The sequence below is a fragment of the Vibrio paracholerae genome, assembly GCF_037672085.1.
Lineage (GTDB): Bacteria > Pseudomonadota > Gammaproteobacteria > Enterobacterales > Vibrionaceae > Vibrio > Vibrio cholerae.
Genome location: NZ_JBBHLM010000001.1, coordinates 797,379 through 1,028,064 on the forward strand (window position 1 = coordinate 797,379; position 230,686 = coordinate 1,028,064).

Here is a 230,686-nt window from a genome sequence, read left to right on the forward strand (position 1 = left end):
CACAGCAGCGACTCCCCGACTTGTCCGATAGACGGAATCCGATGACGTTCTAATCGCGCCTTGATTGATGCAACGGGATTATCAAAACAGAGTGGCGTCGGCAACTGAAGAAGATCTGGCGCTTTCAGTTTATTACGATTGTCGGCATCAAAATTCCACTGCTCGCCCTCAGGTTTACCATCAGCCGTCATCAAATAACCAAAACGCTTACGCATTCGTCGATAAAAGTGTTCCATCAGCACAGCTTTGCTTGCGGGAAATTGCTCTGGGATCTCCGCAAACGGTAGCAAGAAGTGCTCAGTATCAACGCACCCTATTGTGATGCCGGATAGACGCAAATTGGCCATTTGCTCAAGCAGTCGATACTCGTCAGGTCTTTGGTATTGGAAAGCATCGGCCTGAACTTGCTGGCAAATTTGCGCGATCAGATCGGGTAAATCGTTATATTGCGCGCTGGCATCCAGATCCAGATGCCATACGTGATGACCTTCTGCACTTAAATAATCAGCAAAAGCTTGCATGGCCGCAAAAAATGCACACTGCTTTTGAATGTGATGGCGAACGTACTCCTGCTCCTGATGCAGCTCTGCAATCAGGTATAAAACATCATCCCTATGCTCAGAAAACCAAGAATGAGCATGGTTGAGTTGGTCACCCAATATCAATCGCACAACGGAATAGCGCATGGTGCTCCTTAATCAATACCGCGACAGAAGAATGCATTATCTTCCATTCATGCTTTGGGTATACGTTTAAAACCGCACTCCGATCAGTGGTTAACCTGTATTGACACGGTAGAAACCGAGTAAAGCATCAACCTTTCATATTGAATAAACATCATATATTTCATGAAGATATTAGTTATTTAACTCTAAAAAATAAGCGTGAGAGCTTGATTCCACATATTGAGTAATGACTTCGCTTTCTCTCTTGGTCTTAAGTAAATTTGCTCTCGGTCACACTTTGGCAAACCCTTTGAAAAAATGGGACGCAAAGCTTCCGGTCTGTCGGTCAAGAAAGCTCATAAAGCCCTCTTACACCTAGGATAGCGGGGTTACCAATTCGATTTATGCCGTTTTGTCTTATGCGTTGCTGAAGGTGCTGAAGTTCAGATTCACTCTGAACTGCGTCTGGCGCTTTGCCAGACAAACTATGTCAGCTAACAAAGAAGAGTCTGTGATGAAAAAACAACCTAAAATGACCGCTATTGCCCTGATCCTCTCTGGTATCAGTGGATTAGCGTATGGACACGGCTACGTTTCCGCAGTGGAAAACGGTGTCGCCGAAGGACGTGTCACCTTGTGTAAATTTGCCGCTAACGGCACTGGAGAGAAAAACACTCACTGTGGCGCGATTCAATACGAACCACAAAGTGTCGAAGGCCCAGATGGCTTCCCGGTCACTGGCCCTCGCGATGGCAAAATTGCCAGTGCGGAATCGGCACTGGCGGCAGCGCTGGATGAGCAAACCGCCGACCGTTGGGTAAAGCGCCCAATTCAAGCCGGGCCGCAAACCTTCGAGTGGACGTTTACCGCCAACCACGTCACAAAGGATTGGAAATACTACATTACCAAACCAAACTGGAACCCAAACCAGCCATTGTCGCGTGATGCATTTGACCTCAATCCGTTTTGTGTCGTTGAAGGAAATATGGTGCAGCCACCAAAACGTGTCAGCCACGAATGTATCGTGCCTGAGCGCGAAGGGTATCAGGTCATCCTCGCCGTATGGGATGTGGGCGATACCGCAGCTTCCTTCTACAACGTGATCGACGTGAAATTTGACGGTAACGGCCCAGTGTTACCCGATTGGAACCCAGCAGGTCAAATCATTCCAAGTATGGATCTCAGTATTGGCGATACCGTGTACACTCGCGTGTTTGATAACGAGGGGGAAAACCCTGCTTATCGCACTGAGCTGAAAATTGACTCTGAGACGCTAACCAAAGCCAATCAATGGTCTTACGCTCTGGCGACTAAAATTAACCAAACGCAAAAACAGCAACGTGCTGGTCAGCTTAATGGCGATCAATTTGTTCCCGTTTACGGCACCAACCCGATTTATCTGAAAGAAGGCAGTGGCTTGAAGAGTGTTGAAATTGGCTACCAAATTGAAGCGCCACAGCCTGAGTATTCACTGACAGTTTCTGGTCTAGCGAAAGAGTATGAGATTGGCGAACAACCGATTCAGCTTGACCTGACTTTAGAAGCGCAAGGTGAAATGAGCGCAGAGCTGACGGTTTATAACCACCACCAAAAGCCGCTGGCAAGTTGGTCACAAGCGATGACGGATGGCGAGCTGAAATCAGTAACCTTAGAACTGAGTGAAGCCAAAGCTGGACACCACATGCTGGTTTCTCGCATCAAAGATCGCGATGGCAATCTGCAAGATCAACAAACTCTCGATTTCATGCTGGTTGAACCGCAAACACCACCAACACCGGGTGACTACGACTTTGTGTTCCCGAATGGCCTGAAAGAGTACGTGGCTGGCACCAAAGTGCTCGCTAGTGATGGCGCAATCTACCAATGTAAGCCATGGCCATACTCTGGCTACTGCCAGCAATGGACAAGTAACGCTACTCAATACCAACCGGGTACTGGCAGTCATTGGGAAATGGCGTGGGATAAACGTTAAGTTATCCTCCCTCTTACACCCATCATCCCTCAGCTCACGCTGGGGGATTTTTTATTCTCCAGTGGTTACCTCTCCATTCTTTCTTCGTGCTTTACCCTTCCTATTTGAAGCAGCTGCGCTATGGGCTAGATCCATACTAATTTGCCTCTTATTTACCACCTACATACAACTCCAGCGTCGTTGAGAAACCTCTGAGAGAATCGAGTCTGCGGCACTTTATTTATAGTTTTATGTTCAAATTTATTTACTTATCGAATCAATCCAACTTGTTGCATACCGATTAATTGCATTTACTTTTTATTAACAACCGTTCTTTCAGAAGGAATCATGATGAAAAGTAAAATAGTGACCGCCACACTGGCTTTATGTTGTCTATCCCCATCGATGAGTTCAGGGAGCGGTGACGCAGACCTCTACGTAAAAACGGGCCAGCCACCAACCCAAAGCCTCTACGATTGCCGACCTTATCAATCGACAAATAACGAAACCTGTGTTGCGCCCTTAGTGAATGAAGATCTCTACATCATGCTGCGTGCGTATCGCAGTTTTGCTGGGGTCACACTCACTGCGACTGAAAAACAATAACGATTCTTCACACCCACGGAGAGGGGAAAATCTTATGAACAAACTATTCGTCATGGCTTTGATGTCGGCAGCGTTGAGCGCCAATGCTGAAGACAAAGTCTGGATCTCGATGGGCGCAGATGCCGTCGGAAGTTTAAATCCTGCGCTGAGCGAATCCTTATTACCTCATTCATTCGCCAGTGGCTCTCAGGTATGGATAGGCGAAGTCGCTATCGACGAGCTTGCCGAGCTTTCACATACGATGCATGAGCAACATAATCGTTGCGGTGGCTACATGGTACACACCTCAGCACAAGGTGCGATGGCGGCGCTGATGATGCCGGAAAGCATCGCCAATTTCACGATCCCCGCACCTTCACAGCAAGATCTGGTCAATGCTTGGCTGCCACAAGTGAGTGCAGACCAAATCACCAATACGATCCGTGCGTTATCCAGTTTTAATAACCGCTTTTATACCACCACCTCGGGGGCACAAGCCTCTGATTGGCTGGCCAATGAGTGGCGATCCCTCATCTCGTCATTACCGGGGAGCCGGATTGAGCAGATCAAGCACTCTGGTTATAACCAAAAATCGGTCGTTTTGACGATTCAAGGCAGCGAAAAACCCGATGAATGGGTCATTGTCGGTGGTCACTTAGATTCAACTTTAGGCTCACACACCAATGAACAATCGATTGCCCCCGGTGCGGATGATGATGCCTCCGGCATTGCCAGTTTGAGTGAGATCATTCGTGTCTTACGTGATAACAATTTCAGGCCAAAACGCTCCGTTGCATTGATGGCCTATGCGGCGGAAGAGGTCGGTTTGCGAGGCTCACAGGACCTTGCGAATCAATACAAAGCACAAGGCAAAAAAGTCGTATCGGTCCTGCAACTTGATATGACCAACTATCGAGGTTCAGCGGAGGATATAGTCTTTATTACCGATTATACCGACAGCAATTTAACCCAGTTCCTCACAACGCTGATTGATGAATACCTCCCTGAGCTAACTTATGGCTACGATCGCTGCGGCTATGCATGCTCAGACCATGCCTCTTGGCATAAAGCCGGCTTCTCAGCGGCCATGCCTTTTGAATCTAAATTCAAAGACTACAACCCCAAGATCCACACTTCGCAAGATACTCTAGCGAATTCTGATCCCACGGGTAACCATGCGGTTAAATTCACCAAACTTGGGCTCGCTTATGTCATTGAGATGGCCAATGCAGGCTCATCTCAAGTTCCCGATGATTCTGTCTTGCAAGATGGTACGGCGAAAATCAATCTCAGCGGTGCACGAGGCACTCAGAAGCGCTTTACTTTTGAGCTCTCCCAAAGCAAACCGCTCACCATTCAAACTTATGGTGGTTCAGGCGATGTTGATCTGTACGTAAAATATGGCTCCGCTCCCTCAAAATCGAACTGGGACTGTCGCCCTTACCAAAATGGTAACCGAGAAACGTGCTCATTCAACAACGCACAACCCGGTATTTACCATGTGATGCTGGACGGTTACACCAACTACAGTGATGTGGCGTTAAAGGCCTCAACTCAGTAGCTTGGGAAAAGCGATATACCCAAACAACTTGGAGTTGCTGGTCGAAGGCAAGTGAGTGAATCCCCATGAGCATAGATAGACTATGTGATTGGGGTGAACGAACGTAGCCAACACCGCCGCAACTTCAAGTCGGACGGGTATAGAAAAAAGGCCTGATCTCTCAGGCCTTTACATTGCTTAACTCAGATTACTCTTCATCTTTCTTGTTGGATGCCCAAACGTAGAGCAGTTCCAGAGCGATCGTCGCACCCGCCAGTGAAGTCAGGTCGCTTTGATCGTAAGGAGGTGACACTTCTACCACATCCATACCGATCAGGTTAATGCCTTTCAGCGCGCGGATGATTTTCAGGATCTTGTCTGAGCTCAAACCGCCACAAACTGGGGTACCCGTACCCGGTGCGAAAGCAGGATCCAGACAGTCAATGTCGAAAGTCAGGTAAACCGGCTTGTCACCCACGATTTGGCGAATTTGCGCCACAATCTCTTCGACAGACATGTCGTTGGCTTGCATCGCGTTAATCACGTTGAAGCCGTGGCCTTCTTGTTTGTATTCCGTACGAATACCCACTTGCACCGAGTGCTTAGCCGAGATCAGACCTTCTTTTGGCGCATGGTAGAACATGGTGCCATGGTCATACGCACTGCCATTCGCGTAAGTGTCCGTGTGTGCATCAAAGTGGATCAGCGCCATTTCACCGTAGTGCTTAGCGTAAGCACGCAGGATTGGCAGAGTGATGAAGTGGTCACCACCCAGTGCCAGCATGGTTTTGCCACTTTTCAGAATTTCGCTGGTCGCGGCTTCTAGGCGGTAAGTGAAATCTTCAGCATCACCACAATCAAAAACCAAATCGCCCGCATCAATCACGTTGATCTTTTTGAACAGGTTGAAATCCCAAGGGAATTTCTTACCTTCCCAAGCGAGGTTAACCGAAGCACGACGAATCGCGTCAGGCCCCATACGAGCCCCCGGACGACCGGACGTCGCCATATCCAAAGGCACGCCAAGTACCACGACATCAGCATTAGTATCTACTGGGTTACGCACATAGGGACGACGGACAAACGTCATCGCGTTTGAGTAGAGTGAATAATCAGTTTTAGTAAACAAATCATTCATTTAGAAATCCTCTAAGTAAGTATAGCCGCTCAGGCCTAATTCAAGTTCCGCCAAAACGGTCTCTTGTTCTTCTTTGGCAACACGTTGAGAAACCAGTTGACGATAGTTGGTGCGAATTTTATCTACATCGATGTGAACGTAGCGCATCATATCTTCAACCGTGTCACCTTCATTGATAAAGGCAATTTCAGACTCGCCATTATCATTAATATTCACAACCGCGCTGTGTGTGTCACCAAACAGGTTGTGCATATCGCCCAAGATTTCTTGGTATGCACCAACCAGGAAAAAGCCCATTAGGTATGGCTTGTCACTCGTCCATGCTGGCACAGGCAGTGTACTTTCAATACCTTGGCCTTCAACGTACTGTTCAACCGCACCGTCTGAGTCACAGGTGATGTCGAGCATTACTGCGCGGCGATCGTTCATCTCTTCCAAACCAGAAAGCGGCAGCACTGGGAACACTTGATCGATACCCCAAGCATCCGGCAGCGACTGGAACAGTGAGAAGTTCACGAAGAACTTGTCTGCTAAACGCTCTTGCAGCTCATCCAGAATCGGGCGATGGAAGCGGTTTTTGTTGCTCATCTTCTGACGCAGTTCATGGTAGATACGCAGTGACAACTGCTCTGCCCATGCTCGGTGCTCAAGGTTTAATACACCCGTTGCAAACTGGCTATGCGCTTCAGAAAGATCGCTCTGTGTGTCGTTGTAAATTTCAATCAGTGCGCGGTCATCGGTACCGTGTTGCACTTCTTCAAACCCACGCCACATGTTTTTCAGTAGCATTGGCGCATCCGCACCCGGTGCTGGGATCTCTTCCGGCGAGTAGGCTTCCGTACCGATAACGTTGGTGATCAATACCGCATGGTGCGCCGTGATCGAACGACCCGATTCAGAAATGATCACCGGACGAGGCTGACCGTACAGGTTACACACATCGCTCACTGTGCTCACGATGTTACGCGCATATTCGTGCAGACCGTAGTTCATCGAGTTGGATGACTGGCTACGAGTACCATCGTAGTCGACAGCCAAGCCGCCACCCACGTCGAAGAAATCGATGTGCGCACCCAGCTCACGCAGTTCACAGTAGAAACGCACTGCTTCGTTCACACCATTACGCACGTCACGAATGTTCGCCATTTGTGAGCCAAGGTGGAAATGCACCAACTGCAGCGCTTCCAGTTGATCTTCCGCTTTCAAGCGGTTAATCACGGTGAGCACTTGTGATGCAGCTAGGCCGAACTTCGATTTTTCACCGCCGCTCGATTGCCATTTGCCTGCACCCTGAGAGGCAAGACGAATACGCAGACCCAGACGTGGTTTCACGCCAAGGCTTTTCGCTTCTTTCAGGACCAGATCCAGCTCTGACAGTTTTTCCAGAACGATGAAAACTTTGTGACCCAGTTTTTCACCGATCAGTGCCAGACGAATGTACTCTCTGTCTTTGTAACCATTACATACAATCACTGAACTGGCTTGCTGAGCCATAGCCAACACCGCCAGAAGTTCAGGCTTACTGCCCGCTTCTAAGCCGAGTTGTTTGTGTTCTAATTCGGCCTGACTGGCCAGAATTTCATCTACTACCTCTTTTTGTTGGTTCACTTTGATGGGATAAACCAGCAGGTATTTATTTGGGTAGTCGTACTCTTCAATCGCCTGATTGAAAGCGTCACAAATGTTGTGCACGCGTTGATGCAGGATCTGCGGGAAGCGTACAAGCACAGGCAAATTTAAATCGCGCGCTTCGAGCTGTTTAACAATTGAGCTTAATTGCGTTTGATGAGCTTTGTCTTTTCTCGGCGACACATACACTTCGCCTTGATCGTCAATGCCAAAAAAGCCTTGGCTCCAGTAATGCACATTGTAGTCAGCGCGAACGCGGTCTAATTTGGATGGTTGTTCCACATCGTATCTCACAAAAACAGAGAGGATTACAATGATTTCATCGGTTGAAATCACACCTGACACCCTAGATGTCACGCGCTTTATCGGTGAAAAGCTAGGGTGTGTCTAATGATAATAATTTATCGTTAGGACAACTGTTAGTTATCACACATAAACTTGCATAAATGTCTTCATTTCATTCATATTTTTCTGTACGCCCTTGATGCCACAAGGCATAGCGGCACAAAGCGGTCATCGATTCTTTGCAATAAAATGTCATTGAATAGGGAGATTTATAGACTGCAACAAACAAATAGAACGCATCAATTCATTCTCTGTATAGTGCTGTTTATGACAATGGGTACAATTCAACCAACTCGTCTAATTAACTCGGGTTTTCACTTGGTTGTTCTTTGTAATTACATACAATTCCGTTAAGGTGATTTGAGCATAACGGTGAGATACACGATGGAATACCTAGCTTTATTACAAACCCACTATAAATGGTTGATGACAATACTCATCATCGTCTTATATCCGCATATTTCACGGATAACCTTACGCCTGTTCGAAAGTATGCTTACCGGACGGGTGGACATCCACCGTTTGAAACGCGCGCGTTGGCTGATCCGCACCTTGCTCTTTCTCGTGATGCTGTTTACGACCTTGATTTTGTGGGGCATTGAGTTACGGGGTCTACTGGTGGTCGGCTCATCCCTATTTGCCTTGCTCGGTGTGGGTTTGTTTGCCGGTTGGTCACTGCTGAGTAATGTCACCGCATTCTTAATTCTGTTTGTGCAAAACCAGTGTCGGATCGGCTGCTGGGTTCGCATCGTCGATGGCTCAAACTTTATTGAAGGCAAGATCATTGACATGGCGCTGCTGAATGTTGAGTTGGAAACCCTTGAAGGCAACCGCGTGCTCTACCCTAACAACTTATTTATTGTTCGCCCTGTGATTGTCTTACAAAAGGCACCCGAGAAAGCGGTCAAAAAACCAGAAAGAAAACGGCTACCCAAGGGATTGTAATTTTGAGCGAATACCAAGACTTATCTCAACAAATTGAATTGATTGCCACCGCCGAAGAATCCGAGCAAACCCATCTACTCGGTGAGATGGTGGAAAATGGCTTAGATGAAGGCTCGATCGCTCTGATTTTAGAAGCGTTTCCAGTGGAACAACGGGTACGTTTATGGCGCAGTTTGCCACTGGAGATGCACATAGATGTGCTGACCGAGATGCGCGCCGAGGTGCGGATTTCGGTCATTAACGCGCTGTCGGAAATTGAACTCAAACTGACGCTGGCTAAGCTCGATAACCTGTCACTGATCGAGTGGGAAGACTCGCTACCCGATGACATCATCAGTGAAGCATTAAGCCTTATTAACCGTGATGAACTTGAGCTATACGACCAAGCCAACGAGTTTGCAGATGATGAAATTGGCCACTGGGCGGATAGAAAAGTTTATACCTTACCTTTTAGCATCAGTGTTCGCCGCGCCAAAGTCTTGTTGGATAAATATCACTACGACTCCCCTCAATACATTTACCTCATCAACAAAGCCAAAAAGTTCCGTGGCTTAGTAAGCTTTAGTGATGTATTGCAAGCCGAAGAAACAACTCAGCTCAAGAACTTGCGTATGGAAGAACTGGTGACGCTCAATGCGCAGCAAACCTTATCAGACGCGGTGGATGCCCTCGAACACACCACATTACCAATTGTGCCAGTGCTGAGTGACGATGAAACCTTGATTGGTGAAATTGACTGGCATTTTGCGCTCAGCGTGCAACGTGAAATGTATGAAGCACGCCTGATGGCCGGTACCGGTATGGATGAAGGTGATGATCTGTTCGCGCCCGTCATCAAAAGCTCGAAAAAACGTGGGTTGTGGCTCGGCATTAACCTTCTGACCGCCATTCTCGCCTCCATCACCATTGGCTTATTTGAGAATGTGATTTCGCAAGTTGTCGCTTTAGCGGTGCTGATGCCAATTGTCGCTTCGATGGGTGGCATTGCGGGAAGCCAAACCTTGACTTTGATGGTACGCGCGATGGCGCTTAATCAGATCACCGTGGGTAACCGTTTTGCTTTGCTGAAAAATGAACTCGGCATTGGCTCAATCAACGGCCTAGTCTGGGCGCTGATCATCGGGGGTATGGCCGCACTTTGGTTCCAAGAGCCGGTGATAGGCGCAACCATTGCGCTGGCAATTGTGGTCAACATTATTACCGCAGCATTATTTGGGGTGTTGATCCCGATAATTTTGGACAAATTCAAGCTCGACCCCGCGCTGGCAGGTTCGGTTATTCTCACCACCGTGACCGATGTGGTCGGCTTTTTTGCCTTCCTCGGCACCGCCAGTTTGGTGATGTTGTAGCATTCCATAGGCATAGCGTGATGGCTATGCCTAACTTTTCAAACGGTTCTATCCTCTCTTCACCTCATCTTTTATTGCTCCTTACTTGAAGCATCTCGCCTCTTTTACCTTCCATTTGCAATATTTGCATTTTGCAATTGCACAATGCAACAAAGTGAACAACAACTCCGCAAGAAATGCACAAAAACCACATAAATACGTGCCTATTAAACTTGGCACAGATAGTGCAACTATAGGAATGACCCTTAATTAAGCCGAGGGTTACCTAGCCAACTGACGTTGTTAGTGAATGAAATTGTTCACATTTGTTTTATCAGCCTATCACCCTTTTGTGATTGGCTTTTTTCTTTTTAATCCCTGAACAACTAAAAACCATTTAGCCTGCAACATTCAAGGTGTGGAGGCGTTTTCCAACGATTATGTTAAGGCGTCACACTTCGCAGCACAGATAAAATCATTTTTGTGTAGACCTTTGATGGAATGACTCCACCAAGTCACGGTCACGTTGCCCCATTCTAATAAAATGGCCGGATGATGAAATTCTTGTTCTGCCAATTCAGCAATTTGATTAGAGAATGCCCACGCTTGTTTAAAGTTTTTGAAGCGATACCGCTTTTCAAGTTGGGCAATACCATCTCGGTGAATTAATGCCCAACCATCCAGTTCACTGAGCAGTTGTTGCTGCTCTTCTGATGTCAAACCGACAGCGTCTGCACTGCACGCTTCACAACGTAACTCATCCAGCATGTTGTTGTTCCTTTGGTTGAAAAAGAGGCGGGAGTAACCCGTCTTGCATAGCTTGCCACACCAACGCCATCACATCGCGTTGACTGAGTTGATACAGTTGACTGAGATCTGGCAACACGTAATAAATGGGCTGCATGATATCAATGCGGTAAGGAGTGCGTAGCACTTGCATAATATCGAACGGCTCACGTTTTGGGATTGTGCTTTCTGAAGCGTAAAGCGTTTCACCCGGTGACGACAAAATGCCCCCGCCATAAATTTTGGTTTGTCCCTGTTCTTGAACTAAGCCGAATTCAACCGTAAACCAGTACAGACGCGCTAAGTAGCTACGCTCTTTGGGGGTCGCTTTAGCACCTAGCTGGCCATAAACATGAGTAAAAGCGGCGAAATCAGGGTGCGTGAGCATAGCGCAGTGACCATACACTTCATGGAAGAAATCCGGCTCTTGGAGATAATCAAACTCCTCTCGACGCCGCAAAAACGTGGCCACTGGAAACTTCTTATCGGCGAGTAAGGCAAAGAAGCGATCAAAACTGATCAATGCCGGAACAGGCTCAACTTGCCAACCGGTTTCTCTTTGCAATACTCGGTTTATTTCCGGCAATTGTGGCAGGCGATCTGTCGGCAAATTAAGCATATTCAAACCATCTAAATAAGCTTGGCAGGCTCTGGTTTTCACCACCTCTTGCTGGCGAGTGATCAGCTCATGCCAAACAGCATGCTCATCCTGATCCCAATCAATATGACCATGCTCACTAACGGGTTTAGAGTGATACTGAGTCATCGCCCTACTCCTTAACAAATTCATTACATTAAGCCTACCTAGCCTAATCTGAACTGCCAATGGGATCTTGCTCAATCAAACCAACATTGATGTAACAATAATTTTACAATCGTGTACTTTTTAGTTATTTTTCATAGGCCTGATCCTGACCAGTCAAGTTGACTTTCGAACTTGCGAGGACAAAACTTGTTCACAGTGATCACGTCAGAATTGATTTTTAGACAGGGAATATTATGTCATCGACTACACCATTGTGGACGCCAAGCCACGAGCGCATTTCCGCTTCTAACCTGCAACAGTTCATCGCACATGTGAACATGCAAGGTGAAGCGATCGACAGTTATTCTTCGTTGCATCAGTGGTCTGTTGCTGAAACACGACAATTCTGGCTTGAGGTGTGGCAATTTTGCGATGTGATCGGCTATCGCGGAAACTGCATTATTGGTGAAGGACTACCTCGTTTTGGTAAAACCATGGTTCCCGCTCGTGATTCGATCTGGTTTCCACAAGCTCAGCTCAACTACGCAGAAAACCTACTCTCATACGCATTCCAAAATCCCGATGGGATCGCCCTCTGGTTTAAAAATGAAAATGGCCATACCAAGAAATTCTGTTGGCAGCAGTTGTGTGATCATGTTTCCGTCGTTCAACAGTGGTTGGCACAAAATGGCGTTGGAGAGGGTGATGTCGTGGCTGGCTATCTTCCCCACTTACCCGAAACCGTGATTGCCATGTTAGCCGCCACCAGTTTGGGGGCAATCTGGACTTCGACGTCACCGGATTTTGGCGTGGAAAGTGTGATTGAACGCTTTGGTCAAGTTCAACCGAAAATTCTGTTTTGTTGTAATGGCTACACGTTTAACGGTAAATCGTTTCCCATGCAAGAGCGTAATGCTCAGATAGCGAGCGCCCTACCGAGCCTGGTCAACACCTGTCAAATTGAATATCTGCAAGATCGCAACTTCACACCGAATTTCAATGATAGCTTTTCTGACTGGCAATCGATTTTCGCCAGTTATCAACCGCGAGGAGTCGAATACCGCCGGATTGGTTTTAACGACCCACTATTTGTTTTGTATTCCTCTGGAACAACGGGCAAACCGAAATGCATCACGCACTCCGTTGGCGGTACGCTACTCAACCATTTGAAAGAGCATCAGTTACACTGTGATATCCAGCCACAAGATCGCGTGTTCTATTACACCACAACAGGTTGGATGATGTGGAACTGGCATGTGTCTGCACTCGCCAGTGGCGCAACCTTAGTGATTTATGATGGGCATCCACTCTACCCACAAGCGGGAGCGTTATGGGCTCTGGTTGACGAAGCCAAAGTCAGCTTGTTTGGTACCTCTGCCAAGTACCTAGAAACACTGAAAAAAAATCAGTTTTCTCCATGCGATTTTTACTCATTAAGCCACTTAAAGACCCTGTGTTCGACCGGTTCGGTGCTCTATCCTGAGCAATTTGACTATGTGTATGAGCATGTCAAATCCGATCTGCATCTGGCTTCTATTTCTGGTGGCACGGATATTTGCGGCTGCTTTGTGCTTGGTAACCCTATTTCTCCGGTTTATCAGGGCGAATGCCAAAGTGCGGGCTTAGGTTTGGATGTCGTGGCTTACAATCAGCATGGAGAGGCCATCGTCGCTGAGCGTGGAGAGCTGGTATGCCGAAACAGTTTCCCCAATCAACCGATTGGATTTTGGCATGATGATGGCAGCCGTTATCACCAAGCTTATTGGGATAAATACCCGGGAGTTTGGCATCATGGCGATGAAATCGAAATCACCGACCAAGGAGGTGTATTATTCTTCGGTCGCAGCGATACCGTTCTGAACCCGGGTGGTGTTCGGATTGGCACGGCTGAAATTTATCAGCAAGTCAATGCATTACCTGAGATCCACGATTCGATTGCCATTGGCCGCCAGATTGACCGCGATGAACAGGTGATTCTATTCGTTCAACTCGCGCAAAACGTCCCCTTTAATGACGAGCTGCAGCAGAAAATCCGCAGCTTACTGCGCGAACGCTGCTCTCCACGCCATGTTCCTGCTCACATTTATGCCATCAGCGAAATCCCGCGCACGAAATCGGGCAAGCTGGTCGAACTGGCCGTCAAACAAGTGTGTCATGGTGACGAAGTGAAAAACCTTGGGGCTATCGCCAATCCGCAAGTGTTAACGGAAATAGAAAGATTACTTACGGCATAAGTCATGACTTGGAAAATACGATAACAAACTGACTACACGGCATAATCCGAGTTATTTTGGCACATTTATCGGTTTGATTTTCGTGCCACAGTGGTATTCTTGGCTCAGCTGTTCTCTGCATAGACTTTTTATGGATTATATTCACCTCTCCCGATTTAGCTTAAAACACCTGACAGCCCTGCATGTCATGCTCAACACGCGCAGTGTTACCCAAACCGCCGCTCGACTGTGTGTAAGTCCATCCAGTATCAGTAAAATACTCGCTCAATTGCGTGAACTGCTTAATGACGACCTTTTTTACCGGGATGGAAATCAGTTGATCCCGACCCCTTATGTACAGCAAATGGGGCCAACAGTGCATCATGTTCTGTCCAGTATGAATGGCTTATTGCACTGCACCGAATTCGATCCTCAGGCATACCAAGGCCACTATCGTTTAGCGATGCGTGAAAGTACATTTGAGCTATTTGCGTCCAAAGTCACTGCGATTCTCGCCGCTTGCTCATCCGAGCTCTCCATGACGATTCACTCCAAAGAACATTATGGGTTTGAGGCTTTGCAGAGTGGCTTGATTGATTGCATTCTTCTGCCACATGACATCAGCCAGCCACCAACCTTTGCCCAAGACTTAGTTTGGCAGGTAATCGAATCGGATGAGCTGGTCTGTTTGATGAGCGCTGATCATCCTCTCGCTCACACTGAACTCAGTGTCGAAGCCTACCTTGCTTATAAGCACATCGGCATTCTCGATAATGAGCTCAATGAGCCGTATTTTGAGAAGTACCTGACTCAGCAACACGAAACTCGACGTATTGCTGTTGCCACTCCTGACTTTGGTGCAGCAGCCATCTTGTGTCGGCAGACACACTTGCTGCTCACCTGTTCAAAGATGTGGGCGGATCACGCAATGCAAGTTCAAGGCTTGGTGCAAAAAACCCTACCCTTTGAATATGGCAAGGTGGCTTATAGCTTAGTCTGGAACAAACCCAGCATGAATGACCGAGCTATTCGGTGGCTATGCCAGCAACTGAACAGCCAGTTAACTTGAGATGAAAATGGGTGAAAAAGGAAAGGGTCAGCAAACGCTGACCCTTTCCTTTGTTGCTCTGTTTTTGATTTTTGTTAATAACCCTAGCCATGAGTTGTCAGTCAATAAACAGAAACTGAGACGTGTACTCGGGGAACTGAGCCTCGTCTTTGATTATTCAATCATTAGTTTAGGTGCAAGGTTGAATTTTTGTTAGTGAAAAGAAGTAAATGGTCAATTTACGATTTGGAAAAGATATGCAAATCACATTGTTAACGAAATTGATATGCAATAACCCAATGAATGAAACAGTGTCGGTAAGATTTATCCCCAAACAACTTGGAGTTACAGGTAGGCGGCAAGTGAGAGAGTCCCCATGAGCATAGATAGACGATGTGATTGGGGTGAACGAACGTAGCCAACACCGCTGCAGCTTCAAGTAGGAAGGGGGATAGCAAAAAGCGAAAAAATAAAGCCGCTATACAAGTAGCGGCTATGACGAACTCTATGAATCGATGAATTACTTACGAGCAATTCCAACCACAACAGGTTGCGTGCCTTGTGCGGTAGTGACATCAAACGCGACCCGAGTCTCCACGGCAGAGAACCCCGCATTACGCAGCACAGATTCAATCTCAGTCGTGCTCAAGCCTATTTCCGATTTGCCATCGGCTAACCAATCAAAATGCACAAAATACCCGCCTTCATCCACTAGCGTGAAAATAATATCGGTCACATCTTGAAGATTCGGTAAGAAAGCGCATACCGATGAGGCAACGACCAAATCAAACTGCTTACGAAAGGCTGGATGTTGAGCAACCAAACCGCGGGTTAAGCAATCCACCACAGGCTCAACGTTGCGTAGTTCCTTGCGATCCAGCTCCTCAATCATGGCTTCTGATGAGTCCAGCGCAACAATATCACGAGCAAGCGGCGACATCCGCTGACTTAGCAAGCCTGTACCACAGCCAAAATCCAAAATATGCTTTCCCTGCAAAGAAAGGATTTTTGTCAGATGTTCAAATACGCTTTGCGCAAAAGCATGGGTCGCTGGGTCTTTTTCCCAATTTGCTGCGTACTCATCCCAGTCGTGTGCCATCATGGCCTCCGTATTACTTCTTGTATTCGGGCAATGCTGCCAAGAGTAAACCAAAATGAAGTCAAGTTCATAGAGTTACAACGCATTCTTTGTTAAGAAAATCCATTTCGACCTCATTTGTCGAGAATTTATGCCGATAGGCAGCACAGTGAATTTTGTTTATTATCCCAAAAGTTTGAACCACTTGGGTCTGCTATGAACCTGTCACAAATCGAAGCTTTTTGCACTATCGCCAATACAGGCTCCGTCTCTGAAGCCGCGCGTCAACTCGATTGCAATCGTACTAAATTAAGCATGGCGATCAAAGCGCTGGAAAAAGAACTCAATGTGGCGCTGTTTGTGAGAGCGGGTAACTACTTAACCCTTTCCGAAGCGGGCAAAGCCGTTTACAAAGATTGCGAGAGTTTACTCATCACGGCATCACGTATTCGCCAGACTTGCGCTCAAGCGTGCAGTGAATTTGCCGCCGAGATGTGGATCGCGCGTGATGATTCGCTCCCAGACCATTTTTGGCAAGATATCGCCAGTCAATTGCACAAACTCTTTCCCAACACCTCTTTTAATATGGTTTTGGCCTCCAGTGGCGATTTAGCCAACTTGGTCGCGACACAACAAGTCAACTGCGCTTTCGGCGTCGATTATGAGCGCTTAGACGATCCGCGCATCACTTACCAACCGTTGGGTAAAATCCGCCTCATGTCGGTGTGTAATAGCCAGCATCCTTTAGTCAAACAAAAGCGAGTTAGCGATGAGGAACTGCGTAAATTCATGCAAGCCGTCATGGTCTATCTTAATGAAAAAGATAACCCGAACTTGCAGCCTTTCTCCCGTCGCTATATCGGCTTCTCAAGCTTTGAATACATGCTCAATACAATTTTGAGTGAGAATGCTTGGGGCGTATTGCCTGAGCCATTGATTCGTCACTATTTACGTGAGCAGCAACTGACCGTGATTAAACATACATATGGTCTCACGCAAGAAGACTTCTGCTTGTTCCAACCTATCGGAATGCATGATAACCCTGCCATTCTCTGGCTCAGTGATAAGGTGAGTGATTATCTGTTTGATTTCTAGACATCCTCCTCCTTTCTAGGCATGCTCGCACTCAGCGTCAAAAATACTGACACAGAAAAAGTTAATTAAGTATATGTTTTAATTATATTTATTTTAATGTTGAAATTTATCTTCCTCTTCTCGACGTAAATCGACATTGCGATTCCCCCATGAATCGCCAGAATGTGCGGCGAAACCTACGAGGAAATTAACGATGTGTTCTCAATCCAATTTTAATGAAAAGCGTGTTTTAACGCTTTCTGCCCTTATCGCATCAGGCTTTGCTGGCAGTGGTTTGCTAGTCGGTCTACTCGTCGGCTCTATGGTCATTGTCTTTGATGGTGTCTATTCGCTGGTGAGTTTACTGTTAACATTATTGTCGCTGGCGGTATCACGTTTTATTCAAAAACCGTCTGACGCTCGCTTCCCTTTTGGGCGCGCAGTGTTAGAACCCCTGGTTATCGCGATAAAAGGCTTAGTGATCTTGCTGATTGTCAGCTATTCACTCTACTCCTCGCTCACCGCTCTCCTCAGTGGCGGACGCGAAGTGGATCCTTCTATCGCCACCTTATTTGGTGTGTTTAGCGTCACCGGTTGTGCTTTAGCTTGGTGGAAAATGGCAGGCTTAAGCCGACGTCACCCTTCCGGGCTGATTGCGGCAGAAGTCAAACAGTGGCAGATGGATACCTTGCTGAGTTTAGTGGTCATGGTTGGCTTTATTGCCGCTTGGTTAATCAACCTAACCCCTTGGGCGCATTATTCGGTCTACGCCGATCCGATGATGATGCTGTTGATGTCGTTTTACTTTATAAAACTTCCACTTGGGATGCTGAAATCCGCTCTGCGTGAAATATTGTTGATGGCTCCAAGCCACGATATACAGCAAGCCGTATCACACAGTGTTCAAGCCACGCAAGAGCACGCCGAACAACCACTTGAGCTTTACGGTGTGGCTAAAGTCGGACGTGAACTGTGGGTCGAAGTGGCGTTAAAAACGGCCGAGGATGATTCGGTTGAGGTAGAAGATATTCAGCGTATCGAAAACCACTTGCAGCAAAGCTTGGCGGCATTACCTTACCAATTACAGCTCACGGTGAGCGTTGCCCGCTAACTCATCTCAGCCCGCTGTCGCGGGCTGAATGTTAACTTTGTTCTTTAAGCGGCGGAGGCGTTTCAGGCTCTTCCCCTGTTGATGAACTCGACTCGCGAGTCACCCACCAGCAGATCAGCGAACCGAATGTCACCATGATCACTCCCTGCCAGAAACTTAACCCGAGGACCACCCCTAAAATCAGCGATGAAAATAAGGTTGAGATAACCGGCGTAAAGTAAGAAAGCGTTGCCAGCAGCAACATGTTCCCCCGCAAAATGGCCACATTCCACAGTGCATAACCACTTCCCATCACAATGCCCGTTAATAACAGCGTCACCATGCTCGACCCAGTAAAAGAGAGTGCCGGCTCATTACTCAAAGCGTATTGGAGCCAGAGTGTGGCAGCGGTCGCGGCAAAAAACAGTACGATGGCATTCTGCCCTCGTGCTAAACGTTGGGTTACATTGCAGTAAATCGCCCAGATAAAAGCGCCCGTTAATGCCATAGCATAAACCGCTGGATTGGTAGCGATGCGAGCGGAAAAATCGGCGAGCGAAATGCCTTGTTCGGCGACAATAGTCCACGCGACACCAGCGAAAGCCAAACCCACGCTCGGGTAAACCCAAAAGCTAACCGCACGCTGACTGAGCAACACCGCGATCAATACGGTTAAGGCTGGCCAAAGGTAGTTAATCACCGACATTTCTATCGCTTGTAAGCGATCGCTCGCCATACCGAGTGCTAAGGCAAGGCAAATTTCGTAACTCACGAACAGCGCACCGCCAATCAGAATATAGCGACTCGATCCCGCTTTGAGTCGAGGCATCCCCATCGCAAACAGCAAAAACAGCGTACTCACTGTGTAGATGAGCGCCGCGCCGCCAATCGGTGAAAACTCCTCAGCAACACGACGCGTTAATGCCATCAGGCTTCCCCAAAGCAAAATGGCCGCGACACCATACAAGGTGTGTTTATGAGTGATGAATTGCTGTTTCACAGTAAACCTCAAAGTGGTAACCCCTTCCCTACCTATCACGTCAAGCAGTTGAGGGATAAAACGCCAAGCCGTGCGATCATTCTGCCATTGATTCGGCAGGATCTTTCAGTGAGCGCAAAATACGCGCAGGAGTGCCACCGACTAACGTATCCGGTGGAACATCCTGATTGACCACGGAATTCGCCGCTACGACAGAACGAGCACCAATCGTGACCCCTTGATTAATGACGACATTTCCGCCAATCCAGACATCATCTTCAATCACAATCGGTTTGCAGATGGTTTCCCACGCTTGGCGACGACGATAATCTAAAGAGTGCGATGCGGTGTAAAATTGAGTACTAGGGCCGATTAATACGTGATCGCCAATCGTGATGGGGGCACCATCCAACATCACCACGTTCATGTTGATGAAGGTGTGATCGCCAATACGAATGGTTTTGCCAAACTCACAGTGAAAAGGAGGCTGTACACAACTTTTATGACCGAGATGACCAAACAGCTCACGTTGCAGTGCATAGCGCTCCGCTTCATCAAGACTTTGGTTGATCTCGAGCTTGAGCCTTCCCGCTTGGCTGCGCAGTGCCTCAATTTCCGCGGATGCGCCGTCAAAGTGTTCACCTTTGAGCATTTTTTCTAATTCGCTCATCTTCATTCCCCCGTGATTTATGAACGTCCATTACTCAGCTATCCCCCAACCAGTTGGCGATACAGCCTCCAGTCGTAAGGGGATAACATGGTTAATCACTCATCAGTAAATGAAAAGTGCAAATAAGAGCAAATCGGTTTCCTCTATTCTTCTTTGACGATAGGTTCGAGAGGTTCAACGCGACTCACCAGAAGCTGATCGACTTTGTAATTATCGATGTCCACCACTTCAAATTTATAGCCGGCATAGACCACTGAATCCGTACGACGCGGGATCTTACGCAGCATATACATCATAAATCCTGCGATCGTTTCGTAGTTTTGTTGCTGAGGAAACTCTTCAATCGCAAAGGAGCGCATCACGTCGGTGATCGGTGTCACCCCATCCACTAGCCATGAGTTGCCATCACGCGCGACGATTTGCTCTTCCCCTTCGGCAAGCACCCAAGTGCCCATGACTGCGCTTTGTAAGTCGTTGAACGTCACAACGCCTACGACAAGCGCGTATTCGTTCATCACCACCGCAAAATCAACGCGGTTAATTTTGAAGTACTCCAACGCTTCCGAAAGGCTTAACGTATCGGGAATAATCGGGCATCCAATGACCACATTGCTCTCTTTGAGATTCATTCCTTGGCCATTAATTACTCGAATTAACAAGGCCTTCGAGTCAACGTAACCTTTAATCTGATCCAACTGCCCATCACAGACCAAGAATTTGTTGTGCGGATGCTGAGAAATTTTCTGCTTGATCACTTCCTCACTGTCGCTGAGGTTAAGAAACACCAAACTTTCGCGCGCCGTCATGGCCGATGTCACTGGAATGCTCTGCATTTCAAACACGCTTTCCATCATCTGTTGCTCACCTTTATCCAGCACGCCCGCTTCTGCGCCAGCATCCATCACGGCATAAATGTCGTCAGAGGTGATCTCATCATTACGCTCGGTCGGTACACTGAGGGCGCGAAACAGCAAGTTCGCCAATCCATTGAAGAACCAAACAAACGGTTTTAACAAAGTAATGCAAATCAGCATGCCTCCCACCAAACTGGTGGCAATTCGCTCTGGCATCGCCATCGCAATCCGCTTTGGCATCAAATCCGCAATCAAAATAAACATACTGGTTACGAGCATAAAGGAGAGCACAAAACTCGCTTGTGATAGGAGATTGGCTGGAATCAATCCTTCTAGCAGCGCTCTGATGTAAGGAGTAAACGCCGATTCCCCCACAATACCGCCCATAATGGCAACCGCATTGAGGCCAATTTGCACCACAGTGAAAAAATTGCCTGGCCGAGCTTGCAGCTCTAACACCCGCTCGGCACGCTCATCGCCTTCATCGGCCATCTGCCGCAAACGAATTTTGCGCGCCGCAGCCAAAGAAATTTCTGACATAGAAAAGAAACAACTGGCAGCAATCAGCGCCATGATGATCGAGATGTTTTCGAAAAAACTCATAGGTGTACACCCAAAATCAATAAAACCAAACGGCTTAAAACACGAGTAACAGAGAAGATAAGCGAGAGATAAACACCTCTTTATCCGCCTCGTTCAGCATAGACGAACACGAGACGGATAGAGAGGCATACTGCAACGTCAAGCAGGAAAAGGATTACTCGGTGCGGATTTCCCACGAATGAGTCATATCAACACCTTTCCCGAGCATTAAACATACTGAGCAGTATTTCTCTAGAGAATCAGCGGTGACGCGCGCTACGATCTCTTGATCCAGATCTTCACCACTGACGACAAAATGGATATTGACTTGAGTGAACAGTTTCGGCGCGGTATCACGACGCTCAGCAGACAATTGCGCGGTACAACCATGGATTTTTTGTCCCGCTTTTTTCATGCCATCCACAACATCGACAGAGCTGCATCCACCTGCGGCCATCAACACCATTTCCATTGGACTTGGAGCACTCGCTCCACCGTTCCCATCCATTACAATCGAATGACCGGAGTTAGATAACCCAATAAAACGAAAATCTTCAACCCATTTGACTTGCGCTTGCATAACGGAACCCCACTAAAGTAAATGACCGCCAGTATGTTAGCACAGTGGCATACGGAAAGATGCCAAGAGACAAAAGCGAAGCTAAAAAAGAAAACCCCACTAAGCCTAAGCTTAGTGGGGTTCAGTTCTCACTCGCAGCAATCCCGCTACTAATAGGTGCTCCCTGCATCTATTCCTTGATAGTCTGCTGTGTCCTTCAGCGCAATCCGTTTCATCGCCTTCCTAGCGGTGTCCCTTCCTCTGTCATCCTGACAGAACTCGCTTAGTCCTTTAAGTTGTCCATTAACTCTCCGTTTATAACCATCCTAGTTATTAAGCGTCCAGCTAACGTCCTTTGCTCTCCTTGCCGACCATTCATCCTGAACAATCGAAATCTTCGTCCTGAAGATGACCAATCCTTGGGTCTTTCCTGTTCCGTGTCCGCTTCCTGCCGACGAATTGACTTTACGATATGAGCGTATTTCAGCAAGCGCTGTTGAGCATTTTTATTACTGGTCGATAGGCAAATTCAAACATAAAACAAAATAAATCAATAACATAAAAACAAAACAAATTTAAAGTCTGCAATCAAAAGCTAAAATCTCTTACACCAGACGTAAGAGATCTCGCACAAGATAAATCCTAAAACAAGAAGGTTCTGCTTTTTCGCCCTTCGCACACTCTGTGATGCCGCTCGCAAGAGTTTTCCCACTCATTCAAATCAAGAAAAGCACCGTGTTCACAACAGAGAGATCTCCAAACGACTTTGCCTAGCCAACCCCGCAAATGCTTCAAGTAGAGAAAGGCTATAGACTCTTATCACAAAAATCAGGATAGTATCAGCGAGAGTAATGTATTGGGCTTACGTACTCGATGGCTTGACCAATGTCGCGAATGAATGAGGAACAACGACATGATTTCAAAATGGGCGCAACGTTTTTTCCAAATGGCTGAATTAGTTGGCTCGTGGAGTAAAGATCCTTCCACGCAGGTAGGCGCTGTGATCACCAAACAAAACCGGATTGTCTCCGTTGGCTTCAATGGCTACCCACACGGTATCTCTGACAGTGCCAGCACCGATGACCGTGATATGAAGTATTTGAAAACGCTACACGCGGAAGAGAATGCGATTTTGTTTGCCAAGCGTGATTTGGATGGCTGTGAGATTTACGTCACCCACTTCCCTTGCCCTAACTGCGCGGCCAAGATTATCCAAACTGGGATCTCTGCCGTACATTGTCCTGAGCAATCCGAAGATTTTCTGTCACGCTGGGGCGATAAGATCAAAGTCAGCCAAGACATGTTCTTACAAGCTGGGGTTAAAGTGCATTGGCTACCTTTGGTTGAACTGAAGCACATCAATACTATTGAGCTGCCTTCAGTATCGAGCAATCCATAAACGGAAGCGATATACCCAAACAACTTGGAGTTACATCCAACACCGCTGCAGCTTCAAGTAGTAAGGGGATAACCAGCAACCATCGTACTTATAAATGGGACACCGCTGTCCCATTTTTGATTTTTGTAGCAGCGTACCGCTTCCACTTTATCCGCTGTTTTTTCTCTCTTATACGCTGATAGCAACGATCGCCTTCTAGCACTTTATTCTGCCAATTTTCGCGAAGCACTGCGCATTGAATTGCAAAACGCAAATCTACTCAATGAAAAAACTTTGAACTTAATCATTATCGGAACGAAATAAGTCGCCAACTCTGCCAATGTCAACCCTGACTAAACCTTGCTAAATCGACCAAACACTCATCAAAATCACCACTATTACGTGATATATCAATGCATTATTTTTCCTAGCAGAAAAACGATCACAACTTTACAATCGTGCCACATAAAAATAACAACCATCCGCTTGGGTATGCCGAAATCGGATATCCCAAACCACTTGGCGTTGCAGATAAGCAACAGGTGAGTTCATCACTATGGGGATAGATAAACGGGTATAGATAAACGCTATGCTCAGGGTCAATGAATCTAGCCCATGCTGCTGCGGCTTCGAGTAAAAAGCATTATAGGATGGTGCACACTCCCCCTACTTAAGTGTGTATAAAAATAATCTGTATCAACACTCTCCCAAAGCTGTGGCGATGCCCAGCGAGGGAATTAACTCTAACGTGAAAGGTCCCAAGTCAACCATGAGTCCAGAGAACTACTTTCTAGACTGGCAAAAAAGCCAAACCCTTGCTGAAACCCTGTCTCCCTTAATTGGTCAACTCTATCGCCAGAAAGGGGTTGAAGCCGTGTTGTGCGGTAAAACCCTGATTAATGCGACCACGATCGACATCATTAAGACTCACCGTGTTGCTCGGCGCTATTTAAGTGAGCCTTTGGCACTCGATAAGACCTTACCCTTAGTGCAGCAGTTATCGACGCTTGAGTTAGCCCCCTGCCGAATTGATATTGGCCAACTTGCCAGCCAGTATTGGCAGCAACATGACGATGAGCATGGTTTGAATGATTTTCTGCACACCGCATTAGACGCCGCACTACAACCCGCTCAGGCTATTGAGCCCAAAGATGTGGTGCTGTATGGATTTGGCCGAATTGGCCGTCTACTCGCTCGCTTACTGATTGAAAAGAGCGGCGCAGGTTATCCGTTGCGTCTACGGGCGATTGTTGTGCGTGGTGGAAAAGAGGGCGATCTTGAAAAACGTGCGAGTCTGCTGCGTCGAGACTCGGTTCATGGTCAATTCAACGGCAGTATTACTATAGATAAAGAGCGTAAAGCGCTGATCGCAAACGGTAACTTCATCCACGTCATTTATGCAAATTCCCCACAAGATGTCGATTATACCGCTTACGGCATTCATAACGCTTTGGTGGTGGATAACACGGGCGTATGGCGCGACAGCGAAGGCTTAAGCCAGCACCTTGCCTCTCCGGGAACGAGTAAGGTTCTGCTTACTGCGCCGGGTAAAGGCGATATTAAAAACGTGGTGTTTGGGGTCAATGAATCGGTGATTCAGCCGGAAGACACCATTATTTCAGCGGCAAGTTGCACCACAAACGCGATTACTCCGGTGTTAAAAGCGGTGAATGACCGTTTCGGCATTACTTCTGGACACATCGAAACCGTCCACTCTTTTACCAATGATCAAAACCTGATCGATAACTTCCACAAAGGTGAGCGTCGTGGTCGAGCCGCATCACTCAATATGGTGCTTACTGAGACAGGCGCGGCTAAAGCCGTTGCTAAAGCGCTTCCTGAGTTAACTGGCAAACTGACGGGTAATTCTATTCGCGTCCCGACTCCGAATGTGTCGATGGCGATAGCCAATCTCAATTTAGCTTATGCCACGACGAAGCAAGAGCTGAATGCTTACTTGCGAGAAATGGCTACCCATTCTCCACTCTCAGGACAAATTGATTACACCGAGTCGACGGAAATAGTTTCCAGCGATCTGGTGGGTTCACGTTATGCGGGCGTGGTCGATGCCACAGCAACGATTGCACAAGATAGCCGTTGTGTTCTGTATGTTTGGTATGACAATGAATTTGGCTATAGCTGCCAAGTGGTACATTGCATGGAACAGATGATGGGTGTGCGTTACCCGACCTATCCCGCTCAATAAATCACCGTCTCCACAACAGACCCAAACTGCGTGCAGCGAAGCTCGATAGTATCGTGGCAGGTGGAATGGGTCAAACAATAACAACCATAAGTCGTGCTGCGCTGATCGCTTCGCGATGAGCAACACCGACCTCTCCCTCAAGCTTGCCGCCTCACTGATGTGGGCGGCTTTTTTGTACCGACTCACCCGCTTTAGGTCAGAAATACGTCAAGTTTGTCCTGTTATGGTGAAAATGAACATTGTTCATTTTCGATTAATCTGGTTCAGGGTAAGGTGGCTCTGTTACTTGGAGGAACCATTATGAACCGATTCCTGATCACCTTACTGTCACTGATTACTGGTGTGTTCGCTTTGATCTTTAGTCTGCTGCTCGCGATTCCATTGACTATCGCAGCGTTAATTACGGGCAAACGTTTAGAAAAACAGCTCAAAGCACGCGCGTTTCAATTCAAATCTTCCGCGACTTATCAGCCTCATGCCAATGTGATTGAAGGGGAATGTGAAGAGATCTCGCCACGCCGTTAACAAGATGACGAGAGGGTTTGAGGTCAGCTCAAACCCTAATGAAATGAGTTACACCGTCCACAACACTCGGATCGCTAACGCAATCAGCACCAGGCCAGACAGCCTGTCGATGAGCACGGCGCGGGCGCGCAATTTATCGAGTAAACGAGGCGAAGATAAAATCAGAGTAATGAAGCTATACCAAAGACCATCAACCACTAAGGGAGTGATGACAATCGCAGCCTTACTGGTCAAATCCGAGCCTACCGCGACGTATTGACTAAATAACGCGATAAAAAACAGCGCAATCTTAGGACTGAGCAGAGAAATCAGTAGCCCTTCTCTAGCTGATTGCCATACGCTGACCGACTCGCCCGACTCTAACTTAGCCGCGACCCCACCTTTTGAACGCAAAGCGTTCCAGCCCAAGTAGGCAAGATAAGCGGCACCCGCATAGCTAATGGTTTTAAACAGCACAGGAGATTGATGCAGTACGACGGCCAATCCGATCAGGGTAATAAAAGCATACACCCCAATCCCGAATGCATGAGCCCAAGCAGCGGCAAAGCCGTTCTTACGTCCCCCTGCCAAACTGTGTTTAGCCACCATAGCCAAACTCGGCCCCGGCGACATCGCCCCTAAAATACAAATCGTAAATAGCGATAACCACACTGTCAGTGTCATGCAAGCTCCTAAAACCAAAGACTGAGCGAGCAACAATATAAGCAAATGAAGGGGAAATACAGCCGAAATCGCAACAATTCTCAAAACTACCGGGAGAATAAGAAAGGTTGGAGAGAAGATGAATGACGTGGTCTTATCGAGCCAATCTAGCAGGTTGGCGGCAAGTGAGTGACCCCAATGAGCATAGACACACTATGTCATTGGGGTGAACGACGCCGACATCGCTGCTACTTCAAGTAGGACAATGATAAGAAGAATCAGGTTAGATAGCGATTCAAAGTCAATGACTTAACCACTTGCGCACAACCAGCCAAGTATAAAGTGTGGCACCAACACCAATGCCCACTAGAGTCACGATATCAAAGGTGGTTGCCACATACCCCAACGATGAACCCGTTATGGTCGGTGCAAGCAACATGACCGCAACACCGATAATGATTGCTAAGATCAACGCTTTACCATCGGCTGCGGGTCTCTCTTTACCTACCCATAAACTCACCACAAAAATCGCTAAAAGTAGGAGCACCAACCAAAGATAAGGCTGAACTGTGTACCAAAGCACCGTTGCAATACTGAGAATATCCATAGGCCCCCCTCTACGCGTGCTTTCAGCGGCCAATATAAATGTGTCTCGCGAAGATGAAAGCCGCTCATAAAGTCGGTATGCTAAAGCTCAAATTCTGTGCAGGTGGCGTAAAGTGAATCAACTGAAAAAGGATATTTCTCTGGGAGCAGGAATTGCTCAACTTTCCACGACGTTAATGGGGACTGGGCTGTTTATGGTTCCAGCGATTGCCGCAGGGATCGCCGGTGTATTCTCACTCTGGGCATGGCTGCTGCTGTTTGTTGCGATTTGTCCGATCGCCTTGACCTTTGCGCAATTAGGTAAACGTTACCCCAATGCGGGGGGCACCGCTTACTTTGTACGCCAAGCATTTAATCCACGCCTTGAACGTGCAGTGGCATGGTTGTTTCTCAGCGTTATTCCTGTGGGCGTTCCGGCGGCAGTCACGCTCGCCGCCAGTTTTCTGCAAGCCTTACTCCCAGCGCCTTTGGCTAACCCACTGCTAACCCAAACTCTAACTATATTGCTCTTAGTTGGGGTTAATTTGGCGGGTACTAAGTCATCAGGCCGTTTACAAACCCTCATCGCGTTGGCCATTTTCAGTTTGGTGATTGCTTTTTGGTGGCGTGGTCAAGTAACCACGCAAGATTTGGTCATGCCTGCATTAACACAGGAAGGATGGAGCTCGATTGGAGCCGCGCTGGCAGTCATGTTCTGGTGTTTTGTCGGCATTGAAGCTTTTGCCCATATGGGAGAAGAGTTTCGTAATCCGCAACGCGATTTTCCATTGGCGATTTTGATCGGCAGTTTTGTCGCGGGATTGACCTACTGGGCGTGTTCCGTCGTCGTACTGAAATTTGGTGCGTTTGGCACTCCTCAATTTGATAGTGGCGCGATTCCTTGGCTCAGTGACCAACTGTTTGGCACTCGCTGGGCAATCATGATCAGTGTGATTGGCTTCTTAGCCTGTTTTGCCAGTCTGAACCTTTACACCCAAAGCTTAGCGCGCATGGTGTGGGCACAAGCACGAGAATATCGTCCTGAAAGTGCGATCGCTCGCGTCTCGATTCGTGGGGTTCCTGCCCACGCAACGTTACTCGTCGGAGTGGTGCTGTTTGCTTCTTGCTTTATTGGCCATTTGACTGGGCTTGATCTCGAATTCTTCCTCAAGCTGGCGAATGGTATCTTTGTCTTGGTTTACTTATTGGCGATGTTAGCCGCATTCAAACTCCTAACGGGGTGGAGTAAACACCTTGCTGGCTTAGCTTTGGTTCTGTGTGCTGGGGTGTTTATCTGTTTAGGCTGGTCAATGCTATACGCTCTAGGCGTCTTTGTGCTACTGATTCGGCCATGGCAAGCTCGGGTGCAAACAATCTAATGGTGTGGACTGGCAGGTAAGAGTAGGAAGGGTATAGCGGCATAAAAATCAGCCCCTAGAAGAAGGGGCTGATGATTCAGTCGTAGAATGGAGCGTTAGTCGTGACGCAACAAATTCTGATCCAGCAAGGTGCCGATAATGTCCAATGAACTCATTCCCGTGAAATCAATTTGAGTCGCGAGGTTTTCGATCACAATGGTTTGTTGAACCTGATTATCGGTCGTGACTTGCAAGGTGACATCATTATCCACTACCTGCGCGGTCAATTGATTGGACACGCTCAAGTTGTTCAACAGTTGTTCCATGGTTAAGTGGTTACCGAGGTCCTGCACCACATCAATCAGATCAATGCTATCGCCTTCGCTGACATTGAAATCACGGATATGGTCAACTTTATCGTCGACTCCGTCGAGCGTCCATTTGAACATATCTGCGCCCGTGCCACCGACCAAAATGTCAGCACCTAAACCACCGACCAAGACATCGTCACCCGCACCGCCTTGAACAAAGTCATCACCGCTACCGGAGAGCAGCGTCATGCCACTATTGTCCGCCACCAGCAAACTATCATCGGTTGCACTGCGATGATCCAGCAGTGAGCCATCTGCCGCAATCTCAATCCGATAATCGATGCTGTTTGTGGAAGGCGCGCTGCTACCATCACTCTCGGTAGACAGTGCTGTAAGCGACAAGGTGTGTACTCCCTCCTCCAAACCGACTACTTTGAGACTTTCTAACGCATCAGGAGAGACTTCCCAGCGACCATTACCTAAATCGGTCACTGAGCCTGACGTGCTGCTTAAGCTTGCTCCCGCGGGAAGATGAACGACACGCAAACTCAAGGTTTCATGTAAATCCGTTAAGGCGGCAATCGCGCCTAAAAGAGCAATTCCTTGTGCACTCACGCTCTGATTAGCATAAATCTGCTGGGCATAACCGAAGGCAGGATTCATGCTCAAGCTTGGCGCGTTAGCCACCGGATTGACCTGAATCGGGTAGGTTTTGCTCTCCTCCAATGCCATACCTGAGGCATTTTCGAAGTAGACGCCCATATCCTGCGCAGTCACGGTGAGATTGATTTGCGTCCCTGCGATAGCCGCTGCATCCACAAATAAGCCGTAAGCGGTGTCACTATGGTTCAGTAGCGCGTTAATCGCCTCTGGGCTGCCTTCGAGGATAACACTGCCATCTAAGGCATAACTGACGGCCACTGAGCTGCCTGCAGGCGCTTGTACACTCAAAATGCCTTCGCTGATACTCAGTGTCACTTTCATCACATCATTCGCGTGTGATCCGGCATAATCCACATCTGACACCGTAATGCCAGTCAGTTTTTGCCCTGACGCTTCATCAATCTGAGCGGTCAAGTGGATGCCATCCACTTCGGGTTTGTCGTTGACAGCCGTAACATCAATCACAAACTGCGCGCTGTTATCGTGCGCGGTTGATGCATCGCCCGCGATTTCGATCCCCGCATTGCCGTTATCATTCACGTTAAGCGTGACGGCGACCTGACCATAAAAATCCGGTGATGGGACGAATTTCACTAAGCCAGCGCCAATCGCAGCATTGATCTCAGCCACGTTACCTGTGATGGAAAGCGCCCCCGTACCATCGCCCTGAATGGTCAAACCGCTGCTGAGCGATGAGTCGATGATCAGCACACCGCTATTCACACCGATTTGCAGCGTATAGTCAGCGTTCGGGTCATCTAACTGGGCATCAATATCGGCCAACGTAAAGCTATTGAGCAGTAGAGGTGTATCCTCTTCCGTCACTTGATCCTGCACGTTAATGAATTCTGGACGATCGTTCACCGCCGTCACATCGACATGCACATCAAACTCTTGCGCACTACCAAGGTGCTGATCGCCAGCCAATCCGGTATCCACGGACTGCACTTTAAAATGCAGATTGCCATTCCAATTCAGTTGGTTGTTATCGCCGGAATTGAACACCACTTTATCAAGCTGCTGCGCATTAATTTCAAATACCCAAACGCCGCTACCAAGAGGTGTTCCCAAAGTGCCATCCGCCAAGCTGACAGAAGCGCCATCCGGTACACCAGAAACTTCCACACGCAAAGTCTCTGGGCTGTTTTCGGTGTAAGTCGCCCCACCAGGTAAGCTTGGTGCTTTATCGAGAATTTGCGCACCAAGGCTGATGTCAATCGCTTGACCTTCATTGCCAACAACATTCGTTATCGGAGCAATATCCACATCGTCGCCGACCGGCGTTACATGCAAGGTAAATTGGCCAGAATGTTCCACGGGTTGGTTAAGCAGTGACTCTTGGGTATAGACCTTGATCCCCAGTTGCACTTCACCACTGAAATCTTTAGCCGGTTTAATCGCCAGTGCTGATAGATCCAAGCTGGTTAAGTTTGGATTGCGGATTTGCACGCTCCACTCGCCGCCGCCGTTATTTTTCACCACATAGTCACTCGACAGTGACTTGACGAGGAAATCGGTCGGCAGTCCAGTAAGAACCAAGGAAACAAATTGCTCCGAGCCATCATTGTCATTCAAGCTAACGTTAAACGCACTGCCTTGATCGGCAAGGGCAATCCAACTGTCTTCATCCCCCGTCACCGAAATCGGGCTACCAGAGCCAATCGTGATATCGTCCACCACAGGTTTCACTTCAAAGCTGACTTGAGAGGTGAAGGTTTTATCGGCATCGCTGCTGCTCACACCTTGTGAACTGGCGTTGGTTTCATCAAATACGGTGCTGTCAGTGATTTTTCCGGCCACAGTAATTCCCACGGTATTGATGTCGTTACCGCTTGGATAGTTCGGCGCTGGTTTGAAGTAAATTTCGCCGAGTGCAGCTGGTAGCTCAGCTTGAGTGAGCGTAATACTGGTTCCCAAACTTTGGCCGTTGGCATCCACGAAGACACCAGAGTTGGTGTCATTCAACGTCAGTGTCACTTCGGTTAACACTTCTTGCCCTTGCGTACTGCCATTGAGGCTATCCGCCAAGCCAATCGCGAGATTGAGATGCACAATGCCATCTTCATAGGCGATACCGTCTTGCGTTGGCGTATCGTTCGCCAAATCGGTCGGTTGGTGGTTCGCATCCAGACCCAACGTTTCTTGCACATTGAGTGTAATGCTTGGGGTCACATGGTTATCGAGTGGTTGATCGCCACTGCTGCTGGGTACATCAGCAACCGGAGAGATTGCGACAGGCACTTGCGCCTTCAATGTTTTCTCATCACCCGACTGAGTATCTGTCGTCACAAACGTGATCGGCAGCTTAAAGTCACCCGCAAAATCGCGCTGTGGGATCAGCACCAGTCCTTCCAATCCAGAAATTGAACCATCAGGATTCAGCGTGCCTTTAAATACATATTGACCATCAACAAAGTTGAAATCTTGCCCACCAATCGAGGCTCCAGCAGGCAGATCGCTCGCGTTAATCACAATACTCAGTTCGTCGACTACCGCATCAAAACCGGTGGCATTGACCATGAGTTTGTCTTGGATCTGTTGCCCCAAGTTTACCGTGTTATCTTCTTTGCCAATCACCAAATCATCGGCATCGCCAACCCAGTTGAGCTGCGCGGCAACGCTGTTATTACCCGTGACCACGGTGGGGAAACTCAAGGTTAACTCTGTGCTCACTTGCTTGGTAATTTTCACTTCGCTGCTGTCTTCACCTCGGTCATACACTTTGGCGGTGATGGTGATCTTGATGTCGTTGAAACCGTTGTTATCCGGGTCGTTATTACTGTTGTACACCAAACCATTGGGCGCTTTGATGCTGAAATCGGCTTCGTTAGTGATTGTCCATGTGCCATCACCATTGTTAATTGCGCCGGTTATCAGCAGTTGGTTCAATACCGCCTGCGGTACGTTGCCAAAGCTGACCACCAGTTGATCCACCAACTCTGCGGACTGATAACTGCCTGCGGTATTGCTATCAAGGTTATCAAAGCGAATCACATTCGCCCCCGCTTGACCGCCACTCGCATCATTGATGGTGAAATCAATCTTGCCATTGGCATCGGCTTGCACGGTTTGGGTTACGCTGCCCGCGTTTTCGACCAAAAGCTGTCCATCCGGCTCAGCGATCGGATTCACTTTCACGCCAATTGAACCGTGGATCACTTCCTCGGCAATACCTTGACCCGAATTAGCCGCATCCACGTACTCGTGGTCTTGCTCTTTTACGGTAATCGCCGTACTCAAAGTGAAGTCGGTACTGGAGTTGTGCGGAGGAATGACTTGAATGTAACCTGTCGCTGAAACCTGATTTGAGAAATCGAGATCCGATTGTCCTGCTGCAGGTTCAAGCACAAGCACGCCATTGACCAAGGTCACTTCCACATTGTTGACAAAAACTCGGCTACCATCTGGGAAGCCAGAGATTTCAACTCGGCTGAAGTACTCTTGCGCATCGGGGTTTTGAATATTTCCTGGTGTGTTTTGTGGTACCCAAATGACATGAATACGCTCATCCTCGTTGCCAGACACAGCATTGTGATAGTTTTCGGTCACATCAATTTTCGGCTCAACTAAGATGCGGATCGTCTCTTCCACTTGGCGAACATGACCATCATTTTCAGTCACAATCACCGTTGCCTTGATATCAATATTGGCTGTCGATGATGCCACTGGCTGAACCTGAATACCTGTGACTACCTGAGCGACCGTCAAGTTGGCTTGATAAATCGGTTTATGGTTGCTGTCGTAGCCGGCAAACACCAAATCGACGCTCGTACCGTCACTGTCAAACAGCTTTACACCGTCCGGAATGTTCGAGAGCAGTACCGAAATGGTTTCTGAGCTGTCCGTCGGGCTGTCTGCTACTTCACCAGAAATGATGCTGAAGTTGAGATCGACTCGGCTATCTTCACTCACCGTAGTGATCACGCCACTTTGCACGCCATCATTGAAGGTTTGCCACTGCGTATTGCCATTGAGAAACTCAATCGTAGGGAGATCGGCGACGCCTTTCACAGTGACATTGACGGTTTTACTGCCTAACGATTCAATGTCCTGCGCTTGACCCGTTGACAGGTTAACCGTGTCTTTCACAATGCCTTCGACCACAAACGAGAAATTCTCATTGCTGTGTTTCGTTGGTAGAACCTCAACCTGAGATAGCGCACTCTGCGGGATCTCATAGTAAGTTTCCCCGTTAGGGTAGGTTCCAACCGTGATCGGACTTTGGCCAGAGCCTAACCACACCAAAGTGGCGCCCGTATCCGTAAAATCGGACAGACGAACAAACAGCGCCTCTGAGCCATCTGCATCGCTTGAGCCAGTCATGGAAATTACTTCACTGAGCAGGAGAGGATCGTGCTCAACACTCGGATCAACCGCATTTTGATTGGAAGCGTTATCTTCAAAAATCGAAATACGATTAACGGTAAAGCTGCCACGATCCGCCTCTGGCGCAACATCAATCACAATCTCTTTGGTTTCTGATTGCGCCGTCTGCTTGCCAGCAACGTAATTGGTGGACTCTTTAGTGATGGCCGTTACATCCAGTTTGATTTGCCCTGCGAAGTTATCCGCCGGATCGACCTGAACTTGGGCTATCTTGTTAGCCGGCACTTCATAGTAAGTACCATTAGCATCGGTTTTGGTTGGGATCGGCGAGCCATCGCTGTACACCAAGTTGGCGTTTGCGCCATTTTCAGTAAAACGAATCTGGTAGGTGATCGCTTCAGGATTACTGTTGTCTTGAGTCTCCGCTGTGATATTGAGGCTAACATTACTGCCGTCTTCCACCGCATTATAGTGAAACTCACTGCTGCTCTTCCACGTTGCAATATCCGCTACGCTTTCAATCTCGATGCGCATGTTGCCGTTGGTGAAATGATCACGCACACCATTGTGCAGAATTTCCACACTCACTGAGGCATTCATGCCTCCATTGCCTGTCGAGTAGTGACGATCCGGCACAAAGTAGAGGTTTTCGACCGTGGCAATAGTGCCATTGATCGATTGTTGCAACAGTGCGGCAGGCAGCACAACATGTCCGCTTGCCGGATCGACATCCAGTTTCACTAGCTGGTTGGCGCTATCCAAATAATAGAAATCGCCACGGATCTGGTTTGGATTCCAAATCGAGACTTGACCTAAGCTTTCCTCTTGGTCTACGTCATACAGGTTGACCTGCAAGTCGAGTTTCAGAGCTTCAACTGGCAATCCACCCAAGTTATCTTGCACATTGCTTTGCTCACCCGCAGGTACCAAATTCAACGCCGCATCGCGACCTTGGTCTTCATAACCCGTAAATTTCTGCTGGGTAATAGTTGCTTTGTGATCGGAAATCGTAATGTTGAGCTGTTCCGTCGAGGTATCGTGATCGTAATCGGTCGCCGTCACATCCACCGTAAACTTGATGTCGTTTCCATCAGTGTGATCCAACTGTGTAACTGGAGTGAAAGTGGCCGTACCGTTAGGTTGAAGAGTTAACGTACCAAGATCGCGGCTCACACCATTAACAATTTCCACCACTGTGACGGTTTTCGCGGCGCCATTGAGCTCAATATCATTACTCAGCACACTGCCTTCACGGAACTGGATATCACGCCCCGCTTCGTCTACTGCACTAAAGTGAGTAATCACTCCGCGATCTGCACCTTGTGTATCTGGGCTTAAGTTATTGTCACGCGAGAATAGATTCACCGACGATGCCACTGAGCCCTCTTGCAGTGCGATATTTTTATCATGCAGGATCGGTACATCATCGACGATAGTGACAGGCAAGATGATCGGTGAGGTATCGCCGTCCGCATCTTGCGCCAGCACTGGAATATTCAGCGTTAGCTCATTGGCATTGAGCGGATGATCCACCGCGCCATTTAAAGTAAAGCTGTAGCTGCCATCGGCTCTTAGCACTAGGGTGAAGATCACCACGCCATTAGCGATACCTTGATAGGTATAGACTTGACCACTACTGGTTGTAGTTATGCTAGGCGCGCCCCATACCACAGGCTGACCTTGTGAAGTGAGGCCGGTATCGCTACTTGTGCTGCTATCTATCTGATAATGCGCAATGCCATCTGCACCTTGGGTGGTCGTAAATTGGCCATTAGCGGTGGTTGATTCTTTGCTCTGATCTGTACCAGTGGCTAAATCATCTTCGTTGACCGACAAGGCTTGCGCGCTGATCACAGAAGGTTGGTCATCGACCACGGTCACGGGCAATACAATGCTTGAGGTATCGCCATCGTAATCCGTCGCCACTACATTGAAATTCAGCAGCAATTCATCACGGCTTGCAGCGTGATCCAGTGGCCCTGATAAGGTGAACTGATAGCTACCATTCGCATTGAGCTGCAGAGTAAAAATCAGCGTGCCATCGGGTTTAGTCGCGGTATAAGTATGGTTACCATGGGCATCAACACTGTCAGACAGAGTTAGCACTTGACCGCCAGAAGTCACCCCAGCCAATGGGTTGGTAGTGAGATTCAGCGTGTAGGAAACCACATGATCCGCGCCTTGCGTTGTCGTGAAATGACCTGTAGCGGTTAAGGATTCTTTCGTGGTATCCGAGCCTTGAGTCAGATCGTCCTCATCGACCGACAGCGCTTGTACAGCGGTAATAGTCGGTTTGTCATCGATAATCGTAACGGGCAGATTCACGCTGGCTTTGTCGCCATCAAAATCCACGGCCAACACTTTAAAGTTGAGCTGTTTGCTGTCGCTGCCTGAGGCGTGATCAATTGGTCCAGACAGGGTGAAGGTGTAACTGCCATCGGTATTCAGCACTAAGGTAAAAATTGGGTTACCGCCCGCCGTTGCCGTGTAAGTGAGATTGCCGTTGCCATCATCCACAGGCGCAGAGAGCACCACGGCAACACCATTTGAAGTTAGCCCTTGCACCGGATTGACACTGCCATCGAGCTGATAGCTAACCACCTGATCCGCGCCTTGCACTACGGTAAATTGACCACTGTCACTCAGCGACTCTTTGCTGCTGTCCGAGCCTTGTGGCAGATCATCTTCATTGACGCTCAAGGGTTGGCGATGAATAAACGAGGGTTTGTCATCATTGATTTTCACCGGCAGCACTATGCTATCGCTGTCACCATCAAAGTCGGTGGCAATTACTTTGAAATTGAGCGTTAAATCGTTGCTATTGAGCGCATGATCGACCGGGGCTGCCAGCGTAAAGCTGTAGGTGCCATCGGTATTCAGGGTCAAGGTAAAGACGGTGACTGCGCCCGCCATCGCGGTGTAGGTCAGGTTGCCATTACCATCATCGACAGGCGCTGACAGCGTCACCTCCACGCCATTGGATGTCAGTCCTTGCACAGGATTGACGCTGCTATCGAGCGCGAAACTCGCGACCGTATCTGCCCCTTGTACCAGTTGGAATTGACCATTGACGGTCACCGGCTCTTTATCCGCATCCGAGCCTTGTGGCAGATCGTTTTCGTGTACATGCAAGCCCTGCACATTGGTGAAATAGGGCTTGTCGTCATTGATTTTGACTGGCAACACTATGCTCGCCGTATCGCCATCAAAGTCGGTGGCAATCACTTTGAAATTCAGTGTCAAGCTATCGCTATTCAGCGCATGATCCACCGGTGCCGCCAGCGTAAAGCTGTAGGTGCCATCGCTATTTAGGGTCAAGGTAAAGACCGTCACTGAGCCTGCAATCGCAGTGTAAGTGAGATTTCCGTGACCATCATCGACAGGCGCTGACAGCGTCACCGCCACGCCATTGGATGTCAGTCCTTGCACAGGATTGACGCTGCCATCGAGCGCGAAACTCGCGACCGTATCTGCCCCTTGTACCAGTTGGAATTGACCATTGACGGTCACCGGCTCTTTATCCGCATCCGAGCCTTGTGGCAGATCGTTTTCGTGTACATGCAAGCCCTGCACATTGGTGAAATAGGGCTTGTCGTCATTGATTTTGACTGGCAACACAATACTCGCCGTATCGCCATCAAAGTCGGTGGCAATCACTTTGAAATTCAGTGTCAAGCTATCGCTATTCAGCGCATGATCCACCGGTGCCGCCAGCGTAAAGCTGTAAGTACCATCGCTATTTAGGGTCAAGGTAAAGACCGTCACTGAACCTGCCATCGCAGTGTAAGTCAGGTTGCCATTACCATCATTGACAGGCGCTGACAGCGTCACCGCCACGCCATTGGATGTCAGCCCTTGCACAGGATTGACGCTGCTATCGAGCACAAAACTCGCGACCGTATCTGCACCTTGCACCAACTGGAATTGACCATTGACGGTCACCGGCTCTTTATTCGCATCCGAGCCTTGTGGCAGATCGTTTTCGTGTACATGCAAGCCCTGCACATTGGTGAAATAGGGCTTGTCGTCATTGATTTTGACTGGCAACACAATACTCGCCGTATCGCCATCAAAGTCGGTGGCAATCACTTTGAAATTCAGTGTCAAGCTATCGCTATTCAGCGCGTGATCCACCGGTGCCGCCAGCGTAAAACTGTAAGTTCCATCGCTATTTAGGGTCAAGGTAAAGACCGTCACTGAACCTGCCATCGCAGTGTAAGTGAGATTTCCGTGACCATCATTGACAGGCGCTGACAGCGTCACCGCCACGCCATTGGATGTCAGTCCTTGTACAGGATTGACGCTGCTATCGAGCGCAAAACTCGCGACCGTATCTGCCCCTTGTACCAGTTGGAATTGACCATTGACGGTCACCGGCTCTTTATCCGCATCCGAGCCTTGTGGCAGATCGTTTTCGTGTACATGCAAGCCCTGCACATTGGTGAAATAGGGCTTGTCGTCATTGATTTTGACTGGCAACACTATGCTCGCCGTATCGCCATCAAAGTCGGTGGCAATCACTTTGAAATTCAGTGTCAAGCTATCGCTATTCAGCGCATGATCCACCGGTGCCGCCAGCGTAAAGCTGTAAGTACCATCGCTATTTAGGGTCAAGGTAAAGACGGTGACTGAGCCTGCCATCGCAGTGTAAGTCAGGTTGCCATTACCATCATTGACAGGCGCTGACAGCGTCACCGCCACGCCATTGGATGTCAATCCTTGCACAGGATTGACGCTGCTATCGAGCGCGAAACTCGCGACCGTATCTGCCCCTTGCACCAACTGGAATTGACCATTAACGGTCACCGGCTCTTTATCCGCATCCGAGCCTTGTGGCAGATCGTTTTCGTGTACATGCAAGCCCTGCACATTGGTGAAGTAAGGCTTGTCGTCATTGATTTTGACTGGCAACACAATACTCGCCGTATCGCCATCAAAGTCGGTGGCAATCACTTTGAAATTCAGTGTCAAGCTATCGCTATTCAGCGCATGATCAACCGGTGCCGCCAGCGTAAAGCTGTAGGTGCCGTCAGAATTCAGGGTCAAGGTAAAGACGGTGACTGCGCCCGCCATCGCGGTGTAAGTGAGATTTCCGTGACCATCATTGACAGGCGCTGACAGCGTCACCGCCACGCCATTGGATGTCAGCCCTTGCACAGGATTGACGCTGCTATCGAGCATGAAACTCGCTACGCGATCCGAACCCTGCACTAATTCAAACTGACCACTCGCGGTGAGTGGTTCTTTCGTCACATCAGAACCTTGCGGCAGATCGTTTTCATGAACGTTCAAACTGGTGACATTGGTGAAATAGGGTTTATCGTCTTTTACCGTTACTGGCAAGGTTATGCTTGCTGTATCACCATCAAAATCAGTCGCGACCACGGTGAAATTGACCAACAATTCATCACTATTGAGCGCGTGATCAAGTGAGCCTTGTAAGGTAAAGCGGTAGCTGCCTTCTTGGTTGAGCAGCAGAGTGAATACTGGCTCACCGCCAGCCGTTGCGGTATACGTGTAATTGCCGTTGGCATCGACCGATTCAGTTAACGTTACCGCTACCCCACCTGACGTGATACCTGCTACGGCATTCGTTAGGCTGTCTAAACGATAAGACACCACACCATCTGCACCTTGAGTGGTAGTAAAATTGCCATCGGCCACCAAACTCGCGCCACCACCGATCGAGCCAGTGTCTAAGGTTTGTTCTGCGACGGTAAGCGGCTCGGCTCCGATAATGGCCGGTTTATCATCTTGAATTTCGATATTCAAATTGCCTGGTGCTGAGCTGTCGTTATCGTAATCTATCGCAACAATTGGCAAGCTAATGGTCAATGTATCACTGCCGGCAGCATGGTCCAGTGTGCCTTGTAACACGAACTGGTAACTGCCGTCGGCATTGAGCGTCAGTTGGAAAATATCACGGCCGCCCGCGGTAGCTTGATAAACGCGGTTGCCATCAATCAGAGTTGGCTCGCCTAATATTACCGCGTCGCCTTGCGAAGTCAGCCCAGCGATAGGATTAGCAGTGCTGGGATCAATTTGATAAAACGCAACCTGATCGGAGCCTAACTGAGTATCAAACTGCCCAGAAACGGAGAGTGGATCCGCACCATTGGAGCCGGTTGGCAGATCATTTTCATTCAGACTTAGGGTAGGTTCATCCACCATCACTGGTGCACTACCATCATTGATGGCAACCACCACAGTAATCGGTGCTTGGATCGGGTTGCCGTTACTGTCGGTGCCCGTCAGTTGTAATGCAATCGAAATTTGATCGCCATTGATCGACACTAAACCGCCACCCACCGAAGGCAAGTGGTCAATCGGCTGGCTCAGCGTTGTCGTGACCGTCAGGTTCAGATCTCGCCCGACAGATTCCGCGCTAATCGCAATATTCAGTACTTCGCTGCCATTTTGTTCGCCAATAATGCTATTGGTCGCGGCATCATAACGGAAAACTACAGGCTGGCCGGAAGAGGTAATGTCTTGGTTCAGTTCGGCAAGCAGCGAGGTTAAAAAGGCGGCTTCAGGCACAAATGAAGCAGGCAATAGCGCAAGGCTACCCGCAGTAATTAGCGTAGTCACCGTCGACGTTTGTGGATAAGTGCCAAGTGACAGCGATCCTTCGGTAACTTGCGCGCTTAGGCTTTCACCACCCGCGGCAAAACGCAGTGGGTTAACCAAAGTTTGAGTTGTCGAAAACGTTTGGTTGTAGCCTTGAGTATCAAAGGCAGTACTGGCAAGCACTTCTAAAAAGTTATAGTCAATGGTAATTGCACCGCCATTAGCCGAGCCTGCCGTACCGGCACCTGCCGCAGCGGCTTCTAATGCGGTGGTTGGGTCGACACCGTCTAAAATCGCCTGCTGAATCGCCGCGATGGCTTGCTCATCAAAATTCGCCGTATCCAATTGCGCTAAATCAAGGTTGATTTGACCTTGAACGGGTGCAGCTTGCACTTCCGGCTGTCCATCTGCTGAGAACTCTGGCAAACACGCCACGCAGTTCTCATCAATCTGCACACCACCTTGTGTTGTTTGCAGTTCGATTGCAGATTGATTGACCGTAATGATAATTTCATCTGGTTGCAGAACATCCCCTGCATTCACAATCCGCGCTTGACCCTGCGCATTAACAACAACCACATTGCCAGACAAACTTGTGACTGTTACAGGTTGAGTGACGACTTGAGACTGCATACTGCCCCCATTTCTCGCGGTAAATAATTGGTAATACATTGACCCCCTTTCAATTTGAAACTGCAGTCGTGTTGCTCACAGCAATACCAATAAGAAGGGGATATTTTTATTTGGAATAGTAACGGTAATTTTGTAGCTAAACTTCCTGCTTAAGTTATAAGCGATGCATAACTAAATAACTACTAACAAGAAAGCTAAATAGCACCAGTCTCAATTGTGAAATTGCTCGCAAGCACTCTTGCGAATTAATTGTTAGACAGTAGGAGAGTGGAGAGAAAAAATAGGAAGGCGTGCTATACCCAAGCAACTTGAAGTTGCAGGTAAGCGGCAAGGTTATAAACAGTTTTAACGAGTATGCGAATAAGCATAGAAAGAACGCTGTAACCTCTGCAAATGATGCAAACGGATGCGAATCGTGGCCGTAACGCCGCCAGAGCAATTTTGCGCCACTGTCAGTAAACCTTCATGTCCAAAGAGTCCTGATAGACGATCGCGAACACTTTGCAAAGCAATGCCGTTGCCCTTGGGGGTATCGTTTAAGCTCATGCCATTATCTTCTACCGATAACTCAAACCAGTTATCCGTCACTTCGATACTCATTCGAATGGTACCGCCTTCGGCTTTTGGTTCAATACCATGTGATACCGCGTTTTCCACCAAAGGTTGGATCAACATAGGCGGCATGCCGAGTGTACCCCATTCTGACAACTCAGGCAGAGTGTATTCCAGCCTGTCTCCTAAGCGTATTTTTTGGATACCGAGATACGCATCAATCAGTTGTATTTCTTCTCGCAAGTCTCCTATATTACTTCGTCGCAAGCGCATAGTACCGCGTAATAAATCGGTGAGCTTCTCCAACATAAGCTGAGCTTTGTAGGGTTCAACGGGGATCAAGGCGTTAATATTAGCTAACGTATTAAATAGAAAATGAGGATCCATTTGGCTCTGTAGCTGCTTAAGCTGGCTCAGTAGCAAAGCTTTCTCTTGCTTCGACTCACGATAGCGCGACGCTTCCAGAGCACCTTGCGTCAACGCTTTTTGCTCATAAGTGTATAAATATAAAAAACTGACTGAAGTAAAAACAAGGCCCAATACAATGACAGGTACAAATGAAAGGTAATCATTAAATTCCGGTTTTTGATGCAACCAAACATAAGCGTTCAATGTACCGAATAACATCGTCCCAAAAAATGCTAGCAATTTTACTACGGGTTTTGGTAATTCTGGCCAATGGAAACTGATCGCTGGTGACAAAAAAAATGCGCAATAACCGTAACCAAAGCTGATGGCAATGTGATCGCTCACTGTACCACCCCAAATAGCCAAGGTTGTTAACGCAATAACTAAACAAAACAATGTGGTTAAAAAAAATTTTTTTAACCTTTGATTTCTGATGTCAAAACGTTTGAGCATCTAGAATTCCCTTTTTAGATTGCATAGAATTTTAACGTTAGTGGTCAAACTATACCCAAACTACTTGGAGTTGCAGATAGGCAGCAAGTGAGTAAGCCCAAATGAACATAGCCAAACTATGTAAGTGGGGTGAACGAACCTAGTCAACACCCATGCACCTTCAAGTAGGAAGGGGATATATACTGTGATTTAGTACGACTCACGAAACCAAGCCAAAATTAATCAAAATCCCTTGCAAAGACCTATAAAATTTACTCCCCATCAAGTTCGGCCAATGTAAAGCAAACCATAACATCTATGAATGTTTGCTCTCAATCAATTCGATCCATCCCTCAGTTTAAAGCGTTATGGCACACCATGACCTTTGGATGCGACCCACACCCGATACCACTGCTCACGAGAAAGCTCTAACGACAAGGCTGCTATTGCACTTTGAACTCGCTCGATTTTTCCGGATCCGATAATCGGTAGTGGTTGGCTCGGTAAACGACGCACCCACGCATAAATCACCTGCTCAATCGACTCTGCGCCGAGCTCAACACGGATCTCTTCCAGCACAGCTCGTACGCGCTGCGTTTGCTCGGTTTGACCTGAGAAAATCGCGCCGCCACCGAGGCATGACCATGCCATTGGGCGAATGCGTAGACGCTGCAGTTGATCCAAAGTGCCATCGTGTGCCACATCAAAATTGAGTGGGTTGATTTCGACTTGGTTAGTCACCAATAGCTTACCTAAGCGTGACTGCAGCAAATCAAACTGCGCAGGGCTGAAGTTTGAAACACCAAAGTGTTTCACTTTACCGACCTTGTGCAGTTCAGAAAACGCTTCCGCGACTTCATCAGCATTCATCAGTACATCTGGGCGGTGGATCAGCAAGACATCGATCTCATTGACTCCCAAACGCTCAAGCGAGTGATTGACCGATTGATAGATATGCGCCGCGCTGGTGTCGTAGTGATTAATTTTGCGCTCAGGAAAGCGATCGCTACACAGTTTAATGTCGCATTTGGTCACAATCTCGATCTGCTCGCGCAGTGAAGGTTCCAACGCTAGGGCTTCACCAAACAGTGTTTCACATTGATAGTTGCCGTAAATGTCCGCGTGATCAACGGTACTGATCCCCAGCTCAATATGCTGCTTCAAAAAGGTTAAGCGCTGCTGAGGCGTCATGTTCCATTCCGCCAGTCGCCAGTAACCTTGAACCAGTTCAGACAGCTCTGGCCCTTGTTGCGCCATGGTCACTTTCTGTACGGCTGCTTGTTGTTGCATGGTTATTCTCCTGTTTTTCACTCAGCACATCCTATGCAGCTGGCCGTCTCTGTGCAAAAACTATCAATATCGATCCATAAAGTTGTGACTTGAATTAGATTTTTAGACGATAACGCATGGCGGCAATCTGGCTTTCTACGCCCTATCCTGTTGGGTTGTGACGCAGTGCAAATTAACAAGGCGTAGCGCTAAGAATGATGTTGAGTGACGCGGTGCAATTTATCCTTTATCGATACAAAAATCGGCGCCATTTGGGTAGGAAAGCCGAATCAATAATAAGAAGGATAGAGAATGAAACTGAACGCCTTGACCCTATCGCTGCTCTCAGCTCTAGCTTTGCCAGCACTGGCCTCGGCTTCCACTGCGAATTTAACGGTAGCAACCACCACCAACAGCCGTGATTTTCCACTGCAAGCCGATGAACCACTGGTGATCCCGCTCACTAAAGGCGACTACACCTTGACCATTAGCGGGATTGGCGGTGATTGCCCACCGGTCCCCGAACAAGAGATCAAATTCAATACGCCCATCGCTCTCAATTGCCATGTCCCGACTCAGTTACCTTTGAGTATCCGTTTTACCGGGGATTACGCATTTCAGTGGCAAGCGCAAAACAATACGCTCACCTTCGTGCGTCAAACCACTAAGACAGCCAAAACTGAGTTTCGTCGCCCGCTCCCAAACGTCAGTTGCGAAGTGTATCAAGGCGGTGAAGTGACTTTAGATCTGGCGAGCAGCTTTGCCGATGGAACCGAGTTGCAAGATGCAATGACTGGGCAAGTAGTGACCGTCGAGCAAGGCAAAGTGCGCTTAACCCCTTCCGCTAACAGCGGCGGCTTGGTGTTGTTGGAACCCAAACAGACAGCAAAAGCCGAGCCTAAACAGCCCTTTACCTATCGAAATGCCAATATTTATTTTGTGATGGTTGATCGCTTCTACAACGCTGACCCAAGCAATGATGGCAGTTATGGTCGCCACAAAGATGGCCAAGAGGAGATCGGAACGTTTCATGGCGGCGATCTCAAGGGTGTGATTGCAAAACTTGACCATATCCAAAGCTTAGGCACGGATGCTATCTGGCTCTCTCCGATTGTCGAACAGGTACATGGGTTTGTCGGCGGTGGTGAGAAAGGATCATTCCCGTTTTATGCCTATCACGGCTATTGGACCCGCGATTTCACCAAGATCGATGCCAACTTTGGGAAAGATGAGGATTTACAAACCTTAGTACGTGAAGCGCATCGTCGCGGCATTAAAATTTTGATGGATGCGGTGATCAATCATGCAGGTTACGCGACACTCGCCGATTTACAGCAAGATGCGGTACAAGTGGTCAACGCACCTATGCTGCCTGAACGTTGGAATGACTGGAAACCCAACGCCGACGAAAACTGGCACAGTTTCAATCAAGCCATTGATTACCAGAGCAAAAATTGGCAACAGTGGTGGGGACCAGACTGGGTACGCGCAGGCTTACCGGGCTATCCTGCCCCGGGCAGCAGTGACATCACCATGAATCTCGCCGGTTTACCGGATTTTCGCACTGAATCCCCCCAAGCCGTTACCCCGCCGCAGTGGCTACTCAACAATCCCGGCACACGAGTGTTGAGCAAACCCAATTACACTGTCGCTGACTATTTAATTGAGTGGCAAAGCGATTGGGTACGCCGCTTTGGGATCGACGGTTTTCGCATCGACACCGTCAAACATGTGGAAGGGGAAGTGTGGCAACGCTTAAAACAGCGCGCGACGGAAAGCCTTGCAGCGTGGCGTAAAGACAATAATCAAAGCGGTGAGCCGTTTTGGATGATTGGCGAAGTGTGGGGGCACGGTGCCTATCGCAGCCCTTACTTTGATGATGGCTTTGATGCACTGATTAACTTTGACATTCAAAAACGTATGGATAACGGCGCAGCCTGTTTGAGCCAGATGGCGATGGTGTATCGCGATTACGCGCAAACCCTCGCTAAATATCCCGACTTTAACCCCGTCAGTTATATGTCCTCGCACGATACTGAGCTGTTTTTCGGACGCTTTAAATCATTGGATATGCAGCGTAACGCCGCCAATGCCCTGCTACTGACACCGGGCGCCATCCAAGTGTATTACGGCGATGAAGTCGCCCGCGAAGCGGGACCGTACGCAGACGATTTCCATCAAGGCACTCGCTCTGATATGCCTTGGGAATGGAATGCCGAACGCCAAGCACTGCTCAAGCATTGGCAAACCTTAGGTCAATTCCGTCAACGTCACCCTGCGATAGGAGCGGGAGATCATCGCGAAATCGCCCAATCCAACGCTTATGTTTTCACTCGCACATTGGGTGAAGATAAGGTGGTCGTGGCGTTCGTTGGCCGCTAAGCCACTCCATCAGGGGCATACACAGTATGCTCCTGAATTTGTCGAAATTCGTGGCGATTGCCCCACTTCAAAAGATCTCAAAAATCATCCTTTGGTTGTAACTGACTGTAAAGCCTGCAAACTTAAACTGGTACAACCAGAAAATGGCTTTAATTCATTGATCTTGATGAATTAAATCTCTATCTTGCGCCTCTTTTAGAAAATGATTCGGTTATTTTCTTTGACATGACATTAACACAAATTTAACATCACGCTTCGTGTGCTCTTTTCAGTGGTTGGGCTCCTTTACTTGCACCTTCTCGCCCCCACCCGTTACGCATCCAACCACTTGCTCGCCATAACAAAACGACTTGGCGTTATAGATCGGTAGCAAGGGATATCCGTGATGGGTCAACTGAAAAAATCGCATCAAGCCAATAACAATAACCACATACCCAAGCGATTTGAGAATACCGATTAGCAGCCAAGCGCTCCTGCCTGCTGCCAGTGTCGCTTTTGTTCTTCAATCGTGCGGAAAGACCTAGGAGGTCGAGAATGTTGTATAAATCTTCCCTTGCTGTCGTCATCTCAGCCCTGATTGCGGGGCAAGTTAGCGCCGCTGGCTTTCAAGTTGCCGAACACTCAGCATCAGGTTTAGGCCGTGCATTTTCTGGTGAAGCGGCGGTAGCCGATAATGCCAGCGTGTTAGCACGAAACCCTGCCGCCATGATGCTTTTTGAGACAGCGCAATTCTCTGGTGCACTGTCGATCGTCGATCCTGAAGTCAATGTGGACGATCTTTCCAACAATCAGTCGATGAAAGATGTGGCTCCTTTGCAAATTGTGCCAGCCGCTTATTATATCCGCCCAATCAACGATCAATGGGCGTGGGGGCTAGCCATGTTTACGACCTATGGCGTTGCGACTGACTACCCCAATGAGATTTATGCAGGCGACTTAGCCGGTGATACCTCGCTCATGTCAGTCAACCTCAACCCGAATATCGCTTATCGTGTTAACCAAGAACTGAGCTTAGGTTTTGGCCTTGATTTGGTCGCCGCCAAGGCCAAATTAACTCGCCACAAAGGTGGATTGGCCCCCTTCATGGGCGGCGGAAATCCTAGTGATAACCTGATTGGCATGACGGGTGAAACCCTTGCTTTAGGCTGGAATATCGGCGCGCTTTATGAATTGGATGAGCAAAACCGGATCGGCTTTGGCTACCGTTCGCGCGTTAAGCTGAATTTCGATGATGGCGAGTTCTCCAGTTATGATTCAGGTATCGCGACCGGTGCGGTTGTTCCGGGACAACTCAAAATCGAACTGCCAGCCATTTGGGAGCTCTCTGGCTTCCACCAACTGAATGAACAATGGGCCGTGCATTACAGCTACCAACAAACCGATTGGAGCAGCTTTGAAGAACTCACTGCCACTTCCAGCCAATGTAAAAACGGCACCTGTTTCCAAAAAATCGAACAATACCAAGACAACGGACGCTGGTCTGTCGGCGCAACCTATACGCTGAATACCACTTGGACATTACGCGCAGGTTTGGCTTTCGATGAGCAAGCCGGTAAGGCAACACTCAGTATTCCCGACAGTGACCGTTTCTGGTACTCAGCGGGTTTGACGTACACCTTGACGCCACAACTGACCATGGATGCCGGTTTTGCGTTAGTACAGAGCCGTAAGGGGTCTTTTACTGAAAAAAACCAAATCGGCCAGAACCTTCAGTTTGAGTCTGAGGCGGTCGCCTATATCAGTGCATTGCAATTTAACTACCGTTTTCACTAATTTCTGGAGTCGAACATGAAACAGGTTATTAAGCTCTCCCTACTCTGCTCAGCACTCTGGTTAGCCGGTTGCGGTGATGAGACCAATAGTTCAGGTGCAAGCACTGAGGTGGTATACGAATCCTATATTCAACAAGCCTTGCAACGTGATACCACGATCAAATTTGCCTTAAGTGGCAAAGATGCCAATGTGCCTCTCCCCTCATTTGCTTTAATGAATAGCAAGGATGGCACGTTAGAAATTCCGTCCGGCAGCAATACTTCTGGCTCAAACCCGTTAGTGGCGATGGGACAAGTGGATGGCTGGTCCATCACTATGCCGCTGTTCCTCGATTTTAAAGGTGCAGGTTTGGCCGATAACATCATCACATCGGGTATTTATCTGTACGAGTTAACCGACTCGATGACCGGTTCTCCGAGTATCAAAACTAAATTAACCAATGGTCCTGATTACACCGCAATATCAAGCGCCACTTCAGGTAAAATACTGATAGTACCGAAAAAAGCACTCAATGCCTCTTCGGAATACATTTTGGCGGTCACCTCAGAAGTCTCGGATGCCAACGGTAATCCGGTGGGGACTTCTGCAAGCTATGCCGCACTGAAATCCAAAAACAAGATTTACAGCGAAGGAGATATTGCGACGCTACAAAAAGTCACTCAAGGGGTGGAGAAAATCTTCCAACTCAGCGGCGTCGATGAAACGCAAATCGTCTACTCGACGTGGTTTTCTACCCAATCGGTGAGCAATACTCTGTTTGCCACGCGCGGTGCGACCGCATCCGCTTTTGCCAGTGGCAGCAACCAATTAGAGGCCGTGTGGAAACAAACGGGCATTGGGCTCGATACGGCTTACACCATACAATTAGATACACCCGTTGACTTCGCTGCCGCTCTGACAGCGGATGACAATTTCAGTACCTATATTGGTGCAGACAAAAAAACCGCTATTTTAGGTACTTACACGGCCAATACCGTTGATGTAACCAAAGGCACAGTCCGTCTACCTTACTACCTTGAAACTGGCAATAACTGGAATACTCAGCCGTTTGAATCGGCGATGCCAAGCCTCGCCAAGATCAAAGCCGCACTGGCAGACAGTAAAGAGCAATTAACGATCGGCAGCCAACTGCTTGCCGCAGGGGTTGATACTAGCAAGCTCGCCACTGATGTGAGTGAACAGCTTAAGCTGATGGGTTTGACCTTGACCAAATCAGATGGAAGCCCGCTAGATCCTGAACGCTACATCACTCGCTATTCACCCGTACCCAAAGTGAAATCGGTGCAAGATGTGCCATTTTTACTGTTTACTCCGGCAGGTGCTGCGCCAACTGATATTGTGATTTATCAACACGGTGTGACATCGGCGAAAGAAAATGCTTATGCATTTGCGAAAAACTTGGTCGATAAAGGCCTTGCGGTGATCGCGATTGATCTTCCATTACACGGTGAACGTAGCTTAGATAGCTCACGTTCGGCCAATAGTGATCCCCTTGCTTACATCAACCTCACCTACTTGGCCGTGGCTCGGGATAATTTACGCCAAAGCATTCTCGATGTATTGGGACTACGAGCAGCGTTAACCCTGTCTCAGCCACTTTTCACTGGCACCCCACTCTCTAATATCAATGTTCGTAATGGGTCTACTAAAGTACGTATGCTTGGTCACTCCTTGGGTGGCATCGTTGGCACTTCTGCCGTAGCAGAAAGTAATAAAACATTGGGCTCCACACTGGCTAATGCTCTGTACAGCTTCTCTGGCGCGGCGATTCAAAACTCAGGCGGGCAAATTTCTAACCTGCTATTGGGATCAGCGTTTTTTGGTCCCAAAATCAAACATAATGTGGCGCTCAATGCTAGCACTGAATACAAAGGGTTTGCTGATGCACAATGTGCCAGCTTAGATGATTCTGCTTGCTATAACTTGTTCACCGCCTTGGCAACCCAAGAGCAGCTTGCCCAAGTCACTTCAGGCTTCCAGATGTTCTCGTATGCGGCGCAGACCCTACTCGACACTATTGATCCTTACTCTGTAGTGAGCACAAAGCTCAATAATGGTGGACTGACCACGTCACTTTACTTCTCAGAAGTGGATGGTGACAGCGTGGTACCTAACAAGGTGAGTAATCCTACTGGCTCGCTGGTTTATCTCAGCCCGCAATTTGCAGGTACAGAGCCACTGGCTACCTTGCTTGGTTTAACCACAGTCAATGCAGGACAAACAGCGCCAAACGCAACCAAAAGCTTTGTTCAGTTTAACAGCACGGCAAAACACTCGACCTTTGTTGCCCCGCAAGATGCAGGATATGCGGATCTTGCACATCATACTGAGATGCAAGCTCAAACCACCGATTTTCTTGTCAATGACAGCTTAGATGCGATTACAAATACTGTTGTATTGAAATAGCCAAGCAAGCTACATAGAAATACCTCAAACGACCATGAATGAGGGCCGGATACGGCTCTCATTCATCTTGAACCTCACACTTTACTCCAACTAATCTCATGTTTTATAAAAACAAAAACCTATAACCTTGACATACCAAGCATGCTCACCAATGCTTATTGTAAACAAATATAACCAACCAGTTTCCACGTTGATGATACTCCTTACGTGAAATGAAACTGCAGTGGTAACAATCACTTCACCGATTTGCTCAAACTGAAATGACGATAAGTCTCCAGTAACGGGTTAGTAAAACGGATGGAAATCGCAATGTCAGAGGTTAGGCTAATCCCAGCAACCTATGGAAGAACTAAGTTCGCGCTTATTCGCATCCAATGTGCAGGAGCTACAATTTTTCTTTTGCCACTCTATTTGGCAAAGTTTGAATGGATTGACCTTATGTGACGGGTGATGTTTCACGTTAAATGAAAAAGAGAGCCAGATGCTCTTGTTCATACGAGACACCCAACATAAGGCGTTAATAGGAGATGCATATGTTTGGTTTTGGTCAAAAAACGGTACAGTGCCCCCCAACACTGGAGCAAAACACGCTACAAGCTATACAAGAAAGTATGGCGACTATTGAGTTTGATTCCACGGGAACCATTCTTACCGCTAATGCCCATTTTTTAGCCGCCACTGGTTATCAGCTCAGTGAGATTCAAGGCAAACACCATCGTATATTTTGTTCACAGAATACGATTCAATCACCTGAGTACACCAAATTTTGGCAAGCACTTGCTCAAGGTCAAGCGCAAGCAGGCACTTTTAAGCGCTACAAAAAAGACGGTGAGCTCCTCGTCATTCAAGCCACTTATTTTCCTATCAAGGAAGAGGGTAAAGTGACACGAGTAATGAAAATCGCCTCAGATACCACTGCAGCGTTTCTTAAGTCACGAAATGATGCAGACGTTTTATCGAGTGCTAATGACAATTTTGCTATCATTGAATTTCAGCCTGATGGCACCATATTAAACGCTAACAAACTCTTTTTAAGTGCCCTCGCTTATTCGCTCGAAGAGATAAAAGGTAAGCACCATCGTATTTTCTGTTATGACGAGTTTTACCGTGAAAATCCAGATTTTTGGAAAGAATTAGCCACAGGTCATGCATTCACTGGGCGCTTTTTACGCAAAAACAAACACGGCGAACAAATTTGGATCCAAGCAATTTATAGCCCTGTCAAAGATAATAAAGGCAATGTATATAAGGTGGTGAAATTCGCTTCAGACATCACCCAAGACGTACTTCGAGAGCAAGAAGTGAAAGATGTTGCGAATGTAGCTTACAGCACATCGGTTGAAACCTCTCAGGTAGCGATGCAAGGCAATAAAGTGTTGCATGAATCGGTATCACTGGCTGATGTTATGGTGGGCAATATTTCACAATCCTTGGCGCAAATTGAACAACTGGTCACCCTATCGAAAGATGTCTCTGAAATTGTCAAAACCATCAGTGGCATTGCCGATCAAACCAACTTGCTCGCATTAAATGCAGCGATAGAAGCGGCGCGAGCGGGTGAGCAAGGACGCGGTTTTGCTGTGGTTGCCGATGAAGTGCGTCAACTGGCTTCTCGCACCTCAAAAGCCACAGAAGAGATCAATCAAGTGGTGAATAAAAACCTCGCGTTAACGGAAACGGTAACCAGTTCCATTTCTCAAGTCTCCAAGATTGCCAATGAAACCAATGGCCGCATTGTGGAAGTGTCAACCATCATGGAACAGATTTACCAAGGTGCAGAAAATGTTTCTTCGGCGGTCAGCCAACTCAAATAGTTAATACCTTCTAAAAACTGATCTTCAAAAACAATGCCCTCAGACTTTGCTGAGGGCATTGTTTTATACCCAAACGACTTGGAGTTGCAGGTTGGCGGCAAGTAAGTTAGTCCAAGCGTAAAGTCACACCAGAATAGTTACTGTAACCGCGTAACATCACATGGTATGTCGTACCTACAACGGCAGAAATTGTACATTGTTCGACATTACCCGCGCGGTACGGACGACAATCCCAAACTGAGGTGGTCGGTTTGCTGCCAGCCTTCACATACAAATCGGCATCACCATTTCCACCACTAATAGACACAACCACATTGCCTGAACTTTCCACGGTGAAAGTATAAAAATCTTCACCGCCACGTGAGCCGCTCAATCCTGTGATCGGTTTACCTTTCTCAAGGACTTTGACGACAGGTGGTGGCGTGGTGCCACAAGAAGCATTGACACCCACGGTATTAAAGGCCGCCACGACATCTGCGGTGTTGTAGTTGAGATCCTGTGCAGCTTTCACTACCCCACAGCCCCCTTGATCAAACGTGCTGTTCGGTGTCCAGTACAACTGGTTAGCCACGGCAAACACTTCAAAGCCTTTGCGTACGTTCCAACCCGTTTTATTAGCGAGTAGGTAAAACGCGCGATTAAACACGCCACTCGAATGGTGAACGTCCATACCGTTATAATACTGTGAAGCATGATCTATCGAACGGCCATCACGTGACGGTTGATCGAAATAACGCAAACCACCGGATGATTTAAAAATATCCGCGCCGACAATCCAGTCCACGCTGCCGCGCATAAAGTATTCCGCCGCTTCACCAGCAATATCCGAGAATGCTTCGTTGATACCACCGGACATATCTCGGTACACGAGGCCTGAATTCTGCTCGGTAAAACCGTGACTGACCTCATGAGCACTGACGTTGATATCCACCAAAGGATAGAAACGGGTATAACCATCACCAAAAGTCATCGCGCGGCCATCCCAGAAGGCATTTTCATAGTTATTGCCGTAGTGCACACGCATGGTTAATTGGAAAGTCAGCGGCGAAGTATTCAACCACTGCTGATACATATCAAACACCACCTTTCCAAAAAAGTGCGCGTCGTTAAGCGGTGAGTAAGCACCATTCACTGTTTTCACGCTGTTGTAGTTAGTGCCGTTGTTACAAGCATAACTGAAAGCCGTGCTACCCGAGGTGCCACCATTGAGGTTAACGGTTTTTACCGCACTGTTATTCATCGTACAGGTAGTTCCGGTCTTATCAATCGTGAAACCGGGTAAACCATTACTGCCGTATTCATAACGTCCCGTTTTTTGGTTACCGCCGGGGCCGGTTCCTGTTGCATGTGCATGGTTAATTCCATCCCATTGGTCTAGCACTTCTCCCGTTGCTGCACTGATAAAGTAGAACGGACGCGAAGGTGTTTCTGATGCGACAAAAAAGTCGACCAAGTAAACTAACTGGGCCTGTTGGTTATCATCCAAGCGTACCATCAGTTGCACGTTTTCATTTTCAACTGGGAGCGACTCTCCAGCGTGTTGTTCACCAAAATGGCCAACCGCTAAAGCGATGGCCTGCTGGCTTTCAATGTCGGGTGTGACGGTTGGGAGATCGTCTTCCAACTGCTGAGCCATCTGACCATACACTTGCGAAATCCCTTTACTGGATTCGGTTGCCGCCACAACGGTGCCATAGACAGGAACCCCGTTGTACATCTGCTGGTAACGCACTTTTACCTTACCATTCGGCAACTGTACCGTATTGACGGCTTTAAAACCGCTGGCGGCAGGCATCATGCTGTACTGTTGCTGCACCAACGCTTGTTCAACCATTGATGCATCATCAATCGTGACCATTTGTGCCGCATAGAGAGGGAAGCCAGTTGCCGCTCCGGCCAGAACTAACCAATTCAGAGGACGTTGTATCTTTTTCATTTCTCAATCCTAGAGATATTGAATGTGTTAAGCGTTGAACCGCTCCCATCAACGCCGATTGCACGCGAAATACCGCGTTCAATCAAAGTGGTCCAAGTCAATGAAAAACACCAAACTCAAGTTAAAAAAATGTCAACAGACACTGTGCACTTTACGTGTCACAAACTACTCAGTAAGTAGGAATACTCGATAAGAAAGCCAGAAATAAAGAAAATAAAATCATAAAGATAGAATCTTACTGATAGGTTTGCGCCTTTAAAATTTGACACCTATTTATCAGTATCAACAGGGGGTTGACGTACGCCTGATACTCTGAATGGATATTACGTTAGAAAACAATCACTACCGCTAAAAATGATGAAATCGAGGCCACAAAAAAATAAAGCCGCGATTTTGCGGCTTTATTTTCGAAATAGGGCGTTAGAATTTATAACCACCCGCGATCATAAATACCCAAGGATTGATTTCAACATCCGTGGATTTGGCATCTGCACCCGCTTTGTAGGTTGCCGTTGTTTCAATATTGGCATACCACACAGAAGCGTTGAGGAACCAGCTATCATTGAGCATATAATCAAAGCCAACGTTAGCAGCAAGTCCCCATGAGTCGTCCAGTTTTAAATCACTCAATGCATTATTAGTACCCGTACCATTAAAGCCTTCATCAAAGAAAGTGGTGTAGTTCAAACCCGCACCAACATATGGACGGAAAGTCGAATTGGCTTCACCAAAGTAGTATTGGACCATAAAGGTAGGTGGCAAATGTTTAGTTTCAGCAATGTCACCAAGGCTACCTAACTCACCACCAGAAGTAGAAATCTTATGTGAAAATGGCGTAGCAGCAAGGACTTCAAAACTGATGTTGTCAGTAAACATATAGCCAAGCGTTAACCCTAACTGGGTATTGCTATTCACTGCCAACTCACTTTGAGTGTTTAACACTTTATCGCTACTGTCATTAGGTACTACTGAGGCAATACCCGCGCGCACAATAAAGTCACCTTCTTGGTGCGCAAATACAGGAGCGGAGCTTAGGGCTGCAAGCACGGCTAAGCCGCAAATGGTTTGTTTCATGACGTTTTCCTTTTTTGTAGGGCTATGTTGTTATCTTTGTGTTGCGCGCACAGTAGCACACAAAAACCACACAAACTTGATGGAAATCAAGTTGCATCATTTAGACACATTAATAATGTGTTTTTGCAACTTGCATCACTTTTTGCAAACATCCTTAACATTCTTCTAGTGCAAGCCTAACGTGCCATGTTGGCATCAAATATGCAAAAGACTCGTTGTTCCCCAATCGAGGATGACGATATGGACACAATCTACAAAATCGAGTCATACAGTGATGAGGCCGTTAATACCATTGCCGCGTTCATTCGCTCCAAAGGCGGTAGATGTTGCGTCGCCGGTTACGCCGTCATCACCAATCACCCGTTTAGAGAAAGTGAAGCGTGGCGTTTACTGCCGCTGGTCGGAAAAGTCACTGACAGTTTAAGCGATTGGGATATCACCCAATTTGAAGAGTTGGTGAGCGAAATCACCCATTAACTGGGCCCGTGTTTAAACAGGGTGAAAAACCTCACACGCCTTCGTGAGTAGAAAAGACTAGGGAAGTTGCATATGTTGTGGAGCTTATGGGCATGACCTAACGTGGTCATCTAAATGAGTGAGCGCAAAAAACTGTGCTTTCGTACTCAAACTTTATCATTAGTTGCGACTCTCTTTAGATAATCACCTTTTCTAAATATTGAAATTCACATAAGCTCAGCACGCCAGACCGTATACAAAAATCTAGAATTTTCCAGTGGTTGAGTTCCATAAAAAGATAAATATATTTTCAATGGCGCTCCTATGTGCTCCGGAACTAAGCCTCTTATACTTACTTTGTCTGTGATACTCAAACCACTTGAGGTTTAGGTAAGCACTCCAAAGTAAGCCACCAACAACATAGACAAACCGTGCCAAGGTCATTCGTAAGCGCGGCGTGATTCTGTTGTATTGAGCTGGTTGGGTATACATGACAAACCTTTGACTTAATTAACCGTTCAGTGAATTCAAAATGAAGATCTTCTCTCGCCTTAGTCATGTTCTTCTGATATGCAGCAGTTTAATTATTGCCATACCAGCGCATTCCGCCGATTCCTCGACTACGCCCAAAGCCGCCGTCAAACAAACCGTTAAGAAACAAGAACTCTCTGCCAATAGCGCATTAGTAATTGATCTTAAAACCAATGAGATTATTTATTCCAATAATCCTGATGCGGTAAAACCCATCGCTTCAGTCACTAAGTTGATGACGGCTATCGTAACTTTAGATGCCAAACTACCAATGGATGCCAAACTGCCCATCACCATCAAAGATGCGAAAGAGATGAAAGGCGTGCACTCTAGAGTAAAGATCGGTAGTGAAATTAGTCGAAAAGATATGCTATTGCTGACATTGATGTCATCTGAGAACCGTGCTGCTGCGAGTCTTGCTCACCATTACCCAGGTGGTTATAAAGCGTTCATTAAAGCAATGAATGCCAAAGCTAAAGCATTAGGTATGAAAAATACTCACTTTGTCGAGCCAACCGGGCTCTCAGCGAAAAATGTCTCAACGGCTCGCGACTTGGTGGTATTACTGAAAGCCAGTAAAAAATACCCTTTATTGGGTAAATTGAGCGCCACCGACAAGAAAACCGTCACCTTTTCTAAACCTCGATACACGCTCGATTTTCGTAACACGAACCGATTGGTGCACAACGACAATTGGAAAATTGACCTCACAAAAACCGGATTCACCAACGCTGCAGGACATTGTCTTGTCATGCGCACACAGATGGGTAGACGCCAAGTTGCCTTCGTCGTACTGGATACCAAAGGCAAACTCTCACCCGTCGGTGATGCCAATCGCCTGCGTACTTGGATAGAAACCGGCAAAGTCACGCCTCTTTCATCGGAAGCCAAGCAATATAAAAAGCAACGCAGCCAAGAGCAAATCGCTAAAATCAGTGATTACAAAAACTAGCAGGCCAATCCCACTCTAAGCTAAATGCCATAAAAAAATCCGAGTGTATCTAATACACTCGGACGATTCCGATAGTGAATGAGCACAATAGCTCACTCTACTCAGCAAAACTAAACAGGATTCTCCTTTGTTTAGCGTCCACTTCTTTCACCGTAATTTCAACTTGAGTACCCAACGCAAAAGTGGCAGTTTGACTAACGATTTTTTGTCTTACCCCATCAAACTCAAACTCTCCATTTTGGAAGCTAGATAGGGGAACCAAACCTTCGATTCGGTTTGATTCTAGCTCAACAAACAGGCCAAAATGGGTTACGCCAGAAACTCGACCAGTAAAGCTTTGCCCGATAAAGGGCTTCATATAGTGACACTTCAACGCATTCTCAACCTCACGGCTCACTTCATCCGCCTGACGAGACTGATGAGAACAATGCACACTTAATTGCTCAATCACCTTGCTATCATAAGGATAATTGGTTGCCCCGCCAGTGCACTGACCGAGCGATTTGAGTTTGATCAGTAGACGCTGAAACGTCCCTTTCGCTTGTTCACGCAGCTTAGAACGGATCGCTCGGTGTACCAGCAAATCAGGATAACGGCGAATGGGCGAAGTAAAGTGCGCATAAGCCCCATAAGCTAAGCCAAAGTGTCCCTGATTTTTCGGTGAATATTCGGCTTGGCTTTGCGAACGTAGCAGCAAAGTACGAATCACATCCCCTTCTTCTAAATCATGAACCTGTTCTAACAGCGCGTTGTAATCATGCGACGTCGGTTTATCACCACCACCGAGAACTAAGCCTTTGTCGGCTAGCATCATGCGCAGTGATGCTAGCTTTTTCATTTGAGGGCCAGCATGAACACGATACAAACTGGGTATTTTATGCTCTTCTAAAAACTCTGCAGTAGCCACATTCGCACACAACATGAATTCCTCAATCATTCGGTGCGCATCGTTACGGATAACTGGATCGATCGAGGCAATTTTCTTTTTATTATCTAAAGTAAATGCGAGTTCTTGAGTATCAAAATCAATCGCTCCTCTCACCTGACGTTGCCCCAGCAAATTCAGATATAAACGATGCAAATTGAGCAAGTGTTTATCTATCTTGTTCAAATGAGAATGACTCTGTTGATTCGATTGAAGAATCGTCTCGTTGACTTGGTTATAGGTCAAGCGAGCATGGGAGTGAATAAGGCCTTCAGAAAACTCGGCATCCAACATAACACCCGCATCATCAAAGGTCATTTCACACACTAAGACCAACCGGTCAACATTCGGATTGAGAGAACACAAACCATTCGATAAGGCTTCAGGCAACATAGGGACGACATAACCTGGAAAATAAACTGACGTTGCGCGAGTTTGGGCTTCAAGATCTAAAGGGTCATGCGGCTGAACATAGTGAGATACATCTGCGATAGCTACGAACAGTTTCCATTGGCCATTATCCATAGGGTAGCCATAGACAGCATCATCAAAGTCTTTGGCATCATCACCATCTATAGTGACAAAAGGCAGATCTCGATAATCAACACGCTGCAGTTTATCTTTTTCATTTACATCCGTTCCCAAAGCTAGGGCAGCGCTCAATACCTCACTCTCCCACTTTTCATTGATACCGTGACGACGTAATGCCAGCTTGACCTCAATCCCAGAGTCACCCGGACGCCCCAAAACTTCTGTGATCTCAACCATAGTAGAGTGTTTGTGATCAGGGTATTGAGTCACTTGGGCGTAAACCAGTTTCCCCACACTTTTGGCTGTAAATTGATTTGTATTGACATGAATGATCTGTGAAAACGTTGAATTTTCTGGAGATAGATAGAAATTAACGCCTTTTTTCTTAAGCAAACCGACAATGTGAGTCGTCTTTCTCTCAACAATCTTTATCAAACGATGATTTGAACGGCCCTGTTGCTGAGCATGCCCTTTTAAAACCTGTACGATATCGCCGTCAAACACATGGTCGAGCTGATGTTTGGGTAAAAATAGATCTTTTTGATTATCGTCATACGAGACAAAACCAAAACCATCAGCATGTAGGCTAATTCGGCCCGAGACTAACGCGGTTTGATCAACTTTTTGATAGCCTCTTCTGTGTGTAAAGGTGAGCTGACCGTCACGCTCCATTGCTCTCAGCCGTTTTTTCAGCGCTTCTTTTTGATTTCTTTCACTTAATCCCGTCGAATGAGAGATTTGTTCGTGACTTAAATAGTGTTTTACTTTGTCGAATAGACTAAGAATATAATCTCGACTAGGGATAATGTGATCATAATGGGCAATATTGATTGCAGATGCGGATAAGTTTAATTTCATGTATTTCTCATTTATTCGCCAACCGCTCTCGAGATATAAACCAATTTATATGTATAAAGCACTAGGCGAAATTGACTCTATTATGAGCCTATTAATATAAATTCCAGAAGATGGAATAGAAGATTTAGGTAAACATTACCTAATTGTAAATATATACCAAAGGTATTAATACGAAAGGTGATAATTTGATATTAACAGTAATTGATGTAGTTAAAACAGTGAAGTTTTTAAAATAGCTGAGGTATATAAATGAAGAATATTCGAAGGGGTATTGTGACACCACGTTAAAGTGGTGTCACATTCAGTCTTACAGCACTGTTACTTCAGCAGCTTGTAAACCTTTTTTACCTTTCTCAACGAGATAAGATACTTTTTGACCTTCAGCTAATGTCTTGAATCCAGTTGAAACAATAGAGTTGAAATGAACGAAAACGTCATCACCACCATTGTCTTGAGAAAGAAAGCCAAAGCCTTTAGTCTCGTTGAACCATTTTACTGAACCAGTTGATTTATTAGACATAGATACCTCTATATTGATATTGAATTTTTAGGATTAATTTTTAGCTAATAAGTGCTATTTCATGATTTAGAGATAAATATTTTGTCGCAGGAACGTAAACGAGGGTATCGAAGAATAACTGAGAGAAATGTCGATCTTAAAACTAAATAGCTCTCTTCTTAAGAGCTGATGTGCAGTATACCGATAGAATCAAGAATAGCCAGCCTTTTCTTTTTTATTTTTCATTTTGTTGGGATCATTTGGCTAGACAAGGCTGAAAACCATTCGCTTCTCTTGCATCACAAGCGCTATACAAGAGTCTCCATGCAGGGTAAGGTGGTCAAATTGTCTAGTTTTTCTATGCAGCTCTCAAAGCAACATTTAGCCTTGAACATTGAAGAGATAAGAAAACTTCTATCTATTTCATTTTATCCGTGTATAGTGTGCCTCGCTTTTTGTCTTGAAATATTCATTCCTTAGTTAGTCTGAATCTCTTTTGGGTATCATTCTGATGTGCGTTGTAAAGTTACGCACTTAGCAGCGTATTTTTATCTTGATAAGATTGTCTCAGAGCATTTCATGCACAGTCATCTATAGAAGATAAAGAAAATCGCACATTGAAATTTAAAAAAACAATGTGTTGCTCATATAATTAATGAAGAGTAACACTATGGGTTTACGATTTTTGTTAAGTACGTGAACATTTATCAAGATAAAACTCAAGCATTAAATATGAACATTCACAGCTTGAATTTTAATATTGATGAATATTTATTATTAAACTAAGACGAATGTAAAGTAATAATAAATATTCATCGTAAAACTTTAAAAAGGTAAAAATATGAAGAACAAAAGAGTTAAATTGCCTAAAAAGAATAAAAAAGGTGCATATGAAGCAAAATTTGAAGAAATGGTAAAAGAGTACCATAGCGCTCAAGCGGTTTTGGGTGAAATGTCCGCAGGCTCGGAAGAATACACTGAACAAAAAGTCCTCTGTGACAAGTTATTTGCTTATGCTGAACGATTTTTCAAACAGAACCAATAACCAAACCTATTTATAAATATAGTGATTGTGGTGTGTAAGTGTCATTCTTCTTCACATCATTCTCATTTATCGATAACATTGCACATTAATAAATATTACTGTCATTTATAAGATATAAACAAATTCTAGTTTATACAAATAAACAATAGCTTAATTATATTTTCATAACGATTTCCCCAACACCTTAAAGTATAGGTGTTGGTTTTTATGGGATGACTTAACTCTATCGTTTCATATAAAAAAGTTCAGAAAAATAAAATACATCATATATAATTTAGTTCTGTGCAACACACCAGTAAAACCCAAGGCTGAGAAGTTGTTTTTTAAATTCACCACTAATCAATCCAATAAAAAATTAGTAGCATCTAGCCACTTATTATGCATCGCGCTGTAAAATATAAACCCTAATAAATTCATCTATCGGCATTGGCTTTTCAAATATATAACCTTGAAAATTATCAACATTTTTCGACAAAAGATAATCAAGCTCTTTTTTGCTTTCAACCCCTTCTGCAATAGTCGAAATAGCCAGATTCTTTGATAAATCAATGATATTATCTAATAATTCCATTTTGTACCCACTATCTATTGATGCAACATAACTCTTATCTATTTTAATATAGTCAACATCCATCTGAAGCAAGTATTTCAATGAGCAGTGCCCAGTTCCAAAATCATCAAGAGCTATTTTAAAGCCTAAAGATTTGAAAGCATTAACTGCATCGATATATTTTTTCTCATTAGGAATCTCTTCTCTTTCTGTCAACTCAATTATAAATGTGCAATCGCTCTTTGATAAAGAATCAAAATATTTCACACAATAATTAAAGAAATCTTCATTTATAATTTGGCTAGGCGATATGTTAATAGATATGTGCAATGGAGCCTTTCTACTTATAGATATTAAATTTAAACTTAAGGCTAATTTTTCCATCAACATTTCTGTTATTCCATTTATTTGTCCATTTTTCTCAGCTATAGAAATAAACTCATCAGGAAATATAAATTTATTCTTTTTATCGATCCACCTCACTAGAACCTCTGCACCCATTAAGTTTAGATTACGATCAAAAATAGGTTGCAAGTAAGGATGAAAGCCTTTATTTTTCAAAGCATTATCAATTTTAAACCACATGACACCATAAATAGAGAACTTAGAAAAAATGAAGTTAGCCCCAAAATTACAAAATGCGATCCATAACAAAAAAAACAAACCATAATTTTCTATCACAAATGAAAAATAATCTATCGATTTGTAATTAGCATAAATTTTATAAAAATCGTTTGAGTAAACTTGATAAAACCCATATAAGTTAGTATCTAGTTCTAAAATAGAGTCGTATTTAAAATAATGCCCACCGATTAAAACAGTAAAATCTGCAAATCCATCTTAAAATTTAAGTAGCCCTTTAATATTACCTGGATGCACACCAAAAATCACAGAAATTTTCTCTTCTACCTTGTATGACACAAGTAGAACACCTTTATCCGCATTATTTGATTTATTGCTATATGGTGATTCTGATAGATATAGAAATTTGTTTATATGGTACTTATCAATATAGTCTGATATAACTAATTTTTCTTTGGATAGTGAAGTACACTCAACCAAGTTTTCGTTGAGCCAACTAACACTTCGAATGATTGAACTATCAAAAACAGCTAAATTCGCCCGCTCTCTAAATACTTCACAATTGTCTGGCATTTCAATACTTTTGAAATGATCATTATAAATAGCGTCAACTTCATCAATCGCACCATTTATCTTAGAAACAATAGAATTGGCACCAGAACTTATATCAGCTTTAAATATTTTTATTGTCAAAGCCACAACAATCATAACACCAATTATATTAGCAATTAAAATAAATAAAAAACGATTCATAGAACCTTGGTGTATATGTATTAAACCTTATAAAATACATTGCTGCAGCTAATATTTAAGTTTAATCCATACGAAGGATTTGTCATTGAGTTTTTTCTTAATTACCAAAACCCCACTTTACTGTTTATAAAAACAGTATTTGCCAAAAAACAAAGCGCCCCTTGCGGAGCGCTCTGTGGAGAGATTTTCGGTTACTGCCAATCGAGGATAACTTTGCCGGAAGCCCCGCTGCGCATGATGTCGAAGCCTTTTTGGAAGTCATCCACTTTGAAGTGGTGAGTGATAATTGGGCTGATATCGAGACCCGATTGAATGAGGCTCGCCATCTTATACCAAGTTTCAAACATATTGCGCACCATTCATTTTTACTTTTTAAAATCAATGCAGTAGCGGCGAACCCACCATAATTGGGGCTAAAATGGGGCGATTAAAAATATGACTTTTTGAACACAAATTCTGCCATATCAAGCAATACCAGATCTTGAAACTGACGAATAGCCCCCAGCCCTCACCTTCTCGTATTGTCCACTCTATCAACCCATACCACCATGTCAGTCTTCGAATAGCGACTCAGCACCAATTAGTGGAATAAGTCGGAGTAACACATCTTCCATCACGCCATGCTCAGCAGTAGTAATTTTTTTCGCGGCTCGATCTTTCCAAGATAAGGTTTGAATCAAACTCGCAGCCACTACACTCGGCTTATCAAGATTGTTCACTGGAACTTCGAGAGCTTGGCCGCGAATACTGGTGCTAATCGGACAGCAAATAAGTAACCCTGTTTGCTGATTGTATTTTTTGCTAGAAAGCACAAGAGCAGGACGATATTTGCCGATCTCTTTCCCTTTCACGGGGTCGAAATCTAACCAGATAATGTCATTACGATGAGGTATGTATGTTGCCATTACTCACCTAGCTCTTTACCGGAAACTACAGCGATTTCATCAGCATGACCTGTGTGAGCGTTCAAACCTTTCAATAGATCTTTCTCACTGAACGGAAAGCGCGTTTTCTGACGCTCTACTGGCTCAATAATGATCCTCTTACCTTCAGTTTTCACTTCAATATCAGCACCTTCAACCAATCCAAGCTGACGAATAAACGTAGCTGGAATGATATTGCCAAGACTGTTACCAATTTTTCGTATTTGAGTACGCATACCACACCTCTGGCGTAAGCACATTGTTATAACACTTTAGATTGTATAGGCTCCATTCGGAGTGTCAACATTGTTATAACCTGAGTTCTTAATCTACTAAGCATGGCTCATTAGCATAAGCGACTCGCAGCGGCATTTGCAGTGAGGTTTTTACTTAGAAGAAATCGTACTCCGCTACTAGCCTTTCAAGTTTCGGGTTCACTTGAATACCGTTTTGCATTTTCGACACGTTACGTTGTCTCGTTTTAATGGACTGCTGTAAACCCTCTGTGGTAATCGGGTTACGCTTACCATATTGCGATTGATTGAACTTGCGGATCTTCACCATCATCGCTTTCATTGCTTCACCATCTTTCAGGCGATAGGCCGTGTAGTAGGCGTTCATCAAGCTTTGGCGGCGCTTAACGATAAAGGTTTCATAGTTCTTAATCGCATTGTTCTCATCATACTGAAGGTTCGCACGGCCAATCGCAAAACCAGACGCTTGGCCAAGCAGCTCAAAGGCCGTTAGATCAATTACAATTTCGTCGCCGTTCTTCGTCGTCACGCCACCTTCATTGATGTATCGAGCGGTTTTAAGCACGTCTTTAATCGCTTTCGGCGGGATACGCTCGATGCCGCGAGCAAATTGGTCGTTAGAAATATCGGACAAGCCTTGCGCCCATGAAACACCAATACCCCCTAATACCGGTCCTAGCGCTTGCTTCATGTATTCCACATACGCGGTAGAAGCATCCACATCACGGTTAATGCTGCGCACCCACAAATCATTGAGTGAGATACGGCCAGAAATACTTGGTAAAGCGCCATGCCAGATTAAAGCTGCGTTCTCTTTACCAAACGCTTCGGCCAGCATACGTTTTAATTCAGTTTCCGCATCAAACAGCTCGTCGTCATCCCCCACAATCTCTTGCGCCGCTTCAATCGCCGTGGTGATCGCCCACAATGGCAACGCACCCGCACCACCAATAAAGAAGGTCGAGGCCAACGTTCCTAAAAGCTGTTTACGTGCCATCGATTTGACTTCGGGCGTCTCCCCTTTTAACGCTTTGGCTAGGTTCGCCCACAAGTAATAAGTCATGTTCTGGCTGTACTGCTTAAACTGCAGAGCGACCGCCGCCATATCGCTTTGCATAAAGCGCGCACGGTTAATCGATGAGTAGTCAAAATGGCTATCCCACGTATCTTTAATCGCATCTGCGATCGCCTTTTCATGGTCGCCGTGTTTCTTCATAGCAAGACGATAGGCCGCAATATAGGTCACTTCGCGGTTAAACACTTCGGCATGGTGGAAAGCCCAACCAATGATGTTCATCGCTTTGTTCCAAGTCCCTGAATACTTCGCGTTGGGGTTCTCTGCCAAACCAGCTAAGTCTGCCGCTTGCGTAACATCAATCACGCCCTGCGCAACCGCACGGCGCATCGCCTCTTTTTCGCCACCGGTGAGCACGCTTCCCAATATCCCCTGACCTTTTGGGCGATTTCGGGTAAATGCCGCTTTCAGGTATTGCGCCGTCGCTTGGCTCATCATTTTGGAAGACTCCGCCATACCATAGCGGGAACCCAAAATAGGCAGGGCGACTTGAAGGTTTTGGGTTAAGTTCACCAGTGCTGCGGCAGGCGTTAAACCCAGCATCCACACAAAGCCCAAACTGGTCAGTTTTTGCGCCCAACCAGCGCGGGAAGGATTGCGCACCCATTCATGGCGCTTGTTCAACTCTTCCACTACACGGTCGGCTTCCACATTGTTCGGCAGCTCATGCACGTACTTCTGAATGCTATCGAGGTGGTTATCCAGGATATCCATATGGTCGAGGCGAGCCTGCTGGCGCGATTGTCTAAAGCCTTGGTCAGCCAGTGCTCGCACCGCATCTTGGCTAAAACCGGCAACGCCTTTGCGGTGAATGAAGTTACGTCGCATCGAGCGAGCGGGCAAGGTGCGCAAATACATCTGGTAAATCTCATCACTCAGCGACTCTTTCGCCGGTGTGTGCATGTTCGCTTTCTCCACCAATTGCAACACATCGGCCACAAACGGCAGCGACGCCTTCTGCACCGCATTAAATTGCGCTTTCATACCAGAATTGAGAGAAAAGCCCGCCTTACGCAGTTTCTCGGCGGCCAGTTCCATTTCGCCTTTGGTTTCAAACATCATAAATTGGCGTTCGCCGTTCTCATCGGCAAAGTCAATCCAATAATCACCGTGGCGTGACAGTGGGAAGTACAACCCTTTGGCGGCGCGCTCGTGACGCTGGCGCAACTCGGCCAGCATCGCTTTGCGGATCTTGGCATCAAACACCGCTCGTACAATGTTCTCTTCCAGCGCTTTATTCATCCGCTCAGATTGAGCACGATAGTGATCGCGCATTTGTCGATAGCGGCGCTTCTGCTCAGCGTTAAGGCGGGCAAATTTGGGGCGTAACTCCACATGGCGCTTGCGGCGATTTGGCTCTTGTTTCAAAAGCTCTCGCTCTTCTTGAAGGGTTTTCCAAGCCTTAGAGCCACGTTCACTGTTTAAGCCGCCCTCTTCTTTCAAAATCCGCTCTTGCTTAGCAATACTCTCTTTCAGCTCTTCCTCGCGGGATTGGAACGCCTCAGACGGATCCACATCCGCCAAGGTCGCCTCATGCGCAAAAGCAAAGAGTTCATCCGCCTCTTTCGGGTTCGCCTTAGCCCAATCGCTAAGGTCTTCGGCCATCTTGGCCGCCTCTTCGGCCAACATGTTCTGTGTCACCACCATAGAGTTAATTTCATCTTGGTAGGCGTCAATCATTTTGCCCAAAGGCTTATCAATAACGGTGGAGACTTCCCCCATCTGGCGCAGCGTCAACATCGCGTATTTGTTGCGGCCAAGCGCATCGAGCGATTGCCCAATCACTGGCGCACCATACAGCGCCTGTTTGATTTTACTCACCAAAGCGTTTTGCTTTTGAGCCAGCGCCTCATCGGCGCTCATCTGGTTTGATGTAGAGGCCGTATACGCTGGCACGCCCTGCGATCTTGAGCGAGAGAAAAACAGCGCATTATTCTCAGGTCTTGTCACCTTATCTTTTGGCGACGGCGCTTTTAGCTGCTCCTTTGCTTTGAACACCAAGGTGAGTAATTCATTATTGTTAAACTCAGGGGAGTAAATAAAACCAAATAACGAACGCAGCATAGCGCGTACTTTCGCCAATAAACGTTGAATTGGGGTCGCAAACTTTTGCTGCTCAGCAAGATGCGCCACCAGCTCCTGTACCAGAATTTCCTCGGCATCCGCCTTAGTGAGCGTCTGCGCGGAATTTAAGTAAGGTGCTAAATCCACACCATTTTGCTCTGCAAGCCGTTGAATCCCTTTGATGCCGCCTAACCTTAAGGCTAGGGTATTAATATCCGGTTGCGCCTTACCTTCTTTGAGCAATCGCGCCAAACCAACGTGACCGGCCACTTCGTGGAAAATCGTTTCTTCTACCTCTGAGGCATAATTATGTTTTTCAGCGACCAACCAGACTTTGTGCTCTTTGGTGTCATAAAGCCCGTACACTTCGCCTTGGGCATCATTCTTGGCTATGGCAGTTTTTACATAATCAGGAAGATCCGCCTCCGTATCCACCGTCTCAAAGCGGAGCGTGAAGTCTTTGAGGCCGAGCTTGCCGAGCGCCGTGCGAGTCACCGCATCAATGGTGCTCCGTTTCACAGTGATACCACCGGCTATCTTTCCGGTTTTCACCCCGGTACGCCCTGCATTCGTACTGGTACGACTAAACAAGACGACGCCATCACTCGCCGCTGAATCCCTCGACGGCTCATCCACTGGCGAGCCTATCTCGCGTTTGGCCTCTTCAATTAGGCGCGCTTCATGGCGCGCTTTAGCCTCAGCTAAAAACGCATACTCCGCTTTGGGCGTTTGAGTCGGTTGCGGTATCACCTCAGACAGTACCGGCGCTTCCCCCACTTTCGAGTTGTGTGAAAGGAGAAGATGCACATAATCCCCGTTAGCATCGAGCGCCGGCATCACTGAATCGTATTGCCAGCCGGGATAAGGAATGCGCACACCCACTGTCTGGTAACGCTGGCCGTTATGCTCAACCGTTTCAGGGCGGATAGAGTTCGGATCAAAGGTGGAGCGCTTCACTTTGCGCAGCGTTTCACGGTCAACAAACTTGTTCGGCGTTTCACTGCGGCGTAGCTCTTCTTTGATATCGGCCATCGAGGCTTCTACCGACAACCACAGGTTACGGCTTTTCGCCTCATCCAGCTCTTGTTTGAGCGCGGTGATATCCATCTTGGCAATCTGGCGCGAATCCTTGAGCGCACTTTGCAAGCTTTGCAGCTTTCTCTCGAAGCGCTCTTGCTCGCCATTTAACGCCGTGGCAATCGCATTAAGGTGCAGCGCGCTCATCAGCTTAGGCGATTGCACAATTGAACTGCTTTGCATCCCTCGCGCCATGTAGTCAATGGTCTTACCCTTGCCATCCACCAAGCGCACATCAACCAGAGGCGTTTTCGTTCCCTCATGGGTGAAATAATCCACGTCCATCACCAAGCCGAGTTGCTTACCCAGCTTGATTTCCCCTTGCCAACGGCGAGATTGCTCGACCGCCGCAATCGCTGGCTGAATGATGGACTTATTCAGCTCGATGGAATACTCATCATCCAGTTCATGGATCATTGGTCGCTTAGGCTTTTGCGGTTTCTTCAAGCCACGCTCTTTGCGGGTTTTCGCATCCAGCTCAGAGTAAATCGCCATCGCCGCATCGTATTCATTATCCGCCGCTAAATAATCGGCTTGTGCATCACGGTACAGCTCTGTGAACGCTTGTGCATCAAACTCCGTGATATCAGCCTTACGCAGCGTTTCAAGGCGCAATTCAATCGCGGCTTTCTCATCGTCAAAACGCTCTACAAAACGCTTGGCCGCGCCAATCGAGCTGGCTTGCGCCGTGTAAGAGCTGTCTAAATCCAAAAGCTTAGCGTCCGATTCCAGTTTCAAACGGTAAATAGGGTTGCCGGTTGACGCGGCTTTAAACTCCGCGTAGCTATCCGCATCCGAATTGCTGTTTTCAACAAACTGATCTAACTCGCCGTTACGGAACTGCTCAATCGCGCCCGCTTTACGCTCTAGGATTTGCCACATCACAGGGTCACTCGAACCTTGAGTGGTATAAGCAATCAACTCAACCTCAAAGTCTTCCGGTTTACCCGCGTTCGCAGCACGTTGGTAAAACTCATTGCCCTGACGCACAATTCGCCCTTCGCGCTGCTCCATATCGGACGGACGCCAAGGCGCATCCATATGATGCAAGGCCACCAAACGATTTTGCACGTTGGTTCCCGCGCCCATCTTCATCGATGAGCCAATCAATACCCGTACCTCACCACGGCGAACGCGATCAAACAGCGCCTCTTTTTTCAACGTGGTGTTGTAGTCGTGGATAAACGCAATCTCATCTTCGGGAATGCCCTTTTCCATCAGCGAGGCTTTCAGGTCATCGTACACACTAAAGCCGGTATCCGCCGTCATGGTAGAGGCGGTCAGTTCGCGGATCTGCTCTTCCAGCTTCTCGTACTGGTCCGCATCAATCTCGCCGGTTTCCGCTTGAGCGTTCACCTTATCAACCAACTCTTTTAGCGTTTGCGAGTAAGGCATTTCCCCCTCGTAGATTTCCAAACGACTGGAAATAAACGCTGCCGCTTTGCCCTTACCTAAGACCGTTTCCGCCAAGCTTTTCAGGTCTGATTTCACCGTAGCAATCGCGTACTTCGCGGGCGTCCCCATATCGGAGAACACCAGTTGTGTACCTTTATCGTCCTGCCACTGGTCGTAAATCGATTTTATCCGCTCGGCGGCGCGAGCCACTTTCCCTGTTGGGTCACGCTGTGCGGTCGGGTCCACCAAGCGCACATCGAGCGAGGCTTTTTTCGCATCGGTCAGTACCCACAGTGGGTTATCAATCTTAGCGTAAGCGATTCGCTCCTCTTTGTTTTTGAGCTGGTTAAACGCCTCCATACGGGCAATCAGATAGTCGTTGTACTCGCGCTGAGCTTCGGTCGCTGGTGCGATGTTAAGCTGACGTTTACCGCCTTTGATATTAGGGATAGGGAATCGGGTCGCTTTATTCTCGCCCGTCGCCTTGTTCTTGGCCTCCACATCCTGACGGAAGATGTTCACCATATCTTTTTGGGTGATCACATCGGCAAACTGACGATACAGGGTCGAAAGTTGCTGCATGTTATTGAGTCCCTTCAACACACTGCGCTCTTTCACCGTGCCGGTTGGCGTGTATTCCAAGGTGATTTCGGTATTGAAGAACGAGCCTGCAAACGCATCATAGAAAGACATTTTCAGCTCTTTCAGCGTGTCGTGGCCAAGGTAATACATCATGGTGTACACCTCGACCAAGCTGTTAGAAATCGGCGTACCGGTCATAAAGGTCACGCCACCGTTCTCTAAGCCCTGAATGCTGCGGGTTTTGATGAGCAAATCGAGCGCCTTTTCAGAGCCTTTCGGATCGTTCATCCCCACCACACGGTCAGTGCGTGTCGCGTAAGTCAGGTTTTTAAACTCGTGCGCCTCATCAACCACCAAGTAATCCACGCCCAAATCCCCAAAACTAAACCCGATTTGGTCAGCGTTCTTACTCAGCGCTTCCTCTTTCTCTTTGATTTTGTCTTGCAGACGGGAAATCGAGTCCTCAATCTGTTTGACTGTCGCCCCACGCTGCCCAGACTGCTTAGCTTCGGCTTTCGCCTCTTCCAGTGCGCTGCGCAGTTCGTCAATTTTCTCGTTAATCACCGTGCGAAAATGCTCAATATCATTGGGCATGGCGCGCAAATGGCTATGCCCCATCAGCACCACATCGTAATCGCCGGTCGCAATGCGTGAGAAAAACTGCTTACGCTTCTTGGCCGTAAAGGCTTTATCGTCCGCGACCAGCACCTTAGCCGACGGATAGAGCTTCAAAATATCTTTATGGAAGGAGCCTAGAATATGGTTCGGAACCACCGCCATCGGCTTTTTGCTTAGGCCAAGACGCTTACGCTCCATCATGCCGGTAATGGCCGTAAAGGTTTTACCCGCCCCCACGGTATGATCGAGTAACGTATTTTTACTCTGGATCATGCGAAGCGCGCCATCAAGCTGGGTTTTACGCATATCGACCGCAGGGTTCATCCCGACGGTTTGCAGGTACAAACGCCCGTTGTATTTACGGTTAACGTGAGTATTAATCCGCTCGTTAAAGTTATCGGCGATTTGCTTAGCAATCTGCGCATCACTTTTCGCCCACGTCACAAACGTCGAAGCGAGCTTGTTGGCCAGCGCGTTAACTTCCTTGGTCGCTTTCTCGTTTTTGGTGCGCTCTTTGCCATTGGTGTCGTAAATCACCAGTGATTTACCATTAGCGGCAGAGTTCAATAAATCCGCCAGTGTGGCGCGGTCATGCTTAAACTGTGAGCCTAATGCACTCAGTGTGCCGCCCGCCTCGCCCAACACTGAAATAGCCCCGATATGACGGTTAACCGTCACCTTGGCCTTATAACCTAGCGCTTCGGCAAAGCGTTCAAACACATCAGAGTCAATCCATGTTGCTCGGATAGAGGGCTTCACTTGCTCTGGCGTTTTGTCTTCGGGAAGCACGGCTTCCAAAAGCTTAACGTTAGTGTCTAGCCCTGCACTCTTCGCCGCTTGGTACTTCGCCTTCACATTGCCCGATAAGTAATCGTCGATGAACTCATACTTTTGCGTTTCAGGGTTCATCAACAAATACGGCTTTTCACCTTCGGTCAGCTTCGCCAGCACCTCATCATGGCCAAGACCGAGCAAACCGCTCACGTACTCGATATCGACCTTACCGCGTTCACGCATCGAGTAGTTGACCGCATCCGCCACATTGCTGGCTGATTCAGGGCGCTTGTAAGGGAAGAGCAAACGTTTAGAGAAGAGATCACTCTTTGTGACTTCACCGCTCTCACTGACGTTATCTAAGCCCGCTTCAATCCCTGAATCGCCATCAAGAAGATTTAAGCTCTCAGTCAGCGTCGCGGGCTTACTGTTTTTGCCTTTGGTCGCAAACGCCTTGGCAAATTCATCGTATTGCACGTTCAGGCGCTGACGCAGACGCTCGATATCCCCCGTACCGGTTTTCTCGGCGCGCAGCAGTGCCAGTGCGCTATTGCGAATGGTCAGCATCGCCTTAACCTTGCGGTAATTGTTCTCACCTAGGCGGGTTTTAGCAATCGAATCCCCAAGGGTTTTTAACGCTTGCTCGCTTGTCTGCTTGCCGGCTAAGTAATCCAGCGCCGCCTGAACCGCCGCCGCTTTGTACTTAACGCCAGAAAAATCACTTTTGATTTTGCCTTTGTTTAGAAACTCATCATCCACAAACCGTTGTAGGCGTGCTTTATCACCTTGCTCCACATAATGGCGAGCTAAATCCATCAACCAGCCGTCATCACTCCAAATCGAATCGGGCGTCACTTCATAAACCTGAGCACCATTCGTCGGGTGATCGTCGCCACGGCGCATCACCTTACCGTCGGTGTTCACCATCATGCCGCCAATCGCAAGGTCGGATTCCGCCAACATCACCTCACCAGCAATCGCATCTTTGGTTTCAGGGGTTAACGCTAAATCTTGCCCTTGTGCGAGTGAGGCAAGCGCTTTGCTGATTGACGGCTCAAGGTTCGCATGTTGCGAAACAGGGTTAACCGTCGATTCGCTTTCATCCCCACGGTACATCTTGCCTTGCGCGACTTCGCCCAGAATGTATTGCGGGTTTTGCGCAAACCACTGGTTAACACGAAAACCGTTCACCTCGCCGTCTACGTCCGTCCAAACCGTATTCTTGGCCGTTTCCCCCTGCTTAAGCTTGCGAAACACCACGATATCCGTGGTCACTTCCGTACCAGCATTGCTCTTAAACGCCGTATTCGGCAGGCGCACCGCGCCGACAAAATCCAGCTCTTGGCTCAGTTGTTTGTGGTTTTTGTTCAGCGTATCGAGGAAGCGGTTTGTCACTACCATCATCAGCAAACCATTTTCATGCAAAAGCTTGCTTGATTTAGCGATGAAATAGTTATGGATCGCCATACCTGAAATATCAGGGTTCTTGTTGTCACGGATAGACTGACTGCCAAAAGGCGGGTTGCCAATCGCCAAAGAAAAAACGCCGTGTTTAAACGGCGTTTCTTGGAATCCTTTAACCTGAACATCGGCTTCGGGGTAGATAAGTTTGGCAATATTGCCGGTCACAGGATCGAGTTCAGAGGCAAACCAGCGCGATTGATCGCGCATGTCGGACGGTTGCCAACCAATAAAGTTACCTGAACCCAGCGATGGCTCGACCACATTCATCGGGCTGTTGCCAAGTCCCAACGCTTTCACGCCACTCCACATGCCTTTCACTACGGCCTCTGAGGTGTAGAAGGCGTTACGGGTACTCATCCGAACGTTGTTGTATTCCTCTTCGGTCAGCAGCGTTTTTAGCTCTTGGTGCGCGGCTTGCTGTGCTTTGGAAGTGTTCGTGTTATCAAACACAGAAGCGAGGCCGCCCCATCCCACATACTGTGCCAGTACCTTTTTCTGCTCAAGCGTCGCGGGCATTCCTGACTGAGTGAGATCCTTCATTAAGCGAATCGCCGCGATATTCGCGGCGATCCTTTGTGTAGCAGTTCCATTGGCGAGGTTATCCACCTCATCGAGCGCTAGGCGTTCAATAGCGTCTCTCGATACGCTTCGCTCTGTGCTGTCAGGTAATGTACGCCTAGACTCATTAGCTCGTCTTCCCGCGCTCGCGTCTTCTTCGCTAACGCTTGGGCGATTGGCGTCAGTTCCTCGTTGCTCATTTTCTTGTACTTCGGATTGCGGCGAAGATCTTTCATCAAATCTTGCTGTATTTGAGGTTTCGTTGCCATGGTCGATATCTCCTTTTGATTGTAGTGGTACTTCTTGGCCAGAATGAATTGAAGGTTCAGATAAGGCAGATAACCTTTCGGTATAGCTCTCTTTTTGCTCACGCTCGAAATCCGCAAGGGACTTCTCGCCTAGCGCTTCTTGCAGCGCCTTTGCGGTAAAACCTTTATCTCGATAAGCTTCGCGTACGCCTTTAAGCTTGGGTTTGGCTCCACCATTGTTATCAATGACCTCGCGGATCACCGCTTTTGCTTGTCGAATGATATTAGGCTCGTCCAAGCTTCCTACGGACTGTGTACTAGCCTCCTTTTTAAGCGCGGCGGCATTCATCATCGCGGCGGTTTTACCCACAAACTGATTCGCCAAATTACGCACACTGTGTGCCATCTGCTTTTTAATAACCGGTAATGAGCTGGTTTGCCCGTCCAGCTCTAATACCGAACCTTGTGACGAGGCATCAACTAACGCATTAATTCGTTTGATTGTCTGAGTGATTTCGTTCTCAGCAAAGGCACGCGCCTCAGTGTCGCTAACAAACTCTTTAAACAGCGCTTCGGCATTCTTACGACGCTCGATATTCTCAGGCAGATTCGCCTCATAGTCAGCACGGCGACGGGCGGCTTCTTCATAGGCGGCGAGGCGCTTCTCATGGTTTTGAAATTCCGCTAAAACCGCATCGGTATCAAAGCCTTTAGCACGACTTAAGCGCTTGCGTAAACGCTTCGACATTCTTGACGTTTTTCCCGCAATCCCCGCAAAATCACGGATAGGCTTCTTGCCTTGTTCGCGCATTTTCATCGAGTTCGGGCGTTCCACAAAGCTCGATAACGGCTGACCTAAACGCTCACGGCGCGCATCGAGATCGGCTTGGCGCTCAGAAGCTTGTGCCTGTCCTTTCTGGTTGGCCAAGTCACGCATAAAAGCGCGTGTCGTGCGCTCACCCGATTCAGGATGCACACCAAACCATGCAGGGTTCTCATCCGGTGAAGCAGGGCGGCTGTCTCTTTCGCGCTGTGCGGCAGCCAATTGCGCGGCGTTCTTACTCTCCTGCGCCTTAGCTTCAATCGCCGCTTGCGCCGTATCACGGTCAAAACGGGCAGACTTAAACCGCGCTAAGCCATCATCCTGATCGCCGGTTGCTTTCGCTTTCTCAGGCTGTGGGTAGCGGCGGGCGTATTCCAGCTCCACCATACGCTCTAGAAACTCAGGCTTATTGCGGTCTTCCTTGAGTAACTGAGGCTCCATTTCTGCGCGAATCGCTGCTTTGCGTGAGCTTACCGTATCATCGAGCTGGTACTCATTCTGCTTGCGCTCAATACGCTGGTGCGGCTTTTCACGCTTGGCCATATCCAAACGGTTTTGGTTTTGGCGGTGTTCAATTTGGGTTAACGTCGGGTCGATATCGAGATCACGCCCTTTTTGCGCAAGAGACTCGTACTCTCGTTCTAGCTGTGCGGTCAACTCTGGATTTTGGTCTGCCTCTTCGCTTTTCAGGAATTGCTCAATCTCCGCAGCCCGCGTGGGGTCTACGGCGCGAGCCATCTCAATCGTTTCTTGGTAAGCGTTGCGCTCTGGCAACACACCACGCTCAGTCAGCGCTTGGCGACTTTGCGCAAAGCGAGAGCGGATGGCCGCATCCCTGCCATTATCCGCTTGTCTTTGCTGCGCACCTTGCAGCAACTCATCGTATTGCCCTTGTGGGTTCAACGTAGGATCAACCGCATTCATCGCGGCAGTTTGCGCAGGCGCATCATCATTGTTAGGCATCGCTTGCGCATCATCTGCGGCTTGCTCTGCGATCTCTTGCTCTTGAGTATCACTGACATTCTGTGGATTCGTTTGCGCGCGCTTATTCTCCTTAGGTTGCTCTTTAGCACGATATCCGCCAACCGCACCAATAGGACCACCGAGCGCACCACCGATCACCGCACCTTCCAAGCCATCCACCAAAGCACTGGTCGTAGGGTCAATCTCTTGTCCCGTCACCTCATTGGTTACTTGGTTTCGGGCATAAGTCTGACCATAGCCTTCAATAAACTCCGTGCCACCTTCGGTGATCGCACCTTTCGCCGCACCGGCAACCACACCCTTTTTACCCATCTTGCCGAGTAACGCGCCAAACAAATACTTATCACCCATCGCACCAGCGACAGAGGCCGCCACGGCGGTCGGGTCGGTAGACATTTGCAAGCTGGCATAACTGGCCGTCTCTTCTTGAGCAAGGTCGAATAACTCCGTTGCGCTCATCCCCTGATATTGCGGATCATCCGCAAGGCGGAGCAAGGATTGCTGAAAATACTCCGAGTTATCCGCAAGCCATGAGCTATCCATCTGCATTACCGCGTCACGCGCATCCATGCTTGCGCCACCGAGCGACGTTCCTACCCCCGTTGCACCCGCGCCGGTAGCCGCCATTCGAGAGATGGCTTTATCAGCCACGGCTTGCGCCGCCTTTTCTGTCATGCCCTTTTTCAGCATCGATTTAGTAATCGTTGAGCGCAGTGCCACTTTTGCACCCGCACCTGCAAAACCACCACCGGCAAAGTTGGCCGCCAGCGAACCTAGCCCGTCAGCGATTTTCATCGCCCACACATCGATATCCGCCGCACCTTCGGCAAACGTCGGATTGCCATTTTCGTTTTCTTCAAAGATACGAGAGTTCAGGGCGTCACGGCCATCTTGAGTCATACTCTCTTGCAGATAATCCGAGCCAGACGACATCAAATCTCGAAAGTCCTCACCGACACCAAGGAAGTTCTCCGAGAGTTCACCAAGGCCAGCCAGTGAACGCAGAGCGCCACTACCGACGGCTTTAGCGGTATCCCCTAACGTCACATCGTAGTTACGTTGCGGTGCTTTAGGGGCTTCAAACTGAAAGCCTTTCGGTAGAAAAGCAGACTGACTCATATCCGTAGTGGCATTAATGGTCGATTTTGGTGAGAGTTCATCGCCCAATAACTTCTTGTCTTGCATGTGCGGCTCCAAATTTCAGGCATAAAAAAACCGCCACCCCGAAGGGCAGCGGCTTAATTAATAGACTGGTGTTAGTGTGGGAAACGCTACCACAATTTTGGATATACAGCCAGTAAGCGGGAAATCTCAACGCAAACTGTCATTTATATAACCCCAACTATAGGATATATAAAGATTTTTCAGACTGCCTGTGCGGCAGTGAACAAGATCAGAACGGTCAGGACCGATACACAACATTTCTAAGCTGCCTGTGCGGCAGTGAACTAAGCATCTCGTGGTTCGTCAATCCGGTTTTTTTTCTAAGCTGCCTGTGCGGCAGTGAACAACTAAGCGAAGATGAAACCGCTTGGGACAATTTTCTAAGCTGCCTGTGCGGCAGTGAACGGAAGGCGCGGATCCGCTCTATGGAAAAATCCTTTCTAAGCTGCCTGTGCGGCAGTGAACTGATAAAAACGTGCCAAACTCCTGCGGCATGGTTTTCTAAGCTGCCTGTGCGGCAGTGAACATGGTGATTTTTACGTTAACAAACCCAACAACTTTCTAAGCTGCCTGTGCGGCAGTGAACATATCTATCCTAATCCTTCGGTGTTGCCTGTCTTTCTAAGCTGCCTGTGCGGCAGTGAACTGCATTGGTTAGAGACCGGATCCCAGACAGCATTTCTAAGCTGCCTGTCCGGCAGTGAACTATCGACCAAGCACGAAGCATACTCTTACAAATTTCTAAGCTGCCTGTCCGGCAGTGAACGCCAGCCCCAAAAAATCGGACTGGCTGCACTATTTCTAAGCTGCCAGTCCGGCAGTGAACGCGGCAGCAATTCAAAATCAATTCCGCACCACTTTCTAAGCTGCCTGTCCGGCAGTGAACATGAGCGCTGTGTAAAAACACCCGCTTTTGATTTTCTAAGCTGCCTGTCCGGCAGTGAACAGTCAGACCAGTTAAACGCAGTTGACATTATGTTTCTAAGCTGCCTGTCCGGCAGTGAACCGACAAACTTAACACTAGTACCCTACGACACATTTCTAAGCTGCCTGTCCGGCAGTGAACACCAACCGCATCACAATATACTGTATCAATGCTTTCTAAGCTGCCTGTCCGGCAGTGAACTTTCCACTATCCCTACAAAGCAACCGACGAATTTTCTAAGCTGCCTGTCCGGCAGTGAACTGAGGACTCAACATGCAAAAAGTCACCGTTAATTTCTAAGCTGCCTGTCCGGCAGTGAACAGTACGCCGACATGGAAATCGAGCTTGATGATTTTCTAAGCTGCCTGTCCGGCAGTGAACACGGTATCGGTGTGTCAGTCAGCGAACGTGAATTTCTAAGCTGCCTGTCCGGCAGTGAACAATGTTTGGGAGTGGGTTGACGGCTTCAAAATTTTCTAAGCTGCCTGTCCGGCAGTGAACATACGTATAACCCAGAAACCCGAACTTACAGTTTTCTAAGCTGCCTGTCCGGCAGTGAACATGGCGTGTTCATCAATGCACTAGGGCTATTTTTTCTAAGCTGCCTGTCCGGCAGTGAACTCGGTCGGTGATGCAGTATTCAGAATCGATAATTTCTAAGCTGCCTGTCCGGCAGTGAACCCAAGAATGATCTGCCAAGAGTGCCAGTTAAATTTCTAAGCTGCCTGTCCGGCAGTGAACATGGGTGCGAACCACATCACGGCTGATTTTGTTTTCTAAGCTGCCTGTCCGGCAGTGAACGCGATGGACGCGATTGCAGACTCCATCAAAGTTTTCTAAGCTGCCTGTCCGGCAGTGAACTGCCGCAGCAGATTACCGAGTTTTTGCGATTATTTCTAAGCTGCCTGTCCGGCAGTGAACGCGTTGGCGCTGACATAAAGAAATGCCTAAAATTTCTAAGCTGCCTGTCCGGCAGTGAACGCGCAGACGCAGTAGCACCAATTTATCTTACTTTTCTAAGCTGCCTGTCCGGCAGTGAACTGACCGAGCAAGATTGGGCGTTGGCGTATTTCTTTCTAAGCTGCCTGTCCGGCAGTGAACTCTTGGGTATACTGGGCTCGGTGCATTAGACATTTCTAAGCTGCCTGTCCGGCAGTGAACCATTGATTTCAGCGCATCAATGATAATTTGAGGTTTCTAAGCTGCCTGTCCGGCAGTGAACAAGCGTTGCAATGATTACGTCACGGCGCTTTGTTTCTAAGCTGCCTGTCCGGCAGTGAACTCACACCTAAACCACAGGGGGTTCGGTTCAATTTTCTAAGCTGCCTGTCCGGCAGTGAACATTAATTCCAGTTATCTACTCGATATTCCAACTTTCTAAGCTGCCTGTCCGGCAGTGAACCCTGAACCGAGTTAAACGCGGTAACCTTGAACTTTCTAAGCTGCCTGTCCGGCAGTGAACTGTGTTGTTATCGGCTATTGATGTGCCGCAAATTTCTAAGCTGCCTGTCCGGCAGTGAACTCCGGCTTTCTATCTGTACTGAGTGAGAACGGTTTCTAAGCTGCCTGTCCGGCAGTGAACGAGCTGGTCAAGGCAGCATCATCTCGTCGTCATTTCTAAGCTGCCTGTCCGGCAGTGAACTATAGAATAAATCTATAAAAGTAAGTTACAACAGTCAGTTAGGGTAAAAATTGTATTTTTACCTTGTTAAAAAACACCTATTGTAACTCATTGTATTTTAGGTATATTTTTAAAGAGCGAAAAAATAGGGTTAAAACCAAGGTACTGTTGCCTTAAGACTTAGTCCATAGGTATCAAAATTTCCAAGTACAGGCACGTCCTGAATTTCACCAAATTCAAAGAATTTACGATATTTTTGTCCTGTCGAGCTACTGAGTAAATCAAGATATGGACCTTTAATACTCTGATTCAGCATCTTCTTTTTATAACGCTGCTCACCTTCTTTATTTATACTCCCTCGTGCAATTAAACGGCGCAGCTTCGCAGCACTTAAATTACGGCGCTTAGCTGAGATCACCCGGTATTGAACTTGCTCAGGAACGCTTAACACTTCACTGATTTGGCAATAACCGCTGAGAGGCCCTAACCAGCATAAACCTTGTAGATCATTCAATAAGCTTACCGGACCATGCACACGAAACAACTGTCCAAGCTTTAGGTTTGCACCTGGAAAGCTAATCGCAATTTGATTGGTATTTAACTTAACCAATGCTTTGTGAAACTTCGTATACACTTTACTGCCCAATTCAGCTTCATTCATCTCCGCATCTGGTCGTAAATGTATGTCAATGTATGAATCCATAGCTACTCCGAGATTCTGGGCGTTAGCCATTTACCATAAGCATGAATATCGATCATGGGTACAGTACCGCACTTTTGTAACTGCGATAACAACTCAAACAAAAATGCCGTAGTCGCTTTTTTATGCTGCATGACTTGCATCCGCTGATGATCATTATCGTAATAAAAAAAGCAGTCATCGGCGGCACAGCCAATATTGAGCATCCCTTTATCCGCTTTGTCATGATCGAGATGACCCATTAGCGTATCTGGTATTTTAAGCTCATTTTCAAGTGTTAATAATCCACCAATAATCCCGATAAGTTCTCTAGGTGAATGAACACCCCCCGCATGGGGAATTGGCAAGCTAGTTCGATGTAAAGCTCTCACGCTTGCTACTTTTTTACGCGCAGCATCAATATGTTGTTTATTTAATGTCTGCTTTACTTCAAAAACTGCGTAAACACTTTCTGCTGGGATGATCAACTGCTCAGCGTAGTGAAAAATAAACGGAGAATACTGACGATCATAAATCACCACATCAATTTGTTCGCTAAATTGGTTTTCACTATCAACCACAAAAGCTCTACTTGCACGATAGCGTTCCGGTAAATATTGGTTAAACAAATCCACCCATACATTTTCGGCACCATCACCCTTTACCACTGAATGCTTAAAGGATTTTCTGACTGTGGTTAGTTTGTGTTGTACGTCTGCATGTAAATTTTCAAGTAATTCTGACAGTTGCCAGTCTTGAGCCATGTTATTTACCCTTTAATTGCTGTAACCGTGTTTTCCGGATCAAATGATTAGGATTTTTCTTATTACTTGGTTCATAGCCGACTTGCTTAAGACATTCCGCTAATAACGTTCTGTCTTGTGTTGTCCACGTTTTTATCGCTGTATCAACCCAATTTTCAACTTTAAGTTGATATGCTGCATTATCTCTATGCTTAAGATAACCCGCCCTTAATTCCGCAATAATTTGAACTGGAGGCTTTGCTTGCTCGGCCTTAGCTGCCGCTTCCAATTGTTGCTCGTTTCGGCGTTGAGCTTCAGCTTCCCTGTGTTCACGTTCTTCTGGCGATAACCGTTTTTCATATTCATCCAAAAGCCTTTGCATTAACGCTGGGTCAACCTTCATATACCCATAACCAGCGGCAGTTTTTGCACCTATACCGTTATTTGCTAAGGCTTTTTCTAATAGGGTTTGGCAAAGCTCAATCGCTGCGGGCTCTCCTTCGAGCACAAATAAAAAACTGCCTTGTACGGCTAAGAGATGATTCGGGATCGGGCTGTCTTTATCAGATGGTTCCGCCTGAGTACCGTTGTAATAGGCTTGATGGTGCGTGGTAACGACATCGAGTACAAAGGGGTTATGCTCTTTTTTCGCAGGATCGGGGATCCACCACGCATCATGAAAAGTGACTAAGCCCGATACTCGATAAGGCTGCTCACTATCGTCGGTGCCAAACAGTTGTTCAAGTTCATCGCTATGCCCAGCCAAATGTTGATTTGCCCATGCTCTAAGAACACCTTTCACACTCGACCCCGGAATATACGGCATACCATAATTACGGCTAAGGCTACAGCCAGTTTCTAATGCGCCTTGGCCCGTTAAACCAATCAGCAAACGGTTTTCTAGCGTCATGGCCGATTGCTTAAAACGGTTAGCATCACTCGTTAGCTCAAACCAACGGTTAAAGGTGTTGTTGTACTCAGGTGAAGCGGGCAGTTTTACGATTTTTTCTAAATGCGTTGTCTTCTTCTTATTATCTGATTTATCGTCATGTTTTTTTTCTTGATTAGCTTCAAGCAGGCCTTTTTGCAGTAAAAGACTTGGATTGACGCTATCCGTCTGGCCATAAGCGGATTTTATTTGGTTACGCACTAAGGCTGTCATAAGTTGGTCTCCGCAGGATGATGGTCATCATTCACCTCGCCTGTGGCATCAATCTTTAATACGCCTTGCACATAACGACGCAACCAGCCTGCAATTTCCAGTGCTTCACGGGTCATGCGCATGATTTGAGGCAAATCCGATTGGATGATTGCGTCATGTAACGCCCCTCCATTGGCGATATTGGCAAGCTTGGCATCCACTTGTTTAAACACTGCCGTAAGATCCTCAAGCAATGCTTTGTGATGATCTTCACTCTTGGCCAGTAAAAAACCTGTTGCCTGCGCTAAGCCATTTTGCAAAATCATGGTGGGTAATTTATGCACCAAAGTGGCGTATTTCTTATTCTCTTCAATACTCTTGTCTTTACGGGAATTGATCTGCTTAAAAGCAGCAGTGGCCACAATTTGACTACGTGGTTGCATGTGTTACTCCCCTCTGGCCGACTGAGCAATAAACTGCACTAAGCCATTGCCAGTACCCATATTGCCGCCCATTTGCAGCACAGGTTTGTTATTGATAATGTCGTTAAACATAAGCCGTTTATCACCATTTTTATCGTTCAAACGGGGTGCATCTAACGAGTACACGCCCCATAAAACGCTTTCTGCGGGTAAGCTTTCTTCAGTCCATAATGCCCCATTATCAACGACGCCAGTCTCTTGATTAATTCGAATACGGGTGCGAATTTCAGTGGCGGTTTCGGCCAGAAAGGAGAAAACCGTATCAGGCAAGACGATGATGCGCTTGCTCATGTCGCTAAAGTCGGGGCTGTCTTTTGCATAAAGCGTTTTAGCAATGTATTCAGCCCATTGTGGGGTGTGTTCACACTCTTGAGCTTTGAGATCTAAATCTTCTAGCACCATCAAGTTATCTTGATGATTAGGATTGCCTTTAGGGTATAACGCTTGATCATTGGCAGGTGTTGGAACCGTTAAGTCTAATTTTCGATCTTTTTTATAGCGCTGCAAAATAAATGGACAAGTTGCATAGGCCAAAATACCGTAAGCCGTTCGCACTGGTAGTAGCAACAGATGAGCATCGGTTATCGACAATGCCCCCGCAAAACTGGGCTCACCATCTTGTTTGTCATAACCAAATAGTGACTGACTAAGCGTTGGTTTAACTTCTTTTTGTTCCGTTTGACTAATGAAGGCTTTTAACACGCCACGAACCGTTGAGCCGGGGACAATCGGCAAATTAGAAGCTCGCTCGCGGGCAATCGGTTGATCGACAATGCCAACCGATTGGCCTGAGCCACAATGCAAAATGGTTTGACTGAATAAGTGATAAATATGAAACGACATAACCTAGTCCTTTAAAAATAGCGTTAAAGAGTAAATTGATAGGCAGCAGGCAGCGCCAAACCAAAGCCGTTAAGGTTGCTTTGTGGGTCATCACAAAAGTGCGCTAACCAGAGTGAACGAATGTCTTCATCCGTTGCTTCGCCTTCAATTTCAAACCAATAAGTGGCCCCAGCGGGGATCATTTTTTGCGCAGCACGTGGCGTGTTATTTACTAAATCCCAACCTGATTGGGGGATCCAACGCTCTAATGCGGCAGCGCGTAACTTGACGGTTAGGCTTTGACAGCATGGTGGAGTGCCAATGAGCTCATCATTCAACCAGCTTGGCAACCAACCAGAGTTAAATAACACTGGCGTTAAAAAGGTCAGCGTGAACCCTTTAGCTTTTGTTATTGATTGCGCCAAATCACTGGGTAAAGAGGGCCATAAAGTACAAGCCTCAACCTCTGCTAAACGCCGCTCGCCGCCCAGATTAAGCAATGGCAAGGTTATGTCGCCGTCAATACCAGCCAAAATGCTTACGCAAGCGTCCGGGAATGGTTGATGATCAGCACGTTGCTGCCACATGCTTAGGCCTGTGGTTTGAAAAAGCTTGCCCGATTCAACATTTCGGCTGTGATTATTAATAGCAATATGTGTGCGAATATCCGGCTCGGCAGGCATCCAACCGTTTTGGCAAATTCGCTCAAAACTGACCGACTGCCCTTTTCGCCATGCGGCTAAGTCGTTAAACGACCACCAGTTAGGGCCGGAAACTGGCTTGCCATCAGGTGCATTTTCAGCAAACAAGGGCAGCAAGCCATTGGGTAGATCGCAACCTTCACCTTCAGCAAACGCCATAGGTTTAGAACGTACTAAATGGGTGAGTTGAGTCTGTTGGTCATAAAAATACTGCACATCGGCAGGCTTAGGCACCAAGATATGTTCTTCGCTTGGGGCGTCGCCATTGATAGGCCGTTTAACAGCAAGCGGACCTGTGACGGCAAGTTTTAACAGCTCGTTATCTAGTTTCAGCAGCTTGTTGTCCAAAGTTTTTCCTGTGCTGCGAGCATGGATATTTCGCAGCGCCCCTGCAACCGTGGATGGTGGTGGAAAACGGGCAGCTTGTGCATCAGAGATTTCTTCAAATGGCCTGCCTGAGCGAATAATTAGAGGATCTTTAGGTTCAATAAGGTAATACAGCATGATTATTCTTCGCCTCCAATATCTGCGGTGGTTTTAGCACTCAGCCAGCGCGCTAAGATAAGTAGATTGGCGAGTTCGTCCAGTGAACCTGATGCTTGGGCGCGAAGCTGCGATTTAAGCTTATCCAGAGCTGCCTTCTTTGACTCTTTAATTTGTTCAGGTGTCTTTCCTGATTGTTCAACACTTACATTAAATTCTGCTCGCGCTAACATTCGCTCGAGTTCACTTTCTCGAATGCCTGCTAACTCTTTTTGCCCAGTTGTCCACTTCAAATGAACTGCCATTTCTCGGACCTCTTGCATGATGCGAGTTGGCATCCAACCCTGTGCAAAAGCGTGAGTGAAATCGGTCAGCGCATTTAATGTCTCATCATCATCCCAGCGACAACGCCAGGTGATCTCATGACCTGAACGAATACCTAGATGTATGGCAAGTGCATTACGGGGCTTATGTTCTTTATTACCTTTGGCGTGTTTTTCTGCCGCGATAACCCGAGCACGCAGTTGGCGCATAGGTTGTACAAAATGACCAATGGCTAAGCCCACGGATAAGGTTGGATAAAGCGCTTCACTCAGTTTCAACTCGGCTGCAATAACCTTCATCTTTTCTTTAAAATCATCGGCTAACTGTTTAGCACACGTCATTGCTTGAGCTAACGGCACAAAGGCTAATACATCATCACCACCCGCATAAATGGCATGCCCGCCGTGATCTTGTAGCGTTTTGCGCACACTGGTCGCAAATTCATGTAGGGCTTTAGAAATCGCTTTTGATTGCTGTTTGCCTTCAGCCTTAGAAAGTAGCTCACCCATACGGTCGCCATCAGCTTTAAGCAAAACGCCGTAGGTCATTGGCGAGCCTGACTCTTTGCCAATAGTCGATAAACAGTCAAGCAGCGCCTTTTTTGTACCTTTTTCTAAGTCTTTTTCTTGCTCAATACGACTAGTAAACAAGTATTCGCCATCATACGGGAAAGCCTGATACCTATCCTCATTACCCTTAACGGTTGTGGCTAGGCCTGCTTTTACAAATGGCTGATAATTTGACTGAAGGGTATTGAGTTGTTCTGAGCTCAAAGAGGATAACCAAGGTTCCACGACCACACGCGAAAACGGTGTGAATTGTTCAAAATGCCCCGCGCTGCGTTTTACTAAGCCTAATATGTCTAGCTCTTCTCCTTGACTAAGTCGCAACTGATGCTGGTATTCTTTGTTATTGACTTGCTCTGTCAGAGTATTATTCGCCCCGTCTAACGTGGATTTAAACAAACCCGACTTTGTGTCTTGAATTGGTTTAAAGTCTTTGGTCTGCTTACGTGCGGCAAGCAACTTTCCCAAACGCTCCGAGGCTTTGCCATACTGGCCTGCCTCAAACTTCACCCACGCGGCATAAGTGTCGAGAATGCCGTTTTTTTGTTGCTCAAAACGCGCCCAGTCAATCGTAAAGCTCTCTAATTTTTTATGTCGTATAGTATCGAGAATCTGCATTAAACGCGCTTCGGCGGCCTGTTTCGCATTCTCTACAATGTCACGAACCTGACTAATATCATCGACCTGAATCACTGCCCGAACCACATTGGCAATATTTGCCTCTACTTCTATCTGGCTATCTGAATCGGGATCTTGTGGCTGTAGATCGATATCTGGATTCTTTGGGTTTGGAAAAATCAAACAATCGCTTTGTTCTTCGTGCAGCGACAATGCTACCGCGCGGGAGACTTCCGACAACAACCACGAGCCACACCATAAATCTTGGCTGCGCCGCCCTGCTTCAATCAAACTTTGCACGGGGCCAATACTGATGGCCACTAAATAATCAGTCATTATTGTCCCTTCTCAAAAAAGTCTAAAAATGCCGAGAGTGGGTCATTGGCTCTTAACTGGCCATCTTTACCTACCATCGGCTTGATCATTTCTGCCAGCCTAGCTCGTTCGTTTTCGCTGGTTGGCCAATGGTTTGGAGCGCCATTCTTCGGGACAGGGCTTAATTCTAATGGTTCATTCAGAGCAGTTTTCCAATTGGGTAGCAATAAAGCAGCAGCTTGCCATTGAGCACCATTTTTGTAAGGACGAATAATCAACGGACTTCCCATACGTTGCGCGTCCTTTGGCAAGAGGGTCATAGTGCTAGGCTCGGTTCTACTTCGATCATTAAAATCAAAAATGATTGGCATGCCAAAAGCAGCTCTCGGAAATACATTTCCAGCTTTATGCTCAGGTTCGTGATTAGTTTTATGCTTATTGGACATTCGACGTAGTTGATCAGGCTCAGGCCAGCGACTGCGTCCTGGGCGATTTCCTTGTCCTTCATTCCGACCAAGTTCCCTGCCTTGCCGAAATTTATAAAGTAACTCTGTCGCCTTTTTCCACATGTCCTGAGCAGAGTCTGAAGATTGTTCTGTCAAGGCTATTTTCCCGCCAATCGTCTCAACCTCAGTTGCCTCAATGGTTTTAATCGAGTCAACAATCACAGCACCAAATCCACGCCGAGTTTTTGCACCCACACCACCAAACGATGACCACCAACGTAAGGACTCTTTGACTTGCTTTATCTGATCAGAGGTAATGTCGTCTTTGTAGCGAATCTCAAGAACAAAGTTATAACCACTAGGTAAACAATAAGCTTCATCCGCCGCACCAAGCGCATATTTAACACCCGAACCAGCCAGTTTTTTCGAGCTAACCAAATTGCTCATAATGACATTTTTAGATATCACTCGAATTTGAACTTGGCTCGCTATGGCTGCCTTATCGCCAATCCCACCCCAAATGGCTTCTTCATTTTCTCGCATGACCTCAGGGGCTTTCGACCCACAAGCAATGCGCCACCAAAAACGCAGTTGCCCACGAATAGCACTGGCGCGAATCGGCATGTCTTTATCGACTTCGCCCGCTTTAACACCACCACCGTACATGGGCGTAACTAAGGTGCATGAATAGCTTTCCCATTTATCGTTAACCTTATTTGAATTTAAAAGTTCTTTTTTCAATCCTTGCAGATCAATTGTGTTGTTCTGTCTTCGCATTCCACAGTTCCATTCTGCTGAATAAAAACTAAAGGTGAGGATCTATGCCCTTTAGCCAACTTTATACCGAACGTAACATTGATTAATACAATAAAGAACCGATACTTATCAATAACCTATTGCACATCAAAAAATGAACACTGATTCATATAAGTTGTTTGAAGCGAGACGGTTCTCTTGTTCTCACTAAAACTTCAACTCTCCATTCGGCGTAGTATTCCACTCATGGCGGTTCAGTAGACTGTGGCTGCCATACTTCATCGCATCTCTATTGTCGGTTGGCTGAGCAGCACCGTATACCCCTGAATCCCCATAAATTTTTTGAGATTGCTGGCTTTGGCGTAATCGTTCTAACTGTTGCTGCTTCTTCAATTCGGCTTCGTGATTCGCCTTTATTGTCAGAACTCGCTGATAGTTATGCTCCAACGCTTCGGGTGTCAGTTCTGCGAGATTCATGGATTGACTGAGCTCAGTGATGAATTGGCGCTTTTGTGGGTCTTCGCCTGCCCATCTTTGCGCGCTATTTGATCCGACCTCACGATTGGATTGATTGTCACCTAATCGTCCATACACTTGATTAATCATCGATTTTCTTTCATCAAATCGAGCATTAACCACGGAAATTTGCTCTGGTGTCGGCTCCAACAAATCATTCAGCGCTGCAGTACGGTCTTTTTCAAGCTCGGTCACCGCCTCTCGCCACTGCTTATCCATTTCAGTGCGTGATTTTGTCTCTGCCACATTGAAAAGGTTGGCATAGTGCTCGTTGGTAAAAAACTGCTTAGCCATATGGATTTGGCCTGTTACGTCTTTCATTAACGCATCGAGCGGGATCACTTTTACGGCCTCTTGGCTACCTGCCAAACGGCTTTCGGTTACTGGCGCGGTTTTGGTCGTGCCATCCTCATAAGTGACTTTCAAACCGACCACCACGCCCGGCTGATCGCCTTCGCGATTTGGGTCAATATCGGCAACAAAATCATGACGCAGATACTCTTTATCCTTAATCACCTTACCCGATTCAGGATCTTTATCGCCAATCCCTTGCTTAACATTACGCTCAAGCAACACGCCCATCGATTTGGTGAATTGTGAGTCTTGGTAAGAAATAGAGCCATCAAGCACTTTAGGCATAGTCGATTCGATATCAAAGGCCGCCTGTACCACACGAGGTGTATAACGGCGCGGGTCGTAAGCACTGTCCTTAATGTGTTCCTGCTCAAACAAGGGATCAAGTTCTCCGGTTTCCATGTAACGTTTGAGGCCAGATTGAATTAGCGGCAAATTCTCCTGCATGTAAGCCATTTTCTTTTGCTGATTGAGCTGGTATTGGCTCAATGCTTTTGCACTTTTCTGCGCATCAACCTGTACATCAAGTAGTCGATCACGCCGGATGCGATCCTCATTTTCTCGTTTAAGGCTATCTTGATAACGTTTATCGGCTTTTTCCGTTTCAGCCTGACGAAATGCCTTCTCGTCTTGATAACGTTGCTCGTTTTTGGCTTCAATCTGAGAGAGTCTAGACCGCTCATCTTGATAGCGAGCCTCGTTACGCTCATCCAATTTCGCTTGGCGTTCATTATCCGCTTTGCGCTGGTAGTAACCTTCTGCGACCTGAAATCCGCGGATTGCACCATCAATAGCGCTGCGTGTATCTAACTGCATTAAAAAAGCTCCCCTAGAATCAAACCTGCTGCCGCACCCATCGCCGCGCCCATGGGTCCACCCACACTACCCGCTTGCATGCCCGCCATCATGCCCATGCCAGCCCCCGTGGTGACACTGGATAAACGCTTGGTACGCTGCGCGTCTTTGAGGCTTTGATTGGTTTGATTACGCTGCTCTTCACGTTGCGCCGATTCTTGCATCCCTGCCAATGCACGTTTGCGGGTATCTGCGCCTAAATTCAATAAACTGTATGCCATGATTACCCCAATTTAAGCTGTGATAACTTCCCCTTTGCGCCACCACTAAGCACGCTCATCGCACGCTCTTGCTCGTTCTCACGCAAACTGTTCTTGGCCGTCACCTGCGCCAGAGAGAGCTTGGCGTCATCGTTAAGGTTAGTATCTGCCCCAACCCCAAAACGTGCCATTTGGTTAACATTCGCAAGCCGCGCACTCTGTTGCGCGCTCGAAAAATTGGCTCCAACTCGACCAAGTTGCTGTATCAGTAACTCGCCATTTTGTGTTTGTCCTAAAAGCTGTTTTTGCTGCGGATAAAATCGCTCTAACCAGTCTTGATACATGGCATGAGTGATATTCGCGTAGTTATTGGCCGCCGAACCTGAAACATTAACGCTCATCACTTACCCTCTGTTGAGTACATAGTTCTGATCCATGCCCGCTTGACCTTTCAGCGTCTTAGTATCGACATTGACAAAGCTCGTATCTGGCTTGGCACGGTTCATGTACATACTGGTTCCAATCCCCGCTAACGTTCCTACAGCCTGAGCATTCGCGCTGGGTCGGTTAAACGCTGTGGCGGCATCGCTTGTGGCTTTTTTCAAAGAGAGCCGCGCGGTCTCTTCCATGCCAGCCAAGCCTTCGGCTTTCTGACCAGCACCGAGAGCGACGATATCTTGCTTACCCACCACATACTTGTCCTGCTCATTGACTTGAGCGCGGTTTACGGTATCGCCCTGAGCGACAGTTTGGTCTGTCGACAAACGGCTTAACGTTGCTTTAAATGTTCCGGAGCTCGGATCAACACCGGAGGCCACAAGATTCTCAGTGGCCGCCTCTCGCGCTTTGCCGTACTCGCTTTGATAATTTAAATCTGCCGCCTGTTTCACGTCGGCCATATTGGCCTCTGAGTTAAGGTTGTTCACTCGTCGTATGAAGATATCTTCAAACGCTTTGAGTTCTGTGTTGTATAAGTTCCACTCTTTCGCCGCAACTTGGGAAGCGGCGATTTCCGCCGCGGTTTCCTGAACGCGGCCATCTTTTTTCCCACCCATTAGATCTCCTTGCACCAAGTCTCAACATCACCGGTTTCGATACGACAAAACCCACCGTCAATAAGGCTTACTTGCAAAGCTTTCACGGCAGTATTCAGCAGTAACCTCTTGGCCTTTACCCGCTTAGCTAACTGCTCAACCGTCGGTAAATGGCGCTTAAGCGCACCTTTACGATTGCTCCAAGCAAACAGTACCCATACCTGCATTTCACCATTGTCCAAACTGGGCTCAAGGACGAACACTCCCTCCTCCACCAAAAACAGCGAAGCCCTACCATCGAGTAGGGCTTCGTCCACTTGTTTGGCGAACCAGTGCTGGTTGCGTTTCTCGGTCTGTTCCATCAACGGCAATACTCGAGATCGCCACGATTCGTAAGACAGTTTATAAAGACTCATCGACAAACCATGTGGGTCTCAATGGGCGAGACTCTTCACGTAAATCGTAACGTCGCACCGCTTCGCGATAAGCCAACATTTCAGCAAGTTTTGGCGATGTCACTAACCGCTCTCCTTGATAGGTCGCCGTTGGCAACTCCATAAAATCGGTAGCCGCAAGTTCAGCGCGAGCCCAAGCCCTTTCATTGACCTCATGACCGTCAAGCCACGTTTGCCGCAGTGCCAATCGCTCGTAATAAAGTTCATCGGAGATGTTTCCGGCATCATAAGCCGCCTTGAACGTGTGCCAGTCGGTCACTTCGCCTTGGAAGTAAAAGCGATATGGCTCTTTTTCAGTTGTCACCATCATGCCATCACCTTGGGTCAATACTGTTATTGATAGAGGCCGACATGTTGACGATCACCGCACCATCGTGCAGCGATGTTAAACGCAGCCGAAAGCGTAAAGATTGAGAAGCAGAGTAAGTCCAGCCCGAACCCAACAGCGAACGACGACTCGCAATGTGCGCCTCTTCGACAGCATAACCGTTGCTTCCTCCTCGGTAATAAGTCAGCGCAAAATTCACCCCAGCCACATTTACGGTTGTACCTACCGCATTGGCGGTATCGGTTCCGACAATCCTTGCCTCGGCAACGACTCCACCACTGAGATTGATGGCCTGTACAAAGATTTGTAAAAAACCAGAGCCCCCCACTCTTGGCCGCCTCACCGTAAAGTTAAATACTCCATCCGGAATAGTGCGGTAACGTGCTCGGTTCATAGTGTTAATGGACACATCCCCTGCCGGGAAAAAATCCACCGGAGCGGTCGCGCCATCACTGTAGTAGCTTGTTTCCGGCAAGGTCACACGAACCGATTCAGAGGTGACCACTAACCCGCCCCCTAACGCAGAAGGGTAAGAGAGGCTGGTCGTCGCGTTATCCCCAAATGTGGTATAGAGCACTACCGATTGATAGAAGGTGCTGGCGATAATTGTCGCCCCTTTGATCACACCACCATTAATGGTAGTTCCTTCGATGTTGCCACGAAAATAACCATTATTGGCCTGTAAATTGTTGGTTTGTAAGAGGCCGTTTGAGTGAATAAAGGTGTGATAGCCGTTATAAGAACCACCCGCACCGAATCCTGCGTCACCACCTCGCAATTGACCGGTATGAATAACAGGCGAAGCGATTTCGATCCCCGCTTTCACTTCATCGGCCACAATGGTTTGTGCTTGTAGGATCTGAATAGTCGCTTTTTCAATGATCGCTTTGGGGATCACGACCGCGCCATTATCAATCGCGAACGTCGGCACTAAGGTTCCGGGCTGATTGGGATCGTAGACAAAGAATTGACTGGCACTGACTGCCACTTGGCTGGTGCCATCGCTCTTAGCAATCAAACCAATCCCAGCGCTAATCTCGCCCGCTTGCGCTTTCGCCCCCCACATTGCCTTAAATGCTACGCTCCCATCTTGATTGATGGTCGCTATCGCTTGGGCATTGGTTTGCGCGGCGGCCTTGGCGTTACCTGCGGCGGCTTCAACGGTATTCACTCGCTCGGCTAATGCTTGATCTGCATTTGCAAACACCGTCGAGACATCAAGAAGTTTCGCTTCATTCAACGCGGCTTGCGCCTCATCTCTTGCCAGTGAAGATGCATGAAGCTGAGTCACTTGAGCCGCGAAGGTTTCTGTCGCACTTTTCAATTGGCGCTGGATTTGCGCGATCAGCTCTCCAGAAGCCGCCAGCTCACTATCCAGTTGTTCCAGCAAAGTCTGTGGCGCTTTAGCGCTTATCTCTTGTTGCAAGAGTTGAATAAGCTCGGATTGTTTTAGCTGCTCGGCCAGCTCATCAATCACTTGACCAATGTTTTGCGAGGTTTCACCCAGTATCCCGTTTACGCCATGGTAAGGTCCCGCAAAATTCTTCGTATTGATGAAGCGAACCCAGTAATAGAATCGGCTCCCTGCGTTGACCACATCAGAAAACACATTAGCCGGCGTTGTCGCCACGACTACCGCTTGAGAAAAGTCATTGTGATTTGCCCGCCATACTTCAGCGTATGCAAATCCTCTAAATTGTGGCGTATCCCATTGTACTAAGATGGCAGTAAACCCACCAAAGGCTTGCACGTGGTGGGGTGCATGCGGGACTTGAACCAAACTCGATGAAGATTCGCTGCTTTGATTCACATTCGATTGCGCGTTTTTCGCATTGAGCGTAACTACCTCTTTTTCGGTCACCGCTCGGTAACGACCATCGCCACGTTGCCCAGTTAAAATTTCGACGTTTTCGTACAACGCCTCCAGTGAACGTCCTGCCCGAAAAGGCGATCGCTTTGCCATCAGTACAACTCCGAGAGGCTATCTGCCATGACAATCCGCTCGACCTGACTGGTCCCTTCTACCTTGATTTGCCATCGGCTGCCGCGTACTGCTGGCAACCGAAATGGCGCGTGAGTGAGCTCGCCCTGTTCCAGCCTGAAAATCGCCTCACCATCGACGATAACCGTTACCCTTAAACGTTCAGGCGCTTTCGCTTCAAGGCGAGCGCAAGTTAAAAAGGCGTGCTGAGGAATAAGGAAAGCTTTGGTTTGCCATGTCATGGCGACCGGTTGATGACCTCGTTGCCAAGCGTTAAGCGTATTGCCCTTGGCAATGAATAACGTATCGTCATGCAAGTAGTGAAATGCACTATCCCATGTATTCGATAAACGCGTCAGGCTGTGCGTACTTGGGTCAAAAATAAACGCTCCGCCTTGGTATTGAGCGATATATTGACCTTCAGCAACCCACGCTTTGATCGTCGTTGGCATGAAATTCTGCCAACTCTCTCTATCCATAATGCCTTCGGTGATGACAGTCGCACTCGTTCCCGAAATCGCGACTAGGCCATCCGGCGAGGCATACATCGCCATCCCGTTTATAACGACCAAGGAGGGGGCACTCACACACGCTTGCTCAACATTAAGGCGCATGCTGGTAACCATACTCGGTGTGACACCTGAAAAGAGGTACGGTTTGCCTTTAGTGACCACAACCAGTGACGTTTCAATCGGAGCGATGGCCACAATATCGTCATCCGTGACACCACGATGACTCTTACTCCACGCATAGGGCAAATAGGCTTCAGAGAACATCACCTCGTTACCTGCAAAGCCGGCGCAAATGCCATTCGCCATTGTGCACAGTCCCTGCATATTGGCATCGGGCATATCGTAGTCCCATGTTTCAAGCGGTGGTCCATTGACATTGCGTGCCGAATCTAAGTACTCGGTTTGGCTGATGGGAAGCTCAGCGACCAGTAAATAATCCCCAACTCCGCTTGCAGATACCGAACGATACAAGCGAGTGTGAGTGATATTGTGTGTGTTGACAGACATTGGCGCGAGTTGCACCGTCACCGTCGAGCCGGGTTTCTCAATCAGTACAGGGACACTCGGCAAACCCGGTGCCCCTTCTTCCCCAAAGCGTGTCACGTAGGTTTGAATATAGAGCCTGTCTTCATCATCGTAGGCGGGTAACTCGCCCTCAGGGGGATTGTCGCCGGTCGTCGCATCGACCTTAATCACAACGGGCTTACCCATAGGTCTTGGCACACCTAAGTCATACCACGCGGCTGGCATTTGACCTTGTGTAACCGCAATATCTTGTGCGGTCACCTTGGGTTTACCTTGCCCTGTCCAATAGACTCGTTGATAAGCATCTTGCGCCATCGGATTAGCAATCACACTCACGCGTTGAGTGAAGGTAAACCAATGTGAGTGTGCATAATAAAACAGCGTGACTGGTGACAGAGTCGCCAAGGTACCATGCTCTTGATCTGAGCGCACCGGCGCAACCACGCCACGCTCATAAGTGCAATCAAACGCCAGAGAAGCCGCTTCGTTTGGCAATAGATGAGACTCAAGGCGAGGTATTTCACCTTTCATTGTCGAGATCTCAATACGCATACGCTCCCCTTAAAAAACAAACCCTGCGGCCACAGACCGCATCGAAAAATGGCTCAATCTCTCTTTCTGCATTAACTGCCGCCGGTCCAGTTCGCCAGCTCATTCAGACTCACCTTGTATTCCACCGAATAACGAAACCATGGTGAAACGCCTTGACCCGCTAAATTCATAAATCTGACGACCAACCCATTACTGATCGGCTGCACAAAATAAGGTAAGCAAGGCTCTTCAGGGATGATCTGCGGCGCGAATGGCTCAGCCAGTAAAGTCGACCCAGAAAAGGGAAAGTAAAGGTTAAAATCATTGGAGGTTTGGTTTTGGTGCCGGCCATGGCTTCTCACCACGCCATCGCTGTACACCTCAACAACTCGCCAAGCACCACTGACGCCTGCGATGTTTTCTGCAAAGACTCTTTTCAGTAATCGGCGGCTCGACTCTTTACCCACCCAGAGGTACTCAAATTCAATCACCGAAAAACTGAGGCCACTGGCCGTTTCCGCCCTGAGTTTACGCCCCTCTCCAAACACATAACTTGGGTAACATTGTAAAACGCCCTGCCAACCTATCCCCGTACCAGCACTGACATACACAGGTCTTGGCAGCGTACCTTCTGCCCCCAAGGCAGGTAGATAAAGCTTATTACCCCCCATTTTCAGGGTGCATCCCGAAGTACTGGGCTGGGCAAATGAGGCGCAAACAGGTCGCCAATACTGGGAAACATCTAGCTCGTTTTCGGTCAATTCCAAGGCAAACGCGAAGAACGCCATATCAAAGAAGGCAAAACTGTTGCCCTCATTCGAGCAGCATTCCAAGCGATTACGATGAACTTTGAGTAATCGCCCCAAAGCAGCACGAGCAATACTATGGGTACCTAGACGAACTTTGCCGCGGTTATTGGAGAGATCGATGGACCAAGCCCCACCGCTTCTCAGCTCAACCACTAACACGCGATTCACCTCATCCCACTGGTTATTCGCTATCTCTAGCGACCACTCATCCACCACGCTGTGACTCACACTGACCAATCCATCACCAAGAAAGTTATTCAGTTGGCATCCATCCACGCGAATATTGGGATGCATTGAGGCCGTGACCGAAGGATTGGCGTGCGCACGCAGCAATCGAGCTTGAGGATTTAACGACGTGAGCTTCGCACCTAAAATGGCTACTGAGCCGTAGTTAACCACTCTTTCCCCACTGGGAGAGTCGAGGGTTTCCAGATAACAGGCGTTCCCAGAGGGGCAGCTCAATACAAAGCTGCCCCCGCGAATTTGGATATTGCCGTAAGGAATAGGTTGTCCAGTCACAAAGGTGGAAGCGTTTGGGTAAGCGGCAACCAGCATTTCTGCTGTCCCAGAGCAGTTGACTATCTCTACATTGCCCCCACCCTGTACCTCGACAATTTTTGACACATCATCAAATAAGCAGCCGATGAGCAGACTGGGTTTGCCTTTGACTAAATTTCTTTGGGTGAACTTCACCGAGCCAATACGCCGCAGCACACAGCCACTGAAAATCACACTCTGCGCACCCGTGTTATTGGTGGTTACCTGCGTACAATCTTCAAAGACGCAACCAATCAACTGAACCCCATCGGTTCGCGACTCTAAAGCGCCCTCCACCGTATGGCTAGAGAGAGATGCGGCCAGTCGAATTGCGGCATCCCCTACTTTTTTAAACTGACAGCCGATAAACGCCGTATTGGTGGCCCGACGAATATATACCCCTTGCTTGCCCCACTGCGGATTGCTGTCCTCTCGCTCACCTGTCAAGGAAAGACCAATAAAAGTGACTCCGTCGACTTGGGTATCCGCGCGACCAACCCAAAATGGGTATTCGGTCGCGCCAAGCGTTCGAGTCAGGGCTCCACCAATCACTTTGACCTGATTTTTGTCGATGATGAGTGCAGAACTCGGCGCAACCATCGGCCTATCCAGATAAATGATTGAGCCGTGGGTCACCTGCTTATTGAGCCTATCGAGTCCTCGATAGACAGAGACGGGATCATTGGGATCTGTGACAAACAGGCTGGCATACAGAGTTTGCGTACCGATTTGCACAAAGCAACCTTGCCCCACACCCGACCAACTTAAAAATGTGTTTACCGTCTGCTCTTCGCCATCCCAAGCTTTTAGTGCATCCAATGCTATGACCTCTGCGCCATTATGCTCCGAGAAATCTCGCTCACTATCGAACACAAAGAAGCCGCCGCCGGCATAACTCCCCGCGTAAAACCCCGCGACAGAAAACTGTTTCCCGTCAGTCAGCTCATAGGTCGGCAGCGCTTTTAAATGCGAAACATGAATCACCGCAATCTGCGTCGCCGCTTCAGATCGGTCGGCATGCAGCGCAGAGCGAGAGGCTTGTTCGGTGGCAATGTGCGCCGATAGCGCCGCTTCTCTTGCTTTCGCCGTCGTAGTGAGAGCATTCTCAGCCACTTGCAGCGCTTTCGCGTTGACGTTACTACTGAGCACATGGGCACTCGAATCCACACCAAAGAGCGCTTGAGTGTATAGATCCACCAGCTCTGCGGTGGATTTCTCGAGCGCATCAATCGTTTTCACCAGTGCTTCCATCGACGGCGAACTCATTAACGTGCCCCTTCACTGCTCTGGATCATCTGCGCCTTAGCATTATCGGTGGCCGTCTTATCGCCCAACGCGGTAGCAAAGGCTTGTAAATGCAACTGAGCCTTTTGGCCTTCTGCAGGATTTTGCGAATCTTTGTTATAGGCTCGGTACATCACAAAATCCGACACTACCCCTAAATAGATCTCAGGCAGTGGAAAGGCATCGTTTTCGCTCGCCACTTGTAACGTGCGTGAGTAAACCAGCTCTACATTGACTGGTGCTTGAGGCGACGGGTATAAAAACAGGGTTGTTTCATCGAGCTCATTACGCGTCCAACAAACAGGTACCCCTGCGGTTTTACGCCACTCTGGATAGAGTTGATTGAGTTTATGAATATTCACAAACTGCGCCGCCTGTTGATTGATGTGGTTGACCGCCAAAATTTGATAGGCATCCGCCGGTAGAGTGACCTGATAAGAACTTGATTCGATCATCGCCGTTGTTCGAGATAAATCAGGCCGGCGAATCACCATGGCTGAAATGGCATCATTCACAAAGTCCATCAGCTCCGGGCGCGACCAACGCACATGTCGAACATCGATGAGATCGCGCGCAACGCGATCAATAAGCCCTTTAATGGTGACGCTCATCAGAAGAACTCCCGTTGACGTACCGGATTGGTAAAGGCCTGTTGTTGAGCCGTTTCTAAGCCAAAACGCTTAGCACAGCGGATCGCCTCAACAAACCACGTTCGATACTCACGCCCCAGCGATGGATTGTGCCAATCACTATCGGGTTGCAACATCAGACAATGGGCTGCGCCATAACAGATCGCTTGGCCATACTCATCCCAAAGCACTTTGGGTAAGGTCTGTGAGTCACGTTGCGGCTCTATCGCACAGTGGATGAAAAGATCTTCCCCCTCCCTTAGAAAGCGCAGCTCATCACGACTGGTTTGCAGATAATCAATACCTTTGATTAATGCCGAGCCTTTATCATCCACCACCGCCATCAACTCAGCGGTGGTGTACCGACCAACACTCGGTGAATTCAACTCAGAGCTACCCACAATCGCGACTACTTGGTGTGCACTAACCCTGTCGATTGTTCTCGTGTAACGCACAAGACCACTTTCTCGGCAAAACTCTTGCCCAGCTTGCAGCAAAGCACTGTGCAGTAATGGCGCAAGTGCGACATTGACCAATTGCCGAAGGGTAGGCACAAACTGTTCGATAGCGACGGTTTCCATAATCACTCCGCGAGGTTTGCCGGTTCACTCTCTTCACTCATGCGACGCAGATAATCGCGCACTCGTACTCGAAACTCTGTCACCTCTTCCTGCGCGCCTTTGGGGGCGATATCTAGCTCATTGGCAGCGATCAGCGTCTTTAACTTGGCTGAGTTGAGCTTATCAAGATCCAACTGCTCACCATTTAGCATGACAACCATGGACGCCGCTTTTTCTTCGGCCTCCTGCATTGCTTCTTGCACTGCCCGTTGATGAGCCATCGCTTGGGCCTTTTCATCAAGAAGCTTCAGATGATCCTCTAACTCCTCTTCCGTTATCCATACGCTCGGAAAATCCAGTAGCTGATAAGCCAAATCTTGTTCAACCAACACCGGCTTATGGCGCGGAAACACCAGCCTAGAGCCAGCGACCGTGTCTTTTTTCTTTGGCTTAGGCCCGATATAGACCACAGCAATTTTATGCGTCATCACTCTCTCCCAAAAATCAAAGGAGGCTCTTGGCCTCTCTCCCTACAGTGGCTGGGCTTAATACCCAACGTTGACGTACTCCGGCAAGATGAGAAGCTCGCCTGTGGCGACACCACCTTTAATGGTGACGTTCAGGATGCCCTTTTCTTTGAGGTACACGGGCTTGATCGGGATCTGCTTCGCGACTTTATTGGCGACCGCTTCCCCAAGCGCTAAGGCGATATCGTTGACTTTGATATCGACGCTGACCGAGGCTCCAAGCCCATTGGTCACCAGACGTACCCCCGTCAGCTTTAAGCCAATCGGCAGCTCCAAGACAGCGAATACCGTGTCGATAGGCGTGTTTTTGGCACTGAGTTTTCCTTCTTCAAGCGATAAATTGCCGTGCGCCCCAACGTAGACGCGGTTGTTAAAGGTTTCACTTTGTCGATGAGTCATTCACGTTTACTCCACTACAGGTTCACAGCCGTATCGAGCGCAATCACCCCGTGATCGTTCACGCGACCCGTTTTGTCTTTAAAGCGAATTTTCTTGGAGCCATTCATCCAATACACCGTGACTTCGGTACGGTTACCCGCATCCACATCTTCTTCGTGATAACGGAAGGATTGGCCACCTTGCGTTTTTCCCCACGCGTATGCCAACGCCTGCCCGCCGAGTAACATGGCGCGATCTATGATGGTGGCCGCATTGACTTGACGCACACTGGCTGCTTTATCGTTATTGGAAATCGAGACAACAGAACCAGGATTAAAACGGATCGGCATACCTTTGTATTTGCGCACCAAGATATTGCCCCGCATCAGACAGTCGCCACGAAACACCGGATGATTAAAGTTACGCGATCGGGAAATCGCATTCGCAGTGAGGTTTTGCCAATCTTTACCTGAGGTTGAGGTATAGAAGTCACTCCATTGACGTGGGGTAACACTCAGTAAATAGAAGGGCTCATCGCCCGCCATCTTGTCGTCATTAAAACGGATTGGTTGTAGTGGATGTGGCATCTCTTCAAGATAGAGACCAATATTATCCAGTGTTTCAATCGAGAAAATATCCGCCGCATCGAGCCCTTCAAAGGAGGTCGCATCGCCCCCAAAGAAGTGGCGATCATACGTTGGCGGCAAGACATCATTGACCATGATCTCGGCAAACTCAGTATCACTTTCTAAAGGCACAATGATGTCATCGGTCGCATAATCCCCCCGTGCTCCGGCAAGGTGCACTGTCGTAACCTGATCTTGCAGCGTATTCACGTAATCCGGCAGTAAAGCTCGAGTGAGTTTACGCAGTGGATGGCGAGTCTTTTGCTGCGTCATCTTACCGCCAGAATCCACTTGATGGCGGCCTTGGTTGATTTTCAGTGAGAAGTCCGCGAACTCTAAACTTTCACCCCGTCCAGCAATTCGGCGATCGCCCATGGTCGGCTTTTTCGTCAAACCATGCACAATCTGCATTTCTACCTCATCCCCTGCCGATTTACTTAAGTCGGCGCAGCGGACAATCGGAGCATGAGGTGAGGTTTGCTCATTGCCTTTTTTATTACTGGTCACACTCTGCGGCGCATCTTCGGTCAACATATTAGTAAACGAGCGATTGCGCAGGGTCGCTTTGAACAGCGCGGTTTCCTGTAACTTCACGCCGTCAGTAATGGTTGTCATACTTTCACTCCAATAAAAAAGCCCCAGCGTCTCAGCTGAGGCTTAGTGTTTGAAAAACGGGTTTAGAATCCAGCGTTATAAAGCAGTTGCTCGATTTGCGCTTCACTGAGAGAGTCAAACAATTTACCCAACTCTTCGTGATTAGCACTCTGTACCCGGTTCATCAGATCGGAATCCCCCGTGCGATGAGTATTGCCAAGCTCACTCGGAGACGCAGGCAAAGCGTTTTTCGCTTTACGGCTTGCTTCTTGCGCCGCGCTCAGAGCCTCTTGGGCTGACAATTTAGGTTCATCACCAAACGCCAGTCGTACCCGCTTACTGACCTCTTCAAATCGCTCGGCGTAGCTTCGATTCGCCCATTCAGAACTTGAAGCCAAATGGTCATCAATTTGCTGCGCGGCATTCCAACGCGCCCCACCTTCACTCATCCACGACTGCAAATCCGCGTTTGCTTGTAGCGCCGTCGTCAACTCAGCATTGTCCACTGGCGCGGCGCTTTCAGTCTCCGGTGATGTGGTCGAGGCCGCCACTGTGCCACTGGAAACCAACGCCTCAATTTTGTTATTCATAGCCAAAAAGAAAGGGGCAAGCTCGGGGTAATCCTCCTGTAACGCAGCAAGTTTTTTTTCATCAATGGTGACATCTTCGGGTAAATCAGCCGGCGCAACGCCCAATTCCTCGAGTTGTTTATTACGCACATCAATCATGCGCTGCGCTTTTTCAAGCTGCGCTGAATGCGCTTTTAACTCTTCAAGCTCTTGGCGAAGCTGAGCTTTTTCTTGCCGCTCTCGCTCGAGCACCTCCATCGGGATAATGTGCTTTTGGTCTTTGGCAAGAATACCGTCTGGCTTTGCGTTAGGCTCTGCAGTTGGCGAGGCTGCATCGGTATCGCCGTCTAAACCTTCCACACTTTGCGATTGTGAAGAGGGAACAAGGTGCTCGTCAGCGCCTTGTTCCTTCTCGACAGTTGCGCGACTTTCTTCCGCTTCCATCGATTCCAGCAAAGCTTCCAGCTCTTCCAATGTTTCATTACCAGTGACGGCAATCGTGTCTTGATGGGTATTCATGGTGACTCCTTTGATTAGACGTGTCGCTGTCTGTGCGGTTAAGCGCTCTCGAAAAAACGCTTAGCGACAAAAACAACAAAGCCGAGCACTAGGCTCGGCACTGAATACTCATGGGGACTATTGCTCGCTGGACTCGAAATGCTGGCAAACCTGCATGGCGGCAGCGTAATCGCAAATCATGCAGGCGTGATTTTGTGTGGCCAGTGCGGTGATAATGGCGCTCGCCTCCAGTTCGACAGCTTGGCTCGCCTGACGCATCAACGCCTCCTTTTCTGTATTCAAAAACACCGCCAGCTTATAGCCCTGAACCTCAACCGCATCAGGAAATCGGGCTTTAAAGTACATTTGCCACTCGGACATAGAAAGAAAAGCATACATCTGATAGAGGCTCACACCCGTCTCCACATCGCTTTGGTATGGTTGATAATGGTCAGCGAATTGCCGTTATCTGGCTGGCTGCTTTGAATAGCACTCTCTTTCTGATCTAAGGGATACACCGCCCCTTGAATGATGAACTCGCGGATCTGCCCTCTTGTGAAAAGTGAGGTGGTCCAAGAGCGCATCATACGAGTGACGGTGAGCGGCGTTTGAATCCCTTCTCGGCTGACTTTCCATTCGCCATCAACCCCGATGGAGGCTACTGACCCCACCCGTTTCAGCCGGTAATGATGAGGCTGAGACGCATCAAACTGATTGGTCAACCAAGAGACAATTGCACCACCGATATAGCACTGGATCCCACTGCCACCTTGAAGCAATCGAAAGAAATTATCGACCGTCTCTCCAGAAAAGAGCGCTTGAAAACTGTCGTTTCTTAACCCTTCGGCCTCAATAGAAATATCAAAATCACCAGTGAAAACCATAGGTTTATCCAATACGGCATATTGCGTTAAACCATCAAAATATGGGGCGTAGCGTTCGCGGCTCACCAAGACTCGGCGTACCCAAAGTGGCTGTTGATCGACCATGCTTACACCAAGGAAAAGTGGGCATTGTTTGGAACAAGGTACCCGCTACGCAAGATCACCAGCTCATAGTGACCTGTCGCAGTAAAGGTTTGTGCGGTGATCCGCTCACCATCGAGCTCATATTGTAGTTTGACGGAGCCACCCGCCTCAGCTTTTACCAATAACGAACGAAACGGCTTGGATTTATCCACCAATACTGTGAGTTCATGCGCGATACTTTTCATCAATACTCCCTCTTACAACGACTCTAATTCCGCTTTAAAAGCGGCAAGCTTTTCTGCCGAAGCTCGGTCAAGGCAAAGTCCGCCATCAGCGAGCTCAATCACGGTCAGGTTGGTTGGCCACATCGGCGAAGGTTTTCTCACTGCGCTGCACGAGACCACCATTAGCAATATGCTCACTAGGAGAATCGGTTGCCGCTTGTTTCCGCGACCGATTAATCGAATCCAAAATCGCATTCACTAGCCTCATCAAAAGGGATAACCACTCGTTCATGGTGTTACTCGATACACTCCATCACTTCACACACCGCCTGTGACACCCGCGACTGAAATTCCGGCGATATCTGGTAGCCTAATGACAGCATCAGTGCCGCCAATAACGCCACCAACGCTCGGATCACTTTGCGGCTTTTCAAAATAAGACCTAGCTTATCCATAAGTTCCCCTTAAAGGTCATTATCCACTGCGGCGAACAGCAAGCACTGCGCGACTCGGCGCATCCACCCTCGTCCGTATTCGTTGAAGGTCGAAACTTTGGTGTAAAACGTGATGCGATAGGCGATGTAGCGCATCAATAAATCATTGAGATCCATCGTTTGTGTCGCCGACAGCGTCTTCGGGCCGATAATGCCGTCAGGCTTTTCACCCACCGAGCTTTGCAGCATTTTCACGGCACGATGCCAACCATGCTGCACCGCAGCATCAAAAAGTTGGTATTGCATCGCCGGACGAAAACGCGCCATACCGAGTGCTTGCCACCAATCCTCGAAGTAAATCGCCTTCACCTGCTCATAAGAGAGGTTTTCGATATCAAGATGTGGGTAAGTCATCGCGGCAATACCACGATTGGTGCCCTTAAGCTCACCAACGCCGACACGTCCTCCAGTCCAGTTGCCACGATCTTTGGGGTCACATTGAAAGCCACCTTCGTGGGGCATGAGACGTTCGAACACCACATCAAACATGACGTTTCTCCAATAAAAAGCCCCCACATCCAACCAAGCATGTGAGGGCATTACAAAGCATTCGGCGTTTAAGGCTGATTTGAGATAGAGCTAATAAATTTGCGCTCAAAAATGGCAAGGATCCGCGAGCCAGCGTAACCACTGATACCACAAGCAAACCCCGCCAATTCTTGCGGCCATTCAAAGTACATTGCGGCCAAAGCACACAATGCGCCCGCAAATCCAGAGACGATGATTTGCATCAGCGCTTCTACCCAACGAAAGGGACGATTCTTTTTGCGAATATCGATGATGTAAGTCACCAGCCCTCCCCAAATCGCCATCAGCGCAAGGCCTATGGATTGGAGTTGGGTCCAGCTCTCCGGCTCTTTCAATGGCATCTCAACTCCCAGCAGCCAATAAAAAACCCCGCCAATGGCAGGGCCCAGAAACAAAAAAGCCGCCCGGAGGCAGCTTTGGTATTGTTGGAAAATCTATCGCAAGTTGGTTGGAAAATCAACTCTTGTAGATGAGGACTTAAACTTGGCGAAGTGACTTAAAGAGACTATTGTCCGCATATCTATGGACACTTTCTCGTTGGCACATTTGCTACATTAGCGTTTCACGAATAACTATATAGATAGTTACTTAGCCTTCCTGTACTAACGGCACAGATCACTAGTGTTTCTAAGCATTTAGCTTAGCAGCAGTCAATAAACTGTAATGAAAGTATGGTAAACATCGTATTAAGTGACTCTAAATTTCGACAGGACCATTAATGAGAATATTATTTGTGTGTAAACACAACGCAAGCAGAAGTATTTTGGCCGAAGCAATTGCAAAAAAAATCCTACCTAGACATTTCCAAATCGCAAGTGGTGGTAGCCACCCTAAAGGTCAGATCAATCCACGTATTGCTCAATCCACGTATTGCTCAATACCTTGAAATGCACGGTTTTGATGCTTCAGAGTTTCACAGCACTTCATGGGAAGAAAGGCTGAGTTTTCACCCAGACCTAATAATCACAGTGTGTGACACTATGCACAACGAAACTTGTCCCAACTGGTTATCAGCGGGTATTCGTGTGGCTTGGGATCTGGAGCCATTGCCAAATGATGATGCTTCAATCTCAGAATTTAACAAGGAATGCGACAAAATCTATGCATCCCTAACCCGAAGAATTGAAGCACTTGCAACCATCGATTTCCAAAAGCTCGACTCTGAAAAAATAAAACAGCATGTGCTCGAACTGAAATCAATGTAGAGAAGCATCTGTTGTTAAATATTTGCCATAACTTATATAGCGTTATGGCAATTGTCCATGAGTAACAGTTTATCAAGCAAAAGATTCCCGGCTACTTGGTATAGCCATGCATCAATGAAGCATGGCTACTACTGATATTGGTTTCGAAATGCTGATCTTAAGCATAATATTTACGCTTCATTCTCAAGGCGACGTTAACCAAAGCTATTAAGACAGGCACTTCTACCAAAGGTCCAATCACACCAGCAAACGCTTGATCTGAGTTTAATCCAAATACAGCGATTGATACGGCGATAGCCAGTTCGAAGTTGTTACCTGATGAAGTAAAGGCGATAGAAGCATTTTGGTCGTAAGGGATCCCCATACGTTTCCCGATGTAGAAGCTCGCAAAAAACATCACCATAAAATAGATGATCAGTGGTACTGCTATACGGAGCACATCCATCGGTAACTCAATGATCATTTCACCTTTCAGGCTAAACATCAAAACGATGGTTGCCAAAAGCGCAATCAGGGTGATTGGCGAAATACGAGGGATGAAGACTTCGTTATACCACTGTTCACCTTTTGCCGAGACCAATAGCTTACGGCTTAGGAAACCCGCTAAGAAAGGGATACCTAAGTAAATTAAGACGCTTTGTGCAATATCCCAGATAGTGATGTCAACAACGAAACTTTCAAGACCAAAGTAAGGGGGTAACACAGTAATAAACAGCCATGCCATAATACTGTACGTGACAATTTGAAACGCACTATTTAAAGCAACTAAGGTTGCTCCGTATTCTTTGTTTCCGCCACTGATGTCATTCCAAACCAACACCATAGCAATGCATCGAGCAAGGCCAATCAGAATGAGTCCTACCATATAACCAGGTTGATCGCGTAAGAAAATGATGGCTAATGTGAACATAAGAATCGGTCCCACGAGCCAGTTCATCACTAATGAAAGTGTTATCGCGCGTTTGTCACGAGTTACCTCACCTAAAAGGCTATAGTTCACTTTCGCCAACGGTGGGTACATCATTAAGATTAAGCCAATGGCAAGTGGGATATTGGTTGAACCAACAGATAGGCTTTCGTTCCACTGAGCCACCTGAGGAAACCATACTCCAATCCCAACGCCAACGGCCATTGCAAGGAAAATCCATACGGTTAGATATCGGTCAAGAAAACTCATTTTTTCAGATGCGCTGGTTTCGACACAGCTAGATATATTACTCATACAGACCTCTTTAAGTTGAAACGGTTGAAGCAACGGGGCATAAACTATTCACTCACTCCAGCTGAACACGACTTACCCTTCATGGACTGCAGCTCAACGTTAATGAGCGGCATATTATGATTAAGGGTGATTTCTAGCACTTGCTTGACCCAAGGCTCTAGAGTCGGATTGATTCGGTAATAAACCCATTTACCACGGCGTTCATCAAGAACAAGTTCATGTTTTCTCAACTCGGCAAGATGCCGAGAGACTTTGGGCTGACTGAGATTCAGCGCCTGCATGAGGTCACAGACGCACAACTCCCCTTGTCTCTGCATTAACAGCAGAGATTTAAGCCGAGTTTCTTCTGAAAGGGCTTTGTAAAGAAGGATTGGATCGAACATAGCGTTGAGTAGAACCCACAGGTAACACATACGAAATATCATATATATGAAATTACACATATGTCAACTTACAACTCAAACTCATCGAGTAAGATTAAGAAAAGTAAGCCGATAACGATAAAAACTAGAGTCTTATATTGATTACCTCAATGAAAACGAATTGAACTAATCACAACATCTTCTATAGAGAAGGTGTCAAAATCATGGATAGCAGGTTTCATTTGCAGAAAGCAGTAATCGACGAGACTATCAAGACACTCACATACAAACTCACCATTAAAATTAGCAACAATCACATTGTCCATCATGGCTTCCACGGTCTGCAGCATCTGGTTTTACATTTGGCTCATTTCGAGATTGAGGCTTTCGATTTCTTGCAAAATCCGCTTGGGTTTGGCGTTGTCATAGCATTGGCTCTTGCGATGGTACCTCAACTCCCGATCAACGTATAAAAAACCACACCATGGGCAGTGTTCAAAAATAAAAAAGCCACCCGAAGGTAGCTTTGATATTTTTGGTATTAATCTGATATTGGGCACCATTTAATTTCAGTCATTAGACCACATCTAATTCAGGGAACCTGTCAAGAACCATATTCACTAAAACATCATTAGGTAATGTAAACAATTCGGTTACAGGCACTTGATATTTATTACTATATTCAAAAATTGTTTCTCTGATCGAATGTTCATCCATACCTGTATTGTTCAATGTTATACCAATAACAGGAGCTCCCGAAAAATGTTCTATCAAATCGATTTCTGCTCCCAGTTCAGGCATTAAATACTCTTCGGAGCCACTCAAATAAACACGCATAGGAGAATGTTGTAGAATGATAGCTGTCGGTTGAGAGCCTCGAATGATAGAGGCACTAGTACAAAACGAAGGATGACTAAGTGCACCTTGCCCTTCTATGACTATCACATCTGGCTTCTCATTCTCATAGGCCTCCACAATGACTGCCTCAAGCTCACCCACACAATATTGAGAAGGAACAGCATCTAGCGCAACACCATAACTTGAGCCTTGAATCAAGCCAGTTTGCCCAGTTGCAATCATAACTGCGTTTAACCCGCTATTTTTCAACATTCTTGTTAATGCTAAAGCCGTTGTACGTTTTCCTATCGCACAATCCGTGCCCATCACTAAAATTCTTGGACAGTGTACATTTTGAATACGATTAGAAAAAATCTTTAAGTCTTTCGTGGGTCTCGGCTTTCTAATATCAACAATTTTTACATGATGCTTCTTTGCCGTTTCAACAAACTCCGGGTCCTCGTTTAAGAACTCATGCAAACCAATAACAATATTCATACCAAGACGCATAGCTTTATGAATTAGCTGTCTTTCAATTAAAGTTAAATGTCCACTATCCGGTGCTAAACCATAAATAAAATATTCAGGTATACATTCACTAATGGAAATAGCTTGACTTAAGCTTGAGCAAATCGGGATTCCATTTTCAATACCATTAAGATACAACCCACTGTCTTGCCCCGCTTTTGTACTATCAATGATGGACATAATATGGAAGCGATTTGACTCTCGAATAAGACCATTCGCTGTTTTTCCAGTATTTTCACCAAAGTAACCTTCACAATATACAATGGCCGTTTCTCTCTGCTGTGGAAATAAATTAGATTGAGGTAAAGAAGCACCTTGAAGATACTGACTCGTAGTCATTTTCCGTGTTGTAGAAGACATGATAAGACCTAACTCTGTTAGGCTTAGGAGGGCAAAATGGGGAGGCTAGTTTTTCCAGTTTCGACAAAATGTCCCCACTAAGCTGTGGGGGATGGCAAACACTGTAGCACGTATTTCAAAATACCAACAAGACATTTGAACACTTTTTAATCAACAATGCTCACACCTAGATATAACCGCATTCTTAGGTTCTAAGTAAGTTCATGAATACTCGTATTTTATATTATTAAACTCGTACATGCCTGTGTGAACCAAAGAAAATGGCTGTTTAATCAATTCTTGAGGATGGAGAACCCGTACAATATCGTAAGAAAAGAAATCCTAAAGATGCTGACAGGATAGACGCTGAAAAAATACCTATCTTAGCAAACTGAATTTGCTCAGGGGTATACGCCAACTCGGCGATAAATAGAGCCATTGTAAACCCGATCCCCGCTAACATCCCCCCACCAATAATCATATTCCACTGCAGATTATCGGGACGCTTTGCTATATTTATTTTAACTGCAAACCAACTAAATAATAGAACACCAATAGGTTTCCCAAAGACAAACCCGGTAAGTACCGCAAGCGTAATTGGTGAGAAAAAACTGGTTCTCTCTAACACAACACCAGCATTTGCTAACGCAAATAACGGCATGATTAGAAATCCGACCCAGGGATGCAACATGATCTCTAATCGCTCAACAGGTGAGAGAACTTCCCGTGCCGCAGCACCTGCAGTTTTCAAAGTAAGACGCTCTATATTATTGCCACTCCAGTGCCCACGAGGTGACGCTGAAACTATCGTGTTCATAATAGTATAGAGGCGCTGTTTGCTAACCCATTTACTTGTCGGTGTTAACAAGCCAAGGATAACGCCGGTTAATGTCGGATGTACGCCAGAAGCATCAACGGCTAACCACACTAAACCCCCAGCAATAGAAAATAGTCCAATGCTGCGGATCCCCATAAAAGACATGAGGCGAACCATTAGAAAACCAAGAATTGAAAAACAAATAGCAAGCCACTTGATATCTTCTCCATAACCAATGGCAACCACCAAAATAGCCCCGATATCATCCACAACAGCCATTGACAACATGAATACCCTTAAGCTTTTAGGGATACTCTTTCCTAATAAAGCAAGGCATCCAATAACAAATGCTGTATCCGTTGCCATAACTGTACCCCAACCATTTTGTCCGGGCTCTCCAATTTGAAGGGTTAGGTAGAAAAAAGCAGGAACCAACATTCCCCCGAGAGCCGCCGAAATAGAAAGCATGGCTAACTTAGGGTTACGTAGTTCACCCAATACGAGCTCACGTTTAAGTTCTAATGCGATAAGAAAGAAAAAAATTGTCATTGCAGCGTCATTAATCCATGAGTGTAATGATCGCTCAAACACAAAAGAACCAATTGTAATACCTAACGAAAGCTCCCAAAACTTGGCATATGACTCACTAAGAGGTGAGTTCGCAATAATAACCGCACATAAAGTTGCAATAAACAATACAATCCCAGCTGCCGATTCAATCGCAATAAATCTAGTAATAGGTTTTGAGAACCAATCAATATACTCTTTAGGTAACTGAGTTAAATTTATGGCAGTGGGTTTTCTAGATTTGAAATTCATATTTAGTATATTATCCATCAACGAAAACACGTCACTCCAACGTAATATACCAATAATCTACGTTAATTCATCAAAGCAAAATTTATTTCGCTAAATATATTGGCACACATAAAGATGCCAGCATTGGTAGGCAAGAGATGATTTCTTGTTTTTAATAATACATATCGAGTTCAAACAGTTTATCTTGTTCTCTTTTCAATAAGATATCTTCAATTCGTCTTCTCACTTGGTTCAAGCTTTCAGTCTTATCCTGATTAAGTTCATCATTTTTAGTTATTTTTTTCTTATTTCTTTTCTTCATAATAAAATTCCTATAAAAACCGTTATTTCCCAACAATAAAAACTCCTAAGCATAGATTTTCACTGTCCAATATTTCACCTCTGCCTATCTATTCACAGAAATAAGAATGAAGAACATTATCAAAAAATTCTCTTTTAGGTGCTGTGTGCTGTTTAAAAATATCACTATTAAGCTGATGTATAGATGCACCTGCATCAAAATTTAAGCAGGAATGACATTCACAGCCTGTAGGCCCTTACTTCCCTGTTCGATACTAAAATTAACTTTTTGACCTTCAAATAAAGTTTTAACACCACCTGAAGCGATCGAATTGAAGTGAACAAATACATCAGAGCCGCCACTATCAGGAGTAATGAAGCCAAAGCCTTTACTTTCATTAAACCACTTAACCGAACCTGTTAATTTATTAGACATAAACACCTCGATAAAAATTAAAAACCAATATACGAAGCTATTTAATGGGATAAAGGTAAGGTACCGAAGGAGTAATATGACGAAAAGATTCGAAAGAGAACTAGGAAGATACTTGAACTAAATTATTCATTAATAGCCCGCATTTGTGAGCCCACTACACTATACACTTTGCATACAGAATAAACAGCCATTTTTCGTTTATTTGATTTATTTTTTAAGATCATTAGGTTGACAATATTAAGCCTTTGTTGATTTATAATCCTTTCAATTCTATCGAAATGACACAAACGTGAGTCACATCTGTTCAATCATGGCCTCTACGGTTTGCAGCATCTGGCTTTGCATTTGACTCATTTCGAGATTGAGGTTTTCAATTTCTTGCAAAATCCGCTTGGTTTCGGCTTGGGTTTTGGCATTGTCGTAGCGCTGGCTATCGGTTAAACCTTCTTCGCGCTGCGCCTTGGCCATTATGTTCTTTGCTTCGCTTTCCAGTTTGAGGACCTTGGCCTCCATTTCCCGCATCTGCAACTCAAGCTGCTTTTGCTGAAGTTGTTGCTCCTGCTGCTTTTGCGCGGCTAACTCGGCCTGCTCTTCCTCAGTCATATCCTCCGGCTCTTTTTCAATATTCAGCGCCGCTCGGACACGCTCCATAAACTCTTGCTTATTTGGCACATCGGTAAGCTCAAGCACTAAATCAATCACGGTGATTTGTACCTCTGGCGGCAACTGCGCGGTGATCATCATCATTCGCTCTGCCAACTGAGATTTGTAAGCAGCGGTTTGCTGAATGGGAGCGAGCGCAATATGGGCGCGTAAGCGGGTCAAATCATTGGTCAGTAGCCCTTGTTCATCGACATGGTTCATTACTACGGTCTTGCGCTTTCGCTTGTCATTGCGGTTGATCACAATCGCTTTATTGTGCTGCTCACGCATATCCTCAAGGATGTATCCCAGTAACAGTTCACCCAATAGCTGCGATCCAAAGTTGTAGTTATCGTTGATTTCGGCAAGCGTTGTCGCCCCTTGCTCCACCAGATTGGCAATCGCAATCCCACTGGTCGCGTTAGATTCTTGCCCCAAGAAGGCTCCATAAACGCCCATGGTATCTTGGATAAGCTTCATCGAATCCTGCATCACATTAAATTGCTGCGCGGCGATATTGAAATCTTGTTGGACCTGAAACACTTCGCTGATGGATTTTTGGTTTTTCCGCTGTGGGTTGAGCTTAATCAGGCCATCGGGTCGTTCAACCTCTTCTAAAATCTGTTGTTGGCTCATATTAGTGGCATCTTCATCCATTAAGACTCGTTTGGCCTGCAGTAACCACGTCAATTTAATGCGCCTAAAGTTGACTTCATCTTGCGCAGGAATGGCTCGAGCAATCAAACCATAGGGCTCACCACTGGCGTCTTTGCGAAATCCCCAGAACGGCACAATAGGAAACTGGCCATTAGGCGCGGCACAGTCACGGCTCAATAAGTGATACATCCCGGCGTACCACTCTTCTTTAATCCGGCTGACTTGAGCCTGCCGCAGTGTGGCTCTCTCCATCGCCAGAGCCATCGCATGAGTCAGATCGTTCGGGTCAAACTCCATCACTCGTCCATCTTGGGTTTCAAGCACGGCTTTGCGTTCTATATGACGCACATACACAATCTGCAAACGAATACGCTCACGGTTATGGGATAAGTACTCCGAATGATCCCGTGACCAGTGATTAAATGCCTCATGCGCACTGGTCAACAGAGGGTCGAGCCCTTCGAGGTTTTCAACATCAACAAATCCACGCCAATCCTTTTTCGCGTATTCCAGTACCTTCGCTTTATTGGGAACCAAACTCGCGAGCTCATCAATATCGATCCAGCGCATACGCATCACCCAGCGACAATCGCTCCAGTCGGGTTCAGTGGAGAACCAGTCCCAAAACACTTCATCACGAGGGATAAGCTTAATTTTGTATTTAGGCCCGAACGGGTTCGGATTTCGATATGCCTCAACAAACCCCACGCCCGCTTTGATTTGCGACCCATACGCCTCTGAGCGTGCTTTATCGAGCCGACCTAGCCGAGCCGCATCTGCAAACTCGGCATTCACGGCTTCCGCCATCAGTTCCATTTGTTCATCGGGATCATCTGCACACACCAAAAGGTCGGTGCGTGTTTTGGCTTCCATCCCGAGGACACCATCAATGGTCGGCGCAATCAGGTTATGGATTGTGGTAGGCTGGCCACGCTGTTTAAGCTTATCTTTGACTCTCGGATCAAGCTGATCGCCATCGTAGTACGCGGTGGCAACTTTAGCAGCGCTGCGCCAGTCAGGTTGGCCATCAATATCGGAGAGAATACGCAGCATAAAAGTATCGAGTTTTGCGTGTTGCATCATTTGGTCTGCCAATGATTGTTAGAAGGATCGCGTTTGAGGTCTTCTGACTTCACACGCTTTGGCATACGTGCACGGGCTTCTTGGGCGAGCATATGACTCATCACTTGGTCATCAAAACACCCTTCCTGAGCGTTCATCGCTCCCTTTTTGTCGTACACATAGCTGTGGTATTCCGAAATAGTCCCCATCCAACGAACGCCAGAGACGCCGTTTTGAAAGAGCGTCTTCATGCCTTCTGTGAGGATAGGTTTGGATTGTTTGGTGGTTAACCAGCCGAGCTTGACCGTCTCATCATCGTTGTCGCGATCTAGGTATTGCTCTGAATAGATGTAAGGTGTGGGGTAGATTTCTCGAAGCTTTTGAATAAAGGCATGGCCGTGGTTATTGCGCTCAGGCATCACGTAAGCGTTGCCGTATAAAATCGCGATATGTTTAACCAGATAAGCCAATAACTCAGCATCGATATAGCCAAACCAGTGGGCCACTTGCTCACCATCGGATTTTTTCACAACATCGATACTACTGCGATCGCCATGCTCTAGCCCTTCGGCAATATCCACACCCAGTGCATACTCTTCATCCTCATCGAACATTTCCCACATCAGCAAAAGGTTCATCGCATTACGCTGCATGCGAAGCGGATCGTGACTCTCTATCGAGTGCACCCGAGTTAGGTTTCCCGTCATAGGTTCAAGGTCATAGACCAAGAACGGGGCAAGAACATCCGCTTCCGCGGCCATAATATGGACAGGATTAAACACCCGACGCCCTGAGGTTAAAAACGCCTCCAGCGGCGTGGACGGGAATTCCTGTTTCATCTCCTCGCCCTGCATGGCTTCTTTCTCGAGATACCACTGCTTTTGCTCATCATCGAGCTGGCAGCCCATCGATTTTTCGACTCCGGTAAAGTACTCAGCCATCACTTTCGGCACAACGAGCCCATTCATCGGCACTTTTGAGCGGTATTTCGGATCTTGCCACCATGCGAAAAAATGAAACTGATAATCCTCGCGGCTCAGCTCTACTCCACTTTTGGCTTGCTCCATAGCACGCATACACATGGTATAGAAATCGCCCCCGACACCTTCTGCCGTCGACTCAATAAAACAGATCGCATTCTGATGTATCGCGTTAAGCGTACCGGTTTTCACCTCTTTGGCTTTGTGTGGGTACTTCGCACAAATTTTGCCATGCTCAGAAATATGCAAGCGCTGCACAGTACCGGAGCGAAAGGAGGTGGCAACCTGAATACTTGAGCCGTTCTTAAACACCATGCGCCCACCGTTGGCTCCACTCTTACGCTCTTCGGTTGGGATTGCCGCCTTGAGCCATGCCGGAAGGTTGTCATAAGGTACTTCCACTTTGGTTCTGAAAATCTCCCCCGCGGCTTGTTTGTCCTGCGCGACGATGCCGCACTTAAGCCGTTTATTGAATAGCGCTTCATCGAGTAGGTAGATATCAATGGCGGTCGAAAAACCAAGCTGGCGCGCTTTTAGGATAATGTTGCGATGGCCCATCATCTTAAACAGCAATGCTTGGGCAGGGCGAAGCTTGAACGTCACCAGCTCGCCATCTTCATTCTCTATCTTGTAAAGATGATTGAGCCGCCACCACTTATTGCTCAGCCGAGAAAAAATAAAAGCTCGATCCTGCGCGCTTATCTTCTCTTGGGGGACGGAACCAAGGTTAATCATTCAGTACGAACCCGTCCGATCCCATCTCTTGAATTTCTTGCACAATGTCGGCAATTGCAGTTCCAAGCCCGGCAGACTCTTGTGCAATCCGCTCAGCTTCCAATTCTGTTTTCTTTACCTGTGCTTTGGTTCGTAGTAGAGATTCCACGCGCGCCATGTTTCTATCAACAATGTTGTCGGTGCTGACGTAGAGCTCATACAGTTTGACGCGTTCAGCCAGCGCCAAGCCCTCCTTGCCAAGCTCGGCTCCTATCTTCTGGTAGGTTTCCATGGCTTTCAGCACCCGCGCCCGACAAAACACAATCTCGTGGTCAATGTCCGAGTTCGCTGCATCAAAAATGGCATCTGGATCATTTAAGCGCTGTGCATAGCCATTGTGTTTGGTTGAGCACTGGTTGCCATGAATAAACCGCCCACTTTCATCGCGTTGATGAGTCGTATCTAGATGCAAAACACGCTGTAAAAATTGCGCATGGGTCGGTTTCGGTGAGTTTTGATCAGTCACATGATCAGTGAACTGATCACTTTCACTGATCACTGATGCTTTTTCACCCTTACCTTTTGATTTAAAAACCTTTTCTTCCCTACCCTCTCCTAACTGATCACATTGAGCGAGCCGTTCCACATCGGGCGAAGAAGTGATAGCACGTGGGGATTGAACGTTTTTTGCTGGGTTTTCGCTGTTTTCGAGTGGCGAATTCAACACCTGCAGATATCGACGCGCCGTGTTGTAATTGATTTGGTTTTGATCGCACCACGCTTTGATTGTGATGCCTGTTTGTTCAAACGCGAGTTTGTACTCTTGTTGCAGCGCTTTCCAATCTCGTTTTGCCATCATTAAGGCTCCGAATTGCGAGCAATAAAAAAGGCCGCATCAAAAGATGCAGCCTCGCTATTGTTGGAAAATCTACCGCAATTACCTTGTCATATCAATGAGCGACTCGAGTTTACTCAATCTTCAAACTCAGCAGATAAGCGCTTTTCAAGCGTCGAAAGTGCCTCGGCTTCATGCCGATACAATTGCGTTCTCCACTCTTGAAGTAGGTGAACAATCGCAGGCCAATGACGAATGATGAGCTCTTTGTGAGCCGGCAAAGCTGCACCCAAAAATGAGGATTTCCAATCCGCTTCCGTCGTTCGAAACTCACCTACGCCATCACAACTCTCACAAGGTCGCTGCGTTTTGGGAATAACGCCTGTTGCTTTGCAACGCGGACATTTTGCTGATTCTGCGGCCTTTTTCTGTGCGTAATCGGCCAATAGCTGCTTCTGCGCATCAATACGAGTTTGGTGTGACGCAATGTTGGCCTGCAAACGACGGCTCTCAAATGGATTGGTTTTGATCTCAATTGCTCGCTCCATCGAGCGCATGGCTTTACTAAGTACTTCAATCGATTTCTGGGTCCTCGCTGCGTAGGCGCTGTATCGTCGCCAAACCGAAGCCAAACGAGCTTGCTGACTGTCTATCGGAACATTCAACACATCCGCCATGACCAGATAATGCAAATGTTTAAGCTCATTCGAAGCCAAACCGATCTCTAAGCGATGAACCTCCAGTGATCCAAGAAAATCCCTCAATACCACCAACGAATAAGCACAATGCAAGTATTTGGCATTAAGGATTGCCATACCAATAGGATTATCGCGTTGCGCTAAGCCCATCGCACCGAGAAGCTGCTCTTTGGTCGGTCCATTTTTACTGACAGACTCTTCCCATTTCATGGTTCTTGCGGCGCTTAATAGTGTTAAAAGCTCAAGCTTTTTACTCACTGTCGTGACTCCTTACTCTGAGAATATGGTCTAAAAATGGCAAAACGGTATGGGCTCAACACATCAAGGCTCATTCGCTCGCACCGAAAGCTCTCGAAGCCAACTTTCTCGTTGAGCCATCATGGCCTTGATTTTACGCTCAGCCGATTGCGCAGCCTGCTCTGATACCGCGGACTTACGCTGTTTAAATGAAATCAGCGCGACGTTCTCGTTATTAATATCGATTTCAATTTGCTGGATCTTTCGCTTCAACAACTGCGCATCATCAATCGGCTTTGCCGCAGCCTGAGACACCGCGACGATTCGCCCCTTGTCTTGCTCTTTGCAAAGCCAAGCGTGGATAAATCGCTGGATCCCTTGCGCTGTTTTCTGGCGTGTTGGGTTTGCCTGACACCAACCGATCATGTTGCGAAGCTGTTGGCGAATATCAACGGCAGGATACAGCGAGCGCCACTCCACCAACTGAGATTGGGTCACCGGATACGAAACGTTTTTACCTTTGAGTGGGATCTCAAACACAACCGGATCCAAAATAGGATCAGTTTGAGCACTGAAAAGCGGCGCATCGCCTTCTGGTGGATCTATTAATGGATCTATTGATGGTTTATAGCCGAAATCCGACCTACCCCCAGCCGAAATCTGACCTACCCCCTCGGGTAAATTCGTCTGTTCGTATTTCGAATGTTCGAGTTTTGAATGGACGAAATCCGTCTGTTCGAAATCCGACTGTTCATCGGCGGTAGATTTCAATCGCTTCACTGGCAGTTGATACTGGTTATTGGAACGCACTAATCGACCTGAATCGGCTTTCTTGAACTGGTTTCGTTTCACAATCCAGCCCCCCGCTTCCAACTTCTTTAAGGTTGCTTTGACTGTGGTTGGAGAGACACCACTTTTACGAGCGATGGTTTCAATCGAAGGCCAGCACAAGCCAGCATCATCAGCATGATCCGCCAGACAAAGCATAATGAGTTTGTCAGAGCCTTTGAAAAGAGAAATATCCCATACGTAGCTCATTACCTTAACGGACATCGTATTACCTCAATGATCAATCTATCTAAGGCCACTGGCCGTCTACGAATAGCTCCCCATGTCCAATAGAAAGCCCGTTCCCTCGCAGTCAGAAAGTGATGAAGTAAGCTTGCCACCAACCAGTTCCACTCACCGAGCATTCGGTACGGAAAACATGGCATCCTCTTTCTAACCACGGACCAATCCCTCATAGACAGCTTTGACATACAGACGCTTAGCTTCATAAAGGTCAGCCATTTCGTCGTAGGTAATCTCGGTTTGCTGACCTTTCTCAACCTTGAACAGACGCCATTGAAGATTCTCAATCCGAGCTCTTAATGCTATTCTTCCCATCACTGCTTCTCCGAAGTGGTATGTGAAATTTCCTCGCAAGACTTTTCACTCGGCTTTAAACCGTTGCCGCGGTTTAAAGCCAACTCTCTTTCCTCATCCAATACCCGAAGGTAATGCTCACACTTATCCTTCAATCGCTGAATTTGATCTCTTTCGAAAGTTAATATCTCCTGCCCCTGCGATAACGCTACGCGACAGGTATTCACCGTGATACAGGCAAGCTGCTCCACCGTGGTCCAAAATGAGTTTGTTCTCATGCTCTGTACCTCTAGATTTACTGTTAGCTTGATAGATCAACGACTAACCACACTTTGTTTCCTGCCGCGCCTCAAAAGCTGGCTCAGGAAAAACATCATCGAATGAACAACTTGCTCCTAGTTCATTCAAAGCTTTAACAATTTTCCATGCCATCTCGTAGCTAGGCTTACGATTACCATTGGCATAGTGATTTACGGCCCCTTGGGAAATACCGATACTTTTCGCAAGCAATCCCTGTGACTTGCCAATTTTTTTAAGAATCTGCTTGATATTGGTCATGTAAACATTTTGCCTCCATAGGAACATGCATAAAGATTACGAAATGGAATTTACAAAAACAAGATAAATTACATTTTGGATGTTTTAAGTGTGATTACATTAAGTAATAATCATCGTTATGAAGATGGATTGGAAAGATCTGGTTAAGGCCAGAATGAAAGATAACGGCATCACTCAAGCCGTGCTTGCAGAGCGTTTGGACAAATCCCAAAGCGCGATTGCTCATTGGCTGGGTGGAAATCGTAAGCCGAGTATCGAAGAGATAGCCGCTATGATGAAAATCGTAGGGTTAGACCACGTCACTCTAAATTCTGATGGATTAGTGGAGTATCCCGATGAAGCATGGGCGAATATTTCACGTCCCCAAATACAACCTTCGTACCAGAAGTCTTTCCCCGTTTTAAGTTCAGTACAAGCAGGAATGTGGTCAGAAGCAATTGAGCCTTATACCGCCGAGGAAATTAATGAGTGGTACGAAACCACTGAACGAACAAGTGAACGCTGCTTTTGGTTGAGAGTTGAAGGTGACTCCATGACATCTGGCGTAGGAGTCAGTTTTCCTGAAGGCACTCTTGTTCTGGTGGATACGGAGCGAGATCATCAGAATGGTTCTCTGGTTGTGGCTAAGCTGACTGATGTAAATGAAGCAACATTCAAAAAACTAGTTATTGATGCTGGTCAGAAGTACTTAAAACCGCTCAATCCCTCCTATAACGCCATCGCCGTTAATGGTAACTGTAAAATTATCGGTGTTGTTATTGATGCAAAGTTAAAACTCTTTTAGCAACCTCCTACTAGATACGAACCGCCAAGCAAGGCGGTTTTTTATTATCCAAATTGTAACCATCAAACATCCCCCTATCTTGTAAAAAACCAAAAAACTCCAATTTGTAATTTACAACAAAATTCCATTATGTAATACTGGATGCTAATGCGAGACTAATAACGCGTATCAAGGGCAACTATTGCTCATAGTCCAAAATTACAATGCGAGGAAATATCCATGGCGGCAACCATTGATACCCAATACGGAACAGTAACCACTTCACCACCTTACTTCAGCCAACGATTACATCGTTCAGTAATCGCGCTAACGCTTTATCCCACTGACGATAGCTGGGGGTTAAGCCGAGAATGCCCTGCAGAAATCACGATTACACCAACATTTCTCAACATGTTTGCCAATGATGCCGCACCACTCGCTAAAAAGCTTGGCGCAATGCACTCCATCAAAATGATTGGTGAACAAGATGGCATCGAAAGGTAGGCAATATGAGTCAATCACAAATTTCCATCATCACTCTTAAAAAAGCAGCCGAGGTCATAGGCCTCAGTGCAAAGACGCTAAGAGAGAAAGCTCTCGATGGGTTTTATCCATCAACGGTCATGAAAAAAATTCGTGGTACTTGGATGATTGATATTGAGGAGTGGAATAAATGGCATCGAACCAAATAACGGATAATCTTCCATCAGGCATTGAAGTACATGGCAACAGCTTAAGGATCGTCTTTTACTATAACGGCAAAAGATATAGGGAATCCTTAGGTCTAACACCAAACAAACAAAACATAAACTTTGCTAGACAAAAAAGAGAAGCCATTCTCTATGAAATGAAAATCGGGACTTTTAACTACTCCGCGCATTTTCCAGAGTCGAAACACGCATCAGGTGTCCCTCAAGCAAAGAACTTACTACAACTCACGAAGCAATTCCTTGCCTCTAAAGATCACGATATCCGCCGATCTACGTTGCAAAGATATGATTGGGTGTTAAGAGATTTTATTGAAATATATGGAAAAACCAGAAGTAGCGATACTCTTTCACCACGGACTTTGACTGAGTTTCGCCTAGAGCTCGTTAAAGGAAAAACGGGTCGCACCATTAATCGAAATCTGGTGACAATCAACGCCTTCCTTGCTTGGCTCTATAAAATGGAATACGTCAATCGCGATTTGTCCAAGGTTTTGCAAAGAGTTAAAGAAAGCGAAGTCGATATTCAGCCCTTTTCGATGGCAGAGATCGACAGCATTTTGAAACACTGCCACCAACTGCAGCACCGCAATATCGTGACCTTGCTGGTCTATAGTGGCATACGCAGTGGTGAGCTTTGTGCGCTCGCTTGGGAGGATGTGGATTTTGAGAATAAAACTATCCATATCCGCCGTTCGACTTATGATATGCGCGGATTAAAAACCACCAAAACAGACAAAGAGCGGTTTGTTGACTTACTGCCACCCGCTTTAGATGCTTTAAAGGCTCAACAATATTTAACCTACTCGTTCGAACCTAAAGAGTACGATGTCGAATTACCCGGTCAGGCCTACAGAAAAGAGTCTCTGCGTTTTGTGTTCAATCCCAAAGTCGTTCGGGAGCAGAAGGTCAGTGGCTATGACTATTACGGCAAACGTGCACTAGGCCGAATGTGGACGGCACTGTGTAAAAAAGGAGGCGTCCGATACCGTAATCAGTATCAACTTCGACATACCTACGCCAGTTGGATGATCACTCACGCTAACGTCAACGTGAGTTACTTGGCACAACAAATGGGCCACGCAGATATCACCATGGTCGCAAGGGTCTACGGTAAATGGCTGGTTGAATCGAACAAGAAAGAATCCGAACGAGTATGGCAACAACTAGAAAGAGTCAGGAATCAATAACCGCCGGAAGGCGGGTTTTTGATCCTATCGAAACAATACATGACCAAACAAGTAGCTATGATAAGAAACTTTTGCCTTAACTGTGGTTAAGTTGCGTAATAGTGAAGTTACAAAGAATCGATGCCAAAATTCAAAATAAAAATACTACATCACTTCAGCTATCTACCAAGCGATAAGGCTTTAATGTGCTAAAACCCGCTTGAGGAATAACAGATGAAGTGATTTATTCATTTGCGGAGGGTGTTTTAGCCCCATAAACCTAATCAATTAGCACTCTGTAACAGAATTCAAATATTATATTGACGTTGCTTTATCCATTAAACCAAAGTTTTCGATCGGATAGATTGAGTCTTGCTCATACTGCTGTCGATTTGAAAGTAAAAGTGTAGTTAAACTCGTTTTCACATCATCAACACACCCATTAGTAATAAAAACTCCATCCCTAATAGGGATAATGCTTTCAGTTTCCATTCCATAGTCAGATACTACATAACCGTAAACATGAGTATATTTACCAATCATAGTTACTAGTCCATCTATATCGAAGCATGAGCCTTCAACCAATGTCAAAACAATACCTTGTTTAATCATATTTGCAATCTGTTGAACCTTGTCAATAATTTTTATTGACCTATAATCACTACCAGATAGATAGACGATATTTTTTTTACAAGAGTCCTTATAAAGTGACGCAAGTATTTTTAGTCCTACTGGTGTAGCAGAGAAAAATGAAACTTGATATAGGTTAGTATCAATACCAGCATCTAAATCATAAATTAAAGGTGAACCATCACATAATACTACAGCACGCTTCTTACTATCATCATTTGAAAAATCTTTTAGAATATTACTTGCACATACAATATTTTCGTTAAAATCAGTACTATTATATTTAAAGGTTTCAATATGTTTGTTTTTTAAGCCTATTTCAGATAAAAAACTAACGAAGCGATCATAAGCAATTACAACATCAGACTTCTCTATTTCACTATGTGCCTCTTGTGTAATGCCAAATTTAGGTGTAATTCCAACAAAAGATAATTTTTTTATCTTACCAAAATGTGCATTATCACGTTTGAGTCCTTTATATGATTCTGATTGGTATCGAATACTACTGTATGGGATCCATACTATAATTGGCTCATGTAAAGGCAAATTATCGAGATTAATTATGTAGTAATCTTTCATGTCATCGCAATCGATGTGGTTATATGATATAAAGGTTACTTCATTGAATGATTTTCGGATTAGCTTCATACTAAAAGAATCATTGATGATAGCAAAGCCACAAAATATTGGAGATAAATGCTTTCCATTATACTCTAGCCCGAGCCGATAGTTTTCCTTTATTGAATCAAGGGACTTGAAGATATTCACTAGTTTATTCATAACTCTTTCTAACTATTTTATTTAATATTTATTGTTTTCGTTTCAATGCAGACACTTAGGTCAACGAGTACGACTGTTTTAACCCAATAAGGATGTCTGGGAAGCCTTTTATCTATTTCAAGTGATAAACATACTTTATTAGATACTACATCGCTTTTCACAAAGTAATTCTCAACCCCAAACCTACCAACATCAGATAATAGAACTAAGACTAGGCTGTTTTCTTCTAAATTAGATATATTTACAGTTAGCTCTTCTCTATTAACTGAAATATTCGTCGAAAATACTAATTTTTCACTTGAGCTTTCTTTCTGCAGTGAACAATTTCCGCAATAAGAGAAACTTCTATTATTTTCGTAAATAACCTTATTAATAGATGATTTGCATTCATTACAAACCTCATCAAAAATATGGGTCAACTTAAATGATTGGAACATATTCTCATTTATTGAAACAAGACCTTTAGAAGACTTTTTAATTATTTTATCAACTATTTCATTTTGAATTTTTTTTACGCGTTGTCCAAACAAAGACTCAATATTATACATTATAGGTTCGAGATCATCCATTATGAAATTTAACGCTTGCTTCTTGAGGTTTTTTATCTCATCAATGTAACGACTCATTTCGTATACATCATTCTTGAGAGTACTGATACTAATACCTGTAACTGACTTAGCTTCAACGAGAGTTTGAAGTCCTCTAGATATTCTCTCTTCAAGTTTTTCAAGCTTTATCAGAACATCATTACCATTGTTCAAGTGTTCAACCAACTTTGGTGGATTAGAAATTCGGGTAAGTGGGTCACCCACTATAAGCATTGACCTTTGTTCATAAAAGCGGAGAGAAGACTCTGTATCATCCAGTGCTTTGTAAAGTGGATTTCCATTAATAAAACTGTTTACGAAAATTAGTGTTTGATACTCTGTACTATTATGAACTACTGGTGAACCTATAAATGCCCTACACTCTGTATTACGTGAAAAGTCTATTGCAGTATTAAAGCCTGTCCCATGAGAGTTTATAGAGTTACACGTATTAAGAAATAATACTTCACAATTAATATTAGAACTATTTAATACGGTTCTAGGTGTGTAATAACATTGGTTAGAACTCTTGCAACTTAATGTAAGTTCTTCATTAGAAACAAAACATGATGATTTAGAACATAAAACAACATTTGGAAGATATGTAGCATCAACTCTTCCATGTGATGTAATAGCTACTAGGTTATAATTTATTTTAAATATTTCTAATGTTTCTACCTCTGATAACTTTTTCTCTTCAGAAACATACCGGAAATTTTCTGAAGTGACTTTTCGGTTTGAAAGCCTGTCTATGACAATATTACTCTCATTAGAAAAATAACTTGGATCTGATATAATAAACTTAAAACAATTATCTATAAATGTATAACCGATTGGCTTATCAAGCTTTCTACTTAATTGTAAAATATCATATGCAGTGCACTTTCCTTCTTCTGCAATTATATACAGAGTGTCGAATATCAGATTTATAGACTCTAAATCTCTAATGGAGTCATAATGAACGATTGTTCTATTAATTGTATCTTCTACGACTGTATCACTAGTTAGATTTACCACTAAGCAGTTAAAGGTGCTATTACAATTCATTGAAACACCCGATAGCATTTTCTAGTTTATTTCTATAAAGAGCACTGTTTTGTGAACAAATGTTTCTGTAAAATAATGTTAGCATCAAATATACATCTATAAGATATATATATATTCTACCTAATTCATTCTTGTTAGGTTTCCTAGCCAGATACTTATCTATTATTGATAATTGGTCCTCAAAAGATATCAATCGAGCTATATCCATAAATGGATCTCCAACTAATGAATTGCACCAGTCTATTACACCAACAATCCGAGATTTCTTACATAAAATGTTTTCGTTTCTAAAATCGAGATGAAGTAAACTATCTCCTTCACATCTAGAATTAAGGCAAGACAATAGCTCATCATAAATAGAAGCTATAGGGTCTAAAGAAGAGCCATACAGTTTTGATGCTCTATCCATAAGCCTTTCTATAATATAATTGTTAAATGTTGCTGTTGTGCCTCTAGAGATCGACGTTACAACACCACTAACCGGCAGAGCATGCAACTTTTTTAGATAGTTAATTTTTCCATCTATACAACACGTAGATCCATCACTTTCTATGTATTCCATTTCTAACATGAGTTTGCCTAGACTAGTTACTAATCTAGGTTGTCTTGGTGCAAGTAGACCTTTTCCCTCAAGAAAGTTTAAAATCTCATATTCTTGATTGTATAGATCTATATCAGTTACGAATTCATCATTACCATCTTTAACTTGTGTGGTTTTATGAACCTTGATAATGGTATATTTTTCCTCAGAGAAGAATACATCAGCTTCATAACCCGAAGACAAATACTTATAATCTTCATAAAGTAATTCCATTATACCGTGACCTCACTATTAATTAAATGAGATACATCACCAACTTTCTTAATTGTAAAAAATAGATCACCGAAATCATCATCATCGTACGTATTGTGGATGATTATTTCCGTTATAGAAGCATTTGGTATCTCAGTAACACAATTCACATTACAGCAACTACTTTTCCCATTAATATAGTTAAGTAAAATGTTAATCCAAGAGAAATGACCAAAAATGGCAATCGTTTTACCAAAGTTACTGTAGTCACTTGATATATTTTTTATGAATGCTTCACACCTTCTCTGCACATCTTTTGGTGACTCACCTTTTATCGGTCTCTCTTCTGCTTTAATAATTCTACGCAATATGTTTTTTTCTAGTGCATCTTTAGTAAGTAGCCGCCAATTTTTAAACGTATGAGCCTCATTTAATAGACAGTCAATTTTCACTTTAAGACCAAGGTTTTCCAATAATAGTGAGGCTGTTTTTTTAGTCCGAGATAACTCAGAACAAACCACATCATCAATCTCATAGTGTTTCATGATATGCTGACATACTTCTATAGACTGTCTCTCTCCAATATCTGTAAGTGAGGAATCAGCTGCAATCTCTTTACCATAGTGCTCAGCATTTCCATGCCTCACAAAAACAAGTCTAACCGAAGATTCTGGTAGTCTATTATGTCCAATAACTAAGTCAGTCCTAGCCATTATTATATTCCCTATATTTTTGTCTGTTTATAATATATTGTTTTAATTGAGTACTTATTTCGGTATCGGCAGTGGAGAAATCTAGATTCACGGCATACGGCTTGAAACCGAATTTTTTTTTGAATTGGCTTATTCCTCGTCCGAAATCTAGTACACCAATTTTTCTTGAAACTGATTCTTTGATTAGATGATCGTAAAGCACATAAGACGTCTTGTTCGCTTTCAATGTGTCCTGTTCAAAGGCTGCAAGCCATAAACAAATATAGTTATCATTTTCTAGAGTAATACCTATACCAACTAAATTATGTTCACGATCTGTACAGCATACCTTCCTAAATTTGTGACTTGATAATATATACGCCAATAGATTATCTGGAAGCATTTTTTCAGGCATTCCTTTGCTACTTAAGTTTTGTTTAAGAAGCTGGATTATTTTTCTATTATGCGCAGGTTCATAAGGTGATATGCGAACATAACTTTCCTTTACTGATTTTTCTATGTCATACCTTTGTTTTTTTTTGACAAAAGAATAATTATTATCTGGGTTGAACAATATCGCTGTTTCATAGAAAGGAAGACCTTTCTCAGGTTCCAGTGTTAAGTTAACATAGATACGATCACTGTTACGCTCATCAGTCAGTTTTAGTGTGGGTCCTGACCATAATAAAAATGGGGTGTTGACCAATAGTTTGTCAGCAAACTCGAAACCTTTAAATGCATACTCTGTATAAGGGCATCCATCTATTTTATAGAATCCACTATTTTGTTTTTCACTCATTCTGTAGAAAGACATTATGTCCGACACAATATTTTCATCCATAAACGGATGATTCTTCGGTAATCTCACCACTGTGTTCCTTATAGTTTTTATAAAATAAGATTCCAACTATCACTTCCAAAATGAATAGTAGAGTATATATATTAAAAGTATCGAACGTAGTGTATTTTAATATCATTCCACTGAATACAGCACCGGATGAGAAAGCTATGGTCTCATACATTCTGAATTTAGCATTGAGAACATTGAGATCATCAATATTGCATATCTTTTGCTTTATATATGATTCATTTATCATCCATCTCACAAAACCTATTCCAGCCAATAACTGTGCGAATCCTAGCATTGCATAAAGTTCTGAGACCGAAGTTATCAAAGTGCCCACAAATATCAGACATATTGAAATGAACATATCAAGCTTTGGTGTAAAAGTTAGATGCTTAGAAAGTACAAAGTGATTTAGAAGTACTCCTATTGAGAAGAATACCATTAAAAATCCAAAGTCAATTTTGCTGAAGTTTAAACCACTTAATATATGTATAACGTAAACTGATGTAAACGCTCCAGTAAAAACACTAATAATACAGCAGTACATGAGTAGTGACTTAGCCTTAGAAGGCATCTTAAATCTTTCTGTTGTTTCATTGTTGGTTAGAGCACTTGTTTTTGATGTTTCTATTGAATTCAAAGTTTTTCTAACTGGTGATAAAAGTAGAAATGAAACAACGACTAAAGTAAGAATAAAAACGCTTAAGGTACTATAACTTGTGACTGTTAATATTAAAGCAGCTAAAGGAGGCCCGATGAAATCATTGCTAAGTGTCGTTGAAACTTGAAGTTTCGAGTATCCTTTTTTTATTTCGTTTTCGGATTTACACACTATTTTTGGTAACGTACTAAATGTTGAATCGTAAATCAGCTCCATGAAACTAAATAGAAAAATGATGGTACTAAAAACAAAAACGTTTACCATATTCATAAGAGATAGTAATAACAAAATGAATAAGACAAAAATTCGACAAATAGAACTATTATATAAGCTATCACTTAAGTTCCTTGTTAGATGTTCAATTTTGTATCCACATATAATAATCGATATCGGCCTCACTATTGACAAAATTGTTATAATCAGTGGATCACTTGTGAGCATATAAGAAATTAAAGGGATCCCCCCCATAAAAAGGCCATCACCTAAATTACTCAACACAACTGGCGTTAATAATCTATTATTCATTTACATTACTTCATATAAAAATTTACAACCAGTCTACTAGTTCCATTACAAATTCGCAATTAAATGTATGACTATAAAATGCTGTTTTTATTGCAAACTGTCTCAATTATAGGATTGCTTATTAAGATTGTTTATAAAACAATCAACCTGACGATTGGCCGTTTTTGCTAAATTAGAACATTATTATTCAAATAAGTTAGTTCTTGGGGTAATGCAATCTGATTATCTATATGTGGACTCCCGTAGTAAAAGTAATCCGAACAGTTGGAATTCTATAAAGGCCGTGACGAACTTTTGTCTAAAAGGGATTTTTATCAATAAACAAAACACTAACGATTAGCCCTTTGAGGAACAGATACTTCAAACATTGATTCGAAATCTTTTGGGGCTAAATGGGCGAACACCAGTTGTGTTATCGAGAATATTTGGGGCTAAATTGGGGCTTTTTGAAAGGTTGAATACGGTTTTATTTTCCACTTTACTGTTCATAAAAACAGTGTTAGCCAAAAACAAAGCGCCCCTTTCGGAGCGCTCTGTAGAGAGATTTTCAGTTACTGCCAATCGAGGATAACTTTGCCGGAAGCACCGCTGCGCATGATGTCGAAGCCTTTTTGGAAGTCATCCACTTTGAAGTGGTGAGTAATGATTGGGCTGATATCGAGACCCGATTGAATGAGGCTCGCCATCTTATACCAAGTTTCAAACATTTCCCTTCCATAAATCCCTTTAATAACAAGGCCTTTGAAGATCACTTGGTTCCAATCAATCGCCATCGATGACGGTGGAATACCTAGCAAAGCGATGCGGCCACCGTGGTTCATGGTTTTTAGCATGGCGCTGAATGCGCTTGGTACGCCAGACATCTCTAGGCCCACATCAAAACCTTCGGTCATGCCGAGTTCTTTCATCACCTCTTCTAGGTTTTGCTCCGCAACGTTTACTGCGCGAGTCACACCCATCTTACGGGCTAAATCAAGGCGGTATTCGTTCACATCGGTGATCACCACATGGCGCGCACCTACGTGTTTTGCAACCGCAGCAGCCATAATGCCGATGGGGCCAGCACCGGTGATTAGCACATCTTCACCCACTAAGTCGAATGAAAGCGCAGTGTGTACAGCGTTGCCAAACGGATCGAAGATAGACGCCAGATCGTCGGAAATCTCTTCTGGAATTTTGAATGCGTTAAACGCTGGGATCACCAAGTATTCAGAGAAGCAACCGGTGCGGTTTACGCCCACACCAATGGTGTTGCGGCACAAGTGCGTACGGCCACCACGGCAGTTACGGCAGTGACCACAAGTGATGTGGCCTTCACCAGAAACGCGATCACCCAGTTGGAAACCACGCACTTCTTGGCCAATGCCAACCACTTCACCCACGTATTCGTGGCCGACTACCATAGGCACTGGAATGGTTTTTTGTGACCACTCATCCCAGTTATAAATGTGTACATCCGTACCACAAATCGCGGTTTTCTTAATTTTGATCAGCAGGTCGTTGTGGCCAAGCTCAGGCATGTCCACTTCGTTCATCCAGATGCCCTGCTCTGGTTTCAGTTTTGAAAGTGCTTTGATTTTCATAATTAAATTAATCCCATATCACGACCCACTTCGATGAAGGCGTCGATGGCTTTGTCCAGTTGTTCACGGCTGTGTGCGGCTGACATTTGCGTACGAATGCGCGCTTGTCCCTTTGGTACAACCGGGAATGAGAAACCAATAACGTAAATGCCTTTGGCGAGTGCGCGTTCTGCAAATTCTGCAGCCACTTTGGCATCACCTAGCATGATGGGAATGATGGCGTGATCAGCGCCGCCCATGGTGAAACCCGCCGCTTCCATACGAGTACGGAAGTGCGCTGCGTTTTCCCATAGGCGCTCACGTAGATCGCCACTCTCTTGTAGCAGATCCAATACGCGCAGAGATGCTGCAACAATCGAAGGTGCAACCGAGTTAGAGAACAGATATGGACGTGAACGTTGGCGCAGCCAATCAATCACCTCTTTCTTGCCTGAGGTGTAACCGCCGGATGCACCGCCCATGGCTTTGCCTAGCGTACCGGTGATGATGTCGATGCGGTCAATCACATCGTGGTATTCGTGTGTGCCACGACCATTCGCGCCCATGAAGCCCACCGCGTGAGAATCATCCACCATCACTAAGGCGTTGTATTTATCTGCCAGGTCACAGATGGCAGGCAAGTTGGCCACTACCCCATCCATAGAGAACACGCCATCCGTGACGATGAGCTTGTGGCGAGCACCGGCAGCATCTGCCGCGATAAGCTGCTCTTCCAGCTCGGCCATGTTGTTGTTCGAGTAGCGAAAACGCATCGCTTTACACAGGCGCACACCATCAATGATTGAAGCGTGGTTTAGCGCATCAGAGATGATCGCATCTTCTTTATCGAGCAGGGTTTCAAACAAACCTGCGTTAGCATCAAAGCATGATGTGTAAAGAATAGTGTCTTCTTTACCTAAGAATTGAGAGAGTTTCTGTTCCAGTTGTTTATGGATATCTTGCGTACCACAGATGAAACGCACCGACGCCATACCAAAGCCGTGACTGTCCATCCCATCTTTCGCCGCTTCAATCAGCGCTGGGTGATTGGCTAAGCCAAGGTAGTTGTTGGCACAGAAGTTCAGAACTTCTTCACCCGTAGAAATCTCGACCGCCGCTTGTTGCTGCGAGGTGATCACACGTTCGGATTTATAAAGCCCTTCAGCTTTCACTTCCTCAATCTGAGTTCGGATTTGCTGATAAAAAGCAGAAGACATTGCGTATTCCTTCTTGTTTTTGTTTTGTGGGTAACAGGATCTATACCTAAGACACTTAGCGACAATGCTTCAAGTCGCAAGGGTATATTTACACTGTAAAAACCTTTCCCTTAGTGTAATCCAAGGTCACGCAAGCGATTATCTGCGGTAACGGAAAAGCATTCGTGAACCTCAGGCACAGATAAGCCCTTACTATTGTAAATTTATCGCGGATTCATTGTGTCATGCTTCTCGTGTTGAATTGCGAACGCTTGATTTATGAGCATGAAACTTCAAAGATGTCCTATGCCCAAACGACTTGGAGCGGCTGCTTCAAGTAGGAACAAAATCTCACTAATCCAGTCAAAGGACAGACGATGAAAGACGAAACTCTTGCTATCCATTTTGGTTACACCACAGACCCGACCACCAAATCGGTGGCAACTCCGATTTACCAAACGGTCGCTTACGAATTTGATAACGCACAACACGGCGCAGACCTATTCAACTTGGCGGTGCCGGGCAACATTTATACGCGGATCATGAACCCGACCAACGATGTGTTGGAAAAGCGCATGGCCGCCCTCGAAGGCGGAATTGGCGCGTTGGTAGTGAGTGCGGGCAGCGCCGCTATCAACTACGCGATTCTGACGTTGGCGCAAGCGGGCGATAACATTGTTTCCACCCCGCAACTGTATGGCGGCACCTACACCCTATTTGCGCATATGTTGCCAAGCCAAGGGATTGAAGTGCGCTTCGCCAAGGACGATCGCCCCGAGAGTTTGATTGAGCTTATCGATGACAAGACCAAAGCAGTGTACTGCGAAAGTATTGGCAACCCAGCGGGCAACATCATTGATTTACAACGCCTCGCGGATTTAGCCCACGCCAAGGGTGTGCCTGTGATGGTCGATAACACGGTCGCCAGCCCTGCATTGTGCAAACCCATCCACTTTGGTGCGGATATCGTTGTCCATTCGCTGACCAAATATTGTGGCGGACACGGCACCACGTTGGGCGGCGTGATTGTCGATTCAGGCAAATTCCCGTGGGCGCAACACAAAGAGCGCTTCCCCGTATTTAATCAACCAGAACCGTCTTATCACGGCGTGGTGTACACCGAAGCCTTTGGCGATGCCGCCTTTATTGGCCGCGCGCGCACTGTGCCTCTGCGCAATACTGGTTCTGCTCTCTCACCCATGAACGCCTTCATGATCCTACAAGGTTTGGAAACGCTGCCACTGCGTATGGAGCGCCACACCGAAAATGCGCTGAAAGTCGCGCAGTACCTAAAACAGCATCCTAAAGTCAGTTGGGTGAGCTATTCCGGATTGGAAGACTCGCCGTATTACGCGCTGGCACAAAAATACATGGGCGGTAAACCTTCGGCGATTTTGTCCTTTGGTTTGAAAGACGGTTATGAAGCAGGCGTGCGTTTTTACGATGCGCTGCAAATCTTCAAACGCTTGGTCAATATTGGGGATGCCAAATCACTCGCTTGCCACCCTGCGTCCACCACTCACCGCCAAATGAGTGAAGAGGAGCAATTCAAAGCGGGCGTGAAACCGGAGATGATCCGCCTTTCAGTCGGGATTGAACACATTGATGACATTCTGGCCGACTTAGAACAAGCACTGAACGAATAAGCGATGCTTACCTTGTCCCGTCTATATCTAGATCTAGGCGGGATACTGTTCTTGTCCGACAACCCCTCACTTTAGGTTCACCAAATTGCATTTAGCCGGTGATGATGTCGATGCGGTCAATCACATCGTGGTATTCGTGTGTGCCGCGACCATTCGCGCCCATGAAGCCCACCGCGTGAGAATCATCCACCATCACTAAGGCGTTGTATTTATCCGCCAAGTCACAGATAGCCGGCAAGTTAGCCACTACGCCGTCCATTGAGAACACGCCATCCGAAGCGATTATCTGCGGTAACGGAAAAGCATTCGTGAATTTAAGGCACATATAAAGAATGATTTGCCTGCGCTTATCATCAAGTCCTAAACATAAGAATTATTTTCATTTAGGGGAAATCCCTTATTTTTTAATCAAAGGTCACCGCTATAATCAAAACGACTTAAGGTTTAACCAAGGAGAACACCATGACGACAGTAATGAACGATAAACATCCGACTCCCGACCCAGCAGAAGATAATGCTTTCTTCCCATCGGCATACTCTCTGAGTCAATTCACTGCCTCCAAGTCAGATTTAAGTGGTGCCCATTACCCTACCCCTTACCAAGGCGGACGTTGGAAAATCCTTGTCGTTGGTGCCGATGAGCGTTATCTGATGATGGATAACGGCACTTTTTTTTCTACAGGTAATCATCCCGTTGAAACGCTTTTGCCAATGTATCATCTTGATAAGGCAGGTTTTTCTTTTGATATTGCTACACTTTCTGGTAATCCAGTGAAGTTTGAATGGTGGGCCATGCCAAGAGAAGACCAAGACGTGAATGGGTTATATAGCAAATATCAATCTTCTTTCAGGCAGCCACTTAAGTTGAGTGATGTGATTGAAACTGCGTTAGGTGAAGACTCCGATTATATCGGTGTGTTTATTCCCGGTGGACATGGCGCGTTAATGGGTTTGCCTGACAGCCAAGAGGTTAAAGCGGTCTTACAATGGGCGATGAAACAAAATAAATTTATTATCTCGCTCTGTCACGGGCCTGCAGCCTTCCTTGCCGTAGGCGATGAACCATTGTTTGCTGGATATAAAATTGTGGCCTTTCCTGACGAAATGGATGCTCAAACGCCCAGTATCGGCTATATGCCAGGTCATCTGACATGGAAGTTTGGCGAACAATTGCAAGCGATTGGTTTTGAATTACTGAATACTGGAATATCAGGACAAGTCTTCCAAGACCGTAAAATGTTGACCGGTGATAGTCCGCTTGCAGGCAATGCTTTAGGGCAACTCGCCGCCAAAGCATTACTTGCTGAAGTTGAGCAGAAATAAAATAGAGCAGAAATAACCTATGCCCGCTGTCGATTTAATCACCTTGATCAGCCAACTAGAAGAAAGCCATAGCTTTTCCACGGTTCAAGATATTGTTCGGCAACGGGCGCATTTTTATGGTTACGATAAGATCGTGTTTTTCTCAGCACACTCCACGCTCGATGGCATCATAGAGCGTATCTATTGGATTGAAGGTGATTGGTTTGACGATGGAGAAAACATTGATGCAGCTACTTACATCAAATATTGCCCTATAACTCGTCATATTATTGAAACTGATCGTCCTTTCTTTTGGACTAAAAAACCTGACGTCAATCGAGAACAATACAGAGTGGTTGCCAAACCCAAAGGTAGCGGCATACACGGCCTACAAATTCCTATTTTTGGCCATCTCGGACTAGAAGGAGCTGTGAGTCTAGGCGGTAAGGCAATAGATAGCTCACCGCGAGCTCGTTGTGAACTTAGTCTTTTATCAACTTATGCGTTTTTTGCAGCACGTCGTCTGCTTGAGTCGTCCGATCCAAACCGCTCAGCATTGCTCTCTAAACGGGAAAAAGAAGTACTGTCATTGACAGCACTTGGACGCAGACAAGCCGATATTGCCATAGCTCTTGGTGTTTCTCCCAGAACCATTGAGAATCACTTGCGTAACGCCAGACTCAAACTTGGAGGGGCAACGACAGCCGAAACAATAAGAATTGCGATACAACGGGGCGATATCAATAGTCATTCAATATGAGCTACACCCGATTAAACTCTGACTTTACTACCACCAAATTGCATTTAACCGATGATTCTGCGACAGTGACGCCACTGCTTGGCCGACTTATCGACACTTATGCTACTTCCCAAATTGATTGCTCTTTTGCCCGACCTCGCCACTTTTATTGTGGTGGTTAATGAAGGCAGTTTTACCGCTGCGGCCAGCAAACTTGGCGTAACACCTTCTGCGCTCAGTAAGCTGATTACTCGCCTTGAGCAAGCCTTGTCGGTCAAGCTGTTTGAACGCACGACGCGCAAACTCATCATCACCCAAGCAGGGAAAAAGGTGTATGACCAAAGCTTATTGATGGTCAATGCGGCGCAGCAAGCCATTGAAATCTCGAGCTCAGAACATGCCGAGCCTGCTGGCGCACTGACGGTTGCTGCGCCGGAGGCGTTTTTAAATTCTGTTTTGCAGCCGTTTGTGGTGCCATTTCTCGCCCAATATCCGCATATTCAGCTCAAGCTGCGCGCCGCCGATGGTGACATTGATCTCTTCAAACACAATATTGATGTCGCCTTTCGCCTGACGGATAAGCCAGATGAAAACTTAGTGCTGCGTGAGCTGTGCAAAACCAATTTGGTGCTGTGTGCCAGCCCTGAATATTTGGCGCAGCGCGGCACGCCGACTCACCCCACCGATTTAGCCGAGCATGATTGCCTCTACCTCGCGGAAACCGATAAAGATCATATCTGGACGTTTGCCAAAGGCCGTGAAACACACACAGTGGCGGTGAGTGGCCGTTATGCAGTGAACCAATCGCAACTGCGTTTAACTGGGGTGAAGAATCACCTCGGCATCGGGATTTTCCATGATTTTGTGGTGCAAGATGCGCTGACGGCTGGCAAGGTAGTGCAAGTGCTGCAAGAGTGGAATATTAAGAGCAATTATCACGGCGCGATTGCTATGCAGTACGCGCAGACCAAATACATGCCAGCTCGCTTGCGAGTGTTTATTGATTTTGTGCTCGAGCACCTCAGCCCCAAGCTCAATGGTAAGGAGTCCACATGCTAAAACGCATTCATCATGCTGCGATCATTTGTTCGGATTACCCACGTTCGAAAACGTTTTATACAGAGATTCTCGGGTTGCGCGTTGTAGCAGAAAACTACCGCGCCGCGCGAGACTCTTACAAGCTGGATTTAGCCCTGCCTGATGGCTCGCAAATCGAATTGTTCTCTTTTCCTAACGCACCTGAGCGGCCAAGTTTTCCGGAAGCGCAAGGGCTGCGCCATTTGGCGTTTGTGGTGGATGACGTGGCGGAAATAAAGGCTCAGCTAGAGCAACAAGGCGTGAGTGTAGAGCCGATCCGCATTGATGAATACACAGGCAAAGCCTACACCTTTTTTGCCGATCCGGATGGATTACCACTTGAGTTGTATCAGGCTTAAACGAGGTCGACTCGTACTCATGTGAACTAAAAAGGCCAGATAAAATCTGGCCTCTATTTACTTTCCTACTGTTGCACTTAACTGAAAGCGATTTTCAGCTTAGCAATACGACTCACCAGTAACCCATCAAGCAGCAGCGCTAACACAATTGTCGCTCCCGCTAGTGGGAATGCTACACCAATCACCAGTAAGGTGACTAAGCCTGTTTTCCAAATCCCATCTTGCTCAAAACGTGGCGGAACACCTAACCGAGCTTGACCGGTCGGGCGGCGCAGCCACCACATCACCACACCTGTGACAGAGATCAGAATGAAAGCGAGACAAAACAGCACGTTGGCTATTTTGTTCCACACACTCAGATCGCCTTGATGCAGCGAGATCCCCGCCGCCATCGCTTTGGCAAATGGCGAATAATCTTGCCAAGTGACCTCTGTGAGTAACGCACCAGAATATTGGTCAAAATGCGCGGTGCGATCATCACGTGGATCGACAATATCACCCGCCATGGTATTGGCAGAAACAGTATAAACGCCCGTTTCCCCACGCGGAAAAGCAACGCGGTACTGCGTAAAACCCAGAGCCTTGGCTTTAGCAACCACTTGATCGATACCGAATTGAGGATTAACCGCAACCATTTCATGCTCACCACCATGATGATGAGATTGCGGTACTGGCGTTTGCTCCAAGTTCCAAGGCATCTCTTTTTCTGAACCATGGTTTAAATCCGCATGCGTGAGTACCGATTGCGGTTTTTCTCCCCAAGTGTAATACGTCGGGAAGGTATTCCATGCCTGCACCAGTTTTCCACCCCAAATGCCTGCCCACGAAAGACCGGAAATCAGGAAAAACAGCAGCACTAAGGACAGCATGCCACCTAAATTTGCGTGCAGGTCACGCCAGAAAATTCGCGCACCACCGCCCACTCGGATTTTGAGAAAACCCGCTTTACGCGCGTTATCCAGCGGCAACCATAAGTAGATGCCACTCACCAGTAAAATCATCCCCAAGCTCGCCGCAACTTCAATCAAATAATCGCCCAAATCGCCAATCAATAAGGTGCCGTGAATACTGTTCGCCCATTCATACCAGCTTTCGCTACGATCAATAGTGCCCAGAACCACAGCGCTGTACGGGTTAACCGTGACAAATTGGGTTGAACCATCGCTAAACAGTACAGAAAAACGGTTGGCTAAATCCGGCTGAGGCGCAGGGATAAACTGGGTAACTTGCGCTTCTGGATACGCCTTTTGTACTGCCGCAAGCTGCTGAGAAACAGGCATGGCCTGCGCTTGTGGTGTAACGTTTAATACCTCGACGTAGCGAGCTTGTTCAATTTCATCATCAAACAACATGACTAAGCCCGTCAGCGCCAACATCAACATAAAAGGCACCACAAACAGGCCCGCATAAAAATGCCAACGCCAAGTGAGAAAATAGAGGGTTTTACGACGCGCAGCCGCCGTCGGTTGAGGAGTAGTAACGGTACTCAACGTATTTCTTCCTTTTTTAAACGCAAATTATCCCTTCGGTGGAGAAACCAAATGGGATATGAGCGTGTGACTTTACTAATAGGTTATTGTTATTGGGTAATGAATTCAGTTAAGCCACAGGCGGAGCACGCGGGACAGCACTTTCAAAACGGACACTTAGAGCCAAAAAAGTGTAACCATCTACTTGCGCCGTCGTTTGTCGAATTGGAAGTTGTGTGGTTGGAAGTTCGGTGTGATGGAAATTGGAGAAATGGGCAAACGGACACGGCTTACTGTGCTGAGTTTGCGGTTTACCATCTTCAATTTTGACCAGTTCAAAACCATTGATGGTACAAAGTGTTGCCCAAACGCCCGCCGCATTGCCGTGCGCATTGAGCACAGGCATGAGCGAAACCAGCAGCCAACTAAGCAGGCTGAGTTTCAGCATCAAGCGGTGAAAGGTACGTTGCGGGTTCATAACAACACTCTTTATGGATTGCTCACTACTATAACCATTAGTGATAACCATAACAGTGTGTTACACCCAAGTTTTAACAAAAAGATGAGGGTTGTTTACATTTAGCATAGTTACCAAACGGATTGCATCACCACTACTTTCAGTATCCATACTCTTTTTTCGCTTTAAAAGCTGCTGTGAGAAACATAAACCTGCCAAGTGAACAAATAACATCGTCACTTGGCAGGTTTATTAAATAAATTCAAATATTACAACTTAGGAATGAACTCCTGAATAGGCATTTCATCGGCAGTCGGCATACTTAAAGCTGTGTTACTTTCAGCCAACTTCTTGATGTAGTTGATCAATGAGTCGGTATACAGCAAACCAGTATCTTCGCGGCGATTAGTATCTTGGTAAATCGGCTTCATCGTATCGTAGCGGTCACCACCTTTAGCGATAAAGTCATTAGTCACCACCACATACGTATCGGCTAATGCGATAGGATGCCAATCAGATTGCCCACGCTTACGAGCTTCAACATCCGTCACGCGTGAACCTTTGGCTGCATTCATATCCACTTTAAAGCGCAGATTTGCCGCAGCAGGAAACGCGCCTGATGAGCGATTGGCAACCACATTATCAATCGCATCTTCCAATGTATTAACAATCTCTTGTCCTGTCATATCAAGATTCACCAAAACGTTGCTAAATGGAAGCACATCAAAGGCGTGACCGACACTTACATTACCGGCAGGAATACTCGTTCTCACGCCACCAGTGTTCTGAATCGCAATATCCGAGCGATTAGAGAGGTCAAGGAATGCCTTAGAGACAATGTGTGCCATGACACTGCCATGCTGTTGGATGAAGAGACGTTCAGGTGTACTCGGCCCACATAGACTACCTGAAGCATGGTTACTACCAGGAACACGCTCATTACAGAGATTGTTGTTACTGGTATTAATAATTTCTGCTTTCTTAGCATTAATCTCACTGCTGAATTGGTCAAGCAACGCTGCAGCTGTGACATCAGATTCTACAAACGTGAGCTCTGGTACTGCTTGAGCAGCTAAAAGCATGGCTTGATTCTGTGATTCAGAGAACAAGGTAGGTTTATCCTCATTCGTTTTAAACTGCTGACTCAATAGAATATGAGGTTGTCCAAAACAACTTTTTACTTCACCACTCGCCGTAAACTCAACCGTTAATTCACCAACCGCTTTACTTTGCTCCCAAGCTTGTACGACACAAGTGGTATGCCCATCGGCATTGGTGACTTTCGTTGGATAATCCCCCGCTGGAGTAAAGCCTATAGCGTTCAGCCTTTGCTTATCACCTAATAACGTATGACTATCACCACCCACAATGACATCCACATCGGTCAGTTTACTCGCCATGGTGACATCATTTTCATAAGTTTGGTGGGTGAGGAGAACAATTTTGTTGATACCTTGCGCTTTGAATTGGTTAATGTATTTCTGCGCAGTCTCTGTTTCATCAAGAAATACCGTATCTGGAGACGGTGAGGAAGAAGCTTGAGTTTTACTTGAAATATCAATACCAATCACACCTATCTTATGCCCATCAAACTCAACTATTTGATAAGGCTTATACTTTCCAGCGATAGGATTATTATCAGGCACTTCGATATTCGCGGCCAATACAGAGGTTTTGCACTGCCCCTCCGCGAGTTTATCAAGGAAAAGTGCCAATGAAGCATTACCATCATCAAACTCATGATTACCAAGTGCAAATGCATCAAAACAGACCTGATTCATCATTAGTGCATCCGGTAATTCTTGTCGGAACAAGCTGTAAAACATGGTGCCAGTGATCGCATCGCCCGCATGCAATTTAAGAAGATTCTTATGTTTATTTTCGAGTTGTTTAAATTGGGCAACGACTTTGGCAAATCCTCCAACATCATTACGGACAGATTCTCCATTTAAAGTGAGCGCCATATTGGAGTGTGCATCCAGTTTTGAGTGATGATCGTTAATATGCGCAATCGTCAACGTCAAACTTTCAGGCTGTTTGATCACATTGTCTTCATTACAACCAGATAATCCAGCCACAATTGCACAGGCTAATAACGCTTTCTTTCCTAATACCATGATGAAAATCCCTTGGTTAACAGAATATCTATGCCTTGCCGACTTGATGCTGCAGAAGTTTTGACTGCGCAATTATGACGGTAAGCCGTTCCAGCATAAACTAGACCTTTTAGATTAAGTGATAATTAAGTTTTTATTATCAATAGGTTAATCATGCTTAGTGATGCATGATTGAGGCTGAATATTATTCGCAGGATTTCATCAGTTATGTGAGAAAGATCGATTGGTTGCAATTTAATTATTAATATTGTTAATAAGTTTACCAAATGTGTTGTTTATGAGAATTAAAACAGCGAATCAATCACTGCGTTGAATATTGTTTTTCAACGCACAGCTCAATATGCTCGAACGATTTAGGAAGGTCACATCCCCCTTCGGTCTAGAGTGGAAAGGGAGATATGCCCCACATACTCTTCCTACTTGAAGCTGCAACAGTGTTAGCTACGTTCGTTCTCTCCATGCGCAGAGTTTGCCTATGCGCATGGAGAGTCACTCACTTGCCGACGACCTACAACTCCAAGTTGTTGCGGTATAAATACTTAACCAAACAACCGCTTCCAAATACTTGGATTGCGTTTGTCATGGTATTCAATTCGCAGATCATCAACGGTTTTTAGGCTAGCTTTTGCTGCCTCGAGTTGACCGGCTTGCAAATGAGCGTCTATTTTATCCAAAGTCACCGCGAGCTTTTGGAAGCCTTCTTGGTAAGTGGCTTCTTTTTCAACAGGATAAACACCTCGTTTGGCTTGTTCAACCAAGCTTTCGAGGGTAGAAATCGGTGCTTGCATCGCTTCAACGGTTGGCGCTTCTGCGGCCTGTTTAAAGGCGAGCTTCATGTCTTGCATGATTGATTTGAGATCTTGTCCCGCGGCAAAAACCGGAGTGGCGAGCAATGCTGCCGCTAGAATCAGTGTTTTTTTCATTTTTCGACTCACTTTTGAAGGGAGTGGAATTGTACGCCATTCTACCTGCAAAAGTGAGCTGCGTTTTGTTGCAAAATTAAAGTAGACCAGCAAACTCTTCAATCGGCTGGCGACCACGTAACTCAAGAAAGTCGAGAAACTGACGCGCGGTATGAGTGATCACACGTTGCGGGTTAATGCCCACTTCATCAATCAGTTGACTGGCTAGGGATAAACCGCCGATATCCAGACAAAAATGAGCGTCACTGCCAGTGGTGATGTAGGCATCAAGCGATTTCGCAACACGAGCAATCTCGTAACAACGATCAATGCTGCCCACTCGGCTATGCCCTTTTAGTGTGCTGTTGTTGATTTCAATCGCCACATTGTGCGCTTTGGCACAGGCAATCACCTGCTCGAAATCAAAATCAAAATGCGGATTACCCAGATGCCCTAGCGCATCCACTCGACCGCCTTTGATGGTTTCGATCAGGGCTTGGGTGTGCGCTGCTTTATCGGCGGGATGAAATACTGGCTCGTGGAAACTACCAATTACCCAATCCAAGTTGTGATCCACGCTCGGGTGTAAATCAATCTCACCTTGCGTATTGAGGATGTTAGCCTCGACACCGCGGATCACGCCAACACCCTCCAGAAAACGGGGCAAAATGCGCTGGTTAGAGAAAAACCAATAATGCGGCGCTCCGGGCATAGATTCGGCATGATCAGTGGTACAAAACAGCGTCAAGCCATTTTGCTTGGCCGCACGCGCATTCTCAATCAGCGTGCTGTAAGCGTGACCACTGGCGTAAGTGTGAGTGTGAGTATCTACAGCTAATTTCATTTCAACAGTCCTTCCAAACGCATTGCCGGCGAGTGTAGCAGCCTCCCCCTAGGGTTGCTATGTTCAATCGTGCACTTCATGGCCTTGCACCACAGACATAACACGCCCCAAAGAGAGGCTCAGTTTGCGACACCAAGCCAAACAAACAGATTTAATCGCGTGATTTTTTGCAACCTGGCCAAGATGGACAATACTTATCTGTGTTATTTGGCTTAGGTAACATTATGAAAAAGCGTCGTTATTCCCTATCTATCCATATCAGCAGTCTGTTTTTTATTCTGATCTTATTCATCGGCAGTGTGCTGATTGCGATCAGTTATTACAGCTCTCAACAACTTCTGGCGGGTAGTGCGAGAACCTTAGCACACGAGAACAGCAAAAAGCTCGAAACCGTGTTTACGCAAAATGTGGCTCCTATCCTGACAACCCTTGATTTTCTTGCCACTAGCCATTTTATTGAGCACACCGAACCGCCACTACAAGATCAACGTTGGTTAACCTCAGTGTTACGCGCATTTGAGCAATCTTCGAACTTAAATTCGCTCTATTTTGCCAATGAAACAGGGCAGTTTTTTATGTTCCGCCCCTTACTTAGCCGTGCAGACCGAGTGATGTTTGCGGCACCAGATGACGCAGTACTGTGGATGAACTACAGCCATATCGATGGCACCAACGACATCTATTTTCTCAATCAAGAGATGAAATTAGTCGGGCAATATAAAGAGGTCGCCCATTTTTTTGATCCGAGAGTACGCCCTTGGTATCTGAATGCCGCCAATGATGGAGTGGTCCGCATTACCGAGCCCTACCTATTTTTCACTCTCCAAACCTATGGGTTAACCTTGTCACGCCGCTCATTCAGTGGCAAACAAGTCGTGGGGGCCGATTTAACGTTGAAAGCCCTTTCCAATGAACTGAGTAAACTTGGCTTCTCCGATCATTCACAACTGATCTTGCTGGATCAGCAGCTACGCCCCCTAGCAGAGCACGATTCAGGGCTCAATCTTCGCTCCGATCCAGAGCAGATTAAGCAATCGCTCTTAAATAGTGACACACCGTTTGCTTCTGTCATGAGCCGCATTACTAGCCAAGCGCAATACGATACTCCCCATAGTCAAGGTCAAGATTGGGTCACTACCCTCACGCCAGTCAAACTCAACCAGCAGTTGCATCTGTTTTTAGCGCAAGCGACACCGAAAGATGAACTGCTGGCGGATCTTATCACCTTACGTAATCGTCAAATCACCAGTGCGATTGTGTTGCTTCTGTTTTGCTTCCCTGTCGTCATTTGGGTGGCGAAACGACTCTCCAGCCCATTACACAATCTCATCCAATTGACTGATAACATCGCGCGTTTTAACTTCAAAAAAACACGCTACCCACAAACCATGATTACTGAAGCGGCGAACTTAAGCCAATCCATCCAATTAATGGAACATGCGTTACACGACCTGCTTCGCTTACTGCGCGAAACCACTAACAATCAAGATTTCGCTCAACTGGCAAGAACCATAGCTCACCAGAGTTATGCCATCACTAAAGCCGAAACCATACTGCTGTATGTGTATGATCAAGAAAATAATCAATTTTCTGTTGCCGCCAATCACGCCATCATACCGTTCAAAATCGATATTAATCAGCTACTCAGCAGCAGTGCATGGTTGTTAGCGGAGCTGCGCAAAGGGGAAACTATCCACCTCAATCGCAAAGACAATATTCTGCGCACGTACCTCGATCAGCTTTACAACTCAGACTTGTACTTATTCCCACTACTGAACCGCGAGCGTCAATTAGTCGGGATTGTCTGTTTGGGCTATGAACGCACCATAGAAAACGTTCAAGCCGATAAACACGCCTTTTTGCGTGAACTGCTCAGTTTTGCCGAAATCGCCAAAGACAACATCGATAAAATTCAGCAACAAAAAGAGATGCTGAATGCATTCGTCGAACTGATTGCATCGGCGATTGATACCAAGTCGCCCTATACCGGAGGCCATTGTCAACGCGTTCCTGAATTAACCCGTTTGTTAGCCGAAGTCGCTGCCAAAGATAAACGCTATTTCGCTGAATTCACGATGAGCTCCGAACAGTGGGAAGAGTTAACCCTCGCGGCTTGGTTGCATGACTGTGGCAAAGTTACCACGCCAGAATTCGTGGTTGACAAAGCCACTAAGCTGGAAACGATTTACGACCGGATCCACGAGGTGCGCATGCGCTTTGAACTCTTAAAAATGCAAGCGGAGCGCGATTACTGGCAAAGCTGCGCTCAAGGGGGGGATCCAAAACAGGCAGAGCAGGCGTTGAAGGCGCTGCATCAACAATTGGACGACGAGTTTGCTTTTGTGGCTCAGTGTAACCTTGGCGGCGAAGGGATGAGTGATGACGATCTCAAACGACTGGAGCAGATCGCTCAGCGCCAATGGCAGCGGACTTTAGATGACCAAATCGGCATCTCTTGGGTTGAGAAAAGCCGCGCCGCAGCCCCAGCTCCATTGCCGGTCTGGGAACCGTTGCTGGCCGATAAGTCTGTCCACCAAATTCCTTGGCCACAAGGCAAAACCCCACAAGAAACATGGCAAGAAGCCTTCTGTCTCACGCCTCCGGCTCTGCAATACAATCGTGGGGAGCTGCATAATCTCAAAGTCAAACGGGGCACCTTAACCGCAGAAGATCGGTTTATGATTAATGATCACATAATACAGACTATCTTGATGCTGCAACGCTTACCCTACCCCAAACATTTACAAGGCGTGCCCGAAATTGCGGGTGGACACCATGAGCGCATGGATGGCAAAGGCTACCCACGAGGAATCGAAGCCTCGCAGCTGTCGGTACCTGCACGCATCATGGCGATTGCCGATGTGTTTGAAGCCCTCACGTCTAATGATCGCCCCTACAAGAAGGCCAAGTCCTTGCAAGAGTGCATTGATATCATGACATATATGGCCACCAGCGGGCACATCGACCCTAAACTCTATCTGCTGTTTTTGCAGCACAACCTTCATCAAACTTACGCAGAGCAATTTCTTTCGGCGGAGCAGTATCAAAATAGCGCTGTCGATACTCAAGAGCATATTCGAAAAGTGCTGGCGTATTTACGGGAAGATTACTAGCACATCAAGGCAGAAAGGCGCATTGACGCCTTTCTCATTTTTCCTTTTAAAAACGGATGGTTAACATTTTAACGTGTCACAATTCAATCGATTGCGTTATCAATAGTTGATGTATGTCAAAGAGTCGTAGACAATAAGCCCCCGAGTCGGGGATGAGTTTCGCTAGCACCAGTTCCTCCCCGCCGATTGATTTTTCCTATTAAACCTATAGGCAAGATCGGTTTTTGATTTGTGTATTGCGCTGCTAGGGTTGGCGCATGCTAACAATACCCAAAGGTTTTCCGGTGAATATGGATATTGATTCACTGCAAAATCAAGGGAGTACCTCGTTTCTAAAGGAAAGATGATGGTAATACCTGAAAACAGCAGCATCGTAATTTTCGGTGCTTCGGGAGATTTGACGTACCGTAAGCTTATTCCTGCGTTGTATCACCTCTATGCCAGTCAGCAACTGCCTAAATCGTTTGCGATTTTAGGTGTGAGCCGTACCGAGTACAGTGACGAGTCTTACCGCGAGAAGCTAAAGCGCTCACTGCAAGAGCTGGAAAAAACAGAACCTGCCGCTCTCAAAGCCTTCATGCAGCATGTGCATTATCAAGCGCTGAACACCTCAGAAATGGCTGATTATCAGCACTTAGCGACTCGCCTTGATACGCTGGCTAACGATTATCAGTTTGAGCAGCGCAATACGCTGTTCTATCTCGCGACACCACCAAGCTTGTATGGCGTGATCCCAGCTTGCCTTGCGGCACATGGCCTCAACGATGAGACTCAAGGTTGGAAGCGTCTGATCATCGAAAAACCTTTTGGTTACGATTTGCAATCTGCGCAAGAGCTGGATGTGGAAATCCACCGCCACTTCAAAGAGCATCAGATTTACCGTATCGACCACTACCTTGGTAAAGAAACCGTGCAAAACCTGCTGGTATTCCGCTTTGCCAACGGCATGTTTGAGCCACTGTGGAATCGTAACTTTATTGATTACGTGGAAATCACAGGTGCAGAATTCCTTGGTGTGGAAGAGCGCGGCGGTTATTACGATGGCTCTGGCGCGGTGCGCGATATGTTCCAAAACCACCTACTGCAAGTGCTGGCGATGGTCGGCATGGAGCCGCCTGCGGCGATCAACGCCGATTCCATTCGTAACGAAGTGAACAAGGTACTGCAAAGCCTACAACCGCTTTCTGAATCTGATCTGCGCAACAATCTGGTGCTCGGTCAATACACCGAATCGGAAGTGCGTGGGCAGTTTTTACCCAGCTACCGTAATGAACCGGGCGTCGCGGCGGATTCACGCACCGAAACTTACGTTGCGCTGAAAATGTTCATCAATAACTGGCGTTGGAATGGTGTGCCATTCTATGTACGCAGCGGTAAACGTTTACCAACGCGTGTCACCGAAGTGGTCATTCACTTCAAACGCACACCGCATCCTGTCTTTGGGCAAAATGCTCCAGAGAACAAGCTGATCATCCGTATTCAGCCTGATGAAGGCATTCTGATGAGCTTCGGCTTGAAAGAGCCGGGCGCAGGTTTCAAAGCCAAAGAAGTGTCGATGAATTTCCACTACGCCTCACTGGAGCAGATCAAAATGCTCACCGCTTATGAGCGTCTGCTGCTCGATGCTCTCAATGGTGATGCGACGCTGTTTGCCCGTACTGATGCGGTAGAAGCTTGTTGGAAGTTTGTGCAGCCGATCCTCGATTTCAAACAAGACCCGCAATCGCTGTATGGCTACGCCTGTGGCACTTGGGGCCCGAAAGAGTCGGATGACTTGCTGCGCCGTGACGGCCGTGAGTGGCGCTTCCCTTGTAAAAACCTCACTAACACGGATTACTGCGAATTATGATCAACCATAAAATTTTCCCAACTGCGGATGCCGTAGTGAAAAGCCTTGCCGACGATATGTTGGCGTACAGCCAGCAAGGTCAGCCAGTACACATTTCCTTATCTGGCGGCAGCACACCAAAAATGCTGTTTAAGCTTTTGGCAAGCCAGCCTTACGCGAACGACATTCAGTGGCAAAACCTGCATTTCTGGTGGGGGGATGAGCGCTGTGTGGCACCGGATGACGCAGAAAGCAACTACGGTGAAGCCAATGCGCTGCTGTTTAGCAAAATCAACATGCCTGCACAGAACATTCACCGCATTCTGGGTGAAAACGAGCCACAAGCTGAAGCAGAACGTTTTGCTCAAGCGATGGCGCATGTGATCCCAACCGAAAACGGCACGCCTGTGTTTGATTGGATTCTACTCGGTGTCGGTGCCGATGGTCATACTGCATCTCTGTTCCCAGGGCAAACCGACTATGCAGACGCCAATCTTTCGGTGGTGGCAAGTCATCCGGAATCTGGGCAATTACGCGTTTCAAAAACCGCGAAAGTGCTGCAAGCCGCAAAACGCATCAGTTATCTCGTTCTTGGCGCCGGTAAAGCCGAGATCGTAGAACAAATTCACACCACTCCAGCCGAGCAACTGCCTTATCCGGCAGCAAAAATTCACTCCACTTCAGGAGTGACCGAGTGGTACTTAGATTCAGACGCCGCAGCAAAGATTGCGTGAAGGAGAGAAATAAATGAAAGGTGATATCGGTGTAATCGGCCTTGCAGTCATGGGCCAAAACCTGATCCTCAACATGAACGACCACGGCTTCAAAGTGGTGGCACACAACCGTACCGCGGCTAAAGTGGACGAGTTCCTAGAAGGCCCAGCCAAAGGCACTAACATTGTTGGCGCTTACACGCTGCAAGAGCTGGTTGATAAACTGGCGACACCACGTAAAGTGATGTTGATGGTTCGTGCAGGTCAAGTGGTTGATGACTTCATCGAGCAACTGGTTCCACTGCTCGACAAAGGCGACATCATCATTGATGGTGGTAACACCAACTTCCCTGATACTAACCGCCGTGTCAAAGCGCTGCGTGAAAAAGGCATTCACTTCATCGGTACGGGTGTTTCTGGTGGTGAAGAAGGCGCACGTTTCGGACCTTCGATCATGCCGGGTGGCGCACCTGAAGCGTGGGAAGCGGTAAAACCGATTTTCCAAGGCATTTCTGCAAAAACTGACGCTGGTGAGCCTTGCTGTGACTGGGTGGGCAACGATGGTGCCGGTCACTTCGTGAAAATGGTTCACAACGGTATCGAATACGGCGACATGCAGCTTATCACTGAAGCTTACCAGTTCATGAAAGATGGTCTGGGAATGTCGGCCGATGAAATGCAAGCCGTGTTTGCTGACTGGAACAAAACTGAGCTAGACAGCTACTTGGTTGAGATCACCGCTGACATCCTTGGCTACAAAGATGAAGATGGTGAAGCGTTGGTTGAGAAGATCCTCGATACTGCTGGCCAAAAAGGCACAGGTAAATGGACGGGCATCAACGCGCTGGACATGGGTATTCCACTGACGCTGATCACCGAATCCGTGTTCTCTCGCTGCCTATCCGCACTGAAAGATCAACGTGTTGAAGCAGAAAAACTGTTTGGTAAAACCCAAACTCAAGTCGAAGGTGACAAACAAGTTTGGGTTGATGCACTGCGTCAAGCGCTGCTGGCTTCAAAAATCATCTCTTACGCACAAGGCTTTATGCTGATGCGTGAAGCATCGAACGAGAATGGTTGGAACCTAAACTACGGTAACGTGGCTCTGATGTGGCGTGGTGGTTGTATCATCCGCTCTGCATTCCTCGGCAACATCCGTGATGCGTTTGAAAAGAACCCTGAACTGGCGTTCTTAGGCTCTGATGCCTACTTCAAAGGTATTCTGGACAACTGTCTGGCAGCATGGCGTAAAGTGGCAGCGAAGTCGCTGGAAGTCGGCATTCCAATGCCATGTACGACTTCAGCACTGACCTTCCTTGATGGTTACACTACGGCTCGCCTGCCAGCGAACCTGCTGCAAGCACAGCGTGATTACTTTGGTGCGCACACTTATGAGCGTATCGATCGTCCGCGTGGTGAGTTCTTCCACACTAACTGGACGGGTACAGGCGGAAATACTGCATCTACCACTTACGACGTGTAATGACACCTAGTAGGAAAGCGTCATACTGATAAGGATGAAATTAGGGCTAGCTACTTCTTTCGTCTCAGCCTATAATTTCGCCGTTCAGGGAGGATGTCGGTTTTACCGACATCCTCTATTTTTTTCTGCACATTTCGCTTTTAAGAGAATCGATGATGACAATCAACAAGTACTATGTTTTGGTTCCACAGGCTTTGGAACAGTCAACACATCAGGACAGTGACGTTGCATCTGACATGGAAGCTCAGCGCCAACAAATGGTAAAAGAAGCACAAAATCAAGGCGGTTTGTAACTCAAACCACGCCGATAAAAAAGCACCTCAGGGTGCTTTTTTTATGTCCATTTTCCGCGATATACCTAAAGAGCGAGTGGTCACTAGACAGCGAATACATTCATTCCCATGCTCATAAATAGACTACGTGATTAGAGTGAGCTTACGCCACCGAACGTGCAGGTAGAGACAGTATAGAAAATCAACTAATCCTCGAAACTTCCTATCGATTAGTTCAACTAGCGAAACAATCATGTTGCCAAGTCGCTATATATCCAACTCTGTGCTTTGCTTAAACTCACCGCAACAAAACAAACTTCCCAACAACGGAGTCTTACAATGAACACATTAACCAAACTACTTGCTGCTACCATGACTTTATCTGCTCAAGCCATGGCTGCGACCCCACTGACTTTGGATGTCTACAACGCCGATGGTAACAGCTTCCATGTGAATGCAACCGTGGTGTACGGTGAAACCGAAGCGATGGTAGTGGATACTGGCTTTACCAAAGCAGATGCGCTGCGCATCGGCGCGAAAGTACTGGATTCAGGTAAAACCTTAAAAACCATTTTCATCTCTCAAGCGGATCCAGACTACTACTTTGGCGCAGAAGTGTTAAAGCAGATGTTCCCGCAAGCAGAAGTGATTGCAACCCCAGGTGTGAAAGCGAAAATCGAACAGAAACTGCAAGGTAAGCTGGATTTCTGGGCACCGAAAATGGGCACCAACGCGCCAGTGAAACCAGTTCTGCCAACCGCATACCAAGGTAAAACACTGGAAATTGACGGCCAAACTATCGAAATTCGTGGTACCGAAGGTGAACTGAAACATCGTCCTTATTTGTGGATCCCTGCCAATGCAGCGATCTTGGGGAATGTGGCTGTATACGGTAACGTTCATCTATGGATGGCCGATGCACAAACCGACAGTGAGCGCAAAGCTTGGGCTGAACAACTCGACGAAATGGCAGCGCTTAAGCCAAAAGTGGTCATTCCAGGACATATGACACCGGGAACCGCCATGGACAGCAGTGCGATTACGTTTTCACAAAAATACCTAGCTGATTTTGCCAAAGCGAAAGCCTCTAGTAAAAATAGTGCGCAACTGATTGAAAAAATGAGCAAAATCTATCCGGATGCAGGCCTGCCTATGGCGCTTGAAATTGGTGCGAAAGTTCATACTGGTGAAATGAAATGGTAAGGGTTCACTACATTTTTGACCCTATGTGTGGGTGGTGCTTCGGCGCCACCTCACTGATGGAACAACTGGCACAACAATCCCATCTTGAACTGGTACTACACCCCGGTGGCATGATGGACAAAGCACAGATCAGTCCTGATTTTCGCGCGCATATTTTGCAAGCCGACCAACGCATTCAGCGTGAAACAGGCGCAGAGTTTGGCGAGGCGTATTTAGAGCGTGTACGCAGTGGTCAACCACTCATGCTCGATTCGTACCTCACAGCCCAAGCCATCATTGCGGCACGCCTGGCTGGCAAACGTGATTTCGACATGCTGAAAGCCATTCAGCGTGCGCACTACCAGCAAGGTCTGGATGTGACACAAACGGATGTAATGCAACAATTAGCGCAAACGATGGGCATTACCCCTGAAACATGGCAAAACGTGATGCCACAAGCTGCAGCAAAAGTACGCAGTGACATTGCTCAAACCCAACGCTTAATGCAACAACTGGGTTTAGGTGGTTTTCCTTCGTTAGCTATCGAGCAAAATAACGAGTGGTACACCTTAAGTCCTAGCCATTACTATCGCCGCCCACAAGAGTGGCAAGCTTGGTTAGAATCTCTCAGCGTCACAGCATAAAAAATTGACACCCTACTATGGGGTGTCAATTTTTTACTCGATTAATAAATCGGAGACTCTTTTTTGCCAATCCGCTAGCTCATCTTGCCAATGTTGTTGCTGTTTGTCTGAGCTATTTTGCAAAATTTGCACAACATAGCGCTGACCTAATTCGCGGTTATAACTCAGCTTGGCTTTCAAAATCATCCCGTAATACTGCTCAGGGTTTAGTAGTAAAGATTCGAGTTGGACCTGAAATGCTTCTGGTTGTGTTCTTTGTTGCAATAATGTACGCACCTGCTCACGCATCGTCGTTTGAAATCCTATCCAATCGTTGGCGGTGGGTTGAATATTGTTACTCCAAACCTTGACCAACTCTTGCTGGGACTTATTTAAGGAGCCAAGCCAATCTTCTAGACGGTCCTTGATCCGCTCTTGATAAAAATCACGCAGCCCACGCTCATCCATCTTAATGAATTTATTAGAAAATTTGTCATGTCGTTTAATGAAGGCTTGCATAAACTGTTCGGTTTGCTCCTCACTGAGCGTGGCGGCCAGCCGGCTGACATCCGGTAGCAGCTTGATAACCAGACGCTGATAGTAAAGTCGCATTTTCTCTTGGTACTGGGCGACCTGCTCAACCGTTACTTCACGTAAAGAGAGCGCCGAAAGTTCATCCATGATTGCCAAATAATCGGGCAATTCTTGGGCACGATGCCAGATCTGTAAACTCGGCATCGTTTGTTTAATCAACGTTTTCTGCTGCCTATTCAGGTCAACAAAATCCTCAGCATATTCAATCACAAACCAATCAAGATTGTGGTAGACCAACTTAGTCGCGCAACCAACCAGCAAGGTACAGAGCAGAAGTACACGAAGCCATTTCAACATAAGAGAAGTCCTTTCTTAATCACTCTGGGTTTTACGCAGTAATTCAAGCGAACGTTCAACACCCCAGTGAGAAACTTAAAAAAGAATGGCTGAAGCCTTGAGAGAAAGAAAGCTGACCCAAGCCAGCTTTCGGATTTATTTGGAGAGAACCCACAATCTGGCGACATTTTCGGCCAAATCGGCAAGGTTAAAATCGGACTCTTTCAGCGCATCTTCCAGCGACATGGCCCGCGGCACCGCAGCGAAAACCGCATCGATCCCGCACTGGTACACGGCTTGATAGTTATCGCCAGTACAGCCGCACAACGCCAGCACAGGAACGTCAAAGCGTTTGGCAACTTTGGCCACCCCCATTGGGGTTTTGCCATGTACAGTTTGACTGTCGATGCGCCCTTCGCCAGTGATCACTAAATCTGCATCACTGACTTGATGAGCAAGTTGCACCGTCTCCAGCACAATCTCAATACCCGGTCGCAATCTTGCTTGAGTATAGGCCCAAAGCGCCGCGCCCATCCCCCCTGCAGCCCCCGCACCGGCACTCTCTAAAACCATTTTGCCAGTCACTTTTTCCGTGAGTAAACCAAACTGCCGTAAGGCTCCATCCAATAATTGAACATCTTCTGGCGTTGCCCCCTTTTGCGGACCAAATACCGCAGACGCACCTTTATCGCCACATAATGGGTTGTTCACATCACAGGCCACCAAGATATCGCAATGCTGTAACCTTGGGTCGAAATCTTGTAAATCGATGTGGGTCAACTCGCGTAAGCCTCCACCAGTCAGTTGGATGGGATCGCCATCGGCATTGGTAAAGCGCGCGCCAAGTGCCGCAAGCATGCCCACGCCGCCATCATTGGTCGCACTACCACCTAGACCAATAATCAGCTTAGTGACACCTTGATCTAACGCGTGTCGGATCAGCTCTCCCGTACCAAAACTGGTGGTGAGTTTAGGGTCGCGCTGCGCAACTGGCACATGGTGCAGGCCACTGGCCGCGGCCATTTCGATCACCGCAGTTTGGTTATCTCCCAACATTCCATAGAAGGCCTCGACTCGTTTACCTTGTGGCCCCATCACTTTGACTTCAACAAGTCGTCCTTGTGTGGCGTCCACTAACGATTGCACCGTCCCTTCGCCACCGTCCGCAACCGGGATAGCGACAAATTTTGCATCATGCCATACCCGAGCCAACCCAGCTTGAATCGCATCACACACTTGTTTTGCCGTTAAGCTCTCTTTAAAGGAATCTGGGGCGATAACCACTTTCATATCACGCGCTCCTGCCTATTTTTTGCCATTATTCCGTCTCTTTTGCGCATCACCATTTATGTACTCATATCATCATCCAAAAATCCGATACTCAATAAATCTCGATAACCGTTGGTTAAAAGTGTGATGACTTCTGGATACCCGCCCATCACGGTATGCGCATAAAAAGAAAAGCTGCCCGCAGGCAGCTTTGATGGGTAAAAGTAGAGGTCTTGATTATGTGCGGATATGCGCTATTGCACTATTGAGATCGTCAACGTTGCGTTGTAAATCCACCACAACAGGACCCAGTTGTTTGATCGCTAGGTTCATTTCACCAGACAGCGATTTAATGGTACTGAGATTACTTGAAATCTCATCACTCACGCTTAATTGCTCCTCAGTCGCGGCAGCAATTGACGTGTTGAGTTTATGGATCTCTTTGGCCGAGCCTTGGATAGCCACTAACGAGTCGTTGGCAACGCCCATATTGCCACGGGTTGACTGCATTTTATCGGCACTGACGCGGATCGTTTTGGTCGACATTTCCGCTTTTGCTTGCAACATAGAAATCATGGTTTCAATCTCGCCCGTCGATTCTTGAGTACGCTGCGCCAAAGAACGTACTTCATCGGCGACCACCGCAAAACCTCGCCCTTGCTCACCCGCGCGAGCCGCTTCAATCGCCGCATTCAACGCCAGCAAGTTAGTCTGCTCTGCAATCGCTTTAATCACATCCAGCACGTTACCGACATTATTGGACTCAGTAGCCAGTTGTTGAATGATCTCTGAGGTTTTTTGGAATTCGCCATCTAAATCAGCAAATTCGCGAATCGTTTTCTCAAACACTTGTTTGCTGTTGTTGGCTTCTTTTTCAGCACTGCCTGCATACTCTTCTGCCATATTAGTGCTTTGAGACACACTCGATAGCGCCGATGTCATCTCTTCCATCGCGGTCGCAGCCATATTCAACTCTTGATCTTGCTGGCTCGACATTTTCATATTTTGCTCAGTGATACTACGAATGGTGTCGGAAATTGAGGAAATGGTGTGGTTAACCTGATTAATTTTACTGATGGTTGAGCCATAACTGACCAGCACTTTGTTAATCGTACGTCCAATTACTGCAAGCTCATCATCACTCTTTTCATCAACTCTTAATGTAAGGTCTGAATTGTCATCGGCTCTTTGTAAAACACTCGCCATTCTGTCAATCGGTGCAACAATTTTACGATTGACCACGACATAGCCAATAATCGCAATAATCGTAACCGCAATTAATGAGATATTGCCGATCAGTACGGTACTTTTTACTTGTTCTGCAGCTTGGTTAAACTGTTGTGCGGTACGTGTTTCAAGCTCTTGGAAGAAGCGGTCAATCGGTGCCATGATCTTGGCTTTTTCACGATGGTACTCTTCACTGTGTAACAGTTGTACCGCCATGTTGACATCCGGCTCACCTTTTACCGTGTAGTTGCCACTCGCATCAGGAAACAAGCCTTTTACCGCGTTCATGGCTTTCACTTCCATACTCACTAAAGCATCCGAGTTATTTTGCGCTTCTTTTAGCAAGGCGAACTCTCTGTCACTAAAACCGAGGTCTTTCATCATTTGCATCAACGTAATGGTTTTTCCATCCGGTTTAGGCTTTTGGCCGTACTGCAGAACAAGATCCCAATAAATGGTGTGGTAGCTCTCGGGACGGGGCTTTTTGCCGTTGCGGATATCGAGAATGTCCATATACATTTTTTCGTATTTTTCATCCCCAGTGACCACATAGGTGCGCCCTAAACGGGTCAAGTCATCGGAACTTTGGCGTAGCTCATCCGCAGCTTGGTAAGATTGATAACGGATCAACGATAATCTATCGACTTGCTGTTCAAGGCTATCCAGTTGGAACACGGTCGCCATAGTAATCGCTATGCCTACGCCTATCGCCGAAAAAACAAGCTTCATTGTGGTGTTAATTTTCATGAAAGATCCTTCTAGGAAAAACAGGGCATATCTGAACATTTATAATGACGTTCTTGTTGTTACTTTCAGCTTAGAAGATGTTTAACGAACTGGTAGGAGAATCTTGCTTTTTTCTGTGGGTAATCATTGAGAAGTATTTATTTGAAGCTTATTAGGTTACAACTTCAACTAGGGAGGAATGGCCACCTAAAAATAAAGCGGCTTTGCAGCCGCTTATAAAGATGTCGATTTATGACTCAAGAGCCATGCTTAACCGTTGGAAATCTTGCGGTGACCTTCTTCCAGATGAACAAAGTCCACCAAATCATCACCAGAGACCTGATAAGCTTGGCCAAAACCTTTCACGAATAAGCCCTGCTCTGGCTGTAGACGGAATAACATGAAGTCTTGCAGTTGACTGAGACCATCAATGATTTCGCCAAAGCGCTCACCCATTTGTGCAATCACTTGGCACCACAACTCGCTGTCACGTTCAACCATGCTAGCAACTGCATCAAAGGTCAGACGTTTACGGGCGAAAAGTTGTTTTGCTTCCGTTTCATCTTCAATCATCATAATCGACACTTGCGGATTGACTTCAAGGTTACGGGCATGACGGGCGATGTGCGAAATCAGCACAAAGTAGCCTTCTTGATTTTGTACGAAAGGGGCATAACTAACATTCGGACGACCTTGCGCATCGACTGTCGCCAGTTGCAGCGTTTTACGCTCTTGACGGAACTCTTTGATTTCTGGCTCTAAACGACCCTGCAAACGCTCTTGCTTAACTTGCTGATCCATCTCTTTCTCCTCAACGATGGTTTATTATTGTTTGTGTTGTTGCTGCATTGCTTTAAAGCGTGCGACTTGATCTGGGATCAAGTCGCGTTTCTCATCACGTCCCAGATAGATTTTGAACGCGTTTTCACCTTGAGCGGTAAAGAAGCCGAAGTAGTGGCTCTCGCGTCCCATAAATGGCTTACTGACTAAAGCCACATGGCTAATATTTTCGAGTTTCAAATGGCCATGCAGTTCCCCATCACGACCCATTAAATTGTAGTAACCCCGTGCAACTTTCCCTTTTGGAAAAGGCGCTTTGACTTCAAAAATAGAACCCGCAATGGTCATGATCGTGGTGACAGGGCCCCATTCTGGAAGACTTTCTAAAATGGTTTGCGCATGAGAGCCATCCACTACGGCGACCATCTCTTCAGGAAGAGCATGTACGATGTCAAATTCAGTGACATTGAGTTGCTCAGCCATGGCGGCAGGTAATAAAGTGGGTTGCTGCTCAAGCAGTTGAGCGACTTGCTGTTGTAATGATTCCATTGTTTTTTCCAGTCTAGTTTGCTTATGCGATACGCTGCTGTTGATATTTATACGAATGAATAAGCACCTGAATACAAGCCTGCGCAAGGCTTACCGACCAGAAGCGTCCGGCTGTAGTCAGAGTGAGATAGTCTTGCTCCACCTCAACCAAACCGATTTGTTGCCAACGTAAAAAGAGTGGCTTTAACCAGTCAAAGGTTTGGTGGTAATAAAATTTAGGTAAACGCTGTTTGGCGATGACGCCCGAGTCAAATCCGGCTTTCAAGGCTGCAAACAGAGGTTCATATTCATGTTGGCGAGCCATCATGGCGACAAGCGGTTGACCATTTTTCATCGCGTCAAGGTAAGTATCGAGCTGGCGATGTTGCATCAGTGAGTAACCGCCCATATTCCCGCCCGCGCCACAACCAATCGGTAGCACTTCGGCATAGGTTTTGGCCAAACTGTTATAAAGGCTGCGCTCGCGGTTGTCGCGAGTCCAGTGGTTTACGCTTAATGGACGCAGATGATGCTTCGCCATAAATTCCACCCCGATTTGGTACAAGGTGGCTTTATCTGGTGTAGTAGCTGGTGGGGGTAACTTGCCTTTTTCAACCAGATTGAGCATAGGGGCACTACCGCCAACGACGAGCTGGTATAAATCAACCCCTTGTGCACCAGTCTGCATAAAGTCTTGCAGATCTTGCTCGAACACTTGCGCCGTTTGGTAGGGTAAACCGTAGAGTAGATCAATCACAATCGGCGCTTGTTGGGTCGCGGCCAACGAAGCAATTCGCTCCATCACCACCTCACGATCATCCAGACGTTTGGCTCGGCGTCTCACCTGAGTATTAAAACTCTGCACACCAAAAGAGAAACGGTTAAAACCCCCTTCCAGAGCGTGTTCAAACATCTCATCACTGAAGCGATGAATTCGACCTTCTAGGGTGATTTCACAATCTGGCGTTAATGGAAACGACTCACGGATTGCAGTGCCCAACTGCCGGATCTGCTCGGGAGAGAGCTCAGTCGGCGTCCCCCCGCCAATATAGACCGCATGAAAGACGCCAGTTTGTGTCCAAGGCAGTGCCGCTTTTTGTTTGATCTCTTCAAGTAACGCTGCAAAGTACGCATCCACCAACTGGCGACTCGCCGCGTTTTGGAAGAAATTACAGAAAGTACACCGTACTCGACAAAAAGGAACATGGATGTAGAGACACCGCACCTGTTGACGTTGGCTGACTTGTTGGGTGATGTGTTGCCACACGTTCGCCTGCTCATGACTCGCTACAGGCATCGCGATACCGCCTGCATGGGCTGAATGCTTATTTTGAAAAGCAAAACGCAGCGGATCTGGCGTATTCGCACCCAAAATAGATTCATCAAAATTATCTAAAATCAACATTCTCATTTCTCAAGCCAATCCCCATACGACAAGGGCTGCGCTTCTCTTCATCTCATACGATCAAAATCATAAATTGACGCTAATGATAATGCAATTGATAATTGCTATTATTAAGATGCTGAGCAATAATATTTGCCCACTAAGGCTAATCGCGTATGGATTTGCCCATGCCCCGTTAGTCTGCATGAATTGAAATAGCCAGTTTGATCAGCCTGCCACTTGCTGAGTTTTCAGAGACAGAAGCAATATTGCTGATCATCGTGAGGGAGAAGGACGTGAATCTGAACAGATATGTCATTGCGGGAGGGCTTTCCCTAGCTTTTCACGCGCTATTGCTTATCACGACAGATGAAGCACAGGTGTTTGCCATGCCTGCTGGAAACCCAACTCAATCGGTTTCGATCAATATGGTTTCGATGCCTAAAGTCGCGCACGCTCAACCAGAGCAAACCCAAACAGAACAATCAAAACCGGAATCGGTCAAGCCGACACCAGTACAAGAAGTCGTAAAAACTCCGCCTGTTAAGCCGAAGGTGGAGCCGCACAAACCTAAACCTCAAACCGTGAAAAAACCCGTACCGGCTGAGCAAGTCCCATCCAAATCGGTAGCGAAGCCGCAACCGGAGAAGGTAGAGCGTACCGCTGAAACGGCACAAAAGCCTGCGCCAACGCCTAACCAGCAACCGAGCCAGCCCACGGCAGCTAGCCAAGGCATCACAAGTCAACCTATTTTGGTGGATAAGCCCGCTTTAGTGAGCGCACAAGTTCAACCACGTTATCCACGTATTGCTCGTAAGCGCGGGATCGAAGGCACTGTGATGTATGAAATTTGGTTGGATGCGCAAGGTAATCAAATCAAGCAGCAGTTGCTCTCTTCATCCGGCACAGAAGCCCTAGATCAATCGGCGCTCGAAGCCATTAAACAGTGGAAATTTTCTCCACATATTCTTGACGGTGTGCCCGTAGCTCACCGAATTCATATCCCTATTCGTTTTAAATTGGAAGGCTAATGGAATCGTTACAACAACTCCAACAACAGCTAGGCCTGATGGCTTGGCCACTTTTCATTTGCTCAGCATTAACGGTAATGCTGCTCGCAGAGCGCCTATTTCAAGTGCTGCTCAGTTTAACCGTAGGCAAAGGAGCGATACGTCACGCTTTGCAAGCTACCTCCCCAAAAAACTCAAAGCAACTGGCTGAACTTACAGAGCATTTCGCGAGTAAGCGTCCGGTGCTGTATCGCGGAGTGGCGATGCTTTTGGCCCATCACCAATTTGATAAATCACTGCGCGAAGATGCGGCGGGCATTTGGCTACAGGAGCAACGTCACCAGTTTAACTCGGGGTTGCGTCTCTTGACTTTGATTGGTGTGATCAGCCCTTTGCTCGGTCTGTTGGGTACCGTACTTGGCCTGATTGAAATGTTTAAAGGGGTGGCCGCCACGACCGGAAGTATTACCCCCAGTGTGTTAGCCGATGGTTTAGGGGTTGCAATGTACACCACGGCAGCCGGTCTACTGATTGCCGTTCCGGCAGTTGCGGGGGCCCAATTGCTCAACCTGTGGGCGGATCGCACTATGGCTAAACTGGAACATACCCTGAACTACGTGAACCTGTGGCTAGAAGGCATGACACTGCACGCCGACACTTCACTGACAGTCGTGACACCGCAAGAGGCCACAACGGAAAACCTATGATCAAGTCCTCAGCCAAACACAACGACTTCGGCCTGACTCCGGATCTCACTCCGCTACTTGATATCATCTTTATCGTAATGGTGTTCTTACTGCTGACCGCGTCAGTACGCTTGGAATCGTTGGAAGTGGCTCTGCCCACGACCGATTCACCCGTAGTGAATGAAGTGAATAAAGAATCTATCACCGTCAATATCTTAGCCACCGAACCTTATTGGGCTATTGATGGTAAGCCCTACCTCGACTGGCATAACTTCTCGTTGGCGCTTTTAGAGTCGGTACAAGTGGATAAGCGCCCGGTAGTCATCGCCGCCGATCAAGGGGCTGAGGTTCAACAATTAGTCAAACTGTTGAGCTTTTTACAAGAAAACGGCATTCAAGCCACCCAGTTATTAACTGAACCTTCTCACTCTTAATGGAAACAAGATGAAAATCACTCAATCATTGGCTTTATTACTGGCCTGCTGCACCTCAGGCATCAGTTTCGCTCAAGAACGGATCGTCAGTGCAGGAAGTGCAGTGACTGAACTGATTCTGGCACTGGGTGCTGAGCAGCAATTGGTGGCGGTCGATGTCACAAGCGAAGTACCAAGCTCTCTCAATTTACCTACCGTCGGCTATCACCGCCGCTTAGCCGCTGAAGGCTTGTTAACTCTTGAGCCAACCCACCTGATTGGTTCAGATGAAATGGGACCCGATACTGCATTACAACAACTGCGCAGTTCCGGTATCCAAGTCGATGTGATCAACAGTGATTCGACGCCGCAAGGCTTGTTAACACGTATTGACCAAATTGCCCAAATCACCCACACCGAACAACACGCTCAAAAGCTGAAAGAGAACGTTCAGCAGCAGATCAATGCGTTGCAAGCTAAGCGTCCGGAAAAACCTAAGAAAGTGCTGTTTTTACTACTGCATGAAGGTCGTGCGGCCAACGTAGCGGGTAGCGATACCGTCCCCGATACCATTATTGGTTTAATTGGTGCTCATAATCCTGCCTCTCCTTCCATTACTTCGTATAAACCACTGTCCATGGAATCCATGATTGAGATGCAACCTGACATGGTGTTGGTCAGTGGTCGCAGCCTAGAAAAACTGGGGGGTGCCGATGCCGTGTTGAATGCCGTGCCTATGCTCGCGGCAACACCAGCAGGACAAAACAAGAATATTGTCGCGATTGATGGCCACGCCTTAGTCGGCGGCTTAGGTCTGAAAAGTCTGCAAGAAGCGCAGCGTATTCAAGCTCTGCTGTACCCCTGAGGCCACTCCCAGTGTTAAGACGATTTCCTTTTGCTGTGACCGTCAGTTGCCTGACTCTGGCGGTCTTCTTTGCAGGACTGTACTCCATTACTGTCGGACCGATGAACATCACCATCTCTGACAGTATTCAAAGCCTGCTTTTTCGCTCCGAGCAACTCACGAATGCGATTCATCTCGTGATCCATGACATTCGCTTACCACGCACGCTCCTTTGTTTGTTGGTTGGGGCGATTCTCGCACTATGCGGCACCGCTATGCAGGGGCTATTTCGCAACCCGTTAGCTGAACCTGGCATCATTGGCGTCTCCTCGGGCGCTTCTCTTGGTGCGGCGCTCGCCATCGTGTTGCTCAGTGATGTGGTGTCAAGCCTGCCTTGGGTAAATAGCTTGGTGCTGCCTATCGCAGCATTTATCGGTGGTGCGCTGACAACCGTATTGGTTTATCGTCTTGGCACCTCTAAATTTGGGACTTCGGTGACTATCATGCTGCTGGCTGGGGTAGCCATTTCGGCCCTTGCAGGCGCAGGTATTGGTTATCTTAATTATCTCGCGAGCGATCAAATGCTGCGCGACTTAACCCTATGGTCTATGGGTTCCGTGGCAGGCGCGACGACCTCCAGCATTGTGCTGTGCAGTGTCACTCTAATCATACTATTTGCCTATTTCCATTGGCGATCGATGGCACTCAATGCCTTATTGCTTGGAGAGGCGGAAGCGCGCCATCTTGGTGTTCCAGTACAAAAACTCAAAAGAGAGATGATTCTGCTTTCGGCGGTGGGCGTCGGGGTTGCGGTAAGTGCCGCAGGGATGATCGGTTTTGTGGGGCTTGTGGTGCCACATATTGGTCGCATGTTGGTGGGTCCCGATCATCGTAACTTAGTGCCAGTCTCCACCCTACTTGGCGCATTGATGCTCACCCTTGCAGATATGGTCGCTCGAGTTGCAGTTGCGCCCGCTGAATTGCCAATTGGCATTGTCACCGCACTGGTCGGGGCCCCCTTCTTCTTGTATCTCCTATTCCAACAAAAAGGCCGAATATTCTGATGCAGACTATTGCAATTCAAGGCAGGGATCTTTGTGTCACCTACGGCTCTCGCCAAGTGCTCGATCATGTGGATATCACCTTGCGCTGTGGCGAAGTTGCAGCCTTACTCGGCCCTAACGGAGCCGGGAAAAGTACCTTACTGAAGCTGCTCTGCGGTGAAATGAGCGGAGCAGGCAAACTCGATTATTTTGGTGTTCCAGCATCGCAGTGGCCTGCCGAAAAACTGGCTAACCATTTGGGCATTTTGCCCCAGCAGAGCTCGCTGACCTTTCCTTTTACCGCGCAAGAAGTGGTTGAACTTGGGGCAATTCCACTCAATCTACCGCGTAAAGAAGTAGAGCGTGTCGCCCGTCATTACATGCTCAAAACCGATGTGTTACATCTCGCAGCCAGTCTTTACCCTTCTCTTTCTGGAGGTGAAAAGCAGCGCTTACATCTCGCGCGAGTACTCACTCAACTGCACCAAGCCGGTCAACAGCGTATTTTGATGCTGGATGAGCCAACATCAGCACTCGATCTCGCTCATCAACACAACACGCTGCAACTCGCGCGTCAGTTAGCCGATGAAGAACAATGTGCCGTCGTCGTTGTGTTGCATGATTTAAACCTTGCCGCGCAGTACTCAGATCGCCTGATCCTGCTTCATCAAGGCAAAATTGTATGTGATGCGGCACCTTGGCAGGCGCTGACGGCAGAAAGAATTGAGCAGGTTTACGGCTATCAAGCGCTGGTTGCCGCCCATCCTACTCGCGATTTCCCAATGGTTTATCCGGCTTGAGGTGTCCCTCAAGTCGGTTGCATCGGCTTTTATCATCGCCATAGGCATCGATTCTATAGGCATATCTTAGGCATAGACCAAAAGCTCTGTACCTAACCGTTGAGTTTAGCCGTTGAGTTTAGGTACAGAGCTTTTTACTGATGAAGTAGGCAGAAGGTGAAGAATCAATTCACCATGCTGACTAACGAGTGCCCCAGCAACCATTCCACTTCTTTTTGGCTCTCTTGTCCGAATTTCTCTTCCGTCAATTTATAGAGGCGATTAACCCCTTTATGAGCAAAATCATGTGCACGCTCCGCTGTCACAATGTGGTGAAACAGCAGGCGCAAAATGGCCACAAACTCAGATTTCTCCATGGCTTTTAGCCAACTGTCACGAAATGCTTCCATGTCGTGTTCAAAATCGAGGTATTCCATAAACATTTTAAATATGCGTCCGTCTAACGCAGAGGCGAAATCGGTTTTCTTCGGGAAATGGTGGCTGATCCCAGTTCGGGATACCCCAGTTTGCTGGCTGAGAGTGGTGTAAGACATTTTGTCATAACCCAGTCGAAGCAACTGGTCGACAACCGCATCCATAATGGTCTGAATCGTCACTTCAGTATCTTCTTTACTACGCTTAGGCATGGTCAGGCTCTTTTCTAACGTCAAATCTTTGTCTGCTTAACAAGTCAGCAGCACGATAATTATCATTAAAATGATCAGGGGCAAACACTACGATGGAGTGAACTCACTACTACGGTTTGACTCACCTATTCAATACTAGACAGCCAAACGGTGAGTTCTTACATTTGCATAAACCTTTGTTACTTTTTTGAACAAGGTCACTTGTATAAACCGCTGTTGGCTAGGTAACCGCAATAAATCATATTTTGGTAAGCAAATAATCCAACAATCTATTGAGTGTGACAATGAACTGGTCGAAATTCTGACAATTTTCCGACACTTGGAACGCCAAATTACCGGAGAAGATCACAGAAGTCCCTACTCTCTCCCACCAGATGATCGCGCTTTGTACTTTTATTTCCCTGTATTTCCTTCTTCATTTTATATCCTAAGTAGCAGACCATTTTTGTGGCATAAGCCTAAAGAGAGGACTAAAATGGCCACATTATGAATAAGTAAATTAAGTCGTAAGAGGATTAGGATATGAGTAACCAAACTTGTGTAGAAAATGAAGTATGTGAAGCGTGTGGCTGCGCTGGCGAAATCGGTTTTATTATTCGCGAAGGTGATGATGTCGCAGAAGTTTCTCTGTTTGGTTCGGATAAAGCGCATTTAGAAGGCAAGCTGGCAGAATACATTAGCTTAGCCAAGCAAGTCTGTGCGAATGTTGAGTATGAAGTGGCTCCCATTGCAGATAACGCGACTGAACTGCACGCTCGTTTTAAATTTGAAGTGAGTGCTGAAAAACTGATTTTCGAACTGAAAACACGGGCGCTTGCACGCTAATCGTCACCTCATCACATCGAGCGGGCTCAAGCCCGCTTTTCTTTTCTCACTTTCTCGTCGACGCCAATCCAATATCCCCTTTATACTGACAAAACTCGCCACACAGGATAAACGCTTCGCCATGATGCTTCGTGTTATTGCCCTTTCATTGTCGCTTATCGCGGGTTGCACACATGCGATAACTTTGGATCTCTACATGGTGCTCAACCATCTCGACAATTACGGTAACCTTGATCTGCGCGGCAAGCCCTACACTTCCTTGCCGGAAAACTTCACGATCAAAGGGAATTTGAATATCGCTAAAACCGCGATCAAATCGCTACCAAAAGGCACCATCATAGAGGGCAGCTTAGATGCCTCAAACAGTTCGCTGGAAAAAGTACCACGGGGCACGAGCATCAAAGGCTACGCCAACTTACTCGGGACCAAAATTCAATCGTGGCCATCGGGTGTAAAAGTAGGCGGTTATCTCAACTTTACTGACACGCCATTAACCACCCTTCCAGCACGAATGACGGTAAAAGGGGATCTCAGCGTGATCCGTACACCGCTCACTGACTTGCCAGAAGGTATAGTGATTGAAGGACACCTCTTCATTGGCGGCTCACAAATCACTCGCTTCCCAGACACAATGACGGTTAAGGGCAATATTTACTTAGGGGGTAACCAAATCAGTAAATGGCCAAGCAAACTCACACTCGGGGGCGCTGTCGCTCGCTAATGTAGAAGAAGCAAAAGAGGATCCGACTTAGCTCCTCTTTTGCTTAAGTGAGGGGATTAGATGTGATTACGTACAGGATTGGCGTAAGCATCCAACAAATAACGATGAGCAGGCTCAGGCAACTGTGCCAATTTTGCCTGTAACACTGCGCGCACTTCTGGCGTAATGTCTTTATCGTCTTGTCCAGCCGCTAAACGATTGATTGGGAACAGCACATAGTTATGGTGGATCTGTCGATCAATCTCTTGCGCCAAGGCTTCTGGTGTCTCAAATGGCTGGGTAATAACGTCACCAAACGCGACATGCACACGGCCTTTATCACCTACAATGCCTTGGATGATGCTTTCGATATCTTCAAATTCACCTTTTTCATAACTGCCTTGCGTGGCTTTCTCGTACAGCTCGCGCGCTTTTGCGATATCACAAGGATCGTTTTCATAGGAAATCGAAACCGGAACCAGATTGAGTGAACGAACATAATCGGCAAATTCCATTTTTTGACGACGTCCTTCAACGTGGAACATTTTTAAGATAGCTGGATCGGTTTGGTCGTTACCATCTTTCGCACGCCCCTCTTTTTGAGCGATCCAAATGGAGTGGCCCGTATCCAGTGAATGCTTAATGTAAGCCGACAGCGTGCCGAGAGCTTTCATCATTTCTCGGGGACCTTTCGCCGAACGTTTCACAATAAAGCTCTTGTTCAAGCGCATCAGCTCTGTCGCGCAAGGTTTTTTCAAAAGGTTATCACCAATTGCGATACGAACGGTACGATGACCCGCCGTATGCAATCCGTAATTGACTAAGGCTGGATCCATCGCGATATCGCGGTGGTTACAAATAAATAAGTAGGCTTGTTCTTTATCCAACTTATCTAAGCCACTGTAGCTCACCCCTTTCGTGGTTTGCTCTAAGGTCTGGTCTAGGTATTTTTTTACCTCAAGTTGGATTGCTTCTACGCTATTCAACTTCGCCCATTTACGCTTTAGGTAAAGCTTAACCAGTGGTGCCATCAAGGTACGCAACCAAGCTGAATGGTGTTTGAAGCGATGTTTCAAAATCGCTGAAATAAACTCTTGGTCGTTGATGAGACGAGAGAGCGCCGCGGGGATCTCGTCATCATTGTAAGGACGAATATCAATATAAGGATCAGTTGTTGAAGTCATAGGTTTGTACATCAGATAAAAAGCTGGCCTATTCTACGCATAGTTAGCCCTGCTATCAGCAAGGATGTCTAAGGTCAGACCAGAATTATATATCCCTTTATTTGCCCCAATCACGGGAATTGGCTTTTTCTGCGATAAGCGTTAATCTTAGCGCCCTTAAAATTCCCGAGGCATCTTATGAACTATGCTATTCAGTCTGAAACGCGCCACCATCCTTACCTTGAAGTATCGGCTCGGAAACGTACGCTAAAACACAGCCTGATCCGCGTTGAACAAGGTTTGCTGCTCTTTAGACTCGGGAAGCATGAGTATGCCGTGGAAAAAGGCCAAACGCTTTGGATTCCTTTCGACTGCTTGTGTGGCCTCACATTTTTTCCGGACACCCACATCACTCGGGTCGATTTTTCACTGCGTTTAAACGTGCGTTTACCGCACAATACGGGATTGATCAAGTGCTCTGAGCTTACGCTTGCTCTACTGCATCGCTTACAAAACTGTGAACGCCACCACCCGGCGTTTACCCATCTAACCCAATTACTCATGCTTGAGCTGACTACTTGTGACCCAAAACTGAAGATGTCACCACTCACCCAAGCCGTCACGGAATGGCAGCCGCAAGCGCATGCGAGTGTCAGCAAAGAACAGCATGTGGTGCTACTTGTGCGTGAAGCGCTCAAACGCTCCCAATCCGGCACTCAGACACACAGCATTATCGAGGAACTGTTTTCCGGCAATGCCGAGCATTATCACCAGCTTTGTACGTTAGTTTTAGGACGAACACTATAAGCGCGCAGTTGCACAAAATCTCAATATAAATCAAATCATTATCACAACCTCCGAATAAAAGTGTGATCTCTAACTGGCTGAAGTGCCAAAACATAACTATAAATTTATTAATAATAATAACCCTATCGTTATGGAAAGGAATCACGATGAAATTCAGCCATAAAATTGTTGCTGCGTCGTCTGTACTTCTGCTTGCTACTGTTGCGCTGCTTTCGGGAAGCCAATATTTCAAAGTCCGAGATGAAATTCGCAGCATGGTTTCTGATAGTGTTGATGAGATTGTCGATGGTGTAAGTAAAACAACAGCCGCCATCCTCAATGGAAGAACAAGACTCGCACAATACACCACTGACTTAATTGAAAGTAATCCTGAGCCAGAGAATATTCGGACCATCATCACTCAGCCGATTGTCAAAAGTACCTTTTTGCTAGTCGGCTTAGGTTTAGAAAAAGATGGGTCAAATATTAATAACGACCCCAGCTGGAATCCCGGCCCAACTTGGGATCCGCGTGTCCGTCCTTGGTATAAAGATGCCAAGAATGCAGGTAAGCTGGTGATCACCGCTCCTTATGCAGATTCAGCCAGCGGCGAAATTTTGGTTTCTATTGCCGCTCCGGTTAAAGATAGAAGCGGTCAATTTCTCGGTTCGATATTCTATGATGTCAGCTTAGCTGAGTTAGCAGGAATTGTTAATAAAGTCAGATTGTTTGATGCTGGTTATGTCTTTATTGTGTCCGAAGATGGCACTACCATCGCTCACCCGAAAAAAGAGTTTAATGGCAAACCCATGACTGAGTTTCTCGGGGAAAGCAGAATCAATGCTGATACTCACCAAGTCATCATTAATGGCAAACCTTATGCCGTCAGCTTCTCTAATGTAGAAGGTAAAAACTGGTATGTAGGGGTGGTGATTGATGAAGAGATTGCTTACGCCGCGCTAAGCGAATTACGCAGAAGTACGCTTATTTTCACTGTGATAGCCCTAGTGATTAGCGTGTTTGTTCTGTTGTTTATCGTTCGTTTACTAATGAAACCTCTCGATACGCTTAACGACGCGATTCAAAACGTGGCTTCTGGTGAAGGTGATTTAACACAGCGCTTGAGCACCAATACCGATGAAGAGTTTGCCAAACTGGCGATTGGTTTTAATACCTTTACTGAAACGCTACAGAAGCAGTTGATCCAATCGAAAGCGATTGGTGCCGAGATATTACGTGGTTCGGAATCCACATCGATGACGCTACAACAGTCGGCAGAAGCCATGCGCTCTCAGCTTCATGAGTTGGAACAGCTCGCTACTGCAATGCATGAAATGGCCATGACCTCATCTAATGTTGCTAGCAATGCGCAAGGTGCAGCTTCAGCTGCAAAAGTGGCTGACGATGCCGCCGCCGCAGGTACAGATGTGGTTACCAAAACCACTAAAGCCATTGATACCCTTTCTGCCACTATTGATGCTGCGGTAGACGATGTGAAAGTGCTAGAAAGCGCGACCGCAAACATTGAAACCGTACTGAAAGTGATTAACGACATTGCAGATCAAACCAACCTGCTCGCACTCAACGCAGCAATTGAAGCAGCGCGAGCTGGTGAATCTGGTCGCGGTTTTGCGGTGGTCGCCGATGAAGTTCGTACTCTGGCACAGCGTACTCAGCAGTCCACGACTGAAATTCGCAACATGATTGAGAAACTGCAATCTGGAGCCAATGCGGTTGCGGTTGCCATGAGCCACAGTAAAGATACGGCGACCAGTGCGGTCAACCAAGCGCAAGGCGCGAATGAAGCGTTAGAAAAAATTCGCCTTGCGATTCAGCAGATCAGCGATATGAACATTCAAATCGCCTCCGCTGCGGAAGAACAAAGCTTAGTTGCAGAAGAGATCAACAACAACACTGTCAAGATCAAAGACCTGTCGGATCAAGTTGCTGAATCCGCTGATGAAGCGAACATGTCGATGCAAATCCAAACGGAAAATATCCGCGAACAGGATGCAATCTTGAATAAATTCAAAGTGTAACCTTAGCCAAAATGCAAAAACCTCCCAACGGGAGGTTTTTTTTATCACTTCAAATCTGAATTGCTAAAACTCAACATCCAGATCCGTCTCAGCCACCGAGCAGCAAGCCAAAGCCATGCCCATCGAGCGTTCATGATCCATCAAAGCAGGAACTTTAGGCTGCTCCACTAAACCTGACTTTACTTTCACTTTACACGCACCACAAATGCCCGCACGGCAGCTATTGGGTATTTTCACCCCCGCGTCTTCGGCGTGCTCCAGCAAGGTTTTCTGATTATCCGCAGAGACTTGAATACCATTGAAACTGAGTGTCACAGCCTTTTTCTCTCGCGGCACAACTTGCAGAGTACCGAAGGCTTCCTGATGATAAGCCGATTCCGCTACCCCTTGTTTGAGCAGCAAATTCTTGGCTTTTTGCATAAAACCGTCAGGACCACACACAAACACTTGACGGGAAACAAGGTTGGGAATGCGTTTAATGTGCGAGAGAGATAAGCGACCTTGCGCCCCTTGCCACTGCGGCGAAGGTTGGGTTAACGCATAGATGAGCGTCAGCCCAGCATGTTGTTTTGCCAAGGCATCCAATTCCGCTTGGCAAGGGATGTCTTGCTCACTGCGACATTGATGATAAAACACCACATCATCGAGTTGGTTATGGTCCGCCAGATAACGCAACATAGACAGCATAGGGGTGACACCACTGCCTGCCGAAAGCAGCAGCAAAGACTGTAGCGCTTTGGTATCGAGATGGAAATGCCCAGTAGGATGCTGCGCGGTCAAGGTCGTGCCAATCTGCAAATTCTCTTGCAACCAGTTAGAAACTCGCCCGCCATCGATGCGCTTGACCGAAATCGCTAAACGTCTCGGACGCGATGGGCTCGAAGAAAGCGTGTAGTAACGCTGCACAGGCTCACCCTCAATCACCATTTCAATTGGCAGATATTGCCCCGGCAGATACTGAGGTGCGATGCCTTGGGCAGGCTCTAGCCAGAAAGTCACAAAATCACGGGCGATCTCTTCGCGCTCAACACAAGTCAGTGTGAAGTGGCTGACCCCTTGGTCTGGGTAAACTTCTTTCTCTTTATATTCCAACACTTCAATCGGATCGCCAGCTCGAATCATTCCTTCATTCTTGGCAACCAAGTTTTGCCCAAAGAACACGCCACCGCGCTCATTGGCACGAAATTGTGAGAGAGTGCGCAGCGGCTCTTTGGTTGGCCTAAACACCCCTTTCTTCACTTCAACCGTGGTTAAAATGCAGCGTTCACAAGGTTTGACGGCTTCAAACTCCACTTCGCCGATACGGATACGCTTCCAGCTATCTTCAGCAAACGGTTCAGTACCAGAAACGACTAAGTTGGTACGAAATTGATCCATTGAATGAAACTCAGGGCTGCGGCGATTGAGTTCATCCAACGACGCTTGGCTGATCACCAACAGCGGATAACCATCGGCAAAGCTGACATTGTGACCCACTTTTTCACGCACACGATTGGATTGCTCGCCGCTGTATAAGAGCTCAACACGAATCCCCAACACCTGACTAAACCAATCGTCTGCTTCATCGGTGGTGGTGTACGCGGTGAAATTATCCGCCCAAACTTGCGCGGGTACTGGTTGCAACTTGAAATCTGCATAACGGATGGTAAGCGATGGATGGCCTTGTGCGGAAAACAGTACACCGTCATGGCGCAGCGCGGTTTTGATCAGCACCATTTGCGGAAATTTACGCGCCGTCACCATACTTCCGTCAGACAGTGCCAGCATAAAACGACGATCAAAGGTTAAGCCTTGCTTTTCTACCCAAGCGGACGACAGCGCCAGCCCGCCTAACGATTTCACTGGAAAAACATTGATTTGAGATAAGAGTCCAGACGACATGGTGCTTCCTTTGGTTGTTGTCATACCCAAATTTCTCGGATTTGCCGTTAAGCGGCCACAGAGCGCATCCCCGTGAGCATAGACAAACGCTATGATTGGGATGGAAGAATCTAGCCAAGACTGTTGCAGCTTCGAGTACGACGGAGTTATTTGCGCAACATCATAGAACAAATTGTCACTCCAGACTAACACGTTGTTACAACTCAGGGTTCTGGCTTCTATTCAGATATACCCAAACCACTTGGAGTTGCAGGTAGGCGGCAAGTGAGTGAATCCCCATGAGCATAGACAGACTATGTGATTGGGGTGAACGAACGTAGCCAACACCCCTGCAGCTTCAAGTAGGAAGGGTATACCAAGGGCAAAACAGACCAAGACAAATAACACGTGAAATGGATTACACTTTCCACTATCATCCTGTCGCCTAAGCGGAAGCGTTTGCGCGACGCTTTAGGCTCCAATCATTTCATGCATTCATGGTGGGAGCACTCAATGACAACACTGACGATTACACGCCCAGACGACTGGCACGTTCACCTTCGCGATGGCGATGTACTGGCCGATACTGTACGCGACATCAGCCGTTATAACGGCCGCGCGCTGATCATGCCCAACACGGTTCCCCCTGTAACCACCACCGAGATGGCCTTAGCCTATCGTGAGCGCATTATGGCCGCTCAACCACAGCTGCACTTTGAACCTTTGATGGCACTTTACCTCACCGATAACACTTCACCTGAGGAAATTCGCAAAGCCAAAGCGTCAGGTAAAGTCGTTGCAGCTAAGCTTTATCCAGCGGGTGCGACCACCAACTCGGATTCTGGTGTTACGTCAGCGAAAAAGATTTATCCCGTACTACAAGCGATGCAGGAAGTCGGTATGCTACTTCTAGTGCATGGTGAAGTGACCACTCATGAGATCGATATTTTTGACCGCGAAAAAGTGTTTCTCGACACTGTATTAGCGCCGATCGTGGCCGATTTCCCGCAGCTCAAGATCGTGCTGGAACACATCACCACCGCAGAAGCAGTGAACTTTGTTCGCCAAGCCAATGAAAACGTTGCCGCCACCATTACTGCGCACCATTTGCTGTTTAACCGTAACCACATGTTGGTTGGCGGTATTCGCCCACATTTCTACTGTTTGCCAATCCTAAAGCGTGCGACTCACCAACACGCGTTAGTGGCAGCGGCAACCTCAGGCAGCAAGAAATTCTTCCTCGGCACCGACTCTGCTCCGCACGCCAAAGGCCGCAAAGAAGCCGCTTGTGGCTGCGCAGGCTCTTACACCGCCCATGCAGCTCTTGAGTTGTATGCCGAAGTGTTTGAAAAAGAAGGTAAGCTCGAAAATCTGGAAGCGTTCGCTAGCTTTAATGGCCCTGATTTCTACGGCCTGCCTCGCAACCAAGAGACCGTCACGCTCACCAAGCAAGCTTGGCCAGTCGCGGAAAGCATGCCGTTTGGCAGCGATATCGTGGTGCCGATCCGCGCCGGTGAAAATATCGAGTGGACAGTCAAGTAAACTCAGTTCAGATGTACGAAAGGAGAGGTTCGCCTCTCCTTTTTCATTTTTAGTGGTCTTTTCTGACCAACAGGGTCAGCACTTCGGCGTGATCCGTATGCGGGAACATATCAAACCACTGCACGCGAGTCAGTTGGTAACTGGCGAGTTCCGAGATGTCTTTGACCATGGTCTGTGGGTTACAACTGGAATAAAGAATGTGTTGTGGCGCGAGCGCTTCCAACTGCGCGGTCAGCTCGCTCCCCAACCCACGGCGGGGAGGGTTGACCAACACTAACTCTGGCGCACTTATCTGGCTTTGTGAAAACTTGGCCGAATCGAGCGCCGCAAAACTGAGATTATCAATTCCCATGATTTGCGCCGAACGTTGCGCACTGGCAATCGCTTCTGGTTCAATTTCAATGCCCGTCACAGCAGTGTCTGGCGCGGCGCAATGCAGCGCAAAGCCACCAACACCACAAAACAGATCCCACATTTGCGTTGGCGCAATCTCGCGCACCCAAGCACGTGCGGTCGCGTATAGCTGCTCAGCCACTTTAGGGTTGGTTTGGAAAAAGCTTTTCGGGCGGATCACCATAGGCACATCGTTGAAGTGTTCAAGCAGGCTTTGCATTTCGGTGAGGAAAATTTCCTCTTCGCCTTCTAAACGCGCCATATGCACCGGCTGGATATTGACCGAAATGACTTCAATCATCGGGAAAGCTGCGGTCAACATCGGCAAATTGCGTTCAATTCGCTCAAGCACCGCATGGCTGCGCGCCACAAAACGCAGCATAAATTGGCCGCTGTTTTCACTGCGGGTGAGCAGAATAAACTTCAGTTCACCTTTTTTCTTCAGCTTGTTATACGGCGGAATCCCCGCGATGCGGATCCAATTTTCCAGATAAGCGAGCAGTTCTTGCATCGGCTGCGGATAAAGCGGACAAGTCACTAGCGACAAAGGCTGACCTTGCGCATCTTCAATGCCTAAAATCGGCGCGTGAGCCGCACCGAGCACCACCATTTTGGCTTTATTGCGAAACGCGGTGTCAGCACTGGTGACAGGGGGTAACCACTGCACATCCGTGGCTGGCGCAATCAACTCGCGCAACTGCTGATCTTTATTCTCAACTTGTTGGGAATACGGCTGCGCACATAGGTGGCAAGAGGTACACCGTTTTTGAATAAAGAACTCACACTGCATAATATCGACCGCCGAAAAACAAAAGCCGCTAGTTTATTTGCCTTCCCAAAAATAACAACGAGAATTTTACGGATACCCTACTTCATGTTGTAGACAACAAGTCAGAAAGAGAATTAACCGCGAACTTTGTGCCACACTTCCATTACCGCTACTAAGAGGCTGCCAGCCACTACGCCAATCACACCATTCATCAGGGTTGGCATCAGTGTCCCGACCACTGGCCATGCATGGACGACATTAAGCATCGGTTCAAGAATATGATGTACCGCAGGCACGTTATGTACCACAATCCCACCGCCGACTAAAAACATCGCCGCAGTTCCAACGACCGTCAGCCCTTTCATCAATTTGGGCGCAAAACTTACTAGCACGCCGCCCAAACTGGCTTTGAGTCCTTGGCCTTTGGATTGGCGTTGCAGGTAAAAACCTAAGTCATCCAACTTCACTATGCCTGCCACTAGGCCATATACGCCGATCGTCATGATGACCGCAATCAAGCTAACCACCAAAATTTGTGTGAGCATCGAGTGCCCCTGCACGGTACCGAGAGCGATCACAATAATTTCTGCCGACAGAATAAAATCGGTGCGGATCGCGCCACCAATTTTACGCTTTTCATACTCGGCTAAGCTTTCTGTCGCCAAACTTTCCGTTTCTAAAGCTTCATTGACTATCGCGGCAGCACGCTGTTCAGCATTCTGCTTGGGTTCTGGATGCAACCATTTTTCGAGGATCTTCTCTGCGCCTTCAAAGCAGAGAAACAGACCACCGATCAACAGTAGAGGCATGATCAACCAAGGAGCAATCGAGCTAATAATAAGTGCTGCCGGAACCAAAATGAGCTTATTGCGAAACGAGCCTTTGGCGACCGCCCATACCACCGGAATTTCACGCTCTGCCGCGACACCAGAGACTTGCTGCGCATTGAGCGCTAAGTCATCCCCCAATACACCCGCCGTCTTTTTAGCGGCCATTTTGGACATCAATGCCACGTCATCCAGCACCGTCGCAATATCATCAAGCAAGGTCAGTAAGCTTGCGCCTGCCATGGAAACTCTCTCTATTTGATTGGTAGAAGCGTCACAAAATGTAACATTAACGAACGGCTGAAGGAAATTCAGCAATAAGAATATGACCACGCCAAACGAGATCTAAGCCTTGTTAGGTCTTATCTGAAGAGTGTGGTAGTTGAGTATATTCATCGGGCAACAGATTTAATGCCTTTTTCAAAGCGGCAAAACATTCTGGATCAATCGCGGTATGGAGGTTCTCCTCCATAATGGCGAGCGCTTTATCAATAGGCATAGCCGCGCGATAGGGACGCTCAGCACTGAGGGCATCGAAAATATCGGCCGTTGTGATTATGCGAGTCATCAAACTGATTTCATCGCCGTTGACACCCCGAGGGTAACCAGTACCGTCTAATTTTTCATGGTGCGCGCCAGCCATGCGCGCCAATGTTTTAAAGGGAGATAGCTTGTACAGAATTTGCTCCGTATACGCGGCATGAGCTTGAACCGCTCGCCATTCTGCTTCGTCTAACTTACCTGGTTTATCCAAAATGACATTGCTGACACCAAGCTTACCAATATCATGCAGCAGTGCCGCACGCCTCAGCCAAATGCGATCCGCATCAGAGATCACCAATTGCCTTGCAATCAAATCGGTATACACAGCAACACGCTCACTATGACCAGCGGTATACGGGCTTTTCGCGTCCACAATTTTACCAAAAGCCGTCACTATGCATTCCAAGTAAGCATCATCCAAAGGTAAATGAGCTTGAGCGGGAGGTAAATTCATGACCCGCTGACTGATATCGGTGGCTTTCAGTCCAGATAGAAAACGAGGATTCTCAACAAGCTGCTCAACGACCTCAACCAGTTTGGGATCAAACCACACACCGCTGCGTACCATAATCTCTTGCAGGGCTTCTTCGATGCTGTGCTCCATTTGAAAAACATCAAATACCTGAGCTAACAACGCAATACGTGAGAAAAGCGGAATCGCTTCACCTTTTCGCTGTTCGGGTCGCCCTTGACCATTCCAATGCTCATCCAGTGAATGAATGCCTTGTGCGACAGCTTCACTAAAACGCAATTCTCGGGCGACATCCGCACCGCGGGTACAACGCGTCTGGATCAGCTCTTGAGCATAGTCATTGCCATTTTTCAAAATATCTATGGTCGTTAAAATGCGCTCCGTCCAGCTTTGCTCTGATCCTGTGTTTTTCACAATAAAGTTAATGACACTGGAAAGACTGGTGCCTACCGTTTTGTAACGTCTTTTGAAAGTCAGATCATCGGTCGCATACAGCTCACAAATTCGTGCTGCATTGCTGCTGCAACCCGCATCTTTCAGTAGCAGAGTAAAAAACAGGTCGTGCAGTTCAGGCTCATTCAGCTCGATCTGCATACCAATATGCATACCGATCCAGCAACAACGAATGCAGTGTTCAGGCGGCTGACCTTCTGTCATGTCGAGCGCTGTCGTTAGCGAAATCATTAATTCTGAAAGAGGGAAGGTATTTTGTGCAACACTCATTATTTGGGTTCATTTACCATTTTCTATGTATCGAGTGTAGACAGAGTAAGCCTGAGCTGCCATGGGTTTTATGTTAAGTATGCGCATTTTTCGCAGCAGTAAGCTTACCAAGAAAATAAAATAATTGGCTTAGATTGAAAATAATCCTAGTCAGAACTCTTTTTCCGTGTATACTCAATCACAGCTCAAGCAAATGAGCTATTAATGAAAATTAAGTTAAAGTTTTACCTCAGTCTTTTTTCGATACCCTTCGTTCAACCTCTGTGATAGCTTCTCCTTTATAATCCATATAATAGCTTTTGTTTTAAGCCCTAATAAATTATTGTAAAAATTATCTCTAGAGGTCTCTATGTCTGCTAAAATGACTGGTTCTGTAAAATGGTTCAACGAAACTAAAGGTTTCGGTTTTCTTACTCAAGACAACGGTGGCAACGACGTGTTTGTTCACTTTAATTCTATTCAGTCAGAAGGTTTCAAAACCTTAGCTGAAGGTCAACGTGTTAGCTTTATCGTTGAACAAGGTAAGAAAGGCCCTCAAGCGTCTAACGTAGTCGCGCTGTAAGCCAAATTCTGCGTGGTGCTCTCAGTGCCACGCTTTGTTCTTCCATTCCTTATCTACCACTCCTTCATTCCCATTTATCTGTATTACATCGAGGAATTCATGTCTCGCAGAACATCTCGCCAGCGACACTGGTACCAATTATTACGTGAGAAATCTCACCAAAATGAAATTTTAATCCATGATAAAAATCCACTTCCATCTTCTGAAAAATAATCTCCGCTGGTCATCTAAAATCCATCAATTAAATAGTGACATCCTACAGCGCCATATCCTTCCCAGAATAAACTCTAACCATTACCCAATTTATTTTGATTTCTGTGAAGTGAGTAGAAAAGGTAAAATACTTTCCGGTTCAGGAATTGAGCTTGGTGAATTTAATATTCATTAATTTCATAAAAACAAAGCAATAATATTTAATTTATCCTTCTATCATTTTGAAGTATAGAATTTATTTCTTAGCTCAATTATTCTGCTATTTTAAAATCTTGTTGCTCAGACGCTACCTAGGTCTTACTCTTTGTTAACTAATCCCCAAACAGAGAATTAGGATGTCAACCTTTTATCCGATTGGTACTCCCGGTCAGCCTTGGCAAGCCGCAGAGCGCCAAGCTTGGCGAGAACAACGCCATATTCAACGCGAATATCAACAAGAAGTAGTGCCCAAGATTCTGGCCTTGAGTAGCCTATTTAACGTGAGTACTTATGGCGCGCTCTCTTATGACCCAACACGCTACCCACTGTATGTAGTAAAAAGCCGCCATTGGGATGCTCACAAGCCGACCGTATTGATCACAGGCGGGGTACATGGTTACGAAACCAGTGGTGTACACGGTGCGCTGCAATTTTTAGCGACAGCCGCAGAGCCTTATTTGGCTCACTTTAATCTGCTTGCCGCGCCCTGTGTCAGCCCTTGGGGCTATGAAACCATCAATCGCTGGAACCCAAATGCTATCGATCCTAACCGCTCTTTCGTTCAGGATAGTCCTGCAGAAGAAGCAGCTCTATTGATGGCGATGGTCGCAGAGTATGGGCCGATTTTGCTGCACATTGATCTGCATGAAACCACAGATACAGATGAATCTGAGTTTCGCCCCGCCTTGGCGGCGCGCGATGGTAAAGCCTATCTCGAAGGTTCGATCCCCGATGGCTTTTACACTGTAGGTGATACGGAAAATCCGCAATTGGCTTTCCAACAAGCGGTGATTGATTCCGTCCGCCGTGTCACGCATATCGCACCAGCGGATGAAAACCATGAAATCATTGGTTCACCTGTTGTCGCGGAGGGTGTCATCCTCTATCAGATGAGACAACTCGGCTTGTGCGGCGGCATGACTGATTGTACTTACAGCACAACCACCGAAGTCTATCCAGATAGCCCTAAAGTTACCGCGCAACTCTGTAATGACGCGCAAGTCGCTGCCATCCTCGGTGCTCTTGATTATGTGCTTGCCAATGAGCAGGGTCTGCTAGGCGAGTAATCGGCTTTTATACTGCTCCGGGGTTAACCCAGAGTACTTTTTGAACATGGTGATAAACGGGCTGGCTTGGTTGTAGCCCAAGGTTAAAGCCACTTCTTTCACCGCATGCCCTTGACGTAATAATTCCATCGAATAGAGATAGCGCACCCGCAACCGCCATTCGGTAAAGCTCATCCCCAGTTCAGCCTGACAATGGCGCGCCAATGTTCGCTCCGTGGTATGCACTTTTTCCGCCCACTGCTGCAAGGTCGTGTTATCGGTGGGGTTCTCTTCCACAAAAGCCAAAATCGGCGCTAAATATTTGTGATTGGTTGAAGGAAGAAAATGGTGCTGAGTTTCACGTGTCGCCAATTGATCGAGCAACACTTGCACTAAGCGCTTATCTTCACTGCTCTGCGCCACATTGATGTTTCGCTCTCGAAAGTCATCAATGATCGCCGAAACAATCGATGTCACCTTAATTAAACTGGTTTTAGCGGGAAATGCCGTGGTCAGTTGCGAAGCAATATTCAATGAACAGTATTCGATGGGCTTACGGTTGTAGCTTCGATGGCGAATACCCGCAGGAACCCAAATCGCCAAATGGGGCGGAGCCAAAAAGCGCGTATCTTCCGCTTCCATCTCCAAAATTCCGCCAGAAATGAGCTGTACTTGCCCCCAAGGGTGGCTGTGCTCACGAGTTTCTGTATTGGACAGAAACGCTTCAAAATTCATAAAAACATCCGAAGGTGGATGCTCGATAGATAATGAGGGATGCAAGTGTCGAGTGCGTTTTTTCAATCTTGTCTTCCTATCGCTCGCAATGTCTTTTTAGAGATAGTTGTAATTATAAAGACCTGCCACACTATAACCCAAGGAACAAATTGCGACGAGGCACACATGATTTATCTTCTGCCATTTTTTACTGTGCTGATTTGGGGCGGCAACTCGATTGTCAATAAACTCGCGGCCTCGACCATCGAACCTAGTGCGATGAGCTTTTATCGCTGGCTATTGGCTATGGCGATCCTCACTCCTTTCTGTCTACCTAGCGCTATCCGCCAATGGTCAACGGTGAAACGCCACTTGAGAAAACTCGCATTTTTGGCTTTACTCGGCATGGTGCTTAACCAATCCCTCGGCTACTACGCGGGGCTTACCACCACGGCAACCAATATGTCACTCATCACTTCTTTTGTTCCTTTAATGAGTGTTTTCATTAGCTTGCCGTTACTTAATAAACCCATCTCAGCCCTTAGCGTGGTAGGTGGCGTATTGTCGCTGAGCGGGCTTGCCTACATGCTCGGGGAAGGAAATCCGCTATTTTTCCTCCATCAAAGCGTGACCGAAGGGGATGCCTTAATGGTGATGGCAGCACTGGTGTACGCCTTGTACTGCGTGCTTTTAAAACGCTGGAAAATGCCGTTTAGCAACTGGACTTTAATTTATCTGCAAGGGGTATGCGCCGTATTCATGCTGATCCCTTTATGGCTAACCAGCGATACACTATTACCGACCGAAGGTTCACTCTCTCTGATCGCTTATGCTGGCATTGCCGCTTCCCTGTTAGCACCTTGGATGTGGGTAAAAGCCATTGATGCGATTGGCGCTGACTCCACCGCCATGTTTATGAATCTGCTACCCGTTTTTTCTGTTTCTTTGGCCGCCACTTTATTGGGCGAAAAAGTTCATCCCTACCATTTGATTGGTGGTCTATTAGTCATCAGCGGTGTCGCGCTGTCACAATTGAAAATTCAACGTCGAAATGATGACGGCGTCGAAAAAGTGACGCAGGTATAAAAGCGAGTATTTTCACGCGCAAAACGTTTACGACACCCCTTAAGTTGCATCTCTATCGATATTGATAATTTCAAACTGATCAATGATCAATTTGGTCACGATAAGGGTGATGAAGTCCTGCGTTTTCTCGCCAAACTATTTCAGAGCGTCATCTCTGACCATCATTTTTGTGGTCGCGTGGGAGGTGAGGAGTTCATCATCGTTTTGGAAAATACGCACGTAGAGACGGCTTTTCATTTGGCTGAACAGATCCGCCAGCATTTTGCCGAGCATCCATTCTTTGAGCCAAACGAGCACATCTATCTATGTGCCGGCGTTTCCAGCTTGCATCATGGTGATCATGATATTGCCGATATTTATCGACGCTCCGACCAAGCGTTATATCAAGCCAAACGCAATGGCCGTAACCGATGCTGTATCTATCACCAATCGGCAGAATGAACCTCATATAGCCCTCTCTCATCTAATTTCTTTTCGTTTTTGTGAAAAATGATTAAAAACGAAAAGAAAACGTGAGAAAACGCAAACCAAGATTTGAAATCAGGCACTGACTCCGTACACTGAAAGCAATTTAAACCATAAGGATATTCCCGGTGAAAGCAGTAAAGCGCCATCAAGAAATCATTGAATTGGTTCAAGCCCAAGGTTTTGTCAGTACGGAAGAGCTGGTTGAGCGATTTGATGTTAGCCCACAAACCATACGGCGAGACCTCAACGAGTTGGCCGAAGCCAATAAATTGCGGCGCAACCATGGCGGCGCAACGATTGCCACCAGTTCGGAGAACTCCTCTTATCACACGCGGCAAGTTTCTTACCAAAATGAAAAAGAGAAAGTCGCCATGGCCTTGGTTCAGCACATTCCTGACGGTGCCACACTGTTTATTGATATTGGCACTACGCCAGAAGCCATCGCTCGCGCTTTAATGGTTAATCATCATCAACTGCGTGTGGTGACCAACAACTTAAACGTCGCCACTATGCTAATGAGTAAGCCTGATTTCAGCATCATTTTGGCGGGGGGAGAAGTCCGTAATAAAGACGGCGGCGTAACAGGCGAAGCCACATTGGATTTTATTTCCCAATTTCGTTTGGATTTTGGCATTTTGGGGATCAGTGGCATCGATTATGACGGCTCTCTGCTTGATTTCGACTACCATGAAGTGCGCGTAAAACGCGCGATTATCGAAAATAGCCGCAGTGTATTCCTCGCGGTCGACCACAGTAAATTTGGCCGCAACGCAATGGTCAAACTCGGCACATTGGCCGATGTCGATTTGATCATTACTGACCAAACGCCACCGAAAGAGATTGAAGCGTTCGCCAAAGAGAATGAAGTCACGATTCAGGTGGTGTAATTCGCTAGACAACCGCTCATCAATACCAAGAAAAGGCGCTAACGCGCCTTTTCTGTTGCATGCACAAAATGCACAAATGATTGCCTGTGTGTAAAAAATTTGTTGTTATTAACTCTATACTTATTTGAGCAAAACGCTCAAAACGAAAATGAAGGATAAGCCGATGAGCAGTGGCAAACGAGAGATCACATTACGTTTTCTGGCCGAGCCGGGAGATGTCAATTTTGGTGGCAAAGTGCATGGTGGCGCAGTAATGAAATGGATTGACCTTGCGGCGTATGCTTGTGCTGCGGCTTGGAGTGGTAAATATTGCATCACGGCTTATGCTGGTGGCATTCGCTTTGTCGCTCCAATTCATGTCGGTAACTTGGTTGAAGTGAATGCCAAGGTGATTTATACCGGAAAAACCTCCATGCACATCGCGATTGATGTGCAGGCGAGCGATCCTAAGTTCCTGAAAAATCATCTCACGACTCATTGCATTGTGATTATGGTCGCCGTGGATGAAGCGGGCAAACCGTCTCCTGTGCCCGAATGGATTCCGCAAACTCAGGAAGATCAGGAATTACGCGCTTCGGCGATCCGCTTAATGAACATGCGCACCGAAATTGGTGAAGAGATGGAAGCGCACGTGAAATATTTGAAAAATTAAGGGGCTATTCTGCGCTCCAACCACTGGGATGGAGCGCTTGTCATCGAATTGTCATCAAGCTTTGTTTTAATCCATGCCCATCTTTGGCACATGGATTTCACGCTTCTGTTATGGCGATTACCCTAGATAAAATCACCCTCACCGAGACGACCCTAACTAACCCCAAAGCGGTCGAATATCAATGGGTAAGAACATTGTACGTGCAAGGTTATCAGCCTGAAGCGATCAACCATTACATCCAAACCTGTTTTGGGGGAGACGAGACATTTGCAGATCTTTTCCGTCGGGTCGCCATGCATGAAGAGAGCTTGTATTTACTGCTGCAATACTTAAGTTGCGCACCTTCCAGCCGTGAGTTCTAATTTTTCTGCACCCTCTAAACCAGTTACAAATCAATATTCGATCTGACTCGCATCCTGTTCTTGTTTCACTGTTGAGAAAATGTGTTGTGCTTATACTGGCAACCGTTTTCGCACAGTGGGCTGTCACGGCTTCAGGCATAAAAAAACCCGAGCTAAGCTCAGGTTTTGGTTACAAAAACTGTTAGTCGTGAACTAGTAAGGAATAGAGCTAACAGCCAGCTATGCGTAACGCCAGAATTGAAGCTTCTTAACTTGTCGGCGGCCAAACCAATTAATGTTAAGAAGAGACAAAATGGGCGACTTTACGTCGCCCTTATCGTTATTATCCTTTCACACCGCCAGCGGTAAGTCCTCCGACAAGCCAACGCTGTGCAAGTAAAAATACGATAGTGATTGGGAGTGCTGAGAGCACCGCAGCGGCCGCAAAATCACCCCACAGATAGTTTTGAGGGTAAAGATACTGCTGCATACCAACCGCAAGCGTGTACGAGTTTACATCAGAAAGCAGCAGTGACGCCACCGGAACTTCGCCCACCACACCAATAAATGACAAAATGAATACTACTGCAAGTATAGGCACAGACAATGGAAGTAGCACTAATCTGAACGCTTGCCATGGTGTCGCACCATCCAAGGCCGCCGCTTCTTCCAGTGAGCGATCGATGGTTTCAAAGTACCCCTTAATAGTCCAAACGTGCAGCGCAATCCCGCCGAGGTAAGAGAAAATCAAACCGCCGTGCGTGTTTAAGCCCAAGAAGGGAATGTACTGCCCAAGCTTATCAAACAGAGCATACAATGCGACCAAGGCCAATACCGCAGGGAACATTTGGAAAATCATCATCGCTTTTAAGATGGTTTCTTTGCCTTTAAAACGCATACGTGCAAAGGCGTAAGCCGAAGTAGTAGAAAGCGCCACAATCAATACCGATGTAATGCCCGCCACTTTTACCGAATTCCACAACCATGTCATCACCGGGAATGGCGGTGGAGTGACTGAACCATCAGCATTCTGTACCGCAATACCGAGTGCCAGCTTCCAGTGTTCCAATGAGGGGCGATCCGGGATCAAGCTGCCGGTTGCGAAGTTACCTTCACGAAATGAGATCGCGACAATCATCAGCAGCGGGAAAATAATCAACGCTAAGAACACCCACAGTGCCGCGTGGGTTGCCCACACGCGATACTTGAGAGATTTGCCTTGTACCATAGCCATATGAATGCTCCTTATTGTTGGCTCAGCTTAGTAAAGCGCAGGTTGAGCAGCGCTAACGCGCCCACCAGCAAGAAGATCAGCGTCGCAATCGCACTCGCCAAACCAAAGTCCTGACCACCTGTACCTTCAAACGCAATGCGGTAGGTGTAACTCACCAAGAGGTCGGTGTAACCCGCAGGCTCAGAAGTGCCGATCCGGTTTGGCCCACCTTGCGTCAAGAGTTGAATCATTACGAAGTTGTTGAAGTTAAAAGCAAAGCTAGCAATCAGCAACGGCGTCAGCGGTTTGATCATCATCGGCAGAGTGATTTTGGTGAAGTTATGAATGAAATTTGCTCCATCGATCGCTGATGCTTCATACAGATCATCGGGAATCGCTTTCAGTAGGCCCATACATAAAATCATCATGTAAGGAAAGCCCAGCCAAGTATTGACGATCAGCACCATGGTTTTCGCTAATAGCGGATCCGAGAACCAAGCGGGACTGAGGCCAAACAAACCGTTGAGCACCATGTTGATCTCACCAAAACTCTGGTTGAACAGGCCACGGAAAATCAAAATCGAGATAAAGGCAGGAACGGCATAAGGCAAGATCAGCAGTACACGATAAACCGCACGACCTTTCAACGCTTCCCACTGCACTACGCTGGCTAATACAAGGCCAATCATCAGGGTGAAAATCACCGTCAGTACTGAAAAGATGACCGTCCAGATAAAGATATTGATAAACGGCTCTTTGATGCCTTCGTCTTTCCATACTCGCTCAAAGTTATGGGTACCAATCGACACCACAAATCCTGGTGAGACTCGCTCACCGACAAATTCGCCGCTCTCATTGATAGGTTGATAAAAACCAATCTCCATATTGGGGCGCAACACCTGACCGGATTGATTGTTGGTGAGTGTTTCACCATCATCCTGCAAGGTATAGAGTGGTTTCACCGCAGCAAATTTGCGCAGGCCACTCATTCGAATGTCTTCACCATCAGGGAAATGCAGATCGATACCACTCAATTCGGTGCGATACCCGATGATGGTTTTAATCGGCTCTACTTCACCGTCAATGCCGCCAATCACTTCAAGATTAAGATCGGTCGGTACGTTACCACTGAGCGAAAAAGGCGCGGTCGCCAAACGCTCATCTCCGTCCTCAATCAATAAGCGGTAGCCTTGCTCGGTTTTATAAAGTTGGAAGGCATAACTTTCACCACTTTGGAAAGTTTGATCCATCAACACTGACTGTGCGCGTTCAAGAGTGAGTTGGTTTTTCGCGCTGTAGTTTGTAAAAGCAAGACCAACGGTGTAAGCCAGTGGAAACAGAATAAAGAGGATCATCCCTGCAATGCCGGGATAAATGTAACGGTGCGCGTACGTTTTACGACTTCCGAAGATATACAGCGCTAATGTGGTAAGGATCAGGGTCAGCAATGCAAACGCCACCTCCCCACGAGAATACATAAGAATGGTTGCGTAGCCATTCACGATACCTACCGCGCCAAGTACTGCCCATTTTAAAAACGCACGTTTGTCGGCTGGACGTACCGCAGTTGGATCGGACATAGCCTGTGTACCTTGAACTGACTGCATAAAAAACCTGCTAGCGTGTTGTTACCAAGAAATGTGGAGGGGGAAACGCCCCCTCCAAGGTGTGACGATGGGTTATTTCGTCATCTGCTTTTCAGCGTCTGCCAATGCAGCATCGACGGTTTGACGGCCATCAACGATGTTGACAATCGTATTTTTCGCAGCACCCCAAAATGCGTTCATTTGTGGAATGTTAGGCATGATTTCGCCGTTCATGGCGTTATCCATGGTCGCCGCAATGCGTGCATCCGCATCCAGTTCACGTTGGAATGAGTTCAGTGCAACGGCACCTAGTGGCTTATCGTTGTTAACCATGCGCAAACCATCGTTAGTCAGCAGATAGTTTTCAATGAACTCCACTGCCAGATCTTTATTTGGAGAAGCGGTGCTGATGCCGGCGGTGAGAACGCCAACGAAAGGTTTTGACGCTTGGCCGTTAAATTTAGGTAGCGTAGTAACACCATAGTTGATACCAGACTTTTCAATGTTGCCCCAAGACCATGGGCCGTTGATAGTCATAGCTGTTTTACCTTGGTTAAAAGCAGCTTCAGACACTGAATAATCCATATCTGGAGAGATCACGCCTTTATCCACTAGACCTTTCACGAAGTTCATCGCGTCTTTTACGCCTTTATTGTTGATACCTGCGTCTTTCACATCATAGCCATCAACACCGTATTTGAACGCGTAACCACCATCAGCAGCCATCAAAGGCCAAGTAAAGTAAGGCTCTTTTAGGTTCCACATGATGGCCGATTTGCCTGTTTTCTTCAGTTTGGCATCAAGCTCTGCTACCTCTTCCCAGCTTTTCGGTGGGTTGGGCACTAGATCTTTGTTGTAAATCAGTGATAGAGATTCCACAGCAATTGGATAACCAATGATTTTGCCGTTGTACTTCACTGCATCCCATGCGAAATCTACGATGCCTTCTTTGACCTTTGCGGAAGGTTTGATTTCAACCAATAGACCTGCTTCCGCATAGCCACCAAAACGGTCGTGAGCCCAGAACACAATATCAGGACCATCGCCTGTTGCTGCAGTTTGCGGGAATTTATCTTGCAGTCCATCAGGGTGAGCGACGGTCACTTTAACCCCGGTGTCTGCTTCAAACTTCTTACCGACTTCCGCCAAACCGTTATAGCCTTTATCACCATTGATCCAAATAGTGAGTTGTCCTTCTTCAATAGCAGCATGGGCACCAAACGAACCAAGAGCCACCAGGGTGCTCAGCGCGACTGTGCTTAGGGCATTTTTCATGTTCATATCCTTTTTTTTGTGTTGTAGGGCTCACCAAGAGGTTTTGCCGTATTTCGCCATTTATGATCAGAAAAAACCGCGTTTAACTCATCCTCCTAACCCCTACGCCCTCGATATTATGGCGTATTTTCGTGATCTCTATCGTTTGATGTGAGCGAGCCAAATCACAAAAAACAGGATTGATGTGATCCTACTCAACTTATCCACCCTCAATAATTTGAACTGGATCTAACTACGCCTTAGTCCCCCTCCTCCATCTCCTCCTCACCTACTCCCCCTACAAAAAAGCGGAAGAGGAGGATGTACGATTTACCTCTTTCACAGAAACTAGCCTCATCCCAGAGAGGATGGTAAGAGCCTTTCCAGTTTACGTGTTGTAACTGGTTCCACCGCCAAGTAGGTTGTCGATATAAAGTCATGATTGTTGTGAAAGCATTGCGGGAGAGACATGACTTTGTGTAGGGGGAAACAATCGATTTTTCGCGGTAGTCGGGTGAATGGCTTCATAGCCGGAGCCTTCACCCTTTCTTTTCTTACTCCATAAGGCGGCGCTGCCAACGAAACCACTTGATGTGGTTCACCTTATCCAATTCCTACTGTTATTGCGTGCACAATAATTCATATAATGAGCCGCGATAACGATTAAAAATCTTGATCGAGGACGAGCTAGATGGCGAGTGTCACGTTAAAAAATGTATGTAAAGCTTATGGCGATGTGCTGATTTCAAAGAATGTCGACTTAGAGATTCAAGAAGGCGAATTTGTGGTGTTCGTCGGTCCTTCAGGCTGTGGTAAATCCACACTGCTACGCTGTATTGCGGGTTTAGAAGACATTACGTCTGGCGACTTGTATATCGGTGAACAGCGCATGAATGATGTCGAGCCTTCCAAACGCGGTGTCGGTATGGTTTTCCAATCTTACGCACTGTATCCGCACCTCAATCTGTATGACAACATGTCATTTGGCTTAAAGCTATCGCAAGCCAACAAGAGCGAGATCAAAAAGCGCGTTGATCATGCGGCAGAAATTCTGCAACTCAGCCATCTACTGGATCGCCAACCCAAGGCACTCTCTGGCGGTCAACGTCAACGTGTCGCCATCGGCCGTACTCTGGTTTCACAGCCGAATGTGTTTTTGCTAGATGAACCTTTATCGAACCTAGATGCAGCTTTGCGCGTACAGATGCGCTCTGAAATCACTAAACTGCAACGTAAATTGGGCTGCACCATGATCTACGTTACCCATGACCAAGTCGAAGCCATGACCATGGCGGACAAAATTGTGGTGTTGGATGCAGGATTCGTGTCTCAAGTCGGCAAACCACTCGAACTGTACCATTATCCACAAAACCGCTTTGTAGCCGGATTTATTGGCTCGCCTAAAATGAACTTCATGAGCGTATTCATTGAAGGCGTAGAAAAAGAGCGGGTACAGGTCCAGCTTTCTAACGGTACGACCTTCTGGATCCCTGTCGATGGCACCACCGTCACTCGTGGAGAGCGTATGTCGCTAGGCATTCGTCCTGAGCATCTGGTTGAAGCCGTACATGGCGATGCCAAAATCGAAGGCAAAGTGATGATTGTTGAAAAGCTGGGTAACGAAACACAGGTGTATATGAACCTGAAAGGCTCAGATTCTGATGTGATCTACCGTCAACCCGACACACTCGATGTCGAAACCGGCGACACGCTCACGATTGGTATTCCAGCGCATCGCTGTCATCTATTCCACAGTGACGGCCGTGCCTGCCGTCGCCTACACCAAGAAAAAGGTGTTGACCTTCCGGTTTAATGCTTAGACTTCACTTGCTGAGCCCTTTCATCTTGAGAGGGCTTTTTTATAACCATCATCCATGCTTCTTATGCTGTCTGCTTCTACATGCATCGAATGGGTTCAACCCACTCATTTTGCAATAAATTGATGTTATACCCCTTGTGAATAAGCCCTCTCTTCCTCTATGGTCTAAGAAGACCAACCGAGTCGAGAGACTCACAGCATCCTTTAGGTAAGAATATGAACAGTCAGTTAACGCTTAGAGCATTAGAACGCGGCGACTTACGCTTTATTCACAATCTCAATAACAACCGCAACATTATGTCCTACTGGTTTGAAGAGCCTTATGAATCCTTTGATGAACTCGAAGAGCTCTACAACAAACACATTCACGATAATGCTGAACGACGTTTTGTGGTTGAAGATGCACAAAAAAATTTGATTGGCCTCGTCGAGCTGATTGAGATTAACTACATCCATCGCAGCGCGGAATTTCAAATCATCATCGCTCCAGAGCATCAAGGTAAAGGCTTTGCGCGTACTTTAATCAATCGAGCTTTAGATTACTCCTTCACTATTCTCAATCTGCATAAGATTTATCTACACGTTGCCGTCGAGAACCCTAAAGCGGTTCATCTCTACGAAGAGTGCGGATTTGTCGAAGAAGGCCACTTAGTCGAGGAATTTTTCATCAACGGTCGTTACCAAGATGTTAAGAGAATGTATATACTGCAAGGTAAGTACTTAAATAAAAGCGAGTAAAGACATGGTTAGCTGCAGTCAATATGATTACATTGAACTGGCCTGTTTGTTTCATCTGCCAGTTAAATTAACAATGAAAAATGGTGAGGTGTATTACGGGGTCGCCGCCGACACTCAACGTAATAATCAAAAGCAGGAGTGCATTGCGCTAAGAGGTGAAGAAGAAACTTGGCTCCTCGAAACTGATCAACTGAGTTCGATGGAAGCCTTAAGTGAACAGCCCCATTTCTCTGTTATTCATTTCAAATAAACCACACTGAAGACAGCAAGGCCGCTCTAGAATGACGAGCCGCCTTGCGTTTTACATTTCAGCTAACACCGCTGCAGCTTCAAGTAAGAAGGGTATAGACCCCAACGGCTTAACGTTGCAGGTGGGAAGGGGCTCTTTGAGAATGCGTTAGTTCGCGATATCCAGCTTATTACCGCTCACGCCATTGGTTCGAAACCAGCCCGCAATACTGACGCGGTCCGCATGCGCTTCGAGCACTTCATGAGGGAAGCGTTCTGAAAGAAATACCACTAGACGTCCCGCAACGGGCGCTAACGTTTCAATCCAGTTATCCTGCAAATCGTAGATTTTTAATTCGCCGCCATCGGCAGGAGTCCAATTTTCATTGAGATAAAACACTGTAGTTAATTTACGGTTTTCATTACCGCGAAACGAGTCGAGATGTTTAAGGTAGAAATCACCGGCCTCGTATTTTGCAAAGTGCGCTTCATATTCAAACAGCCCCAAAAAAAAGTGGCGGTTCACTTCACACCGGATCTGCTCCATCCGCGCCAAATAGTCTTGAACAGGCTGCCCCATTGATAGATCAAGCCATTGGATTTTATCGCTCCGGATATCCGCCGCACGCTGAATCTCTTCGTTTCTACCAATTTTTGCTCGTTTCCAACGTTCAGGAATGCACTCTCGTAGAGCTTGCACTTCTTGTGGGTTCAAAAAATCATCCCACACATACCAACCTCGGTCTGCAATTGCATCCATTAATCCATCTAACGCCATGATTCTCACTACACGAACAATAAGAAGCGCGTTATATCTGGCCTACCACCAGTCAGCAATTCGAGTTATTAATCTCCAAGATCAATAATTCTGATGGAGGGGTTGTGGCTCAAAAGATTCAAGCCTATCACGCAAAGAGATTGAGACGTTTGGGGAACTTCGCCGCCATTTTGTAATCCAATCTGAACATTAAAAACATCCCTTGAGGAATCCCCATGATTGTTACAACGACTCCCAATATCGAAGGCAAACGCATCGTTCGTTACTGCGGAGTGATTGCAGGCGAAGCCATTCTTGGTGCTAACATTTTTAAAGATCTGTTTGCTGGGATCCGCGATATTGTGGGTGGACGCTCTGGCACTTATGAACGAGAGCTAGAAAAAGCGCGCGCTATCGCATTGGAAGAACTACAACAACACGCTGCAGCACTGGGTGCCAATGCCGTGGTCGGTATCGATTTAGATTATGAAACGTTTGGAAAAGCCAATGGCATGCTCATGGTGTCGGTCAGCGGTACTGCGGTTATCGTCGAATAGTTAACCAATATGCCTAACCGACTGATTTTTCAGGTACTCAGAAGGTAATTTCATCTTAATAAATCTAGAGAGATTTGAAGGGTTTAAAATAAGGCAGTGTGGAACTGCCTTATTCTTATTTCCGGCGAAACCTAAACTATTGAATTAGAAACAGAAGAGGAATTACAACACAAATTAAGAATTGACTTCTTCAATTCCAATGTTATTTTTCGCCCAAATCAGTGCCTGCAAGCGATTTTTGGCATTAATTTTCTTAAAGACATTATGCAGATGTGTTTTTACTGTATTTTCACTCACAAATAGTTTATCTGCAATTTCAATATTAGAAGCACCACTACCAAGTAACTTGATAATCTGTTGTTCTCTTTTGGTTAATTTTGCGTACATTTGTGAGGTCACGACTGAGTTACCGGCACGATAATGGAGAATGTATTCTTGGGCCAGTTTACGCGTTAACCACATTTCATCTTGCAAAATTTTACTCATGCCTTTGATCAGGGTATCCATATCATCATCAATATAAAATACTCCAGCCAAATTATTCCACTTAAAGAGCAGCTTATGCTCAATATCCTGCGGACAGTTAATGATAACCTCTTTCGCATCAGGACAACTGATGTGCTTAAACGAACTGTAATCGGTCAAGACATCATCAGAAATTCTAGAATAATCAATCATCAACATCTGAATATTACGGCTTTCTGGTTTATTCTCTTCAAGCCAGAGCTCAGAAAATGGTGTAATTTCCAGCGCTAAAGGAAGTTTTGATTCTAACGCCTCTTTCAACAATCTGGATTGCATGCAAACATCAGAAAGCATTCTAACGTTTAGTTTATTTTCATCTTTCATTTCACCCCTCCTAACACATCAAGGCTAACATGGTTAAAACTAACGTTAAGAAAATGGAAGTCAATGTTCAGAAAATAAGACAAACGTTTAAGCAAGTAGAATAGGAGATTTAATCTGTACAATTCATAAGGTTAAGAAACCTTCTCAATATTAAGAATATCAATAGCTATAAAATTATTTTTTAACACATATAAGTCAAGTTGCTTAATAAAAAGCCAGTTAATACGCAAAAAGACTCTTATGCATTTAATGTTAGCCATAAAATAAGCTGAAACAGTTACCAACAAATCTATTCATAGCGTGTCAAACTTAAAACAATAATCCATAAAAACAGCCAATGGTTTAACAAAAAATATTCAAATTTGAGATATTTGTTATGCGGAATATTCAGAATATTCGATTCGAAAAATAAGCGCCTTGATACGAGGTATGAACCAAACGGTTTGGCGTTGCAGCTAGGCATCAACTACACATTCAATGGTTCTATATACCAGAACCACTTGGAGCTGCAGGTAGGTGGCAAGAGAGTGAATCCCAATGAGCATAGATAAACACTGTGATTAGGGTGAACGAACGTAGCCGACACCGCTGCAGCTTCAAGTAGGAAGGGGATATGCACAAAAACGCGACTAGGTACGATAAAGCACCTTTACAACATGCCAACCAAATTTGGTTTTGACCAATTGTGGGGTTAGCACTTCACCTTGGAAGCAGGCTTTGTCGAAAGCAGGAACCATTTGGCCTTGACGAAATTCACCCAAGTCGCCGCCTTTTTTACCCGATGGGCAAGTCGAATACTTCTTGGCGAGTACGTGAAACTTCGCCCCTTTCTTTAGTTGAGCTAAAATATCATCGGCTTGCTCTTTGTGTTTAACCAAAATATGCAAAGCTGCCGCGGTGCGAGCCATAATGTTTCCCCCTATTTTGTCGAGCCGCGTAGTGTACTCGAACAACAATAAATGTAAACGCATGGCTGAGATCAATACAAACGCATCGAATATCGACTAAATTCAAGCCATTCCGTTGCCGATACGGTAATTTCGTTTAGTATAAGTAAGAGTCCGAACAGTTAAAGAAAATATTATGGCTAAAGTCGTCAGTAAAGCGAACCAATCACAAGGGATGTTGATGTTCACGCTCAGTGCCCAGCAGCAACTTTTCGCTATCGGGACACTGAAAGTCCGAGAAATTGTGACTTATCACCCAATGACTCAGATCCCCTATTCACACCATCATGTGATAGGAACGGTCACAATTCGTAACCTGACAGTTCCAGTGATTGATATGGCAGCAGCGATTGGCTTTCGCCCAATCCAACCGAGCGAGTATCAGAAGTGCTATTTGATCGTCACAGACTGCTTACGCACAGTTGTGGCTTTCATGGTTCGCACTATAGAGAAAATCATCGAGTGTGATTGGCGACAAATCGAATCGTCCCCCGAGACGGCAGGACATGATGTTTTCGTCACAGGGATCACTCGATTCCAGAATAAGATTGTACAACTGTTAGACGTTGAGTTATTGCTCTCAAAAATCTACCCACAATATGAATCGACCAAGGTCCCTATGTTGACGGATATCGAGCGTGAGCGCTTGAAACCCCTCAATATTTTGTTGGTCGATGACTCTTCTATTGCGCGTAAACAGCTCTCTGATGCGCTGGATAGCATCAACATTCCGTATCATATCTGTAAAAATGGTAGTGAAGCACTGGATTTGATGCGTGATATGGCACGCGATCACCGCGCCATCGACATTTTGGTGAGTGATATTGAAATGCCGGGATTAGATGGTTATGAGCTGGCATTTGAAATGCAAAACGATCCACAGTTGAACCATGCTTATTGTATTTTGCACACTTCGCTCTCCAGTGAGATCTGTGTCGATCGTGCCCATCAAGTGGGCGCTCACGAAGCGTTGGAGAAATTTAACGCCACCGAGTTAGTCGAAGCCATGTTGCGTGGAGCCAAAAAGCTTGAGACGCAGCGTTTGCAAAAACCGTGATCGGTTAAGCATTTAACCCAAAGCCAATCGCAAGACTATTTGCTATAACAGATAAAAAATGAATTCTCGGCAGCTCTAGCGCTGCCGATCTGAATTGAGCAAATCAGGTATACACCATAGCTGCTCATGATGACTCAACCATTGTTGTAATTGTGTCGATAGCGCCTCTTGCTCCACCTCGGAAAACTTCGCGAGCAAACTCGACTGTAAATCACAATACTCTGGTAACCAGAATTCGATCCATTGTCGCCCTTCTTCTGTCAATGTCACCTCAACGTTACGCCTGTCATACTTGCTGAGGTTTCTCTCTACAAGTCCTTTGCGTTCAAGCCGCGTTAAACGGTTAGTCATAGCCCCTGAGCTGAGCAATAACCGCACTTGCAAGTCCGAAGGGTTTAGGCAATAAGGATGACCGACACCACGCAAGGCCATTAAAACTTCAAACTCGCCAGAGGTCAGTCCCGCTTGTTGATAGAAGGCCTCCATTTTTAACTCAATACGTCTCGCCAACCGTTGTAATCGATGAAGTACCGACATGGGCAGAGTATTAAGCTCAGGCAGCTCATTTGCCCATTCCATGACGGATTTTTGCACTGAATCCATTCGTTTTATCCTGTGTTGTTCCTTTTATTCCTTGACGTTACCACTTCAACGAAGATGAGGAAAATGGCACGCATTGAGCAGCCTCTCTAGTCAGAACAAATTTACAGCGTTTCTACAGTAAATCCGCTAATCTTAAGGTTATGAAAATGTCTTGCGTATCCGAATCAAGTGATGACAACTGAAGATTTCAAAAAATCCACGGCTAACTTAAAAAAAGTCGTACCTTTAATGATGAAACATCATGTCGCTGCCACACCTGTGAACTACGCTCTGTGGTATACCTATGTCGATCAAGCCATTCCGCAACTCAATGCGGAAATGGACTCTGTATTACAAAATTTTGGGCTTTGCCCACCCGCTTCTGGTGAACATCTTTACCAACAATACATTGCGACTAAAGCAGAAACCAATATTAATCAGTTACGTGCGAATGTTGAGGTACTACTTGGTGAAATTAGCAGTTCAATGAGTGATACGCTCAGTGATACCAGTTCCTTTGCTACAGTAATTGATAAAAGCTTTAAGGAATTGGAACGTGTTGAGCAAGATAATCTCTCCATTGAAGAAGTAATGACGGTGATCCGCCGCTTAGTGAGTGACTCTAAAGATATTCGACACTCAACCAATTTCCTGAATAATCAACTGAACGCGGCAACACTAGAAATCTCTCGTCTTAAAGAGCAGCTAGCGAAAGTTCAGAAAGATGCTCTGTTTGACAGTTTATCCGGGCTTTATAATCGCCGAGCTTTTGATGGCGATATGTTCACACTGATCCATGCTGGGCAGCAAGTCAGCCTTATCATGCTCGACATCGACCACTTCAAAGCCCTTAATGACAACTATGGCCACCTATTTGGTGACCAAATTATCCGTGCGATCGCCAAACGTCTTCAGAGCCTATGCCGTGACGGCGTGACGGCTTATCGTTATGGCGGTGAAGAGTTTGCGCTGATTACTCCGCACAAATCGCTGCGTATTGCACGCCAGTTTGCTGAATCAGTGCGACGCTCACTAGAGAAACTCACCGTAAAAGATAGGCGTAGCGGCCAATCGGTCGGCAGCATTACCGCTTCGTTTGGTGTAGTAGAAAAAATTGAAGGTGACTCTTTGGAGTCTCTCATCGGTCGAGCTGATGAATTGCTGTATGAAGCGAAAAATCTGGGCCGCAATCGAGTCATGCCGCTCTAAACTCGGCAATACCCATCGACTTGACGTTGTAAATAGACAAGGAAAAGGTTACTCAGCGCGAAATTGCCACAAAAAAGCCAAGAATCTCTGACTCTTGGCTTTTTTCATACGATAGCGGATTAATGTGAAAAACAGTCTCCGAGGAAATATTCGTCACCATTACGAGCCGTATACTCTTTCTCTTCGATACGAGCCTGTGGGCGGCCTTGTTCATCGCCTTTTAGCAAACTCACCCAGTGGCGGATAGTGGTGCTTGGCTGTGCGTGTTCATTGGAATGATTGAGTACCGTGCACGTTTCTAATTGAATATCGGCTATCTCTCGTAACTCAATGCAACCCGTACCGCGTTGGCAACCTAATGCCATTTCAACATGACTACCTTGTCCATCACGAAACAGAAGATGGCTTGGATTTTCTTTACTACCATTAAATGCCACAAACTGTTTTGGGTATTTCAAACCACTATGACGGCCATCTTGAAAGTATGCGAGCAGGTGATTGTAATCAATCACATAAGCCGTCACATCTTGGTGAGTACCATTTTCAAGCGGAAACAGGCGGTCTAATAACTGCTTCGCTTTGATTTGTTTTTCACGCTGTTGATTGGCGGCGACCGTTTCTACGGCGAACACAGCTTCAGCGATAAAGGATTTGTTTTGGTGTTGGATTTCTGTTTTATCAAACGTCAGCATGTTCATCGTCGTTCCCTCGTTCAGATTCAATGTCATTTTACTGCAAAGGCACTGGCGATCTTTTCGCCGGATTTGTGACTTCGCTTACTTGGAAGACTAGCGGATTTCTGACTACAATTTCACAACAAAAATTTTACAATGTGAATTTTACAAAATGAGTGTGTCTAAAAGTCTTGTTCGACAGTCCCATTTTCTGGGTACTAAAGTCAGAAACCTTCGTAAAAGGAACCACTTAACTATGGAGGATCTTTCTGCACGCTGCATTCGTGTTAGCCCAGAATACGCGCCATCGGTTTCTTATCTCTCAATGATTGAGCGCGGAAAGCGAGTACCGAGCGTAGAGATGCTGGAAGTTATCGCGGAAGTGTTTCAAAAAGATCCCATCTGGTTTTTAGATGATGAGCCAGAGCAAATTGATATCACTCCCGAAAAAGGCAATAGAGGTGGTATTAGTGGAATGGCTCTTGAGCCAAGCTTTTTGTTTTCCAATGATATTTTACAAATCGCTATTCCAGAGATGCTCTCGCAAACTGGGATCACTGGCCGCCAATTTGCTCATCTCTTAATCCGAGCCCATCAAGAAAGTCTGCAAAATCATTTCCCTGATCTTGAGCGTGCTGCCGAAGAGGTGGGGCTAAAACGCCTCAATTTGTCTGTCACCGATTTGCTGGATATTGCCAAAGGGCTTGGATTGGACGTGCGTTGGGTAAAGCGTACGCCACATGATGTCATTGACGAACTTGGGGTGAGTGCTAAACAACTCGTTACCTCATTTTTTGAGCCGCCTGGACGCATTTACCTGAATGAGATCCTGCGTGAATACCCAACGCGATTGAAATATGACCTTGCGGTTTATATCGGACATAATGTGCTGCACAACAAAGATGGCCTAAAAAGCGTCCTCTCCGTCGGTCACACTCAAGGGTGGGATGAGATGGTGGAAACCTCCCCCTCTTCAGAGCTGAATTCACAAGATATCTTGCAAGCTTGGCGAGATTTTGAATCCAGCTTTTTTGCTGGGGCACTACTGTGCCCTAAGGTGCCCTTTCGACAACTGCTCGATCGTAACGGATATGAAATCAGCGTTCATCAGAAAGCGGGAGTCTCACCTTCTGTCGCCATGCGGCGGATGACCGTCGTTTCGCCCTATCCCCACTGGCACTATTTTGATGCCTATGGTGAAGGGAAACTCAAGGCCGTATACCGTGGAAATGGTATCCCACTTCCTTGGGGAAATATGCGTAAAGTGAATGATCCTTGTCAGCATTGGGCCGTTTTTCGTCGTCTTTCACAACCACAACAAGGCAGTTCAGCCCAAATTTCGATTTTAACTGTGGGCGACGAGCCTCGAATTTACTGTTGTGAATCACTCAATGTTGTGGATCCTGCCGGCAACAACCGTGTCTTGTGTGCGGGCATCGACCTCAATCCTGCGATTAATGCACAAGGTGGTGACGCTCTCGCTATTGCTCAAGAGCTCAAAATGAGTTGTGTGCAGAAAGGAGGAACCACCGCGATTCCAGCGCCGATTAAACGTGATTTGCGCACTATCGCCAAAATTCTCAACATCAACTGGATTGAACGAGGTATCGAGAATGAAGCGAGATTAATTTGCTCACGCGGCGCGGTTTGTCCACGAAAGCCAAGATGCTATGGAGAATGTGACGAATAAAAAAAGGCCAACCACAAGAAGTGTGATTGGCCGTCTATAAGTGTGAACAATGGTGTTCACTAACAACGTCAGTTGGCTAGGTGACCCTCGGCTTAGAAGGGTCAATCTAATAAATGCAGATTACGTGCCAACTTTTCATTAGCGACTTTTGCATGAAAATCGGGCAAAAAACGAACAGTTTCATTACAACCACACTCATAAACGAATGACGAAATGCGATTTTCTTTGCAAATCGCAAAAATAACTTTAGCAAAATGCAAATTTGGTTCCATAAAGATCAAAATCGATAGAGTGGGTTTTGCCTACGTTTAGCGATATACATACGTTCATCAGCTAGTTTGAACATTTCATCCGGTGTGGCAAACGACGGGTCATACAAGGCGTATCCAATACTCACACGTATATGGATAAGCTTTTCCTCATAAACAATCGGCGTTTCAGAAATCCTTTTTAAAATATTGTCACTGACTTTCAGTACATCTTGTTCACGATGAATACGTGGAATTAAAACGAGAAATTCATCTCCCCCAATCCGCGCCACCAGATCAGAAACCCGCAGGCTTGATTTAATTCTTTCCGCACAAGCCACCAGCACTTTATCGCCTGCGTGATGTCCATGGGAATCGTTGATAGATTTAAAACGATCAATATCAATGTTCAACAAAGCAAAGTTACCATCACTATGAGAGCGCTTAGCATTTTCAAAGTAATGTTCAATGGTATAGATAAAATAGCGCCGATTTGGCAATTGAGTTAAAGGGTCATGTAGTGCACGCCCTTCCGCAACTTGATAAAGGCGCATGATGACGCCAAAGCCTGCCATCAATACCAATAACACCGAATATCCCAATAAGCGCACTGCATTTCGGGTATACCAAGGTAACTGCTGTAGTAAATCTTGTTTTTCAGCGACTGCAATTCGCCAACTTCCATAAGGTAAATACACATTCTCTTGTGCAAAAGCGTGCTCAAAAACCCGAGGCTCCCCAAAAAACACGTCGCCCTCACTGCCACGGCTGTCTAGCCCACGAATTGCAACCTGAAAATGCTCCCCAAAACTTTTAATACTGGTAGCTGAAAGCAAAGAATCCCAATCCATCACAACACTGAGCACACCCCAATACCGGGTATCCTTCGGAGGGTCGTAGAATATCGGCTCTCGAATCACCAGCGCACGCCCCCCTTGAACGAGGTCGACAGGCCCAGAGACAAAAGTTTGTTTGATTTCACGAGCTTTTTTTATTGACTGCCACTGCTGTGGAATGGTGCGGTAATCCAACCCAAGAATTGCATTGGTCTGAGGAAGAGGATAGCTGAAAACGACCACGTCATTGGGTGCAATCCCTAATGAGCGCAAGTGATCGCTATTTCTGATCACAGCGGCTGAAAGCGGTTCCCATTGGTAAATGTTGAGCTCAGGATCTAGGGTTAACAGGGTTGTTAAACCTTTTACGATATAGATATCACCCAAAATCTCAGCTTCTAATTGAAAACGTACAATTGAGAGGCCTTCTTTGGCTTGTTGACGTAAAGTCTCTTGTAGATCACGTTTATGACTAAGATGAAGAGATTCAATAACTGCTATACCCAAAAAAAGTAAGGCAAAAAAATAAATTGAGACATACTTATATTTGTTCGAGGTGAACCCCATCCCTCAATCCTCAGTTTTATTATTGTTTGTTGATTACTGAGTGAACCACGCAGATCCATTCGCAAACGCACTACGACTTGTCGCTACTCAAACGCGGCAATGCTTTCAAGCAGCAAAGGAGATAAGCCATCCGAATATCACGATAGGCTTATTGAATAGATTAACGCAAATGTACAATAAAGAAACTAACTGATTATAAATTTGTAAATATAACTCATGATGAAAAAACTGTTTTTGGACACTCATTCCGCTTCTGGCGAGATAACGTTAACCGATGGTTTACTCTACTGGTTTCCGCAATTTCTCACCCAGATTCAAGCCGACCAAGCTTTTCAGCACATGCTTGCGCACTTGGATTGGCAGCAGAAAAGTATTCGTCTATTTGGTAAAAGCGTGCTTCAACCGCGACTAATCGCTTGGTATGGCGAAAAAGGCTACCGTTATTCTGGTCTCTCTTTGTCTGCTCAACCCTTCCCACCACCGCTGCTCACTTTAAAGACGCAGTGCGAACAGGCCGCGCAAACCCCTTTTAATTCTGTGCTCGCGAATCTTTATCGCGATGGACAAGACTCGATGGGCTGGCATCAAGACAATGAACCAGAATTAGGCCCTAATCCGGTAATTGCCTCCCTCTCATTAGGAGAAAGTCGCCGATTTCTGTTGCGCCATCACAAGGATCATGCCTTGAAAATCGAATGCGAATTGAATCATGGGGATTTGCTGATTATGGCAGGGAACACTCAGCACTTCTGGCAACACGCCATCCCAAAAACTCGTCAAACCAAGCAAACACGGATTAATCTTACTTTCCGTAATATTCTTTAATACCCAAACTACTTGGCGTTGCAAATAAATGAAACGTGTTGACACAAACTCGGATTATTGACATACCACTAACCAGAGCCTCACATCGATCCAGTTCCGCTGCGCTAGAGTTTTTTGGGTCTAAAAATGCGCAAAATTGATCGGGAACTGTAATGATGAACAAAACTCAAATAGCGGTTGTCTCTAGCCTTATCGCGGCACTGATTCTTCCCACTTTTACGAGCTACGCACAAACCCATCCTTTGGGGGGAGCGCCTAAAGCTCAAAATAGCGCACAAAGTTCTCTCGAAAACCTAGGCCACAACATAGCGCCATCACCAAGCGTAGTCGTACCCGTTTCCTTTCAAGCGACTGCTGACCTTATTAAGCAAACTTATGAAAGCCAACTGTTTACACTCCCCGTTTTTAAAGAAGGCCACTATGCACTGCGTATGTATCGCCAAACCTTAGACGATAAATACGCGGCGGCGATTGGCAGTGATTTATCACGAGTCGCCAGCGGTTTGAACTACTTTGCCGCTGAAGTGAACACGCCCGAGCAAATTCAACGTTACGCTCAGAAGCGTCTAAAACGCTATCAACACAGTGATGATGAGCGCACTCAACGCCGTTTCGCCGCGACGCAAACCATGCCGGAGTATCTCTATCTCGGGATCGATTTGCTCGGCTCAATGGCTCGCGCCAACGAATATGGGCTGCAACATAAGGAAGACACCAAGCTGCGCCAAGTTTTACGTCGGTATGACTTCACACCCTACGCCACAGACAGAGCGATGATTGAAGCTTGGGCAGCACAATTAGCCAATCAGGTGTATTGGTTACGTCAACTCGGTGAACAAGACGTGGTTGAGCCTTTTATCCAAGCCTTTCGTGATACCTATCCAGATCAGCGTGATAGTGAGCTGAATGACCAACAATACGGCAATAAACTGTATGGTATGACACATATTATCTTTGCGGACTCAGAATACTACCAACATCCGGTGAGTCAGGAGCAACATCAGTGGATTTACGACTATTTCCGCGCCAACATAGACACTATTTTGCTGCGCGCTAAGCCAGACATTGTGGCCGAAGTCGGCATTGCTTTCCTACTCGCAGGGCTAGAAGATGATCCTGTGGTACTTAAAACCCGCCAGTTTATTCAAGCGGCCGTCGATAAAGAGCAAGGAATGATCCCTTCCACTTCCGGTGATTTCGATTTATCTCTCGGTGAGCACCGCAATGTATTGGCAATTATGCTGCTTGATTGGCGTTCGGTAAACCTAGCCCCGCTGGCAGGTAAGCACTCCAAAGTCTTTGCTGATCTGCCTTATGGCTTAATCAAAAAAGCACCCAATCCATTAAAAGGCCAAGGATGAAATAAGCCTCGACCAGTCATATTACTAAGCGGCTTTTAATCTGGTTTTTCGCTCGGTTAAGCGAGGTAGAATCCCATTAATCACCGTGGTGATTATGATCACTGCGAGCCCAACTTGCTGGGCGAGCGTGTAGTCGACATCAAAAAACAGCACTTGCCATAGGGCGCTGAACAGCAGATTCGTAAAGATCAGTGGAGCCAGTTGCGAGCCCGATTTCGCTAAGCGATAAGCTTTTGCGCGAAATACTTGCGTATTAACGACGAGGATGGCGCTGAGCAATAAAGCCGCGAATGTCACAGCTCCTGAGATATCCCAACTCATCCCTAAACTTGCCACAACATCGCGACTCCAAGGCACCAGCAATAACAGTGGGCTGAGTAATAACGCTGCGACCAAAAATGTCCAACCATGAATTTCTATCGAGCGCATGTCACTTTGCGCTGCACGATACAAGCTTAACTGCGAACCCGCATTAAATAAACCTGCGCTCAGACCTGCAAGCAATTCTGGTCGCCACTCAATTGAGCCCGTATTGCCTGCCAGCATAACCACTCCAACGAAGATAATGCACACGCTCAGCACCGTTCGCCAAGCCAATTGACCACCCCATAACCACTTTTCCAATAAAGGAATGAAGAGTGGACCAGTACTGAATAGCACGACGCTTTCCACCAGCGAAAGGGATTGCAATGCATAGATAAAACAGAGCTGGCTGCCCGCAATACAGACGGCACGGATCAACAAAGAAAACCACATGTTTCTCTGCGGCCAACGAAAATGGGTCAACTTCATTGCAACCAGTAAAAATAGCGCCGGAATAATAAAACGTAAAAATCCCAATAGGGTGATGGGGATAATGTGCGACAAATATTGTGTCAGTAAACCGGTTAGCGACAAACTAAAGGTAGATAACAACATAAATAACACTGGGAAAACATGGTTGGGCATACAACTCTCCTTACATTGCTGCCAATTGTAAGCAGATGACCGGATAAAAAATAACGAGTAATATTGACCAAACCTGTTAGAGATACTTACAGATCACCTTATGCGTAAATTGGCCCCCTTAAAATCCCTCTACTCTTTTGTCGCTGTGGCGGAAACAGGCAGTATGACACTGGCAGCAGAGGCACTCAACGTCAGTCACTCGGCCATCAGCCAAGCGATAAAGTCATTAGAATCGCAACTCGGTCAGCCGCTTTTTCATCGAGTGGGTCGTCAAGTTGTCCTTAATAGTGCAGGCAAACGCTATTACCAAAAAGTAGCGCCCGCTCTTGAGCAAATTGTCGAAGCGACGGAGTCTTTACTCAAACCAACGCACTCCAATCGTATCACCTTGAATATGATCAACTCGTTGGCACTCCACTGGTGGATTCCACGCGTCAGCAGTTTTCAAGCCTTTGCGCCAGATGTTGATGTACGCATTTCAACCTTAACCGGTGCTTTTTCTTTGGAGGAGCAAGGTGTCGATGTTGCTTTAATCCACGGTCAATGGCGCGAATGGCAAGACTACTATTGTGAGCAATTAGCCGATGACGAACTAGTGATGGTCGTCAGCCAAACCATAGTTTCGGCGACCATGTCCCCCCAACAGGCATTGGCTCAATTTCCAGCGATTTTTGTGAATAATCCAAGGCGGCAAACCGATTGGGATATTTGGTGCCAAGCCAATCAAGTCACGCCACCACCGCAACAGCGTAATCTTTCTTTTTCGGCATCAGCGCAAGCACTGCAAGCCACGCTGAGTGGTTTAGGCGTCTTTGTCACCCACAAACTGTTTATTAAACAAGAATTGGAAAGTGGAATTTTAAAAGAAATTGGTCAGCCCGTGACTCATCCCGATCAGGGATACTATTTCGCTTGCCGACCTGAAGCATTGCGTTCTGAAGCGGTATTGACACTAAGAAGTTGGTTACGTAATGAATTCCAACAAAATCAAAACACACAAAAGTAGTAGATTATTTTTATGTAATTTGGACAAGCGTCATCATATTCAATGAAGGAAGTGGAGTTGCATATCAAAAAGATGAATAAAATCACACTATTTCGTTATTTTTCGCCTTCAAACAAACCAATATCATCTAAACTTTAGCTAACTTTACCGAATGGATCGAATTTGGATGGATAGCTTTGCTGGCAACCAATTAAAAGAGATGACAGAGATGCGTTTTGCTCGTAAGCAGCATATTGTCCTGATCAGCTCTGGTGTTGCTACCGCTATTTTTCTTGGATTTGCCCTTTACTACTATTTTAACCATCAACCTCTGTCATCCGGTTTATTGTTATTAAGTGGTATTGTCACCTTATTGAATATGATTTCGCTGAATCGTCACCGCGAATTACACACTCAAGCCGATTTAATTCTGTCATTAATTCTGCTCACTTATGCTCTGGCCTTAGTCAGCAATGCTCAGCATGAATTATCGCATCTCTTATGGTTATATCCGCTCATCACCACTTTAATCATGATTAACCCTTTTCGGTTAGGATTGGTTTACAGTGCAGCGATATGCTTAGCGATGACCGCCTCTATCCTTTTTAATCCGGCACAAACGGGCTCGTACCCTCTTGCACAGACCTATTTTTTAGTGAGTCTATTTGCACTGACGATTATCTGTAATACCGCTTCTTTCTTTTTCTCAAGAGCGATCAATTATATTCATACCCTATACCAAGAAGGTATTGAAGAGTTGGCTTATCTTGATCCGTTAACAGGCTTAGCCAATCGTTGGAGCTTTGAAACTTGGGCCACAGAAAAGCTCAAAGAACAACAGAGTTCGAATACCATTACCGCGCTTGTTTTTCTGGATATTGATAATTTCAAACGCATTAATGACAGTTACGGCCATGATGTTGGCGATCAGGTGTTAAAACATTTTGCACACCGTCTACGCAATAATATTCGTAATAAAGATCGAGCCACCAATCAACATGATTATTCCATCGCTCGATTTGCTGGTGATGAGTTTGTGCTCTTGTTATATGGTGTGCGAAATTTGCGTGATCTCGATAATATTCTCAACCGTATCTGTAATCTCTTCGTCGACCGCTATCCTGAGACGGATATGCTCAACAACCTCACGGTGAGTATAGGGGCAGCTATTTATCCCAAAGATGCGATCACTCTGCCGGAACTAACCCGCTGCGCAGATAAAGCCATGTATGCCGCCAAACACGGTGGAAAAAATCAGTACCGCTATTACCATGATGCCGCTTTTCCTCCGACCGTAGATACCATATTAGATAGCCAGCCTATCGACCCGACCAACGTAACCCCACTGAAAAAAGCGCACTAAGCTCATCCAAACATGTACATCAACCATAAACATACTGCGCCAAAGACAGCCATCCAGGCTGCATAGCGAGCAGTGTTAGGCTTATCAGGCTTAGGTTTAACCACCTGTTTCAACGCCGTCCGTTTAGCGTATTGCATAAAGCTAGGATCCGCCTCGCGTATTTCTTCACGCTTATGCTGGGCAGAATTCGCCGCCTGCGTGAAACGCTGCAACTGCTCTTTGGTCAGATCTTTGCTTGGATCGTAATTCGGATATCGATCGTTATGTTTGGGCAACATAGCCATGGCAATCCCTCCCATTCATTCGCTACCCCTTGATATGGAGTGTAACGGCTAATCTTAGGTTGACCCACACCATCACTCCCCAATCATTCAAATTTCTCGAATATGAAGATCAACTTCCCCTGCTGCTCATTTACCTCTGGCTTATCTACAATTTCCCTCATCATCGCTCAGTCTGCAATGGAGAAGTCTCATGACTAAAGACCGCGAAATTCGCCAAACAGTTCCCGCACAACCCACCTCAGATGGTGATGGTGTGAAAATTCAGCGTATTGCAGGATTCCAGCGCCCCAATTTCTCGCCGTTTTTGATGCTTGATGAAATGAAAGCCGATTCTCAAGCCGACTACATCGGTGGCTTTCCACCTCATCCGCATCGCGGTATTGAAACCTTGACTTATATGCTGCAAGGCCATTTTCAGCACCGAGATCAGATGGGAAATGTGGGCGAATTACGATCCGGCGGCGCGCAATGGATGGCAGCAGGACGTGGCGTGATCCACAGTGAAATGCCGATTATGCAAGAAGGGCAATTGCACGGCTTCCAAATCTGGCTTAACCAGCCGGCTCGCAACAAGATGTCGCCCGCGAAATATCAAGATTTCCAGCCTGAAAGTATTGTTGAACGCCATCATCCACAACAAGGTTTACTGCGCGTGATTGCCGGTTCCGTCGAGGTAGAGGATCAAACGATAACAGGCCCATTAACCGATACTGGCGTGCCTGCCACCGTTGTCGATTGGCGAGCAGAAGCGGGTCAAGACATCAGCATCAACACGCCGCCTTATTTTAATGCCATGTTGTACGTCTATCGTGGGAGCCTGAACGTTGGGAAACAGTCGGTCAAAGCAGGACACATGGCCATGCTGACAGCCGGAGAACAGCTCACCCTGCGTGCAGAGCAACCTTGCGGCAGCTTGCTTTTAATGGGGCACCCCATCGATGAACCCGTTGTGCATTATGGCCCATTCGTGATGAACAGCATGGCTGAGATTGAGCAAGCGATCCGCGATTACAATGCAGGGCATTTTGAGACCTACTGATGTTTCATACCCAAACGACTTGGCGTTGCAGGTAGGCAGCAAGTCAGTGACAAAGTTGTCTGGAACCAATATGCACAGCCATCGACTGGCCTTTGGTGAGAGTATGCCACACCTGTAGAGGTGTGGCTTTTTTCAATTTAAGCAGGCAAAAATTCACACAGATAAGCGGTCGCGACTTCCACTTGCAGATCAAAAGAGGAATTACCCGCCACTTCAAACGCATCACCTGCAGTAAAGGTAACCCAGTCAGCATCGGTGACACGCTTAATAGTAAGCGCACCTTTGACTACCGTCATGCGCTCTGGTGCACCAGTACCGAAAGTGTATTGGCCAGGAGCCATCACGCCAACCGTACTCTCTCCATCTTGCTGGCTGAAGCCCAATGACTTTACGTTGCCATCAAAATACACGTTTTCCTTGATCATTTTTTCTTCCTGTCTGTCATCAATCACTACAGTCGTTTAACTGCAAAATTCAAGCGAGAGTTGTAACCCATCACTTCACTTTGCACAAGTGCCAGCAATACGCCTTTTGCTAGAAGGTATATACTCATAACAAGGGTGAGAGCATTGACTCGGTATCGAATATGAAACATTCCTCACGAAGCACTCATTTTATTTGAGGATAAAATCACGCTTTTACCGTATGCTTTTTGCGGTTAGAGGTCGCTTAGCACAAGCTAGGCAGCGATATAAACTAGGGCACTAGACTTTGTCGCTGAATCCAATATTTTTGGTTATCCGATGCCCTTAACGCCATGAACTATACCCAAACGACTTGGAGTTGCAGGTAGGCGGCAAGTAAGTGAATCCCCATGAGCATAGGCAAACTATGTGATTGGGGTGAACGAACGTAGCCAACACCGCTGCAACTTCAAGTAGGAAGGGTATAAAGTTCGACACTGAGCGTTGGGTGATTCTTTGTTTGCCATAAACCGTTGTTTGTCATAAACCAAGTGAGAAAATGTCAAAAGAGCTGGTCTTTAAATCTGTATTCTGGTCATCACTCTCTATTCTCGGGGTGGCATTTGCTATGCTGCTCTACGTGAGTTATCAAGACTATGTGAATCCTAAACACGTTTTTGGTTCTTGGATTGAAATCGGTGCACCGAATTACCAAACCGAAGTGCTGCGTTTTAATGAACAAGGTGTCTATCGCAATGATCGCTTGATCAGTACCAACTTTGAATTTGACGGCACAGCCATCACCATTCGTACTGGTAATGGCATCTTCGTTTACGAGCTCTCAGGTACCTTTAACTCACCACAGTTGAAACGAACTCAGCCGATCAACCCTGTACAGCGTTTTATTCGCCAAGGGTTTGAGCACACCATCAGTGATCAAGGAAATAACGCCGTGCAGCTTAGACGCTCGGCGTTATCCGAACACTTCAACGAAAAATAGCCTCCCGTTTAATACTCTGTTGCACGAGATAACCTCTCTTTCTCTCCCATCTCTTGCTCTCGCTGCGCCAGGTAATACAAACCCATCATGGCTAAACACAATACAAAACAGAGCCCGTATAGCCACTGCGCGTTGAGATTTTCGATCATCATACCTCCAGCCAGTGGAGCAATCGCAAAACCTAACGAATAGAGAGCTGCAGCGCCAAAGTAGGAACCTCGTAAATGTGCGGGCGCTAAACGGTCAATCTGCACATTTAACGTCGGGAATGCGATCACCTCCCCCATACTCAATACAAAGCAAGCCAAATACCAACCTAATGGAAAAGCTTCTGGGGTGAACATAAAACCGATTTGCGCAAGCCCCATCAAAGCCATTCCCAAGCGCGTACGTGTAAACAACGGCACGCTTTCCAACAGTTTCAATGTCGGAAACTGGAATAAAATAATGGTCATGGTATTGACCAATACCAACCCGGCCACCAACTGAGCCGCTTCCGCAATCCCAGAGCGAACAATCACTTGTGGCAAAGAGGACTCGACCTGACCATAAACAAACATCATCAGGAAGTTAGCCAGCATCATTTTAACGAACACGCTGTCTTTACTGATCACGCGTAAAGTGACAGAAAAATTGGGGAGCAGTGAGCGATCGGGTTGTTGAAAACGTCCTTTACGCTCTAAAGTGGCGAGCAACCATAAACCAAATAGAAAATACGCAATACCAGTGACTATAAACAGCACTTGCGGATGAGCAAGCGCAAGGGTAATCCCAATTAATGGGCCAATGGCTCCCCCAAGGTTAAGCAGGAAATAACGAACATTGAGCGCCAATTCACGATCTTTTTCATCGGGTAAGTTATCCCCAATCACCGCTTTGCCAGGCGCTTCAATCATAGGCCGCATTAAGCCAGTTAAAACGATCATGATGAAAAATTGCCAGATTTGATTTGAAAGCCCGATACCAGTGTAAGCAAACGTCGCGATCAGGGCACCGCTGACCATCACCCATTTGCGGCCAAACTTATCAGAAAGATACCCAGAATAGAGCCCCGTTAACGAGCCGACCAGTGCCGATGTTGCCAACATTGCCCCCACTTCGGTCGCTGTCGCGTGATAATCTTGATACAGAAACACGATGAGAAAAGGCCATGCCATGAAAAAACTCGTGCGGGCAAATAACGTCCCGACCAGCACAGTCCATACTGGAAAATTAAAACGCTTTACCCTTTCCCATTGAAATAAACTCTCACTTCCCTCTGTAGCTTTTTGCTCACTTTTAGCCATATATTTTCCTTCCCTTGTGCTGACATTATTGGGCGACTGATATCACACCTTGTTCATTATTCCCTCAATATAAAGAGAAAAATTAGGGAAAGATAGCTGAATTTAGCAAAGCATTAAGAGCTGCATAAAAAGGAATAATAAAAAAATTAAACCAATTTAAAACAGTTAGTTATAAATTATTTTTAAAATAAAAAAGCAGCACAACTCGGTTTATTTTATTGGTTTATCTCTGTTTTTCCCGACTTTATCTCTACGTTGACAACTTAATATCAAGTTTACCCTCTTCTCGTTCAGACGACTCCATTTGTACTATAAAAATGGCCGCACAATGGCGGCCTGAGTTATCGTATATAGAAAGGTTTTATTTACGCAATGCGTTAAGCTTAGCTTGAGCAAGGCCAAACACGGTATCCACCGGATAGCTGCCATCATCGGTTGCGACGCCAGCGGGTTTGCCCGTAAAAATCTCGATCGCTTCGGTCACATGATCAATCGCCCAGATATGGAATTCACCTTTTTCCACCGCTTTCACAACATCCGCGCGCAGCATTAGATTGTGCATATTAGAGCGCGGAATGATCACCCCTTGGGTATCTTTGCGTCCTTTGATGGTACACACATCAAAGAAGCCTTCGATCTTCTCATTTAAGCCGCCAATCGGTTGTGATTCGCCAAACTGGTTCATGGATCCAGTAATCGCAATATCTTGTCGATTCGGTTGTTTCGAAAACGCAGAAACAATCGCACAGAATTCCGCCATACTCGCACTGTCGCCATCTACCCCACCATAGGATTGCTCAAAGGTTATGGTGGTGGTCAACGGAATACGTGCGGTGCGCCCAAACACCGAACTGAGGTACGCCGACAAAATCATCACCCCTTTGGAGTGAATACTGCCACCAAGATCGACATTGCGTTCAATATCAATGATCTCTCCCTCACCGTATGACGTTGTGGCCGTGATTCGATTTGGCATACCAAACGCGTGATCGCTGGTTGCCAACACCGACAACGCATTCACTTGCCCTATGGCCACCCCTTCAGTCTGAATAAGCGTGGTGCCATTGACGAAGGTTTCCATCATGCTCTGTTGTAGGCGGTTCACGCGCAGTTCTTGGTTACGCAATGCCTCCTCAACATGGCTTTGACGGATCAAATTCGCATTGGCCTGTTTCGCCACATAGTTAGATTCACGCAGCAAATTGGCAATATGGGCCGAGTGTAACGACAGTTTGGTTTGATCGCCCGTGGTGCGCGAACTGTGCTCGATAATGCGCGCGATGGCTTTACGGTCGCAATGCAGCATATTGGCATCATGCACAATACTGGAAATAAAGCGCGCATAGTGCAGCTCTGAATCGGCATCACGCGGCATTTCATCCGCAAAGTCTGCTGTCACGCGAAACAGTTCACTGAATTCGGGATCATAATGCGCCAGCAATTCATAGGTACGGTAGTCACCAAACAGGATAATTTTCACATCGAGCGGGATGGGCTCGGGATCGAGCGAAACCGTGCCGGTGAGTGTGACTTCTTTTTCCAATGAAGTGAAACTGAGCTGACGCGAACGCAGCGCACGCTTCAATCCATCCCACACATAAGGCTGTTCGAGTACTTTTACCGCATCCATGAGCAGCACACCACCATTGGCTTTGTGCAAACTTCCGGGACGGATCAGAGAGAAATCGGTAAACACCGTGCCTTTGTAGGTCGCGGTTTCAATGTAGCCAAACAGAGAGTGGTAGTTTGGGCTCTCCTCAACCACGATGGGAAACTCTTGTGCATTGCGGCTAACCAGCACGTTCACTTTATAACGGCGTGGCATTTTTTTATCCAAAGACGCATTCGCAAGCTCACCTTGGTCACCGCCTTCATCAAGAAAAATCTCGACATTTTCCACAATATCTTTTTGCAGCTCGGTCAAATACGCCTTGATTTCTGGGTACTTACTGTAATCAAGCTTCAGTTTTTTAATAAAGTGGGCAATCACATCTAAAGTGACTTCATCATTCAGTTTTTTGATTTTCTCGCTGTATGATTCTTCCCATTCGGTCAACTGACGCACCATATTACGCAAACTGACTTCCAACTCATCAATCGTATTACTGAACTGCTCTTGCTCACGTTTAGAGAGCGCATCAAACGTCTCTTCCGTGTGCATCTCCTCGCCATTCAAAGCGACAAACTGATACTCCCCTTGAGGAGTCAAGGTTAAACTCACTCCCCGCTCTTTTGCGGTGCGAGTGATGCTTTCCAGCTCACTTTCTTGCTTTTGTGCAAGCTGGTTTTTTAGCTTTTCAGCACGGCTGAAGTAGATTTCATTATCGAATGCCAATGGGATAGCCGTGACCAGCTTAGTCATCAGTTTTTCAATATCTTGACGAAATTGAATGCCTATCCCACAGGGTAATTTCAGCACTTTAGGTACGCGCACATCCTCAAAATTCGCCACATAACACCAGTCATACAGTTTATTGACATCGTGTTGATGGCGGCTGAGATAACGCAAAATCATAGTACGCTTGCCTAGCCCATTGCGGCCAATCGCGTAGATGTTGTATCCCTTCTCTTTGATTGACATCGCAAACTCGACCGCCTTCTGCGCTCGCTCTTGTCCAACGATCTCATCGATCGGTGCAAGCTCTTTAGTTGACTTACACTCTAGCTTTTCCAGTTTTGCGACTTGGTAGAGCTGCTCAAAACTCAGATGCTGAATCGCCATGGCTCCACTCCTTCCTTCGAGATTATTTACTTCATATGTAGCTCAAGTGTAGAGATAAATCATTGTCTTTTTAGTGACTTATTCCTAATTCAAGACCAAGCGGACAAATAATAGCCAAAATCCACCAAACTCAAAACGGTAATTATTTGCATTTGATAATGAATTGCATTTAAATATCCCTTTCTTGGCGGGGAGAATGGACCATGGAATTACAGCAGTGTTGGAACAGTTTTTTGCAGGCTGAACAGTTACTCAAACAAGGACACTGGTCGCAAGCTCATTACTTGTTAGAAGATGTTCTACATTACATGCCGCAACATATTCATAGTGCCGCACATGATGAGCAGACGAAACCATGCCAGATGGCGTGCTTGATCACTGGATTGCGTGATGCCGCCATCGCGCAGTCTGAAATTTTCAACAACATCGGCCAGTATCAACGCGCGTTTGATGCCCTCAATCAAGCCTATGCTCTGTTGCAATTTCTATCGATTGAAGAAATTGACTTGATGCGCCGCCTTAATTCCACCCTATGCCAAGTGAGCGAATATCTGCTGCGCCATATCAATGCCTTTTGCTACGCGCAGCGCAGTGCCGAATGGCAGTTGGAATATCAACAAGTGGAGAAAGCACACTTCTACTTTAACCAGTTAAGAAGCAGCATGGCTTTACCCACCGCATCTCCCGTGATGAATTAAATCGTGATGAATTGAATAAGGAAATACAATGTCACCCAATCCACTCTTGCAAGTTCGTAATTTAAGTGTGAGCTTTACCACCAATGATGGTGTTATCGATGCGGTGAAAAACGTCAGCTTCGACATTCGCCCCGGAGAAACCCTTGCGATTGTCGGTGAGTCCGGCAGTGGTAAATCGGTTTCGACCAACGCCTTGATGCAACTGCTGCCTAAAAACGCGCGGATCCATCCAGAATCGAGCATCATGTTTGAAGGTGAAGAGCTGCTCAATAAAACGGACACACAGATGCGCCGCATCCGTGGGGATCGGATTGGCATGATCTTCCAAGAGCCGATGACCTCGCTCAATCCCTATATGCGTGTTGGCGTTCAAGTTGCTGAAGCCATTCGTTGCCACCGTAATGTCAGCCAGAATCAAGCGAAACAGCGAGTCTTGGAGCTGTTTCAGCTCGTTCATCTGCCCGACCCCAAAGGCGCTTACCAAAAATTCCCGCATGAGTTTTCCGGCGGTCAGTTACAGCGCATTATGATTGCGATGGCACTGATCAATGAGCCAGATATTTTGATCGCCGATGAACCGACCACGGCGCTCGATGTGACAGTTCAAGCCGAAGTGCTCCGACTCATCAAAGAGATCCAAGCCAATATGGGCATGGCGATTTTGTTTATCACCCACGATTTAGGTGTGGTGAAATTTGTTGCCGACCGCGTGCTGGTAATGTGCAAAGGGGATGTGGTGGAACAAGGCTCTACTGAACAGCTTTTCCAACAACCTGAGCATGATTACACACGCATGCTGATTAACTCGATACCCAAAGGCAATAAAGAGCCAGTTGCTGTCGATGCAGCACCACTGCTCAAAGCCGAAGATATTCGAGTCAAGTTTCTGGTTAAACCGCACTTTATCAGCCGTCGTAATCAGTACTTTGAAGCAGTGAAAGGGATTTCTCTTGAAATCAAGCAAGGCGAAACCCTCGGTATCGTGGGTGAATCAGGCAGCGGAAAATCCACGTTAGGGCGAGCTTTGATTGGATTACTGCCTTCCACGGGTCAGATTGCCTTCAAAGGGCAAGACTTTCGCGCTTTGAGCGAGAAACAGCGCTTAGCCCTAAAGAAAGACATTCAGATGGTGTTTCAAGACCCTTATGGCTCGCTTTCTCCACGTATGACCGTTGGTGAAATCATCACTGAAGGGCTTTTGGTTCACCAACCTCACATCAGCAAGTTGGAACGCATGCAACGGGCGAGACGAGCGCTCGAAGAAGTGCGGTTAGATCCGAATTCGATTAATCGTTACCCACATGAGTTCTCCGGCGGTCAGCGTCAGCGGATTGCGATTGCTCGTGCGCTAATTCTGGAACCTTCCTTTATTTTATTGGATGAGCCCACTTCAGCGCTGGATCGCTCCGTACAGTTAACGGTAATTGAGCTGCTAAAAGAGATTCAAAAACGACGCAACATCGGCTATCTGTTCATCAGCCACGACCTTGCCGTGGTAAAAGCCTTATCAGATCGCGTGTTGGTGATGCAAAAAGGGCAAGTAATGGAGCAAGGCAGTGCGGAATCCATCTTCCATAATCCACAACATGAATACACCAAGAAACTGATCGCTGCCTCTTTCGACATTCTGGAAGAAAGTGCAGCATGATTCATATTAACTTCACGAATGACGTCTACACTTATTATTGTGAATGAAGATTATACAGATTTCACCATGGCATAGCTGCCTTTTCGGTTTGGCCGCCGACAACAAAAACTCGCTCAAGTTGAGCGAGTTTTTTATTCTTTGTTGTTGCAGTTAATCGAAGATAAGACGCTATTTGATACCGTAATCGGCTAACAGTTTATCAAATGTGCCATTAGCTTTAATTTCTGCTAACCCTTTATTAAACGCAGCCACCAGCTCTTCTGCTCGTGGATTGGCTTTTCCTGAAGTCACATGTAGTGGGTTTTCCGAAATCGCTTGGTTGGTGAAGGCAAAATCCGCCAAATTCATACCTGCTTGGGTAATGATCGATTTGGCCACCAGCTCATCTTCTACCGCAAGATCAATCCGTCCAGCTTGTAACTTCTGTAAGTTTTGCGTGAGGTCGGTGGATTCTGGACGGAAAAACGAAGGGTCATTCATAAACTCATCGCCATACCCATAACCACGAACAATCCCAACTTTCTTACCGTTTAAACTAGCCAGTCCAGCAAATTCAAAGTTATCTCCGGCTTTCTTAATAAACTTCACTTGGTTAGTCAGATAAGTCTCCGAATAACTGAGATAGGTGGTTCGCTCTTGAGTAAACCACGTCGCGGGTAGAATATCGATTTTCCCTTCTTTAACATCATTCAACGCCCGTGACCAAGGCATGATGGTAAACTCCACCGTATAGCCTTGAGTAGCAAATGCGGCAGTCACAATATCCACCGAAAGCCCTTTTTGCTGCGCATTCTCCATCACAAAAGGTGGCCATGGATCTTGCGCTGCAGTAATGGTTTGAGCCCAAGCAGAGAAACTACACAATACAACACTGATTAAAGTAGCAATGGATTTCATCATAAACGCTCCCGTTATTGACTTAAGTTCTAAACTTCGCCATGTGTTCGGCAATTAATGCGCTGATCGCGCTGACTCGTTTTGTTCCTTCCGCGTTTTGAGCAGCGCGGTCATAAACACTGTTGGCCGCCTCTGAGGCTTCAACAATTGCAAGGCTAATCTCTTCAATTGCGGTTCTCTGCTCTGCGGCTGATTGATGGATTTGATCGCTTCGTTCAGAAATCATTTCGACTGATGATTTCACATTTCGAATCGATGACTGCGAATGGCTAACCTTCTCTGCTGTTTTTTCCAGTAGTCCGGTCATACGCGTTAACTCTTCTTCTACTGTATTGGTTGCACGGTTCAAATTAGTGATATTGACTTTAATTTGCTCTGTGGATTGACTGGTTTTCACTGCTAGGTTTCGCACTTCATCGGCAACCACTGCAAAGCCACGCCCTTGCTCCCCAGCGCGTGCCGCCTCAATCGCCGCGTTTAAAGCCAGTAAGTTGGTCTGCTCTGAGATGTCATTAATCACATTCAGTACTGTGGTGATTTTCTCCCCTTCGACCAGTAGTTTACTCATCTCCTGATTGACCCGAACCATTTCACTACACATGTTAGAAATATCGGAAGTCGCAGAACCGATTTCATTCACAACATTGTCAGTTAAACGTGTCGCATTAAGTGCTTGTTCAGCCGTCTCATTCACAGTTTGCGCGACGGTTGCGACCGAATGATTCAATTCCGTAGCTGCTGCAGCGATGGTTTCCAACTGATGCTTTTGCTGGTCAATTTGTGCAACGTTTTCTTCCGCCTTTTCCCGGCTCTGCTGTGCTTGTAAATGCAATTCGGCAGAAGCATCATTCACCTCCACGACTATGGTGCGCAGCGTGGTCGTGAACTGATTAATGCCTTGAGTCACAGCTTGAAATTCTTTGTATTTAGGAACGGGTAACTGATGGGTGAGGTCTGCATCCCCACTGGATAGAGTACGGGTTTTATCACCCAACTCATTCAGTGGTTTCAACACGGAGAAGTTCAAGATAATAAACAGCATACAAGGGATGAGAATCGCTAAAATCAATACTTTGAGCAGATTAAATGACACATAATTGGTGAGTTGCTGATGCATAAACTCGTCAGTGTAGCGAATTTCAATCGAGCCTATTGGATTCTTCTTACCATATTCGACAAACTCTAGCTCTCCACCCACGGACGCTAGATTTACGAGTCGGCCCTCGTTTTCCACCGCGATAGTTTTACGTGATCCTTTATCATCAACCTCTTGAGCTAAGGTCAGATACAAGATGACCTTACCCGCAGTGTCGGTAATTTTTATGGATGATATCTCCGGCGTTTTTAACTCCGCGCTAATCGCCGATTTCACCGTCTCTAAGTCAAAATCCCACAGCGGTTTTGGCAAATTCACTTGCAACCGCGTTAAGGTGTTACTGACCGTCAGATTAAGATCGTTAGTAAAAGTATTGAGCGCTTTTTTGTACTCAAATACCGTTAATGCCAGCAAAACTGCACACACTGCAAACACAATCTGTACAATTGAGGCAACTTTAATACTTCTAAACATGTGACCTCCATTAAACCAGAAGGCTCAAGAGAAACTCTCTTCACCTGCAAGTACTTCACAGGCAAGTAAAGTGGCATAGTAGGTTTCTATTCTCCCAAGTTACTTTCCCAATCTGACATTGTTCTTCTGCTACATTGGCAGTCTGCTACTTGGTTTTTCTACTACTTAGACAGGTAGCTATTCATGATTTTCTCGATGTCGATCTTCTTCAAGCCTTCATTAACGATGGTTTGCCACTTCTGACCCTGCGCATCGTTACGAAATGCGATGTGCAAATCTTTTTCGACCAACAATTGCTTATTCATCTGTAACTGATCTTTATCTGCAGCCAAACTGGGATCATTATTCTTGAGGTAGTTAAATACGTTGCTATCAATGACCGCTAGAGGAACGCGACCTTTTGCCACTTTCTGTAAGTTTTGAACATCACTATTGACCGCAGAAGAGAGCAATTGTCCTTGTGCAATCATCGAATCAAGTTCGGGAGTGTTGATGTAGTCGCGAACGACACCAATGGTGTGCGGCTTAAGATCCTCAAGCACCGACCATTGAATAGGATTGGCCACATTTTCCGCAAAACCTAATGGACCTTTGCCGATAGAATCCGAGAAAAGCAAGCTGTTATCTTCAAAAAAGTACTCAGGAAAATAGCCGGAATATTGGGCATCACTTTTAACCAGATGCACCGCACGTGACCAAGGATAGAACTCAACCACCAATTCATGGCCCATCGCTTCAACGGCCGCTTTAACCACCGCAATCGACGCGCCTTTTTCAGCCAACCCTTCACCTGAGTAGGGCGGCCAATCTAGCGAGGTCAGTAGCAGGGTATCAGCCTTAACAGAAAAAGCCGCCGATAATGATAAAAGCGGAATCCAAAGCCATTTGCTTAGTCCATGACGCATTTGAGGCATCCTTCATTCGTTCACACGTTATTCAAAAGGATAGACTTAGGATTGAAAATATGCGCAATTTGTCACCACGCCTTTTTTAAAGGAAATGCCCAAGAGGTGATAATCCTCATAGGAAATGCCCTTAATGAGTGAGTCTTTTATCTTTTAAAAATAATGCGATATCGCTAAATAACGGGCACGTATGTGCTCAATCAACAAACGAACTTTGTTGGGCGGTTGGCGAGTGAATGGATAAACTGCGTAGATACCAAGCTTTTTACCGACCTGTTCTGGAAACACATCCACCAATTCACCATTACGAAAATCGTGATACACCAAACAGCGCGGTACATAAGCAATGCCATGCCCTCCAAGCGCGGCTTTACGCAGTGCAGTGGCATTATCGGTCGAAAAGGTGCCGGATACTTTGACTATGTAGTTGCCTTTTGCCCCTTTAAATTCCCAATCGGTCGCCCCCGTGGTTTGATAGGCGTATTGCAAGCAGTTGTGTCTAGCTAAATCTTCTGGCTTGAGCGGCTTACCGTTGCGGGCAATGTAAGCAGGAGAGGCACACACTACCCACTGCGAGTCCAAAATATGCCGCGCAATTAAGCTCGAATCTTCCAAATAACCGGTGCGGATCACCAAGTCGTAGCCCCCTTCAACGAGATCTACGAAGCGATTATCCAGCGACATATCCACCGTCAGTCCCGGATGTAGGTTACAAAACTCGGCGACCGCATCGGCTAAAATCAGATCGCCCGAGATGGTCGGCACCGACATTTTGATGTGGCCGCTGACGTTTTCGCCAAATCCCACCACCGCGTCCAACGCTTCTTGAGTGGCTTGCTTCACATTTTTAGCACCGTGTAACAACGCCTTGCCGGCCTCGGTCAAGGTCAATTTACGCGTTGTTCGATACAATAGCTGCACGCCAAGTTCTTCTTCCAATCGCGCCAATCTTTTGCTAACCACCGAATTTGTAAGGCCATTTTGCTCTGCAACCTTACTGAAACTCCCCAATTCAATCACTTGATAAAACAAAATTAAGTCATCAGCACGCATCTGATTTTGTCATTTTTGGAAATAATGAATTTCATTATTTCCCTATATCCACAAAAAATAAAGCAGTAAATTCACGCCAACTTAACAACCCCATCACAACTATAAAAAATCAACAACCGAACTCTTACTGGTTAGCCGTACCCTACATTCTGTGCGCGTTAGCTCATCCCGATTGATGGAGAGTTCAAGGACGAGGAAGTACTCCATGAATGAAACAATGCTCGCACTAGTGGCCTTTTCACCCATAGTGGTGGCCGCTATTTTACTGGTCGGCCTCAACTGGCCAGCCAAAAAAGCCATGCCAGTTGCTTTCGCCCTTACCGTTGCGATTGCTCTAACGTTTTGGGATATGTCTGCCAACCGTGTCTTGGCTTCTGTGTTACAAGGTTTAGGTATCACGGTCGCTGTACTTTGGATTGTGTTTGGTGCCATTTTTCTACTCAACACGCTGAAACATACAGGGGCAATTACCACGATCCGTAATGGCTTTACCGATATTTCGCCAGATCGTCGTATTCAAGCCATTATTATTGCTTGGTGTTTTGGCTCTTTTATTGAAGGGGCTTCGGGCTTCGGAACGCCTGCGGCGATAGCCGCACCACTCTTAGTTGCGATTGGCTTCCCCGCCCTTGCTGCGGTGTTAATGGGCATGATGATCCAATCGACACCCGTTTCATTTGGTGCTGTCGGTACGCCGATCATTGTGGGTGTAAACAAAGGTCTGGACACCCACAACATCACGGAAGCGCTGATTGCCAACGGTTCAAACTGGGATGTGTATCTGCAGCAAATCACCACCAGTGTGGCGCTGATCCACGCCTCAGTCGGTACACTGATGCCCATTTTGATGGCGATGATGTTGACTCGTTTCTTCGGTAAAAACCGCAGCTGGACGGAAGGTTTGGACATTCTGCCTTTCGCGATTTTTTCAGGCCTTGCCTTTACTGTTCCTTACGCGCTGACCGGCGTCTTCCTCGGCCCTGAGTTTCCTTCACTGATGGGTGGTCTCGTTGGCCTTGCGATTGTGGTGACGGCGGCGAAAAAAGGCTTCTTGGTACCCAAGACCCAATGGGATTTTCGTCCTGAAAACGAATGGCCTGCGGAATGGTTAGGCTCGCTAAAAATGGATCTGGATGAGGTCAAAGCCAAGCCGATGAGCCTTGCTCTCGCATGGGCACCTTATGTGCTGCTCGCGGTGATTCTCGTCGCTAGCCGTGTGAGTGCGGATTTCAAAGCGTTACTACTGGGTATCAAGGTTTCCTTTAGCAATATTTTAGGTGAAACCGGTATCAGCACTGCCATTGAGCCGCTTTATCTACCTGGTGGCATTCTGGTGTTTGTGGCCTTGATTGCGGTTCTCACTCAAGCTCGCAGCTTAGCACCGATGGGCAAAGCGTTTGGTGAATCGACCAAAACCTTGATTGGCGCAGGCTTTGTACTGGTGTTTACCATCCCGATGGTGCGGATTTTCATTAACTCTGGAGTTAACGGCGCAGATTTAGCCAGTATGCCCGTGACGACCGCCAACTTTGCGGCGGGTTTAGTGGGTGACGCTTTCCCAATGCTGAGTGCGACCGTTGGTGCACTGGGCGCTTTCATTGCTGGTTCCAACACAGTATCCAACATGATGTTCAGCCAATTCCAATTTGAAGTGGCACAAACCCTCAGCATTTCCAGTGTGGTTATTTTAGCGCTGCAAGCTGTAGGTGCAGCCGCAGGTAATATGGTTGCCATCCACAACGTGGTCGCGGCATCCGCGACGGTTGGCCTGCTCGGTCGTGAAGGTGCGACACTGCGCAAAACCGTTTTGCCAACCCTCTACTATCTTGTTTTGACCGGCATCATCGGCATGACCGTGATTTACGGCTTTAACATGACCGATGCTTTAATGAACCGCTAAAACTTTAATCAGTACCGAGAGCGAGCGTCTCGCTCTCATCGCTCAAGCCCCTTGTTGTGCCTCTATGCGCTTGAGCAAAAATGAAACATTCACAGAATAGGCCCAGAATAGGATTGCATTATGATCATTTCCGCTTCGACCGATTACCGCGCGGCAGCCAAAGCCAAACTCCCGCCCTTTTTGTTCCACTACATCGATGGTGGATCGTATGGCGAACACACGCTCAGACGCAATACCGATGATCTGGCCGACATTGCCCTGCGCCAGCGCGTGCTGAATGATATGTCTGAGCTGAGTTTAGAAACCGAACTGTTTGGCGAAAAAATGGCGCTGCCGATCGCCCTTTCTCCTGTGGGTTTAACCGGTATGTACGCCCGCCGTGGCGAAGTGCAAGCCGCGCAAGCGGCGGAAGCAAAAGGCATTCCTTTTACTCTTTCCACGGTTTCGGTCTGTCCGATTGAAGAAGTGGCTCCTTCGATTCATCGTCCAATCTGGTTCCAGCTTTACGTTTTAAAAGATCGCGGCTTTATGAAAAACGTATTGGAGCGTGCCAAAGCCGCAGGCGTGAAAAATCTGGTGTTCACCGTGGATATGCCAGTACCGGGCGCGCGTTATCGCGATATGCATTCTGGCATGAGTGGCCCTAACGCTGCGATGCGCCGCGTATTGCAGGCCATGGTACACCCAAGCTGGGCATGGGATGTGGGCTTGCTTGGTAAGCCGCACGACTTGGGCAACATCTCCAAATACCGTGGCTCACCAACTAAATTGGAAGACTACATCGGCTGGCTAGGCGCGAACTTTGATCCTTCCATTTCATGGAAAGACTTGGAGTGGATCCGTGATTTCTGGGACGGCCCAATGATCATCAAGGGCATTTTGGATACGGAAGATGCAAAAGATGCGGTGCGTTTTGGCGCAGACGGCATTGTGGTGTCTAACCACGGTGGCCGTCAGTTAGATGGCGTGCTTTCTACCGTGCAAGCGCTGCCCGCGATTGCCGATGCGGTGAAAGGCGACCTGAAAATTTTGGTCGATTCAGGCATACGTACGGGTCTAGATGTGGTACGCATGCTGGCACTCGGCGCAGATTGCACCATGCTCGGCCGCTCGTTTATTTACGCTCTAGCAGCGCAAGGGCGCGCTGGGGTAGAAAACCTGCTCGATCTGTATGAAAAAGAGATGCGGGTTGCCATGACGCTGACTGGCGCAAAGAGTATTGCCGAACTGTCACGCGATTCATTAGTCAAAAGATAATAAAAATACCCCCTAACCTTAAACGACTTGGAGTTGCAAGCCCCCCTTGCAACTTCAAGTAAAAAGTGAATTGAGGGAACACACGAGGAAGCACAATATGACCCCACCGATCGCCGATCGTCTCTATCAGCAGCTCGAACAGATTTTAGCGAGCCGAATTGATCCGCAGCGCATTATTACTCAAGAAGCGAAACGGCTCGCCTACGGTACTGATGCCAGCTTTTATCGGTTGATCCCCAAAATCGTGTTACGCCTCAAATCACTCGATGAAGTGATTTTTGCTATTCAGAGTTGTGGCCAACTTGGCATTCATTTTACCTTTCGCGCGGCAGGAACCAGCTTATCGGGTCAAGCCGTTTCCGATTCGGTACTCATCACCTTAACCGACGATTGGCGCGGGCATGAAGTGCAAAACCAAGGCTTGAAAATTCGCCTGCAACCGGGCGTGATTGGCGCCGATGCCAACAAGTACCTTGCCCCGTTTCAGCGCAAAATCGGCCCCGATCCCGCCTCCATCAACACCTGTAAAATCGGTGGCATTGCCGCCAATAACGCTAGCGGCATGTGCTGCGGTACGGCGCAAAACTCCTATCGCACCGTTGATGGCATGCAAATTGTGTTTGCCGATGGTTATGTGCTCGATACACGCGACCCCGACAGCGTGACTCGTTTTAAACAAGAGCGTGCCGACTTGGTGGAAGGCATTCACGCGCTGTGCCAAGAGACTCTAGCCAATTCTGAGCTCACCGAACGCATTCGCCACAAATACCGTCTGAAAAACACCACAGGTTATGCGCTGAACGCCTTGGTTGATTTCTCTGATCCAATCGAAGTGCTGACCCACTTGATGATCGGCTCAGAAGGCACACTCGGCTTTATCGCCGACATCACCTATCACACCGTAATTGAACACGCACACAAAGCCTCAGCGCTGCTGGTGTTTGCTGATATTGAACAAGCCAGTCAAGCGGTGACCACGCTTTCCAAAACGCCAGTGGCAGCGGTAGAAATGATGGATGGACGCGCGCTACGCTCGGTGGCCGACAAAAAAGGCATGCCCGAATTTATCGCCAAGCTCGATTTAGAAGCTGCGGCGCTGCTGGTTGAATCCCACGCCAGTGACGCGCAAACCTTACGCGATCAGTGTGAGCAAGTGATGAGCGCGCTGCAAAGCTACCACATTATTGAATCGGTTCCGTTTACTTCCGAGAGCAAAACCGTGGCGACCTTATGGGGCATTCGTAAAGGCATGTTCCCTGCGGTAGGCGCTGTGCGCGAAGTGGGTACTACGGTCATCATTGAAGATGTGGCCTTTCCGGTAGAAAACCTCGCGGCCGGTGTGCGCGATCTGCAAGCTCTGTTTGACAAATACTACTACAGCGAAGCGATCATCTTTGGTCATGCCCTTGAAGGAAACCTGCACTTTGTGTTCACTCAAGGCTTTGATAAGCAAAGTGAAATCGAACGTTACGGCGCGTTTATGGACGATGTGGCCGAACTGGTCGCCGTAAAATACCAAGGTTCACTGAAAGCGGAACACGGTACAGGGCGCAACATGGCTCCTTACGTTGAGCTGGAATGGGGTAAAGAAGGCTACGCCTTGATGCAGAAAATCAAAGCGCTCTTTGACCCCAAACGCTTACTCAACCCCGGCGTCATCATCAACGAAGATAAGCATTCGCACATCAGTAACCTCAAACCCATGCCTGCGGCCGATAACTTGGTGGATCGCTGTATCGAATGTGGTTTCTGTGAGCCCGTCTGCCCATCACGCACCCTCACGTTGTCACCACGCCAACGCATTGTGTTATATCGCGAATTGCAACGCCGCCGCGCAGCGGGTGAAAACGTGGCTTCTAGCGAGCTAGAGCAAGTGTTTGAATACCAAGGGTTAGACACCTGCGCCGCGACTGGATTGTGCGCAGAACGTTGCCCCGTCGGCATCAATACCGGCGATCTGGTCAAAAAACTGCGCACCGCCAAATACCAAAAATTCACCCCGATTGCGCGTTGGACAGCAGAGCACTTTGGCGCGACCACCACACTCGCTCGCACCGGATTAAAAGCTAACCAAGTGGCGACCAAAGTGCTCGGTGAAAAATCGGTGGGCACTATGATGAATGGGCTACGCCGGCTAAGCAAAGGCAAAACCCCTTTATGGATGCCGGAAATGCCGCAAGCAAACACTCACTCGCTGGAACTCGCTGTCGAAAATCTGCCGCGCAGTGACCAAAAAGTGGTTTACCTGCCCTCCTGTGCCAGCCGCAATATGGGTCAACAAGCAAGCGCGACCGATCAACGCCCACTGACGGAAGTCACCCTCTCCCTGCTCAATAAAGCTGGCTTTGAAGTGATTCTGCCTACAGAGCTCAGCAGCCAGTGCTGCGGTATGCCTTATGACAGCAAAGGGATGACCGAGATTGCACAAAGCAAAGCCCTGCAATTGGAGAACGCTTTATGGCAAGCCAGCCAAGGGGGGCGTTATCCGATCTTGATGGACACCAGCCCGTGCGCCAAACGCAGCATTGAGCAATTCACCAAACCGATGGAAATTCTGGAGCCAACGGGGTTGGTAAGTCGTTACTTACTGGATCACCTCACACTCGCGCCGAAGCAAGAAACCATCATGCTGCATATCACTTGTAGCTCGCGCCGCCTTGGCTTAGAAGGCGATATGCTGAAACTGGCCAAAGCCTGCGCCAGTGAGGTGATTGTGCCTGAGCACATTCAGTGCTGTGGTTGGGCGGGAGACAAAGGTTTTACTACGCCTGAGCTCAATGCCGCTGCCGTCCATTCGCTCAAAGAGCAAGTGCCGGCGCACTGCAGCCGTGGGTTTAGTAACAGCCGCACGTGTGAAATCGGCTTATCACACCACAGCGGCATTCCTTATCAATCCATCTTGTATCTGGTGGATGAAGTCGCGAGACCAAGGTTGGCAACGCAAGAGAGTACAGAGCAGCCAAGCGAGTACGCATAAAAAATACTTTTCCAAGCCGATAATTTGGGAAAAGAGAAGGGGCGCTTGCGCCCCTTCTCAAAATGCCCTTATCAAAATAGAAATTAGAATAAACGGCGCTTTAAGCCTGTGCGTTCAAGGATCCGGGTGGAAATTTCCTCCACCGACAAGGAGGACGTATTGATGTATGGAATGGCTTCACGGCGAAACAGCGCTTCAACCGTCGCTAATTCCTGTAAACACTGCTGGTTGCTGGCGTATTCGCTGCCTGCCAAACGGTTTTCGCGAATTTCAGTCAAACGTTCCGCATTGATGGTAAGGCCAAACAGTTTATGACGATGAAACTCAAACTCAGGCAACAGGCGCATCGCATGCATATCTTCGGCGATAAAGGGGTAGTTCACCACGCGCAGGCCAAACTGCATCGCCATGTACAAACTGGTGGGCGTTTTTCCGCTGCGCGATACGCCAAGCAAAATGATGTCTGCCCGGTCGAGGTCTTTAAGCGAAACGCCATCATCATGTGCCAAGGTGTATTCAATGGCAGCGATCCGGTCAAAATAGGTGTCCGAGTCCTTGCCGACACTGCGCGAGCGTTGCAACTTAGGCGCGGGCTCCATCTCAATATCCAGGCTCACCCGCTGCACTATGCTCTCCAACACATCGTAAAAATGCGCGGGCGCTTGCAGCAAACGGGTACGCATTTCGGGGATCACCATGGAGAAAAACACCAAAGGTTTTACCCCGTGCAATTGATAAGAACGTTGGATCTGCTTGAGCAGTTCACTCAATTTTTCGTCACTTTCCACAAACGGAAAGGTTTTTTCATTGGGTTGCACAGCAAACTGACCCAGTACAACGTGCCCCAACGTTTCACAAGTGATGGCCGTTCCGTCAGAAACATAGAACACATCACGGCGTTGCGATTCCATTTGCATCTTCTATTTAATCTTTCAAAAATTTTTGATTAGGATAAGCACCATAATACGCATAACAAAACCCGGCATTCCAGCGCCTCTCCCACAGCTTTGAAAATTCCTTCGCGAATTTTTTTGCCAAGAGAAGCAAACGATTGCCAACCCTACAAGCTGCAATGTTTCTGGAGAAAGACATGCAAAAGAACACCCTCTGGTTTGATAGCCTATCCATGCAAGATGTGGATAAAGTCGGCGGGAAAAATGCCTCGCTCGGCGAAATGGTTTCTAACCTTGCCAACGCTGGCGTTTCCGTGCCCAATGGCTTTGCCACCACCGCGTATGCCTTCAACCAATTCCTCGATTTTGAAGGACTCGATGAACGTATTCACCAATTGCTCGATGAGTTGGATGTTGACGATGTCGACGCGCTGCGTAAAACCGGTGCCACGATTCGTCAATGGATTTTACAAGCCCCCTTCCCAGCCGAGCTGGAACAAGAGATCCGTACCAATTACAACCAACTGATTGATGGCAACAGCGAATTGTCGGTTGCGGTGCGCTCATCCGCCACCGCAGAGGACTTGCCTGATGCTTCGTTTGCGGGTCAGCAAGAGACGTTTCTTAACGTCAAAGGCATTGATGCCGTGCTGGAAGCAACCAAGCATGTGTACGCTTCACTGTTTAACGATCGCGCTATTTCTTATCGTGTTCACCAAGGTTTCGACCATCGCGGCATTGCGCTCTCGGCAGGCATTCAGCGCATGGTACGTTCGGATAAAGCGGCCTCAGGCGTGATGTTTACGCTCGATACCGAATCTGGCTTCGACAAAGTGGTGTTTATCACTGCAGCTTGGGGCTTAGGTGAAATGGTGGTACAAGGCGCAGTTAACCCAGATGAGTTTTACGTGCACAAGCCGCTGCTCGAAGCGGGCTATCCTGCGATTGTCAAAAAAACGTTTGGCTCCAAGCTGAGCAAAATGATCTACGCCAACAGCCAAGTGATTGGCAAGCAAGTGGAAGTCGTCGATACCTCCGCACACGAGCGTAACCAGTTCTCATTGACCGATGCCGAGATCCAAGAGCTGGCTAAACAAGCGTTGATCATTGAAAAACACTACCAACGTCCGATGGATATTGAGTGGGCGAAAGATGGCATCGACGGTAAGCTCTACATAGTTCAAGCTCGCCCAGAAACCGTCTGTTCACAGAGCGAACAGAACGTGATTGAGCGCTATGAGCTGAGCCATAAGGCCTCTGTGCTACTCGAAGGCCGCGCGATTGGTCAGCGCATTGGCAGTGGTACCGTACGTTTGGTCGATTCTCTGGATCAAATGTCACTGGTGCAGCAAGGCGATGTGCTCGTCACCGATATGACGGATCCTGATTGGGAACCGGTGATGAAGAAAGCAGCCGCGATTGTCACTAACCGTGGCGGACGAACTTGTCACGCGGCGATCATCGCTCGTGAATTGGGAATTCCTGCGATTGTCGGTTGTGGTGATGCCACGCGTCGCCTGAGCGATGGCGCGCAAGTCACCGTTTCCTGCGCAGAAGGGGAAACCGGTTATGTGTACGCCGGTCAATTGGATTTTGCGGTGCGCCGCTCTTCAGTAGATGAGCTGCCGATGCTGCCCACCAAAGTGATGATGAACGTGGGTAATCCCGATCGCGCCTTTGATTTCGCGCAGATCCCGAACGAAGGCGTGGGGCTGGCTCGCTTAGAGTTCATCATCAATAAGATGATTGGTATCCACCCAAAAGCGCTGCTCAATTTCGATGCGCAAAGTGCCGAATTGCAAACGCAGATCCTTGATCGCATTCGCGGCTATCGTGACCCGATTGATTTCTACGTCAGTAAGCTGACCGAAGGGATCGCCACCATCTCGGCTGCCTTCTGGCCAAAACGGGTGATTGTGCGTATGTCCGATTTTAAATCGAATGAGTACAGCAACTTAGTTGGCGGCAGTGAATTTGAACCTCACGAAGAGAATCCGATGCTTGGTTTCCGTGGCGCATCGCGTTACATCTCTCCCGTGTTTGAAGACTGTTTTGAGCTGGAGACGCAAGCCATCAAACGTGTCCGCCATGAAATGGGGTTGAAAAACGTGGAAGTGATGATCCCATTTGTGCGCACCACAGGTGAAGCCGAAGCGGTGATCGATCTGCTGGCGAAATTTGGTTTACGCCGTGGCGAACAAGGTTTGAAAGTGATCATGATGTGCGAGCTGCCTTCCAACGCGGTTCTCGCCGATGAGTTTTTGAAATTCTTTGATGGTTTCTCCATCGGCTCAAACGATATGACTCAGCTCACTTTAGGACTGGATCGTGATTCTGGCGATGTGGCTCATCTGTTTGATGAACGCAATCCTGCGGTAAAAATCATGCTGAAAATGGCGATTGATGCGGCAACGCGCGCTGGAAAATACGTGGGTATCTGTGGTCAGGGGCCATCGGATCATGATGACCTTGCACAGTGGCTCATGGAACAAGGCATCAGCTCTGTTTCTCTCAACCCAGACACGGTGATTGATACTTGGCTAAAGCTGGGTGCTGTGTCTAAACGTTAACCTAAGGTATACCCAACCTACTTGAACAGAGGCAGAGTTTTTACTCTGCCTCTAGTCACATAAAATTTCGCTTTCCTTACTTGCTTCGCGACATAACCCCATCTATACGTTAAAGACAACGATAATCACAATCACAACGCACAGTATTTGGCGCAACAGGAACTATTGAATGGAGCTCTTTTATGCGCAATAACCAACCGGTTACTCAAAAGGAAGTCACCTATCCACCTCACTTCAACCTTTTGTCAACCACCACACTCAGCAGTCATATTAAATACGCCAGTAAAGAATTTTGCGATGTCGCAGGTTACACGCTTGATGAGCTCGTAAACCAACCACATAACATGGTTCGCCACCCCGATATGCCGCCTGAAGCGTTTAAAGACATGTGGGAACACCTCAAGGCGGGCAAATCTTGGATGGGAATGGTGAAGAACCGCTGCAAAAATGGCGACCATTATTGGGTGGATGCCTTTGCTTCACCGATTAAAGAAAATGGCAAGGTAGTGGAATACCAGTCGGTTCGTTTATGCCCGAGCCGTCAGCATGTCGATAATGCGGATAAACTCTACAAACAGATCAAAGCAGGCAAAACACCTTGGCAGTTAAAAATGCCACGCACTCGCCTATGGCAGCGTTTAGGAGCGGGTTTCGTGATAGCGGCAGGCCTAAGCTTTTTGTCTGACCTTTTATTAGCGGGTTCAGGTATACCTGCAATGCTGCTATTGACCATCATTATGGCTTACTCTTTCACTCGTCGTTTGGAGGCCCTCTCAGAAGAAGCGCGTAAAGTGTTTGATAATCCGTTAATGGAACTGGTTTACAATGGTCAAGTTGATGATATTTCAGAAATAAAGCTCGCGCTCAAAATGCGCCAGTCTGAAATCAATGCGATTGTAGGAAGAATTCAAGACTCAAGCCTACAAATTGGAGAAGCCGCTAAAAAATCCTCAAATAATAGTGGCTCTACAGCCGTCAATTTAGACTCACAAACACGCGAAACAGAGCAAGTCGCCGCTGCCATTACCGAAATGAACATTACCGCTAATGAAATCGCACAAAATGCACAAGCCGCTTCCGATGCTACAAGCAATGCCCAAAATGCAGCGCGTGAAGGAATGAAAGCAGTAGAGACAACGGTTGAAGCTATGAATGATATGGCAACACAATTGGGGCAAGCCTCAACGGTTATCGAGCAGTTAGCTTCGCAAAGCGCCACTATTGGCCAAGTGATGGAAGTGATTCGAAGTATTGCTGAACAAACCAATTTACTCGCCTTGAATGCAGCGATTGAGGCTGCTCGGGCTGGTGACCAAGGGCGTGGATTTGCTGTCGTCGCAGATGAAGTTCGCAAACTTGCTCAACGCAGTACTGAATCAACAGAAGAAATTCAGGAGATCATCACCTCCATTCAAACCAGTACCAAAAATGCCGTTAATGCGATTGAGCAAGGCAACAAACTATCATCTTCTTGTGTCGATAGTGCAAACCTATCAGGGGGAAAATTAACCACACTTTTATCGCAAATCTCCGACATCGCAATGCGCAACGAACAAATTGCTACCGCAGTTGAAGAGATGGCCAAAGTTACTGAGGATATGAATCGCAGCGTCCAATCGATCAGTGATGTATCAATCTCTACGTTAGAGCTTGCTGAAGGTACACGTAATGAATGTGAGCATTTGGTGGAGAATTTAACTTCTCAAGCCAACTTAGTTCGCCAGTTCCGCCGCTTATAGCCATCGGAACAAGTCGGCGAGCCACCAGTACATCTATGTTTATTACATCACGACTGTGGCATCGGGTCTCTTTTCAGAGACCTGATGTTTTTTTGATACAGTGCTGTACATAAACAGCACTCGATCAATTTGCACTTAACTCGCATAATCTACCTCCAAATCACTTGGAGTCTCCGCTCCAACTAAGAAAGATATATCAAGCACGAGAGCCTATGCATACGCCCACCTATTCTTTAACCAAGCAACTTTTCCAAATGACTTGGCCTATGCTGTTTGGCGTCCTGTCACTGATGAGCTTTCAGCTAGTTGACAGCGCTTTTATCGGCCAGCTCGGGGTTCTACCTCTTGCGGCTCAAGGCTTTACCATGCCGATTCAGATGGTGATCATCGGTATTCAAGTCGGTTTAGGTATCGCCACCACAGCGGTGATTTCTCGAGCCATCGGTGCAGGAAAAACCGACTACGCTAAACAGTTAGGCGGTTTGGTGATCGTCATCGGTGGTATTGGCGTGGCGCTGATAGCCCTTGTGCTTTACCTATTACGCCAACCTTTGCTTGGCCTGCTCGGTGCACCGGACACCGTCTTTGCCATCATAGATCACTACTGGCTCTGGTGGCTTGCCAGTGCATGGACTGGCGCTATGCTCTACTTCTATTACAGTGTCTGCCGCGCCAATGGCAATACTCTACTGCCAGGCACTTTGATGATGGTGACCAGTGTGCTCAACCTCATCCTCGACCCGATTTTTATCTTTACCTTCGACCTTGGGATTGATGGTGCAGCGATCGCGACCATTATTGCTTTTGGCGTCGGTATCGCTATCGTCGCACCTAAGGTTGCCCAGCGCCAATGGACGAGTTATCAGTGGCAAGATCTGAATATCTCGCAAAGCCTCACTGCGCTTGGCCATATCATGGGGCCGGCGATGTTAAGCCAACTGTTACCTTCGCTCTCTTCCATGTTTGCCACCAAATTACTGGCAAGTTTTGGTACTGCCGCTGTCGCCGCATGGGCACTTGGCTCACGCTTTGAGTTTTTCGCCTTAGTGGCCGTGTTAGCTATGACCATGTCACTGCCGCCTATGATCGGTCGCATGTTAGGGGCTAAAGAGATCACCCATATTCGGCAATTGGTACGGATCGCCTGTCAGTTTGTGTTAGGTTTTCAACTGCTGATCGCTCTGGTGACGTATGTTTTTGCCACACCGTTAGCTGAGCTGATGACCAGCGAAACCGAAGTGAGCCAAATACTGAATTTACACTTGGTGATTGTCCCGATCAGCCTCGGCGCACTCGGGATCTGTATGTTGATGGTGTCTGTCGCTAACGCGCTTGGGAAGTCTTACGTGGCTCTAACTATTTCAGCGCTGCGCTTATTTGCTTTTTACTTACCTTGTTTGTGGCTCGGTGCGCATTTCTACGGGATCGAGGGGCTTTTTATTGGTGCGTTAGTCGGCAATATTATTGCTGGTTGGGCAGCATGGCTCGCTTATCAAAAAGCTTTACGTCAGCTCGAAGGATCGCATCACACCACCGCTTAGGTTTCATGTGTAAAAAACACACTACGCTGGTGAAGCTTAAAATTATCCACCATTCACCCTAAATTTCTGAGGAGTAACATCAAAGTAAGCTTTAAACGCTTTGATATAAGAAGAATCATTCTGATACCCGATTTGATCGGCAATCGATTGGATAGAAAAGCCTTCATCAAGCAGTGATAAGGAGCAGATTAGGCGGATTTGCTGCCGCCAGAGTTGAAATGAAGTGTGAAATTCTTTAGCAAACAGGCGTGATAATGTTCGCTCAGAGGCTCCCACTTTTTTCCCCCACTCTTTCAACGACCAATCGAGTGCCGGGCTATCGGTCAACGCCTCAAAGATCAGTCTCAAACGTCGGTCTTCCGGTAAAAGCAACTGAAACGTTTGCACGTTATCCTTCTCAACTTGATCATGCAAAACAGCCAACAAACGGGAGACTTCCTGATGATGAGTA

General features: G+C 46.7%; 192 protein-coding genes, 4 pseudogenes, 1 CRISPR repeat array and 1 riboswitch (2 of these 198 only partly in view). Of the genes and pseudogenes, 79 read left to right on the forward strand and 117 right to left on the reverse strand.

All coding sequences use genetic code 11. The annotated features are described in order from the left end of the window. Positions 1–686, reverse strand: partial view of a cryptochrome/photolyase family protein gene (locus R4537_RS03925; RefSeq protein WP_071178820.1) — the beginning only. 865 nt of this gene lie to the left of the window's left edge; 686 of the gene's 1,551 nt are visible here — the first part of the coding sequence; the start codon lies at positions 684–686; its stop codon lies beyond the left edge, outside the window. A gap of 269 nt (positions 687–955) precedes the next feature. Next, positions 956–1,062, forward strand: a riboswitch (cyclic di-GMP riboswitch). Positions 1,063–1,179: 117 nt separating this feature from the next. Here R4537_RS03925 and gbpA point away from each other — a divergent pair. The 3 genes and pseudogenes from gbpA to R4537_RS03940 all read left to right on the forward strand — a co-directional run bounded on the left by gbpA (position 1,180) and on the right by R4537_RS03940 (position 4,762). Then, positions 1,180–2,637: an N-acetylglucosamine-binding protein GbpA gene (gbpA, locus tag R4537_RS03930; RefSeq protein WP_000744638.1), complete on the forward strand. Its 1,458-nt coding sequence runs from the start codon at positions 1,180–1,182 to the stop codon at positions 2,635–2,637. 372 nt (positions 2,638–3,009) lie between these two features. Next, positions 3,010–3,222, forward strand: a pseudogene (locus R4537_RS03935) (PPC domain-containing protein); the annotation flags it as partial. 34 nt (positions 3,223–3,256) lie between these two features. Continuing rightward, positions 3,257–4,762 carry a M28 family metallopeptidase gene (locus R4537_RS03940; protein WP_001037209.1) on the forward strand — a complete coding sequence of 502 codons (1,506 nt, stop codon included), beginning with the start codon at positions 3,257–3,259 and terminating at the stop codon, positions 4,760–4,762. A 187-nt stretch (positions 4,763–4,949) separates the two neighbouring features. Here R4537_RS03940 and speB read toward each other — a convergent pair whose 3' ends face one another. Next, on the reverse strand, positions 4,950–5,879 hold the full coding sequence (speB, locus tag R4537_RS03945; RefSeq protein WP_002031462.1) for an agmatinase: 930 nt from the start codon (positions 5,877–5,879) through the stop codon (positions 4,950–4,952). Next, on the reverse strand, positions 5,880–7,790 hold the full coding sequence (gene speA, locus R4537_RS03950) for an arginine decarboxylase (RefSeq protein WP_001927142.1): 1,911 nt from the start codon (positions 7,788–7,790) through the stop codon (positions 5,880–5,882). A gap of 447 nt (positions 7,791–8,237) precedes the next feature. On the opposite strand from speA, the gene R4537_RS03955 reads away from it, so the two are divergent. Continuing rightward, positions 8,238–8,798 (forward strand): mechanosensitive ion channel domain-containing protein, encoded by a 561-nt coding sequence (locus tag R4537_RS03955; RefSeq protein ID WP_032482617.1) that lies wholly within the window; start codon positions 8,238–8,240, stop codon positions 8,796–8,798. 2 nt (positions 8,799–8,800) lie between these two features. Then, on the forward strand, positions 8,801–10,147 hold the full coding sequence (locus R4537_RS03960) for a magnesium transporter (protein WP_000006222.1): 1,347 nt from the start codon (positions 8,801–8,803) through the stop codon (positions 10,145–10,147). A 417-nt stretch (positions 10,148–10,564) separates the two neighbouring features. On the opposite strand, the gene R4537_RS03965 is transcribed toward R4537_RS03960, so the two are convergent. Together R4537_RS03965 and phhA are read right to left on the reverse strand one after the other, a co-directional pair. After that, complete coding sequence (locus R4537_RS03965) at positions 10,565–10,894, reverse strand: 4a-hydroxytetrahydrobiopterin dehydratase (RefSeq protein WP_000883443.1); 330 nt, start codon at positions 10,892–10,894, stop codon at positions 10,565–10,567. Next, positions 10,884–11,678, reverse strand: a complete 795-nt coding sequence (gene phhA, locus R4537_RS03970; protein WP_000195733.1) for a phenylalanine 4-monooxygenase — start codon at positions 11,676–11,678, stop codon at positions 10,884–10,886. Before phhA ends, R4537_RS03965 begins: the two co-directional genes overlap by 11 nt. Before the next feature lie 233 nt (positions 11,679–11,911). On the opposite strand from phhA, the gene R4537_RS03975 reads away from it, so the two are divergent. The 3 genes from R4537_RS03975 to R4537_RS03985 all read left to right on the forward strand — a co-directional run bounded on the left by R4537_RS03975 (position 11,912) and on the right by R4537_RS03985 (position 15,135). After that, entirely contained in the window at positions 11,912–13,891 is a 1,980-nt protein-coding gene (locus tag R4537_RS03975) for an acetoacetate--CoA ligase (protein ID WP_071178822.1), read from the forward strand. Between the two features lie 130 nt (positions 13,892–14,021). Beyond that, positions 14,022–14,939: a LysR family transcriptional regulator gene (locus R4537_RS03980; RefSeq protein ID WP_071178823.1), complete on the forward strand. Its 918-nt coding sequence runs from the start codon at positions 14,022–14,024 to the stop codon at positions 14,937–14,939. 1 nt (position 14,940) lies between these two features. Next, positions 14,941–15,135, forward strand: coding sequence for a hypothetical protein (locus R4537_RS03985; protein WP_001882642.1), 195 nt, complete (start codon positions 14,941–14,943; stop codon positions 15,133–15,135). 303 nt (positions 15,136–15,438) lie between these two features. On the opposite strand, the gene R4537_RS03990 is transcribed toward R4537_RS03985, so the two are convergent. Continuing rightward, entirely contained in the window at positions 15,439–16,017 is a 579-nt protein-coding gene (locus R4537_RS03990) for a class I SAM-dependent DNA methyltransferase (RefSeq protein ID WP_000929768.1), read from the reverse strand. A 195-nt stretch (positions 16,018–16,212) separates the two neighbouring features. Between R4537_RS03990 and R4537_RS03995 the strand changes: the two genes are divergently transcribed. Continuing rightward, positions 16,213–17,091, forward strand: coding sequence for a LysR family transcriptional regulator (locus R4537_RS03995; RefSeq protein ID WP_001054352.1), 879 nt, complete (start codon positions 16,213–16,215; stop codon positions 17,089–17,091). Positions 17,092–17,284: 193 nt separating this feature from the next. Further along, positions 17,285–18,181 carry a cation diffusion facilitator family transporter gene (locus R4537_RS04000; protein ID WP_000337249.1) on the forward strand — a complete coding sequence of 299 codons (897 nt, stop codon included), beginning with the start codon at positions 17,285–17,287 and terminating at the stop codon, positions 18,179–18,181. A gap of 31 nt (positions 18,182–18,212) precedes the next feature. Here R4537_RS04000 and yddG read toward each other — a convergent pair whose 3' ends face one another. The 4 genes from yddG to R4537_RS04020 all read right to left on the reverse strand — a co-directional run bounded on the left by yddG (position 18,213) and on the right by R4537_RS04020 (position 21,825). Then, entirely contained in the window at positions 18,213–19,160 is a 948-nt protein-coding gene (yddG, locus tag R4537_RS04005) for an aromatic amino acid DMT transporter YddG (protein WP_000813133.1), read from the reverse strand. Positions 19,161–19,236: 76 nt separating this feature from the next. Next, positions 19,237–19,809, reverse strand: coding sequence for a sugar O-acetyltransferase (locus R4537_RS04010; protein ID WP_001292091.1), 573 nt, complete (start codon positions 19,807–19,809; stop codon positions 19,237–19,239). Positions 19,810–19,952: 143 nt separating this feature from the next. Further along, positions 19,953–21,266 (reverse strand): polyamine export protein PaeA, encoded by a 1,314-nt coding sequence (gene paeA / locus R4537_RS04015; protein ID WP_000007485.1) that lies wholly within the window; start codon positions 21,264–21,266, stop codon positions 19,953–19,955. A gap of 154 nt (positions 21,267–21,420) precedes the next feature. Then, positions 21,421–21,825, reverse strand: coding sequence for an OsmC family protein (locus R4537_RS04020; RefSeq protein ID WP_001148882.1), 405 nt, complete (start codon positions 21,823–21,825; stop codon positions 21,421–21,423). An 892-nt stretch (positions 21,826–22,717) separates the two neighbouring features. Here R4537_RS04020 and R4537_RS04025 point away from each other — a divergent pair. The 3 genes from R4537_RS04025 to R4537_RS04035 all read left to right on the forward strand — a co-directional run bounded on the left by R4537_RS04025 (position 22,718) and on the right by R4537_RS04035 (position 25,913). Continuing rightward, positions 22,718–23,203 (forward strand): dCMP deaminase family protein, encoded by a 486-nt coding sequence (locus tag R4537_RS04025; protein WP_071178824.1) that lies wholly within the window; start codon positions 22,718–22,720, stop codon positions 23,201–23,203. Positions 23,204–23,951: 748 nt separating this feature from the next. Further along, on the forward strand, positions 23,952–25,388 hold the full coding sequence (locus R4537_RS04030; RefSeq protein ID WP_071178866.1) for a glyceraldehyde-3-phosphate dehydrogenase: 1,437 nt from the start codon (positions 23,952–23,954) through the stop codon (positions 25,386–25,388). Between the two features lie 300 nt (positions 25,389–25,688). Further along, positions 25,689–25,913, forward strand: a complete 225-nt coding sequence (locus R4537_RS04035) for a hypothetical protein (protein WP_001079005.1) — start codon at positions 25,689–25,691, stop codon at positions 25,911–25,913. Positions 25,914–25,961: 48 nt separating this feature from the next. Here the strand turns inward: R4537_RS04035 and R4537_RS04040 are convergent, their stop codons facing one another. Next, the gene (locus tag R4537_RS04040; RefSeq protein WP_000176953.1) at positions 25,962–26,576 is read right to left on the reverse strand and encodes a LysE family translocator; all 615 of its coding nucleotides are present in this window, start codon (positions 26,574–26,576) and stop codon (positions 25,962–25,964) included. Positions 26,577–26,856: 280 nt separating this feature from the next. Continuing rightward, complete coding sequence (locus tag R4537_RS04045) at positions 26,857–27,162, reverse strand: hypothetical protein (protein WP_032476530.1); 306 nt, start codon at positions 27,160–27,162, stop codon at positions 26,857–26,859. A gap of 112 nt (positions 27,163–27,274) precedes the next feature. Here R4537_RS04045 and yjeH point away from each other — a divergent pair, with 112 nt between their 5' ends. Beyond that, positions 27,275–28,519, forward strand: coding sequence for an L-methionine/branched-chain amino acid transporter (gene yjeH / locus R4537_RS04050; RefSeq protein WP_071178826.1), 1,245 nt, complete (start codon positions 27,275–27,277; stop codon positions 28,517–28,519). Positions 28,520–28,614: 95 nt separating this feature from the next. On the opposite strand, the gene R4537_RS04055 is transcribed toward yjeH, so the two are convergent. From R4537_RS04055 to R4537_RS04065, 3 genes are all read right to left on the reverse strand, one after another. Continuing rightward, a complete protein-coding gene (locus tag R4537_RS04055) occupies positions 28,615–40,998 on the reverse strand; it encodes a retention module-containing protein (RefSeq protein WP_338953111.1) in 12,384 nt (4,127 codons plus the stop codon). A 345-nt stretch (positions 40,999–41,343) separates the two neighbouring features. Further along, positions 41,344–42,411: a sensor histidine kinase gene (locus R4537_RS04060; protein ID WP_071178827.1), complete on the reverse strand. Its 1,068-nt coding sequence runs from the start codon at positions 42,409–42,411 to the stop codon at positions 41,344–41,346. A 345-nt stretch (positions 42,412–42,756) separates the two neighbouring features. After that, complete coding sequence (locus R4537_RS04065) at positions 42,757–43,680, reverse strand: aldo/keto reductase (protein WP_071178828.1); 924 nt, start codon at positions 43,678–43,680, stop codon at positions 42,757–42,759. Between the two features lie 291 nt (positions 43,681–43,971). Between R4537_RS04065 and R4537_RS04070 the strand changes: the two genes are divergently transcribed. From R4537_RS04070 to R4537_RS04090, 5 genes are all read left to right on the forward strand, one after another. Next, positions 43,972–46,041: an alpha-amylase gene (locus tag R4537_RS04070; protein ID WP_071178829.1), complete on the forward strand. Its 2,070-nt coding sequence runs from the start codon at positions 43,972–43,974 to the stop codon at positions 46,039–46,041. After that, on the forward strand, positions 46,031–46,216 hold the full coding sequence (locus R4537_RS04075) for a hypothetical protein (RefSeq protein WP_071178830.1): 186 nt from the start codon (positions 46,031–46,033) through the stop codon (positions 46,214–46,216). The genes R4537_RS04070 and R4537_RS04075 overlap by 11 nt, the downstream gene beginning before the upstream one ends. 359 nt (positions 46,217–46,575) lie before the next feature. Continuing rightward, positions 46,576–47,814 (forward strand): outer membrane protein transport protein, encoded by a 1,239-nt coding sequence (locus R4537_RS04080; RefSeq protein WP_071178831.1) that lies wholly within the window; start codon positions 46,576–46,578, stop codon positions 47,812–47,814. A gap of 15 nt (positions 47,815–47,829) precedes the next feature. Next, positions 47,830–50,220, forward strand: a complete 2,391-nt coding sequence (locus R4537_RS04085) for a VolA/Pla-1 family phospholipase (RefSeq protein ID WP_071178832.1) — start codon at positions 47,830–47,832, stop codon at positions 50,218–50,220. 533 nt (positions 50,221–50,753) lie between these two features. Then, the gene (locus R4537_RS04090; protein ID WP_071178833.1) at positions 50,754–52,034 is read left to right on the forward strand and encodes a methyl-accepting chemotaxis protein; all 1,281 of its coding nucleotides are present in this window, start codon (positions 50,754–50,756) and stop codon (positions 52,032–52,034) included. Between the two features lie 106 nt (positions 52,035–52,140). Here R4537_RS04090 and hapA read toward each other — a convergent pair whose 3' ends face one another. Both hapA and ompW read right to left on the reverse strand, forming a co-directional pair. Continuing rightward, positions 52,141–53,970, reverse strand: coding sequence for a hemagglutinin/proteinase HapA (hapA, locus tag R4537_RS04095; protein WP_071178834.1), 1,830 nt, complete (start codon positions 53,968–53,970; stop codon positions 52,141–52,143). Between the two features lie 420 nt (positions 53,971–54,390). Continuing rightward, the gene (gene ompW / locus R4537_RS04100) at positions 54,391–55,044 is read right to left on the reverse strand and encodes an outer membrane protein OmpW (RefSeq protein WP_071178835.1); all 654 of its coding nucleotides are present in this window, start codon (positions 55,042–55,044) and stop codon (positions 54,391–54,393) included. A gap of 240 nt (positions 55,045–55,284) precedes the next feature. Here ompW and R4537_RS04105 point away from each other — a divergent pair, with 240 nt between their 5' ends. Beyond that, a complete protein-coding gene (locus R4537_RS04105) occupies positions 55,285–55,521 on the forward strand; it encodes a hypothetical protein (RefSeq protein WP_071178836.1) in 237 nt (78 codons plus the stop codon). A 511-nt stretch (positions 55,522–56,032) separates the two neighbouring features. After that, the gene (gene pbpG, locus R4537_RS04110) at positions 56,033–56,983 is read left to right on the forward strand and encodes a D-alanyl-D-alanine endopeptidase (RefSeq protein WP_071178837.1); all 951 of its coding nucleotides are present in this window, start codon (positions 56,033–56,035) and stop codon (positions 56,981–56,983) included. Positions 56,984–57,080: 97 nt separating this feature from the next. Here the strand turns inward: pbpG and rnr are convergent, their stop codons facing one another. Together rnr and R4537_RS04120 are read right to left on the reverse strand one after the other, a co-directional pair. Next, positions 57,081–59,297: a ribonuclease R gene (gene rnr / locus R4537_RS04115; RefSeq protein ID WP_071178838.1), complete on the reverse strand. Its 2,217-nt coding sequence runs from the start codon at positions 59,295–59,297 to the stop codon at positions 57,081–57,083. A 307-nt stretch (positions 59,298–59,604) separates the two neighbouring features. Beyond that, positions 59,605–59,817, reverse strand: coding sequence for a cold-shock protein (locus R4537_RS04120; RefSeq protein ID WP_000066811.1), 213 nt, complete (start codon positions 59,815–59,817; stop codon positions 59,605–59,607). A gap of 820 nt (positions 59,818–60,637) precedes the next feature. Here R4537_RS04120 and R4537_RS04125 point away from each other — a divergent pair. Beyond that, the gene (locus tag R4537_RS04125) at positions 60,638–60,841 is read left to right on the forward strand and encodes a hypothetical protein (protein WP_071178839.1); all 204 of its coding nucleotides are present in this window, start codon (positions 60,638–60,640) and stop codon (positions 60,839–60,841) included. Positions 60,842–61,217: 376 nt separating this feature from the next. On the opposite strand, the gene R4537_RS04130 is transcribed toward R4537_RS04125, so the two are convergent. From R4537_RS04130 to R4537_RS04305, 36 genes and pseudogenes are all read right to left on the reverse strand, one after another. Continuing rightward, positions 61,218–61,976 carry an EAL domain-containing protein gene (locus tag R4537_RS04130; RefSeq protein ID WP_235859105.1) on the reverse strand — a complete coding sequence of 253 codons (759 nt, stop codon included), beginning with the start codon at positions 61,974–61,976 and terminating at the stop codon, positions 61,218–61,220. Between the two features lie 255 nt (positions 61,977–62,231). After that, positions 62,232–62,726 (reverse strand): hypothetical protein, encoded by a 495-nt coding sequence (locus R4537_RS04135; protein WP_235859106.1) that lies wholly within the window; start codon positions 62,724–62,726, stop codon positions 62,232–62,234. 191 nt (positions 62,727–62,917) lie between these two features. After that, positions 62,918–63,079 (reverse strand): annotated as a pseudogene (locus R4537_RS04140) (L-threonine 3-dehydrogenase); the annotation flags it as partial. 198 nt (positions 63,080–63,277) lie between these two features. After that, positions 63,278–63,631 carry a type II toxin-antitoxin system PemK/MazF family toxin gene (locus R4537_RS04145; protein ID WP_071178840.1) on the reverse strand — a complete coding sequence of 118 codons (354 nt, stop codon included), beginning with the start codon at positions 63,629–63,631 and terminating at the stop codon, positions 63,278–63,280. After that, positions 63,631–63,885 (reverse strand): AbrB/MazE/SpoVT family DNA-binding domain-containing protein, encoded by a 255-nt coding sequence (locus tag R4537_RS04150; RefSeq protein WP_001260269.1) that lies wholly within the window; start codon positions 63,883–63,885, stop codon positions 63,631–63,633. The genes R4537_RS04145 and R4537_RS04150 overlap by 1 nt, the downstream gene beginning before the upstream one ends. A 154-nt stretch (positions 63,886–64,039) precedes the next feature. Beyond that, positions 64,040–76,750 (reverse strand): PLxRFG domain-containing protein, encoded by a 12,711-nt coding sequence (locus R4537_RS04155; RefSeq protein ID WP_071178841.1) that lies wholly within the window; start codon positions 76,748–76,750, stop codon positions 64,040–64,042. A gap of 176 nt (positions 76,751–76,926) precedes the next feature. Further along, a CRISPR array of direct repeats spans positions 76,927–79,296; the repeat unit is 28 nt; unit sequence TTTCTAAGCTGCCTGTGCGGCAGTGAAC. Positions 79,297–79,426: 130 nt separating this feature from the next. Beyond that, positions 79,427–79,978, reverse strand: coding sequence for a type I-F CRISPR-associated endoribonuclease Cas6/Csy4 (gene cas6f / locus R4537_RS04160; protein WP_000378967.1), 552 nt, complete (start codon positions 79,976–79,978; stop codon positions 79,427–79,429). A 2-nt stretch (positions 79,979–79,980) separates the two neighbouring features. Further along, entirely contained in the window at positions 79,981–80,718 is a 738-nt protein-coding gene (nucC, locus tag R4537_RS04165) for a CRISPR-associated endodeoxyribonuclease NucC (protein WP_000046098.1), read from the reverse strand. Position 80,719: 1 nt separating this feature from the next. Next, positions 80,720–81,859 carry a type III-B CRISPR module RAMP protein Cmr6 gene (gene cmr6, locus R4537_RS04170; RefSeq protein WP_071178842.1) on the reverse strand — a complete coding sequence of 380 codons (1,140 nt, stop codon included), beginning with the start codon at positions 81,857–81,859 and terminating at the stop codon, positions 80,720–80,722. Further along, positions 81,856–82,281, reverse strand: a complete 426-nt coding sequence (gene cmr5, locus R4537_RS04175; protein WP_071178843.1) for a type III-B CRISPR module-associated protein Cmr5 — start codon at positions 82,279–82,281, stop codon at positions 81,856–81,858. The genes cmr6 and cmr5 overlap by 4 nt, the downstream gene beginning before the upstream one ends. Before the next feature lie 3 nt (positions 82,282–82,284). Then, positions 82,285–83,163 (reverse strand): type III-B CRISPR module RAMP protein Cmr4, encoded by an 879-nt coding sequence (gene cmr4, locus R4537_RS04180; protein WP_000007896.1) that lies wholly within the window; start codon positions 83,161–83,163, stop codon positions 82,285–82,287. Positions 83,164–83,186: 23 nt separating this feature from the next. Further along, on the reverse strand, positions 83,187–84,347 hold the full coding sequence (locus R4537_RS04185) for a type III-B CRISPR module-associated protein Cmr3 (RefSeq protein ID WP_071178844.1): 1,161 nt from the start codon (positions 84,345–84,347) through the stop codon (positions 83,187–83,189). A 2-nt stretch (positions 84,348–84,349) separates the two neighbouring features. Next, entirely contained in the window at positions 84,350–86,170 is a 1,821-nt protein-coding gene (gene cas10, locus R4537_RS04190) for a type III-B CRISPR-associated protein Cas10/Cmr2 (protein ID WP_071178845.1), read from the reverse strand. After that, positions 86,170–87,372, reverse strand: a complete 1,203-nt coding sequence (gene cmr1 / locus R4537_RS04195) for a type III-B CRISPR module RAMP protein Cmr1 (protein ID WP_071178846.1) — start codon at positions 87,370–87,372, stop codon at positions 86,170–86,172. Before cmr1 ends, cas10 begins: the two co-directional genes overlap by 1 nt. Before the next feature lie 186 nt (positions 87,373–87,558). Further along, positions 87,559–89,037, reverse strand: coding sequence for an ATPase (locus R4537_RS04200; RefSeq protein WP_071178847.1), 1,479 nt, complete (start codon positions 89,035–89,037; stop codon positions 87,559–87,561). Next, positions 89,037–89,297 carry a hypothetical protein gene (locus R4537_RS04205; protein WP_000331793.1) on the reverse strand — a complete coding sequence of 87 codons (261 nt, stop codon included), beginning with the start codon at positions 89,295–89,297 and terminating at the stop codon, positions 89,037–89,039. Before R4537_RS04205 ends, R4537_RS04200 begins: the two co-directional genes overlap by 1 nt. Positions 89,298–89,299: 2 nt before the next feature. After that, entirely contained in the window at positions 89,300–89,677 is a 378-nt protein-coding gene (locus tag R4537_RS04210; protein ID WP_071178848.1) for a hypothetical protein, read from the reverse strand. Between the two features lie 3 nt (positions 89,678–89,680). Beyond that, a complete protein-coding gene (locus tag R4537_RS04215) occupies positions 89,681–90,331 on the reverse strand; it encodes a hypothetical protein (protein WP_071178849.1) in 651 nt (216 codons plus the stop codon). Then, on the reverse strand, positions 90,331–90,672 hold the full coding sequence (locus R4537_RS04220) for a hypothetical protein (RefSeq protein ID WP_071178869.1): 342 nt from the start codon (positions 90,670–90,672) through the stop codon (positions 90,331–90,333). Before R4537_RS04220 ends, R4537_RS04215 begins: the two co-directional genes overlap by 1 nt. Before the next feature lie 40 nt (positions 90,673–90,712). Continuing rightward, entirely contained in the window at positions 90,713–91,075 is a 363-nt protein-coding gene (locus R4537_RS04225; RefSeq protein ID WP_000989817.1) for a hypothetical protein, read from the reverse strand. 4 nt (positions 91,076–91,079) lie between these two features. Continuing rightward, the gene (locus R4537_RS04230; protein WP_071178850.1) at positions 91,080–93,056 is read right to left on the reverse strand and encodes a phage tail tip fiber protein; all 1,977 of its coding nucleotides are present in this window, start codon (positions 93,054–93,056) and stop codon (positions 91,080–91,082) included. Beyond that, entirely contained in the window at positions 93,056–94,663 is a 1,608-nt protein-coding gene (locus R4537_RS04235) for a hypothetical protein (RefSeq protein WP_071178851.1), read from the reverse strand. The genes R4537_RS04230 and R4537_RS04235 overlap by 1 nt, the downstream gene beginning before the upstream one ends. A gap of 71 nt (positions 94,664–94,734) precedes the next feature. Next, the gene (locus tag R4537_RS04240; RefSeq protein WP_235859107.1) at positions 94,735–97,254 is read right to left on the reverse strand and encodes a right-handed parallel beta-helix repeat-containing protein; all 2,520 of its coding nucleotides are present in this window, start codon (positions 97,252–97,254) and stop codon (positions 94,735–94,737) included. After that, positions 97,254–97,883 carry a phage adaptor protein gene (locus tag R4537_RS04245; RefSeq protein ID WP_071178853.1) on the reverse strand — a complete coding sequence of 210 codons (630 nt, stop codon included), beginning with the start codon at positions 97,881–97,883 and terminating at the stop codon, positions 97,254–97,256. The genes R4537_RS04240 and R4537_RS04245 overlap by 1 nt, the downstream gene beginning before the upstream one ends. After that, positions 97,883–98,482, reverse strand: a complete 600-nt coding sequence (locus R4537_RS04250) for a hypothetical protein (protein ID WP_071178854.1) — start codon at positions 98,480–98,482, stop codon at positions 97,883–97,885. Before R4537_RS04250 ends, R4537_RS04245 begins: the two co-directional genes overlap by 1 nt. Before the next feature lie 2 nt (positions 98,483–98,484). Further along, the gene (locus R4537_RS04255) at positions 98,485–98,949 is read right to left on the reverse strand and encodes a hypothetical protein (protein WP_071178855.1); all 465 of its coding nucleotides are present in this window, start codon (positions 98,947–98,949) and stop codon (positions 98,485–98,487) included. A gap of 57 nt (positions 98,950–99,006) precedes the next feature. Continuing rightward, the gene (locus R4537_RS04260) at positions 99,007–99,387 is read right to left on the reverse strand and encodes a hypothetical protein (protein WP_000149719.1); all 381 of its coding nucleotides are present in this window, start codon (positions 99,385–99,387) and stop codon (positions 99,007–99,009) included. Positions 99,388–99,401: 14 nt separating this feature from the next. Continuing rightward, entirely contained in the window at positions 99,402–100,607 is a 1,206-nt protein-coding gene (locus tag R4537_RS04265) for a phage capsid family protein (protein WP_071178856.1), read from the reverse strand. Positions 100,608–100,669: 62 nt separating this feature from the next. Continuing rightward, positions 100,670–101,674, reverse strand: a complete 1,005-nt coding sequence (locus tag R4537_RS04270) for an ATPase (RefSeq protein WP_071178857.1) — start codon at positions 101,672–101,674, stop codon at positions 100,670–100,672. Between the two features lie 117 nt (positions 101,675–101,791). Further along, complete coding sequence (locus tag R4537_RS04275) at positions 101,792–102,052, reverse strand: hypothetical protein (RefSeq protein ID WP_071178870.1); 261 nt, start codon at positions 102,050–102,052, stop codon at positions 101,792–101,794. Between the two features lie 11 nt (positions 102,053–102,063). Then, on the reverse strand, positions 102,064–102,642 hold the full coding sequence (locus R4537_RS04280; protein ID WP_071178858.1) for a hypothetical protein: 579 nt from the start codon (positions 102,640–102,642) through the stop codon (positions 102,064–102,066). Between the two features lie 2 nt (positions 102,643–102,644). Beyond that, the gene (locus tag R4537_RS04285) at positions 102,645–102,866 is read right to left on the reverse strand and encodes a hypothetical protein (protein ID WP_071178859.1); all 222 of its coding nucleotides are present in this window, start codon (positions 102,864–102,866) and stop codon (positions 102,645–102,647) included. A gap of 94 nt (positions 102,867–102,960) precedes the next feature. Continuing rightward, complete coding sequence (locus R4537_RS04290) at positions 102,961–103,137, reverse strand: hypothetical protein (protein WP_001007095.1); 177 nt, start codon at positions 103,135–103,137, stop codon at positions 102,961–102,963. Positions 103,138–103,141: 4 nt separating this feature from the next. Then, positions 103,142–103,300, reverse strand: a complete 159-nt coding sequence (locus tag R4537_RS04295) for a hypothetical protein (RefSeq protein ID WP_000359321.1) — start codon at positions 103,298–103,300, stop codon at positions 103,142–103,144. A 9-nt stretch (positions 103,301–103,309) separates the two neighbouring features. Next, positions 103,310–103,828 carry a glycoside hydrolase family 108 protein gene (locus R4537_RS04300; RefSeq protein ID WP_000460720.1) on the reverse strand — a complete coding sequence of 173 codons (519 nt, stop codon included), beginning with the start codon at positions 103,826–103,828 and terminating at the stop codon, positions 103,310–103,312. Between the two features lie 68 nt (positions 103,829–103,896). Continuing rightward, a complete protein-coding gene (locus R4537_RS04305) occupies positions 103,897–104,208 on the reverse strand; it encodes a phage holin family protein (protein ID WP_001128531.1) in 312 nt (103 codons plus the stop codon). Between the two features lie 377 nt (positions 104,209–104,585). Between R4537_RS04305 and R4537_RS04310 the strand changes: the two genes are divergently transcribed. Together R4537_RS04310 and R4537_RS04315 are read left to right on the forward strand one after the other, a co-directional pair. Then, positions 104,586–104,753: an arsenate-mycothiol transferase ArsC gene (locus R4537_RS04310; RefSeq protein WP_235859108.1), complete on the forward strand. Its 168-nt coding sequence runs from the start codon at positions 104,586–104,588 to the stop codon at positions 104,751–104,753. Between the two features lie 94 nt (positions 104,754–104,847). After that, complete coding sequence (locus R4537_RS04315) at positions 104,848–105,072, forward strand: hypothetical protein (RefSeq protein WP_235859109.1); 225 nt, start codon at positions 104,848–104,850, stop codon at positions 105,070–105,072. Between the two features lie 157 nt (positions 105,073–105,229). Here the strand turns inward: R4537_RS04315 and arsB are convergent, their stop codons facing one another. The 14 genes from arsB to R4537_RS04385 form a co-directional block, all read right to left on the reverse strand. Continuing rightward, complete coding sequence (gene arsB / locus R4537_RS04320; RefSeq protein ID WP_338952650.1) at positions 105,230–106,294, reverse strand: ACR3 family arsenite efflux transporter; 1,065 nt, start codon at positions 106,292–106,294, stop codon at positions 105,230–105,232. A gap of 44 nt (positions 106,295–106,338) precedes the next feature. After that, positions 106,339–106,707, reverse strand: coding sequence for a metalloregulator ArsR/SmtB family transcription factor (locus tag R4537_RS04325; protein WP_244914147.1), 369 nt, complete (start codon positions 106,705–106,707; stop codon positions 106,339–106,341). A gap of 116 nt (positions 106,708–106,823) precedes the next feature. Then, positions 106,824–107,006, reverse strand: a complete 183-nt coding sequence (locus R4537_RS04330) for a peptidase S24 (RefSeq protein ID WP_080385927.1) — start codon at positions 107,004–107,006, stop codon at positions 106,824–106,826. A 226-nt stretch (positions 107,007–107,232) separates the two neighbouring features. Then, a complete protein-coding gene (locus R4537_RS04335; RefSeq protein WP_001896448.1) occupies positions 107,233–108,381 on the reverse strand; it encodes an N-acetyltransferase DgcN family protein in 1,149 nt (382 codons plus the stop codon). Between the two features lie 268 nt (positions 108,382–108,649). After that, positions 108,650–109,996, reverse strand: a complete 1,347-nt coding sequence (gene nhaA / locus R4537_RS04340) for a Na+/H+ antiporter NhaA (protein WP_162838875.1) — start codon at positions 109,994–109,996, stop codon at positions 108,650–108,652. Between the two features lie 151 nt (positions 109,997–110,147). Further along, positions 110,148–110,297, reverse strand: coding sequence for a hypothetical protein (locus R4537_RS04345; RefSeq protein ID WP_000747117.1), 150 nt, complete (start codon positions 110,295–110,297; stop codon positions 110,148–110,150). Between the two features lie 201 nt (positions 110,298–110,498). Then, positions 110,499–110,711 carry a cold-shock protein gene (locus R4537_RS04350; protein ID WP_000066468.1) on the reverse strand — a complete coding sequence of 71 codons (213 nt, stop codon included), beginning with the start codon at positions 110,709–110,711 and terminating at the stop codon, positions 110,499–110,501. Between the two features lie 294 nt (positions 110,712–111,005). Next, the gene (locus R4537_RS04355) at positions 111,006–113,093 is read right to left on the reverse strand and encodes a portal protein (protein WP_071179365.1); all 2,088 of its coding nucleotides are present in this window, start codon (positions 113,091–113,093) and stop codon (positions 111,006–111,008) included. After that, positions 113,090–114,787: a terminase large subunit gene (locus R4537_RS04360; protein ID WP_071179366.1), complete on the reverse strand. Its 1,698-nt coding sequence runs from the start codon at positions 114,785–114,787 to the stop codon at positions 113,090–113,092. The genes R4537_RS04355 and R4537_RS04360 overlap by 4 nt, the downstream gene beginning before the upstream one ends. Then, positions 114,780–115,625 (reverse strand): hypothetical protein, encoded by an 846-nt coding sequence (locus R4537_RS04365; RefSeq protein WP_080483567.1) that lies wholly within the window; start codon positions 115,623–115,625, stop codon positions 114,780–114,782. Before R4537_RS04365 ends, R4537_RS04360 begins: the two co-directional genes overlap by 8 nt. 113 nt (positions 115,626–115,738) lie before the next feature. Continuing rightward, a complete protein-coding gene (locus R4537_RS04370; protein WP_071179367.1) occupies positions 115,739–116,557 on the reverse strand; it encodes a TIGR02642 family protein in 819 nt (272 codons plus the stop codon). Positions 116,558–116,620: 63 nt separating this feature from the next. Further along, positions 116,621–117,589 (reverse strand): helix-turn-helix domain-containing protein, encoded by a 969-nt coding sequence (locus tag R4537_RS04375; RefSeq protein WP_071179368.1) that lies wholly within the window; start codon positions 117,587–117,589, stop codon positions 116,621–116,623. 168 nt (positions 117,590–117,757) lie between these two features. Further along, on the reverse strand, positions 117,758–117,922 hold the full coding sequence (locus R4537_RS04380; RefSeq protein ID WP_000532438.1) for a hypothetical protein: 165 nt from the start codon (positions 117,920–117,922) through the stop codon (positions 117,758–117,760). A 300-nt stretch (positions 117,923–118,222) separates the two neighbouring features. Beyond that, on the reverse strand, positions 118,223–118,459 hold the full coding sequence (locus tag R4537_RS04385; RefSeq protein WP_071179370.1) for a helix-turn-helix transcriptional regulator: 237 nt from the start codon (positions 118,457–118,459) through the stop codon (positions 118,223–118,225). Positions 118,460–118,577: 118 nt separating this feature from the next. Between R4537_RS04385 and R4537_RS04390 the strand changes: the two genes are divergently transcribed. The 4 genes from R4537_RS04390 to R4537_RS04405 all read left to right on the forward strand — a co-directional run bounded on the left by R4537_RS04390 (position 118,578) and on the right by R4537_RS04405 (position 121,119). Continuing rightward, positions 118,578–119,243, forward strand: coding sequence for a LexA family protein (locus R4537_RS04390; protein WP_000781499.1), 666 nt, complete (start codon positions 118,578–118,580; stop codon positions 119,241–119,243). A gap of 219 nt (positions 119,244–119,462) precedes the next feature. Beyond that, positions 119,463–119,726, forward strand: a complete 264-nt coding sequence (locus tag R4537_RS04395) for a hypothetical protein (protein ID WP_000741598.1) — start codon at positions 119,463–119,465, stop codon at positions 119,724–119,726. A 5-nt stretch (positions 119,727–119,731) separates the two neighbouring features. Continuing rightward, complete coding sequence (locus R4537_RS04400; RefSeq protein ID WP_000083580.1) at positions 119,732–119,914, forward strand: hypothetical protein; 183 nt, start codon at positions 119,732–119,734, stop codon at positions 119,912–119,914. Further along, positions 119,896–121,119, forward strand: a complete 1,224-nt coding sequence (locus R4537_RS04405; protein ID WP_080483568.1) for a tyrosine-type recombinase/integrase — start codon at positions 119,896–119,898, stop codon at positions 121,117–121,119. Before R4537_RS04400 ends, R4537_RS04405 begins: the two co-directional genes overlap by 19 nt. Positions 121,120–121,413: 294 nt before the next feature. On the opposite strand, the gene R4537_RS04410 is transcribed toward R4537_RS04405, so the two are convergent. The 8 genes from R4537_RS04410 to R4537_RS04445 form a co-directional block, all read right to left on the reverse strand. Then, entirely contained in the window at positions 121,414–122,508 is a 1,095-nt protein-coding gene (locus tag R4537_RS04410) for an SAM-dependent methyltransferase (RefSeq protein WP_071179371.1), read from the reverse strand. Positions 122,509–122,525: 17 nt separating this feature from the next. Continuing rightward, positions 122,526–124,142, reverse strand: a complete 1,617-nt coding sequence (locus R4537_RS04415) for a hypothetical protein (protein ID WP_139284716.1) — start codon at positions 124,140–124,142, stop codon at positions 122,526–122,528. Further along, entirely contained in the window at positions 124,132–124,956 is an 825-nt protein-coding gene (locus R4537_RS04420; RefSeq protein ID WP_071179373.1) for a phosphotransferase family protein, read from the reverse strand. The genes R4537_RS04415 and R4537_RS04420 overlap by 11 nt, the downstream gene beginning before the upstream one ends. Beyond that, positions 124,956–125,648, reverse strand: coding sequence for a histidine phosphatase family protein (locus tag R4537_RS04425; protein WP_071179374.1), 693 nt, complete (start codon positions 125,646–125,648; stop codon positions 124,956–124,958). Before R4537_RS04425 ends, R4537_RS04420 begins: the two co-directional genes overlap by 1 nt. Continuing rightward, positions 125,641–126,468 carry a hypothetical protein gene (locus tag R4537_RS04430; protein WP_071179375.1) on the reverse strand — a complete coding sequence of 276 codons (828 nt, stop codon included), beginning with the start codon at positions 126,466–126,468 and terminating at the stop codon, positions 125,641–125,643. The genes R4537_RS04425 and R4537_RS04430 overlap by 8 nt, the downstream gene beginning before the upstream one ends. Continuing rightward, positions 126,461–127,351, reverse strand: a complete 891-nt coding sequence (locus R4537_RS04435) for an MFS transporter (protein ID WP_139284717.1) — start codon at positions 127,349–127,351, stop codon at positions 126,461–126,463. Before R4537_RS04435 ends, R4537_RS04430 begins: the two co-directional genes overlap by 8 nt. An 860-nt stretch (positions 127,352–128,211) precedes the next feature. Further along, positions 128,212–129,243, reverse strand: a complete 1,032-nt coding sequence (gene tdh / locus R4537_RS04440; RefSeq protein WP_071179377.1) for an L-threonine 3-dehydrogenase — start codon at positions 129,241–129,243, stop codon at positions 128,212–128,214. A 2-nt stretch (positions 129,244–129,245) separates the two neighbouring features. Beyond that, complete coding sequence (locus tag R4537_RS04445) at positions 129,246–130,439, reverse strand: glycine C-acetyltransferase (protein ID WP_000092841.1); 1,194 nt, start codon at positions 130,437–130,439, stop codon at positions 129,246–129,248. Between the two features lie 356 nt (positions 130,440–130,795). On the opposite strand from R4537_RS04445, the gene R4537_RS04450 reads away from it, so the two are divergent. Next, positions 130,796–132,064 (forward strand): O-acetylhomoserine aminocarboxypropyltransferase/cysteine synthase family protein, encoded by a 1,269-nt coding sequence (locus R4537_RS04450; protein WP_071179378.1) that lies wholly within the window; start codon positions 130,796–130,798, stop codon positions 132,062–132,064. A gap of 94 nt (positions 132,065–132,158) precedes the next feature. Here R4537_RS04450 and R4537_RS04455 read toward each other — a convergent pair. Beyond that, positions 132,159–132,353, reverse strand: a pseudogene (locus tag R4537_RS04455) (aminotransferase class I/II-fold pyridoxal phosphate-dependent enzyme); the annotation flags it as partial. Positions 132,354–132,538: 185 nt separating this feature from the next. On the opposite strand from R4537_RS04455, the gene hchA reads away from it, so the two are divergent. The 4 genes from hchA (at position 132,539) to gloA2 (ending at position 135,541) form a co-directional block, all read left to right on the forward strand. Further along, on the forward strand, positions 132,539–133,387 hold the full coding sequence (hchA, locus tag R4537_RS04460; RefSeq protein ID WP_340100655.1) for a glyoxalase III HchA: 849 nt from the start codon (positions 132,539–132,541) through the stop codon (positions 133,385–133,387). Positions 133,388–133,406: 19 nt separating this feature from the next. Next, positions 133,407–134,126: a PA1136 family autoinducer-binding transcriptional regulator gene (locus R4537_RS04465; protein ID WP_001111918.1), complete on the forward strand. Its 720-nt coding sequence runs from the start codon at positions 133,407–133,409 to the stop codon at positions 134,124–134,126. A 99-nt stretch (positions 134,127–134,225) separates the two neighbouring features. After that, positions 134,226–135,164, forward strand: a complete 939-nt coding sequence (locus R4537_RS04470) for a LysR family transcriptional regulator (RefSeq protein WP_071179380.1) — start codon at positions 134,226–134,228, stop codon at positions 135,162–135,164. Further along, entirely contained in the window at positions 135,158–135,541 is a 384-nt protein-coding gene (gloA2, locus tag R4537_RS04475) for an SMU1112c/YaeR family gloxylase I-like metalloprotein (protein WP_071179381.1), read from the forward strand. The genes R4537_RS04470 and gloA2 overlap by 7 nt, the downstream gene beginning before the upstream one ends. Before the next feature lie 77 nt (positions 135,542–135,618). Here gloA2 and R4537_RS04480 read toward each other — a convergent pair whose 3' ends face one another. From R4537_RS04480 to R4537_RS04500, 5 genes are all read right to left on the reverse strand, one after another. Further along, the gene (locus tag R4537_RS04480) at positions 135,619–137,031 is read right to left on the reverse strand and encodes a PepSY-associated TM helix domain-containing protein (RefSeq protein ID WP_071179382.1); all 1,413 of its coding nucleotides are present in this window, start codon (positions 137,029–137,031) and stop codon (positions 135,619–135,621) included. Positions 137,032–137,140: 109 nt separating this feature from the next. Continuing rightward, positions 137,141–137,488 carry a hypothetical protein gene (locus R4537_RS04485; RefSeq protein ID WP_002045376.1) on the reverse strand — a complete coding sequence of 116 codons (348 nt, stop codon included), beginning with the start codon at positions 137,486–137,488 and terminating at the stop codon, positions 137,141–137,143. 248 nt (positions 137,489–137,736) lie between these two features. Continuing rightward, positions 137,737–139,584, reverse strand: a complete 1,848-nt coding sequence (locus R4537_RS04490) for a 5'-nucleotidase C-terminal domain-containing protein (protein WP_071179383.1) — start codon at positions 139,582–139,584, stop codon at positions 137,737–137,739. Positions 139,585–140,123: 539 nt separating this feature from the next. Beyond that, the gene (locus R4537_RS04495) at positions 140,124–140,507 is read right to left on the reverse strand and encodes a cytochrome b562 (RefSeq protein WP_071179384.1); all 384 of its coding nucleotides are present in this window, start codon (positions 140,505–140,507) and stop codon (positions 140,124–140,126) included. A 76-nt stretch (positions 140,508–140,583) separates the two neighbouring features. Continuing rightward, positions 140,584–141,330 carry a phosphatase gene (locus tag R4537_RS04500; RefSeq protein WP_000762048.1) on the reverse strand — a complete coding sequence of 249 codons (747 nt, stop codon included), beginning with the start codon at positions 141,328–141,330 and terminating at the stop codon, positions 140,584–140,586. A gap of 224 nt (positions 141,331–141,554) precedes the next feature. Here R4537_RS04500 and R4537_RS04505 point away from each other — a divergent pair, with 224 nt between their 5' ends. The 7 genes from R4537_RS04505 to R4537_RS04535 all read left to right on the forward strand — a co-directional run bounded on the left by R4537_RS04505 (position 141,555) and on the right by R4537_RS04535 (position 150,565). Further along, entirely contained in the window at positions 141,555–144,443 is a 2,889-nt protein-coding gene (locus tag R4537_RS04505; protein ID WP_071179385.1) for an HD domain-containing phosphohydrolase, read from the forward strand. 346 nt (positions 144,444–144,789) lie between these two features. Next, entirely contained in the window at positions 144,790–146,292 is a 1,503-nt protein-coding gene (gene zwf, locus R4537_RS04510; RefSeq protein ID WP_071179386.1) for a glucose-6-phosphate dehydrogenase, read from the forward strand. Beyond that, on the forward strand, positions 146,289–147,005 hold the full coding sequence (pgl, locus tag R4537_RS04515) for a 6-phosphogluconolactonase (RefSeq protein ID WP_000607056.1): 717 nt from the start codon (positions 146,289–146,291) through the stop codon (positions 147,003–147,005). The genes zwf and pgl overlap by 4 nt, the downstream gene beginning before the upstream one ends. Positions 147,006–147,018: 13 nt before the next feature. Continuing rightward, complete coding sequence (gnd, locus tag R4537_RS04520) at positions 147,019–148,467, forward strand: decarboxylating NADP(+)-dependent phosphogluconate dehydrogenase (protein WP_000675473.1); 1,449 nt, start codon at positions 147,019–147,021, stop codon at positions 148,465–148,467. Between the two features lie 152 nt (positions 148,468–148,619). Further along, positions 148,620–148,760: a hypothetical protein gene (locus R4537_RS04525; protein WP_000988289.1), complete on the forward strand. Its 141-nt coding sequence runs from the start codon at positions 148,620–148,622 to the stop codon at positions 148,758–148,760. Positions 148,761–149,078: 318 nt separating this feature from the next. Beyond that, positions 149,079–149,942: an MBL fold metallo-hydrolase gene (locus R4537_RS04530; RefSeq protein WP_001094877.1), complete on the forward strand. Its 864-nt coding sequence runs from the start codon at positions 149,079–149,081 to the stop codon at positions 149,940–149,942. After that, the gene (locus R4537_RS04535; RefSeq protein ID WP_080006788.1) at positions 149,936–150,565 is read left to right on the forward strand and encodes a DsbA family protein; all 630 of its coding nucleotides are present in this window, start codon (positions 149,936–149,938) and stop codon (positions 150,563–150,565) included. Before R4537_RS04530 ends, R4537_RS04535 begins: the two co-directional genes overlap by 7 nt. 33 nt (positions 150,566–150,598) lie before the next feature. Here R4537_RS04535 and R4537_RS04540 read toward each other — a convergent pair whose 3' ends face one another. The 6 genes from R4537_RS04540 to hutW all read right to left on the reverse strand — a co-directional run bounded on the left by R4537_RS04540 (position 150,599) and on the right by hutW (position 157,349). Next, positions 150,599–151,435 carry a DUF6279 family lipoprotein gene (locus R4537_RS04540; protein ID WP_071179387.1) on the reverse strand — a complete coding sequence of 279 codons (837 nt, stop codon included), beginning with the start codon at positions 151,433–151,435 and terminating at the stop codon, positions 150,599–150,601. A 135-nt stretch (positions 151,436–151,570) separates the two neighbouring features. After that, positions 151,571–152,704, reverse strand: coding sequence for a glycerate kinase (locus tag R4537_RS04545; protein WP_071179388.1), 1,134 nt, complete (start codon positions 152,702–152,704; stop codon positions 151,571–151,573). Positions 152,705–152,920: 216 nt separating this feature from the next. Continuing rightward, on the reverse strand, positions 152,921–154,657 hold the full coding sequence (locus tag R4537_RS04550; RefSeq protein ID WP_071179389.1) for a methyl-accepting chemotaxis protein: 1,737 nt from the start codon (positions 154,655–154,657) through the stop codon (positions 152,921–152,923). 249 nt (positions 154,658–154,906) lie between these two features. Beyond that, the gene (gene hutZ / locus R4537_RS04555) at positions 154,907–155,437 is read right to left on the reverse strand and encodes a heme utilization protein HutZ (RefSeq protein ID WP_000372763.1); all 531 of its coding nucleotides are present in this window, start codon (positions 155,435–155,437) and stop codon (positions 154,907–154,909) included. A gap of 24 nt (positions 155,438–155,461) precedes the next feature. Further along, positions 155,462–155,965, reverse strand: a complete 504-nt coding sequence (gene hutX / locus R4537_RS04560; RefSeq protein WP_071179390.1) for a heme utilization cystosolic carrier protein HutX — start codon at positions 155,963–155,965, stop codon at positions 155,462–155,464. A gap of 22 nt (positions 155,966–155,987) precedes the next feature. Beyond that, the gene (hutW, locus tag R4537_RS04565; protein ID WP_071179391.1) at positions 155,988–157,349 is read right to left on the reverse strand and encodes a heme anaerobic degradation radical SAM methyltransferase ChuW/HutW; all 1,362 of its coding nucleotides are present in this window, start codon (positions 157,347–157,349) and stop codon (positions 155,988–155,990) included. A 275-nt stretch (positions 157,350–157,624) separates the two neighbouring features. Between hutW and R4537_RS04570 the strand changes: the two genes are divergently transcribed. From R4537_RS04570 to R4537_RS04595, 6 genes are read left to right on the forward strand one after another with little or no spacing between them, the layout of a single operon-like run. After that, on the forward strand, positions 157,625–158,359 hold the full coding sequence (locus tag R4537_RS04570) for an energy transducer TonB (RefSeq protein WP_071179392.1): 735 nt from the start codon (positions 157,625–157,627) through the stop codon (positions 158,357–158,359). After that, positions 158,359–159,045, forward strand: a complete 687-nt coding sequence (locus tag R4537_RS04575) for a MotA/TolQ/ExbB proton channel family protein (RefSeq protein WP_071179393.1) — start codon at positions 158,359–158,361, stop codon at positions 159,043–159,045. The genes R4537_RS04570 and R4537_RS04575 overlap by 1 nt, the downstream gene beginning before the upstream one ends. Further along, positions 159,042–159,458, forward strand: coding sequence for an ExbD/TolR family protein (locus R4537_RS04580; RefSeq protein ID WP_000597688.1), 417 nt, complete (start codon positions 159,042–159,044; stop codon positions 159,456–159,458). Before R4537_RS04575 ends, R4537_RS04580 begins: the two co-directional genes overlap by 4 nt. Before the next feature lie 10 nt (positions 159,459–159,468). Then, a complete protein-coding gene (locus tag R4537_RS04585) occupies positions 159,469–160,302 on the forward strand; it encodes a heme/hemin ABC transporter substrate-binding protein (RefSeq protein ID WP_071179394.1) in 834 nt (277 codons plus the stop codon). Positions 160,303–160,313: 11 nt separating this feature from the next. After that, positions 160,314–161,345, forward strand: coding sequence for a FecCD family ABC transporter permease (locus tag R4537_RS04590; RefSeq protein ID WP_080483573.1), 1,032 nt, complete (start codon positions 160,314–160,316; stop codon positions 161,343–161,345). Continuing rightward, positions 161,345–162,124 (forward strand): heme ABC transporter ATP-binding protein, encoded by a 780-nt coding sequence (locus tag R4537_RS04595; RefSeq protein WP_001193094.1) that lies wholly within the window; start codon positions 161,345–161,347, stop codon positions 162,122–162,124. Before R4537_RS04590 ends, R4537_RS04595 begins: the two co-directional genes overlap by 1 nt. Before the next feature lie 164 nt (positions 162,125–162,288). On the opposite strand, the gene R4537_RS04600 is transcribed toward R4537_RS04595, so the two are convergent. Continuing rightward, complete coding sequence (locus R4537_RS04600) at positions 162,289–162,750, reverse strand: TetR family transcriptional regulator (protein ID WP_001126285.1); 462 nt, start codon at positions 162,748–162,750, stop codon at positions 162,289–162,291. 522 nt (positions 162,751–163,272) lie between these two features. On the opposite strand from R4537_RS04600, the gene R4537_RS04605 reads away from it, so the two are divergent. Then, a complete protein-coding gene (locus R4537_RS04605) occupies positions 163,273–163,575 on the forward strand; it encodes a YfcZ/YiiS family protein (RefSeq protein WP_071179396.1) in 303 nt (100 codons plus the stop codon). 121 nt (positions 163,576–163,696) lie between these two features. Then, positions 163,697–164,296, forward strand: coding sequence for a leucine-rich repeat domain-containing protein (locus tag R4537_RS04610; protein ID WP_071179397.1), 600 nt, complete (start codon positions 163,697–163,699; stop codon positions 164,294–164,296). A 56-nt stretch (positions 164,297–164,352) separates the two neighbouring features. On the opposite strand, the gene R4537_RS04615 is transcribed toward R4537_RS04610, so the two are convergent. Continuing rightward, the gene (locus R4537_RS04615) at positions 164,353–165,459 is read right to left on the reverse strand and encodes a 1-acyl-sn-glycerol-3-phosphate acyltransferase (protein WP_071179398.1); all 1,107 of its coding nucleotides are present in this window, start codon (positions 165,457–165,459) and stop codon (positions 164,353–164,355) included. A gap of 177 nt (positions 165,460–165,636) precedes the next feature. On the opposite strand from R4537_RS04615, the gene R4537_RS04620 reads away from it, so the two are divergent. After that, on the forward strand, positions 165,637–166,245 hold the full coding sequence (locus R4537_RS04620; RefSeq protein WP_071179399.1) for an AraC family transcriptional regulator: 609 nt from the start codon (positions 165,637–165,639) through the stop codon (positions 166,243–166,245). A 146-nt stretch (positions 166,246–166,391) separates the two neighbouring features. After that, positions 166,392–168,263 (forward strand): methyl-accepting chemotaxis protein Mlp37, encoded by a 1,872-nt coding sequence (gene mlp37 / locus R4537_RS04625; protein ID WP_071179400.1) that lies wholly within the window; start codon positions 166,392–166,394, stop codon positions 168,261–168,263. Between the two features lie 63 nt (positions 168,264–168,326). Here the strand turns inward: mlp37 and R4537_RS04630 are convergent, their stop codons facing one another. Then, positions 168,327–170,144 (reverse strand): hybrid-cluster NAD(P)-dependent oxidoreductase, encoded by a 1,818-nt coding sequence (locus R4537_RS04630; RefSeq protein ID WP_071179401.1) that lies wholly within the window; start codon positions 170,142–170,144, stop codon positions 168,327–168,329. A 492-nt stretch (positions 170,145–170,636) separates the two neighbouring features. Here R4537_RS04630 and pyrC point away from each other — a divergent pair, with 492 nt between their 5' ends. Further along, positions 170,637–171,665 carry a dihydroorotase gene (gene pyrC, locus R4537_RS04635; RefSeq protein WP_032481357.1) on the forward strand — a complete coding sequence of 343 codons (1,029 nt, stop codon included), beginning with the start codon at positions 170,637–170,639 and terminating at the stop codon, positions 171,663–171,665. A gap of 49 nt (positions 171,666–171,714) precedes the next feature. Here the strand turns inward: pyrC and rlmC are convergent, their stop codons facing one another. From rlmC to R4537_RS04650, 3 genes are all read right to left on the reverse strand, one after another. Continuing rightward, entirely contained in the window at positions 171,715–172,848 is a 1,134-nt protein-coding gene (gene rlmC, locus R4537_RS04640) for a 23S rRNA (uracil(747)-C(5))-methyltransferase RlmC (RefSeq protein WP_071179402.1), read from the reverse strand. 113 nt (positions 172,849–172,961) lie between these two features. Continuing rightward, on the reverse strand, positions 172,962–173,897 hold the full coding sequence (locus R4537_RS04645) for a DUF808 domain-containing protein (protein WP_071179403.1): 936 nt from the start codon (positions 173,895–173,897) through the stop codon (positions 172,962–172,964). A gap of 112 nt (positions 173,898–174,009) precedes the next feature. After that, complete coding sequence (locus tag R4537_RS04650; protein WP_071179404.1) at positions 174,010–175,392, reverse strand: 3'3'-cGAMP-specific phosphodiesterase; 1,383 nt, start codon at positions 175,390–175,392, stop codon at positions 174,010–174,012. Between the two features lie 349 nt (positions 175,393–175,741). On the opposite strand from R4537_RS04650, the gene cspE reads away from it, so the two are divergent. Together cspE and R4537_RS04660 are read left to right on the forward strand one after the other, a co-directional pair. Further along, complete coding sequence (gene cspE / locus R4537_RS04655) at positions 175,742–175,954, forward strand: transcription antiterminator/RNA stability regulator CspE (protein WP_001274785.1); 213 nt, start codon at positions 175,742–175,744, stop codon at positions 175,952–175,954. A 548-nt stretch (positions 175,955–176,502) separates the two neighbouring features. Beyond that, positions 176,503–177,432 (forward strand): M14 family metallopeptidase, encoded by a 930-nt coding sequence (locus tag R4537_RS04660; protein ID WP_071179405.1) that lies wholly within the window; start codon positions 176,503–176,505, stop codon positions 177,430–177,432. On the opposite strand, the gene R4537_RS04665 is transcribed toward R4537_RS04660, so the two are convergent. Further along, positions 177,421–178,212, reverse strand: a complete 792-nt coding sequence (locus tag R4537_RS04665; protein ID WP_000747482.1) for an AraC family transcriptional regulator — start codon at positions 178,210–178,212, stop codon at positions 177,421–177,423. The two genes, R4537_RS04660 and R4537_RS04665, sit on opposite strands and share 12 nt — an antisense overlap. 99 nt (positions 178,213–178,311) lie before the next feature. On the opposite strand from R4537_RS04665, the gene R4537_RS04670 reads away from it, so the two are divergent. The 5 genes and pseudogenes from R4537_RS04670 to R4537_RS04690 all read left to right on the forward strand — a co-directional run bounded on the left by R4537_RS04670 (position 178,312) and on the right by R4537_RS04690 (position 181,580). Further along, positions 178,312–179,211, forward strand: coding sequence for a DMT family transporter (locus R4537_RS04670; RefSeq protein WP_071179406.1), 900 nt, complete (start codon positions 178,312–178,314; stop codon positions 179,209–179,211). Continuing rightward, positions 179,212–179,652, forward strand: a pseudogene (locus tag R4537_RS04675) (diguanylate cyclase); the annotation flags it as partial. It abuts the gene before it with no gap. 152 nt (positions 179,653–179,804) lie between these two features. Continuing rightward, positions 179,805–180,566, forward strand: a complete 762-nt coding sequence (locus R4537_RS04680; RefSeq protein WP_000648858.1) for a DeoR/GlpR family transcriptional regulator — start codon at positions 179,805–179,807, stop codon at positions 180,564–180,566. A 163-nt stretch (positions 180,567–180,729) separates the two neighbouring features. Further along, a complete protein-coding gene (locus tag R4537_RS04685) occupies positions 180,730–181,218 on the forward strand; it encodes an acyl-CoA thioesterase (protein ID WP_000094384.1) in 489 nt (162 codons plus the stop codon). A 110-nt stretch (positions 181,219–181,328) separates the two neighbouring features. Further along, complete coding sequence (locus tag R4537_RS04690; protein WP_001018760.1) at positions 181,329–181,580, forward strand: hypothetical protein; 252 nt, start codon at positions 181,329–181,331, stop codon at positions 181,578–181,580. 322 nt (positions 181,581–181,902) lie between these two features. Here R4537_RS04690 and malG read toward each other — a convergent pair whose 3' ends face one another. The 3 genes from malG to malE form a co-directional block, all read right to left on the reverse strand. Continuing rightward, a complete protein-coding gene (malG, locus tag R4537_RS04695) occupies positions 181,903–182,793 on the reverse strand; it encodes a maltose ABC transporter permease MalG (RefSeq protein WP_001252027.1) in 891 nt (296 codons plus the stop codon). 11 nt (positions 182,794–182,804) lie between these two features. Continuing rightward, a complete protein-coding gene (malF, locus tag R4537_RS04700) occupies positions 182,805–184,379 on the reverse strand; it encodes a maltose ABC transporter permease MalF (RefSeq protein ID WP_001882759.1) in 1,575 nt (524 codons plus the stop codon). 72 nt (positions 184,380–184,451) lie between these two features. After that, the gene (gene malE, locus R4537_RS04705; RefSeq protein WP_000786227.1) at positions 184,452–185,633 is read right to left on the reverse strand and encodes a maltose/maltodextrin ABC transporter substrate-binding protein MalE; all 1,182 of its coding nucleotides are present in this window, start codon (positions 185,631–185,633) and stop codon (positions 184,452–184,454) included. A gap of 670 nt (positions 185,634–186,303) precedes the next feature. Between malE and malK the strand changes: the two genes are divergently transcribed. From malK to R4537_RS04720, 3 genes are all read left to right on the forward strand, one after another. Then, on the forward strand, positions 186,304–187,425 hold the full coding sequence (malK, locus tag R4537_RS04710) for a maltose/maltodextrin ABC transporter ATP-binding protein MalK (RefSeq protein WP_000179247.1): 1,122 nt from the start codon (positions 186,304–186,306) through the stop codon (positions 187,423–187,425). Between the two features lie 222 nt (positions 187,426–187,647). Next, positions 187,648–188,169 (forward strand): spermidine N1-acetyltransferase, encoded by a 522-nt coding sequence (gene speG / locus R4537_RS04715; protein ID WP_001088090.1) that lies wholly within the window; start codon positions 187,648–187,650, stop codon positions 188,167–188,169. Between the two features lie 4 nt (positions 188,170–188,173). Then, the gene (locus R4537_RS04720) at positions 188,174–188,419 is read left to right on the forward strand and encodes a Rho-binding antiterminator (RefSeq protein ID WP_000253071.1); all 246 of its coding nucleotides are present in this window, start codon (positions 188,174–188,176) and stop codon (positions 188,417–188,419) included. A gap of 147 nt (positions 188,420–188,566) precedes the next feature. Here the strand turns inward: R4537_RS04720 and R4537_RS04725 are convergent, their stop codons facing one another. Further along, the gene (locus tag R4537_RS04725; RefSeq protein WP_002031361.1) at positions 188,567–189,175 is read right to left on the reverse strand and encodes a 2OG-Fe(II) oxygenase; all 609 of its coding nucleotides are present in this window, start codon (positions 189,173–189,175) and stop codon (positions 188,567–188,569) included. Between the two features lie 215 nt (positions 189,176–189,390). Here R4537_RS04725 and R4537_RS04730 point away from each other — a divergent pair, with 215 nt between their 5' ends. Further along, positions 189,391–189,711: a heavy metal-binding domain-containing protein gene (locus R4537_RS04730; protein ID WP_000637490.1), complete on the forward strand. Its 321-nt coding sequence runs from the start codon at positions 189,391–189,393 to the stop codon at positions 189,709–189,711. Between the two features lie 174 nt (positions 189,712–189,885). Here R4537_RS04730 and vpsT read toward each other — a convergent pair whose 3' ends face one another. After that, positions 189,886–190,560: a LuxR family transcriptional regulator VpsT gene (gene vpsT / locus R4537_RS04735; protein ID WP_071179408.1), complete on the reverse strand. Its 675-nt coding sequence runs from the start codon at positions 190,558–190,560 to the stop codon at positions 189,886–189,888. A 629-nt stretch (positions 190,561–191,189) separates the two neighbouring features. Next, a complete protein-coding gene (ppiC, locus tag R4537_RS04740; protein ID WP_000124506.1) occupies positions 191,190–191,468 on the reverse strand; it encodes a peptidylprolyl isomerase PpiC in 279 nt (92 codons plus the stop codon). Between the two features lie 175 nt (positions 191,469–191,643). On the opposite strand from ppiC, the gene R4537_RS04745 reads away from it, so the two are divergent. After that, entirely contained in the window at positions 191,644–192,564 is a 921-nt protein-coding gene (locus R4537_RS04745) for a chemotaxis protein (protein ID WP_029628061.1), read from the forward strand. A 75-nt stretch (positions 192,565–192,639) separates the two neighbouring features. On the opposite strand, the gene R4537_RS04750 is transcribed toward R4537_RS04745, so the two are convergent. Continuing rightward, positions 192,640–193,167 carry a MarR family winged helix-turn-helix transcriptional regulator gene (locus R4537_RS04750; protein WP_071179409.1) on the reverse strand — a complete coding sequence of 176 codons (528 nt, stop codon included), beginning with the start codon at positions 193,165–193,167 and terminating at the stop codon, positions 192,640–192,642. Between the two features lie 171 nt (positions 193,168–193,338). Here R4537_RS04750 and vdcA point away from each other — a divergent pair, with 171 nt between their 5' ends. Continuing rightward, positions 193,339–194,355 carry a diguanylate cyclase VdcA gene (gene vdcA / locus R4537_RS04755; RefSeq protein WP_000206013.1) on the forward strand — a complete coding sequence of 339 codons (1,017 nt, stop codon included), beginning with the start codon at positions 193,339–193,341 and terminating at the stop codon, positions 194,353–194,355. A gap of 119 nt (positions 194,356–194,474) precedes the next feature. On the opposite strand, the gene R4537_RS04760 is transcribed toward vdcA, so the two are convergent. After that, the gene (locus R4537_RS04760) at positions 194,475–195,053 is read right to left on the reverse strand and encodes an aldolase/citrate lyase/malate synthase family protein (protein ID WP_071179410.1); all 579 of its coding nucleotides are present in this window, start codon (positions 195,051–195,053) and stop codon (positions 194,475–194,477) included. Positions 195,054–195,285: 232 nt separating this feature from the next. Between R4537_RS04760 and R4537_RS04765 the strand changes: the two genes are divergently transcribed. After that, the gene (locus tag R4537_RS04765) at positions 195,286–196,719 is read left to right on the forward strand and encodes a DUF3612 domain-containing protein (RefSeq protein WP_175463868.1); all 1,434 of its coding nucleotides are present in this window, start codon (positions 195,286–195,288) and stop codon (positions 196,717–196,719) included. 277 nt (positions 196,720–196,996) lie between these two features. Here the strand turns inward: R4537_RS04765 and R4537_RS04770 are convergent, their stop codons facing one another. Next, positions 196,997–198,370: a diguanylate cyclase gene (locus R4537_RS04770; protein ID WP_071179412.1), complete on the reverse strand. Its 1,374-nt coding sequence runs from the start codon at positions 198,368–198,370 to the stop codon at positions 196,997–196,999. 216 nt (positions 198,371–198,586) lie between these two features. Here R4537_RS04770 and R4537_RS04775 point away from each other — a divergent pair, with 216 nt between their 5' ends. Both R4537_RS04775 and R4537_RS04780 read left to right on the forward strand, forming a co-directional pair. Then, complete coding sequence (locus tag R4537_RS04775) at positions 198,587–199,195, forward strand: alpha-ketoglutarate-dependent dioxygenase AlkB family protein (protein WP_071179413.1); 609 nt, start codon at positions 198,587–198,589, stop codon at positions 199,193–199,195. A 152-nt stretch (positions 199,196–199,347) separates the two neighbouring features. Continuing rightward, positions 199,348–200,556 carry a DUF3541 domain-containing protein gene (locus tag R4537_RS04780; RefSeq protein ID WP_071179414.1) on the forward strand — a complete coding sequence of 403 codons (1,209 nt, stop codon included), beginning with the start codon at positions 199,348–199,350 and terminating at the stop codon, positions 200,554–200,556. Positions 200,557–200,580: 24 nt separating this feature from the next. On the opposite strand, the gene R4537_RS04785 is transcribed toward R4537_RS04780, so the two are convergent. Continuing rightward, on the reverse strand, positions 200,581–201,504 hold the full coding sequence (locus tag R4537_RS04785) for a DMT family transporter (RefSeq protein ID WP_071179415.1): 924 nt from the start codon (positions 201,502–201,504) through the stop codon (positions 200,581–200,583). Positions 201,505–201,604: 100 nt separating this feature from the next. Here R4537_RS04785 and R4537_RS04790 point away from each other — a divergent pair, with 100 nt between their 5' ends. Both R4537_RS04790 and R4537_RS04795 read left to right on the forward strand, forming a co-directional pair. Next, positions 201,605–202,510 carry a LysR substrate-binding domain-containing protein gene (locus R4537_RS04790; RefSeq protein ID WP_071179416.1) on the forward strand — a complete coding sequence of 302 codons (906 nt, stop codon included), beginning with the start codon at positions 201,605–201,607 and terminating at the stop codon, positions 202,508–202,510. Between the two features lie 166 nt (positions 202,511–202,676). Continuing rightward, complete coding sequence (locus tag R4537_RS04795; RefSeq protein WP_071179417.1) at positions 202,677–203,852, forward strand: GGDEF domain-containing protein; 1,176 nt, start codon at positions 202,677–202,679, stop codon at positions 203,850–203,852. A gap of 2 nt (positions 203,853–203,854) precedes the next feature. Here R4537_RS04795 and R4537_RS04800 read toward each other — a convergent pair whose 3' ends face one another. Beyond that, a complete protein-coding gene (locus tag R4537_RS04800; RefSeq protein WP_080483579.1) occupies positions 203,855–204,151 on the reverse strand; it encodes a hypothetical protein in 297 nt (98 codons plus the stop codon). Between the two features lie 175 nt (positions 204,152–204,326). Between R4537_RS04800 and R4537_RS04805 the strand changes: the two genes are divergently transcribed. Then, complete coding sequence (locus R4537_RS04805; protein ID WP_071179419.1) at positions 204,327–205,175, forward strand: pirin family protein; 849 nt, start codon at positions 204,327–204,329, stop codon at positions 205,173–205,175. A gap of 137 nt (positions 205,176–205,312) precedes the next feature. On the opposite strand, the gene ppnP is transcribed toward R4537_RS04805, so the two are convergent. Further along, complete coding sequence (gene ppnP, locus R4537_RS04810) at positions 205,313–205,600, reverse strand: pyrimidine/purine nucleoside phosphorylase (protein WP_071179420.1); 288 nt, start codon at positions 205,598–205,600, stop codon at positions 205,313–205,315. A 538-nt stretch (positions 205,601–206,138) separates the two neighbouring features. On the opposite strand from ppnP, the gene R4537_RS04815 reads away from it, so the two are divergent. After that, positions 206,139–206,579 (forward strand): DUF2850 domain-containing protein, encoded by a 441-nt coding sequence (locus R4537_RS04815; protein ID WP_071179421.1) that lies wholly within the window; start codon positions 206,139–206,141, stop codon positions 206,577–206,579. Positions 206,580–206,587: 8 nt separating this feature from the next. Here R4537_RS04815 and R4537_RS04820 read toward each other — a convergent pair whose 3' ends face one another. Both R4537_RS04820 and R4537_RS04825 read right to left on the reverse strand, forming a co-directional pair. Beyond that, positions 206,588–207,865 carry an MDR family MFS transporter gene (locus R4537_RS04820; protein ID WP_080483581.1) on the reverse strand — a complete coding sequence of 426 codons (1,278 nt, stop codon included), beginning with the start codon at positions 207,863–207,865 and terminating at the stop codon, positions 206,588–206,590. Positions 207,866–208,226: 361 nt separating this feature from the next. After that, a complete protein-coding gene (locus R4537_RS04825) occupies positions 208,227–210,587 on the reverse strand; it encodes a Lon protease family protein (protein WP_071179422.1) in 2,361 nt (786 codons plus the stop codon). Positions 210,588–210,790: 203 nt separating this feature from the next. Here R4537_RS04825 and R4537_RS04830 point away from each other — a divergent pair, with 203 nt between their 5' ends. Continuing rightward, positions 210,791–211,285, forward strand: coding sequence for a hypothetical protein (locus R4537_RS04830; protein ID WP_000422922.1), 495 nt, complete (start codon positions 210,791–210,793; stop codon positions 211,283–211,285). A gap of 28 nt (positions 211,286–211,313) precedes the next feature. Then, positions 211,314–212,933, forward strand: a complete 1,620-nt coding sequence (locus R4537_RS04835) for an ABC transporter ATP-binding protein (protein WP_071179423.1) — start codon at positions 211,314–211,316, stop codon at positions 212,931–212,933. 168 nt (positions 212,934–213,101) lie between these two features. Here R4537_RS04835 and R4537_RS04840 read toward each other — a convergent pair whose 3' ends face one another. From R4537_RS04840 to R4537_RS04860, 5 genes are all read right to left on the reverse strand, one after another. Further along, entirely contained in the window at positions 213,102–213,833 is a 732-nt protein-coding gene (locus tag R4537_RS04840; protein WP_071179424.1) for a transporter substrate-binding domain-containing protein, read from the reverse strand. A gap of 19 nt (positions 213,834–213,852) precedes the next feature. Next, positions 213,853–215,400 (reverse strand): methyl-accepting chemotaxis protein, encoded by a 1,548-nt coding sequence (locus R4537_RS04845; protein ID WP_032471988.1) that lies wholly within the window; start codon positions 215,398–215,400, stop codon positions 213,853–213,855. A gap of 161 nt (positions 215,401–215,561) precedes the next feature. After that, positions 215,562–216,305: a substrate-binding periplasmic protein gene (locus tag R4537_RS04850; RefSeq protein ID WP_071179425.1), complete on the reverse strand. Its 744-nt coding sequence runs from the start codon at positions 216,303–216,305 to the stop codon at positions 215,562–215,564. A gap of 153 nt (positions 216,306–216,458) precedes the next feature. Then, a complete protein-coding gene (locus tag R4537_RS04855; protein ID WP_001200834.1) occupies positions 216,459–217,358 on the reverse strand; it encodes a LysR family transcriptional regulator in 900 nt (299 codons plus the stop codon). 99 nt (positions 217,359–217,457) lie between these two features. Continuing rightward, a complete protein-coding gene (locus R4537_RS04860; RefSeq protein WP_002031330.1) occupies positions 217,458–217,604 on the reverse strand; it encodes a hypothetical protein in 147 nt (48 codons plus the stop codon). Here R4537_RS04860 and R4537_RS04865 point away from each other — a divergent pair. From R4537_RS04865 to R4537_RS04875, 3 genes are all read left to right on the forward strand, one after another. Beyond that, a complete protein-coding gene (locus R4537_RS04865) occupies positions 217,564–219,258 on the forward strand; it encodes an L-lactate permease (protein WP_071179426.1) in 1,695 nt (564 codons plus the stop codon). The genes R4537_RS04860 and R4537_RS04865 overlap by 41 nt on opposite strands. 120 nt (positions 219,259–219,378) lie before the next feature. Further along, positions 219,379–220,515 (forward strand): FMN-dependent L-lactate dehydrogenase LldD, encoded by a 1,137-nt coding sequence (gene lldD, locus R4537_RS04870; RefSeq protein WP_002052291.1) that lies wholly within the window; start codon positions 219,379–219,381, stop codon positions 220,513–220,515. A 97-nt stretch (positions 220,516–220,612) separates the two neighbouring features. Further along, positions 220,613–223,492 carry an FAD-binding and (Fe-S)-binding domain-containing protein gene (locus R4537_RS04875; protein ID WP_071179427.1) on the forward strand — a complete coding sequence of 960 codons (2,880 nt, stop codon included), beginning with the start codon at positions 220,613–220,615 and terminating at the stop codon, positions 223,490–223,492. 83 nt (positions 223,493–223,575) lie between these two features. Here R4537_RS04875 and ppsR read toward each other — a convergent pair whose 3' ends face one another. Further along, positions 223,576–224,409, reverse strand: a complete 834-nt coding sequence (gene ppsR, locus R4537_RS04880; protein WP_001177872.1) for a posphoenolpyruvate synthetase regulatory kinase/phosphorylase PpsR — start codon at positions 224,407–224,409, stop codon at positions 223,576–223,578. Between the two features lie 173 nt (positions 224,410–224,582). Here ppsR and ppsA point away from each other — a divergent pair, with 173 nt between their 5' ends. The 3 genes from ppsA to R4537_RS04895 all read left to right on the forward strand — a co-directional run bounded on the left by ppsA (position 224,583) and on the right by R4537_RS04895 (position 230,235). Then, the gene (ppsA, locus tag R4537_RS04885; protein ID WP_071179428.1) at positions 224,583–226,955 is read left to right on the forward strand and encodes a phosphoenolpyruvate synthase; all 2,373 of its coding nucleotides are present in this window, start codon (positions 224,583–224,585) and stop codon (positions 226,953–226,955) included. A gap of 182 nt (positions 226,956–227,137) precedes the next feature. Further along, entirely contained in the window at positions 227,138–228,694 is a 1,557-nt protein-coding gene (locus tag R4537_RS04890; RefSeq protein WP_071179429.1) for a methyl-accepting chemotaxis protein, read from the forward strand. 212 nt (positions 228,695–228,906) lie between these two features. Further along, positions 228,907–230,235 carry an MATE family efflux transporter gene (locus tag R4537_RS04895; protein ID WP_071179430.1) on the forward strand — a complete coding sequence of 443 codons (1,329 nt, stop codon included), beginning with the start codon at positions 228,907–228,909 and terminating at the stop codon, positions 230,233–230,235. Positions 230,236–230,277: 42 nt separating this feature from the next. Here R4537_RS04895 and R4537_RS04900 read toward each other — a convergent pair whose 3' ends face one another. After that, on the reverse strand, positions 230,278–230,686 hold the 3' portion of the coding sequence (locus R4537_RS04900; protein ID WP_071179431.1) for an AraC family transcriptional regulator. It continues 401 nt past the right edge of the window; only the last 409 of its 810 coding nucleotides appear in the window; the start codon falls outside the window, past its right edge; the stop codon is at positions 230,278–230,280.

Coding starts and splice junctions, on each gene's coding strand:
- gbpA (WP_000744638.1), top strand. CDS start 1,180: ATGAAAAAACAACCTAAAATGACCGCTATTGCCCTGATCCTCTCTGGT.
- R4537_RS03940 (WP_001037209.1), top strand. CDS start 3,257: ATGAACAAACTATTCGTCATGGCTTTGATGTCGGCAGCGTTGAGCGCC.
- speB (WP_002031462.1), bottom strand. CDS start 5,879: ATGAATGATTTGTTTACTAAAACTGATTATTCACTCTACTCAAACGCG.
- R4537_RS03955 (WP_032482617.1), top strand. CDS start 8,238: ATGGAATACCTAGCTTTATTACAAACCCACTATAAATGGTTGATGACA.
- R4537_RS03965 (WP_000883443.1), bottom strand. CDS start 10,894: ATGCTGGATGAGTTACGTTGTGAAGCGTGCAGTGCAGACGCTGTCGGT.
- phhA (WP_000195733.1), bottom strand. CDS start 11,678: ATGACTCAGTATCACTCTAAACCCGTTAGTGAGCATGGTCATATTGAT.
- R4537_RS03975 (WP_071178822.1), top strand. CDS start 11,912: ATGTCATCGACTACACCATTGTGGACGCCAAGCCACGAGCGCATTTCC.
- R4537_RS03980 (WP_071178823.1), top strand. CDS start 14,022: ATGGATTATATTCACCTCTCCCGATTTAGCTTAAAACACCTGACAGCC.
- R4537_RS03985 (WP_001882642.1), top strand. CDS start 14,941: ATGAAAATGGGTGAAAAAGGAAAGGGTCAGCAAACGCTGACCCTTTCC.
- R4537_RS03990 (WP_000929768.1), bottom strand. CDS start 16,017: ATGGCACACGACTGGGATGAGTACGCAGCAAATTGGGAAAAAGACCCA.
- R4537_RS03995 (WP_001054352.1), top strand. CDS start 16,213: ATGAACCTGTCACAAATCGAAGCTTTTTGCACTATCGCCAATACAGGC.
- R4537_RS04000 (WP_000337249.1), top strand. CDS start 17,285: ATGTGTTCTCAATCCAATTTTAATGAAAAGCGTGTTTTAACGCTTTCT.
- R4537_RS04010 (WP_001292091.1), bottom strand. CDS start 19,809: ATGAGCGAATTAGAAAAAATGCTCAAAGGTGAACACTTTGACGGCGCA.
- paeA (WP_000007485.1), bottom strand. CDS start 21,266: ATGAGTTTTTTCGAAAACATCTCGATCATCATGGCGCTGATTGCTGCC.
- R4537_RS04020 (WP_001148882.1), bottom strand. CDS start 21,825: ATGCAAGCGCAAGTCAAATGGGTTGAAGATTTTCGTTTTATTGGGTTA.
- R4537_RS04025 (WP_071178824.1), top strand. CDS start 22,718: ATGATTTCAAAATGGGCGCAACGTTTTTTCCAAATGGCTGAATTAGTT.
- R4537_RS04030 (WP_071178866.1), top strand. CDS start 23,952: ATGAGTCCAGAGAACTACTTTCTAGACTGGCAAAAAAGCCAAACCCTT.
- R4537_RS04035 (WP_001079005.1), top strand. CDS start 25,689: ATGAACCGATTCCTGATCACCTTACTGTCACTGATTACTGGTGTGTTC.
- R4537_RS04040 (WP_000176953.1), bottom strand. CDS start 26,576: ATGACACTGACAGTGTGGTTATCGCTATTTACGATTTGTATTTTAGGG.
- R4537_RS04045 (WP_032476530.1), bottom strand. CDS start 27,162: ATGGATATTCTCAGTATTGCAACGGTGCTTTGGTACACAGTTCAGCCT.
- R4537_RS04055 (WP_338953111.1), bottom strand. CDS start 40,998: ATGCAGTCTCAAGTCGTCACTCAACCTGTAACAGTCACAAGTTTGTCT.
- R4537_RS04060 (WP_071178827.1), bottom strand. CDS start 42,411: ATGCTCAAACGTTTTGACATCAGAAATCAAAGGTTAAAAAAATTTTTT.
- R4537_RS04065 (WP_071178828.1), bottom strand. CDS start 43,680: ATGCAACAACAAGCAGCCGTACAGAAAGTGACCATGGCGCAACAAGGG.
- R4537_RS04070 (WP_071178829.1), top strand. CDS start 43,972: ATGAAACTGAACGCCTTGACCCTATCGCTGCTCTCAGCTCTAGCTTTG.
- R4537_RS04080 (WP_071178831.1), top strand. CDS start 46,576: ATGTTGTATAAATCTTCCCTTGCTGTCGTCATCTCAGCCCTGATTGCG.
- R4537_RS04085 (WP_071178832.1), top strand. CDS start 47,830: ATGAAACAGGTTATTAAGCTCTCCCTACTCTGCTCAGCACTCTGGTTA.
- R4537_RS04090 (WP_071178833.1), top strand. CDS start 50,754: ATGTTTGGTTTTGGTCAAAAAACGGTACAGTGCCCCCCAACACTGGAG.
- hapA (WP_071178834.1), bottom strand. CDS start 53,970: ATGAAAAAGATACAACGTCCTCTGAATTGGTTAGTTCTGGCCGGAGCG.
- ompW (WP_071178835.1), bottom strand. CDS start 55,044: ATGAAACAAACCATTTGCGGCTTAGCCGTGCTTGCAGCCCTAAGCTCC.
- R4537_RS04105 (WP_071178836.1), top strand. CDS start 55,285: ATGGACACAATCTACAAAATCGAGTCATACAGTGATGAGGCCGTTAAT.
- pbpG (WP_071178837.1), top strand. CDS start 56,033: ATGAAGATCTTCTCTCGCCTTAGTCATGTTCTTCTGATATGCAGCAGT.
- rnr (WP_071178838.1), bottom strand. CDS start 59,297: ATGAAATTAAACTTATCCGCATCTGCAATCAATATTGCCCATTATGAT.
- R4537_RS04120 (WP_000066811.1), bottom strand. CDS start 59,817: ATGTCTAATAAATCAACTGGTTCAGTAAAATGGTTCAACGAGACTAAA.
- R4537_RS04125 (WP_071178839.1), top strand. CDS start 60,638: ATGAAGAACAAAAGAGTTAAATTGCCTAAAAAGAATAAAAAAGGTGCA.
- R4537_RS04130 (WP_235859105.1), bottom strand. CDS start 61,976: ATGTGGTTTAAAATTGATAATGCTTTGAAAAATAAAGGCTTTCATCCT.
- R4537_RS04135 (WP_235859106.1), bottom strand. CDS start 62,726: ATGAATCGTTTTTTATTTATTTTAATTGCTAATATAATTGGTGTTATG.
- R4537_RS04145 (WP_071178840.1), bottom strand. CDS start 63,631: ATGGCAACATACATACCTCATCGTAATGACATTATCTGGTTAGATTTC.
- R4537_RS04150 (WP_001260269.1), bottom strand. CDS start 63,885: ATGCGTACTCAAATACGAAAAATTGGTAACAGTCTTGGCAATATCATT.
- R4537_RS04155 (WP_071178841.1), bottom strand. CDS start 76,750: ATGCAAGACAAGAAGTTATTGGGCGATGAACTCTCACCAAAATCGACC.
- cas6f (WP_000378967.1), bottom strand. CDS start 79,978: ATGGATTCATACATTGACATACATTTACGACCAGATGCGGAGATGAAT.
- nucC (WP_000046098.1), bottom strand. CDS start 80,718: ATGGCTCAAGACTGGCAACTGTCAGAATTACTTGAAAATTTACATGCA.
- cmr6 (WP_071178842.1), bottom strand. CDS start 81,859: ATGACAGCCTTAGTGCGTAACCAAATAAAATCCGCTTATGGCCAGACG.
- cmr5 (WP_071178843.1), bottom strand. CDS start 82,281: ATGCAACCACGTAGTCAAATTGTGGCCACTGCTGCTTTTAAGCAGATC.
- cmr4 (WP_000007896.1), bottom strand. CDS start 83,163: ATGTCGTTTCATATTTATCACTTATTCAGTCAAACCATTTTGCATTGT.
- R4537_RS04185 (WP_071178844.1), bottom strand. CDS start 84,347: ATGCTGTATTACCTTATTGAACCTAAAGATCCTCTAATTATTCGCTCA.
- cas10 (WP_071178845.1), bottom strand. CDS start 86,170: ATGACTGATTATTTAGTGGCCATCAGTATTGGCCCCGTGCAAAGTTTG.
- cmr1 (WP_071178846.1), bottom strand. CDS start 87,372: ATGCGAAGACAGAACAACACAATTGATCTGCAAGGATTGAAAAAAGAA.
- R4537_RS04200 (WP_071178847.1), bottom strand. CDS start 89,037: ATGCAGTTAGATACACGCAGCGCTATTGATGGTGCAATCCGCGGATTT.
- R4537_RS04205 (WP_000331793.1), bottom strand. CDS start 89,297: ATGGCATACAGTTTATTGAATTTAGGCGCAGATACCCGCAAACGTGCA.
- R4537_RS04210 (WP_071178848.1), bottom strand. CDS start 89,677: ATGAGCGTTAATGTTTCAGGTTCGGCGGCCAATAACTACGCGAATATC.
- R4537_RS04215 (WP_071178849.1), bottom strand. CDS start 90,331: ATGGGTGGGAAAAAAGATGGCCGCGTTCAGGAAACCGCGGCGGAAATC.
- R4537_RS04220 (WP_071178869.1), bottom strand. CDS start 90,672: ATGGAACAGACCGAGAAACGCAACCAGCACTGGTTCGCCAAACAAGTG.
- R4537_RS04225 (WP_000989817.1), bottom strand. CDS start 91,075: ATGATGGTGACAACTGAAAAAGAGCCATATCGCTTTTACTTCCAAGGC.
- R4537_RS04230 (WP_071178850.1), bottom strand. CDS start 93,056: ATGGCAAAGCGATCGCCTTTTCGGGCAGGACGTTCACTGGAGGCGTTG.
- R4537_RS04235 (WP_071178851.1), bottom strand. CDS start 94,663: ATGCGTATTGAGATCTCGACAATGAAAGGTGAAATACCTCGCCTTGAG.
- R4537_RS04240 (WP_235859107.1), bottom strand. CDS start 97,254: ATGAGTTCGCCGTCGATGGAAGCACTGGTGAAAACGATTGATGCGCTC.
- R4537_RS04245 (WP_071178853.1), bottom strand. CDS start 97,883: ATGAGCGTCACCATTAAAGGGCTTATTGATCGCGTTGCGCGCGATCTC.
- R4537_RS04250 (WP_071178854.1), bottom strand. CDS start 98,482: ATGGAAACCGTCGCTATCGAACAGTTTGTGCCTACCCTTCGGCAATTG.
- R4537_RS04255 (WP_071178855.1), bottom strand. CDS start 98,949: ATGACGCATAAAATTGCTGTGGTCTATATCGGGCCTAAGCCAAAGAAA.
- R4537_RS04260 (WP_000149719.1), bottom strand. CDS start 99,387: ATGACTCATCGACAAAGTGAAACCTTTAACAACCGCGTCTACGTTGGG.
- R4537_RS04265 (WP_071178856.1), bottom strand. CDS start 100,607: ATGACAACCATTACTGACGGCGTGAAGTTACAGGAAACCGCGCTGTTC.
- R4537_RS04270 (WP_071178857.1), bottom strand. CDS start 101,674: ATGAATACCCATCAAGACACGATTGCCGTCACTGGTAATGAAACATTG.
- R4537_RS04275 (WP_071178870.1), bottom strand. CDS start 102,052: ATGTATGCTTTTCTTTCTATGTCCGAGTGGCAAATGTACTTTAAAGCC.
- R4537_RS04280 (WP_071178858.1), bottom strand. CDS start 102,642: ATGGTCGATCAACAGCCACTTTGGGTACGCCGAGTCTTGGTGAGCCGC.
- R4537_RS04285 (WP_071178859.1), bottom strand. CDS start 102,866: ATGAAAAGTATCGCGCATGAACTCACAGTATTGGTGGATAAATCCAAG.
- R4537_RS04290 (WP_001007095.1), bottom strand. CDS start 103,137: ATGAACGAGTGGTTATCCCTTTTGATGAGGCTAGTGAATGCGATTTTG.
- R4537_RS04295 (WP_000359321.1), bottom strand. CDS start 103,300: ATGGATAAGCTAGGTCTTATTTTGAAAAGCCGCAAAGTGATCCGAGCG.
- R4537_RS04300 (WP_000460720.1), bottom strand. CDS start 103,828: ATGTTTGATGTGGTGTTCGAACGTCTCATGCCCCACGAAGGTGGCTTT.
- R4537_RS04305 (WP_001128531.1), bottom strand. CDS start 104,208: ATGCCATTGAAAGAGCCGGAGAGCTGGACCCAACTCCAATCCATAGGC.
- R4537_RS04310 (WP_235859108.1), top strand. CDS start 104,586: ATGAGAATATTATTTGTGTGTAAACACAACGCAAGCAGAAGTATTTTG.
- R4537_RS04315 (WP_235859109.1), top strand. CDS start 104,848: ATGCACAACGAAACTTGTCCCAACTGGTTATCAGCGGGTATTCGTGTG.
- arsB (WP_338952650.1), bottom strand. CDS start 106,294: ATGAGTAATATATCTAGCTGTGTCGAAACCAGCGCATCTGAAAAAATG.
- R4537_RS04325 (WP_244914147.1), bottom strand. CDS start 106,707: ATGTGTTACCTGTGGGTTCTACTCAACGCTATGTTCGATCCAATCCTT.
- R4537_RS04330 (WP_080385927.1), bottom strand. CDS start 107,006: ATGCTGCAGACCGTGGAAGCCATGATGGACAATGTGATTGTTGCTAAT.
- R4537_RS04335 (WP_001896448.1), bottom strand. CDS start 108,381: ATGTCTTCTACAACACGGAAAATGACTACGAGTCAGTATCTTCAAGGT.
- nhaA (WP_162838875.1), bottom strand. CDS start 109,996: ATGAATTTCAAATCTAGAAAACCCACTGCCATAAATTTAACTCAGTTA.
- R4537_RS04345 (WP_000747117.1), bottom strand. CDS start 110,297: ATGAAGAAAAGAAATAAGAAAAAAATAACTAAAAATGATGAACTTAAT.
- R4537_RS04350 (WP_000066468.1), bottom strand. CDS start 110,711: ATGTCTAATAAATTAACAGGTTCGGTTAAGTGGTTTAATGAAAGTAAA.
- R4537_RS04355 (WP_071179365.1), bottom strand. CDS start 113,093: ATGATGCAACACGCAAAACTCGATACTTTTATGCTGCGTATTCTCTCC.
- R4537_RS04360 (WP_071179366.1), bottom strand. CDS start 114,787: ATGATTAACCTTGGTTCCGTCCCCCAAGAGAAGATAAGCGCGCAGGAT.
- R4537_RS04365 (WP_080483567.1), bottom strand. CDS start 115,625: ATGATGGCAAAACGAGATTGGAAAGCGCTGCAACAAGAGTACAAACTC.
- R4537_RS04375 (WP_071179368.1), bottom strand. CDS start 117,589: ATGTCCGTTAAGGTAATGAGCTACGTATGGGATATTTCTCTTTTCAAA.
- R4537_RS04380 (WP_000532438.1), bottom strand. CDS start 117,922: ATGGGAAGAATAGCATTAAGAGCTCGGATTGAGAATCTTCAATGGCGT.
- R4537_RS04385 (WP_071179370.1), bottom strand. CDS start 118,459: ATGACCAATATCAAGCAGATTCTTAAAAAAATTGGCAAGTCACAGGGA.
- R4537_RS04390 (WP_000781499.1), top strand. CDS start 118,578: ATGAAGATGGATTGGAAAGATCTGGTTAAGGCCAGAATGAAAGATAAC.
- R4537_RS04395 (WP_000741598.1), top strand. CDS start 119,463: ATGGCGGCAACCATTGATACCCAATACGGAACAGTAACCACTTCACCA.
- R4537_RS04400 (WP_000083580.1), top strand. CDS start 119,732: ATGAGTCAATCACAAATTTCCATCATCACTCTTAAAAAAGCAGCCGAG.
- R4537_RS04405 (WP_080483568.1), top strand. CDS start 119,896: ATGGCATCGAACCAAATAACGGATAATCTTCCATCAGGCATTGAAGTA.
- R4537_RS04410 (WP_071179371.1), bottom strand. CDS start 122,508: ATGAATAAACTAGTGAATATCTTCAAGTCCCTTGATTCAATAAAGGAA.
- R4537_RS04415 (WP_139284716.1), bottom strand. CDS start 124,142: ATGAATTGTAATAGCACCTTTAACTGCTTAGTGGTAAATCTAACTAGT.
- R4537_RS04420 (WP_071179373.1), bottom strand. CDS start 124,956: ATGGAATTACTTTATGAAGATTATAAGTATTTGTCTTCGGGTTATGAA.
- R4537_RS04425 (WP_071179374.1), bottom strand. CDS start 125,648: ATGGCTAGGACTGACTTAGTTATTGGACATAATAGACTACCAGAATCT.
- R4537_RS04430 (WP_071179375.1), bottom strand. CDS start 126,468: ATGGATGAAAATATTGTGTCGGACATAATGTCTTTCTACAGAATGAGT.
- R4537_RS04435 (WP_139284717.1), bottom strand. CDS start 127,351: ATGGAGCTGATTTACGATTCAACATTTAGTACGTTACCAAAAATAGTG.
- tdh (WP_071179377.1), bottom strand. CDS start 129,243: ATGAAAATCAAAGCACTTTCAAAACTGAAACCAGAGCAGGGCATCTGG.
- R4537_RS04445 (WP_000092841.1), bottom strand. CDS start 130,439: ATGTCTTCTGCTTTTTATCAGCAAATCCGAACTCAGATTGAGGAAGTG.
- R4537_RS04450 (WP_071179378.1), top strand. CDS start 130,796: ATGAAAGACGAAACTCTTGCTATCCATTTTGGTTACACCACAGACCCG.
- hchA (WP_340100655.1), top strand. CDS start 132,539: ATGAACGATAAACATCCGACTCCCGACCCAGCAGAAGATAATGCTTTC.
- R4537_RS04465 (WP_001111918.1), top strand. CDS start 133,407: ATGCCCGCTGTCGATTTAATCACCTTGATCAGCCAACTAGAAGAAAGC.
- R4537_RS04470 (WP_071179380.1), top strand. CDS start 134,226: ATGCTACTTCCCAAATTGATTGCTCTTTTGCCCGACCTCGCCACTTTT.
- gloA2 (WP_071179381.1), top strand. CDS start 135,158: ATGCTAAAACGCATTCATCATGCTGCGATCATTTGTTCGGATTACCCA.
- R4537_RS04485 (WP_002045376.1), bottom strand. CDS start 137,488: ATGAACCCGCAACGTACCTTTCACCGCTTGATGCTGAAACTCAGCCTG.
- R4537_RS04490 (WP_071179383.1), bottom strand. CDS start 139,584: ATGGTATTAGGAAAGAAAGCGTTATTAGCCTGTGCAATTGTGGCTGGA.
- R4537_RS04495 (WP_071179384.1), bottom strand. CDS start 140,507: ATGAAAAAAACACTGATTCTAGCGGCAGCATTGCTCGCCACTCCGGTT.
- R4537_RS04500 (WP_000762048.1), bottom strand. CDS start 141,330: ATGAAATTAGCTGTAGATACTCACACTCACACTTACGCCAGTGGTCAC.
- R4537_RS04505 (WP_071179385.1), top strand. CDS start 141,555: ATGAAAAAGCGTCGTTATTCCCTATCTATCCATATCAGCAGTCTGTTT.
- zwf (WP_071179386.1), top strand. CDS start 144,790: ATGGTAATACCTGAAAACAGCAGCATCGTAATTTTCGGTGCTTCGGGA.
- pgl (WP_000607056.1), top strand. CDS start 146,289: ATGATCAACCATAAAATTTTCCCAACTGCGGATGCCGTAGTGAAAAGC.
- gnd (WP_000675473.1), top strand. CDS start 147,019: ATGAAAGGTGATATCGGTGTAATCGGCCTTGCAGTCATGGGCCAAAAC.
- R4537_RS04525 (WP_000988289.1), top strand. CDS start 148,620: ATGATGACAATCAACAAGTACTATGTTTTGGTTCCACAGGCTTTGGAA.
- R4537_RS04530 (WP_001094877.1), top strand. CDS start 149,079: ATGAACACATTAACCAAACTACTTGCTGCTACCATGACTTTATCTGCT.
- R4537_RS04535 (WP_080006788.1), top strand. CDS start 149,936: ATGGTAAGGGTTCACTACATTTTTGACCCTATGTGTGGGTGGTGCTTC.
- R4537_RS04540 (WP_071179387.1), bottom strand. CDS start 151,435: ATGTTGAAATGGCTTCGTGTACTTCTGCTCTGTACCTTGCTGGTTGGT.
- R4537_RS04545 (WP_071179388.1), bottom strand. CDS start 152,704: ATGAAAGTGGTTATCGCCCCAGATTCCTTTAAAGAGAGCTTAACGGCA.
- R4537_RS04550 (WP_071179389.1), bottom strand. CDS start 154,657: ATGAAAATTAACACCACAATGAAGCTTGTTTTTTCGGCGATAGGCGTA.
- hutZ (WP_000372763.1), bottom strand. CDS start 155,437: ATGGATCAGCAAGTTAAGCAAGAGCGTTTGCAGGGTCGTTTAGAGCCA.
- hutX (WP_071179390.1), bottom strand. CDS start 155,965: ATGGAATCATTACAACAGCAAGTCGCTCAACTGCTTGAGCAGCAACCC.
- hutW (WP_071179391.1), bottom strand. CDS start 157,349: ATGTTGATTTTAGATAATTTTGATGAATCTATTTTGGGTGCGAATACG.
- R4537_RS04575 (WP_071179393.1), top strand. CDS start 158,359: ATGGAATCGTTACAACAACTCCAACAACAGCTAGGCCTGATGGCTTGG.
- R4537_RS04580 (WP_000597688.1), top strand. CDS start 159,042: ATGATCAAGTCCTCAGCCAAACACAACGACTTCGGCCTGACTCCGGAT.
- R4537_RS04585 (WP_071179394.1), top strand. CDS start 159,469: ATGAAAATCACTCAATCATTGGCTTTATTACTGGCCTGCTGCACCTCA.
- R4537_RS04595 (WP_001193094.1), top strand. CDS start 161,345: ATGCAGACTATTGCAATTCAAGGCAGGGATCTTTGTGTCACCTACGGC.
- R4537_RS04600 (WP_001126285.1), bottom strand. CDS start 162,750: ATGCCTAAGCGTAGTAAAGAAGATACTGAAGTGACGATTCAGACCATT.
- R4537_RS04605 (WP_071179396.1), top strand. CDS start 163,273: ATGAGTAACCAAACTTGTGTAGAAAATGAAGTATGTGAAGCGTGTGGC.
- R4537_RS04610 (WP_071179397.1), top strand. CDS start 163,697: ATGATGCTTCGTGTTATTGCCCTTTCATTGTCGCTTATCGCGGGTTGC.
- R4537_RS04615 (WP_071179398.1), bottom strand. CDS start 165,459: ATGACTTCAACAACTGATCCTTATATTGATATTCGTCCTTACAATGAT.
- R4537_RS04620 (WP_071179399.1), top strand. CDS start 165,637: ATGAACTATGCTATTCAGTCTGAAACGCGCCACCATCCTTACCTTGAA.
- mlp37 (WP_071179400.1), top strand. CDS start 166,392: ATGAAATTCAGCCATAAAATTGTTGCTGCGTCGTCTGTACTTCTGCTT.
- R4537_RS04630 (WP_071179401.1), bottom strand. CDS start 170,144: ATGTCGTCTGGACTCTTATCTCAAATCAATGTTTTTCCAGTGAAATCG.
- pyrC (WP_032481357.1), top strand. CDS start 170,637: ATGACAACACTGACGATTACACGCCCAGACGACTGGCACGTTCACCTT.
- rlmC (WP_071179402.1), bottom strand. CDS start 172,848: ATGCAGTGTGAGTTCTTTATTCAAAAACGGTGTACCTCTTGCCACCTA.
- R4537_RS04645 (WP_071179403.1), bottom strand. CDS start 173,897: ATGGCAGGCGCAAGCTTACTGACCTTGCTTGATGATATTGCGACGGTG.
- R4537_RS04650 (WP_071179404.1), bottom strand. CDS start 175,392: ATGAGTGTTGCACAAAATACCTTCCCTCTTTCAGAATTAATGATTTCG.
- cspE (WP_001274785.1), top strand. CDS start 175,742: ATGTCTGCTAAAATGACTGGTTCTGTAAAATGGTTCAACGAAACTAAA.
- R4537_RS04660 (WP_071179405.1), top strand. CDS start 176,503: ATGTCAACCTTTTATCCGATTGGTACTCCCGGTCAGCCTTGGCAAGCC.
- R4537_RS04670 (WP_071179406.1), top strand. CDS start 178,312: ATGATTTATCTTCTGCCATTTTTTACTGTGCTGATTTGGGGCGGCAAC.
- R4537_RS04685 (WP_000094384.1), top strand. CDS start 180,730: ATGAGCAGTGGCAAACGAGAGATCACATTACGTTTTCTGGCCGAGCCG.
- R4537_RS04690 (WP_001018760.1), top strand. CDS start 181,329: ATGGCGATTACCCTAGATAAAATCACCCTCACCGAGACGACCCTAACT.
- malG (WP_001252027.1), bottom strand. CDS start 182,793: ATGGCTATGGTACAAGGCAAATCTCTCAAGTATCGCGTGTGGGCAACC.
- malF (WP_001882759.1), bottom strand. CDS start 184,379: ATGCAGTCAGTTCAAGGTACACAGGCTATGTCCGATCCAACTGCGGTA.
- malE (WP_000786227.1), bottom strand. CDS start 185,633: ATGAAAAATGCCCTAAGCACAGTCGCGCTGAGCACCCTGGTGGCTCTT.
- malK (WP_000179247.1), top strand. CDS start 186,304: ATGGCGAGTGTCACGTTAAAAAATGTATGTAAAGCTTATGGCGATGTG.
- speG (WP_001088090.1), top strand. CDS start 187,648: ATGAACAGTCAGTTAACGCTTAGAGCATTAGAACGCGGCGACTTACGC.
- R4537_RS04720 (WP_000253071.1), top strand. CDS start 188,174: ATGGTTAGCTGCAGTCAATATGATTACATTGAACTGGCCTGTTTGTTT.
- R4537_RS04725 (WP_002031361.1), bottom strand. CDS start 189,175: ATGGCGTTAGATGGATTAATGGATGCAATTGCAGACCGAGGTTGGTAT.
- R4537_RS04730 (WP_000637490.1), top strand. CDS start 189,391: ATGATTGTTACAACGACTCCCAATATCGAAGGCAAACGCATCGTTCGT.
- vpsT (WP_071179408.1), bottom strand. CDS start 190,560: ATGAAAGATGAAAATAAACTAAACGTTAGAATGCTTTCTGATGTTTGC.
- ppiC (WP_000124506.1), bottom strand. CDS start 191,468: ATGGCTCGCACCGCGGCAGCTTTGCATATTTTGGTTAAACACAAAGAG.
- R4537_RS04745 (WP_029628061.1), top strand. CDS start 191,644: ATGGCTAAAGTCGTCAGTAAAGCGAACCAATCACAAGGGATGTTGATG.
- R4537_RS04750 (WP_071179409.1), bottom strand. CDS start 193,167: ATGGATTCAGTGCAAAAATCCGTCATGGAATGGGCAAATGAGCTGCCT.
- vdcA (WP_000206013.1), top strand. CDS start 193,339: ATGACAACTGAAGATTTCAAAAAATCCACGGCTAACTTAAAAAAAGTC.
- R4537_RS04760 (WP_071179410.1), bottom strand. CDS start 195,053: ATGAACATGCTGACGTTTGATAAAACAGAAATCCAACACCAAAACAAA.
- R4537_RS04765 (WP_175463868.1), top strand. CDS start 195,286: ATGGAGGATCTTTCTGCACGCTGCATTCGTGTTAGCCCAGAATACGCG.
- R4537_RS04770 (WP_071179412.1), bottom strand. CDS start 198,370: ATGGGGTTCACCTCGAACAAATATAAGTATGTCTCAATTTATTTTTTT.
- R4537_RS04775 (WP_071179413.1), top strand. CDS start 198,587: ATGATGAAAAAACTGTTTTTGGACACTCATTCCGCTTCTGGCGAGATA.
- R4537_RS04780 (WP_071179414.1), top strand. CDS start 199,348: ATGATGAACAAAACTCAAATAGCGGTTGTCTCTAGCCTTATCGCGGCA.
- R4537_RS04785 (WP_071179415.1), bottom strand. CDS start 201,504: ATGCCCAACCATGTTTTCCCAGTGTTATTTATGTTGTTATCTACCTTT.
- R4537_RS04790 (WP_071179416.1), top strand. CDS start 201,605: ATGCGTAAATTGGCCCCCTTAAAATCCCTCTACTCTTTTGTCGCTGTG.
- R4537_RS04795 (WP_071179417.1), top strand. CDS start 202,677: ATGGATAGCTTTGCTGGCAACCAATTAAAAGAGATGACAGAGATGCGT.
- R4537_RS04800 (WP_080483579.1), bottom strand. CDS start 204,151: ATGGGAGGGATTGCCATGGCTATGTTGCCCAAACATAACGATCGATAT.
- R4537_RS04805 (WP_071179419.1), top strand. CDS start 204,327: ATGACTAAAGACCGCGAAATTCGCCAAACAGTTCCCGCACAACCCACC.
- ppnP (WP_071179420.1), bottom strand. CDS start 205,600: ATGATCAAGGAAAACGTGTATTTTGATGGCAACGTAAAGTCATTGGGC.
- R4537_RS04815 (WP_071179421.1), top strand. CDS start 206,139: ATGTCAAAAGAGCTGGTCTTTAAATCTGTATTCTGGTCATCACTCTCT.
- R4537_RS04820 (WP_080483581.1), bottom strand. CDS start 207,865: ATGGCTAAAAGTGAGCAAAAAGCTACAGAGGGAAGTGAGAGTTTATTT.
- R4537_RS04825 (WP_071179422.1), bottom strand. CDS start 210,587: ATGGCGATTCAGCATCTGAGTTTTGAGCAGCTCTACCAAGTCGCAAAA.
- R4537_RS04830 (WP_000422922.1), top strand. CDS start 210,791: ATGGAATTACAGCAGTGTTGGAACAGTTTTTTGCAGGCTGAACAGTTA.
- R4537_RS04835 (WP_071179423.1), top strand. CDS start 211,314: ATGTCACCCAATCCACTCTTGCAAGTTCGTAATTTAAGTGTGAGCTTT.
- R4537_RS04840 (WP_071179424.1), bottom strand. CDS start 213,833: ATGATGAAATCCATTGCTACTTTAATCAGTGTTGTATTGTGTAGTTTC.
- R4537_RS04845 (WP_032471988.1), bottom strand. CDS start 215,400: ATGTTTAGAAGTATTAAAGTTGCCTCAATTGTACAGATTGTGTTTGCA.
- R4537_RS04850 (WP_071179425.1), bottom strand. CDS start 216,305: ATGCGTCATGGACTAAGCAAATGGCTTTGGATTCCGCTTTTATCATTA.
- R4537_RS04855 (WP_001200834.1), bottom strand. CDS start 217,358: ATGCGTGCTGATGACTTAATTTTGTTTTATCAAGTGATTGAATTGGGG.
- R4537_RS04865 (WP_071179426.1), top strand. CDS start 217,564: ATGAATGAAACAATGCTCGCACTAGTGGCCTTTTCACCCATAGTGGTG.
- R4537_RS04860 (WP_002031330.1), bottom strand. CDS start 217,604: ATGGGTGAAAAGGCCACTAGTGCGAGCATTGTTTCATTCATGGAGTAC.
- lldD (WP_002052291.1), top strand. CDS start 219,379: ATGATCATTTCCGCTTCGACCGATTACCGCGCGGCAGCCAAAGCCAAA.
- R4537_RS04875 (WP_071179427.1), top strand. CDS start 220,613: ATGACCCCACCGATCGCCGATCGTCTCTATCAGCAGCTCGAACAGATT.
- ppsR (WP_001177872.1), bottom strand. CDS start 224,409: ATGCAAATGGAATCGCAACGCCGTGATGTGTTCTATGTTTCTGACGGA.
- ppsA (WP_071179428.1), top strand. CDS start 224,583: ATGCAAAAGAACACCCTCTGGTTTGATAGCCTATCCATGCAAGATGTG.
- R4537_RS04890 (WP_071179429.1), top strand. CDS start 227,138: ATGCGCAATAACCAACCGGTTACTCAAAAGGAAGTCACCTATCCACCT.
- R4537_RS04895 (WP_071179430.1), top strand. CDS start 228,907: ATGCATACGCCCACCTATTCTTTAACCAAGCAACTTTTCCAAATGACT.